At 47.1% G+C, this 230,686-nt stretch carries 183 protein-coding genes, 15 tRNA genes, 11 rRNA genes, 1 other RNA gene, 3 pseudogenes, 1 riboswitch and 1 other annotated feature (1 of these 215 cut by a window edge); of the genes and pseudogenes, 152 read left to right on the top strand and 61 right to left on the bottom strand.

Annotated features, from left to right (window positions below; genetic code table 11):
- From speB to argS, 3 genes are all read left to right on the top strand, one after another.
- Positions 1–179: the 3' portion of an agmatinase gene (speB, locus tag ABR335_RS01065; RefSeq protein WP_168985773.1), read on the top strand. Its footprint begins 694 nt before the window's first position; only the last 179 of its 873 coding nucleotides appear in the window; the start codon falls outside the window, past its left edge; the stop codon is at positions 177–179.
- A 155-nt stretch (positions 180–334) separates the two neighbouring features.
- Positions 335–775 (top strand): DUF1934 domain-containing protein, encoded by a 441-nt coding sequence (locus ABR335_RS01060; RefSeq protein WP_168985772.1) that lies wholly within the window; start codon positions 335–337, stop codon positions 773–775.
- Positions 772–2,442, top strand: a complete 1,671-nt coding sequence (gene argS, locus ABR335_RS01055) for an arginine--tRNA ligase (RefSeq protein ID WP_168985771.1) — start codon at positions 772–774, stop codon at positions 2,440–2,442. Before ABR335_RS01060 ends, argS begins: the two co-directional genes overlap by 4 nt.
- 297 nt (positions 2,443–2,739) lie before the next feature.
- Here argS and ABR335_RS01050 read toward each other — a convergent pair whose 3' ends face one another.
- Positions 2,740–3,939, bottom strand: a complete 1,200-nt coding sequence (locus tag ABR335_RS01050) for a phospholipase D-like domain-containing protein (RefSeq protein WP_035190066.1) — start codon at positions 3,937–3,939, stop codon at positions 2,740–2,742.
- Between the two features lie 238 nt (positions 3,940–4,177).
- Between ABR335_RS01050 and ABR335_RS01045 the strand changes: the two genes are divergently transcribed.
- The 6 genes from ABR335_RS01045 (at position 4,178) to icmF (ending at position 14,372) form a co-directional block, all read left to right on the top strand.
- Positions 4,178–6,295, top strand: a complete 2,118-nt coding sequence (locus ABR335_RS01045) for a heterodisulfide reductase-related iron-sulfur binding cluster (RefSeq protein ID WP_195854865.1) — start codon at positions 4,178–4,180, stop codon at positions 6,293–6,295.
- A 549-nt stretch (positions 6,296–6,844) separates the two neighbouring features.
- Positions 6,845–8,023, top strand: coding sequence for an acetyl-CoA C-acetyltransferase (locus ABR335_RS01040; RefSeq protein WP_035183208.1), 1,179 nt, complete (start codon positions 6,845–6,847; stop codon positions 8,021–8,023).
- A 41-nt stretch (positions 8,024–8,064) separates the two neighbouring features.
- Positions 8,065–9,201: an acyl-CoA dehydrogenase gene (locus ABR335_RS01035; protein ID WP_013860764.1), complete on the top strand. Its 1,137-nt coding sequence runs from the start codon at positions 8,065–8,067 to the stop codon at positions 9,199–9,201.
- Positions 9,202–9,234: 33 nt separating this feature from the next.
- Positions 9,235–10,377 (top strand): acyl-CoA dehydrogenase, encoded by a 1,143-nt coding sequence (locus ABR335_RS01030; protein WP_035183210.1) that lies wholly within the window; start codon positions 9,235–9,237, stop codon positions 10,375–10,377.
- Between the two features lie 19 nt (positions 10,378–10,396).
- On the top strand, positions 10,397–11,032 hold the full coding sequence (locus ABR335_RS01025) for a TetR/AcrR family transcriptional regulator (protein WP_017550324.1): 636 nt from the start codon (positions 10,397–10,399) through the stop codon (positions 11,030–11,032).
- 85 nt (positions 11,033–11,117) lie between these two features.
- Complete coding sequence (icmF, locus tag ABR335_RS01020; RefSeq protein ID WP_350346412.1) at positions 11,118–14,372, top strand: fused isobutyryl-CoA mutase/GTPase IcmF; 3,255 nt, start codon at positions 11,118–11,120, stop codon at positions 14,370–14,372.
- 258 nt (positions 14,373–14,630) lie between these two features.
- Here the strand turns inward: icmF and ABR335_RS01015 are convergent, their stop codons facing one another.
- A complete protein-coding gene (locus tag ABR335_RS01015; RefSeq protein WP_328228485.1) occupies positions 14,631–17,096 on the bottom strand; it encodes an ABC transporter permease in 2,466 nt (821 codons plus the stop codon).
- A complete protein-coding gene (locus tag ABR335_RS01010) occupies positions 17,089–17,769 on the bottom strand; it encodes an ABC transporter ATP-binding protein (protein ID WP_350346411.1) in 681 nt (226 codons plus the stop codon). The genes ABR335_RS01015 and ABR335_RS01010 overlap by 8 nt, the downstream gene beginning before the upstream one ends.
- Positions 17,770–18,780: 1,011 nt before the next feature.
- Here ABR335_RS01010 and rpoE point away from each other — a divergent pair.
- The 29 genes from rpoE (at position 18,781) to uraA (ending at position 46,609) form a co-directional block, all read left to right on the top strand.
- Positions 18,781–19,365 carry a DNA-directed RNA polymerase subunit delta gene (gene rpoE / locus ABR335_RS01005; protein ID WP_014096735.1) on the top strand — a complete coding sequence of 195 codons (585 nt, stop codon included), beginning with the start codon at positions 18,781–18,783 and terminating at the stop codon, positions 19,363–19,365.
- Between the two features lie 230 nt (positions 19,366–19,595).
- The gene (locus tag ABR335_RS01000; RefSeq protein WP_350346410.1) at positions 19,596–21,197 is read left to right on the top strand and encodes a CTP synthase; all 1,602 of its coding nucleotides are present in this window, start codon (positions 19,596–19,598) and stop codon (positions 21,195–21,197) included.
- 270 nt (positions 21,198–21,467) lie between these two features.
- A complete protein-coding gene (locus ABR335_RS00995; RefSeq protein ID WP_014096737.1) occupies positions 21,468–21,869 on the top strand; it encodes a GntR family transcriptional regulator in 402 nt (133 codons plus the stop codon).
- A complete protein-coding gene (locus tag ABR335_RS00990) occupies positions 21,866–22,555 on the top strand; it encodes an ABC transporter ATP-binding protein (protein ID WP_014096738.1) in 690 nt (229 codons plus the stop codon). Before ABR335_RS00995 ends, ABR335_RS00990 begins: the two co-directional genes overlap by 4 nt.
- Positions 22,552–23,385 (top strand): hypothetical protein, encoded by an 834-nt coding sequence (locus tag ABR335_RS00985; protein ID WP_350346409.1) that lies wholly within the window; start codon positions 22,552–22,554, stop codon positions 23,383–23,385. Before ABR335_RS00990 ends, ABR335_RS00985 begins: the two co-directional genes overlap by 4 nt.
- 12 nt (positions 23,386–23,397) lie before the next feature.
- Positions 23,398–23,652, top strand: coding sequence for a hypothetical protein (locus tag ABR335_RS00980; protein WP_350346408.1), 255 nt, complete (start codon positions 23,398–23,400; stop codon positions 23,650–23,652).
- 91 nt (positions 23,653–23,743) lie between these two features.
- Entirely contained in the window at positions 23,744–24,544 is an 801-nt protein-coding gene (locus ABR335_RS00975) for a hypothetical protein (protein WP_350346407.1), read from the top strand.
- Positions 24,545–24,738: 194 nt separating this feature from the next.
- Positions 24,739–25,104, top strand: coding sequence for a response regulator (locus ABR335_RS00970; protein WP_013860752.1), 366 nt, complete (start codon positions 24,739–24,741; stop codon positions 25,102–25,104).
- Between the two features lie 211 nt (positions 25,105–25,315).
- Complete coding sequence (locus ABR335_RS00965; protein WP_014096741.1) at positions 25,316–26,173, top strand: class II fructose-bisphosphate aldolase; 858 nt, start codon at positions 25,316–25,318, stop codon at positions 26,171–26,173.
- A gap of 301 nt (positions 26,174–26,474) precedes the next feature.
- Positions 26,475–27,122 carry a fructose-6-phosphate aldolase gene (gene fsa, locus ABR335_RS00960; RefSeq protein ID WP_014096742.1) on the top strand — a complete coding sequence of 216 codons (648 nt, stop codon included), beginning with the start codon at positions 26,475–26,477 and terminating at the stop codon, positions 27,120–27,122.
- A gap of 179 nt (positions 27,123–27,301) precedes the next feature.
- Positions 27,302–28,588 (top strand): UDP-N-acetylglucosamine 1-carboxyvinyltransferase, encoded by a 1,287-nt coding sequence (locus ABR335_RS00955; protein WP_014096743.1) that lies wholly within the window; start codon positions 27,302–27,304, stop codon positions 28,586–28,588.
- A gap of 109 nt (positions 28,589–28,697) precedes the next feature.
- The gene (gene glpX / locus ABR335_RS00950) at positions 28,698–29,663 is read left to right on the top strand and encodes a class II fructose-bisphosphatase (RefSeq protein WP_014096744.1); all 966 of its coding nucleotides are present in this window, start codon (positions 28,698–28,700) and stop codon (positions 29,661–29,663) included.
- Between the two features lie 434 nt (positions 29,664–30,097).
- Positions 30,098–31,378 carry a transcription termination factor Rho gene (gene rho, locus ABR335_RS00945; protein WP_013860747.1) on the top strand — a complete coding sequence of 427 codons (1,281 nt, stop codon included), beginning with the start codon at positions 30,098–30,100 and terminating at the stop codon, positions 31,376–31,378.
- Between the two features lie 159 nt (positions 31,379–31,537).
- A complete protein-coding gene (gene rpmE / locus ABR335_RS00940; RefSeq protein ID WP_013860746.1) occupies positions 31,538–31,738 on the top strand; it encodes a 50S ribosomal protein L31 in 201 nt (66 codons plus the stop codon).
- A 116-nt stretch (positions 31,739–31,854) separates the two neighbouring features.
- Positions 31,855–32,427, top strand: coding sequence for a thymidine kinase (locus tag ABR335_RS00935; protein ID WP_014096746.1), 573 nt, complete (start codon positions 31,855–31,857; stop codon positions 32,425–32,427).
- Positions 32,428–32,492: 65 nt separating this feature from the next.
- Positions 32,493–32,882 (top strand): hypothetical protein, encoded by a 390-nt coding sequence (locus ABR335_RS00930; protein ID WP_014096747.1) that lies wholly within the window; start codon positions 32,493–32,495, stop codon positions 32,880–32,882.
- Positions 32,883–33,032: 150 nt separating this feature from the next.
- Positions 33,033–34,103 carry a peptide chain release factor 1 gene (gene prfA / locus ABR335_RS00925; protein WP_017550319.1) on the top strand — a complete coding sequence of 357 codons (1,071 nt, stop codon included), beginning with the start codon at positions 33,033–33,035 and terminating at the stop codon, positions 34,101–34,103.
- Between the two features lie 11 nt (positions 34,104–34,114).
- Entirely contained in the window at positions 34,115–34,966 is an 852-nt protein-coding gene (gene prmC, locus ABR335_RS00920) for a peptide chain release factor N(5)-glutamine methyltransferase (RefSeq protein WP_046721511.1), read from the top strand.
- A 74-nt stretch (positions 34,967–35,040) separates the two neighbouring features.
- Positions 35,041–35,802 carry a stage II sporulation protein R gene (gene spoIIR, locus ABR335_RS00915; RefSeq protein WP_046721505.1) on the top strand — a complete coding sequence of 254 codons (762 nt, stop codon included), beginning with the start codon at positions 35,041–35,043 and terminating at the stop codon, positions 35,800–35,802.
- Positions 35,803–36,001: 199 nt separating this feature from the next.
- Positions 36,002–37,063, top strand: a complete 1,062-nt coding sequence (locus tag ABR335_RS00910; RefSeq protein WP_014096751.1) for an L-threonylcarbamoyladenylate synthase — start codon at positions 36,002–36,004, stop codon at positions 37,061–37,063.
- A gap of 144 nt (positions 37,064–37,207) precedes the next feature.
- Positions 37,208–37,759, top strand: coding sequence for a manganese efflux pump MntP (locus tag ABR335_RS00905; protein ID WP_014096752.1), 552 nt, complete (start codon positions 37,208–37,210; stop codon positions 37,757–37,759).
- Positions 37,760–37,876: 117 nt separating this feature from the next.
- Entirely contained in the window at positions 37,877–38,326 is a 450-nt protein-coding gene (locus ABR335_RS00900) for a low molecular weight protein arginine phosphatase (protein WP_014096753.1), read from the top strand.
- A 3-nt stretch (positions 38,327–38,329) separates the two neighbouring features.
- Positions 38,330–39,619, top strand: a complete 1,290-nt coding sequence (locus ABR335_RS00895; protein WP_014096754.1) for a methyl-accepting chemotaxis protein — start codon at positions 38,330–38,332, stop codon at positions 39,617–39,619.
- Positions 39,620–39,886: 267 nt separating this feature from the next.
- Entirely contained in the window at positions 39,887–40,327 is a 441-nt protein-coding gene (gene rpiB / locus ABR335_RS00890) for a ribose 5-phosphate isomerase B (protein ID WP_014096755.1), read from the top strand.
- Between the two features lie 14 nt (positions 40,328–40,341).
- Positions 40,342–40,905 (top strand): TIGR01440 family protein, encoded by a 564-nt coding sequence (locus tag ABR335_RS00885; RefSeq protein WP_035183243.1) that lies wholly within the window; start codon positions 40,342–40,344, stop codon positions 40,903–40,905.
- 133 nt (positions 40,906–41,038) lie between these two features.
- A complete protein-coding gene (gene glyA, locus ABR335_RS00880) occupies positions 41,039–42,283 on the top strand; it encodes a serine hydroxymethyltransferase (RefSeq protein WP_014096757.1) in 1,245 nt (414 codons plus the stop codon).
- 249 nt (positions 42,284–42,532) lie between these two features.
- The gene (gene upp / locus ABR335_RS00875) at positions 42,533–43,162 is read left to right on the top strand and encodes a uracil phosphoribosyltransferase (RefSeq protein ID WP_014096758.1); all 630 of its coding nucleotides are present in this window, start codon (positions 42,533–42,535) and stop codon (positions 43,160–43,162) included.
- A 432-nt stretch (positions 43,163–43,594) separates the two neighbouring features.
- Positions 43,595–44,905, top strand: a complete 1,311-nt coding sequence (locus ABR335_RS00870; protein WP_013858128.1) for a transposase family protein — start codon at positions 43,595–43,597, stop codon at positions 44,903–44,905.
- A 423-nt stretch (positions 44,906–45,328) separates the two neighbouring features.
- On the top strand, positions 45,329–46,609 hold the full coding sequence (gene uraA / locus ABR335_RS00865; protein WP_014096666.1) for a uracil permease: 1,281 nt from the start codon (positions 45,329–45,331) through the stop codon (positions 46,607–46,609).
- Between the two features lie 207 nt (positions 46,610–46,816).
- On the opposite strand, the gene poxB is transcribed toward uraA, so the two are convergent.
- Positions 46,817–48,541, bottom strand: a complete 1,725-nt coding sequence (gene poxB / locus ABR335_RS00860; RefSeq protein WP_017552045.1) for a ubiquinone-dependent pyruvate dehydrogenase — start codon at positions 48,539–48,541, stop codon at positions 46,817–46,819.
- Between the two features lie 570 nt (positions 48,542–49,111).
- Entirely contained in the window at positions 49,112–50,335 is a 1,224-nt protein-coding gene (locus ABR335_RS00855; RefSeq protein ID WP_350346406.1) for an IS110 family transposase, read from the bottom strand.
- 232 nt (positions 50,336–50,567) lie between these two features.
- On the opposite strand from ABR335_RS00855, the gene ABR335_RS00850 reads away from it, so the two are divergent.
- The 8 genes from ABR335_RS00850 (at position 50,568) to ABR335_RS00815 (ending at position 59,040) form a co-directional block, all read left to right on the top strand.
- A complete protein-coding gene (locus tag ABR335_RS00850; protein WP_434063172.1) occupies positions 50,568–51,605 on the top strand; it encodes an IS1380 family transposase in 1,038 nt (345 codons plus the stop codon).
- A 439-nt stretch (positions 51,606–52,044) separates the two neighbouring features.
- Positions 52,045–52,410, top strand: coding sequence for an Ig-like domain-containing protein (locus tag ABR335_RS00845; RefSeq protein ID WP_230090493.1), 366 nt, complete (start codon positions 52,045–52,047; stop codon positions 52,408–52,410).
- A 378-nt stretch (positions 52,411–52,788) separates the two neighbouring features.
- A complete protein-coding gene (locus ABR335_RS00840) occupies positions 52,789–53,883 on the top strand; it encodes an ABC transporter ATP-binding protein (RefSeq protein WP_017551719.1) in 1,095 nt (364 codons plus the stop codon).
- A complete protein-coding gene (locus ABR335_RS00835) occupies positions 53,880–54,818 on the top strand; it encodes a carbohydrate ABC transporter permease (protein WP_017551720.1) in 939 nt (312 codons plus the stop codon). Before ABR335_RS00840 ends, ABR335_RS00835 begins: the two co-directional genes overlap by 4 nt.
- Positions 54,815–55,633, top strand: coding sequence for a carbohydrate ABC transporter permease (locus tag ABR335_RS00830; protein ID WP_013860838.1), 819 nt, complete (start codon positions 54,815–54,817; stop codon positions 55,631–55,633). Before ABR335_RS00835 ends, ABR335_RS00830 begins: the two co-directional genes overlap by 4 nt.
- Positions 55,634–55,896: 263 nt before the next feature.
- Positions 55,897–57,240 (top strand): ABC transporter substrate-binding protein, encoded by a 1,344-nt coding sequence (locus ABR335_RS00825; protein WP_013860839.1) that lies wholly within the window; start codon positions 55,897–55,899, stop codon positions 57,238–57,240.
- Positions 57,241–57,259: 19 nt separating this feature from the next.
- The gene (locus ABR335_RS00820; protein WP_013860840.1) at positions 57,260–58,057 is read left to right on the top strand and encodes a glycerophosphodiester phosphodiesterase; all 798 of its coding nucleotides are present in this window, start codon (positions 57,260–57,262) and stop codon (positions 58,055–58,057) included.
- 188 nt (positions 58,058–58,245) lie between these two features.
- On the top strand, positions 58,246–59,040 hold the full coding sequence (locus ABR335_RS00815) for a DUF2935 domain-containing protein (protein ID WP_017551722.1): 795 nt from the start codon (positions 58,246–58,248) through the stop codon (positions 59,038–59,040).
- An 808-nt stretch (positions 59,041–59,848) separates the two neighbouring features.
- On the opposite strand, the gene ABR335_RS00810 is transcribed toward ABR335_RS00815, so the two are convergent.
- The 3 genes from ABR335_RS00810 to ABR335_RS00800 all read right to left on the bottom strand — a co-directional run bounded on the left by ABR335_RS00810 (position 59,849) and on the right by ABR335_RS00800 (position 65,283).
- Positions 59,849–62,668, bottom strand: coding sequence for an Ig-like domain-containing protein (locus ABR335_RS00810; RefSeq protein WP_017551724.1), 2,820 nt, complete (start codon positions 62,666–62,668; stop codon positions 59,849–59,851).
- A gap of 28 nt (positions 62,669–62,696) precedes the next feature.
- A complete protein-coding gene (locus ABR335_RS00805) occupies positions 62,697–63,191 on the bottom strand; it encodes a hypothetical protein (protein WP_017551725.1) in 495 nt (164 codons plus the stop codon).
- A 784-nt stretch (positions 63,192–63,975) separates the two neighbouring features.
- The gene (locus ABR335_RS00800; protein ID WP_350346405.1) at positions 63,976–65,283 is read right to left on the bottom strand and encodes an IS110 family transposase; all 1,308 of its coding nucleotides are present in this window, start codon (positions 65,281–65,283) and stop codon (positions 63,976–63,978) included.
- Positions 65,284–65,327: 44 nt separating this feature from the next.
- On the opposite strand from ABR335_RS00800, the gene ABR335_RS00795 reads away from it, so the two are divergent.
- A complete protein-coding gene (locus ABR335_RS00795; RefSeq protein ID WP_211062258.1) occupies positions 65,328–66,743 on the top strand; it encodes an ISLre2 family transposase in 1,416 nt (471 codons plus the stop codon).
- Positions 66,744–67,346: 603 nt separating this feature from the next.
- On the opposite strand, the gene ABR335_RS00790 is transcribed toward ABR335_RS00795, so the two are convergent.
- The 3 genes from ABR335_RS00790 to ABR335_RS00780 all read right to left on the bottom strand — a co-directional run bounded on the left by ABR335_RS00790 (position 67,347) and on the right by ABR335_RS00780 (position 70,998).
- Entirely contained in the window at positions 67,347–68,003 is a 657-nt protein-coding gene (locus ABR335_RS00790) for a queuosine precursor transporter (protein WP_017551190.1), read from the bottom strand.
- Positions 68,004–68,014: 11 nt separating this feature from the next.
- Positions 68,015–68,515, bottom strand: a complete 501-nt coding sequence (gene queF, locus ABR335_RS00785) for a preQ(1) synthase (protein WP_017551191.1) — start codon at positions 68,513–68,515, stop codon at positions 68,015–68,017.
- Positions 68,516–68,793: 278 nt separating this feature from the next.
- Positions 68,794–70,998: an MMPL family transporter gene (locus ABR335_RS00780; RefSeq protein ID WP_017551192.1), complete on the bottom strand. Its 2,205-nt coding sequence runs from the start codon at positions 70,996–70,998 to the stop codon at positions 68,794–68,796.
- Positions 70,999–71,287: 289 nt separating this feature from the next.
- Here ABR335_RS00780 and ABR335_RS00775 point away from each other — a divergent pair, with 289 nt between their 5' ends.
- The 8 genes and pseudogenes from ABR335_RS00775 (at position 71,288) to ABR335_RS00740 (ending at position 80,177) form a co-directional block, all read left to right on the top strand.
- Positions 71,288–72,751 carry an alpha-amylase gene (locus ABR335_RS00775; RefSeq protein ID WP_350346404.1) on the top strand — a complete coding sequence of 488 codons (1,464 nt, stop codon included), beginning with the start codon at positions 71,288–71,290 and terminating at the stop codon, positions 72,749–72,751.
- Between the two features lie 132 nt (positions 72,752–72,883).
- Positions 72,884–73,246: pseudogene (locus tag ABR335_RS00770) on the top strand (phosphoketolase); the annotation flags it as partial.
- A gap of 245 nt (positions 73,247–73,491) precedes the next feature.
- Positions 73,492–74,316 (top strand): STAS domain-containing protein, encoded by an 825-nt coding sequence (locus tag ABR335_RS00765; RefSeq protein WP_026104592.1) that lies wholly within the window; start codon positions 73,492–73,494, stop codon positions 74,314–74,316.
- Between the two features lie 569 nt (positions 74,317–74,885).
- Positions 74,886–76,085 carry a saccharopine dehydrogenase family protein gene (locus ABR335_RS00760; protein WP_013860852.1) on the top strand — a complete coding sequence of 400 codons (1,200 nt, stop codon included), beginning with the start codon at positions 74,886–74,888 and terminating at the stop codon, positions 76,083–76,085.
- Positions 76,085–77,212 (top strand): carboxynorspermidine decarboxylase, encoded by a 1,128-nt coding sequence (gene nspC, locus ABR335_RS00755; RefSeq protein WP_013860853.1) that lies wholly within the window; start codon positions 76,085–76,087, stop codon positions 77,210–77,212. Before ABR335_RS00760 ends, nspC begins: the two co-directional genes overlap by 1 nt.
- Positions 77,209–77,379 (top strand): hypothetical protein, encoded by a 171-nt coding sequence (locus ABR335_RS00750; RefSeq protein WP_235601536.1) that lies wholly within the window; start codon positions 77,209–77,211, stop codon positions 77,377–77,379. The genes nspC and ABR335_RS00750 overlap by 4 nt, the downstream gene beginning before the upstream one ends.
- Positions 77,380–77,940: 561 nt before the next feature.
- Positions 77,941–79,017, top strand: a complete 1,077-nt coding sequence (locus tag ABR335_RS00745; RefSeq protein WP_017551197.1) for a DUF1611 domain-containing protein — start codon at positions 77,941–77,943, stop codon at positions 79,015–79,017.
- The gene (locus tag ABR335_RS00740; protein ID WP_017551198.1) at positions 79,017–80,177 is read left to right on the top strand and encodes an alanine/ornithine racemase family PLP-dependent enzyme; all 1,161 of its coding nucleotides are present in this window, start codon (positions 79,017–79,019) and stop codon (positions 80,175–80,177) included. The genes ABR335_RS00745 and ABR335_RS00740 overlap by 1 nt, the downstream gene beginning before the upstream one ends.
- Positions 80,178–80,214: 37 nt before the next feature.
- Here ABR335_RS00740 and ABR335_RS00735 read toward each other — a convergent pair whose 3' ends face one another.
- From ABR335_RS00735 to ABR335_RS00695, 9 genes are all read right to left on the bottom strand, one after another.
- On the bottom strand, positions 80,215–81,057 hold the full coding sequence (locus ABR335_RS00735; protein WP_017551199.1) for a cysteine ABC transporter substrate-binding protein: 843 nt from the start codon (positions 81,055–81,057) through the stop codon (positions 80,215–80,217).
- Positions 81,058–81,084: 27 nt separating this feature from the next.
- Positions 81,085–81,822, bottom strand: a complete 738-nt coding sequence (locus ABR335_RS00730) for an amino acid ABC transporter ATP-binding protein (RefSeq protein ID WP_017551200.1) — start codon at positions 81,820–81,822, stop codon at positions 81,085–81,087.
- Entirely contained in the window at positions 81,815–82,504 is a 690-nt protein-coding gene (locus ABR335_RS00725) for an amino acid ABC transporter permease (protein WP_013860859.1), read from the bottom strand. The genes ABR335_RS00730 and ABR335_RS00725 overlap by 8 nt, the downstream gene beginning before the upstream one ends.
- Positions 82,485–83,144 carry an amino acid ABC transporter permease gene (locus ABR335_RS00720; RefSeq protein ID WP_013860860.1) on the bottom strand — a complete coding sequence of 220 codons (660 nt, stop codon included), beginning with the start codon at positions 83,142–83,144 and terminating at the stop codon, positions 82,485–82,487. Before ABR335_RS00720 ends, ABR335_RS00725 begins: the two co-directional genes overlap by 20 nt.
- 600 nt (positions 83,145–83,744) lie before the next feature.
- The gene (locus ABR335_RS00715; protein ID WP_061565309.1) at positions 83,745–85,247 is read right to left on the bottom strand and encodes a malate:quinone oxidoreductase; all 1,503 of its coding nucleotides are present in this window, start codon (positions 85,245–85,247) and stop codon (positions 83,745–83,747) included.
- Between the two features lie 245 nt (positions 85,248–85,492).
- Positions 85,493–88,741 (bottom strand): type I restriction endonuclease subunit R, encoded by a 3,249-nt coding sequence (locus ABR335_RS00710; RefSeq protein WP_350346403.1) that lies wholly within the window; start codon positions 88,739–88,741, stop codon positions 85,493–85,495.
- Between the two features lie 40 nt (positions 88,742–88,781).
- The gene (locus ABR335_RS00705) at positions 88,782–90,038 is read right to left on the bottom strand and encodes a restriction endonuclease subunit S (RefSeq protein WP_026683524.1); all 1,257 of its coding nucleotides are present in this window, start codon (positions 90,036–90,038) and stop codon (positions 88,782–88,784) included.
- On the bottom strand, positions 90,028–91,548 hold the full coding sequence (locus ABR335_RS00700; protein WP_350346402.1) for a type I restriction-modification system subunit M: 1,521 nt from the start codon (positions 91,546–91,548) through the stop codon (positions 90,028–90,030). The genes ABR335_RS00705 and ABR335_RS00700 overlap by 11 nt, the downstream gene beginning before the upstream one ends.
- A gap of 16 nt (positions 91,549–91,564) precedes the next feature.
- Positions 91,565–92,158, bottom strand: a complete 594-nt coding sequence (locus tag ABR335_RS00695) for a helix-turn-helix domain-containing protein (protein WP_017550648.1) — start codon at positions 92,156–92,158, stop codon at positions 91,565–91,567.
- A 199-nt stretch (positions 92,159–92,357) separates the two neighbouring features.
- Between ABR335_RS00695 and ABR335_RS00690 the strand changes: the two are divergent.
- Positions 92,358–92,852 (top strand): annotated as a pseudogene (locus ABR335_RS00690) (transposase); the annotation flags it as partial.
- Between the two features lie 537 nt (positions 92,853–93,389).
- Here ABR335_RS00690 and rlmH read toward each other — a convergent pair.
- The 24 genes from rlmH to ABR335_RS00570 form a co-directional block, all read right to left on the bottom strand.
- Positions 93,390–93,869 (bottom strand): 23S rRNA (pseudouridine(1915)-N(3))-methyltransferase RlmH, encoded by a 480-nt coding sequence (gene rlmH, locus ABR335_RS00685; RefSeq protein ID WP_035183097.1) that lies wholly within the window; start codon positions 93,867–93,869, stop codon positions 93,390–93,392.
- A gap of 297 nt (positions 93,870–94,166) precedes the next feature.
- Positions 94,167–95,429, bottom strand: coding sequence for a S1C family serine protease (locus tag ABR335_RS00680; protein ID WP_026683520.1), 1,263 nt, complete (start codon positions 95,427–95,429; stop codon positions 94,167–94,169).
- A 217-nt stretch (positions 95,430–95,646) separates the two neighbouring features.
- A complete protein-coding gene (locus ABR335_RS00675; protein ID WP_061565617.1) occupies positions 95,647–96,441 on the bottom strand; it encodes an MBL fold metallo-hydrolase in 795 nt (264 codons plus the stop codon).
- Positions 96,442–96,457: 16 nt separating this feature from the next.
- On the bottom strand, positions 96,458–97,240 hold the full coding sequence (locus ABR335_RS00670) for a two-component system regulatory protein YycI (protein ID WP_026683518.1): 783 nt from the start codon (positions 97,238–97,240) through the stop codon (positions 96,458–96,460).
- Positions 97,227–98,510, bottom strand: a complete 1,284-nt coding sequence (locus ABR335_RS00665; RefSeq protein WP_014096630.1) for a YycH family regulatory protein — start codon at positions 98,508–98,510, stop codon at positions 97,227–97,229. The genes ABR335_RS00670 and ABR335_RS00665 overlap by 14 nt, the downstream gene beginning before the upstream one ends.
- Entirely contained in the window at positions 98,507–100,327 is a 1,821-nt protein-coding gene (gene walK / locus ABR335_RS00660) for a cell wall metabolism sensor histidine kinase WalK (protein ID WP_014096629.1), read from the bottom strand. Before walK ends, ABR335_RS00665 begins: the two co-directional genes overlap by 4 nt.
- Positions 100,328–100,331: 4 nt before the next feature.
- Positions 100,332–101,042: a response regulator YycF gene (gene yycF / locus ABR335_RS00655; protein ID WP_014096628.1), complete on the bottom strand. Its 711-nt coding sequence runs from the start codon at positions 101,040–101,042 to the stop codon at positions 100,332–100,334.
- A 449-nt stretch (positions 101,043–101,491) separates the two neighbouring features.
- Positions 101,492–101,564, bottom strand: a tRNA-Phe gene (locus ABR335_RS00650).
- A gap of 31 nt (positions 101,565–101,595) precedes the next feature.
- Positions 101,596–101,671: transfer RNA gene (locus ABR335_RS00645), tRNA-Asp, on the bottom strand.
- Positions 101,672–102,020: 349 nt separating this feature from the next.
- Complete coding sequence (locus ABR335_RS00640) at positions 102,021–103,310, bottom strand: adenylosuccinate synthase (protein WP_014096627.1); 1,290 nt, start codon at positions 103,308–103,310, stop codon at positions 102,021–102,023.
- Positions 103,311–103,484: 174 nt separating this feature from the next.
- On the bottom strand, positions 103,485–104,840 hold the full coding sequence (gene dnaB, locus ABR335_RS00635) for a replicative DNA helicase (protein ID WP_014096626.1): 1,356 nt from the start codon (positions 104,838–104,840) through the stop codon (positions 103,485–103,487).
- Positions 104,841–105,059: 219 nt separating this feature from the next.
- A complete protein-coding gene (gene rplI, locus ABR335_RS00630) occupies positions 105,060–105,503 on the bottom strand; it encodes a 50S ribosomal protein L9 (RefSeq protein ID WP_014096625.1) in 444 nt (147 codons plus the stop codon).
- Positions 105,500–107,473 carry a DHH family phosphoesterase gene (locus tag ABR335_RS00625; protein WP_061565616.1) on the bottom strand — a complete coding sequence of 658 codons (1,974 nt, stop codon included), beginning with the start codon at positions 107,471–107,473 and terminating at the stop codon, positions 105,500–105,502. Before ABR335_RS00625 ends, rplI begins: the two co-directional genes overlap by 4 nt.
- A 35-nt stretch (positions 107,474–107,508) precedes the next feature.
- The gene (locus tag ABR335_RS00620; protein WP_026683516.1) at positions 107,509–108,456 is read right to left on the bottom strand and encodes a YybS family protein; all 948 of its coding nucleotides are present in this window, start codon (positions 108,454–108,456) and stop codon (positions 107,509–107,511) included.
- A 150-nt stretch (positions 108,457–108,606) separates the two neighbouring features.
- Positions 108,607–108,846, bottom strand: coding sequence for a 30S ribosomal protein S18 (gene rpsR, locus ABR335_RS00615; RefSeq protein ID WP_013860883.1), 240 nt, complete (start codon positions 108,844–108,846; stop codon positions 108,607–108,609).
- Between the two features lie 44 nt (positions 108,847–108,890).
- Complete coding sequence (gene ssb, locus ABR335_RS00610; protein WP_014096622.1) at positions 108,891–109,385, bottom strand: single-stranded DNA-binding protein; 495 nt, start codon at positions 109,383–109,385, stop codon at positions 108,891–108,893.
- A gap of 61 nt (positions 109,386–109,446) precedes the next feature.
- Positions 109,447–109,734 (bottom strand): 30S ribosomal protein S6, encoded by a 288-nt coding sequence (rpsF, locus tag ABR335_RS00605; RefSeq protein ID WP_014096621.1) that lies wholly within the window; start codon positions 109,732–109,734, stop codon positions 109,447–109,449.
- A 253-nt stretch (positions 109,735–109,987) separates the two neighbouring features.
- On the bottom strand, positions 109,988–110,458 hold the full coding sequence (gene ribH / locus ABR335_RS00600; RefSeq protein ID WP_014096620.1) for a 6,7-dimethyl-8-ribityllumazine synthase: 471 nt from the start codon (positions 110,456–110,458) through the stop codon (positions 109,988–109,990).
- 12 nt (positions 110,459–110,470) lie between these two features.
- A complete protein-coding gene (locus ABR335_RS00595; RefSeq protein ID WP_014096619.1) occupies positions 110,471–111,664 on the bottom strand; it encodes a bifunctional 3,4-dihydroxy-2-butanone-4-phosphate synthase/GTP cyclohydrolase II in 1,194 nt (397 codons plus the stop codon).
- Between the two features lie 17 nt (positions 111,665–111,681).
- Positions 111,682–112,329: a riboflavin synthase gene (locus ABR335_RS00590; protein ID WP_014096618.1), complete on the bottom strand. Its 648-nt coding sequence runs from the start codon at positions 112,327–112,329 to the stop codon at positions 111,682–111,684.
- On the bottom strand, positions 112,310–113,431 hold the full coding sequence (gene ribD, locus ABR335_RS00585) for a bifunctional diaminohydroxyphosphoribosylaminopyrimidine deaminase/5-amino-6-(5-phosphoribosylamino)uracil reductase RibD (RefSeq protein ID WP_211062416.1): 1,122 nt from the start codon (positions 113,429–113,431) through the stop codon (positions 112,310–112,312). Before ribD ends, ABR335_RS00590 begins: the two co-directional genes overlap by 20 nt.
- Positions 113,432–113,538: 107 nt before the next feature.
- Positions 113,539–113,678, bottom strand: a riboswitch (FMN riboswitch).
- A 74-nt stretch (positions 113,679–113,752) separates the two neighbouring features.
- The gene (gene ychF / locus ABR335_RS00580) at positions 113,753–114,853 is read right to left on the bottom strand and encodes a redox-regulated ATPase YchF (RefSeq protein ID WP_014096616.1); all 1,101 of its coding nucleotides are present in this window, start codon (positions 114,851–114,853) and stop codon (positions 113,753–113,755) included.
- 160 nt (positions 114,854–115,013) lie between these two features.
- Entirely contained in the window at positions 115,014–115,214 is a 201-nt protein-coding gene (locus ABR335_RS00575) for a DUF951 domain-containing protein (protein ID WP_013860891.1), read from the bottom strand.
- On the bottom strand, positions 115,204–116,115 hold the full coding sequence (locus ABR335_RS00570; RefSeq protein ID WP_014096615.1) for a mechanosensitive ion channel family protein: 912 nt from the start codon (positions 116,113–116,115) through the stop codon (positions 115,204–115,206). The genes ABR335_RS00575 and ABR335_RS00570 overlap by 11 nt, the downstream gene beginning before the upstream one ends.
- Before the next feature lie 214 nt (positions 116,116–116,329).
- On the opposite strand from ABR335_RS00570, the gene yyaC reads away from it, so the two are divergent.
- Positions 116,330–116,953 carry a spore protease YyaC gene (yyaC, locus tag ABR335_RS00565; protein ID WP_017550665.1) on the top strand — a complete coding sequence of 208 codons (624 nt, stop codon included), beginning with the start codon at positions 116,330–116,332 and terminating at the stop codon, positions 116,951–116,953.
- Between the two features lie 217 nt (positions 116,954–117,170).
- Here yyaC and ABR335_RS00560 read toward each other — a convergent pair whose 3' ends face one another.
- From ABR335_RS00560 to rpmH, 11 genes are all read right to left on the bottom strand, one after another.
- Positions 117,171–117,887 (bottom strand): DUF554 domain-containing protein, encoded by a 717-nt coding sequence (locus ABR335_RS00560; RefSeq protein WP_026104532.1) that lies wholly within the window; start codon positions 117,885–117,887, stop codon positions 117,171–117,173.
- Positions 117,888–117,926: 39 nt separating this feature from the next.
- Complete coding sequence (locus ABR335_RS00555) at positions 117,927–118,787, bottom strand: ParB/RepB/Spo0J family partition protein (protein WP_026683511.1); 861 nt, start codon at positions 118,785–118,787, stop codon at positions 117,927–117,929.
- Positions 118,780–119,541, bottom strand: a complete 762-nt coding sequence (locus ABR335_RS00550; RefSeq protein WP_017550668.1) for a ParA family protein — start codon at positions 119,539–119,541, stop codon at positions 118,780–118,782. Before ABR335_RS00550 ends, ABR335_RS00555 begins: the two co-directional genes overlap by 8 nt.
- A 354-nt stretch (positions 119,542–119,895) precedes the next feature.
- Positions 119,896–120,753, bottom strand: a complete 858-nt coding sequence (gene noc, locus ABR335_RS00545) for a nucleoid occlusion protein (RefSeq protein WP_014096610.1) — start codon at positions 120,751–120,753, stop codon at positions 119,896–119,898.
- Positions 120,754–120,897: 144 nt separating this feature from the next.
- Positions 120,898–121,614: a 16S rRNA (guanine(527)-N(7))-methyltransferase RsmG gene (gene rsmG / locus ABR335_RS00540; RefSeq protein WP_350346401.1), complete on the bottom strand. Its 717-nt coding sequence runs from the start codon at positions 121,612–121,614 to the stop codon at positions 120,898–120,900.
- A gap of 64 nt (positions 121,615–121,678) precedes the next feature.
- On the bottom strand, positions 121,679–123,568 hold the full coding sequence (gene mnmG, locus ABR335_RS00535) for a tRNA uridine-5-carboxymethylaminomethyl(34) synthesis enzyme MnmG (protein WP_350346400.1): 1,890 nt from the start codon (positions 123,566–123,568) through the stop codon (positions 121,679–121,681).
- 206 nt (positions 123,569–123,774) lie between these two features.
- Entirely contained in the window at positions 123,775–125,160 is a 1,386-nt protein-coding gene (mnmE, locus tag ABR335_RS00530; protein WP_014096607.1) for a tRNA uridine-5-carboxymethylaminomethyl(34) synthesis GTPase MnmE, read from the bottom strand.
- A 302-nt stretch (positions 125,161–125,462) separates the two neighbouring features.
- Positions 125,463–126,086 carry an RNA-binding cell elongation regulator Jag/EloR gene (jag, locus tag ABR335_RS00525; protein WP_014096606.1) on the bottom strand — a complete coding sequence of 208 codons (624 nt, stop codon included), beginning with the start codon at positions 126,084–126,086 and terminating at the stop codon, positions 125,463–125,465.
- Entirely contained in the window at positions 126,083–126,871 is a 789-nt protein-coding gene (gene yidC, locus ABR335_RS00520) for a membrane protein insertase YidC (protein WP_014096605.1), read from the bottom strand. Before yidC ends, jag begins: the two co-directional genes overlap by 4 nt.
- Before the next feature lie 106 nt (positions 126,872–126,977).
- Positions 126,978–127,322 carry a ribonuclease P protein component gene (gene rnpA / locus ABR335_RS00515; protein ID WP_014096604.1) on the bottom strand — a complete coding sequence of 115 codons (345 nt, stop codon included), beginning with the start codon at positions 127,320–127,322 and terminating at the stop codon, positions 126,978–126,980.
- A gap of 98 nt (positions 127,323–127,420) precedes the next feature.
- Positions 127,421–127,555, bottom strand: a complete 135-nt coding sequence (gene rpmH, locus ABR335_RS00510; protein WP_003397591.1) for a 50S ribosomal protein L34 — start codon at positions 127,553–127,555, stop codon at positions 127,421–127,423.
- 679 nt (positions 127,556–128,234) lie between these two features.
- On the opposite strand from rpmH, the gene dnaA reads away from it, so the two are divergent.
- The 24 genes from dnaA to rsmI all read left to right on the top strand — a co-directional run bounded on the left by dnaA (position 128,235) and on the right by rsmI (position 152,619).
- Positions 128,235–129,584: a chromosomal replication initiator protein DnaA gene (gene dnaA / locus ABR335_RS00505; RefSeq protein WP_014096603.1), complete on the top strand. Its 1,350-nt coding sequence runs from the start codon at positions 128,235–128,237 to the stop codon at positions 129,582–129,584.
- A gap of 199 nt (positions 129,585–129,783) precedes the next feature.
- Complete coding sequence (gene dnaN, locus ABR335_RS00500) at positions 129,784–130,929, top strand: DNA polymerase III subunit beta (protein ID WP_035183064.1); 1,146 nt, start codon at positions 129,784–129,786, stop codon at positions 130,927–130,929.
- A 150-nt stretch (positions 130,930–131,079) separates the two neighbouring features.
- On the top strand, positions 131,080–131,298 hold the full coding sequence (gene yaaA, locus ABR335_RS00495; RefSeq protein ID WP_014096601.1) for a S4 domain-containing protein YaaA: 219 nt from the start codon (positions 131,080–131,082) through the stop codon (positions 131,296–131,298).
- A 33-nt stretch (positions 131,299–131,331) separates the two neighbouring features.
- The gene (recF, locus tag ABR335_RS00490; protein WP_061086644.1) at positions 131,332–132,444 is read left to right on the top strand and encodes a DNA replication/repair protein RecF; all 1,113 of its coding nucleotides are present in this window, start codon (positions 131,332–131,334) and stop codon (positions 132,442–132,444) included.
- 9 nt (positions 132,445–132,453) lie between these two features.
- Complete coding sequence (gene remB / locus ABR335_RS00485; RefSeq protein ID WP_014096599.1) at positions 132,454–132,732, top strand: extracellular matrix regulator RemB; 279 nt, start codon at positions 132,454–132,456, stop codon at positions 132,730–132,732.
- Positions 132,733–132,958: 226 nt separating this feature from the next.
- On the top strand, positions 132,959–134,884 hold the full coding sequence (gyrB, locus tag ABR335_RS00480) for a DNA topoisomerase (ATP-hydrolyzing) subunit B (RefSeq protein ID WP_035183056.1): 1,926 nt from the start codon (positions 132,959–132,961) through the stop codon (positions 134,882–134,884).
- Between the two features lie 19 nt (positions 134,885–134,903).
- The gene (gyrA, locus tag ABR335_RS00475; protein WP_350346399.1) at positions 134,904–137,378 is read left to right on the top strand and encodes a DNA gyrase subunit A; all 2,475 of its coding nucleotides are present in this window, start codon (positions 134,904–134,906) and stop codon (positions 137,376–137,378) included.
- An 87-nt stretch (positions 137,379–137,465) separates the two neighbouring features.
- Complete coding sequence (locus ABR335_RS00470; RefSeq protein ID WP_350346398.1) at positions 137,466–138,536, top strand: HD-GYP domain-containing protein; 1,071 nt, start codon at positions 137,466–137,468, stop codon at positions 138,534–138,536.
- 435 nt (positions 138,537–138,971) lie between these two features.
- A 16S ribosomal RNA gene (locus ABR335_RS00465) occupies positions 138,972–140,525 on the top strand.
- Positions 140,526–140,783: 258 nt separating this feature from the next.
- Positions 140,784–140,860: transfer RNA gene (locus ABR335_RS00460), tRNA-Ile, on the top strand.
- Between the two features lie 13 nt (positions 140,861–140,873).
- A tRNA-Ala gene (locus tag ABR335_RS00455) sits at positions 140,874–140,946 on the top strand.
- 89 nt (positions 140,947–141,035) lie between these two features.
- Positions 141,036–143,968, top strand: a 23S ribosomal RNA gene (locus ABR335_RS00450).
- A 132-nt stretch (positions 143,969–144,100) separates the two neighbouring features.
- Positions 144,101–144,216 (top strand): 5S ribosomal RNA (rrf, locus tag ABR335_RS00445).
- Together the 16S, 23S and 5S rRNA genes with 2 tRNA genes alongside form the textbook arrangement of a ribosomal RNA operon.
- A gap of 797 nt (positions 144,217–145,013) precedes the next feature.
- A complete protein-coding gene (locus ABR335_RS00440) occupies positions 145,014–145,226 on the top strand; it encodes a sigma factor G inhibitor Gin (protein WP_014096595.1) in 213 nt (70 codons plus the stop codon).
- 182 nt (positions 145,227–145,408) lie between these two features.
- Entirely contained in the window at positions 145,409–146,878 is a 1,470-nt protein-coding gene (locus ABR335_RS00435; protein WP_017550884.1) for an aminotransferase class I/II-fold pyridoxal phosphate-dependent enzyme, read from the top strand.
- Positions 146,879–146,891: 13 nt separating this feature from the next.
- Positions 146,892–147,545, top strand: coding sequence for a dTMP kinase (tmk, locus tag ABR335_RS00430; protein WP_350346397.1), 654 nt, complete (start codon positions 146,892–146,894; stop codon positions 147,543–147,545).
- 101 nt (positions 147,546–147,646) lie between these two features.
- Positions 147,647–147,976, top strand: coding sequence for a cyclic-di-AMP receptor (locus ABR335_RS00425; RefSeq protein ID WP_013857978.1), 330 nt, complete (start codon positions 147,647–147,649; stop codon positions 147,974–147,976).
- Positions 147,977–147,991: 15 nt separating this feature from the next.
- On the top strand, positions 147,992–148,432 hold the full coding sequence (locus tag ABR335_RS00420; RefSeq protein WP_014096592.1) for a YaaR family protein: 441 nt from the start codon (positions 147,992–147,994) through the stop codon (positions 148,430–148,432).
- 16 nt (positions 148,433–148,448) lie between these two features.
- The gene (holB, locus tag ABR335_RS00415) at positions 148,449–149,450 is read left to right on the top strand and encodes a DNA polymerase III subunit delta' (protein WP_014096591.1); all 1,002 of its coding nucleotides are present in this window, start codon (positions 148,449–148,451) and stop codon (positions 149,448–149,450) included.
- Positions 149,443–150,270 carry a PSP1 domain-containing protein gene (locus tag ABR335_RS00410; RefSeq protein ID WP_013857981.1) on the top strand — a complete coding sequence of 276 codons (828 nt, stop codon included), beginning with the start codon at positions 149,443–149,445 and terminating at the stop codon, positions 150,268–150,270. Before holB ends, ABR335_RS00410 begins: the two co-directional genes overlap by 8 nt.
- 15 nt (positions 150,271–150,285) lie before the next feature.
- On the top strand, positions 150,286–150,669 hold the full coding sequence (gene yabA, locus ABR335_RS00405; RefSeq protein ID WP_014096590.1) for a DNA replication initiation control protein YabA: 384 nt from the start codon (positions 150,286–150,288) through the stop codon (positions 150,667–150,669).
- A 79-nt stretch (positions 150,670–150,748) separates the two neighbouring features.
- Positions 150,749–151,495 (top strand): tRNA1(Val) (adenine(37)-N6)-methyltransferase, encoded by a 747-nt coding sequence (locus tag ABR335_RS00400; RefSeq protein ID WP_017550882.1) that lies wholly within the window; start codon positions 150,749–150,751, stop codon positions 151,493–151,495.
- Positions 151,479–151,772 (top strand): GIY-YIG nuclease family protein, encoded by a 294-nt coding sequence (locus ABR335_RS00395; RefSeq protein WP_014096588.1) that lies wholly within the window; start codon positions 151,479–151,481, stop codon positions 151,770–151,772. The genes ABR335_RS00400 and ABR335_RS00395 overlap by 17 nt, the downstream gene beginning before the upstream one ends.
- Positions 151,735–152,619, top strand: a complete 885-nt coding sequence (gene rsmI, locus ABR335_RS00390; RefSeq protein WP_014096587.1) for a 16S rRNA (cytidine(1402)-2'-O)-methyltransferase — start codon at positions 151,735–151,737, stop codon at positions 152,617–152,619. The genes ABR335_RS00395 and rsmI overlap by 38 nt, the downstream gene beginning before the upstream one ends.
- Positions 152,620–152,686: 67 nt before the next feature.
- Here rsmI and ABR335_RS00385 read toward each other — a convergent pair whose 3' ends face one another.
- The gene (locus ABR335_RS00385) at positions 152,687–153,049 is read right to left on the bottom strand and encodes an AbrB/MazE/SpoVT family DNA-binding domain-containing protein (protein WP_017550880.1); all 363 of its coding nucleotides are present in this window, start codon (positions 153,047–153,049) and stop codon (positions 152,687–152,689) included.
- 455 nt (positions 153,050–153,504) lie between these two features.
- Here ABR335_RS00385 and metG point away from each other — a divergent pair, with 455 nt between their 5' ends.
- The 28 genes from metG to ABR335_RS00245 all read left to right on the top strand — a co-directional run bounded on the left by metG (position 153,505) and on the right by ABR335_RS00245 (position 180,641).
- Entirely contained in the window at positions 153,505–155,472 is a 1,968-nt protein-coding gene (metG, locus tag ABR335_RS00380) for a methionine--tRNA ligase (RefSeq protein WP_260832189.1), read from the top strand.
- Positions 155,473–155,622: 150 nt separating this feature from the next.
- Positions 155,623–156,399 (top strand): TatD family hydrolase, encoded by a 777-nt coding sequence (locus ABR335_RS00375; protein ID WP_179234116.1) that lies wholly within the window; start codon positions 155,623–155,625, stop codon positions 156,397–156,399.
- Between the two features lie 18 nt (positions 156,400–156,417).
- Complete coding sequence (gene rnmV, locus ABR335_RS00370) at positions 156,418–157,020, top strand: ribonuclease M5 (RefSeq protein WP_014096583.1); 603 nt, start codon at positions 156,418–156,420, stop codon at positions 157,018–157,020.
- Positions 156,975–157,862, top strand: coding sequence for a 16S rRNA (adenine(1518)-N(6)/adenine(1519)-N(6))-dimethyltransferase RsmA (gene rsmA, locus ABR335_RS00365; protein ID WP_014096582.1), 888 nt, complete (start codon positions 156,975–156,977; stop codon positions 157,860–157,862). Before rnmV ends, rsmA begins: the two co-directional genes overlap by 46 nt.
- Before the next feature lie 110 nt (positions 157,863–157,972).
- Positions 157,973–158,851, top strand: coding sequence for a sporulation peptidase YabG (gene yabG / locus ABR335_RS00360; RefSeq protein ID WP_014096581.1), 879 nt, complete (start codon positions 157,973–157,975; stop codon positions 158,849–158,851).
- A 281-nt stretch (positions 158,852–159,132) separates the two neighbouring features.
- Entirely contained in the window at positions 159,133–159,384 is a 252-nt protein-coding gene (gene veg, locus ABR335_RS00355; protein WP_013857992.1) for a biofilm formation stimulator Veg, read from the top strand.
- Between the two features lie 194 nt (positions 159,385–159,578).
- Entirely contained in the window at positions 159,579–159,770 is a 192-nt protein-coding gene (locus ABR335_RS00350) for a small, acid-soluble spore protein, alpha/beta type (protein ID WP_350346396.1), read from the top strand.
- A gap of 268 nt (positions 159,771–160,038) precedes the next feature.
- Positions 160,039–160,905, top strand: coding sequence for a 4-(cytidine 5'-diphospho)-2-C-methyl-D-erythritol kinase (gene ispE, locus ABR335_RS00345; RefSeq protein WP_014096579.1), 867 nt, complete (start codon positions 160,039–160,041; stop codon positions 160,903–160,905).
- 160 nt (positions 160,906–161,065) lie between these two features.
- Positions 161,066–161,905, top strand: coding sequence for a pur operon repressor (gene purR / locus ABR335_RS00340; RefSeq protein WP_035183040.1), 840 nt, complete (start codon positions 161,066–161,068; stop codon positions 161,903–161,905).
- A 4-nt stretch (positions 161,906–161,909) separates the two neighbouring features.
- The gene (locus tag ABR335_RS00335) at positions 161,910–162,284 is read left to right on the top strand and encodes a RidA family protein (protein ID WP_014096577.1); all 375 of its coding nucleotides are present in this window, start codon (positions 161,910–161,912) and stop codon (positions 162,282–162,284) included.
- 124 nt (positions 162,285–162,408) lie between these two features.
- The gene (spoVG, locus tag ABR335_RS00330; protein ID WP_014096576.1) at positions 162,409–162,702 is read left to right on the top strand and encodes a septation regulator SpoVG; all 294 of its coding nucleotides are present in this window, start codon (positions 162,409–162,411) and stop codon (positions 162,700–162,702) included.
- Between the two features lie 1,249 nt (positions 162,703–163,951).
- On the top strand, positions 163,952–165,046 hold the full coding sequence (locus ABR335_RS00325) for a DUF1430 domain-containing protein (protein ID WP_026104554.1): 1,095 nt from the start codon (positions 163,952–163,954) through the stop codon (positions 165,044–165,046).
- A complete protein-coding gene (locus tag ABR335_RS00320; protein ID WP_061565045.1) occupies positions 165,043–165,651 on the top strand; it encodes an ATP-binding cassette domain-containing protein in 609 nt (202 codons plus the stop codon). Before ABR335_RS00325 ends, ABR335_RS00320 begins: the two co-directional genes overlap by 4 nt.
- Positions 165,648–166,106: a hypothetical protein gene (locus ABR335_RS00315; RefSeq protein ID WP_014096572.1), complete on the top strand. Its 459-nt coding sequence runs from the start codon at positions 165,648–165,650 to the stop codon at positions 166,104–166,106. Before ABR335_RS00320 ends, ABR335_RS00315 begins: the two co-directional genes overlap by 4 nt.
- Before the next feature lie 131 nt (positions 166,107–166,237).
- The gene (glmU, locus tag ABR335_RS00310) at positions 166,238–167,614 is read left to right on the top strand and encodes a bifunctional UDP-N-acetylglucosamine diphosphorylase/glucosamine-1-phosphate N-acetyltransferase GlmU (protein WP_104851060.1); all 1,377 of its coding nucleotides are present in this window, start codon (positions 166,238–166,240) and stop codon (positions 167,612–167,614) included.
- 13 nt (positions 167,615–167,627) lie between these two features.
- Positions 167,628–168,590, top strand: a complete 963-nt coding sequence (locus tag ABR335_RS00305) for a ribose-phosphate diphosphokinase (protein ID WP_014096570.1) — start codon at positions 167,628–167,630, stop codon at positions 168,588–168,590.
- Between the two features lie 190 nt (positions 168,591–168,780).
- Positions 168,781–169,410, top strand: a complete 630-nt coding sequence (locus tag ABR335_RS00300; protein WP_014096569.1) for a 50S ribosomal protein L25/general stress protein Ctc — start codon at positions 168,781–168,783, stop codon at positions 169,408–169,410.
- A 512-nt stretch (positions 169,411–169,922) separates the two neighbouring features.
- Positions 169,923–170,480, top strand: coding sequence for an aminoacyl-tRNA hydrolase (gene pth / locus ABR335_RS00295; protein ID WP_014096568.1), 558 nt, complete (start codon positions 169,923–169,925; stop codon positions 170,478–170,480).
- 134 nt (positions 170,481–170,614) lie between these two features.
- Positions 170,615–170,839, top strand: coding sequence for an anti-sigma-F factor Fin family protein (locus tag ABR335_RS00290; protein ID WP_014096567.1), 225 nt, complete (start codon positions 170,615–170,617; stop codon positions 170,837–170,839).
- A 144-nt stretch (positions 170,840–170,983) separates the two neighbouring features.
- A complete protein-coding gene (gene mfd, locus ABR335_RS00285) occupies positions 170,984–174,523 on the top strand; it encodes a transcription-repair coupling factor (protein ID WP_061565046.1) in 3,540 nt (1,179 codons plus the stop codon).
- A 300-nt stretch (positions 174,524–174,823) separates the two neighbouring features.
- On the top strand, positions 174,824–175,360 hold the full coding sequence (gene spoVT / locus ABR335_RS00280) for a stage V sporulation protein T (RefSeq protein WP_014096565.1): 537 nt from the start codon (positions 174,824–174,826) through the stop codon (positions 175,358–175,360).
- A 187-nt stretch (positions 175,361–175,547) separates the two neighbouring features.
- Positions 175,548–177,167 carry a putative polysaccharide biosynthesis protein gene (locus ABR335_RS00275; RefSeq protein ID WP_348658309.1) on the top strand — a complete coding sequence of 540 codons (1,620 nt, stop codon included), beginning with the start codon at positions 175,548–175,550 and terminating at the stop codon, positions 177,165–177,167.
- Complete coding sequence (locus ABR335_RS00270) at positions 177,148–178,221, top strand: MazG family protein (RefSeq protein WP_104851062.1); 1,074 nt, start codon at positions 177,148–177,150, stop codon at positions 178,219–178,221. Before ABR335_RS00275 ends, ABR335_RS00270 begins: the two co-directional genes overlap by 20 nt.
- A 24-nt stretch (positions 178,222–178,245) precedes the next feature.
- A complete protein-coding gene (locus ABR335_RS00265; RefSeq protein ID WP_282098237.1) occupies positions 178,246–178,506 on the top strand; it encodes an RNA-binding S4 domain-containing protein in 261 nt (86 codons plus the stop codon).
- 263 nt (positions 178,507–178,769) lie between these two features.
- Entirely contained in the window at positions 178,770–179,075 is a 306-nt protein-coding gene (yabP, locus tag ABR335_RS00260) for a sporulation protein YabP (protein ID WP_014096561.1), read from the top strand.
- Positions 179,072–179,701, top strand: coding sequence for a spore cortex biosynthesis protein YabQ (gene yabQ, locus ABR335_RS00255; protein ID WP_017550864.1), 630 nt, complete (start codon positions 179,072–179,074; stop codon positions 179,699–179,701). Before yabP ends, yabQ begins: the two co-directional genes overlap by 4 nt.
- A 49-nt stretch (positions 179,702–179,750) precedes the next feature.
- Positions 179,751–180,146 carry an FtsB family cell division protein gene (locus ABR335_RS00250; RefSeq protein ID WP_014096559.1) on the top strand — a complete coding sequence of 132 codons (396 nt, stop codon included), beginning with the start codon at positions 179,751–179,753 and terminating at the stop codon, positions 180,144–180,146.
- A 72-nt stretch (positions 180,147–180,218) separates the two neighbouring features.
- The gene (locus tag ABR335_RS00245; RefSeq protein ID WP_014096558.1) at positions 180,219–180,641 is read left to right on the top strand and encodes a S1 domain-containing RNA-binding protein; all 423 of its coding nucleotides are present in this window, start codon (positions 180,219–180,221) and stop codon (positions 180,639–180,641) included.
- A 177-nt stretch (positions 180,642–180,818) separates the two neighbouring features.
- Here ABR335_RS00245 and ABR335_RS00240 read toward each other — a convergent pair.
- A tRNA-Met gene (locus tag ABR335_RS00240) sits at positions 180,819–180,892 on the bottom strand.
- Between the two features lie 205 nt (positions 180,893–181,097).
- Between ABR335_RS00240 and spoIIE the strand changes: the two genes are divergently transcribed.
- The 26 genes from spoIIE (at position 181,098) to rrf (ABR335_RS00110) (ending at position 208,602) form a co-directional block, all read left to right on the top strand.
- Complete coding sequence (gene spoIIE / locus ABR335_RS00235; protein WP_017550862.1) at positions 181,098–183,584, top strand: stage II sporulation protein E; 2,487 nt, start codon at positions 181,098–181,100, stop codon at positions 183,582–183,584.
- 107 nt (positions 183,585–183,691) lie between these two features.
- Positions 183,692–184,429 carry a VWA domain-containing protein gene (locus ABR335_RS00230; protein ID WP_014096556.1) on the top strand — a complete coding sequence of 246 codons (738 nt, stop codon included), beginning with the start codon at positions 183,692–183,694 and terminating at the stop codon, positions 184,427–184,429.
- Positions 184,395–185,384 carry a serine/threonine protein kinase gene (locus ABR335_RS00225; RefSeq protein ID WP_014096555.1) on the top strand — a complete coding sequence of 330 codons (990 nt, stop codon included), beginning with the start codon at positions 184,395–184,397 and terminating at the stop codon, positions 185,382–185,384. The genes ABR335_RS00230 and ABR335_RS00225 overlap by 35 nt, the downstream gene beginning before the upstream one ends.
- A 457-nt stretch (positions 185,385–185,841) precedes the next feature.
- A complete protein-coding gene (gene tilS / locus ABR335_RS00220; protein ID WP_017550861.1) occupies positions 185,842–187,278 on the top strand; it encodes a tRNA lysidine(34) synthetase TilS in 1,437 nt (478 codons plus the stop codon).
- Positions 187,262–187,810, top strand: coding sequence for a hypoxanthine phosphoribosyltransferase (gene hpt / locus ABR335_RS00215; protein ID WP_014096553.1), 549 nt, complete (start codon positions 187,262–187,264; stop codon positions 187,808–187,810). The genes tilS and hpt overlap by 17 nt, the downstream gene beginning before the upstream one ends.
- Before the next feature lie 166 nt (positions 187,811–187,976).
- The gene (gene ftsH, locus ABR335_RS00210) at positions 187,977–189,989 is read left to right on the top strand and encodes an ATP-dependent zinc metalloprotease FtsH (protein WP_014096552.1); all 2,013 of its coding nucleotides are present in this window, start codon (positions 187,977–187,979) and stop codon (positions 189,987–189,989) included.
- Between the two features lie 151 nt (positions 189,990–190,140).
- Complete coding sequence (locus ABR335_RS00205) at positions 190,141–190,911, top strand: type III pantothenate kinase (RefSeq protein ID WP_017550860.1); 771 nt, start codon at positions 190,141–190,143, stop codon at positions 190,909–190,911.
- 15 nt (positions 190,912–190,926) lie between these two features.
- Positions 190,927–191,808, top strand: a complete 882-nt coding sequence (hslO, locus tag ABR335_RS00200; RefSeq protein ID WP_017550859.1) for an Hsp33 family molecular chaperone HslO — start codon at positions 190,927–190,929, stop codon at positions 191,806–191,808.
- 333 nt (positions 191,809–192,141) lie between these two features.
- Positions 192,142–193,068 carry a cysteine synthase A gene (cysK, locus tag ABR335_RS00195; RefSeq protein ID WP_014096549.1) on the top strand — a complete coding sequence of 309 codons (927 nt, stop codon included), beginning with the start codon at positions 192,142–192,144 and terminating at the stop codon, positions 193,066–193,068.
- 227 nt (positions 193,069–193,295) lie between these two features.
- The gene (gene folP / locus ABR335_RS00190; RefSeq protein WP_350346395.1) at positions 193,296–194,132 is read left to right on the top strand and encodes a dihydropteroate synthase; all 837 of its coding nucleotides are present in this window, start codon (positions 193,296–193,298) and stop codon (positions 194,130–194,132) included.
- Positions 194,110–194,478 carry a dihydroneopterin aldolase gene (gene folB, locus ABR335_RS00185; RefSeq protein WP_014096547.1) on the top strand — a complete coding sequence of 123 codons (369 nt, stop codon included), beginning with the start codon at positions 194,110–194,112 and terminating at the stop codon, positions 194,476–194,478. The genes folP and folB overlap by 23 nt, the downstream gene beginning before the upstream one ends.
- Entirely contained in the window at positions 194,471–194,989 is a 519-nt protein-coding gene (gene folK / locus ABR335_RS00180; RefSeq protein WP_017550858.1) for a 2-amino-4-hydroxy-6-hydroxymethyldihydropteridine diphosphokinase, read from the top strand. The genes folB and folK overlap by 8 nt, the downstream gene beginning before the upstream one ends.
- A 330-nt stretch (positions 194,990–195,319) precedes the next feature.
- Positions 195,320–196,807, top strand: a complete 1,488-nt coding sequence (gene lysS / locus ABR335_RS00175) for a lysine--tRNA ligase (RefSeq protein ID WP_104851063.1) — start codon at positions 195,320–195,322, stop codon at positions 196,805–196,807.
- 395 nt (positions 196,808–197,202) lie between these two features.
- A 16S ribosomal RNA gene (locus tag ABR335_RS00170) occupies positions 197,203–198,756 on the top strand.
- A gap of 318 nt (positions 198,757–199,074) precedes the next feature.
- A 23S ribosomal RNA gene (locus ABR335_RS00165) occupies positions 199,075–202,007 on the top strand.
- Positions 202,008–202,374: 367 nt separating this feature from the next.
- A 5S ribosomal RNA gene (rrf, locus tag ABR335_RS00160) occupies positions 202,375–202,490 on the top strand.
- Positions 202,491–202,498: 8 nt separating this feature from the next.
- Positions 202,499–202,574 (top strand) — tRNA-Val (locus tag ABR335_RS00155).
- 7 nt (positions 202,575–202,581) lie between these two features.
- Positions 202,582–202,654 (top strand) — tRNA-Lys (locus ABR335_RS00150).
- Between the two features lie 70 nt (positions 202,655–202,724).
- A tRNA-Gly gene (locus tag ABR335_RS00145) sits at positions 202,725–202,799 on the top strand.
- A 12-nt stretch (positions 202,800–202,811) separates the two neighbouring features.
- Positions 202,812–202,900, top strand: a tRNA-Leu gene (locus ABR335_RS00140).
- 10 nt (positions 202,901–202,910) lie between these two features.
- Positions 202,911–202,984: transfer RNA gene (locus ABR335_RS00135), tRNA-Arg, on the top strand.
- Positions 202,985–202,991: 7 nt separating this feature from the next.
- Positions 202,992–203,068: transfer RNA gene (locus ABR335_RS00130), tRNA-Pro, on the top strand.
- A 9-nt stretch (positions 203,069–203,077) separates the two neighbouring features.
- Positions 203,078–203,153 (top strand) — tRNA-Ala (locus tag ABR335_RS00125).
- A 120-nt stretch (positions 203,154–203,273) separates the two neighbouring features.
- Positions 203,274–204,827, top strand: a 16S ribosomal RNA gene (locus ABR335_RS00120).
- 318 nt (positions 204,828–205,145) lie between these two features.
- A 23S ribosomal RNA gene (locus ABR335_RS00115) occupies positions 205,146–208,078 on the top strand.
- Positions 208,079–208,486: 408 nt separating this feature from the next.
- Positions 208,487–208,602 (top strand): 5S ribosomal RNA (gene rrf, locus ABR335_RS00110).
- A gap of 247 nt (positions 208,603–208,849) precedes the next feature.
- Here rrf (ABR335_RS00110) and ABR335_RS00105 read toward each other — a convergent pair.
- Entirely contained in the window at positions 208,850–209,776 is a 927-nt protein-coding gene (locus ABR335_RS00105; protein ID WP_035183007.1) for a YaaC family protein, read from the bottom strand.
- 122 nt (positions 209,777–209,898) lie between these two features.
- Here ABR335_RS00105 and guaB point away from each other — a divergent pair, with 122 nt between their 5' ends.
- The 6 genes from guaB to ABR335_RS00075 all read left to right on the top strand — a co-directional run bounded on the left by guaB (position 209,899) and on the right by ABR335_RS00075 (position 216,880).
- On the top strand, positions 209,899–211,365 hold the full coding sequence (gene guaB / locus ABR335_RS00100; protein WP_013858032.1) for an IMP dehydrogenase: 1,467 nt from the start codon (positions 209,899–209,901) through the stop codon (positions 211,363–211,365).
- A 246-nt stretch (positions 211,366–211,611) separates the two neighbouring features.
- Complete coding sequence (locus ABR335_RS00095; protein ID WP_014096543.1) at positions 211,612–212,931, top strand: serine hydrolase; 1,320 nt, start codon at positions 211,612–211,614, stop codon at positions 212,929–212,931.
- Positions 212,932–213,074: 143 nt separating this feature from the next.
- Complete coding sequence (gene pdxS, locus ABR335_RS00090; protein ID WP_013858035.1) at positions 213,075–213,956, top strand: pyridoxal 5'-phosphate synthase lyase subunit PdxS; 882 nt, start codon at positions 213,075–213,077, stop codon at positions 213,954–213,956.
- 11 nt (positions 213,957–213,967) lie between these two features.
- Entirely contained in the window at positions 213,968–214,540 is a 573-nt protein-coding gene (gene pdxT, locus ABR335_RS00085) for a pyridoxal 5'-phosphate synthase glutaminase subunit PdxT (RefSeq protein ID WP_014096542.1), read from the top strand.
- Positions 214,541–214,591: 51 nt separating this feature from the next.
- Positions 214,592–214,808 (top strand) — a binding site (T-box leader).
- 50 nt (positions 214,809–214,858) lie between these two features.
- The gene (gene serS, locus ABR335_RS00080) at positions 214,859–216,136 is read left to right on the top strand and encodes a serine--tRNA ligase (protein ID WP_350346394.1); all 1,278 of its coding nucleotides are present in this window, start codon (positions 214,859–214,861) and stop codon (positions 216,134–216,136) included.
- Between the two features lie 654 nt (positions 216,137–216,790).
- Positions 216,791–216,880 (top strand) — tRNA-Ser (locus ABR335_RS00075).
- Positions 216,881–217,031: 151 nt separating this feature from the next.
- Here the strand turns inward: ABR335_RS00075 and ABR335_RS00070 are convergent.
- From ABR335_RS00070 to ABR335_RS00060, 3 genes and pseudogenes are all read right to left on the bottom strand, one after another.
- Positions 217,032–217,699: pseudogene (locus ABR335_RS00070) on the bottom strand (deoxynucleoside kinase).
- The gene (locus ABR335_RS00065; protein ID WP_350346393.1) at positions 217,686–218,324 is read right to left on the bottom strand and encodes a deoxynucleoside kinase; all 639 of its coding nucleotides are present in this window, start codon (positions 218,322–218,324) and stop codon (positions 217,686–217,688) included. The pseudogene ABR335_RS00070 and the gene ABR335_RS00065 overlap by 14 nt, the downstream one beginning before the upstream one ends.
- A 333-nt stretch (positions 218,325–218,657) precedes the next feature.
- Positions 218,658–219,947, bottom strand: a complete 1,290-nt coding sequence (locus ABR335_RS00060; protein WP_014096538.1) for a glycoside hydrolase family 18 protein — start codon at positions 219,945–219,947, stop codon at positions 218,658–218,660.
- A gap of 1,322 nt (positions 219,948–221,269) precedes the next feature.
- Here ABR335_RS00060 and tadA point away from each other — a divergent pair.
- The 11 genes from tadA to ABR335_RS00005 all read left to right on the top strand — a co-directional run bounded on the left by tadA (position 221,270) and on the right by ABR335_RS00005 (position 230,686).
- Positions 221,270–221,779 carry a tRNA adenosine(34) deaminase TadA gene (gene tadA, locus ABR335_RS00055; protein ID WP_014096537.1) on the top strand — a complete coding sequence of 170 codons (510 nt, stop codon included), beginning with the start codon at positions 221,270–221,272 and terminating at the stop codon, positions 221,777–221,779.
- 87 nt (positions 221,780–221,866) lie between these two features.
- An RNA gene (ffs, locus tag ABR335_RS00050) (signal recognition particle sRNA large type) lies at positions 221,867–222,131 on the top strand.
- Positions 222,132–222,286: 155 nt separating this feature from the next.
- Positions 222,287–223,978, top strand: a complete 1,692-nt coding sequence (dnaX, locus tag ABR335_RS00045) for a DNA polymerase III subunit gamma/tau (protein ID WP_014096536.1) — start codon at positions 222,287–222,289, stop codon at positions 223,976–223,978.
- A 16-nt stretch (positions 223,979–223,994) separates the two neighbouring features.
- A complete protein-coding gene (locus ABR335_RS00040; protein ID WP_014096535.1) occupies positions 223,995–224,321 on the top strand; it encodes a YbaB/EbfC family nucleoid-associated protein in 327 nt (108 codons plus the stop codon).
- A 14-nt stretch (positions 224,322–224,335) separates the two neighbouring features.
- Positions 224,336–224,932: a recombination mediator RecR gene (gene recR, locus ABR335_RS00035; RefSeq protein ID WP_013858045.1), complete on the top strand. Its 597-nt coding sequence runs from the start codon at positions 224,336–224,338 to the stop codon at positions 224,930–224,932.
- A gap of 20 nt (positions 224,933–224,952) precedes the next feature.
- Positions 224,953–225,165, top strand: coding sequence for a YaaL family protein (locus ABR335_RS00030; RefSeq protein WP_014096534.1), 213 nt, complete (start codon positions 224,953–224,955; stop codon positions 225,163–225,165).
- Between the two features lie 76 nt (positions 225,166–225,241).
- Positions 225,242–225,508 carry a pro-sigmaK processing inhibitor BofA family protein gene (locus ABR335_RS00025; protein WP_014096533.1) on the top strand — a complete coding sequence of 89 codons (267 nt, stop codon included), beginning with the start codon at positions 225,242–225,244 and terminating at the stop codon, positions 225,506–225,508.
- A 348-nt stretch (positions 225,509–225,856) separates the two neighbouring features.
- A 16S ribosomal RNA gene (locus tag ABR335_RS00020) occupies positions 225,857–227,410 on the top strand.
- A gap of 102 nt (positions 227,411–227,512) precedes the next feature.
- Positions 227,513–227,589: transfer RNA gene (locus tag ABR335_RS00015), tRNA-Ile, on the top strand.
- A gap of 13 nt (positions 227,590–227,602) precedes the next feature.
- Positions 227,603–227,675, top strand: a tRNA-Ala gene (locus tag ABR335_RS00010).
- Positions 227,676–227,764: 89 nt separating this feature from the next.
- Positions 227,765–230,686: ribosomal RNA gene (locus ABR335_RS00005) — 23S ribosomal RNA — on the top strand.

Below are 230,686 nucleotides of genomic sequence, written 5' to 3'. Positions count from 1 at the left end.
ATGCCGGCGGGATCACCTCAAAAGAACTGCTGGCATCGATTCATGCGATTGCCCGTTCCGGCGTGAATGTCATTGGTTGTGACATTGTTGAAGTGGCACCTGTATATGATCATTCCGAGCAAACAGCCAATACGGCTAGCAAGCTCGTGCGCGAAATGATGCTCGGCTGGGTGAAGTAACGGAAAACCCGGCACCGGCTGCGGGGGCGGGTGCCGGGTTTTTAAAGTTAAGCTTGCGGGATAGCAGCTCCATTATATATGATAAAATGAGGAGAGTTACCATATTATTTTTCCGCCGGAAGGGTTATAATGGATGAAATAAAGGATGTGGGAAAATGGCGGGGGAAACCGTTTCTTGCCCTGTAAAAATACATATGACCACGGAGATTTTCCAGGAAGAAGCGGAAAAGATCGAACTGGTTTTGTTCGGCCATTATTATGAAAGAGCCGGTTCGGCCTATTTAAAGTACGAGGAAATGCAGGAAGCCGGAAAAATTCACACGGTTGTCAAAGTGGCAAGCGGAAGGGCGCTTGTATTGAGAAGCGGTGCGGTCTCCATGCGGCTTGATTTGCGTGCCGGGACAAGGCGCCCGGGGACTTACGAAAACGGCTATGGCCAATTCCCGATTGAAGCGGCGGCAGATGAGATTGTGCACACGCGCACAGGCCCGCTTTCTGGGCAGCTTTCCCTCGGATACAGGCTTTATATGCATGGGGGTTCGGTCGGTACATATAAAATGAAGATCCATTATGAGGAGGTACAAGCAGCAAAATGAACATTGCGGAACAAATGCAGGAAACGCTGAAAACGGAAATCAAAGAAGCGGTGATGAAGACCGGCTTGGTTGCGGAAGCGGATATTCCGGCTATTGTGCTGGAAAAGCCAAAAGAAAAAGCACACGGCGATTATGCCGCAAACATTGCAATGCAGCTTGCGCGTGCGGCAAAAAAAGCGCCGCGCCAGATTGCGGAAGCGATTGTCGAACATATCGACAAATCGAAAACGTTGATTGAAAAAGTGGAAATCGCAGGCCCCGGCTTTATTAATTTTTATTTGGACAATACGTATTTGACCCGGCTGATCCCTTCTATCCTTCATGATGGTGCGGATTACGGCCGTTCAGATGCCGGCAGGGGCAAAAAAATCCAGGTTGAATTCGTATCGGCGAACCCGACCGGTGATCTTCACCTCGGACATGCGCGCGGCGCCGCTGTCGGGGATTCACTGTGCAATATTCTTGAAAAAGCAGGGTATGAGGTGACCCGTGAATACTATATTAACGATGCCGGCAACCAGATCCACAATCTGGCCTTGTCAGTCGAAGCGCGCTACTTCCAGGCGCTCGGGATGGAAAAGGAAATGCCGGCAGATGGCTATTACGGCCAGGATATTATTGACCTTGGAAAAAAACTTGCCGATGAATACGGCCGGAAATTTGTGGACGCGGATGAAAAAACGCGCTACGAATTTTTCCGCCAGTACGGCCTCGATTACGAGATGGCGAAACTGAAAAAAGACCTTGAAGACTTCCGCGTTCGTTTTGATGTCTGGTATTCGGAAACGTCTCTTTATAAGAGCGGAAAAGTTGACGAAATGCTGACACTGATGCGCGAAAAAGGCCATATTTATGAAAAGGACGGGGCAACGTGGTTCCGCTCGACGGCTTTCGGCGACGACAAAGACCGCGTGCTCATCAAAAACGATGGGACTTACACGTACTTGACCCCGGATATTGCTTACCATAAAGACAAATTTGACCGCGGCTTCGATACGGTGATTAATATTTGGGGCGCTGACCACCACGGCTATATCCCGCGGATGAAAGCGGCAATGGAAGCGCTCGGCTATAACAGCGGCAATCTTGAAGTGGAGATCATCCAGCTTGTTCACTTGTATAAAAACGGCGAAAAAATGAAAATGAGCAAGCGGACTGGGAAAGCGGTCACGATGCGTGAACTCATTGACGAAGTCGGGCTTGATGCAACCCGGTACTTCTTTGCGATGAGAAGTTCGGATACGCATTTGGACTTTGACCTTGATCTTGCCGTTTCAGAGTCCAATGAAAACCCGGTTTACTATGCGCAATATGCCCATGCCCGTATTTGCAGTATTTTGCGCCAGGCGGAAGAAAAAGGGTTTGTGCCGGATACAGGCGCCGATTTTTCCGTGATCCGGTCTGAAAAGGAAACGGATGTCCTGAAAAAGCTCGGAGAATTCCCGCAGGTGATTGCTGATGCGGCCGAAAAGCGGATCCCGCACCGCATTACAAATTATATTAACGAACTTGCCGCCAACTTCCACAGCTTTTACAATGCTGTGAAAGTGATTGAACCGGCGCATGCGGACGCCACCAAAGCGCGCCTTGCCCTCGTGAAGGCCGTGCAAATAACGCTGAAAAATGCGCTCCAGCTAATCGGCGTTTCCGCACCGGAAAAAATGTAAAGAAAAAAGCCGTCCCCATCCATTTATGGGTTTAGGGGGCGGCTTTTTTTGATGCGCAATGGTTTATTGGGTTTAAGGAAAGCAAAATGGAATGCAAATAGCAAGATGACGTGCAGTTACGTGCCTGAGGTTCCGTGACAGCTTTTAAAGGGCATGTGATACAGCCCTGCAAGATGTTATTCAAGGACGGCCAAAACGTTGGTTTAGCTGTTAACCACCTAATGTGCCTGGCAGTGCCCCAGTCTTCAGGGAGCAATTTTTTTTGATCGCGCCGACTGACCCAGAGCCGGTCTTTTATCACAAAAATCCTTCAATTGCCCTCACACCCCATTCAGCCAGCCTCGTTGCCAATCCGGGGCGGTTCAGGTCGTCTGCTGTAAGCGGGACAGCGTGGCACATATCTTCTTTTACGATCGCACACATTTTTTGGATAAACGCGTTGTCGTATACAAGACAGTTGACTTCAAAGTTTAAACGGACACTGCGCCGGTCAAAATTAGCCGTTCCGATATCGCAAATCGTCTGGTCCATGATCATAATTTTCGCATGATAAAATCCGGGCTTGAACAAATGAATGTCTGCGCCATTATCAAGCAGCTGCCGGAAATAGCGGCTTGCGGCCTCTTTGACAAGCGGATGGTCCGCTTTATCTGGGACGAGCACTGTAACGTTTACGCCGCGCGCTAAAGCCTGTACCAGTTTTTTGTGGATGGCCGGAGTCGGGATAAAGTAGGGGGAACCGATAAAAATCGATTCGCGGGCTTCCTCAATCAGGCTGCAAACCAGGCGTTCAAGCTCATCGCCCGCAGTCGGGATGATCCGGTGGCGGCATCCGCTTTTCTCCTCCTCGGGAGAGATTGGCGTTTCAAATGGCATTTTTTCGCCTGTAGCCGTTTCCCAGTTTCTGATAAATTCCTGCTGCAAGTCGCGGATACTTCCGCCGGTTAAGCGGAAATGGTAATCTCGCCAAGGAGAAAGCGACTTGTTGCCATCGATATAATCCTTTCCTACATTGAAACCGCCAAGATAGCCTGTCTCCCCATCAATGACGGTTATTTTCCGGTGGTTCCGCTGCTGGAGCGTGTAAAAGAAAAAAGGGAATTTCGGCCGGTTGCTGAAGGCAAACGAGGCGCCAGCATTTTTCAGCTGGGCAATCATCTGTTTTGTGACCTTCCGGCTACCCGCCCAATCGAGCAATACTTTTACTTCTTTCCCTTCACGCGCTTTTTTTGCGAGCAGGCTGAAAAATTCACGGCTGATTTCATCATTTTTTACAATATAAAACAGGACGTATATGCTTTTTTTGGCATGCAGGATATCGGAAAAGTAGTGGGGAAACAGATTTTCTCCGCATGTAAAAACAGTAAAATCTCCGTGCCGTACGGGATATTGGCGCTGTTTGCGAGTTTTGCGGAAATGCCTTTTTCCAAGCGTGTAATCGGTGAAAAGCCAGATGATGAGTACTATGACGGCAGAAAGGAATAAGAGCAAAATCATATCTTTTTTCCCCGCTTCAATCGATTTTTTCCGTGGCCGAGTCCATGTCTTTATTCTTCCCCAAATGCGGCCGATTCTACTTACAAAAGCCGGAAACAGGCACAAAGAAATTCAAAAAAATAAAGAAAAAAGGATTGACTGAATGCTCATTCATTATATAATATAGGTAAGCAAGATTCGGAAAATTACCTGCTTTTTTGTGCGAGCACGAATGAACGAAGGGAGCGTCGGGAGAAAAATGCACATCTTATTATGGTTAAACTGGTTGTTGTTTCTGTCTGTAACCGCTTACGGCATTGGCCTTTTTGCGTATTTGGTAAGGACAAGGATCCAGTATATCAAATTGGGGAAAAAACAGGAATTCGACAACAATGTCAAGGCGCGGCTCAAAAAAATATGGGTATACGTTTTCGGACAGAAAAAACTGCTTAAGGATAAAAAGAGCGGCGCCATCCATGTGATGATGTTTTACGGGTTTATTCTCGTCCAGTTCGGCGCGATCGATTTCATATGGAAGGGGCTTGCGCCGGGTTCGCACTTGCCGCTCGGGCCGCTTTACCCCGGATTTACTTTCTTTCAGGAAATCGTTACGCTCGTCATTTTATTTGCGGTCGGCTGGGCGTTTTACCGCCGCTACATTGAGAAGCTCGTCCGCTTAAAACGAGATTTTAAAGCGGGGCTTGTGCTCATCTTTATCGGCGGGCTAATGGTTTCTGTTCTGGTCGGGGGCGGCATGGAAATTATTTGGCACTTTGAGGAGCCGTCATGGACGGAACCGGTGGCAGCCGGGATTGCAGCGGCCTTTCATTGGATTGGACCAACTGCAGCGGCTGTTGTGTTTTACGTCGCATGGTGGATCCATCTATTGCTGCTGCTTACTTTCCTTGTCTATATCCCGCAGTCGAAGCATGCCCATTTGATTGCAGGGCCTGCGAATGTGTATCTGAACCGGCTCGGGGATACCGGGAAATTACGGCCGATCGATTTTGAAGACGAATCGCAGGAAAGTTTTGGCGTCGGCAAAATCGAGGACTTCACGCAGCTTCAGCTTGTCGATCTTTACGCCTGTGTGGAATGCGGCCGCTGCACGAATATGTGCCCGGCAACCGGAACAGGAAAAATGCTTTCACCGATGGACTTGATCATTAAATTAAGGGACCATTTGACCAACTACGGCGCGGCCGTTACGTCTAAAGCACCGTGGGTTCCGGCGTTTGCTTTTGCCAACACGACAGGAAATAGGCTCGCCCGGGAAAGTGTAAGTCGCGGGGCGGAAGAGGCAGCTGCAGCGCTCGATTATAACCCGAGCCTGATCGGCGATGTCATAACAGAAGAAGAGATCTGGGCATGCACGACTTGCCGGAATTGCGAAGACCAGTGCCCGGTTATGAACGAACATGTCGATAAGATCATCGATTTGCGGCGCTATCTCGTTTTGACGGAAGGAAAAATGAAGCCGGATGCACAGCGGGCGATTCAAAATATCGAACGCCAGGGCAATCCTTGGGGGCTGAACCGGAAAGAGCGCGAAACGTGGCGTGAAGGGCGCGAAGATATCGAGGTCAAGACGGTCAAAGAAATGAAGAAAGCAGATGAGGAATTCGAATGTTTATTCTGGGTCGGATCAATGGGGTCTTACGACAGCCGCAGCCAGAAAATCGCGCAGTCGTTTGCGAAACTGCTGAATGAAGCGGGCGTGAAATTCGCCATTCTCGGCAACAAGGAGAAAAACTCCGGTGACACGGCACGCAGGCTTGGCAATGAGTTTTTATTCCAAGAACTGGCCGGTCAGAACATCGCCGAGTTTGAAAAGAACGGCGTGAAAAAAATCGTGACGATCGATCCGCATGCATACAATACATTTAAGAAAGAATATAAAGATTTTGGCTTTGAAGGGGAAGTGTACCATCATACCGAAGTGCTTTACGAGCTGCTGAAAGAAGGGCGCTTAAAGCCGAAATACGAAGTCAATGAAACGGTTACCTTCCATGATTCCTGCTACCTCGGCAGGTACAATGATATTTATAACCAGCCGCGTGACATTTTAAAAATGATCCCGGGCGTAAAGCTTGTGGAAATGGAGCGGAACCGTGAAACAGCGATGTGCTGCGGGGCTGGCGGCGGATTAATGTGGACGGAAGAAGATACCGGGCACCGGATTAATGTGGCGCGGACGGAACAGGCACTTGCTGTGAATCCGACCGTTATCAGCACGGAATGCCCGTACTGCTTGACAATGCTTTCTGATGGCACAAAAGCGAAAGAAGTGGAAGACACTGTAAAAACCTTGGATGTCGCCGAAATTCTGGAACGTTCGGTCTGCGGGGCGCCGGGGCAGACGGCTGCAGTATCTTAGGCGGGTGATGCCGCCGCAAAACGGGATGCGCGGCAGGAAAAACAGTTCATGGTAGATTTTAAACCGGCAAATCATCTGCGCAAAAACGGCGGGGAACGGGATATGTAAAAGTTTGGGTTGGTTCTCCGCCGCTTTTTTGCGGCAGATCACAAAGGGTGTTAGGAATGTAAGCGTTCATGCAGATTGCTGGCGCTTTTAAATAAATCACGCAGTATAACAAGACTTTACTGCTGTTTTTAGTAGCGAATGGCAAAAGGGCCATGATTAAACGATGATTGAGCGTTCGCTCGATTGGGAGGCGCTTTTCCTCCATCCTAAAAGCATCGGGAGGTTCGCTGCAAATTTAGCAGGGATGGCAAAAGAGCAAGTCAAAGAAAGGGGATTGCGTATTTACGCGATTCAGAGGCATTCTTTACCCATACCAAAAACATGACAAGGCTCACTGCTGTTTGGCAACGAATGGCAAAGGAACGATGAATGAACGATGATTAGCGTTCGCGCAAATGGCCGGCGCTTATCATAAATCCATTGTAAAAGGGGAGAAGTTGGTTGAACACGGTGATCATCGATGGGGCGCGTACGCCATTTGGGAAATTCGGGGGAAAACTGGCTGCACTTCCGGCGTCCGCGTTAGGCGGGATTGCGATCCGGCATGCATTGGAAAAAGCAGGCGTTGAAAACGGGGAAGTAGATGAAGTGATTATGGGGAATGTCCTGCAGGGCGGCCAGGGGCAACTCCCATCCCGGCAGGCGGCAAGGCACGCTGGCATTCCGTGGGAAGTTAAAACGGAAACGGTGAACAAAGTGTGTGCTTCCGGTATGAGGAGTGTGACCATGGCGGACCAGATCATCCGCGCGGGAGACGGGGAAGTTATCGTTGCCGGCGGGATGGAGTCGATGTCAAACGCCCCTTACTTCCTGCCTAAGGCGAGATGGGGATTGAAAATGGGCGATGTCCAGCTGAAAGACATGATGACCCATGACGGACTCATCTGCGCATTTTCCGGCGTCCATATGGGCACATACGGAAACCGTACGGCAGAAACGTTTGGGCTGACCCGTGATTTTCAGGACCGCTGGGCATTAAGAAGCCACCAGAAAGCATTGGAAGCGATCCATTCCGGCAAGTTTGCCGAAGAAATTGTTCCGGTAGAAATCCCGCAAAGAAAAGGTCCTGCACTGCTTGTTGAACAGGATGAGCCGCCGCGCGCGGATACGACGCTTGAAAAACTGTCCCAGCTGCCGCCTGCTTTTGACAAAGACGGGACCATCACGGCCGGCAATGCACCAGGCGTGAATGACGGGGCAGCAGCACTCGTGTTAATGAGTGCTGAACGGGCTGCAAAAGCAGGATTGAAACCGCTCGCAAATATTGTGGCGCATGCAGAAGTGGCGGTGGAAGCGCAGCATTTTCCGCAGACGCCGGGGCTTGTGATCAACGAAATCCTGAAAAAAACAGGAAGAAAGCTTGATGACATTGATTTGTTTGAAATCAATGAAGCATTTGCCGCTGTGGCCCTTGCCAGCAGCAAAATCGCACAGCTCGATTTGGATAAGGTGAATGTAAACGGCGGCGCGGTTGCGTTAGGCCATCCGATCGGTGCAAGCGGCACGCGCATTATTTTAACCCTTGCATACGAACTGAAACGGCGCGGCGGCGGGACCGGGATCGCAGCCATCTGCTCCGGTGGCGGCCAGGGCGATGCCGTCATGATTGAAGTGCAATAAAACTTCAACGTGTATGACCACCCAAAAAAGGGGACCTGATCATGGATTTTCAGTTTACGGAAGAACAGCTTTTGTTAAGAAAAACCGTACGGGATTTTGCAGAAAAAGAAATTTTGCCGGCTACGGGCGACATGGAGCGCGGCATGTTCCCGCGTGAAATACTTGGAAAAATGGCAACCCTCGGTCTGATGGGCATCACCATTCCGGAAACATACGGCGGTGCGGGGCTGGATTTTACTGCATACGTTATAGCTGTTCATGAAATTTCCAAAGCCAGCGCGACCATTGGCGTCATCCTTTCCGTCCATTCATCCGTCGGGACCGCGCCGATTTTATATTTCGGAAGTGAAGCGCAAAAACAAAAATATTTGCCAAAGCTTGCAAGCGGGGAATACCTGGGGGCTTTTTGCCTGACGGAAGCCGAGGCGGGGTCGGATGCGAAGAATTTAAAAACAAAAGCGGTAAAACAGGGCGGGCATTATGTGCTCAATGGTTCAAAAATGTTCATTACAAACGGCGGCGAGGCGGATACGTATATTGTATTTGCCCGCACGGAAGACGGCAACATCACCGCTTTCATTATTGAAAAGACCATGCCGGGTTTCCGGACCGGCAAGGATGAGAAAAAAATGGGGCTGCACGGGTCAAAAACTGTCCAGCTTCACTTTGAAAATCTCCAGGTTCCGGCTGAGAACCGGCTGGGGGAAGAAGGGGAAGGGTTTAAGATCGCAATGGCGGTGCTGGATGCCGGCCGGATCGGGATCGCGGCACAGGCCCTCGGGATTGCGGAAGGCGCCTATGAACTGGCACTTCAATACGCAAAAAACCGGCGCCAGTTCGGAAAACCCATCCACGCATTTGAGGGTACCGGTTTTAAACTTGCCGACATGGCAACAAACATCGAAGCCAGCAAACTGCTTGTCTACCGGTCAGCCTTTTTGCGGAGCAACGGCCTGGGCTGCAAAAAAGAAGCGGCGATGGCCAAACTGCTCGCTTCCCAAACAGCTGTTGATACAGCGATTGAAGCCGTTCAGATTTTCGGCGGATATGGATACACGAAAGACTATCCGGTTGAACGGTTCATGCGCGATGCGAAAATTACGCAAATTTATGAAGGGACAAGTGAAATCCAAAGAATCGTGATCAGCAATCAATTATTGCGGGAGAAAAGGCTTTAAGTTGTCTTGGATAAAAAAATTGGAGGCAGAAAAATGGACTTTCGTTTAAGTGAAGAACATGAAATGATCCGGAAAATGGTACGCGATTTTGCCGTGAAGGAAGTGGCACCGACAGCAGCGGAACGCGATGAGAACGAACGGTTTGACCGTAGCATCTTTGACCGGATGGCGGCGCTCGGCCTGCCCGGGATTCCATGGCCGGAGCAGTACGGCGGGATCGGGAGCGATTTTCTGGCATACTGCATTGCGGTGGAAGAGCTGTCGCGTGTGTGCGCCTCAACCGGCGTGACCCTTTCCGCACATACTTCCCTTGCCAGCTGGCCGCTGTTTAAATTCGGCACAGAAGAACAAAAACAGAAATATCTCGTTCCGCTTGCCCGCGGGGAAAAAATCGGTGCGTACGGCTTGACGGAGCCGGGGTCGGGTTCCGATGCAGGCGCGATGGTGACAACGGCCAGGCGTGAAGGCGACCACTATGTTTTAAACGGCTCCAAAATTTTTATTACAAACGGCGGCGTGGCGGATATTTACATTGTGTTTGCCCTCACCGACCCGAAAAGCAAACACCATGGTACAAGCGCGTTTATCATTGAAAAAGATTTTCCCGGGTTTTCAACCGGCAAAAAAGAAAAGAAAATGGGCATCCGGGCTTCTACCACAACGGAAATCATTTTTGACAATGTCATGGTCCCGGCAGAAAACCGGCTCGGGGAAGAAGGACAGGGATTTAAAATCGCGATGATGACGCTGGACGGCGGGCGTAACGGCATTGCGGCCCAGGCAGTCGGCATTGCCCAAGGCGCACTGGATGCGGCTACAGCTTATGCGAAAGAGCGGAAACAATTCGGCAAACCGATCGCAGCGAACCAGGGCGTGTCTTTCAAACTTGCCGATATGGCCACTGCAGTCGAAGCGGCAAGGCTGTTAACGTACCAGGCGGCCTGGCTTGAATCAAACGGGCTGCCGTACGGAAAAGAATCCGCCATGTCCAAACTGTTTGCCGGTGATACGGCGATGAAAGTCACAACGGAAGCCGTGCAGATTTTTGGCGGCTACGGCTATACAAAAGATTATCCGGTTGAGCGGTTCATGCGCGATGCCAAAATTACGCAAATTTACGAAGGGACGCAGGAAATCCAGCGGCTTGTTATTTCAAGAATGTTGACAAAGGACTGACGGAGAGGGGAGGCCGTTTGTGAGCCAAAAAAAGTTTGTGCCGGCATCGGTCAGGGATGAAAGGCTGATTGAAAAGCGCAGAAACCAAATGATCAATGCCGCCGTCGCGCTTTTTAAGGAAAAGGGGTTCCACCGGACGACAACGAGGGAAATTGCCAAGAAATCCGGCTTTAGCATCGGGACGCTTTATGAATATATCCGGGCAAAAGAGGATGTCCTCTATTTGGTGTGCGACCGGATTTATGATGAAGTGCGCGACAGGCTGATTCGCATTGATGCCGGTCAGGGGACGCTTGAAAGTTTGAAACTCGCGATTGCCCATTATTTCCGGATTGTTGACGAACTGCAGGATGAAGTACTTGTCATGTACCAGGAAGCAAAATCACTGACAAAAGAAGCACTGCCATATGTATTAAAAAAGGAAATGGAAATGGTCGGCATATTTGAAAAAATGATCAGAAAATGCGCGGAAAACGGCGAACTTGATCTGGATGAAAAAGAGATGGAGATGCTCGCCCACAATATTTTTGTTCAGGGTGAAATGTGGGCTTTCCGCCGCTGGGCATTTAAAAAGAAGTTTACAATTGAGGATTATATCCGTCTGCAAACCCATTTGCTGTTTTCCGGCCTTGAGACAAGGGGTATGATGGCATAAATTTTTGGCGCCATTTCCGTTTTTCCATCCCGGGGTTCATTCATGCGTTTTAAGTTCCAATCCTGATGAAGACAAGGGGGATATGATGGCTGAAACAGAGGTTTACCGCCCGAAACATGCGGTCCGTTTTGTCACAGCGTCCAGTTTGTTTGACGGCCACGATGCTTCCATCAACATTATGCGGAGGATTTTGCAGGCAAGCGGCGCGGAAGTCATCCATCTCGGCCACAACCGCTCGGCACGAGAAATTGTCCAGGCGGCGATTCAGGAAGATGTCCAGGGTATTGCCGTTTCTTCCTATCAGGGAGGGCATCTTGAGTTTTTCAAGTATATGTATGATTTGCTGCAGGAAAACGGCGCCTCCGGGGTCCGCATTTACGGCGGGGGCGGAGGCGTCATCATCCCGCGTGAGATGAAAGAACTGCATGACTACGGGATCGCGCGGATTTTTTCACCGGAGGACGGCAGAAAGCTCGGCCTTCAGGGGATGATCAATATCATGCTCCGGGAGTGCGACCACCCGACGGTAACGGAAGCGGATTTTGTAAAAGAGGTGGAGCGCTTAAGCGAAGGGCGGATCGGTTCTGTTGCCAGGCTGATTTCTTATGCCGAGAACCATTTGAACCATCAGGAAGCGCTCGCTGCCCTTGAAGCTGCGGTGTCGGCTGTGAAGAAAGCGCCGGTCGTGGGCATAACCGGTACCGGGGGAGCGGGAAAGAGCTCCTTGACAGATGAACTGATTCGCCGTTTTTTGCACGACCATCCGGAAAGCAAAATTGCCGTTCTTTCGGTCGATCCGACGAAGCAAAAAACGGGGGGCGCATTGCTTGGCGACAGGATCCGGATGAATGCAATTTTCCATCCGAACGTTTTTATGCGGAGCATGGCTACGAGGGCCTCCCGTTCCGAACTTTCCCTTGCCATCCATGACGCCATCCGGATTGTAAAGGCTGCCGGCTTTGATTTAATTTTGATCGAAACAAGCGGGATCGGCCAGGGAGACGCCGAAATTACGAATATTTCCGATGTCGCCATGTATGTGATGACGAGCGAATTCGGAGCGCCTTCCCAGCTTGAAAAAATTGATATGATCGATTATGCGGACCTTATTGTGATCAACAAATTCGAGCGGAAAGGTTCAGAGGATGCGAAAAAGCAGGTGCAAAAGCAGTACCAGCGGAGTCATCTGCTGTTTGACCAAAGCCTGGATGAGATGCCGGTGTACGGTACGATTGCCAGCCAGTTTCATGATCCGGGCACGAACGCCTTATATGGCGCCTTGATGGAAAAAATCAATGAAAAGAGCGGAACGGCTTTTCGCCCGTCTTTTTCGAAAAAACTGGAAGCGGGTAACCGGCATACCATCATTCCGGCAAGCCGCAGCCATTACTTGCGGGAAATTGCAGAAACCGTCCGCCGGTACCATAAAAAGGCGGAAGCGCAGGCTTCTCTTGCACGGAGAATGTTTCAACTGGAAGGCGCCATTACGGCTGCAAAGGAGTCCGGGGCAGCAGAGGATGTGATCGCATCGCTTGAAGCGCTTCGTACGGAAGCGGAAAAAGGGCTGACAGAAGAATCGAAAACCCTTTTGAAAAGCTGGCCGGATGTAAAGCAAAAATACAGCGGGGAGACGGTCACTGTCAAAATCCGCAATAAAGAGATCACAACGAGGATCAGAACAACAAGCTTGTCCGGGCTCCCGATCCCGGAAGTGGCGCTGCCGGATTGGGAAGACAAGGGCGAGATTTTAAAATGGTTGTATAAAGAAAATGTGCCAGGGGCATTTCCTTTTACGGCCGGCGTTTTCCCGTTTAAGCGACAGGAAGAAGATCCGAAGCGGCAGTTTGCGGGGGAAGGGACACCGGAACGGACAAACCGACGCTTCCATTATTTATCAAAAGATGATCCGGCAAAGCGGCTGAGCACGGCTTTTGACTCGGTAACGCTGTACGGCGAAGATCCGGATGAGCGCCCGGATATTTACGGAAAAGTCGGCGAGTCAGGGGTAAGTGTGTGCACGCTCGATGATATGAAAAAACTGTATGCAGGGTTCGACCTTTGTGCGCCTTCGACTTCTGTTTCCATGACGATTAACGGCCCGGCGCCGGTCATTCTGGCAATGTTCATGAATACGGCGATTGACCAGCAGGTGAAAAAGAAAGAAGCGGAGCTCGGGCGCGTTTTAACCGTCGAGGAATTTACGGAGGTGCGCGAAAAAACGTTGCAGACGGTCAGGGGCACCGTGCAGGCGGATATTTTAAAAGAAGACCAGGGCCAGAATACATGCATTTTCTCAACTGAATTTGCACTCCGGATGATGGGTGATATCCAACAGTATTTTATTGACCATAAAGTGCGCAATTATTATTCGGTCTCGATTTCCGGATACCATATCGCAGAAGCAGGTGCCAATCCAATTTCACAGCTTGCGTTCACACTTGCAAACGGTTTCATCTATGTGGAGTATTATTTAGGAAGGGGCATGAAGGTGGATGACTTTGCCCCGAACCTCTCATTCTTTTTCTCGAACGGGCTTGATCCGGAATATACGGTGATCGGGCGTGTTGCAAGAAGAATCTGGGCGGTTGTGATGCGCGATTTATACGGGGCGAATGAGCGGAGCCAGAAGCTGAAGTACCATATTCAGACATCCGGCCGGTCGCTCCATGCACAGGAAATTGATTTCAATGATATCCGAACGACGCTGCAGGCGCTGATGGCCCTTCAGGATCATTGCAATTCGCTCCATACCAATGCATATGATGAAGCGATTACGACACCGACCGAGAAATCGGTGCGCCGCGCGATGGCGATTCAGCTGATTATTACAAAAGAGCACGGATTGTCGAAAAATGAAAATCCGCTGCAAGGTTCATTTATCATTGAAGAACTGACAGACCTTGTCGAAGCCGCCGTTTTGGAGGAATTTGAGCGTATCAATGACCGCGGCGGGGTACTCGGCGCAATGGAGACCCAGTATCAGAGAGGGAAAATTCAGGAAGAGTCCATGGAATATGAGGTCAGAAAGCATTCCGGCGCCCTTCCGATTATCGGCGTCAACACCTTCCTGAATCCAAACCCGAAAAGCGAGGACGAGCTGAACAATATGCAGCTTGCACGCGCAACAAAGGAAGAAAAAGATTTGCAGATCAAAAATTTGCGTGATTTCCAGGCCCGCCACAAAGCAGAAGCGGAAACCGCACTGGAAAAATTAAAGCAAACCGCGGTTTCAGGAGGCAATATTTTCGCCGAGCTTATGGAAACCGTCAAAGTCGCAAGTCTCGGCCAAATCACCAACACCCTCTACCAAATTGGCGGGCAATACAGAAGGAATATGTGAACAGAAAGTCCCGCCGCCTTGCCCGTATCCGACAGGCAAATGTTCTGGCCGGAATAAGCTAAGGGCTTTATTACGGGCAGGTTATGCTATCCGAGGAGCCGGCTGCAAGAAGTATTGTTCTTAAAAAACTGGCAAAAATTTCGATTATACACGCGTTCTATTCATATTGCGAATGAATTAGAAAAAAGAAAGAGAAGCGAAAAGCTATTGCATCATATCACGATAGCTTTTCGCTTCTTTATTTATGTCCAAGGCGTGTTACTCATCCCTTCTAAGGAAAGAAGCAATTGATTGACGTTGTAAGGAACGATTTATTATATAGCCCCCGATAATGAGAAAACTGATTTCAATTAAAATAGACAACAGAAAATATTTAAAATAGAAAACAAGGGGATACTGACGCGGTAACATTATCAATCCAATACAACAAATTAACATACTTAAAATCATAGAGACAAAAACATAAATGAATATTTCGCTAAAAACGAGTTGCATGATGTTTCTTTTACTCATCCCAAGAGATAAGTAAATGCCCCACTGTCTCTTCTGAGTTTGATATTTGCTAAAGATCATGATCGTGACGGAAATCGCAGTGAGGATAAGAGAGACAAAAAACAAAAGCATGCCAAGCACCTTGAGATAATTATAAATTTTATTATCGTCTTTTATTAATTGAGAAGTATTCTGCACTAAGCTGCCAGGAAATGTTGACGATAAGGATTTTACTTGTTTATCAAGATTCATTTTTTCTTTATGAGAGATATCTTTTTTCGTGTAAATCTCAAGTTCATTAAACCCATGGAACAAACCGGATTTTACTGCGGTTTGAGTGTCCATCAAAATAATAAAGTCATCTTTTTTTATTTCTACAGAAGGGCTGACTCTATATTTAAATGGTTTATGAATAACATCTAGAATTTTTAACTTTTTTTGACTGGTTTTCATTCCGGTTGGCGTTTTATACAATCTGACTAAAGTCAATGTATTTCCAACTAAGATTTTATCCTCGTTTGTGTTTTTCTTGTTAACTGGATTATAAATGAATGCTTTGCCATCAAGATCTTTATATTTCTTTGGAGCCTCAATATTTTTCCAGTCGTCTTTATTGAGAAGAACGTATTTTACATCCGGAATAATAATTTTATTATTATAAGTTTTATAAGCAGAGTTTTCATTAAAGATCCAATTGTTAATGGAAGGTGTAATCATTTTCCGATCAATTAGCGTTTCGACATCTTCCATGAATGGAGTTTTATCTATGTATAAAACCCCGGGTGTTTTTTCCAGTTTTTTTACTTCAGCTTCTGTAAAGGTTAATCCCTGGTGACTTAATACTTTTAAATTTTGTTGTGTTTTAAAGCTAAAAGCTTCTTGGGAGTTTAAATAATACTTGGATTTAAGCCCTTCCCAACCATACAAATTATCTTTTTGAATATAATTTGTAAATGTGAATGTTAAAGATGAAAAGCATAAAATTAATACAGTAAGGTAGAATTGCTTCGGATTTGAAAATAATTCTTTCACTAATAATTTTCCATAGCTAGAATGAAAGCCTTTAAAAACGCTTTTATATCGTTCGCTGAAACTTACACGATTTTGCTGGTTCAATAGTTCTTGTACATGTAATGTGCCGGACTCCTTAACATTTTTAAGGAATAAAAATAAGATCATAAAGAATAATCCAATGTATAGTAATATACTCATTCCAACCATTTCAATCATCAGCATAAAGTTAGAAAAATACTCTCTGTATGAGAAATGAATGATTAGTGACTGAATAGAATATACTATAGGAAATGAAAATAAGGCACTTAAAACAAAAATAATAACAGCTTGGTAAATGTATATGCGGTATAAAGCTCGTTGACTTGCACCTACGGATTTCATAATACCCAATTTTTTATGTTGATCTTGGGTAAAATATAAAATGAGACTGTTTATAGAAAATAGTGAAAGAATCACAATTAATAATTGAAATGTAATCGATAAGGTCCTGATCGTATCACATTGATTTAGTCCGTTATTAAATAATCGACTATTAACAGTGCCTTGTTGGTCATAGTGATTAATAAGATCTATTGATTTTTCAAACGAATCTTTTGTGCTTCCGTTATATTTGAACAAAAAACTATTATTTTTCTTATAATTGGTAGTTAACTGTTTAGATATAAATATATTCGGGAAGTCATTGACACCCTTCTCAAAATCCTCGGCTACTGACCATTGTGATGAATAATTTTTTACTATTCCAACAAGGCGTAAGCTTTTCGTGCTGTTTCCAATTTTGATTGTTCTTTTTTCCGCGATTCTCCAATTTTTTAAAGGGCCTTGTAAATACGCAGATTCTATCGCAACCTCATTTGGCTTCTCCGGAAATCTCCCACTTATTAATTTTAAATGTCCCAATAATATTGATTTTTTATCCATCCAGCCCACCGTTGCAAATCTATCACTACTAACTTTAGTTTTACCAATAATTTGATATACTCCTACCGATATCCCCTTATTTCTCTTCAACAATGATTTTTTTGTTTCTGTAATATTTGTTAACACACCGGTATGTTCTCCGTAAGTATTCTGAGCCTTTTGTTTAATTGCTGATCTTACAGATTCAGAAGCAATAAATATAGAAGCTACGGATGATAGAACAATGGCAATTGAACCAGCGATGAGAAATAACCATTTTTTTCGCGATAAAAGAATTTTCATGCTTAAATTAAACATTTTCTTGTATCACCTGCAATCTCCCGTTTTTCATAAGAAACAAAGTGTCTGGAAATTCGAATAAATTCTTTCCGTGAGTAACAACAATCAGTGTTATATTTTTTTTGTTACACAGACTTGTAAATAAATGGATCATTTTTTTGGTTGTTTCTCCATCAAGATTACCGGTGGGCTCATCGGCAAATATAATTTTGGGATCAGTAATAAGTGCCCGAGCAATGGCTACTCTTTGTTGTTCCCCTCCTGATAAAAAGTCAGGAAGCTTATGTAATTGATTTTCAATCCCTAAATATCCAGCTAATTCTTCCACTTTATTTGTTCTTTCATGCCTATTTATAAACATGAGTGGAAGTTCTATATTTTCTTTTACAGTCAATTCCGGAATAAGTTGAAAAGATTGGAATATAAATCCGTATTGTTCCCCTCTAATAGCAGCCTGTTCTGAATCCTTTAGATCATAAAAGGATTTTCCTTTGTAATATACTTTTCCAGATGTGGGTTTCTCCATTCCTCCCAGAATATTTAACAAGGTTGATTTCCCTGCTCCACTTTTCCCTTCAATGACATAAATCTTTCCTTTTTGAATGGTAAGGGATGTTTCTTTCAATTCCATGTTACTGCTCTTTTGATTATATCTTTTACAAATTCGATTAGCTTCTATTAATGCTTCCATAATATTCTCCTTCAATAAAAACGATAATATTTTTGAGCTATATATTCATATGGTCATTTTAGGGATGGATCTGCATCGTGAGTCATTATTCATAGAAGAGATCTCCTCGCGGCATAGTGGTTGCCATTTTTTGTGAATGGCTGGCAAAATGGGAGAAGTAAAACTACTCTCTGAATTTTGAAGTTTCCAGTATATTGATAATGATGGAACTTTTTAAAAAAGAATCTGTTTAACATAATATTCCAATTATAATGTGAGTTTACTCATACCGACAATATTGATATTAGCATTATATATTCCGACTGAAGCAGGTGCCAAGCGTTCTGGCCATTCTTTTAGTATTGTTGCAAACGTTACCGGGCCAACAAAGGATAAGTTGGATACTGATACAGCTAAAACTACAGTGCCAGCAAAGCTGAACGACCCAAATAGCATTTTCCGCTAGGAGTTGCCGCTGGACAAAAATGCAGCGTGTGCTTCCAAAAGCAAAAAACCGGCAGCTGAATGCCGGTTTTTTGCTTTCGCTCAATGGCAAGTACGAAAATAAATTTTCTTTCCACATAGAATTCTGTTGTTTCTTTCTACCAGATGGATGTAAAATGGACAAGGATATAGGAGATGTGCTTGAATAGGCGGAAGGTGGGAGTAGGACTCGTCAATCGCTTATTTTTTCAAGGGATGTGGACTGTTTGTTTTCTTTCATCAAAATTTTACTATCATGCAGCGGTATGATCGTTTTTTTGCTGGCTGGGTATTATTTATACAGTAAAGAACTTGGTGCCATCCCTTTTTTAATCCTCTCTTTTTTTCTGTTTTATCTTGCATACCGGCTGATGAGGACACCGGGCCGCTTAAAAATCCGGGATAAAAAAAGCCGGAAAAGGCCGCGGGGCTAGCATAAACGTTTGCTTTTTGTATATAATGGTAAATATGTTTTCTATTAAATCATGCAAAGATTAGCATTTGCCTGCCATATAGCAGTTTTGATCAATGAGAAAGGGTGTGCGACGCGTGAGCTTGCGACAGTTGCCGAAAGAAGAACTGAAGGAAATGTCTTTTATCGAGTTGGCGGAACAAATATTGGAGGAAAAGAAACAAGTGACTTCCTTCCAGGACTTGCTTGCGGAAATCGGCGCGGTTTTAGGATTGCCGGAAGAAGAGACCGAAAGAAAAATGATCCAGTTCTATACGGACTTAAACATTGACGGGAGATTTATCAGCCTGGGGGACAACACTTGGGGTCTCCGCGCCTGGTACCCGGTTGACCAGATTGACGAAGAAGTGACCCACACCGTGAAAACAAAAACGAAGCGGAAAAAAGCGAAAGTTGTCGAGGAAGAAGAGGACATTATTGATGATGAGGACCTCGATCTTGAGGATATCGATGATGTCGTCGAAGATGATGATGAGGATTTTGCCGACGAAGACGAGGAAGATGAAGATTTGGCCGAAGACGAAGATTTGGCTGACGATGAGTTTTCTGATATCGATGAAGATGAAGATGATGATGAAACTTTCGAAGACGATGAACTGCTCACGGATGATTTCGACATTACTGAAGACGAAGAAGAGGAAGACGCTAACGACAAAGATTAGTCTTGACTTCTTTCCAGGACAACGGTAGTATTATGTTTGGGCTCCTTTGAAAAGGACGGAATATCGCAAAATAAATCAAGCTCCCCCTTGCAACCCGTATTGCAAGAGGGGCTTTTTGTTTTTTACAGGACTGATTTAAAAAACGATTCATACCAGACCCAAGCCCTTAAAAATGGATGAAGCCGTGTATTGGGGCAACAATAATGTTACATTACAGGAGGGGACAACACGTGACAAAATATATCTTTGTAACAGGCGGGGTCGTTTCCTCGCTGGGAAAAGGGATTACTGCGGCATCGCTCGGGCGGTTGTTAAAAAACCGCGGGTTGAATATTACGATCCAGAAATTTGACCCGTATATTAATGTTGATCCGGGGACGATGAGCCCGTACCAGCACGGGGAAGTGTTTGTAACGGACGACGGCGCGGAAACCGACCTTGACCTCGGCCATTATGAACGTTTTATTGACATTAACTTAACAAAATACAGCAGCGTCACGACCGGTAAAGTTTATTCCGAAGTCATCCGGAAAGAACGACGCGGCGAATATCTCGGCGGCACCGTACAGGTCATCCCGCATATTACCAATGAAATCAAAGAACGTGTCTTTCGTGCTGGAAAAGTAACCAATGCAGATGTCGTCATCACCGAAATCGGCGGGACGGTCGGTGATATTGAATCGCTTCCGTTCCTGGAAGCAATCCGGCAAATCAAAACGGACGTGGGGATTGACAATGTCATGTACATCCATTGTACATTAATTCCTTATTTAAAAGCATCGGGCGAAATGAAGACGAAGCCGACGCAGCATAGCGTAAAAGAATTGCGCGGCCTCGGAATCCAGCCAAATGTCATTGTCGTCCGGACGGAAATGCCAATCTCGCAGGATATGAAGGACAAGATTGCATTGTTCTGCGATATCCAGCCGCGTGAAGTAGTCGAATGCATCGATGCCGATACGTTATATGCCATCCCGCTCATGCTGCAGGAGCAAAAACTGGACCAGCTTGTTTGCGACCATTTAAAACTGCAGTGCCCGGAAGCAGATATGGCCGAATGGAGAGGGCTTGTTGACCGGGTGCGCAATCTGAAAAAGACGGTAAAAATTGCGCTTGTCGGCAAATATGTGGCACTCCAGGATGCCTATCTTTCCGTTGCAGAAGCGCTCAAACATGCCGGCTACCAGTTTGATGCAGATATTGATATTGACATGATCAATGCCGAAGAGGTGGACAGGGAAAATGTGGCGGATCTGCTGAAAGATGCGGACGGCATATTAGTGCCGGGCGGTTTCGGCGATCGCGGCATCGAAGGGAAAATTCTTGCCATCCAGTATGCCCGTGAACACAAGATTCCGTTTCTCGGCATCTGCCTTGGTATGCAGCTTGCATCGGTCGAATTTGCCCGCCATGTCCTCGGTTTGAAAGATGCGCACTCCTCGGAGATCAACCCGGATACGCCTTATCCGGTGATTGACCTTTTGCCGGAGCAAAAAGAAATTGAAGACCTCGGCGGTACGCTTCGCCTCGGGCTTTATCCTTGCCGGCTTGTGAAAGGTACGAAAGCGTATGAAGCTTATCAGGATGAAGTCATTTATGAGCGCCACCGCCACCGTTATGAATTTAACAATCAATTCCGTGAACAGATGGAAAATGCCGGGGTCACGTTCTCAGGGACAAGCCCGGACGGCCGGCTCATTGAAATTGTCGAGCTGAAGGACCATCCGTGGTTCGTTGCTTCCCAGTTCCACCCGGAATTTACCTCGCGCCCGACACGCCCGCAGCCTTTGTTTAAAGGGTTTATCGAAGCGTCGATCAAGGGGAAACAATAAACTCGTCCCTTTGGAAGTGCTCCATTTTTCCAAAGGCACCTAAATGAAAAAAGCGGTGAGAGACCATTATGCTTGGTTTCTCACCGCTTTTTTGCATCCCGTTTTTTTTCATACAAAAGCCCGGAATTTTTTTCGGGTTTTTTATAAAAAACCATTGACGGAGAAGTGTATGAACGATATGATACACATATCAGCTGTATGAATGTATTAATACGATCATTTTGACGTTCGTGTATGAAGCCCTTCATACACATGGAGAGATGAAAAAGGATGGGGGCGATTCAGATCATCGCAGAGATTAAATGGAATAACCGCGATCCTGTCTACATCCAGGTTATCCACTATTTTAAAACCCGGATTGCGTCAGGGAGCCTTGAGGCGGGACAGGAAATTCCATCGCGGCGCGAACTTGCAGCCATGTTAAAAATCAATCCGAATACCGCGCAAAGAGCGTATAAAGAAATGGAGGAGCAAGGTTTGATCCACACAGAACGCAATCTTCCGAGCCGGATTACAACAGACCGGGAAGTGCTTGCCCGGGTACGGGAAGAACTGATCCAGTCAGCATTGGCTGATTTTCTGGATGCGATCCGCCCGATGGACATTCCGCTGGAGGAGCTATTGGAGCTGGTAAAAAGGCAATACCGCGGGCAAAAGGGGGGCCGGGCATGATTGAAGTTATGGAAGTTACGAAAAAATACGGGCGAAAAAAAGTGCTTGATTCGCTTTCTTTTACAGCAGAAAAAGGGGAAATTACCTGTTTGATCGGGGTGAACGGGACAGGCAAAACAACCACTTTAAAAGCGATTGCAGGGCTTGTCCCGGTCAGCAAAGGAAAGATTCTGATCGACGGGGAACCGTACAACAAACATATTTACGAGAAGCTGGCATTCATTCCGGATGCGCCCATCATGCTGCCGCGGATGAAAATCAAAGATGCCATTCTTTTTATGCGAGATTATTATCCGGACTGGAATGCATTGCGCGCAAAAGACTTGCTTTATTTTTTCAAACTGAATGAAAATGACCGGATCGGTGACCTTTCGAAAGGAAACATGGCAAAAGTGAATTTGCTGCTTGGGCTATCGCTCGATGTCGATTATGTGCTGATGGATGAACCTTTTTCGGGCATTGATATTTTCAGCCGGGAACAAATTGCAGATGTGTTCGCAAGCGGCCTGGTTGAAAACCGCGGGGTGTTGATTACCACACATGAAATCAACGATATTGAGCATCTATTGGACAAAGTGGTGCTGCTCGGGGACGGGAAGGTTTTAAAAGAATTTTACACGGAAGACATTCGCCAAAGCGAAGGGAAATCCGTTGTCGATATAATGAGGGAGGTATACCGGCAATGAAAAGTTTTGTAAAACTCGTCAACTTCGAAATCAACCGTTTTGCGAAAATCTACTGGTCTTTGGTTGCAATCACCATCCTTTCACAATTTACGGCCGTTTTTTTGACGATGCATCGTTACATCACTAAAGCAAATGAGATCATGTATCATCAGTCACTGCCAAAGCTGGCATACGTAAAGCATTATGGTTCGATCGGCTTTATCGACTGCTTTGGTTCGATTTGGTTCATGGGGCCGATTGCGCTTTGTGCGGCGGCCATGATGTTTTATATATTCCTGATTTGGTACAGGGACTGGTACGGTAAGCATACGTTTATATACCGGCTTTTGATGCTTCCTGTTGAAAGATGGAATCTCTATTTGGCGAAAGCGGCAAGCATTTTGCTGATGGTGTTTGGATTTGTTGCTGTTCAGATTGTTTTGCTGCCGGTTGAACATTTCTTTTTTAATGCTATTACACCGGGCATTTACAGGATGGATATGACGGTCATAGATGCTGTCTTAAGTTTTCCCTTGTTTAACCTGCTCCTTCCTAGTACAGTGATAGACTTTCTCTTACATTACGGGTTAGGGTTTACAGTGGTCCTTGTGATCTTTACGGCCATCTTATTGGAAAGAAGTTTCCGCATGAAGGGGGTCTTGCTCGGCCTGCTTTTCGGCTTTCTCTCGTTCGTTTTATTTTGGACGCCGGATTTCCTCTTTGATATATTGCTGCCCGGTGTTTTGTACCAATCGGAATTGTTATGGATTGAAGTGGCCATGACTGCCATCATCGCGGGGTATTCCATCCTGCTGGGGGGATACTTGATCAAATACAAAGTAACGGTGTAAGGGAGAGATACGATGAGACGCTATATAAATTTATTGGTGATTGTGGTTGCGGTTGTGGCGGCGATTCCCTTTTTTTACACCGCATTGGCCGCTGACAAGGATCCGGGGCTTATGCTGAAAAAGATAAGCGGAAATGAAAAAGAAATCCGAAATGTTAAAATCACTGCTCTGGATAACCAGGAAGAACCATTTGAATCGCATGTTTTCGATTACTTCATCTGGAAGCCGCTATTTAGGAAGGGAATCTTCTTTTTCGCTACTAGATGAAGACCCCGATTGGTACAAGCAGTATGTCAAGCAGTACCCCCGATTTATGAGGGGAAAGACCAATCAAGGCGGCTTTTATGAGGATAGACAAATGATTGCTTATGCGGACATCATTCCGCAGCCGCTTCACCGGTTCGATAAAGAACTGTATGTCGAGGTGCTGGATAAGAAAACAAGAAAAACAGAAACAATGAAGAGGAAGGTGCAGGGTTTTTCAAAACAATCTTTTCCATCGGTTTGGGATGTGCAAAAAACCGGGAATGAGCTGAAAGTAGCGGCAGCCACAGATGGAGATATCCGCGTATATCGTGTCAGCCTGCCGGACAAGAAAATAACCGGAGGCAAATGGATTACACAAAGAGGACAGACGGGGAGAATGGCTCAATATACCCAGCTCGCAGAAACCGACATGAACAAGCCCAACCATATACTGGCATATCAAGAAGAGAAAGTGGACGATGACGGTTCAGTAAAGGAAATGAATACCGTCATTTACAAATATTACACAAATGAAACGAAAAAACTCAAGCCACCGATAAACATTCCGCTGCGAAACCGCGATAATTGGAAATATGTTTACAACGGAAAGACGGTTTATATGGCAACCGGGGGAAAGAAAGGAGGCGCGCGCCTTTTAACCTTTGACGGGAATGGAAAGCTGAAAGCAGACAAGACATTTGCTATCAAGTACCAGAGTACGGGCAACCCCATCCCTGAAATCAAAAACGGCAGGTTGTACTTCCTTATCCCGAACGATTCCCGGGAAAAAGCGTGTCTCCTGTATGTGTTTGACATTTCAAGCGGCAAGCAGCTGTACAGTGGAAAAGTGGTTCAAAAAGGAAAACGAATTAACCCCCGGTATGTGGAAGGGGTTAAGTTGACGATAGAATAAAAGGGGGGCCTTCCCCTTTTATTTTTTTTGCCGCTTTTCCGCCTCCGTCTATGATCATTTAATTTGCCACTTGCATAAGCAGGAAAAAAGGAACAAGAAGTAGAAATAGTTTAACATACATAAAGCAAGTGAGTAATGCCAGGCAAAAATACATACAAATTTTGTTAAAACTGATCAGCTGATGGAGGAGAAAAATGAGAGAGCCGAATATTTTAATTGTTGACGACCAATTTGGCATCCGGGTTTTGCTTACGGAAGTGCTGCAGAAAGAGGGCTATGAAACCTTTCAGGCGGCAAACGGCCCCCAGGCACTTTCCCTGGCTGCAAACCATGAAATCGACCTTGTCTTGCTGGATATGAAAATCCCCGGCATGGACGGCATTGAAATTTTAAAAAAGCTGAAAGAAATGAAACCGGATATCCGGGCCATCATTATGACCGCTTACGGCGAACTGGACTTGATTGAGAAAGCGAAGGAGCTCGGGGCGCTGACCCATTTTGCAAAGCCGTTTGATATTGACGACATCCGCAAGGCAGTGAAAAAATATTTGGCAATGTAAGCGCATGAAGTGAAAAAAGTGCTAAACCGTAAAATTTTGATAATTTTATTTCTTTTTACCGACAAATAAAGTTCATTGGTAAATGCCGGTTTTGTTTGTTATGATTGTTAAGGAATGATCAATAGGCTAGTATGATGTTATGAAGATTGTATATCATAAAAATGATAACCTCGGGCAATCTTTTTAACGCAAATGATAAGGAGGAAAATTCATGCCTTTAGTTTCCATGACTGAAATGCTGAATAAAGCAAAAGAAGGGAAATATGCGGTAGGGCAATTCAACGTCAATAACCTTGAATACGCCCAGGCCATTCTGATGGCTGCAGAAGAAGAAAAATCCCCGGTCATCCTCGGTGTTTCCGAAGGAGCAGGCCGTTACATGAGCGGTTTTAAAACCGTTGTAAAAATGGTTGAAGGATTAATGGAAGACTTGAACGTCACGGTTCCGGTCGCGATCCATCTTGACCACGGTTCAAGCTTTGAAAATGCAAAGAAAGCCATTGATGCAGGCTTTACTTCTGTAATGATCGACGCTTCCCACCATCCGTTTGATGAAAACGTGGAAATTACTTCTAAAGTGGTGGAATATGCGCATGCCCACGGCGTATCTGTGGAAGCAGAACTCGGCACTGTCGGCGGCCAGGAAGACGATGTTGTCGGAAAAGGCATCATTTATGCGGATCCTGAAGAATGTAAAAAGCTGGTTGACGCGACCAAAATCGACGCTTTAGCACCGGCTCTTGGTTCGGTTCACGGCCCTTACCACGGCGAACCAAACCTTGGCTTCAAAGAAATGGAAGAAATCAGCAAAATTACCGGCATGCCGCTTGTACTTCACGGCGGGACAGGCATCCCTGAAGCTGATATTAAAAAAGCTATTTCTTTAGGTACTGCGAAAATCAACGTGAATACGGAAAACCAAATTGCTTCCGCGAAAACGGTTCGTGAAGTATTGGCAGCTGATCCGGATGTATACGATCCGCGCAAATACCTCGGGCCTGCACGCGAAACGATTAAACAAACCGTTATCGGCAAAATCCGCGAGTTCGGTTCTAACCAAAAAGCATGATCGTTTTAGATTAGCCGAGAACACGCATGCCTTAAGGATGAGTGTTCAAGATAAAAAAGGTCTGGCGCTGCCCCGTGCGTGCCGGGCTTTTTTGGTATGGCGTTTTAAAATGCGAATGGCTTCAGGCGTTTAGATTTGGGCTTTTTTAGGGAAACAAGGTTCAAACGCCCGAAACAAGAGGGTTTATAGTTTTTTTGGATAGGCACCAGTGAAAAAAACGGTTGTTTTTCTGAACTTTCTTTTCGTTCCGTGGTATAGTGGAAATGGATACATAGGAACCATAAAAGGAGATGGAAGCAGAATGAAATTTTTTATTGATACTGCCAATTTCGAGGAAATCAAAACCGCAAATGAATGGGGGATTTTGTCCGGTGTAACGACAAATCCGTCGCTTGTGGCAAAGGAAAATGTTTCATTCCATGACCGGTTAAAAGAAATTACGGCGCTCGTGCCTGGTTCTGTCAGTGCTGAAGTCGTTTCCGAAGATGCGGAAGGTATGGTGAAAGAAGGAAAGGAACTGGCGGCTATTGCTCCGAATATTACAGTCAAAGTGCCGATGACGCCGGAAGGAATGAAAGCCGTTCATCAATTGGCACAGGCAGGCATCCGCACAAATGTTACCTTGGTTTTCAGCAGCAATCAGGCGCTTTTGGCGGCAAGAGCGGGTGCAACGTATGTTTCGCCGTTCCTTGGCAGGCTGGATGATATCGGTCATGACGGCATCCACCTGATTTCCGAGATTGCCGAAATTTTTTCCATCCATCAAATTGATACGGAAATTATCGCAGCTTCGATCCGCCACCCGCAACATATTACACAAGCGGCGCTCGCAGGGGCGCATATCGCAACCGTCCCGTTTAAAGTGCTCACACAGCTGTTCAAGCATCCATTAACGGACAAAGGGATTGAACAATTTACACGCGACTGGAACAGCCGTACAGCAAAATAACGGAAATATTTAAAATTGCTCTTTATTTCTTGCTTTCTCCGGGACAGTTTGATTTTCCGCCTGTTCGGCAATCCTGTTGCTGGGATTCATATTGTTTTTCGGGGCTTTCGGACTCAGTTTGCGAACGGCCATTTACAGCCGGAATGTACATCCATACCCGCTAAAGAAGGGAGCTTAATATGGAAAAGCTAAAAATTGCCGGGGGATATCCTTTGAAAGGCACCATTAAAGTGAGCGGCGCAAAAAACAGCGCTGTCGCTTTAATACCTGCTACCATCCTCGCGGAATCTCCTGTAACAATAGAAGGCTTGCCTGAAATTTCCGATGTCCGAACATTGACCGGCCTGCTGGAAGAGATCGGGGCAACGGTTACGTCAGAGGACGGGGAAATTACGGTCGATCCCCGCCATATGATCTCGATGCCGCTGCCCAATGGCAGGGTGAAGAAACTGCGTGCCTCATACTATTTAATGGGCGCGATGCTCGGCAGGTTCAAAAAAGCTGTCATCGGGCTGCCGGGCGGGTGCCATCTCGGACCGCGGCCGATCGACCAGCATATTAAAGGTTTTGAAGCATTGGGCGCAAAAGTGACAAATGAGCAGGGTGCCATCTATTTAAGGGCGGATGAATTGAAAGGTGCCCGTATTTATCTGGACGTTGTCAGTGTCGGGGCAACGATCAATATTATGCTGGCTGCCGTTAAAGCAAAGGGAAGGACAATCATTGAAAACGCTGCAAAAGAGCCGGAAATCATTGACGTAGCCACACTTTTGACAAATATGGGCGCAAAAATTAAAGGCGCCGGAACAGATGTCATCCGGATTGAAGGCGTAGACCATTTGAGCGGCTGCCGGCATACGATTATTCCGGACAGGATCGAAGCCGGTACGTTTATGATCCTGGCGGCGGCCGCGGGTGAAGGAGTACTTGTTGACAATGTCATTCCGCATCATCTCGAGTCGCTGACCGCAAAGCTCAGGGAAATGGGCATACCTGTGGAAACCGGGGATGAACAGATTTTTATCGGGAAAGCAGACAAGCTGAAACCCGTTGATATTAAAACGCTCGTTTATCCGGGGTTTCCGACAGATCTGCAACAACCGTTCACCACGCTTCTGACAAGAGCAGAAGGGACGTCCATCGTAACCGATACAATTTATTCCGCCCGCTTTAAACATATTGACGAGTTGCGGAGAATGAGCGCCAATATTAAAGTGGAAGGACGGTCTGCGATTGTAAACGGTCCGGTCCGGCTTCAAGGGGCAAAGGTGAAAGCGAGTGATTTGCGTGCGGGTGCTGCCCTTGTCATTGCCGGCCTGATGGCAGAAGGCGTGACAGAAGTGACAGGCGTTGAACATATCGACCGCGGATACAGCTGCCTCGTGGAAAAACTAACCGGACTTGGTGCTGCTGTTTGGCGGGAAGGCATGTCCGAAAAGGAGATGGAACACCTGAACCATTCCTAGCGAACAACTGCCGGCTCCCCCATAAATAGAAAAAAACAGAGAAATTATGACACAATAATTTTTTAAATGTGATATACTAATTAAAAATCTATTTATGGGGGTAGTGAAATTGGAAAGAAGTTTGTCAATGGAATTGGTTCGCGTCACGGAAGCTGCAGCACTTGCATCCGCAAGATGGATGGGGCGCGGATTGAAAGATGAAGCGGATGATGCGGCAACGTCCGCGATGCGTGATGTGTTCGACACCATTCCGATGAAAGGCACTGTCGTCATTGGTGAAGGGGAAATGGATGAAGCACCAATGCTGTACATCGGGGAAAAACTCGGGAACGGATACGGCCCCCGCGTTGACATTGCAGTTGACCCGCTGGAAGGAACGAATATTCTTGCATCCGGCGGCTGGAATGCGCTCAGTGTGCTGGCGATAGCAGATCACGGACATTTGCTCCATGCGCCGGATATGTACATGGATAAAATTGCTGTCGGCCCTGAAGCAGTCGGCATGATTGATATTAATGCGCCGATTATCGATAATTTAAAAGCTGTGGCAAAGGCAAAAAATAAAGATATCGAGGATGTGGTGGCAACAGTTCTGAACCGTCCGCGCCATGAAGAAATTATTGCGCAGCTCCGTGCTGCAGGCGCCCGGATCAAACTGATCAATGACGGGGATGTGGCAGCTGCCATTAACACGGCATTCGACCATACCGGTGTAGATATTTTGTTCGGATCGGGCGGCGCGCCGGAAGGGGTTATTTCAGCAGTTGCGCTGAAATGCCTCGGCGGCGAGATCCAGGGACGCCTTCTGCCGCAAAACGACGCGGAGCAAGAACGCTGCCTGAGCATGGGGGTTGACATCAATAAAGTGCTGATGATGGACGACCTTGTGAGCGGGGATGACGCCATTTTTGCTGCGACCGGCGTAACCGACGGGGAACTTTTGCGCGGTGTCCAATTTAAGGGCCAGTACGGATCCACCCATTCTGTCGTCATGCGTGCAAAGTCGGGGACGGTCCGCTTTATTGAAGGGCAGCACAGTCTGAAGAAAAAGCCGAACCTTGTGATCAAAGCGTAAATCTCCGGGGGACCATGCAGCTATAGCGGCGGGGGAAGGGCGGAAGTGCCGCCTTCCCTCCCATTTTCAACAAAGTTTTTTACCTCTTATGCTATTTTTAGTTGATTTCTCTTCTGTTTCAGGGTTAAAATGATTATGATTTTATTTATAAATATTCAATTGTTTGTCTTCTTTTTCTTCCGTACATGGTGCGGCTCCATAGATGCACGTGCTGCAACATTGCCTCTTTGCAGACAGCTCATGTTTTCTATCTATGCGCAAAGCAAAACTGTGGATGTTCATATCTTGCCTTCACATTCCTTTATTTTTAGCCTGTTCTGTTCCATTGGTATACCGGTATAGTTTTAAGCGCCGGGAACAAATGGAAAATTTTGATGTAACGGAAGAAACAGACTGCTCTACCCGACTGTAAATTGAAAAAGTGTGGTGTTTTTATGGAAAGTTTATCAATATCAAGTCTGGAAAATATGACGTTAAAAGAGCTTTATGCCCTTGCAAGAGAGTATAAAGTATCCTACTATAGCAAACTGACGAAAAAAGAGTTAATTTTTGCGATTTTAAAAGCACGGGCAGAGCAAGAAGGGTATTTCTTTATGGAAGGCGTGCTCGAAATCATCCAGTCGGAAGGATTCGGATTCCTGCGCCCGATCAACTACTCCCCAAGTTCGGAGGACATTTATATTTCTGCTTCGCAAATCCGCCGCTTTGATTTAAGAAACGGCGATAAGGTTTCCGGCAAAGTCCGGCCGCCGAAAGAAAACGAACGCTATTACGGCTTGCTGCATGTGGAAGCGGTAAACGGCCAAAACCCGGAAACCGCTAAGGAACGGGTTCATTTTCCGGCTCTGACGCCGCTTTATCCGAACCGGCAGATTATCCTTGAAACGGCTCCCGAAAAACTGTCCACCCGGATTATGGATTTAATCACCCCGGTTGGTTTCGGGCAGCGCGGTTTGATTGTGGCGCCGCCGAAAGCCGGTAAAACGATGCTGCTGAAAGAAATTGCCAACTCTATTACCGTGAACCATCCTGATGCGGAATTGATCGTTCTGTTGATTGATGAACGGCCGGAAGAAGTAACAGATATTGAACGTTCCGTGCATGCGGATGTCGTCAGCTCGACCTTTGACGAAGTGCCGGAAAACCATATCAAGGTTGCGGAACTCGTATTGGAAAGAGCGATGCGCCTTGTCGAGCATAAGCGCGATGTCGTCATTTTAATGGACAGCATTACGCGCCTCGCACGCGCCTATAACCTTGTGATTCCGCCGAGTGGGAGAACGCTTTCAGGCGGGATTGACCCGGCTGCGTTCCATCGTCCGAAACGGTTTTTCGGGGCGGCGCGTAATATTGAAGAAGGCGGCAGCCTGACAATTTTGGCCACCGCGCTAGTCGATACCGGATCACGCATGGATGATGTGATTTATGAAGAATTTAAAGGCACCGGGAACATGGAGCTCCATCTTGACCGCTCCCTCGCTGAAAAGCGCGTTTTCCCGGCCATCGACATCCGCCGTTCCGGTACAAGGAAAGAAGAACTGCTGCTTTCGAAAGACCATCTCGAAGTGCTGTGGGCGATCCGCAAATCGATGTCCGATTCTCCGGATTTTGTCGAAAAATTCTTGCGCAAGCTGAAACAATCCAAAACAAACGACGAGTTTGTGGAAATGATCAAAGCAGACTTGAAAGTATCATCGTCAAGGCGTGTAATATAAGGAAAAATAAGGAAGAACTTTTTTCAGGCAGTGATGTTGCATTTCCACTTCGGACTTGCTATACTAAGCATAGTGTGTTTATGAAATTTTACAGGTCGTGTCCCGTAAAACAATAGAACTCTGTTTCGCAATGACTCAGGGCTGAAGGAGATGAAAAGCATGAAACCAGGAATTCATCCAGAATACAAAAAAGTAATGGTCAAATGTGCGTGCGGCAACGAATTCGAAAGTGGTTCTGTAAAAGATGAACTGCGCGTGGAAGTATGTTCCGAATGCCATCCATTCTATACAGGACGCCAAAAATTCGCGACTGCTGACGGACGTGTTGATCGCTTTAATAAAAAATACGGACTTAAATAAAAGAATCCATGAAAAACAGGCGATGCGTTTGCCTGTTTTTTTTATGGGATTCCGGTTTGCCCGGACGGATTTTTCTGATCCTAAAACCATATTTGTTGAAATAAGGAGCGGGAACGATGGCACAGCTATTTTTCAGATACGGCGCAATGAACAGCGGCAAATCGATTGAAATATTGAAAGTTGCCCATAACTATGAAGAACAGAATAAACCGGTCCTTATCTTTACATCGGGTATCGATACGCGCGATGAAGAAGGCTATATTTCAAGCAGAATCGGTTTGCGCAGGAAGGCGATCCCGATCTACGATGATACGGATATTTTTGAAATGGTGAAAGGGTACAATCCCCCGCCATACTGCGTCCTGATCGATGAAGTCCAGTTTTTGAAAAAAAGACATGTGCTGCAGCTTGCCCGTATTGTCGATGATTTGCATATCCCGGTAATGGGGTTTGGCCTTAAAAATGATTTTCAAAATGAACTTTTTGAGGGCAGCAAATACATGCTTTTGTATGCGGATAAAATCGAAGAAATGAAAACGATCTGCTGGTTTTGCGAGCGGAAGGCGACGATGAATTTGCGCGTCGATGAGAACGGGAAGCCGGTGTATACAGGGGACCAGATCCAGATCGGCGGGAATGACACGTATTATCCTGTTTGCCGCAAATGCCACGACCATCCGCCGCTGTGACGGCACGTGGTCCGTAAATAAACCTCCGTCCGAAGGGAAACCTACTGGAAAAGGAGGTTTTTTTTATGGCAAAACAGCTGATTTTCCTCTGCCTGGCCATGCTGCTCTTAGCAGGTTGTACGGCCCAAAACCGGACCCGTGAAGCTGCGCCGGATCGTATTGAGACGAGGCCGTTAAGCACGGCGGATACGCAAAAGGCCGGGCAAAGAAACGGGGATGCTGGCAGGGCAACCGCTGTAAATGCGGATATCGAAAGGGTGCGGGAAGCGGTTTGGAAGATGGACAGCGCCGTCCCCCATTCGGTATATGTGAACGGGAAAGATATGTGGGTCAATGTTCACACGGAGGAACAGCTGAACCACAGGGAAAGAATGAAAAAAGCAGCGGACATCCGCAGCCAGCTTTTGAAAGTGGCGCCCCGCTACAACGTTCATGTCCGAATAGACGTGAAATAGGAAATCATCCCGGAAAAAGGCGTTTCAGCAGCTGTTTTCATGTTCCGCTTTAAGTTTCCCCGTGCGTATACTATAATAAATTTGTTATGTCTGAGGGCGGATTTTGCTGTTATCGGAACGGGAATACGTTGTGAAATGAGGTGGGGTTCGATGTTCGATCGGTTGCAGGCCGTGGAAGACCGGTACGAAAAGCTGAACGAGTTGTTAAGTGATCCTGAGATCGTCAATGATCCGAAAAAACTGCGGGAGTATTCGAAGGAGCAGTCGGATTTACAGGAAACCGTGCAGGTGTACCGTGAATATAAAGAAGTGCAAAAACAGCTCCAGGATGCAAAGTCGCTTCTTTCGGAAAAACTCGATCCTGAAATGAAGGACATGGTGAAAGAAGAGATCCATGAGCTCGAGTCAAAAATCCCGGAATATGAAGAGCGCCTGAAAATTTTGCTCCTGCCGAAAGACCCGAATGACGAAAAAAACGTAATTGTGGAAATCCGCGGGGCAGCAGGCGGGGATGAGGCCGCGTTGTTTGCAGGCGACCTGTACCGCATGTACATGCGTTATGCCGAATCGCAAGGCTGGAAAATCGATGTGATTGAAGCCAATGTCACGGGGATCGGCGGGTACAAAGAAATTGTGTTTATGGTGAACGGCAAGGGTGCGTATTCGAAATTGAAGTTTGAAAACGGGGCTCACCGGGTGCAGCGTGTGCCGGAAACGGAATCGGGCGGGCGTATCCATACGTCAACGGCAACGGTTGCGGTTTTGCCGGAAGCGGAGGAAGTCGAAGTGGATATCAATGAGAAAGATATCCGGGTCGATACATTTGCATCAAGCGGGCCGGGCGGGCAAAGCGTCAACACGACGATGTCAGCTGTGCGCCTGACCCATATTCCGACCGGGATTGTCGTGTCTTGCCAAGATGAGAAATCGCAGATCAAAAATAAAGAAAAAGCGATGAAAGTGCTGCGTGCCCGTATTTATGATAAATTTCAGCAGGAAGCGCAGGCGGAATATGACGCCAACCGGAAATCTGCCGTTGGAACGGGGGATCGTTCCGAGCGGATCCGTACGTACAATTTTCCGCAAAATCGTGTGACGGACCACAGGATCGGGTTAACGATCCAAAAGCTTGACCAGGTGCTTGATGGCAAACTCGATGAAATCATTGATGCCCTTATCCTTGAAGACCAGTCAAAAAAACTGGAGCGTGTGAATGGCTGATGGAAAGGAACATAAAAGTGTATGAAGCCTTGCAGTGGGCTTCTTCTTTTTTAACGGAAAACGGCCGCGACGCGCAAGCCGGGGAGATCTTGCTCGGACATTTTCTGGATATGGATCGCACCCGCCTGCTTTCCAACTTGCGGATGGCATTGCCTCCGGATGTGGAGGCGAAGTTCCGGCAAGCAACAGAAGCCCATGCAAAAGGGGTTCCGGTCCAGCATATCACGGGCTATGAAACCTTTTATGGACGGAAATTTTTTGTCAACGGGGATGTGCTTATTCCGCGCCCGGAAACGGAAGAATTGGTGCAGGGCGCAATCGGACGGATTCGCCGTCATTTCGGGGAAACAAAAGGGCTTACATTGGCAGATATCGGGACAGGAAGCGGCATTATCGCGACCACAATTAAATTGGAGTTTCCGGAGCTTTTGGTGTACGCCTCCGATATTTCGGAAAAAGCGCTTGCCGTAGCTGAAAAAAACGCTGAAGCCCTGCATGCGGATATCCGGTTTGTGCACGGAGATCTGCTCCAACCGTTTATACACGGCGAGAAATTGGACATTGTTTTATCCAATCCGCCGTATATCCCGGAAACGGACCGGGGCTCGTTATCCGTTGTGGTGCGCGACCATGACCCGGAAACGGCCCTGTTTGGCGGAGAAGACGGCCTTGCGTTTTACCGGCGCTTTATGGAAACATTGCCGTCTGTTTTAAACAAGCGGGCGCTCGTCGGTTTTGAAATCGGGTCAGGCCAGGGGGAGCGCGTTTCCTGCCTGTTGCGGGATACATTTCCGGAAAGCGTTGTGGAAGTCGTCCGCGATATCAATGGCCATGAGCGGATGGTGTTTTGCGAAAAAAATTAGCTTTTTTTCAGATTCATAGTTTAAAATCCCCTGTTCCTGCCCACAATGGGAATATGAAGGGACGGGGGAAGAAAATGAAAAGAAAAACAGTGGTTTCATTGTATATTTTCATGTTATCGATCGCAACGATCATCAGTTTATATGCACCGAAACAAAAAGCGGTGGAGGCTGAAACCATCGTTATTCCGAAAGATGCGATCCGGCTGCGCATTCTGGCAAACAGTGACAAGCCGGAAGACCAGGCAGTAAAACGGAAAATCCGCGATGAAGTAAATACGAACATCGCCAAATGGGTAGGCCACTTAAATTCCAAAAAAGAAGCGGAAAAAGTCATCCGCTCCCACTTGCCGGAAATTGAAAGCATTGCAAGAAGGGTGATGGCGGAAGAACAGCTGGACGAACCGGTAAAAGCCGAACTTGGTAAGGTCGCCTTTCCGACAAAATTATACGGCCAGTACTTATATCCGGCCGGGAAGTATGAAGCGGTTTTGATTACGCTTGGGGAAGGCAAGGGCGCCAATTGGTGGTGCGTCCTGTATCCGCCCCTCTGTTTTCTCGATTTTTCCAACGGCGTTGCAACAGCTGGCGGGAGTGAAGAAAAGAAATCGGAAACAAAGAAGGTTGCGACTTCCAATGCCCGCACAAAACCTGCGGAAGAGCCGGCAGCTGAAAAAGTGAACCGGAAACCGCATGAAAATCAACCAGCGGCACAAGACCGCAAAACGAAACAGCCAGTCGGTGAAACAGCAAACCACACTAGCGCTGTTTACGCCGGAGAGGATGGCGAGGTGGAGAAAAAGCTGCTGATTGTGAAAGTGATCAAAGAACTGTTTTAACATTTTCCACCCGGATTGTGGAAAAGCCGGACAAACGGGCTGGAACAAAGACGGGTTATCAACAAAATGCGAAGTATTATCCACAAGTTGTGGATAATACTTGTTTCATTTTTCGAACTTTTGTATACTTGCCGGGAGAAAACTTGATAAATAAATATCCTGGCAGGACCGATGATTGGATGGAGAAAGGTGAAAAAGAATGGAAACAAAATACTGGGTTGTGGATAAAACTGTGGAGAATCCCGGTGCTTATCCACAACTTGCAGAAGCAGCGCAGTTACTGAAAGAGAAGCAGACAGTCGCTTTTCCGACTGAAACGGTATACGGTTTAGGAGCCGATGCAACAAGCGATGAAGCGGTGGATAAGATTTTCAAGGCAAAAGGAAGGCCATCCGATAATCCGCTGATTGTCCACATTGCGGAGGAAAAGCAGCTGGAAGAATTGGCGGAAGAAATACCGGAAACGGCGAAAGTGCTGATGAAAGCTTTTTGGCCGGGCCCGCTTACGCTCGTTGTAAAAGTAAAGAAAGGGGCATTGTCCGAAAAGGTGACGGCCGGGCTGGACACGGTCGGGATCCGCATGCCCCGGCATCCGGTTGCACTGGCGCTTATTCGCATGAGCGGGCTGCCGATTGCCGCCCCGAGCGCCAACCGGTCCGGCAAGCCGAGCCCGACATTAGCTCGCCATGTCCGGGAAGACCTTGCCGGTAAAATTGCCGGCATTGTGGACGGCGGAGAAACGGGTGTCGGAGTGGAATCGACCGTGCTCGATGTGACAGCGGAAGTGCCTGTGATTTTGCGCCCGGGCGGTGTTACGAAAGAACAGCTCGAAGAACGGATTGGAAAAGTGAGGCTTGATCCGGGACTTAAGGGAACTGGTGCTGGCGCCCGGCCGAAAGCACCCGGCATGAAATATACGCATTATGCGCCAGATGCGCCGGTTTATCTTGTGGATGGCAGCATAGCTTTTATGCAGCAAATGATCGATGCGCACCGGAAAAAAGGGGAAGTAACAGGAGCGATTGTGACGGAAGAAACGTCCGGTATCGTCCGTGCTGATGTGGTGGCAGTTTGTGGCAGGCGGGCATCCCTTGAGACCGTTGCCCAGCACTTGTATGATACACTTCGGTCGTTTAATGCGCAAAAAGTGGATGTGATATTTTCTGAAATTTTTCCGCGTGAAGGCATCGGCCGGGCGATTATGAATCGGCTTGAGAAAGCAGCGGGGCATCGTTATGTAAAAGAAGAGGATGTTCAGTAACCCGGACGCTTTTAAACTGCCCTTATCGCTTGGTGCTGTTTTATTGCGGATCGGGTGCGCGGGCGGTTTCGGATGATCTGCGGCTTCTAAAACGCCCCGGACGTGCATAAGCTGGAGTAGGCACGTCCAAAGGGGGAAAAAGAGATGGCAGTCATCGCAGAAATGGTAACTTTGGCGATCATGGCTTTGGCGCTCGGTATGGATGCTTTTTCGGTAAGCCTCGGCGTGGGCATGATGCAGCCCAGACTGAGGCAAATCTTTTACATAGGTTTAACGGTCGGCATTTTTCATGTGTTGATGCCGGTTCTCGGCATTTTTGCGGGCCATCTTCTCTCCCGTACTTTTGGCCTATTTGCCCAGTATATTGGTGGCATATTGCTCGTGATTATGGGGATACAGATGATTGTATGGGTCTTCAAAAAGGAGGGGGCGCAAGCTGTCAGCCCGTCCGGATGGGGAACGATGCTGTTTGCGTTGAGTGTAAGCCTGGACAGTTTTTCTGCCGGGCTATCACTTGGCATTTTCGGCGTGCGGACTGTTGCTGTTATGATTTGCTTCGGCGTTGCTGCTACATTTTTAACCTGGCTCGGCCTTTTGATTGGCAGGAAATTCCAGGGTTGGATCGGGGTGTACGGCGAAGTGCTCGGGGGAACGATCCTCGTTGTTTTTGGACTGAAATTGCTATTTTCTATTTAGAAAAGCCGGCTTCAATTTTCCGGCGTTTTTTTATCTATCAACAGATTGACCTTGTAATTAAGGTCTTTTTTACTATAATAATAGTAGATTTAAAAGTTCAGGATAGGAGGACAGCCTTTGAATATCCTTTTTGTTTGCACCGGGAATACATGCAGGAGCCCGATGGCGGAGGCCATTTTAAAAGCTAAACAGCTGACAGGCATTGAAGTGGAATCAGCCGGCCTTTTTGCGCCCGAGGGTGAAGACGCTTCTGTCCATACCTACGAAGTGCTGAAAGAAAATGGAATCGATTTCCGCCACCACGCCCGGAACCTTTCGGAGAATTTGGCGGGTTGGGCTGACGTGATTCTTACGATGACGTCCGGGCACAAACAGGCAGTGGCAGCACGGTATCCGCATGCCCGCAATAAAACGTTTACGATCGCGGAGTATGCCGGAAGCAGCGGGGATGTGCCGGATCCGTACGGCGGCAGCCTGGATGCTTACAGAGAAACTTATCAACAATTGCATGCATTGATCAATCGTTTGATTAAAAACAGGAAAATGGGAAACCAGGGGCGGGTGTGACGGATGGAAAAGCGAAGCTATAGATTCAGTTTAACGAAGAAAATTGTATTGTTCGTAACCGGGCTGTCTTTTATTACATATTCGGCAAGCGGTCTTTTCATTTATCTTATTTATCCGTTTTTTTCCGACTGGATAAAGCTGCCGTGGTTTATTGTCATTACACTTGCATTAGGGATTATCTGGTCCGGGATTTTAAGCTTTTTCGGTTCATTCCTGATTGCAGGCCCGATGCGCAAGTTAGAAGATGCAGCCCTTAAAGCGAGCCGCGGGGATTTAAGAGATGAAGTCCCCGTGCCGAAATCGGGCGATGAAATCGAGTCGCTCGCAGCGGCTTTCAATTCTTTGCTTTCCAATTTGCGGGAGACGGTTGAACAAATTGATGAAAATGTGGAACGCACCAAAGAAAGTGTGTCGGAAATATCGGAGAAAACGGCACTGGCTGCGGGCCAGGCGGAACATGTAAACAAGACGGTGGAAGAGATTTCACTTGGCGCCGAGCAATCCGCGGCTGCCACCCAATCTGCGGCTGACCTCGTTGAAAAAACCTATCAGCTTGCATCCGAAGTCCGCGGGAAAGCGGATACTTGCAAAAAATCTTCTGATCACATGCTGAGCGAATTAAAGACGAGCAAAGAGACAATGGACTCGCTTATATCAGGTGTTGAAAATCTGGCAAAAGAAAATACCATCTCGCTGGAAGCCGTTCGGGATCTTGCGGAAGAAACGAAGAAAGTGGAGGGGATCATTTCTTTTGTCGGTGAAGTCGCGGCACAAACCAATTTGCTGGCGTTGAATGCTTCTATTGAAGCGGCACGCGCCGGGGAATACGGGCGCGGGTTTGCGGTGGTCGCAAATGAGGTCCGGAAGCTTGCGGATGAAAGTGCCCAGGCCGTTCAGGGTATTACCGGGATGATCCAGCACATTGAGCAGGAAGGTACACGGGTTGTCGAACAAATGGCTGTACAAGTTCAAAAAGCCAATGAAGAAGTGCACAGAGGACAAAAGGCCAATGAAGCGATGGACAGAATGACGGAATCAATCCATTTGGTTGCGGGGGCAGTTGATCAAATTGCCGGTATGGCCAAGAACCAAATGGATGCGATTCACGAAGCTTCGAGCCAGTCGCAGGAAGTGGCGGCCATTACCGAACAGACTTCTGCCGGGGCAAAAGAAGTCACCGCGATTACAAATGAGCAGGCGCAGAACATGGAATTGATTGAAAGGCTTATCGCGCAGCTCGAGCAGGATGCGGAGAAATTAAAAGGGAGCACCCGCCGCTTTCATATCCGGTGAGTTTTTCGCCCGCCTGGTTTTGGACGGGGAGCACCGGTTTTGGCTGGAAGAAGCGTGGCAATTCTGGTTTTGTGCCGGGAAATCCCGCAAGACAAGAGGAGATGCGGAAACATGTGGCCGTATGCCTGGCATTTTTCCGGGGACGATGGACGTTTTAAACGGGCCGGAAATTTTAACAGCCATGGAACCTGGCTCTAAGACGCTTTATTTTCTTTTTCGCCGTTCTGTGCCACAATAGAATCAGAAGCATGAAGGAGGGGGAAGAACATGAAAGTGGCATTGGCTTCAGACCACGGCGGTAAGCATCTTAAACAGGAAATTGCGGGTTTGCTTCAGGATCTGGGTGTTGCCTACGAAGATTTCGGATGCGATTGTGAAGGATCGGTTGATTATCCGGATTACGCGCTTCCGGTTGCGGAAAAGGTGGCAAAAGGGGAATTTGACCGTGCGATCCTTATTTGCGGCACCGGAATCGGGATGTGTATTTCCGCCAATAAAGTAAAGGGTATCCGTTGCGCGCTTGTGCATGATGTCTTCAGCGCGAAGGCTACAAGGGCCCATAATGACAGCAATGTCCTCGCCATGGGAGAGCGGGTCATCGGGCCGGGGCTGGCCTGTGAAATTGTAAAAGAATGGCTCGGAACGCCGTTTGAAGGCGGCCGCCATGCGCGCAGGATTGAGAAAATCGCGCAGTATGAACAAAAATAACAGAGGTGTTTTTGTTGCAATCAGATTCGGCACGTTTGGAAGAACAGTTGGACCGCATGCTGGATGAATTTTTCCGGCAGGTGCCAATGAAAAAAGGACAGGTTTTTGTTGTTGGCTGCTCGACATCCGAAGTAACCGGGAAAAAAATCGGGACAGCAGGGGCAATGGATGTCGCCGCCATTATTTATGACAGTGTACAGATGTTTGCACGCCGGTTCGGATTCCAACTGGCATTTCAATGCTGCGAACACCTGAACCGGGCGCTTGTGGTTGACCGTTCGCTTGCTGATGAAAAGGGATGGGAAGAAGTGACGGTCGTGCCTGTCCGGAAGGCGGGTGGCGCGATGGCTACGTATGCATACGCTCACATGGAAGATCCCGTTGTCGTCGAATATATCCGGGCTGACGCGGGCATCGACATCGGAGATACATTGATCGGCATGCACTTAAAGCATGTTGCCGTGCCTGTAAGGGTTTCCGAAAAAGAGCTGGGAAAAGCCCATGTTACATTTGCCAAAACGCGGCCGAAACTGATCGGCGGCGTGCGGGCGGTTTACGAAAAAGAACAGCCGGAATAAGGACCCCTATACTGCCCTGCATGTTGTATGCGGGGCATGTTTTTTTTCTTCCTGTCAAAAAAATGGACAAATTTTGCAAAGCATTATGGTAAAATAAAAAAGAATATGAAAACAATCTTGAGGGGGTACCGAATTGAGCCATATTGCAAATCAAGACAAGGAAGTTTACGAGGCGATCCGGCAGGAATTGAACCGGCAAAGAAACAAGATTGAACTCATTGCCAGCGAAAATTTTGTCAGCGAAGCGGTGATGGAAGCACAAGGCTCCGTTCTGACCAACAAATACGCGGAAGGCTATCCGGGGCACCGTTATTACGGCGGATGCGAATATGTGGATATTGTGGAAGACCTTGCGCGGGAGCGGGCAAAACAGCTTTTTGGTGCCGAACATGTCAATGTCCAGCCGCATTCTGGCGCACAGGCCAATATGGCGGTTTATTTCACCATTCTGGAGCACGGCGATACGGTGCTTGGCATGAATTTGTCCCACGGCGGGCATTTGACACATGGCAGCCCGGTCAATTTCAGCGGCATGCAGTACCATTTTGTGGAATACGGTGTGGATAAGGAAACGCAGCATATTGATTATGAAGATGTATTGGAAAAAGCGCGCGTACATAAGCCGAAACTGATTGTTGCCGGTGCAAGTGCATACCCCCGCACGATTGATTTTAAAAAGTTCAAGGAAATTGCGGATGAAGTCGGCGCCTATTTAATGGTGGATATGGCGCATATTGCAGGGCTTGTGGCTTGCGGGTTACATCCGAACCCTGTGCCGTATGCGGATTTTGTGACGACCACAACGCATAAAACATTGCGGGGACCGCGCGGCGGCATGATTTTATGCAAAGCGGAATTTGCAAAGAAAGTGGACAAATCGATTTTCCCGGGGATCCAGGGCGGCCCGCTTATGCATGTGATTGCGGCTAAAGCCGTCGCTTTTGGAGAGGCGCTTACAGACGGGTTCAAAATCTATTCGCAAAAAGTGGTGGATAACGCAAAACGGCTGGCGGAAGGGCTCCAAAAAGAGGGATTTGACCTTGTATCCGGCGGGACGGATAATCATCTTATTCTCGTTGATTTGCGCTCTTTCGGCATTACCGGGAAGGATGCGGAGAAAGTGCTCGATGATATCGGCATTACGGCCAATAAAAATACGATTCCGTATGACCCGGAAAGCCCGTTTGTGACAAGCGGTCTCAGAATCGGCACACCCGCAGTCACAACAAGGGGATTCGGCCTTGAAGAAATGGATGAGGTGGCATCCATTATCGGATCGGCATTGAAAAATCCGGATAACGAAGCAGTCTTAAAAGAAGCGGCAGGACGCGTCAAGCATCTTACGGAACGCTTTCCGCTGTACGCCGGCCAAAACTAAGCAGGGGTTTTATCCCGCTTTTTCCGGACGGATGGCTGGTCCGCTTCCAATGTGGCATAAAAACAAATTCGAGTCAGAACCGGCAAAAAAATTGAGCAGGATGGCCCCGTAAAACGCGGGGCTGGATCCTTTCGCCCGGCCTCAGGATTTTCTTTTGGCTTTCCTTGAGATTGGGCGCTTTTTTCGTGTAAAATGGTTGGGGTAAGCATTTGCCGAACCTGATACCAACCTTTAAAGGAGAGAATTCATTTGAGCACACTTCATGTCATTGACCACCCGCTGATCCAGCACAAGTTGACGTATATCCGCGATAAACATACGGGGACAAAAGAATTCCGCGAACTTGTCGACGAAGTATCGACTTTGATGGCATTTGAAATTACCCGCGATATGCCGCTTGAAGAAATTGAAATTGAAACGCCGGTCTGCAAGGCAAAATCAAAAATTTTATCCGGCAAAAAAATCGGCATTGTCCCGATCCTGCGTGCGGGCCTGGGCATGGTCGACGGCGTGCGGAAACTGATCCCGGCTGCAAAAGTCGGACATGTCGGCCTGTACCGCGATCCGAAGACACTGACGCCGGTTGAATATTACATAAAACTTCCAAGCGATGTAGAGGAACGCGATTTTATTATTGTCGATCCGATGCTGGCTACAGGCGGTTCTGCCGTGGATGCGATCCAGTCTTTAAAACAGCGAGGCGCAAAAAACATTAAATTCATGTGCCTGATTGCATCCCCTGAGGGTGTGAAAGCCGTACAGAGAGCCCATCCGGACGTTGATATTTATACAGCAGCCCTTGATGAGAAGCTGAATGAGCAAGGGTACATTGTGCCGGGCCTCGGAGATGCGGGGGACCGCCTGTTTGGAACAAAATAAAATGTATGGATGCGCTTCGTGTTTTACAATTTTGTTAACCCTGCAGAAACAGGCTGGTAAAAAAATAAAAAGGGTCTATAATAACGGTATGTTTTCGGTATATAGATGAATGCCAGGTATGTAAACGATTGGAAAAAGGGCGCAAGCTTACGCCAGTGCAGGCGTTTCCTTCCTATTTCGGGAGGCGGGATGACCTTTTCTCGAAAAAACAAGTTCTAATGACTATATCAAGGCAGCTCTGAGGAGTAAAAATTTTTCGTGATAATTTAAGTATCCCCCCCAAAAATACGGCCAAATATGTAATAATTTAAATAATTAGAGCTTGCTGGACGAATATTTTGGCATGGCTTAGTGACAAGTCGAATACAAGCTAAAATTTGATTCGTTCAGCAAGCCCTAATTAAACTTGGCTGTTTTGAGGGGGTTTTTATTTTGGTTACTAGAAAAGAAAAAAGAAATCGTGAAAAAGAAGCAAATTATTTTTTCGAGTTCCTTAAAATTCAGAAGCATTTTTTCAAAGACCTGATGAATAACCTAAAAAAGGTAGCAGACCACCGACATCAAAGCTATATCACTTATGGTCCAGAGGTCCTTTTATTTACGATGATGTTGAAAAATATGACCGGCCTAAAATCCATGAGAAACATGAGTGAGAGTTTTAATAAAGAAGAATGTATTAAAAATGTAGGGAAGGTGTTAGGCTTAGATTCTCTTGAAGAACTTCCACATTATGATACAATTAACGACTTTTTATCTGGCTTAGATGTAAATGAATTAGAAAAAATTAGAACGTATATGATTAAAGAATTATTGAAAAAAAGGTCTCTCGAGTCTTATCGAATTGAAGGAAAGTACTGGGGTGTCATCATTGATGGAACTGGATTACACACCTTTCATGAGAAACATTGTAAACACTGCCTGAGACGGGCATATACAAATAAAGAAACAGGAGAAACGAACGTACTTTATATGCACCATGTACTTGAAGCCAAGCTTGTCGTGGGGGATATGGTCTTCAGTATTGCCTCCGAATTTATCGAAAATGAATCAGAAAATGTTTCTAAGCAAGATTGTGAATTAAAAGCCTTCGACAGGCTGGCAAAGAAAATAAAAAAAATATTTAAAAGACTACCGATTTGTATCTTGGGAGATAGTCTCTATGCATGTGAAACGGTATTTAATCTGTGCAGGGCGCACAAATGGAAATATATATGCAGATTTAAGGAAGGGAGAATTAAAAGTATCTCGACGGAGTTTAAGGCAATAAAAGAGCTGGAACAAAGTAAGGATCAGAATTCATTAGTTTGGGTGAATGATATTGCCTACAAAGACAGAACGGTCAATCTGATGGAGGCCACAATGAAAACAGAGGATGGGAAATCGAAAGAGTATGTATTTATAACGGATATTAAAATCACGAAAAAGAACGTGGAACGACTCATCGCTGCAGGAAGAAGCCGCTGGAAGATTGAAAATCAAGGATTTAACGAACAAAAAAATAATCGTTACAATATAGAACATGCCAATAGCCAAAACTACACAGCCATGAAAAATCATTATTTATTAGTTCAAATAACAGATATTATTAGACAGCTGTTTGAAAAAGGTTCGTCAATCTTAAAAGCACTCAAAAAAACGGCAAAAGAAAAATCCTCAAATCTGTTGGAATCGTTTCGGACACGCATTTTAACAGACGAGGATTTCACCCATTTAAGTAAGCCAATACAAGTAAGGTTTACTTAATGGTTATATTATAGCAAAGGATGTGATGTAAAAAAAGGTTTTTTTGAAGTTATCCACAATTTTAAAAAAGAAATTTGCAAATTCGGCTCTTTTTGACTTTGAAAGCAGAAAAAATAGATGGAAAAATTTTCTAAATGTGGATAAGTCATTTTATCATAAAACATCTAAAAATTGATGAATTTACTCTTCAGAACTGCAAATGCAAAATAAGAATTGACAAACCCGGTTGGAACTGCCATAATAGCAAGGACAAAAGATGAATGAATGCCTTTAAAACAGTCCCGTGAGGCTGGCAAGGTTCCGGATAAATGTGCACTTCCATGCACCTTGCTTTCATTCGGGCAAGGTGCTTTTTTTTGCCAAAAGGGCACTTCCTGGAAAACCCCTGCCTCGCATTTTACCAATCCATTGAGGGGGAGAAATATGGAACAGCATGAAATTCAAGTTAACCAAAAACTACCTTTTCTCAAAAGCCTGCCGCTAAGTTTTCAGCATTTGTTTGCCATGTTCGGTTCAACCGTTCTCGTTCCTGTCCTGTTTAAAATTGATCCTGCGACCATTTTATTCATGAACGGGATCGGGACGCTACTTTATATCCTGATCACAAAAGGAAAAATCCCGGCCTATCTCGGGTCCAGCTTTGCTTTTATCTCGCCGGTATTTGCCGTTCTTGCAAAACATGCGGGCCTTACCGGATACAGTTACGCATTGGGCGGATTCCTTGCAGTCGGCATTATTCTTGTCATCATTGCACTTATCGTTAAAATTGCCGGCACGGGCTGGATTGAGGTTGTCTTTCCGCCTGCTGCAATGGGCGCGATCGTGGCCGTGATCGGGCTCCAGCTTGTCCCGACTGCGGCACAGATGGCAGGCCTTGTCCAGACGGATGCTTCCGTAAAACACTGGAGCCCGGACCCTGATACCATCACGGTTTCCTTATTAACACTTGCAATTACAGTGGTCTGCTGGGTTACCCTGCGCGGCTTTCTTAAAATCATTCCGATCTTAATCGGGATCATTTGCGGCTATCTGATTTCCCTGGCATTCGGGATTGTCGACCTCAAACCCGTCCAGGAAGCAGCCTGGATCTCATTGCCGACGTACTATCCGATCAAACTGAACTGGTCCGATATCATGATGATCGTGCCGGCAGCGCTCGTCATCATTCCGGAACATATCGGCCACTTAATCGTCACAGGCAATATTGTCAAAAAAGATTTAACCAAGGACCCCGGGCTTGACCGGTCTTTGCTCGGAAACGGCATTTCCACGATTCTGTCCAGTTTTGTCGGTGCCACACCAAATACGACGTACGGTGAAAATATCGGTGTGCTCGCGATTACGCGTGTCTACTCCACATGGGTGATCGGCGGCGCTGCGGTTCTCGCCATTATCCTTTCCTTCTGCGGAAAATTGGCGGCGCTCATATCATCGATTCCGCAGCCGGTTATGGGCGGCATCTCTCTCCTCTTGTTCGGTGTCATTGCGGCAAGCGGACTCAGGATGCTGGTCGAACAAAAAGTGGATTACGGAAAATCGCAAAATTTGATTCTCACCTGCCTTGTTCTCGCTGTTGGCTTAAGCGGCGCAACGATCAATATCGGCACCGCCTCATTAAGCGGGATGGGGCTTGCAACAGTCGTTGCCATTATCGTAAGCCTGTTCTTTAAACTGCTGAACGTGCTCCATTTGGAAAACGAATAAATAAGGGGCGCCCCAAAAGCCGGAAACTGGCGGATGGGGCGCCCCTTCTGTGATATTGGACGGGGTGCGCGAGAGCCCGCATACCATTTGCCCGGCCCGCTTTTCCGATAGCTTATAGCAGCCACAAACACCACTCCAAAATATGAAAAAACCTTTGTTTAAAAGAAAAAGCCCGGTTTCCCATACGGATACCGGGCTTATTTTTGATTATCGAATCAAGTTTGTTTTAGCCAAATCAATTAATTCATTGGCACGGCCGTTTAATACGGCTTTCAGCATCCACAGCGTAAAGCCGTGTGCTTGTTCATACGTAATTTTAGGCGGCAAGGACAATTCCTGGCGGTTTACGGCAACGTCAATAACGGCCGGTCCGTCATGTTCGAATGATTCACGGAGTGCCCCTTCCAGATCAGCTGGGTCTTCCACACGGATCCCTTTCATGCCCATCGCTTCAGCAATCGCTGCATAGTTCGGGCTGTCAAGGCCTGTTCCAGTTTCCGGATAGCCGGCTGCTTTCATTTCCAGTTCAACAAAGCTTAATGCCGTGTTGTTAAAGACAACGACTTTAACTGGCAGCTTATGCTGGCGGAGCGTTAACATGTCACCCATCAGCATCGACAGGCCGCCGTCCCCGCTGAGCGAAACAACTTGCTTGCCAGGTTGTGCAACAGCCGCGCCGATCGCTTGTGGAAGCGCATTAGCCATCGTACCGTGGTTAAATGAACCGAGCAGGCGGCGTTTGCCGTTCATTTGCACATAACGTGCTGCCCACAACGTTGGTGTACCCACATCGCAAGTGAAGATAGCATCTTCATCTGCCAGATCACTGACCAGTTTTGTCAAATATTGCGGGTGGATCGGTTTGCGTCCCGGTTTGCCAACAGCCAATTCATCGAGATCTTCTCTTACTTTTTGATAAGCTTTGACATGTTTTTCAAGATGCTTGCTGTTGTCTTTTTCCTGAATCATTGGCAGCAAAGCTTCAACTGTATCTTTTACATCTCCGACAACGCCGAGTGTCAGCGGTGTCCGGCGTCCCAAATGTTCGGAACGGATGTCGACCTGCAACACTTTTGCGTTTTTCGGATAGAATTGGCGGTACGGGAAGTCTGTGCCGAGCATCAGCAGCGTATCGCATTCCATCATGGCGTCATAGCCGGAAGAATATCCGATCAAGCCTGTCAACCCTGCAAAGTAAGGATTATCGTATTCCAAAAACTCCTTACCGCGCAGTGCAACGACCATTGGCGATTTCAGTTTGTTGCACAGTTCCATAATTTCGTCATGGGCACCCTGGCAACCCGCACCGCAAAGCAGCGTTACTTTTTTCCCGTCGTTTAAGTAAGAAGCAAGCTGTGTTAAATCTTCTTCTGACGGTTTCACGACCGGTTTGGCAAAATGGACCGGTACTTGCGGCACTGCTACGTTGTCATCCAGGCCTGCAACATCACCAGGCAAAACAAGAACGGAAACGCCTTGGTTTGCGACCGCCTGTTGCATCGCCATATTTACCATTAAAGGCATTTGTTCCGGGCGTTGTACTGTTTCAATAAAATGCGCACAGTCTTTGAAAATCAATTCAGGCCGTGTTTGTTGGAAATACTCGCTTCCGATTTCACTGCTCGGAATATGGGCGGCAATCGCCAATACCGGCACACGCGAACGGTTGCAGTCATACAGCCCATTGATAAGGTGCAAGTTTCCAGGGCCGCTGCTGCCTGCGCAAACCGCAATGCTGTTATTTAAGGTAGCCTCTGCGCCGGCTGCAAAAGCGGCCACTTCTTCATGGCGCACGCCGACCCATTCAATCCGCCCGGAACGCCGGATGGAGTCGAGCACTGCATTTAAAGAGTCCCCGACGATCCCATAAATTCTTTTTACACCTGCATTTAATAATGAATCAATCAGCAAATCCGCTATCGTTTTTGCCATTTGTCAATCCCCTTCTTTTCCATTTATTTTTCGTTAGTATCCCCTAAATGCCGGCTTTCAATCTCCTAATTCCTTTATCCGCATTGCGGCAAACCTGGCCAATGATCCCTTCTTTCTCCGCTGTTCTTGCACCCTTCGGCATTTGGCATACAAACTGTTATAGTAAAAAATGAATCTGTACTATATTTGTTCATAAAAAGTTCACATTTATATATTAAACCTATATATGCGGTGAAAACAAGGTTTTTGCATGAAAAAATTTATAAAATGCTTGTTTTGCACAAAACTGTATTAGTCCATATGCAAAAGATATTAATACACATTTTTAAAGCGGTTGCATTTTTTCGCGTCCGCAAAACAGACAAACCCTTTTTCATGCAATTTGCGTTATGATGGTATTGATGGATGATGAAAGTCCTACGGTGTGATGTCAAGGGTTAAAAACAAGTGAATTGGAAATTTTGTTGGCTCTATGTCGTAAAAATGGCAATACTGAACTAAGCCTCCAGATAATTGGAATAATCTGGAAGTTTTCAAGTTCAGGCTATCGATGATGGTTACCTGGTTACCTCATCGCGTCACCTTCTTTTTCGGCGCATAAATTTGATCGTTGCGGAGCAGCGCATCGATCAGGCGCACCAGTTTTCTTGCCGTTAAGACGAGGGCGCGTTTGTGTGAGTGCTTATGCACCTCACGATATTTCTTTTGGTAAAAGGCGCGGTACTCAGGTTCGTGTCGCCGGACCAGATTGGCAGCCTCAACCAGGTAATACCGGAGATAACGATTGCCTGTACGCGCAAGCATTTTGTCATCAGCCTCAAAATCACCCGATTGGTGGCGGGGCCAGAACAATCCAGCAAATTTTGCGATCGCGGCTTGGTCGTCAAAGCGCTCAATGTCGCCGATTTCAGCGAGAATCCCAGCACAGCTCACCGGGCCTATTCCCGGAATGGTCTGGAGGGTATTCGGGATTCCTTCAAGAACGCGGGCAATCGCCTTATCCAAATCCTTGATTTGGCGTTTAAGATGCCGGATGATCTCAATAGAACTGCCCAGGACCAAGTCAATCGAATCCTCCACACATTTAGAAAGCCGGTAAGAGGATCGGGCAGCTTTTTGGATGGATGCGGCCAAATCCTCGGGATCGCTAAAGCGGCCATGACCTTTGGTCTGGAGATACATCGCTAAGTCCTCCAGAGGCATTTGGGCAATTTCATCGAGGCTATAGGCCTCAAGCAAAAATTCCGTTATGGCATGGCCGAAGACCGGTGTATCCACTTCAAGGTCAAAGGCACTGAATTTGAAAAACAGATGATTCAAAAATACCTGTTGTTCCCGGGTTAAACTTTGAATCAGGTGATAGCGCATCCGTGTTAACCGTTGAAGGGCAAGGTATTGTTCTGACTGAATCACGGATTTCGGCAATCTCCCGAAACGCAAGCGGTCCGCAATTACCCAGGCATCTTTGGGATCGGTCTTGTCCATCTCGGCATAAGCCTTTTTGAAATTTCTCACCAGCTTCGGATTCAGGGTAAACACCTTTGTACGACGCTGTTTTAGCTCGGGATCTTCATGAAAAAACATTGCCGGGTGCCAACTATACACGGATGTGACCTCCATGGCGATCTGGATGGTGTCATCCGCCTCCGCATGTTGGAGGATGGCGTCTCTTAACTCATAGGCACCGGGAAGATTGTTTGTCACCGTTTGGGTGGCCAACGTTTCCCCCATTCTATCCATCAGGCAGGCATCGAGGTTTTTGGAGCTCACGTCAATACCGACAAATAAGGGCATATGATTTCCTCCTCTCTGTATTGGGATCGATGGAATCGAACGCTTCGGGATATCCCCAGATGGCTTGCCGATCTGTCAGCCTCGCGTATGAGAACTCATCCGGGCCGTGGGCTGCCTGGAACTGCTCATTTCCAGCACGGAGATCCGGAGGAACGGCCTACGGGTTAGACCTTCAAGCAAGAACCTGGGGATGCAGACTTTTCGAGTAGCCAGGCTACAAGGAGGGGAAGCATTGACCCAAACGATCCTAAGACCATTATCCGGGAACATCGTGAAGCGTCCAAGTCCGAACTTGTATTCCGGGCTCGTCCGGAATACAAAATCTTATATTCACTTGTCAATGAGCAGAATGAACTGGAAATTGACATCCACTTTGGATTTAAACTTATTATACGAGGAAGGGGTAGAAAGAACCTATAAAGGCTGTGACGGTTATGCCCCTATGTTCGCTTACATGGGACAGGAAGGTTACTGCCTGCATGTTGAGATGCGAAAGGGAAGTGTCCACTGCCAAAAAGGTACACCAAATTTCATCCAGGAAACCATTCAATCTGCCCGGAAACTAACAGATCAGCCATTGCTTTTCAGGCTTGATTCCGGAAATGACAGCCGGGATAATCTCATTATTCTCCTAGAAAACCATGCAAGCTTTATTATCAAACGCAATCCCCGTAAGGAAAAAGCTGAGGACTGGCTGTACATTGCCCGAAAATATGGGATCTGTTGTGAAGAACGGGAAGGAAAGAAGGTTTACCTTGGATCCATCCCCGAAACCATTCAAATTAAGGACCAGGAGCGAAGCATCCGAAAAGTTTTTAAAGTGACCGAAAGAACCATCTCAAGAGATGGACAAATTTTTTTAATTCCCGAGTATGAATTTGAAACCTACTGGACGGACCTTGAAGTGCCGCCTCATGTGGTGATCTCTCTTTATCATAACCATGGCACTTGCGAACAGTTCCATAGTGAAATTAAATCAGAACTGGATCTCGAACGGCTGCCGTCAGGCAAATATGAAACGAATGGCCTTGTGCTCCATTTCGGTGTATTTGCGTATAACCTGCTTCGCTTGATTGGACAAGAAAGCTTGAAAAAACAAGATACGCCATTGAAAAAGAAAACAACAAGAAGAAGAATCCGAACCGTCATCCAGAATATGATCACACTGGCCTCAAAGCTGGTTTTCCGTGGCCGGCAATGGAAATTAAAAGTCGCGGAGACCAACAAATGGTTACCGGTCTTTACTCGTTTGTATCAAGCCTTTTACTAAACATCCCGATCAATAGACTACTAGGAAAAAAGAAATAAAAAACGAAAACTTGCAAAAAATGGAAATTCGCAGATTTATTTGGCGTGCACAAAAACGAATGAAACAGGGAAATTTTTACATACTGAATCACTAAAAGTGCATTTATCGAATAGTCGGACACCACTATATCCTTACTCTTGGGAAATCTACCTATTAACGGCGTTTGTTATATTTTCGTCACGGATTCAGGTTATTCTTTCTATATGATGATTTGAATGGAAAAACGCGGGAGTTTGCCACGTTTTGTCTTTGCGGGAAATTCCGGGCCGGTGACGTTTAAGAGGAGATCGCGGCCATCATGCTAAAAATATGCCGTTTTCGTTCTTTTTCGTCTCGAACAGAGGATGACATTCAAGTTAACCATTTTGCTCCGTTCTATATTGCAGTTTTTCATTCCATTATGTCTAACACCCAACCTGTGATAACAAAGGATCCCCCTTACCTTAGTTGGATCACCGGCCTCAACACCTTCCGTCATACGGTCGGCAACCGCAGCACTTATGTTAGCGGGAAAACAAGCAAATCAAGTACCGTATATGTGAAAATCGGATCGAAAACGTATAAAAGCACAAGCAACAGTAAAGGCGAATATAAAGTCAAGATTCCGAAGCACAAAGCCGGCACGAAAATTTATAATTACGCGAAAAACAGCTACGGATCCAGCAGCACAAAAAGTGTAACGGCGATTGACAGAATCGCACCAGGCACACCGTCTGTTTACGCGGTCAGCCACACTTCCAAGTACATCATTGAGAAGCATACGTAACCGTTACTGCTTATGCAAGCAGCAAAAAAATCGGCTCTGCCAAAGCCGACAAGCGCGGATATTATAAAATCCAAATCAGCCCAACGAAAAAAGGCACCACGATTAAAGTGAGGCCGCGGATAAATCCGGCAATATTAGCGGATATCGGACAGTAAAAGTGAAATAGCAAAAAGCGTGTAACGATTCAAGAAGCGCAGGGGCCAAAACCTCTGCGCTTTCTTATATTACAAGCCTTTCCCCCAGCACCATCAAAAACGTCAAAATCATTTCCCTTAAAGATTTTGTAAATATTAAGTTAAGTTCCTTTGAAATCGCAGTTTTGCGATTTTTTTTGTGCTATCTTGAATTTGCAAATTGATAAGTAAGGAGGAAAGCTTCGTGCCGAAAATCGAGATGGTCAATGTTTCGAAGTCTTACGGGAAAGGCGCAACTGTTTTAAGTGACATTCACTTTTCGGTTGAGCAAGGAGAATTTTTTGTGCTTGTCGGTCCTTCAGGATGCGGGAAGAGCACGATTTTGCGGATGATTGCCGGGCTTGAAGACATTTCAGGCGGCCAGCTCTATATTGACAACCGGCCGGCAAACTATGTTTTGCCGAAAGACCGCCAAGTGTCGATGGTATTTCAGAATTACGCCCTTTATCCGCACATGACGGTAAGGGAAAATATCCTTTTTGGCATTAACTCGAAAGAAAAACTCACCAAGCAGGAAAAAGAAGCGCGGCTTAAACATGCACTGGCACTTGTCCAACTGGAGCCATTTGCCGAAAAAAAACCGCGCGCTTTATCTGGGGGCCAGCGGCAAAGGGTTGCATTGGCAAGGGCGATTGTCAGTCAGGCGCCGATTTGTTTAATGGATGAGCCGCTCTCGAATTTGGATGCGAAACTCCGCACCGAGATGCGGACGGAAATCCGGCAACTGCAGCGCCAGCTCGGGTTAACGATGATTTACGTTACCCACGACCAGGTGGAAGCGATGACGATGGGAGACCGGATCATGATCTTGAATGAAGGAATGATCCAGCAAATCGGAGAGCCGATCGAAATCTACAATGATCCGGCAAATCAATTCGCTGCTTCTTTTATCGGATCGCCGCAAATGAATTTCACAGAAGCGTATGTTGAAGAGGGAAAACGTTTCAGGATTCCGGACGGTCCGGCCGTTCAGCCAGGATTCTCTTTTCCCAAACCAACATGCATCCTTGGCATCCGGCCTGAGCATTTTAAACCGAATGCCAAGAGCGGCGACGCTGCAATACAGGCAACCGTCAAGTCCGCCGAACAACTTGGCGACAAAACGATTATTTGGTTTGCGTTCGGAAATACACAGTGGAAAGCAAAATGGGCCGGACAATGGCAGCTTGATCCGGATGACCGGATAACGGTCTACTTCTCTCCGGAGGATGTCCATTTTTTTGATCCGGATACGCGCGAAAAGGCCTTCAATATGGAAAAAGGCGGGGTTTCGGTATGATACAAAATTTATCTGCTGGAGAAGCGATCAATGTCCAATTGGAACAGGAGAAGAAGACAAAGAGGCGATACGGGGATGCTGTGACCGGATGGCTGTTTCTGCTTCCATCCCTCATTTTGTTGGCCGTTTTCATTTTTTACCCGATGTTCCGGACGGTATTTCTCAGTTTTTATCTGACCGATTTTGCCGGGCATCCAACCGTGTTCGCCGGACTCAGCAATTTTAAAGAACTGTTCACATCCGCAGACTACAGACAAAGTTTGCTGTACACGCTGATGTTTGCTGCGGGAACAGTTGCGGCAACCGTGATCATTTCGCTTTTTCTCTCTTTGCTCGCCAATGAAAAATTAAAAGGAATCGGCTTTTTCAGAACCATTTTCGCATCAACAATGGGGATCAGCGTCTCCGTGGCTTCCGTTTTTTGGATGTTTTTATTTAATCCTTCCATCGGACTGATGAACCGTTTGATGCAGCTCTTTCACCTTCCTGCGGTCAGCTGGTTAACCGACCCGCATTGGGCGTTGTTTTCCATTTCGCTGTCCACCGTGTGGATGAACACTGGCTTTTCTTTTTTAATCCTGTTGGGAGGCTTGCAACACATTGACCAAAACCTTTATGAAAGTGCGCAAATTACGGGGATTCCGTATCTCACGCAGGTCAGGCGGATTACACTCCCGCTGTTATCGCCGACATTGTTTTTTGTCATCATCGTTTCGGTGATCAATGCCTTCCAAACATTCGGGCAGATTGACATGCTCACAAAGGGCGGCCCGTCAAATCACACAAATTTGCTCGTGTATTCCATTTACCAGGATGCCTTTATCAACCACCAGTTTGGTACCTCCAGTGCCGAAGCGGTTATATTAGCTGTCATCATCTTTGTCTTAACGATCATCCAATTTAAGGCGGGGGAAAAGAAGGTGCATTACCAATGATGAGAACGTTTGTCTCGAAGACCGGCCTGTACGCTGTTTTAATCTTCTTTGCGCTTTTGATTGGCAGCCCGTTTTTGCTCGGCCTGTCCATCAGCCTCATACCGCAGGAAGAGATTGTAGCCGGACATTATTTTTCAGTGCATATCAGTTTAAACCATTATCTTGAAGCCTTTCAAAACACGACTTTCGTCCATTATCTGATGAACAGTGTTCTTGTTTCATTGGCTGTCACGGCCGGGCAGCTGCTGCTGTCGAGCCTTGCTGCATATGCGTTTGTGTTTCCAAAATTCAAAGGGCAAAATCTGCTGTTTTACTTGTTTATTTCCACGATGATGGTTCCGTTTGAGGCGCAGATGATCCCCAATTTTGAGACGATACGGGATCTGGGCTGGCTGAATACGTATCCTGCACTCATCCTGCCGTTTATCGCTTCCGCATTTGGAACGTTTTTACTCAGGCAGCATTTCAAACAAATTCCAATGGAGTTAAAAGAAGCAAGCGACCTGATGGGCATTAGCCATTGGAAATTTTATCTGAAAGTTGTGCTGCCGATGTCGAAGATCAGCCTTGTTACGTTAGGTACATACAGCTTTTTGACGACGTGGAATCAGTATTTATGGCCGATTCTGGTCACAACCAATGATACAGCCCGCACCGTGCAGATCGGGCTCAAACAAATGCAATCCCAGGAAACGCTGAACGACTGGGGCATGATCATGGCATGTGCGGTCACTGTCGCGATCCCGACTTTACTCGTCTTATTTGCGGGTCAAAAACATTTGCAAAAAGGCCTCACCGAAGGCTCGATAAAATAGGAGGAATGTATGGACCCTGATCCGGAGAGATATAGGAGGGTGAGCGATCTTGAGTCGTGTGGAGATCTTACGCACGGTTATATCCTTTTATTTACCAAACTTATCCAGTTCGGTCGTTAGGATGGTCCATAACCTATAATAATATTCTGCATAAATTCGTTTGAAGATGTGATAGCTATTTGGTGTAAATTAAACACCTATGAAATTTTGAGAATGAGTGAGTATTCAAGAGAAAACTTAACTTTATTGAAGGAGGATGCAAAATGATTAAAAAATACCTTGCAATTTTTATGATGCTTTGCCTTACCTTAAGCCTTGCTGCCTGTGGCGCAAATACAGAGGCGACCACCACGAAACAAAACGGCCGCATCGTGGTGACGTTTTGGCATTCCATGAGCGGAGAGCCGCAAAAAACGCTCAATCAAATTGTGAAAGAATACAACCAGTCACAGAATAAAGTGCTCGTAAAAACGGAATACCAGGGGGAATACACGGAATCCCTGCCAAAATACTTAAGTGTCGGCGGTACGGATAAAGCCCCTACCATCATCCAGGTTCAGGAAATCGGGACCAAGACAATGATCAACAGCGGCTTTATTGATCCTGTCCAAAAATTCATTGACAAAGATCACTATGATACTTCGAACTTGGAAAAGAATATTTTAAATTATTATACGGTGGACGGAAAACTATATTCTATGCCGTTTAATTCCTCCACACCTGTCCTGTATTACAACGAGGATGCCCTTAAAAAAGCCGGCGTCAACATCGATCCGAAAAATGTCACTTTTGAACAGATTGAAGCATATGCAAAAAAAGTAACAGACTCCAGCAATGGAAAAATGAAAGGCTTTGCCCTGCAGCCGTATGGTTGGCTTTTTGAAGAATTGCTGGCCAATCAAGGTTCACTGCTGGTCAATAAAAACAACGGACATGACGGAACGCCGACAAAGTCCGTGTTCAATAACGAAGCGGGAAAAAACATTCTCAAGTGGGCGAAAAACATGATTGCAGACAAAACTTTTGTCGATTACGGCACGGGCACGAATGCGGCTGATGATATGACAGCGGGATTTCTTGCAGGCAAAGTGGCCATGTTCATCCAATCGTCCGCCAGCATCCGGGACGTTGTCGATAACGCAAAATTTAAAGTCGGTGTAGCTTATCTGCCGCATCCGGAAAGCAAAAAATGGAACGGGGTTGCCATCGGCGGTGCAAGCCTGTGGCTGTCAAAAGGAAAAAGCAGCGCCGAACAAAAAGCGGCATGGGATTTCATGAAATATTTGGCAAGCCCTCACGTACAGGCTGAATGGCACATAGGCACCGGCTATTTTGCCATTAACACGAAAGCATACGATGACCAGCTTGTAAAAGAAGTTTATCAAAAAGTGCCGCAGTTGCAAGTTCCGGTGCAGCAATTACAAGCCACCCATACTTCGCCGGTCACACAGGGCGCGCTGATGCAAAGTCTGCCGGAAGAAAGAACCGCTGTGGAATCGGCCATGGAAAGTGTCTATAACGGCGAAGACATTGACAAAGCCCTGAATAAAGCTGTAGAACAAACCAACCAGGCCATTGAAAAAGCCAACCAGGCAAACGGAAAATGATAACCGGAGGAATGCGCTTATGGGAGAAACACTGATATTCGGGCACCGCGGCAGCAAGGGAACCCATCCGGAAAATACATTGCTGGGTTTTGCCCATGCCTGTCACATCGGAGCGGAAGGCTTAGAACTGGATGTCCACATGTCAAAAGACGGCGAACTGGTGGTGATCCATGATGAGAAACTCGACAGAACGACTACAGGCAGCGGTTATGTGAAAGATTTAAATTTGAACGAAATCAAACAATACAGCGCCGGCAAGAAATTCAAACATCTCTCTTTTTATGATTCATCCTGGGAGAAGGAAACGGTCCCCACCCTTGAGGAAGTGCTGGAACTGACAGCGGATTACCAGGTTTCCTTGAACATTGAGCTGAAGACAGATACGTTTTCCTACCCCGGCATCGAAAAAAAGGCCCTGGAGCTCTCGGAAAGGTACCATTTAAAATCAAGAATCATTTTTTCATCTTTTAATCTTTCAACACTGATAAGGATAAAAACATTAGACCCGGAGGCACATACTGCTTTTTTGACATCGAAGCGCCATTTGGATTTAGAGCGTATGATTCAAGATCACCAGCTGTCCGGACTACACCTGAACCGGTCGTTTTTAATCAGCAAATCCAATCTATTTACGACAGAACATTCGGTTCCGGTACGTGTTTGGACAGTGAATTCCGCCCGTTCCATTAAAAAAGCTCTGGACCTGAAGCTGGCAGGTATTATCACGGACTACCCGGAAAAGGCGCTGGAGTTAAAAAAGAAACATGCCCAATCCGTCAAGCATGCCGGAATCAATTTTTCCGGAGTTTTCAATTGAAGCATTAAACGAATTTAAGCTCCGGAATAACCATGATGGCCAAAACAATGGCGATATTGAAAGACCAATCCCTACCTGCATCAATTAGGCGGGGATTTTTTTATGTCTGGCGTCTGTCAGGCACCCATCATAATCCCCGTCAGGCCATCCATAAGATGATAAGAGTGCACGAAAGGAGAGAATGCCGGATGGCAAATTTTGAACAGGCAGCAGGATTTGAACATGGCTTCTGGCTTCAAATATTGGGAGATCACGCACGTTTTATTCATGATTCACTCGCTCCGCAGGAAAAACAAGAAATTGAACAAACGCGTTATTTTATTCAAGTCTTTGATCAACTGCTTAGAAGTATACAAAATGCCGATCTCATCCGCTTAAGCCAAAGAGCGGATGAAGAAGCATTGCAATTAAAGCAGTTAAAACTTTCGATCATCAGAAAACAGTTGACCGGGAAAATCACCATTCATTTGACGCCCAGTTTTATTAACCATATGGTCAATGAATTAGATGAATATTTGCGTGTTCTAAAATACTTAAAAAAGGGTGAAGTTCCACCTGTTGTCCACGAGGTGCATCACCATCTGGTTTGGCTGTTGGATGCAGCAGGCCATGCCGGTGCCATTTCAAGTAATCTTGACCGGGTTGAAAAGAAAATGAAAGGAAAAAGCGATGCATTCACAAAGGACTTTGAGGATTTCTATTTAAAAGCGGTGGAAATGGCTGGATTTTTGCGGACGAGATTATCCACTTTCCCTGCTTTGAAGAAATTTGGTCAGGATATTTCTCTGGAAATGGCGCTTTTCATGAACTTTTTGCATGAAATTGAAGAACTTCGGTTAAGCAAGGAGGCTTTAGTATCTTTTGCGCCATTGATGGCCGATCATATGATGAGAGAGGAATGTTACTATTTGAATAAATTAGCAGAGTTTACAGAACTGGAGTACCCAAACTGTAACCCGGCAAATCCCAGGTTGCAAGAATGAGGCTCCTCGAAGTGTAGATGTAATGCCGCTTTTCTTCCTCCACCTTCCTTATATGGTGGATTTTTTGTGGCTACAACAAGTGACACATCTTTGAGGAAAGGCACCATTTCAAGCTGGTGATAGGTTGCAGGCCCTTTTCGCGGATATAAAGTGACTGCGTACACTATTCGGGCGTAATAAATGCTTCTTATTCCGCTAAGTTTGAGGACCTTGAACGCCGTTTTTGGAGATTTTTTCAAAAAGGGAGGACATCTCTTTCCCCTGCTTTTTCCTCCTTTCGCTGATTTTCGCATCTTTCCGCTGATTTTTTTGGCATTTCCGCTGATTTCCCGCACATGTCCGCCGATTTTTCCACCACTTTCTCTGATTCCTCAGTTCAAAACTGGGAGAGCGGCCGTAGTTCCGGAGTTTGCACCCGGTTTTTAGGAATTCTGCAAAAAGGCTGTCTCCCTTACTCTTACTTTTTCCCTGCTACGCTGATTTCTCTCTAGGTTCCGCTGAATCTTCCTATGTTGGATGGGGGTCTGGCAGAGTTTTAGATTTGTACGCCTTTTTTAAGGAATTTTTCAAAAGGGGAACGCCCCACTTCCCCCTGTGTATTTTTCTTCTATCGGTCCTGACATAACTTCTTAGTACCCTTTCACCGGGTTAGTTTTACTCTAAATGAGAAAACCCGTCGAGAAAAATGAATTTCTCGGGCGGGTTTTCTTGTTAAAAAGGACTTTTTGGACAGCACCTTATAATTGATATGCTATTTCTATTGTTTCTCCACGAAAACTGAACTACTTATTCCCATAGGTCGTTTTTCTTATTTCACTTTCACGTATCGGTAGCCGCTTTTATTCCCCGCTTTGTCTTTCGCGTAAATTTTGAGTGTGGAGCCTTTTTTCTGTTTTTTCATATGGACGGTGTAAGTCCCTTTTGAGCTGACCGTTGCTTTGCCGACGTAATGGCTGCCGTTGTACACATAAACCGTTGCATGTTTTTCGGCCTTACCCGATACAGTTGTTGATTTATACGTTACGGTGCCGGCGGTTGGTGTCGCAGGCGGGGTTTTGTCAACGACTTTAAACGACCTGCCTGTACTTGTATTCCCGGCGGCATCTTTAGCATATACAACCAGCTTTGTTCCCGCCTTTTGTTTTGCAATTTTAATCTTGAAGTTGCCCTTGCTGTCGGCGGTGCCGGTTCCAATGGTTGTGCTGCCTCTTTTAATCGCGACCGCAGCGTTTGCTTCCGTCGTGCCGGTGACATATGTCGTTGCGTCACTGATGGTATTGACCTTTGGAATAGCAGGTGCTGTTTTGTCGATAACGGTCACGGTTGTCCCGGCACTCTTATTGCCTGCCACATCCTGGGCATACACCGTAAGTTTTGTCCCCGCTTTTTGTTTCGCAATCGTGACTTTAAAGCTTCCCTTGCTGTCAGCCGTGTCTGTTCCTAAAATGGCAGAGCCCGATTGTACTGTGACTTTTGCGCCGGCTTCCGTTGTACCTGTTACGGTTGTGCTTGCATCCGTCACACTGTTTACTTTCGGGGCTGCAGGAGCGGTCTTATCGCTCACCGTCACAGTTGTGCCCGCGCTTTTGTTGCCTGCCGCATCCTGGGCATACACCGTAAGTTTTGTACCGGCTTTTTGTTTTGCAATCCCTGCTTTAAAGGCGCCGGTGCTGTCGGCTGTTGCCGTGCCTAAAACTGCTAATCCCGACTGCACCGTTACTTTCGCACCCGCTTCCGTTGTCCCGGTAACCGTTGTATCTGCATCACTGACCGGATTCACTCTCGGAGCGGACGGTACTGTTTTATCAATGACCGTTACAGTCGTTTCAGGGCTCATATTCCCAGCGGCATCTTCTGCATATGCCGAAAGCTGTGTACCGGCTCTCTGCTTCGATATCGCAATTGCAAAAGTTCCGGATGAAGTTGCGTACCCTGTTGAAATGACAGCATGATTCGCTTTTACCGTAATCTTCGCGCCTACTTCAGCGGTTCCAGTCACAGATGTATCCGCATCGCTGACGTTATTGAGAACCGGTGCTGCCGGTGCGGTTTTGTCCTTAACGGTGACAACCGCTTCGCCGCTCTTGTTGCCATTGCTGTCCACAGCGTATACATGCAGTTCGGTGCCCGCCCTTTGTTTCGGAATGGTTACCGAGAAATTTCCAGAAGAGCCGGAAACAGAGGAACCGATAACTGTGCCGTTTACCGCAACGGAAACTGTCACATTCGGATCGGCCGTCCCGGTTACAGTCGTGTCGCTGTCGCCGACTTCATTCACTACAGGAGTTGCCGGTGCGGTTGCATTCCCGCCGCCAGCATCCAAAAGCGTATAAGTAATATCTTGGCCTTTATCTGCCGGAACGGAAAAATCATCTTTGAAGCCCAAGCTTTTGACAACGGCGCCGCCCTTCAGATTCAGCGAAGATCCGCTGTACGTTTTAATGTTAAGGCCGTCAAAAGCGGAATCGCCTTTAAAGCCGTACAGGCCCGTATCCTGTTTTAACACTAGTGCGGCGCGGAAATCGGTCATAAACTGCCCAAAGGAAATATTTTCCCCGACATATTTATGGATGATATCCTGAACCGCCTGATAATCGCTGTGCGGATCATTGATCAGTTCTTTGAAAATGCTGTTGCCCCGTCCACACTGGTCTTTCAAGTATTCCATGAAGAGATACGACAGGGAATAGTTGGCCAAAACGTCCCCGTCATAATCCCAATACAACAGAGAATGGCCGTTCGTGATATCCGAATCTTCATTATAGTAATCGATCCGGTCTTGCAGTGCTTCTCCCGTATAAATTTGTTCGGCGGCCATGGATAAGCCTTCATCCATCCATGTATCGGTATCCGTCAGCCCCTGCACGAAAACTTTCTGATTAAAATTGATCATGTGCTGGAATTCGTGCGCCAAAGTGGAGTATGCCTGCGACACATCTTTTGAAGAACCAATCCCCATGAGCGGATATGTGTCAATATAAAAAATTTCCGAACGGTTGGAATAGCTGACATTGGACAAATCCTGCGGAGAAAAATAGCCGGCCACATAGCCTCCGCTGCCACTGAAACCGTCCTGGATGTCGTAGCATAAAATATTGACTTTCCCGTTTTGGTCAATATCCGACGGTGAGCCAAAATTGTCTACATCGGAGCTGTAAATTTTATTATCAAATTCTTTGCCGAGCTGCGCAGCTTCATCCGATGTAATCTCATTGTTGTTGACCCATACATCGGCATGGGAGCCGCTGTACAGGAGCGTCGCGCTCATCGAAGAGTATGCGCCCGTTACGAGATTCTGGACACAAAAAGATTTGCTGTCCCCGACCTGATAGTTTGCCTGGATGGACTTCGTGCTTTTCTTCAATGACCGGCTTTCATATTTTTTCGTATCAAACGGGACAACGTAGTCCATTTGATACGCAGACCGGCTTAAATTTTTGCTGCTTGCATATTCATCGTTCTGGATGGCAAATGAACCCGTGCTTTCCGTTGCATTCCCGTCAGTAGATTCATTGCTGATCAATTCGTAGTAATTCGAACCGGTTGTTGGTGTGCCACCTTGATAAAACGGATTTGCGACTTTAAAATATGTTACATCCGAATAGTAATAATCAGAAAGGCTGCTCAATGTGCCTACCCGGACGTAAATATACGGGTCATTTTGGAAAAAATGATTTGTTTATAATGAACCCAAGACTTACAGTGCCTGTATACGCACTAATATCTTTTTCAAAATACCCGACAAAATCCATTGTCCCGTTATGATTCGTATAAAATTCAATTTCCAAATAAGGGTCTTTGTAATAGTCCGTGTCTGTATGCAGGAGCGTAAACAGCATTTGCGTATCGGAATACGAGGTTGTCGATCCGTATGTAAGATAATGGGTGCTATACCAGCTGTCTGTTAAAGCGCCTACATATCCACTCGGGTTAATAAGCGGATAATCATCCGGATTTAAGTAACTCTGACTACCCGACTTGTCCACATAATTCGGTTTTGCACCTTGAATGATTTTGGACTGCAAACTTATCGTATTTCTTGCATTCTGCTGATCCGTGGACGTGGATCCGTTCGCATAAACCCCGACAGGCAGCCCGAAAATCAGGGCCAAAACGAACAATAACTTAAGCATATTTTTTATTTTCTTCAAAAAAATCCCCCCTCTTAATCTAAAATCATACTATTTTATTACATACCTGGCTATAGGGTTACGAAAAATTTTCCCCATATTTAAGACTCCGTTAATGGGCCATCATTTTTTCACAGAAAAATCGATTTTCACGATATTTGGTATCATAAAACACCACCAATCTCATATAACGTGCCTATAAAACAAAATGGATGAACACGAAAAATATAGAGAAAAAGTATTTACTTCGAGTAATTTCCTTGTGTAGAAGATTCATAGACAGGCGTGTGAAAATCGCAACTGACGACATCAGTGGCTGCTGCGGTTGCAATTGCAACCAACATCATGAAAAAGACTCGTTTGTATAAAATGGCCAGCCATTATTTAAGTTGATAAGTATTTCTTCCTTTTTCTCTCCCATGGTTTTCCTCCTTCAATAAAGTACAATTATCTCTTGACTTCTCATTCATTCTCAAAATTTCATAAAAGTTGTCACATCTCTAAATGGATATAGGCACAATTTTCTTGCAGGGTAAGGTCCATCCTAACAACCAAATTGGATATATTTGGTAAATAAAAAGATATAACCGTGCGTAAAATCTCCACACAACTCACGGTCGCTCACCCTCCTATGTCTCCCAGGATCGGGGTCCACACATTCCTTCGTCCTGCGTATCCATGAGGTGGAGGCCGGATATGCTCCTCAACTGGGTCATGATGCCCGAATGGAATAAATAAACTCCGGCTCTGCACTATTGGTGTTTTTATTTGGAATAAAGCTGTATTTAAGAGCTGCCTTACTTTTTTAAGCTACCTGTAATGTTTCTATTTGAGGCAATCCTTGCAATAATTTTGCCCCATCAAAATCGCATTGTTTGTTGCCGATGGCAAACAGGACTCGCAATAACTTGCAACACAAGGCTATGAGTGACTGCTGTTTCTTTAACGGGTGTTCAGGGCGTTTTGTATAATATTGGTGCAGGGCTTTAAACGTCGGATTGTGCACAACCAGTGGGCGAATTGCCAAATACAAGGCTCTTCGAAGCCTCTTTCTTCCCCGTTTTGTGATGGTTGTTTGCCCTTTAAACTTCCCTGAACTATGTTCTTTCAATGAGAGCCCTGCTAAATTTACAAGCTGTTGGGGGTGGTTATACTTTGTAATGTCACCCACCTCAGCGAAAAATAAAGCGACTGTGGTCTTGCCCAGGCCTGGGATAGCCATCATTTGCCTGGCTCCCGGGAGATCTTCTACCAGGCTTTCCAGTTCTTGATCCAACTGTTTGATTTGTTGATTGTAAAGCTCATACTGCTCAAGCAGGCAGTCTATTTCCCGTTTGGCAAACTTCATGCCAGCTTGAATGCCAATACTCTTTCTGACTGCTTCCACAAGCTTTGTTGCCTTTTTGATGCCGACACCTCTTTTAACCTGTGTCTTCCATTTCTCTAGCACTTCTTCAGGAGTCATTTCCTTGATTTGTGAAGGAAATGGAAAACTTTTTAAGGTACAAAGGGCCGCTTTGCCTTCCCAGTCTTTAAATACGTCAAAAAACTCCGGAAAGTAGCGCTGAATAACGTTTTGAATACGGCCATCTGTGATCATAAGCTGTTTAACGAGCTGATCTCTTAATTTGGCGCCTTCTCTTAGTTCGGCATAAATGCCGTCCAGGAGATTGGGTACGGAGTATCGCCCGTCCTTAATCAGCTGCGCAATCACTTTGGCATCTTTCGTATCGTTTTTCGTTGGCGAATTGTCATCCAGCTCTTTGCTTTTCTTGACGTGCATCGGATTGACCAAAACAAAATCATAACCCTTAGCCGTAAGAAAATAGGCAAGGCTGAGCCAAAAATGCCCTGTCGGTTCAACACCGAAAATCACATGGTCTTTGTGGTTCTGTTTTCTTTGTCTTTCCATCCAATCCAACAGGGTTTGAAAGCCATGAAATCGATTTTCAAAGATCAGACGTTTGCCAAACTCAATGCCTCTGTCATCCTGCGCTCGTGCGACATGTTTGTCCTTCGCTACATCAATGCCGATAATGAGCGTTGATGGTATGTGTAAAATTTTACTCGCAGGGGCAGATGAGTGGAAAAAAATAGGAAGACACTCTATCATCTAAATGTACACCATGAAATGAACATCTAGAGAGAGGTCTTCCCATGGATATTATATCAATAATTGCTGGATTATTAAAGGATACAAAGAGTCTTATTGAATTTGAAGAACAGGTTAAAATTCTGATGCAAAAAGTTTTTACACAATGGGTTGGGGACGTATTTGAGAAGTTAGATCAAACGATTAGACTGAAGAAACAGGCGGAAGGCTGGCAGTACTGCCGGAGTGATTACAGGAGCGTTCAGTTTCTATTTGGAAGTGTGAATTTTAAACGCTCATTCATGCATGACAAGAGAGGGGGTTCGCATTACCCTCTGGATGAATGCTTGGGGCTGGTACCACATCAGAGATACAGCCCGTTAGTGGAATTGAAGGTGGCAGAGCTGGCAAGCGAGAACACCTATCGGAAGGTAGCTGATGTTTTAAAAGAATGGACAGCAGTGAGCCTTAGTCACACAACTGTAGGGAAAATGGTGAAACGCGTAGGAAAAACACAGGCGGAAGCTGACAGGGCACTTGTAGAAGAGCTGGAAGTAGCTGCCTCACTGCCTGGCGGGAAGAAGGTAGACTATCTGTTTTCCGAGGCAGATGGTGTATTTGTCCGGGGACTGAAAAAGAAACAGAGTATGGAAGTCCACCACGCCATTCTCTATGAGGGATGGGAAGCCAATGGCAAAAGGGTCTCCCTGCGTCAGCCAACAGTTATCATGACGACGGAAGCAATCCAGACATTTTGGGATGAAGTGCAAGCCAAAGCTGCCAACACCTACTCTCTTGAAAAAGCGCATGTCATTACAAACAGCGATGGAGGTGCAGGGTATACAGCTGAACGGTTTCAAACAGCATTCTCACAGTCGGAATTTCCGGTGCTCAACCAGCTGGATACCTACCACGTTGCACAAGCCATCGTAAGGACATTCGGGGGCGGAAAGAGCGAGATCAAAGAGCAAATTAGAAAAGCGATTAGAACGCATGACCTAGACCAATTCACATTGTATTTGGATACGCATGAAAGCACATTGACGGATGAAAAGAGCCTTAAGAAAGTCAAGGAGTTTCGTTCGTACATCCTAAAAAACTGGGACCGCATTTTTGACTGGAGGGACAAGGTAGAGAACGTACCGGAAGGTGCGAGAGGCCTGGGGGCAATGGAATCAAATCAAAGGCATATCTCATTCAGAATGAAGAAAAGGGGGATGCATTGGAGTAAAGCTGGCGCCGAAGCCATGGTAAAGGTGAAACAGGGCATGCTTAACGGGACATTGCAGGAAACCTATCTGAAACACCGTTCAAGAAGCGCGAGAAAGCAACGGAGCTTGCAACAATCCATCAGGATGTCTCAACTATTCAAGCAGCCTGTACGCCCGTCAATCGGCGTAAAGCACGGATCAGTTTCCCTGCATTCAAGCCGTTCATCGGCAATGGGGCATTTAAGCAAAATATTAGAGCTTTCGTTTTAAGCCTGGTATGTGGGGGACTGATCGTTGATGCGCGCGAAATTTACGAGACTCCTGCGGGAAAAGCGGGCCAGGAGAGACCCCGCAGCGAGGTACGAGCGAGGAGGCTCGCCGGCCGCCCGCGGAAAGCGAGTGAATTTCGCGCGCATCAACACCCCCGTTATCAATCTATACGAAAGTGTACAAAAAGAGTGTCTCGGAATCCCGATATTTAAACCTTATCGAGAAAAACTTGACACATACGCGTTGATGCCGTGATTTGCGAAATCTTGTGATTCTGGGTATAATTCATGGTGAGTCCTCCCTGGATATCAATTAAGGGTCCGTTTGAAGCTTTGGACACCTCGTATCATACCAGGGGGGCTCTTTTTTGTGCAAACCTCAAATTTCCTTCATTACAGGAATGCTCCTTCCTGATTCTGGTAATTGGCAAGACTGGTATGGGTATGTACTGCTTTTTATGCTACAACATTTTCTTTCTGGTTAATGCCGTGAATCATCTTTTTATCAGAAAACCAGCATTCGCCATCCGCTGTTTCAGCCGGAAACAGTTGCGGCTTCCTTCATGCCGGGCACAAAAGAAGCCGGTTCCGTTCGTGCAAAGTTTTATGCGCTTCCTTTTTCTGCTGCTTCCGGGACAGTTTGCGGCCCATTGCCGCTCCGGGTTCTGCGGATCAGCCCGACAAGCAAATAGACAACCGGGGTCATGGCGACCGAAGCTGCGAATTTAAAAACATACTGGGTGAGAATCAGCGTTCCGATCATCCCGGCCGGCACCGTTCCGTAAAAAGCTATCACGATAAAAATAGACGTATCGATCAACTGGCTGAACATTGTGGAAGCATTGTTGCGCAGCCACAGCTTTTTTCTGCCATGCCTTGTTTTCAGCTTATGGAATACAAAAACATCGAGATTCTGGCTGACCCAATACGAAATCAGGCTGGCCAACACGACGCGGAAACTGCCGCTTAAAATTGTTTTAAAGGCATCCTGGTGCTGAAAAGAAGGGGCAGCCGGGAGATGGATGGCGGCCACGATAAAAACCAGGGCAAGAATTTGGGTGAGAAAACCTGCCCGGACAGTCGCCCGGCCCGCCTTTTTCCCGTAAACTTCCACCGTCACATCAACAAGGGGATACGTAAAAATGTAAATGATGGCGGCAGCGGGCAGCACAATCGCATCGCCAATATGAAACAGCTTCACAGAAATGATATTCGATAAAATCAGCAGCCCGACAAACATGCCATTTAAGTATGCATTCATCTGTATCCCCCTCACCGGTTATCCACTTTTTCAGGATACAGATCGTGATGCATCAGGCGAAAATGGGCCATGTCTTCATATTTGGTGCCCGGCTTCCCGTAATTGCACCACGGATCGATAGAGATGCCCCCGCGCGGCGTAAATTTTCCCCACACTTCAATGTAGCGGGGATCGAGCAGCTTGATGAGATCGTCCATGATGATATTGACGCAGTCTTCATGAAAATCGCCATGGTTGCGGAAACTGAAAAGATACAGTTTCAGAGATTTGCTTTCGACAATTTTTTTGTCCGGTATATAAGAAATATACATGGTTGCAAAATCCGGTTGTCCGGTAAGCGGGCACAGACTTGTAAATTCCGGGCAGTTGAATTTTACAAAATAGTCACGGTCCGCATGCAGATTGTCAACCGCCTCCAATACCCCGGGATCGTAATCCACCGGGTATTTTGTTTTTTGGTTGCCGAGCAATGTTAAGTCCTGCAATCCTTCTTCCTGTTTTCTTCCAGCCATAAAAAAACCTCCTGTCAAAAATGTTCCCGTCATTTTTTCCAAGAGAGGCGCAGACCCGTGCCAGAATAAGATGAAAAAAGCCACATCCCGTATGGACATGGCTTTTTGATCCATTTATCCATAGTTTTTTATAGAGGGTTTGCTATGAACCTCATGCTTATGCAACTGTTCAATACCTCTCCCGGTCGGGTAGGTGTTCCTTACCATTTTAGAAAATGGTGCGGCGCCTGTAAACCCTTTGAACGAGAGAATCTTTCATTCATTCGAAATAAAAGCGATCAGTCTTCACTTTTTACAGGTTCCGCTTTCGCAAATAATTTTCCCGGCCAGAAAGCATAGCGGCCGAGCACGGTGGTAATCGCCGGCACGAGCAGCGGGCGGACGACAAAGGTATCCAGCAGGACGCCAATCGCGGTTACAATGCCGAACTGAACCAATATTTGGATCGGGAGCACCGTTAAAACTGCAAACGTTCCGGCTAAGATCAGCCCGGCTGAGGTAATGACAGCACCTGTTTCTGTTACGCCAAGGGCAATCGCGCGCCTGTGCGGCAAATGCTGTTTATTTTTCCAAATGCCCGAGATCATGAAAATATTGTAGTCTTCGCCAAGGGCGACAAGGAATACAAATGCATAGAGCGGAATCAGGTCCTGGATGGCAGAAATGCCCAACCCATAATGGATCAGCAGCCAGCCTGCGCCCAATGCCGCCACATAGGAAAGCAGAACTGTCAGAATCAAGTAAACCATGGCAACGAGTGACCGCAAATACAGCAGCAACAAAATGGCAATGATGAAAATGACAGACGGGACAATGACCTTCATATCCCTTTCAGTCACCTTTGCCGTATCATAAAGGGAAGAGGTAACGCCGCCGATCCAGATTTGGCTTTTGGACAGGCCGGCCTTTTGCAATTGCTTTTGTATCACCGGGATGGATTGAATTGCTTTTTCACTGTACGGGTTATCTTTTAATCGTACATTGTAAGATTCATATTGTTTATCTTTTTCCCCGTATTGCGGTCCGGTTACGGTGTCAACAAACGGCAGTTTTTCAAGCGCTGCCTTTACATTCGCGCCTTTTCCTTCCGTATTGGCGATCACCTGGACAGGCGCCAGCTCGCCCGGCGAAAAATGGTCTGCGATGATTTCATAGCCTTCGCGTGACGGCATATCTTTCGGGAATGACTCGATCAAGTTCTGCGTATACGCGATTTTCGGTACGAAGGAAGCGAGCCCGCCGAGAATGATGACGCTCAGTACAATGATAAGCCAAGGCTTTCTTGTGACCGCTTCTCCCACTTTCCGGCTCCATTTCCCATGTGCAGCATGACGGCGGATCTTTTTCCCTTTTTTCGCTTCCAGGGCGCTGGCCATTTGTTCTGTTCTCGGAATAAACGGAAAGAAAGAAGCCCGGCCTAAAATGGAAAGCAGCGCCGGCAGCAGTGTCAATGCAGCAATGCCCATGATAAAAATGGCAAGGCTGAACGGAACGGCAAACCGCTGATACGTCCCGTAGTGCGCAAACAGCAAGGTGAACAGGCTGAGCACGACCGTAATCGCACTGACCATAATCGCGCCGCCCGAATGCCGGATGGCTGTGTGCAGCGCTTTTATCTTATCTTCTTCTCCCAGCAAACATTCACGGTATTTCGAAACAAGAAATAAACAGTAATCCGTGCCGGCCCCGAATAAAAGGACAGTCATGATCGAAGTGGCCTGGGAATCCACTGTAATGATGCCTTCTTTTGCAAGAAAACCCAATATCGGCCCGATTGCCCCATAAGCAAATACGACACCGATAAGCGGAACAAGCGCCAAAATCGGCGACCGGTACAATACAATCAAGAGCACCAGCACAAGCAGCACGGTAGCAATCAACAGGGTGATATCCGCTTTGCTAAATAGGGACACCGCATCCGTGGATATGCCCACAGGCCCTGTGAAACGGACATGCAGGCCGGTATCCGCCAGTTTCTTATTCAAAACGGCTTTCGATTCGAAGGATGTCACTCTCTTTTTCAATTCTTTCAAGTTATCGGCGAGTTCATCCGTCCCTGCGCTTTTTTCCATAAATACCGGCGTAACAATCGTTGTGCCGTCTTTTGAAGCCTGCCCGCCCAGTGCCTGCGGCGGCATTTTTTCGTACGGTGGGATAAAACTTTGTGCGGGAAGCGGGTTTTTCTTTAAATCCCCGTACAATTTAGCAATTGTTCCGTAATCCTGCTGCGAGAGGCCGCCTTCACGGTACCAGGCGATAAGAAGCGGCGTGCCCGCATCCGGGAACTGCTTTTCAGCCACCTTTTCAGCCCGGACCGACATGGCAGAGTCCGGCAGATTTGCTGCGCTGTTATCCGTTACTTTATTCACATTCGGAAAAACAGCAGACAAAACGGACACGACCAGGATCCATGCGGCAAGCGTTACCCATCTCCCTCTCCTTCCGGCACATGCTCCCGTGAACTTTACCAGTATATTTTTCATCGGTTTCCCACCTTTTTTACAGACTTATCACTATTTTATAATAGATGAAGCGGCCAAACAACCGAATCGGGCGGTCAGAGCAGAGCCGGGGGCCGGATTCAAATCATATTTATGGAAGCAAAAGGAAAACCTGCCTGTAAAAATATGTTTTCGCGGATCAAAAGCGGGAATAGTACCTTTGTTCTATTCACCTTTTGGCATGCTTAAAATCATAATTGATTGAAAATTTTTCCACATTCACTTATACTAAACGCATCAACTATTACTTCTTTTGGAAGGGGTACTTTTCTTGGAACGGAATCATACAATCATGCAGTTTTTTGAATGGAATACGCCGGCAGACGGCAGCCATTGGAACCGGCTGAAAGAAATGGCGCCCGAATTAAAGAAAACCGGGATTGATGCCGTCTGGCTTCCGCCTGTGACGAAAGGGCAGTCAGACATGGACAATGGTTACGGGGTGTACGACCATTACGACCTCGGGGAGTTTGACCAGAAAGGCACCGTCAGGACAAAGTACGGGACGAAACAGCAATTACATGAAGCGATCAACGCCTGTCACGAGCACGATATCCAGGTCTATATCGATGTCGTCATGAACCATAAAGCGGGCGCGGATGAAACCGAAGCTTTCCAAGTGGTGGAAGTCGACCCGATGGACCGCACCAAAGAAATTTCCGAACCATTTGAAATAGAAGGCTGGACAAAGTTCAATTTTACAAACCGGAAAGACAAGTATTCTGATTTTACGTGGAATCATACCCATTTCAGTGGCGTCGATTACGACAACCGGACAGGGCGGAACGGCATTTTCCGTATTGTCGGGGAAAATAAGCATTGGGATGAGCATGTTGACAACGAATTTGGAAACTTTGATTACTTGATGTACGCGGACATTGATTACAACCATCCGGATGTAAAAAAAGAAATGATCGAATGGGGAAAATGGCTGGCCGATACGACCGGTTGTGACGGCTACCGGCTCGATGCCATTAAGCATATCAACCATGACTTTATCCGCGACTTTGCCGCTGCCTTAATGGAACACCGCGGAGACCATTTTTATTTTGTCGGCGAGTTCTGGAATCCGCAGCTGGAAGCGTGCCAAAAATACCTCGACCATGTCCAGTTTAAAATCGATTTGTTCGATGTTGCACTCCATTATAAATTGCATGAAGCATCTAAAAAAGGGCGCGCGTTTGACCTCACGACGATTTTTCATGATACGCTCGTTCAAACGCACCCGCTGAATGCTGTTACGTTTGTCGATAACCATGATTCACAGCCGAACGAATCGCTGGAATCATGGGTGGACGACTGGTTTAAGCAGAGCGCCTATGCTTTGATCCTGCTGCGGAAAGACGGTTATCCGTGCGTCTTTTACGGGGATATGTACGGCATCGGCGGCGACCATCCGATTCCCGGAAAAAAAGGCGCCCTTTCCCCGCTTTTATCTGTCCGGCGGGAAAAAGCGTATGGCGAGCAGGATGATTATTTTGACCATCCGAACACCATCGGCTGGGTACGCCGCGGCGTTCCGGAGATGCCGCATTCCGGCTGTGCCGTCGTCATCTCAAACGGCGAGAACGGCGAAAAAAGAATGCTTGCCGGAAAAGAGCGCGCTGGCGAGGTTTGGGTGGACGCCACCGGCAACCGGCAGGAAAAAATTACAATTGGCGAAAACGGCTATGCGGCATTTCCGGTGAACGGCGGCAGCGTTTCTGTCTGGGTACAGGAAACGGGCGAAAACTAAGGAGGGGCACTGTTCCATGTTCCGGAACGGTGCTTGTTTCATTCTTTTTCCCAAATTCAGTCGCTGGCATGCCCAACCAATGTGCGGCATCGTTCCCCGCCCGCTTCCAGGTCATTCCCGGATTTTTTTTAGCGCGGCCTTTCGGATGAAGCGTTCGACGCCTATTTTACAAAGGACAAACCGGTTGTTTTTGCCTTCCACGGCTACGAAGGCCTGATCAAAGACTTGTTTTTTGACCGTGCAAACCACAATCTGCATGTGCACGGCTACCGTGAAAATGGGGATATCACGACGCCGTTTGATATGCGCGTGATGAACCAAATGGATCGGTTTGACCTTGTAAAAGAAGTGGTGTCAAACCTGCCTGATGCAGCCCGGCACGCAGCCCTCATCAGCGAAATGGACGGCATGCTGCAAAAACATCATGCGTACATCCGCGAAGAAGGCACAGATCTACCGGAAATCGAAAACTGGCAGTGGCAAGCGATAAAATAACAGCAGAAAAAAACGGGCGGGCGTTTCAAAGCCGCTGAAAAAAACCAATGAAATATAAAACGGCGGGACACCATCATGAATCGTGTCCCACCGTTTTTTCATTCTATAGAGAAAACGGGTTTTTTCTTTCCCAAATCCATCATTTCTATTTCAATAAATAGAATTTTATTTTAAAATAGAAAGACAAAGAAACTGCGAAAATGATAATGATAATCAATTAAATCTTACATCATGCGGGTGATAAAATGGAGCTAAGACAGGCATTGCATCAATTTTTCCTTGAAAAAACATGGCAATTGACGGAAGACTGGTACGCATCGCTCGACAAAAGCACCGTGCAGGGGGTTTATGCGTCCACCGACCCCGAAGTGGTTGCAAAACTGAAAGAGCAAAACCACGAGTTCCACGTCCAGTTTTGTGAAGTGTTTTTAAAAGATGAAGATACATTTTTACACCATTTTGAAAAGTGGGTAATGAACGTTGCACAGGATGAAGAGCATCTTTCCACACCAAACCACTTTATTTTGCGCGAGTTCTTCCACACGCAGGAACAATATCTCGATCTGTTTGATTCATTTGTTGCAGCCCACGAGGGAAAATATACATACGAGGAACTGAATTTTTGGAGAAGGGCGATCATCCGGACATTCGAACATGTCATGCTCTGGTTTATGAAAGAAAACCACCATTATTCCTTAAAGCGGTTGGAGTCCCAGCAGGAAACGATTAAAGAGCTGAGTTCCCCCGTCATTATGGTCGGCAAAAATACCGCGCTGCTGCCGCTTGTCGGGGAAATTGATTCCAACCGTGCGAAAATTATTCTGGAAAAAACACTCGAACAATGCGCAGAAAAAAGCGTTCTCCTTCTGTACATTGATTTATCCGGCGTGGTCGTCATCGATACGATGGTCGCCCAGCAAATTTTCCGGCTGATTGAGACGCTGCGGTTAATCGGGGTAAAATGCATTCTTTCCGGCATCCGTCCGGAGGTGGCGCAAACTGCCATTCAATTGGGCATTGATTTTAATGACGTAACGATCCACTCAAAACTGGAACTCATGCCGGAATGATGGCGTTTTTTCAGCCATCCGGGCATACCGTTTTGGAAAATAGAGATCCGGGGAGGAGCCCCCCTTTGAAACGCAGCCGTCCCGATATGGTTTAAGAAAATTTTTCTTCTTGCTATTTTAAGTCCGTGCTGATACGATAGAAGAGCATGATTTGGAAAGCATATATTCAGCATCAGGAGTCTTTCCAAGCAGATAATTTTGGCCAGTGGAGTAAAGGCATCGGTGTGCCGGGCCAAATGCCGAATCGGCAACTTTTGGTTGCCTTATTGATTGAGTGGGAAACTCAAATTTTATAAGTTGGTTACTTTACAACCGGTGCTTGTGCACATCAACTTGTGAAACGATCAATAAGAGTGGTAAAAGTAATTATTTGCTATATAGACTCTGATCCTATAAGAATATAAAGCTTTCTTCCATATTGTCCACGGACTTTTATGGCTGGCGTATATCTGTTTATGCGGATATGCATGCTTTTTTAGGATGATGATTTCAAGCAAGTGTTGTGCGCACGTATGCGGATTGCACTTGCTTTTTATTATGCAAAAATTCTATTTGAAGGAGACAGAAGAATGGGAAAAGCGTTGATTATCGGGGCCGGCGGCGTAGCATCGGTCGCTGCGCATAAATGTGTCCAAAACAGCGAAGTCTTTGAAGAAATCTGTATCGCAAGCCGCACGAAATCAAAATGCGATGCGTTAAAAGCAAAGCTTGACGGCGGAAAAACGAAAGTGACGACTGCACAGGTCGATGCCAATCACGTCGATGAACTGGTTGCTTTAATTGAAAAAGTGAAACCGGATGTCGTCATGAATCTGGCGCTGCCTTACCAGGATTTAACCATCATGGAAGCCTGCCTTCAAACAAAAACAAACTATCTCGACACCGCGAACTATGAGCCGGAAGACACGGCAAAATTTGAATACAAATGGCAATGGGCATACCGCGAACGTTTTGAAGAAGCCGGCATTACCGCCCTTCTCGGCAGCGGCTTTGACCCGGGCGTAACAGGCGTATTTTCCGCTTATGCCCTGAAACACCATTTTGATGAAATCAATTATATTGATATTTTGGACTGCAATGCCGGCGACCATGGCTATCCGTTCGCAACAAACTTCAACCCGGAAATCAACATCCGCGAAGTTTCCGCCAACGGCAGCTACTGGGAAAACGGCAAATGGATCGAAACAAAACCGATGGAGATCAAACGCGTGTATGATTTTCCTGAAATCGGCGAACGCGACATGTACCTGCTGCACCATGAAGAGCTGGAGTCGCTTGCCGCAAATATCCCTGGCATTAAACGGATCCGTTTCTTCATGACGTTTGGCGAAAGTTACCTGACACATTTGAAATGCCTGGAAAACGTCGGCATGACTTCAATTGAGCCGATTGAATTTGAAGGCAAACAAATCGTGCCGCTGCAATTTCTGAAAGCTGTGCTGCCGGATCCGGCTTCCCTCGGCCCGCGCACAAAAGGGAAAACGAATATCGGCTGCATTTTCCGCGGCAAAAAAGACGGCAAGGACAAAACCTATTACCTTTACAATGTGTGCGACCATGAAGCCTGCTACAAAGAAGTCGGCTCGCAGGCGGTATCGTACACAACCGGCGTGCCGGCGATGATCGGCGCGATGATGCTGATCCAGGGCAAATGGGACAGAAAAGGCGTTTATAATGTGGAAGAGTTCGATCCTGATCCGTTCATGGAAGCTCTGAACAAATGGGGCCTGCCGTGGAAAGAAAGCTATAATCCGGAGCTTGTCGACTGATGCGATTTGAAGAACTGCCGACGCCTTGCTATGTAGTTGATGAACAAAAGCTCGAAGACAATTTGAAAATTTTAAACGGCGTGATGAAACGGACCGGATGCAAAATTGTTTTGGCGCAAAAAGCTTTTTCGATGTTTGCTTTGTACCCGCTCATCGGCAAATACTTGAGCGGGACAACAGCAAGCGGCTTGTATGAAGCGCGCCTCGGGCATGAGGAAATGGGGAAAGAAAACCATATTTTTTCCGCCGCTTACCGTGAAGATGAAATCGATGAGATCGTCTCGATTTGCGATCATGTTATTTTTAATTCATTTTCACAGCTTGAGAAATTTAAAGGCCGCGTGATTGCAGGCGGGAAAAAGGCGGGCCTGCGCATCAATCCGGAATGCTCGACACAGACCGGGCATGCAATTTATGACCCTTGTTCGCCGGGCTCGCGCTTCGGTGTGACGCAGGAACAGTTCCGCCCTGATCTTCTGGACGGCGTAACCGGCCTCCATTTCCACACGCTCTGCCAGCAAAATGCGGACGATCTGGAGACAACGCTGAATGCCGTTGAAGAAAAGTTCGGGGAATGGCTGCCGCAAATGGAATGGATCAATTTCGGCGGCGGCCACCATATTACGAGGGAAGGCTATGACATTCCCTTGCTCGAAAAATGCATCAAGCGGATGCAGGACAAATACGGTTTGGAAGTCTACCTTGAGCCGGGCGAAGCTGTTGCTTTAAATGCCGGCTATCTTGTCACGACAGTGCTTGACACGGTGAAAAACGGCATGGACATCGCGATCCTCGATACGTCCGCCTCGTGCCATATGCCGGATGTGCTGGAAATGCCGTACCGCCCGCCGCTCATCGGGGCCGGGGAGCCGGGCGAAAAACCGTATACGTACCGGCTTGGCGGCCAGACATGCCTCGCCGGCGATACGATCGGCGATTATTCCTTCGATAAGCCGCTTAAAGAAGGCGTTCGCCTTGTATTTGGCGATATGGCCATCTACACCATGGTGAAAAATACCACCTTTAATGGCATGCCGCTTCCGGCCATCGCGATCCAATATAAAAACGGCGACTGCGCAATTGTCCGTGAATTCGGCTATCACGACTTTAAAATGAGACTCGGGTGAATACCTGCATTACCCGGGCTAAGTGGAAACAATATAGACGAGGGAGAAAAGCGAAACCGCCGGCAGCCTATCCGTGGCTGATGATGCTTTCTGCTGCAGATTACCGGAAAAAGACGGTTGACACGGACATTTTGCAGGAACTGGAGGAATGGGCGATGAATGGGTAGGAAGTGCTTGACGCAATCAAAGAGTGGGAGAATTTGAGTGCCAATCGGGAAAACAAAGTATTGTACGAAGCCCGGCTGAAATTTTACGCGACCAGCTCGCGAATATCCGCGGTGAAAGAGAGGAAGGGCTCAGAGAAGGGATTCAAAAAGGGATTGAAGAAGGGGTACAAATAGCAATCAAAAAATGCTGCGCAAAGGCACCCCACCCGAAACGATCGCAGATATGCTTGATTATCCGCTTGAAGAAATCAAAAAAACCCAGCAGGAATTAGAGCGGGGTAGCTAACTGAATCGCGCGCCCGCCGCTTCCAAACGCAAGGGGGCTTTTCCAATGCCGGACTGGCGGCGGAATGGCCCCCTTTGCTATCTTGGTTGCATGCTTCCGGCTTCCCTTTTTTCCACAACATTGTTATAATAATATTTGGAAGCTTCCAATAACCTGGGGTTTCCGGCATGCCCATACGCAAACCCGGACAGCTATCTTCTTTAGTATTTTTACTATTTGAAGCCATTAGGTGTTCTTTTTGTGTTGCCTGAATTTCAATAAATGGAGGGATGGCAATGAAAAAGCGGGCAATTGTGTATTGCGAAAACCAATTTGGCACAACAGATGGCAAAACAGCAAACGGGCTCATCCGTGAACCCGGGAATTACACCATTACTGCCGTCATTGACAGCAGCAAACACGGGCAGGATGCCGGCATGCTCCTCGACAACAAATGGAGCGGCATTCCGGTTTGCAAAGACCTGGAAGACGCGCTCATCCACTCCGGCCCGAAACCGGATGACTTCATTTTCGGCATCGCGCCGGCGAACGCCTTTTTAAAGCCGGAAGAAAGAAAAGTCATCCTGCAGGCAATGGAAGCCGGATTGAACATCATTAACCCGCTCCAGGAATTCTTAACCGATGATGAAGAAATGGCGGCCCATGCAAAGGCTTGCGGTGTCACGATCCGCGATATCCGTAAACCGCGGCCGAAAAAAGAATGGACTTTGTTTACCGGAGAAATTTTGAAAATGAACACCCCTGTCGTTGCCGTGCTCGGGACAGACGGGGCCTGCGGAAAACGGACAACCGCCAAATGCATTGAAAAGGCATTCATGGAAAAAGGCTACCGCCCGGCATTTATCGCAACCGGGCAGACAGGTTTGATCCAGGGCGCCAAGTACGGGTTTGCGATGGATGCTTTCCCGCTCCAATATTTAATCGGCGAACTGGAACGCGAAATTTTGCGGGCCAATAAACAAGAACACCCGGATATTATCATCGTGGAAGGCCAGGGCGCGCTCAGCCACCCGGCATATGCAAGCTCAACCGGCATTTTAAAAGGAGCAAGGCCGCAAGCAGTCATTTTACAGCACGCCCCGAAACGAAAATATTTATCCGATTTTCCATTTGCCGAAGTGCCGAAAGTGGAAGATGAAATCAGCCTGATTGAACATTTCGGAAAGACAAAAGTCATCGGCATTACGCTCAACCATGATGGAATGGCAGACAACGAACTGGAAGACACCATCCGCCGCTATGAAGAAACTTACCATCTTCCGGTTACGGATGTTTTAAAAACCGGCACAGACAAAATCATAAACGCCCTGATCGATTTCTTCCCTTCCCTGAAAAAGGCAGTGGTTTCCTGATGGCCGTTCTGCCACGGGTGGAAATCAATCTGGAGAAGATCCGGCATAATGCGAAAACATTAAAACAATTATTCGGGAGGAAAGGAATCAGCATTACAGGCGTTGTGAAAGGTGTCGCAGCCGATTTAAAAATTGCCGGCACCCTGGTGGATGCAGGCATCAAAAGCCTCGCAGACTCGAAAATTGCAAATATCGAAAAAATGAGAAAAGCGGGAATCAAGGCGGATTTGATTTTGCTCCGTGCCCCCGGGATCAGCGAAGCGGAAAAAACGGTCCGGTTTGCGGATATCAGCATGAACACGGAGCTGGATACGATCCGCGCATTATCCGCTGAAGCGGTGCGGCAACAGAAAACCCATAAAATCATCCTGATGGTGGAAATGGGAGATTTGAGGGAAGGCATATTATTAAAAGATGCCCCTGCTGTGATCAGAGAAATATTCACCTGCCCCGGGATTGAACTGGCCGGAATCGGGACAAATTTTGCCTGCTTTGGAGGCGTGCTCCCGACCGAACAGAAGATGCAGGCGTTTTCCCGGTTTGTCCATGCCATGCAGGAGCTGTTTTCCCTCAAACTTCCTTATGTTTCCGGCGGCAACTCCGCCAACTACAACTGGGCCGTAAAAACAAAAGACGCCGGGGCCGTAAACAATGTGCGGCTCGGCGAGTCCATTTTGCTGGGCCGCGAAACATCAGGCGGGCATACCATTCCGTCTTTATATCAGGATGCCTTTTGCTTTGTTGCCGAAGTCATCGAATCAAAAATCAAACCTTCCGTGCCGTATGGGACAATCGGCAAAAATGCATTCGGGGAACAGGTCACCTTTATCGACAGGGGCAACAGAAGGCGGACGATTGTCAGTGCAGGGCGGCATGATGTGCTTGTTTCAGGCCTTACCCCTGTCCGGCCGTTCCATATCATTGGCTCAAGCAGCGACCATATCATTTTGGATACACAAAATGCGGTTCTCGTGCCGGGCGATGAGGTGAGATTTTATATGGACTACGGCGCGATGCTGAGAGCCATGACGTCTCCGTATGTTTATAAAACGTACGTCCATGGTGCGGCCACAACCGAGCCTTACAAACAACAGTTTCTGCTTTCGCGCGGAACAAAGCAAAGCCGGCCCGCGGAAACCGAAAAAAGCCCCGCCAATTAAAGAAAAGGCAGGCTGCAAAAACGGCAGCCTGCCTTTTTTACTTCGTTATAATGATGTCTTCCGCACGGATATCACTGCCAAAATATGGCGCCAGATTTTTGTTGTAATCACTTTTGAAAAAGCCATTGTTGTTTAACTTCGTAATTTCTTTGTTCATCCAATTGAGGAGCGATTGATTCCCTTTTTTCACAGCAGGGGCAATATATTGGTTCGGCCCGAGCGTTTTAATGCCAACCGTATAATCCGGATGGTTTTTCACCCAGGCATACAGGTAGGAATTGTCGTCCGCCAGTGCAACGGCCCGCCCGTTTTTAAGCGCATTGAACTGTTCTGTTTTGGAATCGTACTTTTGCAATTTCACTTCTTTTTGTTTGCTTGTAAAATAGTTTTCCGCAGTGGTGCCCTTGTTGACGATCAAAGACTTGCCTTTTAATTGGCTGACACTTGTGACCGGCTTTTTCTTCGGTGAAACGACACCGATGGAAACTTTCATGTACGGCTTGGCAAAATCAACAACTTGCTTCCGTTCCGGTGTGACTGTAAAATTCGCCAGAACCAGATCCACTTTATTCGATTTCAATGCATCCACACGGTTGTTGGCATTCACTTGCACGAATTTCACTTTTACGCCAAGATCTTTGGCAACTTGTTTGGCGAGCGCAACATCATATCCCTGGCGTTGCCCGTTTTTATCGACCCATCCGTATGGCGGAAGATCGCCGAATACGGCAATTTTGATCGTGCCGTTTTTCTTAATGGCTGAAACACTGGACGGATTGCTGCTTGAAGAATTGCCGGAACTTTTGCCGCAGCCTGCAAGCGCCAGCGACAAAATCAGTAAAAATGCTGAAACCAAACCAAACAATCGATGCTTTTTCATGGTCTAACCCTCCAAAATATTTTTCTTTTAAAAATCCATGCTTTCCAGAAAATTTTTCGCCCGCTCTGTCTGCGGTTTTGTGAAAAATTGGCGCCCGGGGGTTTCTTCGAGAATCTTCCCGTCTTCCAAAAACAAGATTTTATCCCCGATTTTCCGGGCAAAATTCATTTCATGCGTGACGACAATCATCGTCATCTTTTCTCTTGCCAACCGCAGGATGATCTCGAGCACGCCGCGCACCATTTCCGGGTCAAGCGAGGCGGTCACTTCATCAAACAGCATCAGCTTCGGGTTCAGCTCAAGCGCGCGGACAATCGCCACCCGCTGTTTCTGCCCGCCGGAAAGCTGGCGCGGATAGGCATTGGCATACTGCTCCATGCCGACTTCCTTTAACAGGCCCATTGCCTGGCGCGCCGCTTCGTCTTTTTTCCGTTTCTGGACTTTCACTGCACCGAGCAGGATGTTTTCCAACACCGTCATATTCGGAAACAGATCATAGCTCTGGAAAACCATTCCGATCTGCTGCCTGAGCCTGCGCCAATTTTTCGGCGACGGCCGCACGGTTTCCCCATTAAACAGAATGGTGCCGCCCTGGAAGGCTTCGAGACCGTTTAAGCAGCGGATCAATGTACTTTTTCCCGATCCCGACGGCCCGAGGAGAACAACAACACTGCCTTCCTCCACTTCGAAAGAGATATCCTCCAGCACTTGTTTTTCACCGTACGATTTTTTTAAATGTTCGACTTTCAGTAAAGGTTCAGCCATTAGCCCCTGCTTTGCCCCTCCTTTCTAACCGCCTTGCCAGCCGGGAAAGCGGATAGCATAAAATGAAATACAGGATAAATATAAAACCGTATATCCAAAACGCGCCATCCTGATAGCGGTGGCTATTCGCTTCGATGATTTGCTGGCCGACATTGATGACATCCACTACGCTGATCAATAGCAAAAGGGAAGTCGTCTTAATTATTCTGGTCATCAGGTTAATGGTCGCCGGAATCATTAAGTGGACCGATTGCGGCAGCAGCACGTACCGGTAAAGCTGAACCGTGCTTAAACCGACCGCTTTTCCGGATTCCACCTGATGCCTTGGGACAGAAATCAGCGCACCACGGACAATATCGCTCATTTCGGCAGCCATCCACAGGCTGAAGACAATCGTCCCGACCGTATCCGCCTTATAGTTGATGTTAAAGCTTTGCGGCAGAATATAGTAAAACAAAAATAACAGGACAATCGTCGGCACGATGCGGAAAAACTCCAAATACAGCCTGAGTAAAAGGCGGAGCAACGGATTGTGCAATGTCCTTAAAACCCCCAGCACGATGCCGAGGATACCGCCGAAAACGATGGACAGAAAAGCAATTTTTGCCGATACGTATAATCCACCCAGTAAACGTAAAAAGTTGGCTCCTTCAAAAAAGATATTAATTCCCAAATGTCCCATAACGCACCTTCTTCTCCAGCCATGTCAGCAAGATGGACAATGGAATTAAAATGATGGCATAAGCCACAACGAGCATAAACAGATACTCATTCGTGTTGTAATACATCCCGATCAAGTCAAGTGCCGTGTTGGTCAGTTCCGGAATCGCCAACACGGTAAAGATAGAGGTTTCCTTGATTAAAAAAATGACATTTGCGGCGAATGCCGGGACACTGAGCATCAATCCCTGCGGAAAGATGACGTAGCGTGCCAGCTGGAACCTGCTCAGACCGATCGCAAGCCCGGACTCAATCTGCGTTTTCGAAACGCCTGCAAGCCCTCCGGAAAACCCTTCTGCCATATAACTGCCGCCAAGAAAAATAATCCCGATAATCCCGCAAACCTCGGCAGAAAATTTGATCCCGACTTGCGGAAGCCCGTAAAAAAGGAAAAATAACTGGATCAATAAAGGCGTATTGCGGGACAGTTCCACATAGGCCGATACAAGCTTCCGTAAAACCGGCACCTTAAAATACTGGATAAAACTGCATATCAAGCCAAGAACACCAGCCCCGATAATGCCGAAAAAGGAAAGCCGCAAAGTGAGCCAGAATCCTTTTTCAAACATGGGCAAGCTGTTTTGCACAACGGTCCAGTCCATCTCACCCCTCCTATTTTGGAAAATTCTCTTCAATCCAGGCGGGCTTGCGCCAGCCGTCCGATATGTATACGTTGCTGTCCCGATTCAGGACCCAGTGCATTTCAAAGGCCGGACGACAAAAAGCCGTTTCCTAAGAAAACGACTGCCCTTTTTCAGGTATTGCTGCGGTTTTCTTATCTTGATAGACGATCATGAACTGTAGCTATATAAAATGAACTTAAGTTTTTCGCGGCAAAATCCATGACGATCAGAATAGACATGGCATGAAAAAGGAATAGAGTTCAACTTATATATTAGGATGCCGGTTTCCAAAGAGAGCCCTTCTGCCGCCCGGGATAAGAAATATTCAGCATTTTAGCAACATCTTTATTTTACTGAACGCCGGGGCGAAAATCAATATATTCCTATCGACTTGATAGGGTTTTCTTTGGATGGCACCCAAAAAAGAAAACAGCATGCCGAAATTGTCCCTTCGCTTGCACCTGTGCTGTTTTCCGGCTGCCTGCAACAGGAGTGCTGATTGAGCCTGCGTTACAGCCAAAAAAAAGGCCTTCAATCCGCTTTAGGATCAAAGACCTTTCATTTTAGCGCTCAAGCGTGTTACCGGTAGGCCGGTTCTTTTTCCGTCAGGCCGAGCGTCTCTGCCGTTTCAGCGTGAATTTGATGCAGCAGTTCCGGATTTTCCGCGAGCCGCACGCCATAAGATGGGATCATTTCTTTTATTTTTGGTGCCCATGCATTTTTCCGGTCCGGGAAGCATTTTTCAATGACTTCGAGCATAACATGGACAGCAGTAGAAGCACCCGGCGAAGCGCCGAGCAATGCTGCGACTGAACCGTCAGCAGCCGTTACCACCTCCGTGCCGAACTGAAGCGTGCCTTTTCCGCCTGCTTCCGTATCTTTAATTACTTGGACCCGCTGCCCGGCTACGACAACATCCCAGTCTTCCAATCTCGCATCCGGAATGAATTCCTGCAGCGTCTCCAGCCGTTTTTCGTCTGACAAGAGAAGCTGCCCGATCAAGTATTTCACAAGCGGCACATTTTTTGCTCCGGACGCAAGCATGGTCACGACATTATTTGGCTTCACAGAACCAATCAGGTCTAAATTTGACCCTGTTTTTAAAAACTTCGGCGAGAAGCCGGCAAATGGGCCGAACAGCAAACATTTTTTATGATCAATATATCTTGTGTCCAAATGCGGCACAGACATCGGCGGCGCACCGACTTTCGCTTTCCCGTACACTTTTGCATGGTGGCGGTTGATGACTTCAGGATTGTTGCACACCATAAATAACCCGCTTACCGGAAACCCTCCAATATGTTTGGACTCCGGAATGCCGGTTTTTTGAAGCAACGGCAGGCTTCCGCCACCGGCCCCGATAAAAATGAATTTCGCCGTATGGTATTCGATTCTGTTGTGCTCAATATCATGCACTTTCACTTCCCAGTTTCCTTCCGGGGTGCGTTGAATATCTTGAACAGCATGCTTGTAGTTTATTTCGACATCTTGGCGTTCCAAATGGTTAAACAGTATGCGGGTCAAGGCGCCGAAGTTCACGTCCGTCCCTGCATCGCTTTTCGTTGCTGCAATCGGTTCGTTAGACGTCCGGCCTTCCATCACAAGCGGAATCCATTCCTTTAATTGTTCAGGGTCGTCGGAAAACGTCATTCCTTCAAAAAGCGGATGGGCTGACAGCGCTTTAAATCGTTTTTTTAGAAAAGCAACGTTCGCCTCCCCTTCTACGAGGCTCATATGCGGGATCGGCCGGATAAAGTCCTGTGGATTGTGGATCAGCCCCTTGCTAACCAGGTAGGACCAGAACTGCCTTGAAAGCTGGAATTGTTCATTTACATTTACAGCTTTTGTAATGTCTATTGAGCCGTCCGGTTTTTCAGGCGTATAATTCAGCTCACATAATGCCGAATGCCCGGTCCCCGCATTGTTCCATTCATTTGAACTTTCTTCCCCCGGTTTTGCCAGCTTCTCGTATACGGTGATTTCCCAATCCGGGGCTAGTTCTTTCAGCATGGTGCCCAGCGTTGCACTCATAATGCCGGCACCGATTAAGATGACGTCTGTTTTTCCCTGTTTGATGCTCATGATTACCTTCTCCTTATCCCTGTATTTATTCCTATTATTCCGGAAACAATGCCTCTTTTACAGAATGAGGAAGTCCCCGGGAAAACGCTTTACAAGTCTTAATATCATAATATCATATTTTATGATAATTCTTTAGAATAATGATACACAATTTGACAATGTAAATTTCAGGAAATCCTTTTATCTGCTGAATGATTCATCCTTCACTCCTATAATTTTTCTAGAAATGACTGACACTGATGCACTTAAACTTCATATTCACTTTTAGACTCCGCAGCCTGCAGCGTATTCCAATCTCTTACTTCCGTATTTTCTGCCATCAACTCTGCTTGACGCATAACTGTGTCTAAAGCTTTTTTCGCTTGTTCTGGTGGGTAATCGTATTTCTTCAATAGTCGCTTAATGATTCTCCTCATTCCTGCACGGGCGCTTTTTCGAACATGCCAGTCAATGGTCATGTTCCGTCTTATTGCTTGCGTTAGTTCATTGGCGATTTTGCGTAAGACTTCATCTTCCATTAATTCTTTGACTATAGATTCCGATGTTAATGCATCGTAAAAGGCGATTTCATCTTCATTTAATCCTAGATCTTTTTCTTCTTCTCGTTCTTTTTTCATGTCCTTCGCCATTTGTATTAATTCTTCCATGACTTCGGCATTCGTAATGAACTGGTTTTTATATTTGTTTAGCGATTGTTTTAGTTTTTCCGAGTATTTTTGGGATTTGACAAGGTTGCGTCTTTCCATTGTTTTGATGTTGCCTTCAAGTAATTTTTTTAGCATTTCAACCGCTAAATTTTTATATTCATATGAACGTACTTCTTCGAGAAATTCTTCTGACAATATGGAAACATCCGGATGTTTTAATCCCATCACTTCAAAGACATCCACTACTTCTTCTGAAATAATGGACCGTTCGAGTAATTGATTAACGCGTGCCTCGATTTCTTTTTTCGTCTTTCGCTTCGGTTGTTTTTCTTGAAGTTTATTAAGGCTAGCCTTTACCGCTTTAAAATAACTAACTTCAAGGGCTGCTGCTTTTCCTTCATCTGTCGCTGCACAAAGTGAATGCGCCTTTGCTAGCTCAGTTGCAGTCTTTTTGAATTCTTTTTGTTCTTTTTCACTCTTTCCAAAAATGACATTCATTCCGCCGGTGATTGCACGAATACGACCCGCTTGGGATGAACCCATATAAGCTGAGTAATCAAACCCATGCATCATGTCTTGTAAAATTTCAAGTTTCTCTTTCATCACAGCGACAGCGGCCGAAGTATCAATACCCGTTGTCTTCTTATCACTTTCGGTATACTGATTTAGAGCTTTCTTTAAGCTTTCTAATATTCCAATATAATCGACAACTACTCCACCTGATTTATCCTTAAACACGCGGTTCACCCGTGCGATTGCCTGCATAAGGTTATGGCCCTTCATCGGTTTATCAATGTACATCGTATGCATGGATGGGACGTCAAATCCAGTGAGCCACATATCTCGTACAATGACGATTTTTAGTTCATCACTATTGTCTTTCATTCTTTTTGCCAATAAATCACGGCGTTTTTTTCCACCAATATGCGGCTGTAAGAAATCATCATCTCCAGCACTACCTGTCATGACGACTTTAATTTTTCCTTTGTCATCATCATCAGAATGCCAATCTGGACGTAATTTGACAATTTCGTTATAAAGTGCGACACAAATACGACGGCTCATGCAAACAATCATTGCTTTACCATCAATGGTTTTTGCTTTTTCTTCATAGTGACTGACGATATCATTTGCTAATTGTTTAATACGGTTAGGTGAACCAACGATCGCTTCGAGCCTTGACCATTTTGACTTGTATTTTTCACGTGCCGATTCTTCCTGATCTTCGGTAATCTCTTCAAATTCCTCATCGATCTTCGCTAATTCTTCTTCATTAGCTTCCAAGCGGATAATACGGTTTTCATAATAAATTTTAACCGTTGCTTTGTCTTCAACTGCTCTTGTCATATCATAAATGTCAATATAATTACCAAAAACGGCAGGCGTTGACTTATCTTCCAGCTCAATCGGTGTTCCTGTAAAACCGATAAAGGAAGCATTCGGAAGTGCATCGCGAAGATATTTTGCATATCCATATTTCACTTTGCCTGTTTTGGTGTCAGTCTTTGCAGAAAAACCATATTGACTGCGATGGGCTTCATCGGCAATGACGATCACATTTTTACGATCGGTTAAAACCGGCATTTCGCCATCTTCCGGTTTGAACTTTTGAATCGTTGTAAAAATAATACCGCCTGATTCCCGGTCATTTAGAAGATCATATAATCCGTTTATCTCTTTGGATTTTTCGTTGGCTTGTTGTTTTTTTTGTTCCTCACTCAATTTGCGAACATCTGCTTGTTTCGGTGTTTGTCTTAAAATATCCTTTGATTTAGAAAATGTCGAAAATAACTGGTCATCTAGATCGTTGCGGTCGGTAATCACCACAATGGTTGGATTATTTAGCTGCTTGACAAGCTGTGCTGTATAAAAAACCATCGAAAAACTTTTACCCGAACCTTGTGTATGCCATATAACACCGATTTTACGGTCTCCATTCTCACTGGTCGCTATTTTTGTCTTTTCCACCGCTTTTTTTACTGCAAAATATTGGTGGTAGGCTGCGAGAATTTTGGCAATCGTTTTTCTTTCGCCAATTTTCTTCCCATTTTCATCTCGTTCTTCTTCTTTCGATTCCTGAAAAAGAATAAAGTTTTCAATAATATCAATAAGCCGGTCTTTTGCCAGCATCCCTCTTAACAACACTTCATATTGCGGCACTTCAAGTGGTTCAATGTTTTCCCCATCCACCGTCCGCCAATTCATAAAACGTTCTTGACTTGCAGTAATCGTTCCCGCTTTCGCATTAATTCCATCAGATAAAATACAAAATGCATTGTAGTAAAATAAAGATGGAATATCACGTTTATACGTTTGAATCTGTGCATAGGCATTATCGATACTCACATTTTCATCAGATGCTGATTTTAATTCGATAACGACGAATGGGATGCCATTTATAAAAATAACTAAATCCGGGCGGCGTTCTTCTTTTTCAACGACCGTAAACTGATTCACTACCAAAAAATCATTATTAGCTGGTTCTTCAAAATCAATCAAGAATGCCTTCATGGAACGGCTAAGACCATCTTGATGAAACGACACATCAATGCCTTCAGTGATTAATTTGTGAAAATGACGGTTGTTTTCTTCTAAGCTTGGACTATTAAAAGCTATAATTTGCCGAAACGCTTCTTCTATTGCTTCCTGTGGCAAATGGCGATTATGTTTAAACAAAGCATCTTTTACACGTTCTTCTAAAATAACTGTACGATAATCTTTGCGTTCCGGTCTTTCCCCATCACAACTAATGTCCGGACCAAAGACATAGTCATAGCCAAGTTCCTGAAGAATTTCTATAGCTGCTTCTTCCAGCTTATCTTCCGTAAAATTTTCAAAAAAACTCATCCACCTCTCCCCTTTCGAAACGGGATATGACTTTTATTCTTTAATTTTGTTCTGATAACACTTCTTCATCCAACGGGACACGGATTTCTCCGGACATTAATTTAGGTAGAAGATTGTCACGTATAGAAGTTAGTACTTTATTTTGATCACTGTTATTTCTAATAATTGAAAATTGATAATCCAAAATACCAGAAAACTGTTTTATTAAATCCATATCTTCTGGTATTACAACAGATAGATTTTTTAGATTTTTTTGGTTTATTTTTAATTGAACTGCTCCCGTTACTGCAGAACTAACATTTGTATTTTTTAATAACATGTAAACAAATTCCTCTGAATAATCATTTTTACCTTTAATGACGTGAGCATGATTATTAACCCAAAATTTCCCCCACACATATTGAAGTATTGGATAACCTAATTCATCAATTACTGTACCATCTTCTCCAAGCAAAACATAGACACCATCAAATATATAATCATCAACATAATCCATTAGAGATGAAGCTCCGTAATAAGGATATATCTTTTCTCTTTTGTCTCTCTCATTTTTAGATAATGGTATTCTCTTTGAATTGTAAAGTGTAATTAATTCACTTAATTTAGATACTTCCCACCCCTTCGGTATCATCCCCAACTCACTCTCAACCATTTCGCCGCCACTTGATTTATATGGCTCGCCATTTTCATTCGGAAATTCAAAATCTACAAACCAATGTTTAAACAATGCTTGAGCCATTTCTTCCAACTTTTCGTTGATTTGATTGTTCGTTTCAATTTTTTCGTCTAAGGTTGAAAGGATGTTGGCTATGGCTTTTTGTTCTTTTATTTCACGCATAGGTACTTTAACCTTTTTTATATTATAAATAGGCAACTTCGGTTGTGTTGATCCTACTATACCTTTATAAATCTCATGCTGTCCTATTTCAGAAGATAAATAATAATATAGATAATCTTCGTCAATGTTTTTAAAATTTATTAGTTTAACACAGTTTTCCGTCAAGTTTGCACCATCTAAAGATTCACTAATCTTAGATACTAAACCTATTGTACCAACTATTGATAAGATAATATCATTTTTTGATACAGTATATTTTTTTATAGCATTAAAAACATCTTCAGTTACATATTCGAAGTCGGGGGTTATTCTTAAATTTTTTTGTCCATGCATATCTTTAACACGTATATAGGGATGGTTTGTTTTTTCCTTCGATAATTTAGTTCCTTTTGGTAATCTTTTTCCTCCCTTAATTTCTACCAGATTACCTAATTCTTCTAAAATTATTTCAGATTTCATACCCAATCCCCCCTAGATTTTTTCTAATCTCTTCTTCCAATCGGTGGGATTTTTCAAATAGTTCTCTTAATTCACTGGTGAGGGTTTCCATTTTTTCTTCAAATGGTATACCATCATCCTCGACATCACTTATTCCAACATAGCGTCCGGGAGTTAATACATAGTCATTTTGACGGACATCTTCTAAAGTCGCTGATTTACAGAATCCCTTGATGTCTTCATATTTCCCATCTGGTTTACGCCAGTTTCGGTATGTTCCTGCAATTTTTTGAATATCTTCTTCCGTTAATTCACGAAGGCGGCGGTCAACCATTTGACCCATGTTTCGGGCATCGATAAATAGAATTTCATGTTCACGACTTCGGTATTTTGGATGATTTTTTTTATTACGGTTTAAAATCCATAAGCTCACTGGTATTCCTGTTGAATAGAATAATTTGTCAGGCAAAGCAACAATGGCATCGACTAAATCCGCTTCAAGTATGTTTTTACGGATTTCCCCTTCATTCGATGTACTGGAACTTAACGAACCATTTGCTAATACAATACCAGCTGCGCCATTTGGTGAAAGGTGATAAATCATATGCTGTAACCATGCATAGTTGGCATTGCTCGCTGGCGGTGTACCGAATTTCCAACGAACATCATCCACTAATTCATTTCCGCCCCAGTCACTCACATTGAATGGAGGATTGGCAAGGATGAAATCTGCTTTCAGCGTTTTATGTAAATCATTATGGAACGTATCCGCATGATGTTCGCCGATATTCCCCTCTATTCCACGGATAGCAAGATTCATTTTACAAAGCTTCCAAGTCGTTGAATTGAGTTCCTGACCATAAATAGAGAGATTATCAATTTTTCCTTGATGGCGTTCAACAAACTTTTCACTTTGAACAAACATGCCGCCACTACCACAACAAGGGTCATAAATCCGCCCTTCATACGGTTCAATCATTTCAACCAATGTTTTAACAACACTTTGTGGCGTATAGAACTCGCCACCGCCTTTTCCTTCTGCACTGGCAAACTTACCTAAGAAATATTCATAAACTCGACCAAGTAAGTCTTTTTCTTGTTTGCTGTGCAATTTAATGGTTGAAATGAGGTCTATCAGTTCTCCTAATCGGCGTTTATCAATCTCAGGGCGGGCATAACGTTTATCTAACACACCTCTGAGTGACGGGTTTTCTTTTTCAATTTCAATCATCGCTTCATCAATATATTGACCGATTTTCGGGTCTTTCGCACGGTCTTTAATGAAGCTCCAACGTGACTGTTTCGGTACCCAGAAAATATTCTCTGCTGTATATTCATCGCGGTCTTCTTCAAAACCTTCTCCTTCTTCAACTAACTCGTTATACTTCATTTCAAACTTATCAGAAATGTATTTTAAGAAAATCAATCCTAAGACTACGTGTTTATATTCGGATGCATCCATGCTTCCACGTAATTTGTCAGCAGATTTCCAAAGTGTTTCTTCGAATCCAATCTTTGCTGTTTCCATCATGAAGTCTCCTTTAATTCTAGTAATTAAAATCATCTAATACTTCGAATAATTCGCTTTCAAATTCATCTTGTTCTGGGCCTGTTGACACCCAATCTGGTAACACTTCTAAATAATGTGCTAAAGCTTCTATTGTTTTATGAAAAACCGGTTCATGCTGTGCCTTATCTAAAAGTTCAAGAACCAATTTAAATGTGTCGAGATAAGGTTGATGTTCAGCACGATTAAGCATGTTCCGAAATTTTTCAATTAGTTTGGCTTTTTCAATATCGTGTTCTATTTGATTCAATTCCTCTTTGTCATAAACTGGCACTTCAACAAGATCATTTTCTTCCCCAATGAGGAACTGTTCTTCATATTTCGTGATAATAGGCTGTAAATCCCGTTTTAATTTTTCTTTTTGAATCTCCAGTTTATCCAAATCAGTTAATTCTTTCGAAAAGTATTTAGCGTCTATGCCAAAAATTTGTTCCAACGTAGGTAAATGTTTTTTGGAGATCTTTTGCTTTCTTTTAATCCAAAGATTAATATTTTGCTTTTTAATTCCAAGCTTTTCGGCCAGTTCAATTTGCTGCATACCATAAAGTTCAAGGATGTATTCTAAACCTATCAATTGATCACCTGCCAAAATATTGTCTGGGTCAATATAGTTATATTGTAATAGGTAAATAGCTTCCAGTCAATCAAACATTTACTATTATAGGTTGAGTCTGTAAAATTGTGTAAAAAGGAAATATAAAAAGAGCCACGTTGCTTTCCCTTTGATAGAATGAACATTGACCAAAACAAAAACAAAAAGGAGGTAAGCAACTATGGCTCAATACAATATATTACTATAAGCGATGAAATTCTGCATGGGTTCCTGTCGCAAGATCAACGACTGGCCAAACTATTGGAACAGGTCTTGAATCAAATCCTTGAAGCTCAGTTAACGGATCAACTTGGCGCCGGCCGTTATGAGCGCACAGAGGAGTGAAAAGGCTATCGAAAGGGTCTTATCCCCGCCAATTGACGACTCGGGTAGGACGGTTGACCTTGCGCGTGCCGCAGACAAGGGATGGGGAATTTTCCACCGAACTCTTTCAACGCGATCAACGGGCGAACAAGCTCTGGTACTTGCCCTCATGGAAATGGTCGTAAACGGAGTGTCTACCCGCAAGATCGCCCAAATCACAGAAGAATTGTGCGGGACTTCGTTTTCCAAGTCCACGGTCTCCTCGTTGTGCAAAGGACTGGATCCGATGATCCAAAATTGGAATCAACGTTTCCTTCATGAACACGTGTATCCGTTTGTATTGGTCGATGCAAATTCAAGTTCTGCTAGTTCTCTAAACAAACTGAATAAAGAACTAGAACAGATTGAAAACCGCTTGTTGGAAATCCAGCAATTGCAAGACAAATATATGGAAGCTTTTGAAAAGAATACACTCCCGATAGATATCCTACAAGAAAGATTACAAAAGGTTTCCAATGAAAAAAGAGAATTAGAACAGAAGAAAAATGAGATTACATTACATTTGAGTTCTTCTGACTCAAAAGTTATTCAACCGGAACTCATTGAATTGTTACTTGAAAAGTTTCTATTCGTTTATAAGCAGACATCAAGAGAAAATCAAAAACAATTACTTCAGTTATTGATCGATAAAATTACAATTAAACAAACAGGAAAATCAAGAACCATTAAAAACATTGAACTTGAATTCGATTTTACAGAAGTCAACATATCTAAAACCTTTATACTTATCCACATGTTGTATCGTAAAGCGGATAATGAAACTGATTATCCACAGCCAATACCCGCTTCCGACAATAAAATTCCACCTTATCTTCAACAATTTTTACCTCTATTTATGATACGGTTCCCCCCTAATAATCCGAAATGCGCGGTAAATTTGTTCGACTAAGATGAGCCGCATGAGCTGGTGGGGGAAGGTCATTTTTGAAAAAGAGAGGCTTTCGTTGCCGCGCTGCAGAACCGCTTGGCTTAAGCCGAGACTGCCGCCGATCACAAAGGCTATTTTGCTTTTGCCGTATGTTGCAAGGCGGTCGAGTGAATCGGCCAGTTCCTCTGACGACTTCATTTTCCCATCGATCGCCAGGGTGATGACATAGGTGTCCGGGCTGATTTTTGCAAGAATCCGCTCGCCTTCCTTCTGCTTTACCAGCTCCATTTCCGCTGCACTCAGCATTTCGGACGCTTTTTCATCCGCTACTTCGATGATTTCAACTTTTGCATAAGCGGAAAGACGTTTTAAATATTCCTGAATGCCTTGTTTCAAATATTTTTCTTTTAATTTTCCCACTGTAACGATAGAGATATTCACAACTTACACCCACCTTACCCACAAGCTATTGACAAGAGTTATCCACATATCCACAGAAACTATCCACATTTTGTGTGGGAATAACCGTTCCATACAAGATATATTTCACCATTTTTCGCTATTCACAGCCTGTTTATAACCTTCTTTTCGAGCAATTTCCACAAATATCGCCCGTACAAAAATTTTTTTCAACAAAATGTTCATTTCCGCTGCAGTCCGCAGCACGCTTTGCCCTGTTGATAACTGAATGCCGCAAAAAAAGGAAGGAAAAGCTTTCCGCCTTTCCTCCGCAGTTTGTTAATTGCTTCCCGAAGCGGTCCCGAGTGTTAATGTGAATGTTTTCGGCTGGCCGTTCCGGTATACCGACACTTTCACCTTATCGCCGGGCTGTTTATGCTCATACAGATATTTCCTTAATTCCACGGTGTTGTTAATTTTTTGATCGTCCAGTTTGTAAATGACGTCAAATTCTTTCAAACCGGCTTTACCGGCAGGGGACCCGTTTTCAATAGAGCCAATCACAACGCCGGTCGTCACATTGGTAGGCAATTTTAACGTTTCCTGCTGCTGGTAAGCCGAGATATCCGAGACGTTTACAATCCCGACACCCATTGCCGGGCGGGTAATTTTCCCTTTTGTTTCCAACTGGTGAATGACCGGTTTTGCTGAATTAATTGGAATCGAAAATCCGATGCCTTCAACCGACTCATTTGAAATTTTCATGGAGTTGATCCCGACAACCTGGCCGGAAATATTGATTAAAGCACCACCGCTGTTGCCAGGGTTGATCGCAGCATCGGTTTGAATAACTTCTTCCTGCCAATCTTCCGTTCCATCTTCGTCGATATCCACCGGAACAGTCCGATTCAACCCGGAAACAATCCCTTCTGTAACAGATCCGGCAAATTCTTCACCAAGCGGGTTACCGATCGCAATGACAGATTCTCCAAGTTTTAATGCATCCGAATCACCGAATTGGGCAACCGTTGTCACATTGCTGCCGTCTATTTGTAGAACGGCCAGATCCGTATATTTATCGCCGCCGACAAGTTTGGCAGAAAGCTTTTTCCCGTTCGATAAGGTCACCTCCAGCGCATTTGCCCCTTCAATCACATGGTAATTGGTGACGACATAAGCTTTATCACCGGCTTTTTTGTAAATAATCCCGGAACCGGATCCGGCTTCCTGAGAAGAAGAGGAAGAAGATTTTGAGTCCTGCCCAAACATATCATCAGACCAAATACTTTGTTTTTGAATGTTTGAGACGCCGACAACCGCTTTCTCCGTCTTTTCCACTGCTTTTGTAATATCGGTTGTCACCTTTAACGAGACGGTTTTCGTTGTTTTTGCCGTTGACGTGCTGGTATTTGCCACAGAATTTGAATCTACCGCAGAAGAGTCTGAGTTCGTTTTTCCAAAAATATTTGGAAAAAGAAGGGCTACCACAAGCGCCCCCACAATCACGCCAATCAGCCCGGAAAGAAAATAACCAAATTTTCCGCCGCTCCGCCTGTTTTCTTTTCCACGCCGTTGGCCGTCCTGATCATCATAATATCCCATTGCGCACCACCCTTTCTGTACTGATGAGGAAAATAGAAGTTAGATGAAGGAGCTCTTTTTTGCCCGTTCTGATTCCATTATAATGGCTGATAATTAAAAATTACTAAAAATCAAGCGCCAAAATAAAAAGAAATATGGCCCGCCTGCCGATTAAACGCTGCCCCGGTTGTTGGCGGCGGGCCCCACAGCGACAGATTCTGCCACCGGATTGCTCTGGTTAAACAGCTGTTAAGGCCGTTGGAATTTTCGGGTCCGTATCATATAATGAAAACGTTTCGCCGACCGCCAGGCCCTGTTCCTGAAGCGTTTGGGAAACCGCCATCCGCGCAAGGTCTTTCATATTGTTATCTTTGCTTAAATGGGCAAGGTATATTCGTTTTGTCCGGTCCCCGATCACTTCGCTCATCGCAAGTGCGGCATCTTCATTCGACACATGCCCGACATCGCTCAAAATGCGCTGTTTTACACTCCACGGGTACCTTCCCATCCGGAGCATCTCCACATCGTGGTTGCTTTCAAAAACAAAAATGTCCGCATTGGAAATCGTCCCTTTCATCCGATCGCTGACATAACCTGTATCCGTAATGATGACCAATTTTTTGCCGCCTTCATGAAAAATATAAAACATCGGCTGGACGGCATCGTGGGAAACGCCGAATGACTCAATCTCAAGGCTTCCGAACGATTGGACAGATTCCATCCCGAATGAAAACTTCAAATCTGTTGGAATCTCTCCAATCATGCCTTCCATCGCCGACCATGTTTTGTCATTGGCATAAATCGGGAGCTTGTATTTCCGTGCCAGCACCCCGATTCCTTTAATATGGTCACTGTGTTCATGCGTAACAAGGATTCCGCTTAAATCGGCAATATTGCGGCCAATCTGCCCGAAAAGCTGTTCCATTTGCCTTCCGCTTAAACCGGCATCCACTAAAAAAGCATGCTGCTCTGTCTCCACATAGATCGCATTTCCCGTGCTTCCGCTCGCAAGTACACTAAATTGCATCCCCATCGTATCCTCTCCAAAATTATTGTGCATTTTCCATTTCGTTGACCTGACCTTCAAATGCATTGATAAATAATTGCTCTGTTTCATTCCCGTGTTTTACTGTAAAATGCCATGTCGGCACAAGCACCTGGAGTTCCGGCACCCTCGTATAGTAACCGAGTTCCGCCTTCGTCACTTTGCTGTTCGGTTTCAGCGTTCCTTTCTTATATAAGGCTTCCACCGCCTTTACCGCCGACAATGTCTCTTCTTCTTCCCGGTAGATTTTAATATTGGTCAAATACGTCTGGTCATAGGAAATGATTTCATTCTGGTCATTTAAATACACGGTCAATTTCGCGTTCTTATTATTAAAAATCATTTTTCCGTTATATGTCTCATAAAAGACGGCCTGATTCAAGTCTTTATCATAGTTCCACAGTTTATAGCGGCTGCCGTAAAGCATATTTTCCTGAATAACCGCCTCCAGCTGGTCCGTTTTGATTTTTGTTCCCAATTTCACCGGCTTATCAAAAGCGGAACTGAGTTGATACCCGTTCACGATTTCCGCCTGCTGGTTTTTCAATTTTTTCAAGTCTTTTGCGGTAAATACTTTTTCTTCCGCGCTGATATACGGCCGTTTTGCCTTTCCTTTCGGCAGGTTCACGAACGTAATGTTTGCAGCCTTTAAACTTTGTTCCGCTGTCGGGCTGCCAATGACTTCATACTGATTTTTGACATGTTTGAAATACAACTGGCAGGAAAGGTAAATATCAAGCACCAAGAAAACAAGAATAAAGATTGTTTTTGTTTTACTCCAGTCCATCTTCATCCCCCCCTGCCATTTTCCAAATTCCGTCTTCGCAATAATACCAGGCCGGCTGCAGCGAAAGGATATCGTCACTGTCTTTTTGTAAACGGTACCCGACTGCAATATCTCTCACCTTGTTCATTTGAACGGAAGAGTTTGTCTGCAAGCCGGCGATTACATCCTGAGCCGGCGGGAGTTTAACAGCAGCCGGTTTTAACGGCAGGTTGAGCGACAGGTTGAAATACGGGCGGACATACTTGTAAATTTCCGATTTGCCTAAGTATTCCCGGATCTCCGCCATGCCGTCATCGTTAAAAACAGGATAGCCGTCTTTAAAAAGCCGGAACGTGACTTCATTTTCCCGCTCATTGATTTCGAAATACTGGTACTGGTCCGTCCAGCCGCTGTGCTGGTTAATAAAATCAATGGCCCGCGTCAGCAGATGGTTCGGATCGGAGCTGTACCCGATGTCTTCCCCTGGATTCACGAAGGTTAAGACTTTATTGGATTCATCTGTCCGCAACAGGCTGATACCATTTGTATATTCCCCCGCCACTTTCTTTACAAAGTTTGGATCGGCAAACAGCGCTTTTTTAAATTTATCAATTTCAATATCGGTTGTCGCATATTTGTACTGGTTCACCACCGGATTTCCGGCAGGCAGGTAGATTCTTCTCGGGCCGGAAAGGGCAAAGGCAGTATACGGCTTGTACAAAGATTTGTTGTCGTTCAGTTTTGAGATGAACACCTGAATGGATTTTTGATCTGTGCTTGCCTCATATACTTTATTGGACGCCGTTGAAATAAAGTAAACATGGTTTAAGTTTTTGGTTCCCTTGTTTAATTCGATAACAATATGGTCAAAATCGGCATCCGGCACTTTTTTATTGGCAAAGTTCAGGACCGATTGATAGACACTGAACGGGACAGGGGCCGGAAAGTCCAATTCAATTCTGTTTTTTCCGTACATTAAATTATACAGGTCTTTTTTTTGCAACAGGCGGGAGCTGCTCATATCAAATGTCCATGTTCGAAGCAGATTCATCACCCGTGAAATTTCCCCGTCATGAACCGTGCCGGTTGTCCCGTCATTCTCATGGTAAAGTATTTTGTCAGGGAGGATGATGCCGGGCACCTTTTTTTCCTTCGCAATCGCGATATTGTCCAGATCTTTTAAGTTGAGCAAGTCATAATTCGGCTGGTTGTTCCAAATCAGCCACGTTAACAACAAGCTCAGAAGCACGAGCAACGTCAATATGATGGTTTTTGCTTTTTCAAGACTCATAGCCACTCATCCTCTTGTGCCGGTTCGTAGGGAAGGGTAAAGTAAATGGTCGTTCCTTTTCCTTCTTTACTGCTTGCCCAAATGCTTCCGCCGTGCATTTCCACCATTTCTTTTGCAATTGCAAGGCCGAGCCCTGTTCCGCCGAGTTTGCGGCTGCGCGCTTTATCAACACGGTAAAAGCGCTCGAAAATTTTCTTTACGTTTTCTTTCGGGATGCCTACACCCTGGTCAGAAATGCTGACTTCAATTTTTTCGTTCAGTTCCCTCAGCTTAAACGTAATCTGGCCACCTTCAGGGGAGTACTTCAACGCATTGGATATAATGTTGTACAACACCTGGGTCATTTTATCTTCATCGATTTCCACAAAAATTTCCGTATTCGGCAGCTTACGTTTGAACGTGACATTTTGCTGCTTTGCCATTTCAAACCGGTCAATGACATGGTGGAAAAACTCCACAAAATTGACCCACTCTTTATTTAAATGTTCGTCTTTGCTGTCCATTTTTGAAAGCTTCAGCAAATCATTCACCAGCCGGATCATTCGTTCCGTTTCATTTTGCGTCACGCCTAAAAACTGCGGTGCAATTTTCTCATCTTTCCATGCCCCGTCTGTTAAAGCTTCCAAATAGCTTCTCATCGTGGTCAGCGGCGTTCTCAATTCATGGGACACATTGGCCACAAATTCGCGGCGTTCCATATCAATTTTCTCCTGCTCGGTGACATCATGCAAAACCGTAATCAGGCCGCTGACAAAACCGGCTTCATTTTGAATCACCGAAAAATTCGCCCGTAAAATATACGGTTCTTCCTCCGTACTGAAGTCAAGGATAACGGAATCCTGCTCTGTCAATAAATCATCAAACTTATGTTCATTCTCAATTTTTAAAACCGATATAAGCGGCTGGGAAAGCACTGTTTCACGTGAAACATCCAGCATCTCGGCAGCCGGCTCGTTAATTAAAATAATCCTTCCTCTCCGGTCGGTCGCAATTACACCGTCTGTCATATGGGTCAGGATGGAGTCGAGTTTTCTTCTCTCGCCTTCCGTGCTGGCCTGCGCCTCCTGCAGCTTTTTTGTCATATGGTTAAACGAATAAGCGAGCTGTCCGATCTCATCATTCCCGATCACTTTGACTTTCCGGGCAAAATTGCCGCGTGCCATCGCCATCGCCTGCTTGCGGATCTCACTGAGCGGCTTTGAAATCGTGCGTGCGGTAATGATGCCAAGCAGGGCTGTAACCAGTACGGCAATAACCGTCCCCGTCATAAAAATCTGGTTAATCGCCTGCACCTGGCGGTAAACCGTTTCAATTTTGGAGACAAGGTAAATGATTCCGATCAGCTCACCATTTGCTTTAATCGGGGAAGCCAGCACCCACATTCGGTCGCCAGTCTGCTTGTCCAAATAAATCTGGTCTTCCGGCTGGCCGGTTACACGGACGCTTTTGACAATATCTTCGGTTGTTTTTTGGCCGACAATGCTCTGGTCATTGGAAGAAGTACCCAAAATAACGCCGCTGTGCGCGTCGATCAGCCGGATTTCAGATACATCCGTGCTTTTAAAATCGCCCAGTACTTTCCTCACTTTTAACGTAATATCCGCCGCCTGGTTCTGCTTTTTCGTCAACAGGTCTTCAATACTGTATTCAAGCACATTGACCTGGTCGTATATCGATTTTTTAAAATTCGTCTCGAGCTGGTTTTCCAGCTTATTGATAAAATACACCCCAATAATCTCCATCGCGACGACGATCAGCAGAATATAAATCAGGACAAACTTAAAGTGAATAGACTGGAAGAATTTCACCTTATTCATTTGGCTACTCCTGTTCAGGGTTGCGCAAATAATAACCGACACCGCGCCTTGTCACAATCCACTCGGGGTGGCTCGGGTTATCTTCCACTTTTTCGCGGAGCCGTCTGACCGTTACGTCCACTGTCCGGACATCGCCGTAATAGTCATAACCCCACACGGTTTCAAGCAAGTGCTCACGCGTCATCACTTGCCCGATATGCTTCGCCAGATAGTGGAGCAGCTCAAATTCGCGGTGCGTCAGTTCAATTGTCTCGCCGCGTTTTGAGACGACATAAGCATCCGGATGAATGACAAGTGAACCGATCGCAATTTCATTGGATTCCTCTTCCTCACCCGGAGCCGCGGGCGTCTGCTGGTGCCGCCGCAAATTCGCTTTGACACGGGCAATCAGTTCACGGGTGCTGAAAGGTTTTGTGACATAATCATCGGCACCGAGCTCAAGGCCGAGCACTTTATCAATTTCCGAATCTTTTGCCGTTACCATAATGATCGGCATATTGTATTTTTTCCGCACTTCGCGGCAAACTTCCATGCCATCCCGCTTCGGCAGCATAATATCAAGGACAATTAAATCCGGCTGCACCTCTTCCACCTTTTCCAATGCTTCCTCACCGTCATAAGCGCAATACACCGTATAGCCCTCTTTTGTTAAATTAAACTGCAAAATATCGGCAATCGGTTTTTCATCATCCACGACCAAAATTTTTTTATCCATCGTCCATACTCCTTCATTTAAAATGCGCCATTTTCATTGATTGACATCTATCTACAATTTTCTATCATCTTTAGTCTTTATGTTCCTAAAAAATCTCATTTTCCCCGAATCATGGCGAACAGCAATGCCCCTGGAAATCCAGAAGCATTGCTGCTCTGTATCAAAGGATTCACAGGCAGCTTCCAGCAGCCATACTATTACAATTTTAACTTACTTGCATAAAAATTGTCCAATTCTACTGAAACCATGCCCCCTGGTAATATCTATCAAGAGTGCCGGGGGATACGGCTTGCATCCTGTTTTCCATTCTGGCGGGTTAGAAGAGCCATATAATAAAAAAGCACTCGATGGGCTACATAGCTTGAACAGGCACGAAATCGGGGGTTAGGTGAACCATATAATAAAAAAGCACTACGAGAGTCTAAGTCATCGCAGTGCTTTTTAGTAAATGGCCCGGGACGGAATCGAACCGCCGACACAAGGATTTTCAGTCCTTTGCTCTACCGACTGAGCTACCGGGCCCGAACCGAAAACAAATATGTATAATTAAAAATGGCGGTCCCGACGGGAATCGAACCCGCGATCTCCTGCGTGACAGGCAGGCGTGATAACCGCTACACCACGGGACCATTGTGCATTTTGTAACAACAGAAGTAATGTTATCATATCTATCATCCATTTTGCAACACATTTCTACAAATTTTTTAAGTGAATGGCAATCGAAATTTCAGCAAATGTTCATTTTCAAGCATGGCCGCCGTAAAAGATGGAAAATCATGACCCACTTTAAAACAATATAAAAACGGCGAGAAACCCCTTTTATGGGATCTCGCCGTTTTTTCCGTTCTAGTGGACATTCTGGGATGAAAATCGCTTTTAGCAACCTCACCCGATGATGCTTTTTCATCGGTTTTCTTTTCGACGTGGTTCCACTACCGTTTTTCCGGCAGCCCAAATCCGATTCGTCCGGGTTTTCCGTCACACCCGCCAGACACTTTGCACCACAATCGTCTGCAGGCGGTCCGGACCGACGGAAAACATGGAAAGGGGAACCCCGGTCAGTTGAGAAATGCGCTCTAGGTAATGGCGGGCATTGTCCGGAAGCTCATCAAGGGAACGGCAGCCGGTAATATCTTCCGTCCAGCCCGGCAGTTCTTCGTAAACCGGTTCGCATTCAGCCAGCACTTTTAAGCTGGCCGGGAACGCTTCAAGCACTTTCCCTTTATAGCGGTAGGCGACACAAATTTTCAACGTTTCAATGCCGGTCAGTACATCGAGCAGGTTTACGGACAAGTCTGTCAGGCCGCTCACCCGGCGCGCATGGCGGACGACAACACTGTCAAACCAGCCGACACGGCGCGCTCTTCCTGTCGTTGTGCCGTATTCATGTCCGGTTTCGCGGATCCGGTCGCCGGTTTCATCCAAAAGCTCTGTCGGGAACGGGCCATCGCCAACACGTGTCGTATAAGCCTTGGCAATGCCGACAACATGGTTGATTTTCGACGGGCCGACACCGGAACCGATTGTGACGCCGCCGGCAATCGGGTTGGATGATGTGACAAACGGATAAGTTCCCTGGTCAATATCGAGCATGACCCCTTGCGCCCCTTCAAAAAGGACGCGTTTGCCCGCATCAAGCGCGTCGTTTAAAACAACCGACGTATCGCAGACATATTGTTTAAAGCGCTGGCCGTATTCGTAATAAGGCTCCAAAATTTCTTCCAGCGTAAAGCCTTCCGTTTCGTATATTTTTTCAAACAGACGGTTTTTTTCCTCAAGATTGCGCGTCAGTTTTTCTTTGAATTCTTCGTAATCAAGCAGATCAGCAATCCGGATACCGGTCCTTGCTGCTTTATCCATATACGCCGGGCCGATCCCTTTTTTCGTCGTGCCGATTTTATTGCTGCCTTTCCGTTCCTCTTCTGCACCGTCCAGTTTAATATGGTAAGGCAGAATGACGTGCGCACGGTTGGAGATGCGCAAGTTTTCCGTTGAAATACCCCGTCCGTTCAGATAATCCAGTTCCTCGACGAGCGCCTTTGGATCGACGACGACACCGTTTCCGATAACACAAATTTTGTCTTTATAAAAAATCCCCGACGGAATCAAATGTAATTTATACGTTTCCCCATTAAAACGGATGGTATGGCCCGCGTTATTCCCGCCCTGATAGCGGGACACCACTTCCGCATTTTCAGAGAGGAAGTCGGTAATTTTTCCCTTTCCTTCGTCCCCCCATTGTGTACCTACCACGACAACTGACGACATTGAGTGCACCTCCGCATATTTTACAAATCATGATTTCCATCCATCATTTTACCAGCTTAAACCGCCAACAGTCAATGTAAATCCGAACATTTATATATTTTTTCAGCGTTTTTATTCGTAAAACGCACAAAAAAAGCCTTTCCCCGAAAAGGAAAAGCTTCATATCGATACTTGCTATGCCGGAACAGGCGCATCGTCAAACCGCCGTTCCAGGTTCACAAATTTATTGTACTCTTTTATAAAAGCGAGCTGGACGGTGCCGACCGGGCCGTTCCGCTGCTTCGCAATAATGATTTCAATGATGTTTTTATTCTCCGTGTCCTGTTCATAATAGTCTTCCCTGTACAGAAAAGCCACGATATCAGCATCTTGTTCAATGCTTCCCGATTCACGAATATCGCTCATCATCGGGCGCTTATCCTGCCGTTGTTCGACGCCCCGGGAAAGCTGGGAAAGGGCAATGACCGGCACTTCAAGTTCACGCGCCAGCGCCTTCAGCGATCTTGAAATCTCAGAAACTTCCTGCTGCCGGTTTTCCCGGGAACGGGCGCTTCCTTGAATCAGCTGCAAATAGTCGATGACCACCATGCCAAGCCCGTGCTCTTGTTTCAGGCGCCGGCATTTCGAGCGGATTTCCGTTACCCTTACTCCAGGGGTATCATCAATATAAATGCCGGAATTAGAGAGGCTTCCCATTGCCATCGTCAGTTTCCGCCAGTCTTCGTCTGTCAGCGCCCCGGTCCGGAGCCGCTGGGCATCGATATTGCCTTCCGCGCACAGCATCCGCATGACAAGTTGTTCAGCGCCCATTTCAAGGCTAAAGATCGCCACATTTTCCTCTGTCTTCGTGCCGACGTTTTGCGCGATATTGAGGGCAAATGCCGTTTTCCCGACAGACGGGCGCGCCGCCACAATAATCAAATCATTGCGCTGGAAACCGGCTGTCATCCGGTCAAGCTCGTAAAACCCTGTCGGTATCCCGGTGACGTCGCCTTTCCGGTTATGGAGCATTTCGATGTTATCATATGTGCTGACAAGGACATCTTTGATATGTTTAAAATCGCCGGCATTTTTGCGCTGGGCCACTTCCATAATGCTGCGTTCGGCTTCATCAAGCAGTTCATCGACATCGTCTTCCCGCGTATAGCCTTCCTGGGCAATATGGGTGGCAGTCCGAATCAGGCGCCTGAGCAAAGCTTTCTCAGCTACAATTCCGGCATAGTAAGCGATATTGGCCGCTGTCGGAACGCTTGCGGCCAGTTCGCTCAAATAAGAGAGGCCGCCTGCATCTTCAAGCTGCCGGGTGGCTGATAATTCTTCCGCCACTGTTACAAGATCGACTGCCTTGCCGGCATCATTCAGCTTCGCAAACACCTGGAAAATTTTTTGATGGGCATTCCGGTAAAAATCCTCTGCCGTCAAAATTTCCGAAGCTGTTATAAATGCAGAAGGCTCCAAAAAAATGGCACCAAGCACTGCCTGTTCCGCCTCAATATTTTGGGGGGGAATGCGGTCTTGCAATTCATTCATTTTGAATCCTCCATTTTATCCTAAATCATCCAGTTCCGGCACCAAACATAAGCATGCCGGGGAGAATGGCAGTTTAACCGGTAACCCGTTTGCCGTAAGAGAACCGCACACTTATTCCAAATAGAAAAAATGTGATCACGATAAAATGGATCACATTTTTCTGCACGTACTATTATTTTAACACGCGGAAAACAAAAAGAAAGCTGGTAAAATACGTTTCTATTCGGAAACGTGGACATTGAGCACTGCCGTTACGTTATGATGTAATCTGACCGGCACTTTCGTGTAACCCAAAGTGCGGATCGCATCCGGCAGCTCTATTTTTCTTTTATCCACCTGAATCTGGAAGCTTTTTTTCAGTTGTTCAGAGATTTGTTTGCTTGTAACCGAGCCGAACAGTCGCCCGTCCTGGCCCGATTTGGCTTTGATTTCAACCGTTATGTTCTCAAGTTTCTCTTTTAATTTTTTGGCTTCTTCCAGTTCTTCCTGCGCCAGTTTTTCTTCTTTCCGTTTTTGGGCTTCCATGCTTTTCAGATTGGCAGGCGTCGCTTCTATTGCCGCCCCGTTTTTGAACAAATAATTGTGGGCATAACCATCCGCCACATTTTTAATGTCTCCTTTTTTTCCTTTGCCTTTTACGTCTTTCAGGAATATGACCTTCATGATTGCTGACTCCCTTCCATATACTCTTCTATCACTTGAATGAGCTTTTCTTCTGCCTCATCAACCGTTATATTTTTCATCTGGGTGGCTGCATTGGAAAGGTGCCCGCCGCCATCCAGCGTTTCCATAATGATTTGCACATTGACGCTTCCAAGCGACCTTGCGCTGATCCCCACTTCATTCTCGCTGCGCCGTCCGATGACAAAAGAAGCATCGACGCCGTTCATCATTAAAATCGTATCGGCAGCCTGCGCCATTAAAACAGGGGAATAAATGGTATCATTTTTCCCTTTTGCCACCGCGATGCCGTTTAGCGGAAATTTAACGGTTTCCACAAGCTTGGCGCGCTGGATATACGAACGCAAATCTTCTTTTAAAAATTTTTGTACAAGCACCGTATCGGCGCCCTGGGCACGAAGATAGGATGCTGCATCAAACGTCCGTGAGCCTGTCCGCAATGTAAAACTTTTTGTATCCACTATTATACCAGCAAGCAGGGCAGTTGCTTCAAGCATATTGATTTTGCCGTTTTTCGGTTGGTATTCCATCAATTCGGTTACAAGTTCGGATGTCGAAGAGGCGTACGGTTCCATATAGACAAGCAGCGGGTTTTTAATAAAGTCTTCCCCGCGGCGGTGATGGTCAATGACAACGACATTTTCAATCCGCCTGACGATTCGTTCATCGATGACAAAGGAAGGCTTGTGCGTATCAACGACAACAAGCAATGTGTCATCCGTCGCCATTTCAAGCGCCTCATCCGGTGTAATGAAGCGGGCATACAAATCCGGATACTGTTTTATTTCCCCAAGCAGCCGCTTGACACTTGTGTCCGTTTCACTCGGATTTAAAATAATATAGCCGTCTTTTTGGTTGATTTCCGCCACTTTCCGGATGCCGACAGCCGCTCCGATGGCATCCATATCCGGAAATTTGTGGCCCATGATCATCACTTTGTCTCTTTCCATCATGAGTTCCCGCAGCGCATGGGAAATCACGCGGGCCCGGACCCTTGTCCGCTTTTCAACCGGATTTGTTTTGCCACCGTAAAATTTCACTTTTCCGTTCGCCTGCCGGATGGCAACCTGGTCACCACCGCGCCCGAGGGCAATGTCGAGACTCGATTGGGCAAGCTCCCCAAGTTCGGGGAGGGACGGGACACCTGCGCCAACCCCGATGCTCAAAGTCAGCGCCACGTTTTGCTTCGCTGTGGCCTCCCTGACTTCATCAAGAATCGAGAATTTATTGTCTTCCAATTCATGCAAAATCCGTTCATTAAATACCGCAATAAATTTATCAGACGAAATTCGTTTAAAAAACAGGCCGAACTCCATTGTCCATTTGTTTAAAATCGAGGTCACGAGACTGTTCAGGCTGCTGACAGACTGGTCGTCCATGCCTTGTGTCACTTCATCATAGTTGTCCAAATAAATAATGGCGATCACGGTCCGTTCATCTTCATACAACTGCTCGACTTCGGCCTGTTCCGTAATGTCGAAAAAATAAAGCAGCCGCTCTTCCAGTTTCAGGACAACCCTGTACTTCCTTTCATTCAGACTAATCGTCTCGGAATGCATTTCCTGCTTAATCAGCGGTACGAGCACTTCCGCTACATCATAAAGGGAACGCCCGACAAGTGTATCTTCATTAAAGCAGGAGGCCATAAACGGATTTGTCCATTCAATGATGTAATCTTCATTGTACAGCATGATCCCGATCGGCATTTCCATCAGCGCTTCTTCACCGACGCGTTTGACCCGGTAGGAAAGATTGGAGATATAGCGTTCGATTTCTTCGCTCGACCGTTGTTCCACGTAAAATGCGCAGTAGGATAACGCCCCGAGCACAACAATGCCGGCTGCCGTTATCCACCAGTGGTAAAAGAAAATAATACCGAGCAGGATGAGAGACACTGCAATTAAGCCGTATAACGGATAGCGCATGAACCGTTTATTGTAGTAAGAAGGCATACCTTCAGCTCCTATATTGAGAAACTAAGAAAGGGTCACTTTTGAATCATCCGCCTGAAATCAAATCCTAAATCCATTATACCGAATATCATAACAAGATAAAGCAGCGGGCTGAATATGATTGATAAAATGACGGCGAAAGCCAGTAACCCTTTTGGCCATTTTTTCTCGTGGCTGACAAAGCTTATAAAAGCGTACCCCTGCAGCAAAATGAGAATTTGGAAAATCAGCATCAGATTCAGAACCGCTTTTGCAAAGAAGCTGCCCGTGTCCCCGTGCATCAGCAGGTTGGCCACCATTGCCAGAATGAAATACCATAAGATATTTCCCGGCAGCCGCATTTCGCGGAAAGGTTGAAAGGACGGAACCGGGACACCGAAACGTTTGGCGATTGGAAAGTTCACAGAAATGAGCACAAAAACGGCGATAAAGGCAGAAAGCAATAACAAGCTCGGCAAATAGACAGAGTACATCTGGCTTGCGACATCGGCCATTTGCGCAAACCTGTCCTCATAGGCCTGTGATTCCCCCAGACTGTTGACAAGCGCTTTTGACTGTTCAATTGACTGCTGCATGATTTTTAAGTTTTCCGCGATGATATTCAAGTGGAAAAACTTCAGGGTGGCAAACAGCCCGATGATCGTGATGGCTAAAAAGGTCAGGCTGGTTGCTATGTATATAAATAATTTAGATTTTTTTCGCTGAATAGCGTATCCCATAACAAATCCAATACAAACGAAAAAAACGGCCATCGGGATTGCCATGACTGTTCCCATAATGGCAGACACAAGCAAACAAACCAGACAGAAGACAAGAATTGAACGCAAAGAATATTTGGCACAAAACAGGATAAAAGGCAGCGGAAGAAAAACCAAAACAATTATCCGGATCACCGGGACATGCAATGCAACAAGCAGCATGACGCCGAAAACCGCTGCAAGCATCGCCCCTTCTGTCAGCATTCTTGTTTTTTTCACACGCATGCTCCCTTCAAAAAACCATCATTTCCCCTCATTTTACCATAACCATTCCATGAAGCAAAAAGATAATGAAATGAAAAAAGACAACCTGAAAACAGGTTGTCTTTTTTCATTCATATATTGAAAGAAAAATCCAGTTGCTTTTTCCGCTGCTTATTTGTCTTCTGCAACATAAGGAAGCAACGCCATTTGACGTGCGCGTTTGATTGCAGTTGTCAATTTACGTTGGTATTTTGCACTTGTACCCGTTACACGACGAGGAAGAATTTTTCCTCTTTCAGAAATGAACTTTTTCAGCAAGTCCACATCTTTATAGTCGATATGGGTAATATGGTTCGCTGTAAAGTAGCATACTTTCCGGCGTTTCCGTCCGCCTCTGCGTCCACCTGCCATTTTTTCACCCTCCTTTATATCACAACTTTACGGGTCTTCCCGCATTAAAACGGAAGATCATCATCAGAGATGTCAATCGGTTGTCCATCATTTGAGAACGGATCTTCATCAGGCTTTGAATCATTACGCTGATACTGATTTTGATTCTGATTGTACCCCGGGAAAGCACTCCCTTGGTTGTTCCCGTAATTCTGGCTGCTGCCGCGTTCCTGATTCGCACTTCTCGGTTCAAGAAACTGGACGCTGTCTGCCACGACCTCTGTGACATACACGCGCCGGCCATCCTGAGCTTCGTAGTTGCGTGTCTGAATCCGGCCGTCTACGCCTGCCAGACTTCCTTTTTTTAAGTAGTTGGCCACATTTTCAGCCTGCTTTCTCCAAACAACACAATTGATGAAATCCGCTTCCCTTTCCCCCTGCTGGTTTGTAAACGTACGGTTTACAGCCAGGGTAAAAGTAGCAACCGCTACTCCGCTCGGCGTATAGCGCAAATCGGGATCTTTTGTCAGCCTGCCTACGAGAACAACACGGTTCAACATCAGAATCAACCCCTCTCATGATTCAAAATCCGTTTCACGTGAAACGTTTTATCGTTAAAAATTATTCTTCTTCTCTTACAACAATGTGGCGGATAATATCACCGTTAATCTTCGCCAGACGGTCAAATTCCTGGACTGCAACCGGTTCAGCATTCACGTTGATGATATGGTAGTAACCATCACGGAAGTCCTGAATCTCGTATGCAAGACGGCGTTTTCCCCACTCTTTCGATTCGATGATTTCCGCACCCTGGTTGTTGAGGACATTGTCAAAACGCTCAACAAGCGCTTTTTTTGCCTCATCCTCAATATTTGGGCGGATAATGTACATAATTTCGTACTTTCTCATCTGTTTGTCACCTCCTTATGGACTATGCGGCCCTTTTATTCAAAAGGGCAAGGAGCAATGGTTCAAGCATTCATTACTCACAAGTCGTAAGTATACCATATCCCGCAGGCAAAATCAATTGTCTTAAGACTCCATCCCGCTTTTTGCTATCGCTGACATCCCTATTTTATCAAACATACGTTCCTTTCGCAAGGGCTTTTTTATAAAACGGACTTAAGTTTTTACATCAAAAGCAATAACACCCTTTTCAAATTTATGCTTCTATTTTCCGGATGACATTCGCCATTTCGATCGCGCTCACTGCCGCATCCCAGCCTTTATTGCCTGCTTTCGTCCCGGCTCGCTCAATCGCCTGTTCAATCGTGTCGGTTGTCAGAATCCCGAAAATGACAGGTGTTTCTGTAGAAAGGCTTGCATGGGCGACTCCTTTTGCCGCTTCTGCACTTACATATTCAAAATGCGGGGTCGCGCCGCGGATCACCGCGCCAAGTGCCAATACGGCATCATATTTGTCCGTTTCTGCCATTTTTTTTGCCGCCAGCGGGATTTCAAACGCGCCCGGTACCCAGGCAAGATCAATTGCTTCTTCTTTAACGCCATGCCTTAATAATGCATCCTTTGCCCCGCTTACAAGCCTTGTTGTAATGAATTCATTAAAGCGGGCAGCAACCATGCCGATTTTTAAGCCGGTTCCAACCAGATTGCCTTCAAATATTTGTCCCATTTTGATCTCCTCCTATATATGCAGCAAATGCCCCATTTTTTCCGCTTTCGTACGCAAATATCCTTCATTTTCACGGACAGGCGCGATTTCAACCGGCACTCTTTCCGCAATTCGGATACCGTAACGCGTTAATGCCTCCACTTTATCAGGATTGTTTGTTAAAAGCCGGACTTGTGTTGCCCCGAGATCTTTTAAAATTTGCGCAGCGATGCAGTAGTCGCGCATATCTGCCGGAAATCCAAGCCGGCGGTTGGCCTCCACTGTATCCAATCCTTTTTCCTGCAGCCGGTAAGCTTTCAATTTATTCAGAAGCCCGATCCCCCGGCCTTCCTGACGCATATAAACGAGGACACCGCGCCCTTCTTTTTCAATCCGCGCAAGGCTCCGGGCAAGCTGCGGGCCGCAGTCGCAACGGAGGGAACCGAAACAATCACCGGTCAGGCATTCGGAATGGATCCTTGCCAGCACCGGCTCTTCACTGCTTACTTCCCCTTTTATAAGGGCAACATGTTCTCCCCCTGACAGCAAATCTTTGTAACCGGCAGCCCGGAACGTGCCGTAACGCGTCGGCAGCGTGATTTCCGCTTCTTTTTGAATCAGTTTCTCATGTTTTTTTCTGTACTCGATTAACGATTGGATCGTCACCAGTTTTATGCCGGAATTTTTGGCGATTTCCTCCAGCTGGGGAAGGCGGGCCATCGTGCCGTCTTCATTCATGATTTCGCATATTACGCCTGCCGGATTTGCGCCTGCCAGTTTTGCCAGGTCAACGGCTGCTTCCGTATGGCCAGACCGTTCCAGGACGCCGCCTGCTTTGGCCACTAACGGGAAAATATGCCCCGGCCGGTGAAAGTCTTCGGCTTTTACCGCGTCTTCTGCCAGGTGCCGGACCGTTTTGGCACGTTCAAATGCGCTGATGCCGGTCCGGGTGGCAGCATGGTCAATGCTCACGGTGAAGGCCGTTTCATGGCTGTCGGTATTTTGCCGTGCCATCGGGTAAAGATCGAGCTGCTGTGCTTTTTCCGCCGTAATCGGTGCACAGATGAGCCCGCGTCCTGCTTTGGCCATCAAATTGATCATTTCCGGTGTCGCTTTTTCCGCAAGGCCGATAAAATCACCTTCGTTTTCCCTATTTTCATCATCGACGGCAATCACGACTTTTCCGGCCTTTAAGTCTTCTACTGCTTCTTCAATGGTATGAAACAAGTTTTTCACCCCTTTGTTTACATAAAACCTTGGTCTTTTAAGAGCGCCATCATGCCGCTCTCTTTTTCCGCCCGTTCTCCGTTCCTGAACAGCCCTGCCATATACTTGGCCAAAATATCGCATTCAATATTCACGGCATCGCCAATCTTTTTTTCCGGCAATATCGTATGCTGCTGCGTATGCGGCACCAATGAAACGGTTAATTGCCCGTCCGCAGCCCCGAACACAGTCAGGGAGGTGCCGTCGAGTGCAACCGAGCCTTTTGGGATCAGAAAGGCGGACAGGGAGGAGGGAACAGAAATCGTGATATAAACGGCATTTTCCATCCTTTGTTTCAAACAGACCGTGCCCGTGCCATCAACATGCCCTGTGACAAAATGCCCGCCGAACCGCCCGCCTGCAGCCATTGCCCGTTCAAGGTTGACCTTGCTGCCGATGTTCAGCCCGGCCAATGCCGTGCTGAAAAATGTTTCAGGCATGACATCAGCCGTAAATGCATTTGGCGTATAGGATGTGACGGTTAAGCAAACACCGTTCACTGCAATGCTGTCGCCAAGCCGTACATCTTGGAGAACCGTCCTGGCCTGTACGGCAAGCTTAAGGGAGCGGGGGCCTCTTTCCACACGTTTCAATATGCCGATTTCTTCAATAATCCCTGTAAACATGCGCCGGCACCTCCTTTTGGACGGCAGCCGTGATTTTTAAATCAGGCCCGATCTGTTCCACTTTTTCAAACCGGAGCGGCAAAGCATCGGCCACCTTGCCAAACCCGTGTCCACCGAAAGGGGACGGCGCGTTTTTCCCGCCGATCACTTTCGGGGCAATGTAAAAAATATACTGCTGCACTGCGCCTTCTTTTAAAAATGAGCCGTTTACTGCCGCGCCGCCTTCGACGAGTAAAGTCATGATGCCTTTTTCCCCGAGCGCTGCTAACACGTCACGGATCAAGAGGTGGGCATGCGGCATGCGGACCACTTCGACATCAAGCTGCTTCAGACATTGTTCTTTTTCTTTTGGTGCATCGCTTCCGCAAAAAATAATGGTTGGCGCATCGCCGCTTAGCACTTTCGCTTCCGGCGGGATGCGCAAATGGGTGTCTAATACAATGCGAATAGGATTTTTCCTGGAATGGGGCAAACGTGTGGTGAGAAGGGGGTTATCATGGAGAACGGTTTGTATGCCGACAAGTATTGCATCATGCCTGCTTCTTAACCGGCGGGCATCACGCCTTGCTTCTTCACTTGTGATCCATTTGCTGTCACGGGTTTCAGATGCAATTTTTCCGTCTGCCGTCATGGCGGTTTTGACAGTGACAAACGGTGTTTTCGTTTGAATAAAGTGGAAAAAAGGGCGGTACAACTTTTCCGCTTGTTCCTTCAATATCCCGGTTTCCACTTTTACTCCGGCTTGCCTGAGCTTTTCTATTCCTTTGCCTGCGACAAGCGGATTGGGGTCCAATGCAGCGATATATACTGTTTTGATGCCTTTTTCAATTAAAAAATCTGCGCACGGCGGCGTCTTTCCGTAATGGGCACACGGCTCGAGCGTCACAAAAACTTCAGCACCCTCTGCAAGCGGCCCGGCCTGTTCCACCGCAAGCCTTTCCGCATGTTTTTCTCCCGCCTTTAAGTGGGCCGCCATCCCGGCGATCGTGCCGTTTTTCACGACGACACTTCCAACCGGGGGATTCGGGGAAGTCTGCCCGGCCACACTTTCGGCCAAATGGAGTGCAAGCTGCATATAATCTTCTTTTTGCAATCCTTTCATGCCTCCTGTATGCAATTTCCGCCAACATATACCCGTGAAAACAAAAAACCCGCACGAAGATGTGCGGGGCAAAACGGCATCATGAAATACACGTTCCAATGAAACGTTTGATCCTTCTCCCATCCAGACTGTCACTGTCGGCTTTGGAATTTCACCAAATCCACCGCATTCCGGAGAATACGGGTCACGGGCTTTGAGTTTCCTCATCACCGCCGGTCGGGAATTGCACCCTGCCCCGAAGGAAAATATTCGACTGATACCTATTTTAACGGATGATTTGAATTTTTTCAATACAATTTGAATATTCGTCCAAAAGTCCTGTTATACATTAAACCTGAAATGCATGACATCGCCGTCCTGGACAACGTAGTCTTTTCCTTCCAGGCGCACTTTTCCGGCTTCTCTTGCTGCTGCCACGCTGCCATATTTGATTAAATCTTCATACGACACCGTTTCAGCCCGGATAAACCCTTTTTCAAAATCGGAGTGAATAATGCCTGCGCATTGCGGGGCTTTCATGCCTTTTTTGAATGTCCACGCGCGGACTTCCGGTTCCCCAGCCGTAAAATAAGTCGCAAGGCCAAGCAGGCTGTAAGCAGCTTTAATCAGCTGGTCAAGTCCGGATTCCTGGATGCCGAGTTCGGTTAAAAACATCTTTTTCTCATCGTCATCCAGTTCGGCAATTTCTTCTTCAATGCGGGCACAGATGACAATCACTTCCGCGCCTTCCTGTTTGGCATATTCACGCACCTTCCCGACATACGGGTTTGCAGACGGATCCTGAATGTCATCTTCCCCGACATTGGCCACATACAAAACCGGCTTGCTTGTTAAAAGCTGGAACCCTTTGACGATTTTTTGCTGGTCTTCGGTCAGTTCCACCGCCCGTGCCGGTTTTTCCGCTTCAAAAGCCGCCTTTAATTTGGTCAGCACTTCATATTCGGCAACGGCTTCTTTATCCTTCTGTTTTGCGATTTTCTCTACACGCCCGATCCGCTTGTCCACCGTTTCAAGATCGGCCAGGATCAATTCAAGATTGATCGTTTCGATATCATCAATCGGATCGACTTTCCCGGAAACATGTGTAATGTTCTCGTCCTCAAAACAACGAACGACATGGCAGATTGCGTCCACCTGGCGGATATGGGAAAGAAACTTATTCCCGAGCCCTTCCCCTTTGCTTGCGCCTTTGACGATCCCGGCAATATCCGTAAATTCAAAAGTGGTCGGGACCGTTTTTTTCGGATGGTACAGTTCTGTTAATTTTTCCAGCCGTTCGTCCGGCACTTCCACCATGCCGACATTCGGGTCAATTGTACAAAACGGATAGTTCGCAGATTCGGCCCCGGCTTTTGTAATCGCATTAAATAAAGTCGATTTTCCGACATTCGGCAAACCGACAATTCCGGCTGTTAACGCCATTTTATGTCCACTCCTTCAAACATTCTCGTATCTTTCAAGTTTTTCCCGGCTGTATCAAAAACCCCCGGGGTGCCACCGGATGCGCCCGGTTAACATGTTTCGTTTGCCGGCCTTATTTTAACCGCACCCCGGCTCCCAAAAAAAGACACCCATAAAAGGGCTATGCTTCTTCGTGCTTAACGAGGATTTTTTTCAGTTTGCGGGCAAATTCCCTGCGTGGCAGCAGCACGCTATGTCCACATCCTTCACATTTAATGCGGATATCCGCCCCCATCCGGATAATTTTCCAGCGGTTTGTGCCGCACGGATGCTGCTTTTTCATTTCCACAATATCATACAACCCGAAATTTTTATCTTCCATGTTCATCCCCCTTTAGAAATTGGCCGGCCAATGCCTCTTCTTTCTCAGTACGGGAATAAGTCACCATTTTCGGATAAGGTGCATGGATGCGATTTTCGTCCAATGCTTTTTTAATTTCTTTTTTCAGCACTCTCGCAATATACCAGTGTGCCATCGGGAGGGTTTCCGCTACCACCCTGAGTGTAACATCCGTGGTGCCGAGCTGCTGGACGCCCAACAGTTCAGGCTCTGTCACGACCTCTTCGTGCTGTCCGGCAAATGACACCAGTATTTCCTGAATGGCCGCTTCCGCTTTATCGATATCCTCTTCGTACGGAATACGGACATCCACAACGGCAACGCTGTTATGAATGGACAAATTGGTGACTTCGGAAATATTGCCGTTCGGAATGATGTATAATTCGCCGGTCCAGTTTTTGATTTTTGTTGTCCTGAGCCCGATTTCTTCCACAACGCCTTCGTATTTCCCGACCTGCACCGTATCACCGACCGAAAACTGGTCTTCAAAGATAATAAAGAATCCGGAAATAACGTCTTTTACAAGGCTTTGCGCCCCGAACCCGACAGCCAGCCCGACAATTCCGGCACCGGCCAGAAGCCCCTGGACATTGATGCCGAGAATGGACAAAATCGTGACAATGGCAACAAACCAGACGAGATAGGTCAGTGTGTTCACCATCAGCCGCAACAACGTGGCCTCGCGCCGCTCTGAAAACCGGAGAGGGGCTTTGGCACGGACTGCAAAAATTTTGCCAATCGCCTTTTTGCCGAATTTAATGACAAGCGATGCGACAAGCATCACCACAATGATCTTCAGCACTGTCTCCCCGATTTCGATCCATGTATCTTCATTTAACCACTTGGATGTGAGGTGTTTGAGATATGTCTCAAAATGGCCCATATTCCACCAACCTTCATTTCTTTTAACGTTATTGTAACAAAAAAACCGCGCTTGCTCGACAACCGGCTCCGCTTTTCAAAAATTACCTTTTTGATTGGCGGCTGAATCAAGTGTAAAACTGCCGGTTGCGGGTATCAAAAAAGAGATATGTTAAATGTATAGATTTTTTTGATTTTCCGTATACTGGTACTATTACAAAGAGGGAGTGGCTGATATGAATCTGAGAAAAGGACAATTGGAATTCAGCGGCAATCGTATCAAGGTATTTCATGATGATGTTCTGGCAAAAGAAATTATATCCAATCATATTTTATCAGCACTTCCGAAAAGTACAAACAGGGAATTGGTGGTGGTCTGCATCGGCACCGATCGTTCCACCGGGGACTCGCTCGGGCCTTTAACGGGCACTTTTTTGGAAGAAACAGGTCTGTCCTGCTTCAACGTATACGGAACGCTCGATAAGCCGGTTCATGCTTTAAACCTTGAAGAAAATATGGAAAGGATTTATCAAAAGCACCACGACCCCTTCGTCATTGCCGTCGATGCCTGCCTTGGAAAAATGAAGAGCGTCGGCATGATCCAAATCGGCGACGGTCCGGTGAAACCGGGGGCGGGTGTAAAGAAAGATTTGCCTCCTGTTGGCGACATCCACATTACAGGAATTGTGAACATCAGCGGTTTTATGGAGTTTACCGTCCTTCAGAATACCCGTTTAAATCTTGTTCTGAAAATGGCAAAACTAATCGCTGCAGGCATCAGCCGTGCCAATCTGCATCTTCAATATCAAAACGCCATGATTTCCATGAACAGCGGACAGGCGAAGGAGAAAATGATTTAAGTGATCCAGAAACAGCAACATTTTTGAAACCGTTTATCCGAAATTCCCCGGTGAACGCAAACTTCTATACCATAAAAATCGGAATCAGATGAATGAATAAGCCGGCAACCTGTATGGCCCGGGATCCGGCAAAAAGGATCCGCAACTTCAGTAAGTTTCTGCCGGTTCACATTCATACTTCAACCGATAAACAGGTGTTGCTTCATTCCTGTAAAATTCAGCCAAAAACCGTATGATAAGCATGTAACAGGCCGATGAGCACGGCAACCACCACGATGCCCGGCAATAAATTCGCCACCCTGATTTTGGCAAGCCCCGCAATATTTAAACCGATAGCAAAAATCATAATTCCGCCGGTTGCCGTCATTTCGGTAATAAACGAATGCAGCACCGGTGCTGGGACAAGCCGGTTAATTTGCGTGGCAAATAACGCAATGGCACCTTCATAAAGGATCACCGGAACAACCGAAAAAATCACCCCAAAACCGAGGGTTGAAGATAAGATCAGTGCTGTGAAACCATCCAGAACAGATTTCGTGTACAGTACCGTATGGTCGCCCCTGATTCCGCTGTCCAATGCTCCGAGAATGGCCATCGCGCCAATCACAAAAACGAGCGTTGCCGTCACAAAGGCTTCGGCCGTACTGCCCTGTCCGCTGTTTCCAAACTTTTTTTCCAGCCAGGCACCGAGCCCGTTCAAATGGGCTTCGAGCCGCAGCATTTCGCCGATGACTGCGCCAATCACAAGGCTTAATATTACGATAATATACTGTTCACTTTTCAGCCCCATTCCGAGCCCCAGCACCATCACCGCAAGCCCGATCGCCTGCATCACGGTGCCTTTCATTTGCTCCGGAATATGGTTTAACAGCCTTCCGATAAAAGAACCGACCACAATGCTCAGCCCGTTTACAATTGTCCCCAGCAATACCATCTTTTTCACCCGTTTTTATCTCTTTATCTTTGTATATCGTTACGGTTCCTGTTCAAAACCGGCATCCAGCAATTGTAAAATCCGCTCTAAATCTTCATTGGACATAAATTCAATTTCAATTTTTCCTTTTTTCTTTGTCCGCTTAATATGGACGGTTGTCCCAAACTTTTCGCGCAGAACCGTTTCGTGTTCCTGGATAAAAATATCTTTTTCCTGCTTGTCTTTCTTCGTTTCACGTGAAACATTCCGGTTCAGCTGCTGGACAAGCTTTTCCAGCTGGCGGACACTTAATCCTTCGGCAATAACCTTTTCCGCAATTTCCTCCATTTTTTCTTTCTTTTCCAGGCCAAGCAGCGTACGGCCGTGTCCCATCGAAAGTTTGCCTTTAGACATGGCCTCCTGGATGCTGACCGGCAAAGACAAAATACGGAGGTGATTGGCAATATAGGGCCGGCTTTTTCCGAGCCGTTTCGCCAGCTCGTCCTGTGTGACATTTAGTTTCTCAAGCAAAAACTGGTACGCATTGGCTTCTTCAATCGGCGTTAAATCTTCCCGCTGCAGGTTCTCGAGCACAGCAAATTCCATCATCTGCCGGTCGTTTAAATCGCGGACGACAACCGGCACCGTCGTAAGTTTTGCTTCTTTTGCGGCTCTGTATCTCCGTTCCCCGACAATGATTTCGTATCCTTTAATGCTCTTGCGCACAATAAGCGGCTGCAAGATGCCATGCTGGAGAATGGATTCTTTTAATTCATTAAGCGCTTCGGGTTCAAAATTCTTCCGCGGCTGATAAGGATTCGGGCGCAATTCTTTAATATTGACTTCCTGCACGGCATCTTCTTTGTCAACGTCCATATTGGCAAACAACGCGTTAATGCCTTTTCCAAGCCCTTTAGCCATTTGCCGCCACTTCCTTTGCTAAGTCTAAATACACTTCCGCACCGCGCGATTTCGGGTCGTAAAGAATAATCGGCTGTCCGTGGCTCGGTGCTTCGCTTAACCGGATATTGCGGGGGATAATGGTACGGTACACTTTGTCCCTGAAATATTTTTTCACTTCTTCAATGACTTGGAGTCCTAAGTTGGTACGGGCATCTAGCATCGTCAGCAGCACGCCGTCAATCATCAGATTGTGATTCAAATGCTTTTGGACAAGCCTGACCGTGCTGAGCAGCTGGCTTAACCCTTCCAAAGCGTAATATTCGCACTGGACGGGGATAATGACGGCATCCGACGCGGTTAGCGCATTTAACGTCAATAGGCCGAGAGAGGGAGGGCAGTCAATGATAATATAATCATAATCGTCTTTAATGGCGCTGATCGCCCGCTTTAACCTGACTTCCCTTGAAATGGTCGGAACCAGTTCAATCTCCGCTCCCGCCAGTTGAATCGTTGCCGGCACGGAATAAAGCCCGTCCACGGCCGTTGCCCTGATTACTTCCTTTATATTCGCATCTTCCACTAACACATCATAAATACACTGCTGAACTTCGCCTTTATCAATTCCGGCTCCGCTTGTTGCATTTCCCTGGGGGTCGGTATCGACAAGCAAAACCTTCTTCCCGATGTATGCTAAGCAGGCACCCAAGTTGACAGAAGTGGTTGTTTTTCCTACGCCTCCTTTTTGATTGGCGATAGAAATCACTTTTCCCACGGTTGCCACCTACCTTTTTTGTCACGCTAGTCACGGCCCGTCTGCATTTGCAGAAACGGCAAACACGTAACTTTATTGTATCAAAGTTTGCAAGATTCGTTTACTGTAAACCGAAAAAAGGTTGTTTCAAGTTTTTTCGGCAGTTGGAAATCAGGAGGCGCGGCTTCCATGCCAAAGCTTGCGCCCATGCTAAAAAAGAACGCAGGACCACCGCCGAAACCAGGAAAAAGGGCTTTGTAAAGCTAAGGCAGGCAGCACAAACCTGGCGGGCGTAAGCCGGTTTTATTTTATCGGAATAGGATAGGAAATGACCTGCACCTGAAAAAAAGAAACCTGTCATCCAAGTTTCTTTTATTAGGATTTCGCCTTTTTCGGGATCCGGATCGTAATTTGATAGTAGTCCTCGAAATCTTCTTCTTTTGAATCGAGATTGATCCCGGAATCGGTCACCATCGAAACAGACTGGCGGATCGTATTGACAGCAATGCGCATATCTTTGCTGAACGCCTGTCTGCGCGGCTTTGCTTTTTTTTCCGGCTTATTCATCATACGGGTAACATACTCTTCCGTTTGTTTCACATTTAAATTTTTTGCGAGTATTTCATTGAGGACGCGAACCTGTTTTTCTGCCTCTTTTAAAGGAATCAATGCCCGTGCATGGCGTTCCGTGATCTGTTTTTGCAAAAGGGCTTCCTGCACTTCCGGGGGCAATTTCAAAAGGCGCAGTTTATTTGCAACCGTTGATTGCCCTTTGCCAAGGCGCTGTGCCAGTGCTTCCTGGGTCAAATGGTGAAGCTCCAAAAGTTTTCCGTAAGCCATCGCTTCTTCAATCGGCGTCAGTTCTTCGCGTTGCAGGTTCTCAATTAAAGCAATCGAGGCTGTTTCTGTATCGCTCATATTTTTTATGATGGCAGGCACAGTTTCCCAGCCCAGTTTCCGGACAGCCCGGAATCTTCTTTCCCCCGCAATGATTTCATACTGGCCTGCTTCGTATTCGCGGACAACGATTGGCTGGATGATGCCATGGGTGTGGATCGTTCTTGCAAGTTCATCTATTTTCTCTTCATTAAAAATGGTCCGTGGCTGAAACCGGTTCGGAATAATACAGGAGACGGAGATATTTTTAATCTCTTCATTTTCATTCTCTGCTTCCAGTTCTTCTTCTCCGATTTCTTCCTCCACTCCGAAAAAACGAGAGAAAGGATGCTTCATTCACTGTACACCACCTTATAAATTCTCCCTAACTACTTATTCTCTATTATAAGACAAGTTCCTGCCAAACTCCCGGCGATTTTTCGAACAATCTCTCTCATTTTAGCGCATCATCCCGATTTCCGGCACGGTAAAACGCCCGCCTTATTCAAGCGGGAGTTTTGCCGGGGTTCCCGGCTTGCGGGGGTATTTTTTCGGCGTTTTCTTTACCTTTTTGACGACAATGAGGTTTCTTTCACTTTCTTCAACCGGCAAGGTAAAGTGGTATACGTTCTCCGTTTTTCCGCCGAGGAGACGGATCGCTTTTTCCGCTTTTTCGAGCTCTTCTTTGGCATGCTGGGCTTTCATCGCGATAAATCTGCCACCGGGTTTCACAAGCGGCAGGCACAGTTCGGAGAGGACGGACATTCTGGCAACCGCCCTTGCCATGACCACATCATATTGTTCGCGGTGTTCCGGTTTTTTGGCAAAAGTTTCAGCCCTGTCGTGAAAAAGAGAAACTTCTTTTAAGCCGAGCGCTTCTGTTAAATGGCCGAGAAACGTAATCCGTTTTTGCAATGAATCGACAATCGAAAGCCGGATTTCCGGAAAACAGATTTTTAACGGGATGCCCGGAAAGCCGGCGCCGGCGCCGACATCACAAACGTGCAGTGGGCCGTTAAAATCGGTAAAAAAGGCGGCTGTCAGCGAATCATAAAAATGTTTGAGATACACTTCCCCTTTTTCCGTAATCGCCGTTAAGTTCATCTTGTTGTTCCAGTCAACAAGCCATTCATAATACGTTTCAAACTGCTGCTTTTGTTCCCCGCTTAAGGTGATGCCTTTTTCAGCCAATAATGGAATGAATTGTCCGCTGTCCATTTTTCCATCCTTTCGGTTGATATGTAAAAAAAGGGAGAAGCCGGAAAAACCCGGGCTTCATGCCTTATCCAGGGATTTTTGCAATTTTCCCCTGTTCAATGTAGACAAGCAAAATTGAAATATCAGCCGGATTTACGCCGGAAATGCGCGATGCCTGGGCAATCGAGATCGGGCGCACTTTGTTTAATTTTTGGCGCGCTTCCGTTGCCAGCCCGTGGATCGCATCATAATCAATATCAGACGGGATTTTTTTGTCTTCCAGCTTTTTCATCCGTTCCACTTGCTGCAATGATTTTGCGATATAGCCTTCATATTTGATCTGGATTTCCACCTGTTCTTCCACTTCAGGCGAAAGTTCCATTTCAGGCGGCACAAGCGCTTTGATATGTTCATACCGCATTTCCGGCCGTTTCAGGAGATCAGCGGCGTGGATGCCGTCTTTCAGTTCGCTTCCTCCTGCTTCCCGGATCAGTGTCTGTGTTTTTTCATCCGGTTTCAGAATGACGGATTTCAAACGCTTGATTTCCGCTTCAATCGCCTGTTTTTTCGCCGTAAATTTCCGGTAACGTTCTTCGGAAATCAAGCCAATTTGATAGCCGATTTCAGTCAGCCTTAGATCCGCATTGTCATGGCGCAACAGCAGGCGATATTCAGCACGGGAGGTTAAAAGGCGGTACGGTTCGCGTGTTCCTTTTGTGACCAGGTCATCAATTAAAACACCGATATAAGCATCGGAACGGCCAAGGACAAGTTCTTCTTTCCCCATTGCTCTTTGCGCTGCGTTGATGCCTGCAATAATCCCCTGCCCGGCTGCTTCTTCGTAACCGGACGTCCCGTTGATTTGGCCGGCTGTATAAAGGTTCTTCACTTTTTTCGTTTCGAGTGTCGGCCACAACTGCGTCGGCGTGATCGCATCATATTCAATTGCATAACCGGGGCGCATCATTTTTGCATGCTCCAGCCCTTCAATGGAGGCCAAAATTTCTCTTTGCACTTCTTCCGGCATGCTTGTTGAAAGCCCTTGTACATACACTTCTTCCGTGTGGCGGCCTTCCGGTTCCAGGAAGAGTTGGTGGCGGGGCTTGTCATGGAAGCGGACGACTTTGTCTTCAATCGATGGGCAATAACGCGGCCCGGTGCCTTTAATCATGCCGGAAAACATCGGCGCGCGGCCGAGATTGGCGTCAATAATGGCATGGGTACGTTCATTGGTGTAAGTCAGCCAGCAAGGAAGCTGGTCCGTGATCATCTTCGTCGTTTCATAACTGAATGCCCGCGGTTCCAGATCGCCCGGCTGGATTTCCGTTTTGCTGTAATCGATCGTTTTGCCGTTTACGCGCGGTGGCGTCCCGGTTTTAAAGCGGACGAGGTCAAAGCCGAGTTCTTCCAGTTTTTCAGCGAGGGCAATGGAAGGCTGCTGGTTATTCGGGCCGCTTGAATATTTCAGTTCCCCGATAATAATTTCGCCGCGCAGGAACGTGCCGGTCGTCAGCACAACCGTTTTGGCTGTATATTTTGCGCCGGTTTTTGTAACAACGCCTTTGCAGACACCGTCTTCAAGTACAAGTGCTTCGACCATCCCTTGCAAAAGCGTCAAATTTTCCTGGTTTTCGATGGTTTTTTTCATTTCACGCTGGTATTCGACTTTATCCGCCTGGGCCCTGAGCGCCTGAACGGCCGGCCCTTTTCCGGTATTGAGCATCCGCATTTGAATATAGGTTTTATCGATATTCCTGCCCATTTCACCACCGAGTGCATCGATTTCGCGGACGACGATCCCTTTTGCCGGACCGCCGATCGACGGGTTGCACGGCATGTAGGCAATCATATCAAGGTTAATCGTGATCATTAACGTTTTGGCACCGATTCTTGCGGCGGCCAGGCCTGCTTCACAACCGGCATGCCCGGCGCCGACTACAATGACATCATAGTCTCCTGCATCGTATTGCCGCATGCTTATCACTCCTTTATTTTATAAAATCAACGGGCAAACGCCCTCCGCTTTTCTTTGTCTAGCTGCGGCTCCTGGCGGCGTACGGATTTTTACGTCTTCTCCTTTCGATAAGCGGGCATCGATTCGCCTACCGGCTCATCGTGTTTCCTTTATCTCGGTCGAAGACTACAAAATCCGTACGCCGCTATACAGTCGCCTCCGCTTTTCTATTTCCCGAGGCAGAATTGGGAGAAGAGTTGGTTCAGTAAGCTTTCCTGGACGGTGTCGCCGATGATTTCGCCGAGCAGGTCCCATGTCCGGGTCAGGTCGATTTGGATGATATCAATCGGGGTGTTGGATTGAATGCCGTTTTGCACATCTTGAATGGCTTCCAATGCCTGGTTCAAAAGCGCAATATGGCGGCTGTTTGATACATATGTCAGGTCGCCTGTTTCCATCTGCCCTTCAAAATACATCGCAGCAATCGCATCTTCCAATTTTTCCATGCCTTCCTCTGTTACAAGCGACGTGGTAAGGATTTTCGCGCCTTGTGCAAGTTCGCGGACGCTTTCCATCTCCACTTGATGCGGCAGGTCCCACTTATTTAAGATGACAATCACATCCATGCCTTCCACCGCTTCAAACAATGCCTCATCTTCCGGGCTGAGCGGCTCGGATGAGTTGATAACAAGCAAAATCAAATCCGCTTCCTTGAGCGCTTTCCGCGAACGTTCCACACCAATTCGTTCCACGATATCTTCTGTTTCGCGGATGCCTGCGGTGTCAATCAGGCGCAGCGGCACACCGCGGACATTGACGTATTCTTCGATCACATCGCGTGTCGTGCCGGGAATATCGGTGACAATTGCCTTATTTTCCTGGACAAGGCTGTTTAACAATGATGATTTTCCAACATTCGGGCGGCCGATAATAGCCGTTGACAACCCTTCCCGCAAAATTTTTCCCTGATGCGCTGTCCGCAACAGTTTTTCAATTTCATTTTTGATGTACTGTGCTTTTTCTTTCAGCATGCGGTGCGTCATCTCTTCAACATCGTCGTATTCCGGATAATCAATATTGACTTCGATATGCGCGACGACTTCCAGTATTTCCTGGCGCAGCTTTTTGACCAGTTTCGACAATCTGCCTTCCATCTGGCCGATCGCCACGTTCATCGCTTTATCCGTTTTGGCGCGGATTAAATCCATGACTGCTTCCGCCTGTGAGAGATCAATGCGTCCGTTCAAAAACGCCCGTTTTGTAAATTCGCCCGGCTCGGCAAGGCGCGCACCATTTTTTAAAACGAGCTGCAATACCCGGTTTACAGCGACAAGCCCGCCATGGCAGTTGATTTCCACGACATCTTCGCGCGTGAACGTTTTCGGCGCTTTCATCACGCTCACCATCGCTTCCTCAACGGTTTCTCCAGTGTCCGGGTCGACAATTTTCCCATAATGGATCGTGTGCGAAGGGACATCCACCAGTTTTTTTCCGCCGACACCTGCAAATAATCGATTCGCAATCGCAATCGCATTTTCGCCGCTTAGCCGGACAATCGAAATCGCTCCCTCTCCCATCGGCGTCGAGATCGCCGCAATTGTATCCATTTCCATTTTTTCACCCCGCTTCCTTTTTTGGTCATTTATATAAAAGATTGGCATTCTGTTTTCTTTTTTTTCACCTAACGTAATAGAATACCAAATTTTTTCGCGAATACAAGCGATATGTTCTTTTCCACAATCCACAAAAAGCCGATAATTCCATTTTAACTTATCCACATGTGAATAACAACGGCAGAAAAAGCTGATTGCTCCAGGTTGTGGATATGCTGGTTTTTTTCAACCGGCAAAAAAGCTTTCCGTCCAGAGGGTGCGGCTAAAAAAAAGCCTCCCCCGGTTTCCCGGAAGGAGGCCGTTCAACGCTTTGCCAAATCAATGACAACATAACGTTTTGGTTCATTTCCTTCTGAATAGGTGATGACCTGTTTATGATGAGCGAGCGCACTGTGGATGATTTTTCTTTCATAGGATGGCATTGGCTCGAGCTTTACCGGCCGTCCGGTGCGCAAAACCTGGGCAGAAAGCCTTTCCGCAAGCCGGGTTAGCGCCTCTTCCCGCCTTTTCCGGTAATCGCCGATATTGAGCATCACTCTTTCATAATGCGGATAATACCGGTTCGCTGCCAGCTGCGTGAGAAACTGCAAAGCGTTTAATGTTTGTCCCCTTTTTCCGATCAGCAGTGGAAGATTTTCGCCTGTCACGTTAATATGCAATGTCCGGTCATGTTCTTCGAATTGAAGGCCGGGGGAAACCCCCATTTTTTCGATAATATTGCGCAAATATGAGAGCACTTGCTCAACCGGCGTCTCTTTCAGCCGGACATGGACCACTGCCGGTTTCGCGCCGAGCAGACCGAATATGCCTTTTTTGCCTTCATCAAGAATCTCAATCTCCACATTTTCTTTTTCCGTTTCAAGCTCGCGAAGGGCCTGGTTGACAGCATCTTCTACATTTTTCCCTGTTGAAGTCGTTTCCTTCATTTTTTCGTCCCCCTGGCTTTCGCGTTTTGGACAGGCATACTTGCAGTAGGACTTTTAATGAAATACGACTGGACAATCATGAAGATGTTCCCGACAATCCAGTACAGCGGCAGCGCGGACGGGAGCCCCACGCCGATTACAATAATCATAATGGGCATAAACCAAAGCATCATGTTCATTTGCATTTTCATTTGCGGATTTGCATCATAATTTCCCCCGGACATCATCACTTTTTGCTGGAGAAAGGTGGTGATTCCGGCAATCACAGCAAGCACATAATCCACGGATCCGAGATCAAACCAAAGAAAAGCGGATTCGCGGATAGCCGGCGTCCGGTTGATGGCATGGTAAAATCCGATTAAAATCGGCATTTGAATTAAAATCGGCAGGCATCCTGCGGCAGGATTGATATGGTACTCCTGATACAATTTCATCATTTCCTGCTGGAGTTTTTGCCGTGTTACCGCATCTTTTGAGGCATATTTTTCCTGCAGTTTTTTGATTTCAGGCTGGAGTGCCTGCATGGCTTTCGCACTTTTTAACTGGGTGATATTCAGCGGCAAAATGGCAAGGCGGATGATAATCGTAATCAAAATAATGGATAGCCCATAGCTGCCCCCCAGAAATTGGGCTGCCTTTATAATCAGCCAGGATAAGGGATATACAATATACTGGTTCCAGATTCCTTTGCTTTCCGGTGTGATATCCTGATTAAATTCCGTACAGCCGGCCATCACGGCGGCAAGGGCAAGTACCATTCCTGCCAGAAAAAACTTTTTTCCCAATCGTTTGTCCTCCCCTGTGTGAGATTTCAGCAAAAAACGCTTACTTTTTTAGATGATCCAAAGCAGCCGGATGCTGCCACACGCCCTGGCACTTCTTTCTTTTATTCTAACTTTTTTTAAGGACATGGGCTATTTTCAGGACATGGATTAAGCTCTTCTTGACTTCATGGTAATTCATCTCGGCCGCCGGTTTTCTGGCGATAATAATATAATCATATCCGGGCGGGATGTCTTCTTTCAACTCTAAAAACACTTGCCGGATATATCTTTTGATTTGATTTCTTTTGACGGCATTCCCCAGCTTCTTGCTGACGGAAAGCCCGATTCTGAAATGTTTTCGGTTTTCCTTTTCCAGCACGTATACAACAAACTGGCGGTTTGCGAACGACTTCCCGTGCTTGAAAACCTCCTGAAATTCTGTATTTTTTTTTATCCGATAAGATTTTCTCATATATACTCCTTCTGACCTGCCAACAGTGATGCAGTGAAAAAGCGGTGACCCCGAAACCGCCTTTTTTGTTAAAAAAAACCACTGAGACTTTTCAGTGGTTATGCGGATAATACTTTTCTTCCTTTGCGGCGCCGTCTTGCCAATACTTTGCGGCCGTTTTTTGTACTCATGCGCGCACGGAAGCCGTGGACTTTGCTTCTTTTTCTTTTATTAGGCTGATAAGTTCTTTTCATGTATGACACCTCCTCGAGGGAATTCGTTCGAATGATAAACGACAGTCTATATCATTATAATGACGAACTTTCCTGCTTGTCAAGGCTCTTCAAAACTTCTCACGTACCAGACTTTCATTTTCCCGCAGAAATAACGAGCCGTTTTTCCGGTTCCGCTTCCTTGCTTTTCCGGTCAAAACGGCTCGGGTTTCCGAAAAGAACGGGACATGATGATCACCCTTTGTCATCAGCCGCCATTTTTCCACATATCCGGTATGTGGATAATTTTTCGGTGAATTTTTAACTGTCCACAACAATTATTGACAAGTTTCACACAAATTCAGAGCGTGTGGATAATGTTTTTTCACACCTTTTGCGAATTGTGGATAATTTACAAAGATCATTGCAACACCTAAGATTATCTGTTATGATTATTGTGTTTTAACCCTGAATAACCGGTTGTGCATAACTTGTTCATCCACAGTTTGTGGATAACTTGTGGACAGTTTATCCAGACCAATGGAGTAAAGTTGTCCACAATTGGTGGATGCTGTCGAAAAACCGTATTTATTCCTTATTATATATTTTTCCACTATACAAACATATGCATGTTTATAAATGGCCGTAACCTTCGCCGAAACATTGTTACACAGACAGAGAGAATGGTTATTTTTCGTTTGATAAAAAGGAGGGATTGGCGTTGGAAAATATCGCTGATCTTTGGGAAAAAGCATTGTCCGTGATTGAAAAAAAGATCAGTAAACCCAGCTTTGACACCTGGCTGAAATCGACGAAGGCATACTCGCTCAAAAACGATACGTTTGTCATTTCCGTGCCGAATGAATTTGCCAGGGATTGGCTGGAGGGCCATTATATTCCGCTCATCACAACGGTCTTGTACGACATAACCGGAGAAGAGCTTGAAATTAAATTCGTTATTCCGCAACAGCAGGACAGTGATGAACCGGAACTGTTCCCGTCCCCGAAAAAATCAGCGGAAAAATTGAATGATACCCGCGACTATCAGAGTATGTTGATTCCAAAGTATACATTCGATACCTTTGTCATTGGTTCCGGTAACCGTTTTGCACACGCTGCTTCCCTTGCCGTTGCCGAAGCGCCGGCAAAAGCCTATAACCCGTTGTTCATATACGGCGGGGTGGGCCTTGGAAAAACGCATTTAATGCATGCGATCGGCCACTATGTACTAGAGCATAATCCAAAAGCCAAAGTGGTGTATTTGTCTTCTGAAAAATTCACGAATGAATTCATCAATTCCATCCGGGACAATAAAGGAGGCGAATTCCGGAACAAATACCGGAATGTGGATATCCTTCTGATAGATGATATTCAGTTTCTCGCCGGAAAAGAATCCACGCAGGAAGAATTTTTCCATACATTTAATGCGCTGCATGAGGAGAGCAAGCAAATCGTCATTTCAAGCGACCGGCCCCCGAAAGAAATCCCGACGCTTGAAGAAAGGCTGCGTTCGCGGTTTGAGTGGGGATTAATCACAGACATCACACCGCCTGACCTTGAGACGCGCATCGCCATTTTGCGAAAAAAGGCGAAAGCGGACGGTTTGGATATTCCGAACGAAGTGATGCTTTACATCGCGAATCAAATTGACACGAACATCCGTGAACTGGAAGGCGCATTGATCCGTGTTGTCGCCTATTCTTCGCTGATCAATAAGGATATCAATGCCGACCTTGCCGCAGAAGCACTGAAAGATATCATCCCAAGCGCCAAGCCAAAAACGATTACGATCGAGGACATTCAAAAAGTTGTCGGGGAAGAATACCATGTGAAAATGGAAGATTTTAAAGCGAAAAAGCGCACGAAATCCGTTGCATTTCCGCGCCAGATTGCCATGTATTTATCAAGGGAACTGACGGATTTTTCGCTGCCGAAAATCGGGGAGGAGTTCGGCGGGAGAGATCATACAACCGTGATCCATGCCCATGAGAAAATTGCCAATTTGATTCAAACGGATGCGCAATTTCAAAAGAAAATTGAAGAACTGCAAAATTTGCTGAAAAATGGGTAGCCCACGGTTCAAAAAGCGGGCTAGAGCATATTGTGCATAACAACGGATAATGTATGAACAGTCTGTCCACATGTGGATAGACTGTATTTCATTGCACCGGCAACGTTATCCACATGTTCACAACCCCTATTACTAGTACTACTGTTTTTTAAAAAAAGATTAAGTATAAGTATATGCGTCACACGATGGAGGAATAACCATGAAATTTTCTATTTTGCGGAACCGCCTAATCGAAAGTGTCCAAGATGTGTCAAAAGCCATTACGTCCAGAACCACGATTCCGATTTTAACCGGCATTAAAATTACCGCTTCAGAAGAAGGGATCACGTTTACAGGCAGTGATTCCGATATTTCAATTGAGTCATTTGTGCCAAAAGAAGAAGACGGGGATGAAATTGCTGTCATTCAGCAAACAGGCGGCATTGTGCTGCAGGCAAAAATTTTTGGGGAACTGGTCAAAAAGCTGCCAATGGATATTGTGGAGATAGAAGTGGCCAATCAATTCCAGACCATCATCCGTTCAGGCAAATCCAACTTTAATTTAAACGGGCTTGATGCGGAAGAGTACCCGCATTTGCCGCAAATTACGGAAGACAAAGTGATCCGAATTCCGGCAGATATTTTAAAAAATCTGATCCGGCAAACGGTATTTGCCGTTTCCACCGCGGAAACCCGCCCGATCTTGACAGGTGTAAACTGGAGCATTAAAGGCAGCAGGTTGAACTGTATTGCAACAGACAGCCACCGCCTGGCGCAAAGGACAGCGGAAATCGAAACGGCCGCAGATGCCGAGTATAATATTGTAATTCCGGGGAAAAGTTTAAATGAGTTGAATAAAATTTTGCCGGATTCGAATGAACCGGTGGGAATTGTCATAACGGATAATCAGGTTTTATTTAAAGCAAAGCATTTATTGTTTTTCTCTCGTCTGCTGGAAGGAAATTACCCGGATACATCACGGCTGATCCCGACAGATGGAAAAACGGAAATCGTTGTGAATACAAAAGAGTTTCTGCAAGCCATTGACAGGGCATCGTTACTCGCAAAAGAGGGGCAAAACGCAAATGTCGTGAAACTTTCATCCGTTACGGATATCCCGGGCACGATTGAAATCACATCCAATTCGCCGGAAATCGGGAAAGTGACGGACAGGGTAAACTGTAAATCCATTGAAGGGGAAGAATTAAAAATCTCGTTTAGTTCCAAATATATGATGGACGCGTTAAGAGCGCTCGAGGGAACGGAAATCACCATCCGTTTTACCGGTGCGATGAGGCCATTTATCATCCGGCCGGTAAATGATGATACGACATTGCAGCTGATTTTGCCGGTAAGGACGTATTGATGAAAAATGCCTGTTGAAAAACAGGCTTTTTTCATCTCCGTTGCATGAGAAAAATAGCGGGCGGCAACGGGAATGCCTTGTTATGCTTTGTGTTTCTGCCTGATTTTTAGTAAAATAATATGTTAGTGAGTACATGAAAAGAGTGAAGAAATGGCAAAAAATGTAAAAATCTCAACAGATACCATTACGCTTGGCCAATTTTTAAAATTTGCGGATATCATTCAAAGCGGCGGAATGGCAAAATGGTTTTTAACCGAACATGAAGTGCTCGTCAATGGAGAACCGGAGCAAAGAAGAGGGCGGAAACTGAAAGAGGCGGACCGGGTTGAAATTGGCGGAATCGGTATGTTTCAAATTATCCGCGGTTGACCGGCGCTTTTTCCGCATAAAGGATGTTGGCATATGTACCTGCAGGAACTGGAACTTCACAATTACCGCAACTATGAAACATTAACCATTCCGTTTGAAAACAAAGTCAATGTGATCCTCGGGGAAAACGCCCAGGGAAAAACCAACCTGATGGAAGCCATTTATGTTTTGGCACTGGCGAAATCCCACCGGACGTCAAATGATAAAGAACTCATCCGCTGGGACGCAGAATATGCTAAAATAAAAGGGAGACTTCACAAAACGCATGGTTCTGTTCCCCTTGAACTGACCATCTCCAAAAAAGGCAAAAAAGCAAAGTACAATCATATTGAGCAAAAAAAATTAAGCCGGTATATCGGCAATATGAATGTGGTCATGTTTGCGCCCGAAGACTTGAATCTCGTAAAGGGGAGCCCGCAGGTCAGGCGCCGCTTTATCGATATGGAGATCGGGCAAATTTCGCCGGTTTATCTGTATGATATGAGCCGGTTCCAAAAAATATTGCAGCAGCGGAACCACTATTTGAAGCAGCTGCAGATGAAAAAACAGACAGACCGGACGATGCTCGATATTTTAACCGAACAGCTGATTGAACAAGCCGCTAAAATTGTCATGCGGCGGTTTGAATTTGTGCGGATGCTCGAAGAATGGGCCCGCCCGATCCATCATTCGATTTCCCGCGGTCTTGAACAACTTGAGATCCAATATAAACCCTCTGTGAATGTATCAGAAGAGCTCGATTGGTCAAAAATGATAAAATCATACGAAAATAAATTTGCCGAAATAAGGGAGCGGGAAATTGACAGGGGCGTTACGATGGCCGGTCCGCACCGCGATGATTTAGCCTTTGCAGTAAACGGCAGGGATGTTCACACATTCGGATCACAGGGGCAGCAGCGGACAGCCGCATTATCTGTTAAGTTGGCCGAAATTGAACTGATTTATTCGGAAATCCGGGAATATCCGATCCTGCTACTGGATGACGTACTGTCGGAGCTGGATGACTACCGCCAGTCCCATCTGCTGAATGCGATTCAGGGAAGGGTGCAGACATTTGTGACAACGACAAGCGTGGATGGGGTTGATCATCAAACGTTACGGGAGGCATCCATGTATACAGTGAAGGCAGGACAAATTGTCAGGTGAGGTGTGCCTATGTATCTCCATCTCGCAGAAGATGTCATGATTCGAAGTGATGACATTATCGCTATTATGGACGAGAGATCGCTCAATAGCTCCGGGATCAACAAAGCTTATTTGCAGGCTTTCAAAAAAGCCACAGTCAATTTGGCAAAGGGCAGCTTTAAATCGGCCGTGATTACCCAAAATGCGGTCTATTTATCGCCTTTTTCCCCCGGCATTCTGTTCAAACGGGCAATCGGCCTTTCTCCGGCCGGGTTTATAACCGAACATTTTACCGGAAAACCGGTTTAACATACGAAAAAAAGCTGTTTTGTGATTCAACCGGTGGTGGCTTGTAACTTTAGTTATGAGTTGAACCGGCTTCATGCAAGGCGTGTTTTTTGGTACGTCTGTTTCCGGCTAACCGCAAAAAGTGGCGGGTGCAATCTGCCGGGATAACCAGTAGGTGCTAAAGTATCCGCAAATCCCGCAACATCCATCGTGAGCGGTTCAATTTAAGAGAGTGCAGGTGGTATAATTGGAACAAGAACAATTACAGAAGCAGTCTTATGATGCCGAGCAAATCCAGGTTCTTGAAGGGCTGGAAGCGGTGCGCAAACGTCCGGGGATGTATATTGGCTCGACAAGTGCGAGAGGCCTTCACCATCTTGTCTGGGAAATTGTGGACAACAGCATTGACGAGGCACTGGCCGGTTTCTGCGATGAAATTAATGTTTTTATTGAAAAAGACAACAGCATTACCGTGAAGGACAACGGACGCGGCATCCCGGTCGGCATCCAGGAAAAAGTGGGCAGGCCTGCCGTTGAAGTCATCATGACCATTTTGCACGCCGGCGGGAAATTTGGCGGTGGCGGATATAAGGTGTCCGGCGGTCTGCACGGGGTTGGTGCGTCTGTTGTGAATGCCCTGTCTACAGAGCTCGATGTCTATGTCCACCGCGACGGGCATATTTACTACCAAAAATACCGCCGCGGCAAACCTGCCTTTGACTTAAAAATCATTGGCGAAACGGATCGTACCGGCACAACGACTCACTTCAAGCCGGATCCGGAAATTTTTACGGAAACGACCGAGTTCGACTTTGATATTCTTACAACCCGGCTCCGTGAACTTGCCTTTTTAAATAAAGGGATCAAAATCACCATTGAGGACAAACGCGAAAAAAATCCGCGCAAACAAGAATACCATTACGAAGGCGGGATCAAATCGTACGTGGAGCATTTGAACCGCTCGAAAGAAGTGCTCCATAAGGAACCGATTTATGTAGAAGGCGAAAAAGACGGCATAACCGTTGAAGTATCCCTTCAATACAATGACGGGTTTGCCAGCAATATCTATTCTTTTGCCAATAATATTCACACCTACGAAGGCGGCACACATGAGTCCGGTTTTAAAACGGCTTTAACGCGCGTCATCAATGATTATGCCCGGAAAAACAATCTGATCAAAGAAAATGAAGCCAATTTAACGGGCGAAGATGTCCGGGAAGGCCTCACTGCGATTGTTTCCATCAAACACCCGGATCCGCAGTTTGAAGGACAAACGAAAACGAAGCTTGGAAATACAGAAGCAAGAACGATTACAGATGCGGTATTTTCCGAGACGTTTGAGAAGTTTATGATGGAAAATCCTCAAGTGGCGCGGAAAATTGTCGAAAAAGGGCTGATGGCTGCCCGGGCAAGGATGGCTGCGAAAAAAGCGCGCGAACTGACACGGAGAAAAAGCGCGCTCGAATCGACAAGCCTACCGGGCAAACTTGCAGACTGCACATCACGCGACCCGGCTGAGAGCGAGCTCTACATTGTCGAAGGAGACTCGGCCGGCGGTTCTGCCAAGCAGGGAAGGGACCGGATGTTTCAGGCGATCCTGCCTTTAAGAGGGAAAATTTTAAACGTAGAGAAAGCGCGTTTGGATAAAATTTTGTCAAATGCGGAAATCCGGACCATTATTACCGCGCTTGGCACAGGTGTCGGAGAAGATTTTGACATCTCGAAGGCGCGTTATCATAAAGTCGTGATTATGACGGATGCGGATGTCGACGGTGCCCATATCCGCACGTTATTATTAACGTTTTTCTACCGCTATATGCGTCCATTAATCGATGCAGGCTATATCTATATCGCCCAGCCGCCGCTTTATAAAGTGCAGCAGGGAAAAAGGGTCGAATATGTATACAGCGACCGCGGTCTTGAGGAATTGCTTAATACGCTACCCGCCCAGCCGAAGCCCGCTATCCAGCGTTATAAAGGTCTCGGCGAAATGAACCCGGAACAGCTTTGGGAGACGACGATGGAACCTGCCAACCGGACGATGCTGCAAGTGAGCCTTGACGATGCGATTGAAGCGGACGGCACATTTGAAATGCTGATGGGCGATAAAGTGGAACCGCGGCGGAATTTTATCGAAGAAAATGCCATTTACGTGAAAAACCTGGACATTTAAAGAAAAGGAGGTTGCATAAATGGCTGACACACCGGAATCAAATATTGTGGAAGTAAACTTAACCCAGGAGATGCGCACATCCTTTCTTGACTATGCGATGAGCGTCATCGTTTCCCGGGCCATTCCGGATGTACGGGACGGATTAAAGCCTGTGCATAGGAGAATTTTATATGCGATGCACGATCTCGGGATGACTCCTGATAAAGCGTATAAAAAATCGGCGCGTATCGTCGGGGAAGTCATCGGGAAATATCACCCGCACGGCGATTCGGCCGTGTATGAAACAATGGTGCGGATGGCGCAGGATTTCAGCTACCGCTATATGCTGGTTGACGGGCACGGCAACTTCGGATCGGTTGACGGCGACCCGGCTGCTGCCATGCGTTACACGGAAGCGCGCATGTCAAAAATTTCCCTTGAACTGCTGCGCGATATTAACAAAGATACAATTGATTTTCAGGACAACTATGATGGTTCGGAAAAGGAGCCGGCTGTCCTGCCTTCCCGTTTTCCGAATCTGTTGGTGAACGGTTCTTCCGGGATTGCGGTCGGCATGGCAACGAACATTCCACCGCATCAACTCGGTGAAGTCATCGACGGAATTCTTGCTTTAAGCAAAGACCCGGATATCACGATCCAGGAATTGATGGAATATATCCCAGGGCCGGATTTCCCTACGGCCGGTTTAATTGTCGGAAGAAGCGGCATCCGCCGTGCTTATGAAACGGGAAGAGGCTCTATCACACTTCGCGCAAGGGTGGAAATTGAACAAAGATCAAACGGCAAAGAATCCATCATTGTGACCGAACTGCCTTACCAGGTCAACAAAGCCAAATTGATCGAACGGATTGCAGAACTTGTGCATGAAAAGCGGATCGACGGCATTACCGATCTGCGTGACGAGTCCGACCGCAACGGCATGCGGATGGTGATTGAAGTCCGCCGTGATGCAAATGCGAATGTGATTTTGAACAATTTGTACAAGCATACCGCCATGCAGACGACATTCGGTATCAACCTGCTGGCGCTTGTTGCAGGCCAGCCAAAAGTGCTGAATTTAAAACAGGCGCTTAAGTTTTACCTTGACCATCAGGAAGAAGTGATCCGCCGCAGAACGGCTTTTGAACTGAAAAAAGCGGAAGCGCGTGCCCATATTTTGGAGGGCCTGCGCATTGCACTTGACCATATTGATGCGATTATCCAGCTGATCCGTTCCTCGCAAACAACGGATATTGCCCGCAACGGCTTAATGGAGCAATTTTCCCTGTCCGAAAAGCAGGCACAGGCAATTCTCGATATGCGGCTGCAACGTTTGACCGGACTGGAACGCGAAAAAATTGAAGAAGAATACCGGGGCTTGATCCAACTGATTGCAGAACTGAAAGCCGTTTTGGCAGATGAAGAAAAAGTGCTTGAAATCATCCGTGAAGAGCTGCTCGAAATTAAAGAACGGTTTAATGATGAACGGCGCACGGAAATTATAGCAGCAAGCGTTGACCAGATTGAGGACGAGGATTTGATCCCGCAGGAAAGCATCGCCATCACCCTGACCCATAACGGCTATATCAAACGCCTGCCGATTTCGACGTACCGGAGTCAGAAACGCGGCGGCCGCGGCGTGCAGGGGATGGGCACGAATGAAGACGATTTCGTTGAACATCTTTTAACGACATCAACCCATGATACGATCCTTTTCTTCACGAATAAAGGAAAGGTCTATAAGAAGAAAGGATACGAAATTCCGGAATACGGCAGAACGGCAAAGGGCATTCCGATTGTCAACCTGCTTGAAATTGACAAGGATGAATGGATCAATACGATGATCCGTGTGGAAGATTTCGTAGAAGACTGGTTTTTATTTTTTACCACAAAAAAAGGCATTTCAAAACGCACGCCTGTAACTGAATTTGCCAATATCCGGACGAACGGCCTGATTGCCATTCATCTGAAAGAAGAAGATGAGCTGATTTCCGTAAAACTGACGGACGGCCATAAAGAAATCATTATCGGTACGAAGAACGGCATGCTGATCAGATTTCCCGAAACGGATGTCCGTTCAATGGGAAGGTCGGCAACAGGGGTAAAAGGCATTACCTTAAGCGGCGATGATGAAGTGGTCGGCATGGAGATTCTGGAAGAAAACGATGATGTGCTTATTGTGACCAAAAACGGCTATGGAAAACGGACAAAGGGAAGCGAGTACCGCATCCAGAGCCGGGGCGGAAAAGGTTTGAAAACCTGCAATATCACAAGCAAGAACGGCCCGCTTATTGCTGTGAAGACGGTAACGGGAGAAGAAGATGTCATGCTCATTACAGCGGGCGGCGTGCTGATCCGGATGGCTGTCGGGGATATTTCGGTGCTCGGCAGAAATACAATGGGCGTCAAACTGATCCGTCTTGGTGACGAAGAATATGTTGCCACAGTCGCAAAAGTGGAAAAAGATGAAGAAGAAAATCATGCTGATCCGGTGGAAGAAACCGGAGAGGAATAAGAAATCTCGGGAAGCATTGCACACAATGCTTCTTTTTTTTGATAAAATATGGGCAGCACAGTTGCTTGTTGACGGAGGGAGAAAAACTTGAAGATAAAAGTAGTCGATCTCGTCCCCGGCTATTGTTTGGCTGAGGATGTTATGGGGAAAACGGCTCACCCCATTATGCCAAAAGGAACCCTTTTAACGCAGAAAATGATTCATGTTTTGAAAGCATTCGGGATAGAAGAAGTGGATGTGGGCCGTTCCAATAGCCGTAAAGAGACGAAAGAGAGCACGAGGGAAGAAAGTCAGGAAACGGCAACAGTGCCAGAAGCATTCCGGGAGCAGTACACGGCTGCGGTTGGCAGTTACAAGAAAATGTTTCAAAGCTGGCAGTCCGGTTCCAAAGTCAGTGTAGGGGAAGTGAGGGATTTTTTTATTCCGCTTTTTGAATTGATCGAACAGGATCCCGGGAAAATCCGCATTATTCATCAATATGCAACAAAAGAGGAATACATCTATCATCATGCCGTCTCGGTCGGACTGTTAAGCGGCGCAATCGCCCAAAAACTGCAACTCGGGAAGGGAACTTGCTATCAGGCTGCATTGGCGGGCTGCCTCGCAGATGCCGGCATGGCAAAAATCCCTGCGCCTTTGCTGAGAAAATCAGCCTCCTTAACAGAAGAAGAATACGAAGAAATCAGGAACCATCCTGTATACGGGCTAAAAATGGTCCAGCACTCGCCCCTTTTGAAATTCGAAACGAAACTCGCAATTTTACAGCATCATGAACGTCTTGACAAAAGCGGCTATCCATTTGGTGAAAAACCGGACAGAATTCCGATCCTGTCAAGAATTGTTGCCGTTGCGGATGTATACCATGCCATCGTATGCGACCATATTTATAAAAAGAAGAAAATCCCGTTTCAGGCCATTGAAGAGCTGCTGGAGGATCACTTCGGAGAGTTCGATATTGCTGTGATCCATGCATTAATTAGCCTTGTTGCCCATTTAACGATTGGATCAAAGGTCTTTTTATCCAACAATGAAGAAGCAGAAGTGCTTTACATGAAACCGTCCGCTCCCATTAAACCGCTTGTAAAAATTTTAAGCAGCAATGAAATGGTGGATTTGGAAAGCCGGCCTGATTTGTTTATTACAGAATTAATCCGGTGAGGTTTGAAAAGCAGAAACCGGCCAAAATAGAAGCCTTATTATATTTTGTTTGGATAACCCTTAGACACCGATGCCGTATTTATTGTCGTACCAGCGGAAGCCTTCAGGAGAGATAAATTTATTACTTTATGTATTGCCAGAAACAATATCTATCCGGAGCATAATTGATTTTACGTAAAAACCTTAAGTTCAATTTATTTAGATTATGTGCATTGTATAGGATTTTGTTGCGCGAACCGAAAAAAGTACTTGCAATTTACTGCATAACGAGTATAATAGAAATTGTGCTTTTTATGGTTGCTTGTTGATTTGCTTTTTTTGTTGACACAAGCTGCCGGATATGTTATGATATAAAAGTCGTCACAAGATGTGATTGTTCCTTGAAAACTGGACAAAACGAAACGTCAAATTCTTTTTGAGCTTTTATCAAACATCTTTACTGAGAGTTTGATCCTGGCTCAGGACGAACGCTGGCGGCGTGCCTAATACATGCAAGTCGTGCGGACCTTTTAAAAGCTTGCTTTTAAAAGGTTAGCGGCGGACGGGTGAGTAACACGTGGGCAACCTGCCTGTAAGATCGGGATAACGCCGGGAAACCGGGGCTAATACCGGATAGTTTTTTCCTCCGCATGGAGGAAAAAGGAAAGACGGCTTTTGCTGTCACTTACAGATGGGCCCGCGGCGCATTAGCTAGTTGGTGGGGTAACGGCTCACCAAGGCAACGATGCGTAGCCGACCTGAGAGGGTGATCGGCCACATTGGGACTGAGACACGGCCCAAACTCCTACGGGAGGCAGCAGTAGGGAATCTTCCGCAATGGACGAAAGTCTGACGGAGCAACGCCGCGTGAGTGAAGAAGGCCTTCGGGTCGTAAAACTCTGTTGCCGGGGAAGAACAAGTGCCGTTCGAACAGGGCGGCGCCTTGACGGTACCCGGCCAGAAAGCCACGGCTAACTACGTGCCAGCAGCCGCGGTAATACGTAGGTGGCAAGCGTTGTCCGGAATTATTGGGCGTAAAGCGCGCGCAGGCGGTTTCTTAAGTCTGATGTGAAATCTTGCGGCTCAACCGCAAGCGGTCATTGGAAACTGGGAGGCTTGAGTGCAGAAGAGGAGAGTGGAATTCCACGTGTAGCGGTGAAATGCGTAGAGATGTGGAGGAACACCAGTGGCGAAGGCGGCTCTCTGGTCTGTAACTGACGCTGAGGCGCGAAAGCGTGGGGAGCAAACAGGATTAGATACCCTGGTAGTCCACGCCGTAAACGATGAGTGCTAAGTGTTAGAGGGTTTCCGCCCTTTAGTGCTGCAGCTAACGCATTAAGCACTCCGCCTGGGGAGTACGGCCGCAAGGCTGAAACTCAAAGGAATTGACGGGGGCCCGCACAAGCGGTGGAGCATGTGGTTTAATTCGAAGCAACGCGAAGAACCTTACCAGGTCTTGACATCCTCTGACCTCCCTGGAGACAGGGCCTTCCCCTTCGGGGGACAGAGTGACAGGTGGTGCATGGTTGTCGTCAGCTCGTGTCGTGAGATGTTGGGTTAAGTCCCGCAACGAGCGCAACCCTTGACCTTAGTTGCCAGCATTGAGTTGGGCACTCTAAGGTGACTGCCGGTGACAAACCGGAGGAAGGTGGGGATGACGTCAAATCATCATGCCCCTTATGACCTGGGCTACACACGTGCTACAATGGATGGTACAAAGGGCTGCGAGACCGCGAGGTTAAGCCAATCCCAGAAAACCATTCCCAGTTCGGATTGCAGGCTGCAACCCGCCTGCATGAAGCCGGAATCGCTAGTAATCGCGGATCAGCATGCCGCGGTGAATACGTTCCCGGGCCTTGTACACACCGCCCGTCACACCACGAGAGTTTGTAACACCCGAAGTCGGTGAGGTAACCTTTACGGAGCCAGCCGCCGAAGGTGGGACAGATGATTGGGGTGAAGTCGTAACAAGGTAGCCGTATCGGAAGGTGCGGCTGGATCACCTCCTTTCTAAGGGGAAAAGCGTAGGGCGCTCGTTCATCGGCGTACGGATTTCGTAGTCTTCGACTGAGATAAAGGAAACACGATGAGCCTTAAAGGCGAATCGATGTTGACTTATCGTAGGGAGAAGACGTAGAAATACGCTAGCCGATAGCGCCCGGAGCTAGACAGAAATTAAGGAAAACTTCGTTTTCCAAAATTAAGTTTGATGTTTCCGTTTTGTTCAGTTTTGAAGGTTCAATCCTTCCTTATATTTCCTTTCATTAAGGGCCTGTAGCTCAGCTGGTTAGAGCGCACGCCTGATAAGCGTGAGGTCGATGGTTCAAGTCCATTCAGGCCCACCATTCCTTAATGATCGGGGCCTTAGCTCAGCTGGGAGAGCGCCTGCTTTGCACGCAGGAGGTCAGCGGTTCGATCCCGCTAGGCTCCACCTTTATAAATGTGTTCTTTGAAAACCGGATAGGAGAAACAAACCAAGTAAACCGAGAATCGCTTATTTTTGGATTTAAACCTTTTTATGGTTAAGTTAGAAAGGGCGCACGGCGGATGCCTTGGCACTAGGAGCCGATGAAGGACGGTACAAACACCGATATGCTCCGGGGAGCTGTACGTAAGCTTTGATCCGGAGATTTCCGAATGGGGAAACCCCCTGTCTTTAATCGGACAGGATTCCTGCCTGAATCCATAGGGCAGGAAGGGCACACCCGGGGAACTGAAACATCTCAGTACCCGGAGGAAGAGAAAGCAATTGCGATTTCCCAAGTAGCGGCGAGCGAACAGGAAACAGCCCAAACCGGAAGGCTTGCCTTCCGGGGTTGTAGGACACTCATATGGGAGTTACAAAAGAACGGGGTAAGTGAAGCGGCCTGGAAAGGCCTGCCGGAGAAGGTAAAAGCCCTGTAACTGAAACTTCGTTCTCTCCCGAGTGGATCCTGAGTACGGCGGGACACGAGGAATCCCGCCGGAATCCGGGAGGACCATCTCCCAAGGCTAAATACTCCCTAGTGACCGATAGTGAACCAGTACCGTGAGGGAAAGGTGAAAAGCACCCCGGGAGGGGAGTGAAAGAGATCCTGAAACCGTGTGCCTACAAGTAGTCAGAGCCCGTTAACGGGTGATGGCGTGCCTTTTGTAGAATGAACCGGCGAGTTACGGTCTCATGCAAGGTTAAGCTGAAGAAGCGGAGCCGCAGCGAAAGCGAGTCTGAACAGGGCGAAAGAGTATGAGGCCGCAGACCCGAAACCAGGTGATCTACCCATGTCCAGGGTGAAGGCAAGGTAACACTTGCTGGAGGCCCGAACCCACGCACGTTGAAAAGTGCGGGGATGAGGTGTGGGTAGCGGAGAAATTCCAATCGAACTTGGAGATAGCTGGTTCTCTCCGAAATAGCTTTAGGGCTAGCCTCAAGCGAAGAGTTTTGGAGGTAGAGCACTGTTTGGACGAGGGGCCCTCATCGGGTTACCGAATTCAGACAAACTCCGAATGCCAAAAACTTATGCTTGGGAGTCAGACTGTGAGTGATAAGATCCATGGTCGAAAGGGAAACAGCCCAGACCGCCAGCTAAGGTCCCAAAGTATACGTTAAGTGGAAAAGGATGTGGCGTTGCTTAGACAACCAGGATGTTGGCTTAGAAGCAGCCATCATTCAAAGAGTGCGTAATAGCTCACTGGTCGAGTGACGCTGCGCCGAAAATGTACCGGGGCTAAACGTATCACCGAAGCTGCGGATGGACACCGTATGGTGTCCGTGGTAGGAGAGCGTTCTAAGGGCGTTGAAGCCGGACCGGAAGGACCGGTGGAGCGCTTAGAAGTGAGAATGCCGGTATGAGTAGCGAAAGAAGGGTGAGAATCCCTTCCACCGAATGCCTAAGGTTTCCTGAGGAAGGCTCGTCCGCTCAGGGTTAGTCGGGGCCTAAGCCGAGGCCGAAAGGCGTAGGCGATGGACAACAGGTTGATATTCCTGTACCGCCTCTTCACCGTTTGAACGATGGGGGGACGCAGGAGGATAGGGCGAGCGCGACACTGGTTGATCGCGTCCAAGCAGTTAGGCCGGTGCGGAGGCAAATCCTTCGCGCCAAGGCGGAGCTGTGATGGCGAGGGAAATTTGAGTACCGAAGTTCCTGATTCCACACTGCCAAGAAAAGCCTCTAGTGAGGTGAAAGGCGCCCGTACCGCAAACCGACACAGGTAGGCGAGGAGAGAATCCTAAGGTGAGCGAGAGAACTCTCGTTAAGGAACTCGGCAAAATGACCCCGTAACTTCGGGAGAAGGGGTGCTTTTTGGGGTGTATGCCCCGGGAAGCCGCAGTGAATAGGCCCAGGCGACTGTTTAGCAAAAACACAGGTCTCTGCGAAGCCGCAAGGCGAAGTATAGGGGCTGACACCTGCCCGGTGCTGGAAGGTTAAGGAGAGGGGTTAGCCGTCAGGCGAAGCTCTGAACTGAAGCCCCAGTAAACGGCGGCCGTAACTATAACGGTCCTAAGGTAGCGAAATTCCTTGTCAGGTAAGTTCTGACCCGCACGAAAGGTGTAACGATCTGGGCACTGTCTCAACGAGAGACTCGGTGAAATTATAGTACCTGTGAAGATGCAGGTTACCCGCGACAGGACGGAAAGACCCCATGGAGCTTTACTGCAGCCTGATATTGAATTTTGGTACAGCTTGTACAGGATAGGTAGGAGCCTTGGAAACCGGAGCGCCAGCTTCGGCGGAGGCATCGGTGGGATACTACCCTGGCTGTATTGAAATTCTAACCCGCACCCCTTACCGGGGTGGGAGACAGTGTCAGGCAGGCAGTTTGACTGGGGCGGTCGCCTCCTAAAAGGTAACGGAGGCGCCCAAAGGTTCCCTCAGAATGGTTGGAAATCATTCGCAGAGTGTAAAGGCATAAGGGAGCTTGACTGCGAGACTTACAAGTCGAGCAGGGACGAAAGTCGGGCTTAGTGATCCGGTGGTTCCGCATGGAAGGGCCATCGCTCAACGGATAAAAGCTACCCTGGGGATAACAGGCTGATCTCCCCCAAGAGTCCACATCGACGGGGAGGTTTGGCACCTCGATGTCGGCTCATCGCATCCTGGGGCTGTAGTCGGTCCCAAGGGTTGGGCTGTTCGCCCATTAAAGCGGTACGCGAGCTGGGTTCAGAACGTCGTGAGACAGTTCGGTCCCTATCCGTCGCGGGCGCAGGAAATTTGAGAGGAGCTGTCCTTAGTACGAGAGGACCGGGATAGACGCACCGCTGGTGTACCAGTTGTCTTGCCAAAGGCATCGCTGGGTAGCTATGTGCGGAAGGGATAAGTGCTGAAAGCATCTAAGCATGAAGCCCCCCTCAAGATGAGATTTCCCACAGTTTATACTGGTAAGATCCCTGAAAGATGATCAGGTTGATAGGTCCGGGGTGGAAGCGCGGCGACGCGTGGAGCTGACGGATACTAATCGATCGAGGACTTAACCAAATAGAAAAGCGAAGGGCGCCTTGAAAAAGGTGCACTGGAGCTAGACAATTCTCAAGGTTAGAAACGCGTTCTCCGTTTACAGTTTTTTCTCCCATCCGGTTTTCAGGGAACACATCCCAAAAATTATACAGGTCCGGTGATAATGGCGGAAAGGTCACACCCGTTCCCATCCCGAACACGGAAGTTAAGCTTTCCAGCGCCGATGGTAGTTGGGGGTTTCCCCCTGCGAGAGTAGGACGTTGCCGGGCCAAAAGAGAACCGCAGACAAATGGTCTGTGGTTTTTTTATTTCTTTTACCATCCTCGCTTCAATCGTATGAAGGACGTAGCCCAACGATAAGGGAAGATAAATGCCGAGTATATGTAAAATTTTACTCGGAGGGGCAGATAAGTGAAAAAATGGGAAGACACTCTATTATCTAAATGTACACCTTGAAATGAACATCTAGAGAGAGGTTTCCCATGGATATGATATTACGTACAGGAACGGGAATTTTTAGAGTAACGAAAGGAATTAAGAAAACATCTCAAAAAGTGCAAAAAGTAAATTGAACATAGAGCCCGTCTACGTTAAGGAAGCGTCGAAAAACGAAGGCCTTTCTTTACATAGAGCCCCTCTATGTTAAGGAAGCAAACAAAAACGAAGGTCTTCCTTCACATAGAGTGTGTCTACGTTAAGAAAGCGCGGAAAAACGAAGGTCTTTCTTTACCTAGAGCGCGTCTACGTTAAGGAAGCAAACAAAAACGAAGATCTTCCTTCACTTAGAGCGCATCTACGTCAAGGAAGCAAACAAAAACGAGTCTCTTCCTTCACATAAAGCCCGTCTTCGTTAAGGTTTGCTGAACGAATCCGATTCTGAGTTTGTACCCAATTTGTCAGCAAGCTCTTTCTTATCGCGTTCTTTTGAGACATACACACACCTGAAAAACCGGCATACGATACCATACATCATTTCGCTTTCTCGTTGCAACATTTGAAAAAATCTCTTTGATTGTGAATAGTCCGCGGAAATGATGGCAATTATAATGAGCAGGGGGTGGAGCAGATGGATCGGAGTGCCCTGAGACATGAACCGGAAATGTGCATTGTTTGTGAGAAATTGAAACATAACGGCATCCATCTTTATACATCATTTATCTGCAGTGACTGCGAAAAGGAAATGGTCCGTACCGATACGGGAGATCCGCGTTATTCCTATTTTGTCCGACAGTTGAAAGCAGTTCAAAGCCCAAAATGTATACATGACCAAGCATATTAAAACAGGCTTGGTTATTTTTTTGTTCTGCCCGTGTAAATGCTACTCTATGAAAAGATACTCGGACAATCGGAAAAACTTCAATCACCCATTTCCTGCCCGCTTTTACCCGTTTATAGTAAAATAGAATAAGTAAACTCGGGGCCGGTTTTTACAGGCGGCTCCGTATGATAAGGGGTACGGAGATGGATCAAAATCGAATGCCATTATTTGAAGCGCTATGCCGCTATCAACATAAAAATCCCGTTTCGTTCCACGTGCCGGGGCATAAAAACGGCTTGTTGATTGAGCCGTTGTTAAAAGAAAGCGCGTCTTTTTTACAATATGATGCAACAGAATTGTCCGGGCTGGATGATTTGCACCATGCTGAAGGAGCCATTCAAGAAGCACAGGATTTGCTGGCTGCTTATTACGGCAGTGAAAAGAGCTATTTTCTCGTAAACGGAAGCACCGTTGGCAACCTCGCCATGATCCTTTCTGTATGCCGGCCGGGGGATCGTGTGCTTGTGGACCGGAACTGCCATCAATCGGTTTTGCATGCCCTCAGGCTTGCCAGGGCAAATCCGGTTTTTGTTTTTCCTGAAATCGATAAGGAACGCCAAATGCCGGCAGGATTTTCAGAAAGATTATTTGTACAGGCGTTCAGGAAATACCGGGACGTGAAAGCGTGTATTTTGACTTATCCGACTTATTATGGCATCACCTACGATTTGCGGGCTGTGGCTGACATCGCACATCAAAACGGCGCTTATGTGTTGGTGGATGAAGCCCATGGTGCGCATTTTCAGATTGGCTCCCCGTTTCCGGAGACGGCGCTTCACCAGGGGGCAGATGCCGCTGTCCAGTCTGCCCATAAGATGCTGCCGGCTATGACAATGGGGTCTTTTTTACATATCCGTGCGCCGCATTTTCCGTTTGAAAGACTTGGATTCTATTTATCGGCACTGCAATCGAGCAGCCCGTCGTATCCCATTATGATGTCGCTCGATTACGCAAGGTGGTATGCCGCCAATTTCAGCCGTGAAGATATCTGCTATACCCTGACACAAAGGGAGCAATTTTCCGCGCGGCTCAGCAAGATGTTAAAATGGGAGAAAAAGGAGGGGCAGGATCCGCTGAAATTGCTGGCGACATTTCCCGGCCTCTCCGGGTTCAAACTTCAGTCCGTGCTTGAAGGTGCCGGTGTGTACACAGAAATGGCGGATTTACAACGGGTTGTCTTTGTGCTGCCGCTTTTAAAAAACGGTATGCCTTTTCCGTATGAGGATGCTGCCGGGCGGATCGAAGCAGCACTGTCCGGAGTATCTCCACAAGCCGAGAATGAATCCCTGCTGAAACGGGTGGAGCAAAAACAGGCGTCCGGATATAGCCGGATGGAAACAGCAGGCTTGGACGTCCTGCATGGGTTAACGGAACTCCACCTTGCTTATGATGAAATGGAAGAAAAAGAGGTAGAATGGGTATCATTTGCAGAAGCGAAGGGGCGGATTGCGGCAAAAATGGTTACGCCGTATCCGCCCGGTGTGCCGCTTCTTGTGCCGGGTGAACAGGTTAGAGACGCCCATATTTACCAAATCCAACAACTGCGCGCTTGCGGGGCAAGGTTTCACGCGGATGCTCCGTTTTTTGAAAACAGGCTGGCAGTTTATAAATAGAGAGGGAGAGAACATGAAAGGAATTTTTATTACAGCAGAAGGACCGGAGGGTGCGGGGAAAACGACCATTACCGGGATGATTGCCGCACACTTAAAGGAAAACGGCTATCCCGTTGTGTTGACGCGGGAACCCGGGGGCATTAAAATTGCCGAGCAGATTCGGCACATCATTTTGAACCCGGAAAATACGGAAATGGATGCGCGGACGGAAGCTTTGCTGTATGCGGCAAGCCGTCGCCAGCATCTTGCAGAGAAGGTCTTGCCGGCACTAGAACAGGGGCGCATTGTCCTGTGTGACCGGTTTATTGACAGTTCGCTCGCGTACCAGGGCTATGCGCGAGGAATCGGGATAGAGGAAGTATACCGGATCAATCAGTTTGCAACGGGCGGGCTGCTGCCGGATTTGACGCTCTATTTTGATGTAGAAGCAGAGACAGGCCTCAGCCGGATTGCCAAAAATCACAACCGTGAAGTAAACCGCCTTGATCTGGAAGCCATCGACTTCCATAGAAAGGTAAGAGAAGGGTTCCAAATATTGTTAAAACGGTTTCCGGATAGAATACATGCCATCGATGCCAATAAAGAGGTAGAATATATATATCATACCGCTTTGCAAAAAGTGCTGGACGCCATTTTCCGACATTACGGGAAAAATTTCCCCGGATAAAAGGAAATTCACATACAGGAGCAGAATTTCATATATAACGGTAAATGGAAGATGATATAATGAGGGATAAATATACGGTTGAAAATTCAGGAGGGGAAAAAATGAAACTGATCGTCGCAGTCGTACAGGACCAGGACAGCAACCGGTTGATGAAAGCCATGGTTGATCATAATTTTCGTGTGACAAAACTTGCATCAACAGGCGGGTTTTTAAAATCAGGCAATACGACTTTTCTGATTGGGACGGAAGAAATTCGTGTCAATAAAGCGCTGCAGGTCATTAAGGAAAATTGCAAATCGAGGGAACAGTTTATTACCCCGGTTTCACCGATGGGCGGAAATGCCGACAGCTACATCCCGTATCCGGTCGAAATCGAAGTGGGGGGCGCGACAGTATTTGTCCTGCCAGTAGATGAATTTCACCAGTTTTAACGGGGGAATAAGGGATTGAAAATACAACAGGATTTGCGTATTGGTTTGGACAAAACGGCCCGCGAAGCAAAAAGCATGGTAACGGGCACAACAAATTTTGCCGAAATGATGGACACAAGCAGGGAAAAGCTGCAAATGAATGAATTTCACCAGCTATTGTCGCAAATTGACGAAGCCGGCAGCCGACTTGCCCGTTCGCGCAATCTTAAAGATTTGTCCAAATTCAAGTCGCTTGTAAAACAATTTGTGAAGCAAACTGTCGAATACGGGATGAAAAATAAACAGTCACAAAGCTTCGACCGGTTCGGGGAAAGCCGCAAATTGAATATAGTGGAAACCATAGACAAAAAACTGGCGGATCTTACCGACGCCTGTCTCAGAAAAGAGCAGCCCGCTCTCGATATACTGGGGAAAATCGGCGAGGTAAAAGGTTTGCTGATTAATTTATATACTTAAGAGAGTGGAAGAAGCCATGACATGGGAAGCATTTGAAAGTATTCAGCCTGTTGCAGCAACTTTGCTGAAACACAGCATCAGGCGCAGCCGGATGGCGCATGCTTATTTATTTGAAGGCGGACGCGGCACAGGGAAAAAAGAAGCTGCACAGCTACTGGCGAAAACATTATTTTGCCTGCAGCCTGTGGATGATTTTTTCCCATGCGAAAGCTGTTCGAATTGCTTAAGAATCAGCCACGGCACCCATCCTGACGTTCATCTGGTTGAACCGGACGGCCTTTCGATCAAGAAGGAGCAGATTAAAGCGTTGCAGCAGGAGTTTTCCAAACGGGCAGTGGAGTCGAAACGGAAACTGTATATGATTGTAGACGCTGAAAAAATGTCAACAGGCGCCGCCAACAGCCTGCTGAAGTTTCTGGAAGAGCCGAATCCTGGTACGACGGCTGTGCTGATGACAACCCAGCTGCACCGGATCCTGCCGACCATTTTATCCCGCTGCCAGGTTGTTTCATTCAAGCCGGTCCCACCCGCCATACTGAAAAAACAGCTGATTGAAAACGGGGTCAGCCCCGATTTGGCCCCGCTTCTTTCCCATATGACAAGCCACTTGGAAGAAGCGCTTGATTTAAGCAAAGATGAGTGGTTTGCACAAGCCCGAAAAATCGTGTTAAAATTGTATACAACCCTTTCAAAATCACCTTCCCACGCAATGGTTTTTTTGCAGGAAGCGTGGTTTGGGCATTTTAAAGAAAAAAATCAACTGGATCTCGGGTTGGATCTGTTGATATGGATTTATAAAGATCTTCTTTCCATCCATCTGGGAAAACAGGAAGATGTCGTTTATCCCGATCAGCTAAACCGTCTTTCTGCAGATATTCTTTCCTGCTCCCCGCGTTCTCTGGCTGAAAAACTGGCAGCCATTCTTGATGCAAAAAAGAAATTGGGTGCCAATGTCAATCAACAGCTGCTCATGGAACAGCTTGTTTTAAATTTGCAGGGGGGAACGGCCTTTGTTTAATGTAGTAGGAATCCGGTTTAAAAAAGCCGGCAAAGTATATTATTTCGACCCAGGCGATTTTCCCGTTAAAAAAAATGATGCCGTCATCGTCGAAACTGCGCGCGGCATTGAGTATGGCTTTGTTGTGACAAATCCTAAAGTGGTTGGGGAACATGATGTCGTGTTGCCGCTGAAAAAAATTATCCGGATTGCCGACCAAAAAGATCATATGACAGTGGATGAAAATAAAGCGGCAGCAAAAGAAGCGTATGGGATTTGCATGAAAAAAATTGCGGAACACCAGCTTGAGATGAAGTTGGTGGATGTGGAGTATACATTTGACCGGAATAAGATTATTTTTTATTTTACCGCTGACGGGCGTGTCGATTTCCGGGAGCTCGTAAAAGATTTGGCGTCCATTTTCCGGACAAGGATCGAACTCCGCCAAATCGGGGTGCGGGATGAAGCCAAAATGCTTGGCGGCATCGGTCCTTGCGGCAGGATGCTATGCTGTTCCACGTTTTTGGGTGATTTTGAGCCGGTATCGATCAAAATGGCAAAAGACCAGAATTTGTCATTAAATCCGGCGAAAATTTCTGGGCTTTGCGGACGTCTCATGTGCTGCCTGAAATATGAGAATGATGAATATGAAGCGGTAAAAGAAGCGTTTCCGGATGTCGGGGAAATGGTGAAAACGCCTTACGGAACCGGAAAAGTGACCGGCCTGAACATTTTGGAACGCGTTTTGCAAATTGAATTACAAAGCCAGGGGCGTACGATTGAGTATACGATGGAAGAATTTTTAAGTGCGGATGTTGTGTCAATTCAATCCACGGATTAATGAGGTGGAGAACTGATGGATAGGAAAGAATTATTTGAGGCGATACAGCAAATGGAAGTGCAGATCGGGGCGCTCCAGGAAAAGTTGGGGGAACTGAAACGGGATTTAACGGAAGTCATTGAAGAAAACAGCATTTTGAAAATCCAGAATGACTATTTCAGGCGCCAGTTGCAGCCCGAATCCGGCGGGGAAGGCACAGATTCGCATGAGGAACCGGCCGAGATTGTCCGGAAAATCAAGGAAAAGGGCGTGCCGCAGACGCTTCTTGATATCGGCGAAGGGTACGACAATCTGGCCCGCCTTTATCAGGAAGGCTTCCATATTTGCAATGTCCATTTCGGCAGCCCACGCAACGGGGAAGATTGCCTGTTCTGCCTTTCCTTTTTGAACAAGAAGTAACGAACGGTCCAAGATGAAAAGCCTTCCTTTTACCGGGAAGGCTGTTTTATGCAGCCGTTGTTTTTGGAGGCTACAGGGTATGGTGACATTATCAGGAGACGAACGATTGGATTATTTGCTTGCGGAAAATTTAAGGATTGTGCAAAGCCCGTCCGTGTTTGCTTTTTCATTGGATGCGGTGCTTCTGGCAAAGTTTGCATGGCTGCCGATCCAAAAAGGGAAAGTGCTTGATTTGTGCACGGGGAACGGGGTAATCCCGCTTTTATTAAGCAACCGTACGAAAGCGGAGATTACCGGGGTCGAAATTCAGGAACGCCTCTCGGATATGGCAAAAAGAAGCGTCGCTTATAACGGGCTTGAGGACAGGATCCGGATCATTCACGGCGATTTGAAGGAGATGCCGGATGTGCTCGGCTGCAGCAAATTTGACGTGGTAACGTGCAATCCGCCTTATTTTCCTTCGCAGACGAAGAATATTCAAAATGAAAATGAGCATTTTGCGATTGCCCGCCATGAAATTTTTTGTACATTGGAAGATGTCGTAAAAGTCAGCAGCAGGATGCTCAAGCAGGGCGGCAAAGCGGCGTTTGTGCACCGCCCGGGACGTCTGGTCGACTTGATTACGTTGATGAAAAAACACCGTCTCGAACCAAAACGGCTCCGGTTTGTTTATCCGAAAGCAGGCAAAGAAGCGAATACGATTCTGGTGGAAGGCATAAAAGACGGAAAACCGGATTTAAAGATTCTCCCACCGTTGTTCGTGTACGGGCAGGATGGCGAATATACGGAAGAAGTGAAAGAATTGCTGTATGGAAACAAAAACTAAATCATATTTTTACGTGCTTCTATGCTGTGACGGCAGTTTTTACGGCGGGTATACCGTTGATTTAAAACGGCGCTTCCGCGAACACAGCGAGGGCCGGGGCGCCAAGTATACGCGAACGCGGACACCGGTCAAGCTTTTGTATTTTCAGGAATATGCGACAAAAAGCGAGGCCATGAAAGCGGAATATGCTTTTAAAAAGCTTTCACGCCGGGAAAAAGAGCGATTTTTGGAGAAGGCAGGTGTCGACCTTGCACAGGCAGCAAAGTTTCCAGGATGAAAAAAATAAAGGGATTCTCTATTTGGTCCCGACCCCGATTGGCAATCTGGAAGATATGACATTCCGGGCGGTGCGCATTTTAAAAGAAGCCGATTTGATTGCTGCTGAAGATACGCGAAACAGCAAAAAGTTGTGCAGCTACTTCGATATTCACACGCCGCTTGTAAGTCATCACGAACATAATAAAGAAGCGAGCACACGCGATTTAATCATGAGGCTCACGCGCGGCGAAAAGATTGCCCTTGTAAGCGACGCAGGCATGCCGTGCATTTCGGATCCGGGTTATGAGCTTGCCACTGCCTGCATTCGCGAAGGGATCCCTGTTGTGCCGCTTCCAGGCGCAAACGCGGCGCTTACGGCGTTAATTGCTTCTGGGATTGCACCGCAGCCGTTTACGTTTTACGGTTTTCTGCCACGGGAAAAGCAGGAAAAGCGGGCGGCACTGGAACGGCTCGCAAAAATTCCGTCCACTTTCATTTTGTATGAAGCACCGCACCGGCTGAAACATACGCTGCAAATGATGGCGGAAGTGCTGGGTGAGCGACAAATTTCCATCAGCCGTGAGCTGACGAAAAAATTTGAGGAATTTTTGCGGGGGACGATTCAAGAAGCGGTGGAATGGGTCGAAAACAATGAAGTGCGCGGCGAGTTCTGCCTGGTTGTGGAAGGTAGCCCTGAAACAGGGGAAGAAGACGACGATTTCTGGTGGACGGCGCTATCCGTTAAGGAGCATGTGGAAGCCTATATGCAGCAAAAACAGCTGCCGGCAAAAGAAGCGATCAAGCTTGCGGCAAAAGACCGGAAACTGCCAAAAAGGGAAGTCTACCAAATCTATCACGAACTGTGAGTCAAAAACCTAAGGAGGATATTTGGCAACAAAGATCTGTCCAAGGCTTAAAAAAAAACCCCGCGTTTCAGCGGGGTTCCGGTTCCGGCTCAGGTTTGGATGCGAATGGATCTGCTTCGTCTTTTGCCTGTTCATTTTCAGCCGGTTGATCTTCCAAATGAAAATTTTCTTTAATTTCTTGCATCAGCAATTCTGCGCCTTCACGGCTTAAAACAATTTTTCCGCCTGCCAGCTGGAGATTGTCATCCGAGACTTCCCCGGTAACGAGACAGGTCATATTGGGCTTGTACTTTTTCAAAATGATCTTGTCATCATCGACATAAATCTCCAATGCATCTTTTTCAGCAATGCCAAGATTTCTCCGCAATTCAATTGGAATGACAACACGGCCGAGCTCGTCGACTTTCCGTACAATGCCTGTTGATTTCATTAACGCTTTCCTCCCTTAAAGTAAATGTGAACCTGTACAAAACCCTGATACCAAACCCGGTTGCACAAATGCTGACCTTCTATATCTATCGAAAACTGGCGAATACCCCTGAATCTTCAAAAACTATACAACCTATCTAATTGTATTATAGAAGATAAATTGGAATAAAAAAACAAATTTGTTTAAAATATTTTTCGACAAGGATAAAAGTCACGGCCCTTGCACCGGTTAAACCGGCGGAATGCCGTCTATAATGGATAATGTGCTGTACCGGGCGCCATAAAGATGCAAGGCATCCTTTTGATGCGGTATACTGAATATATGGGCCTTTTTTTCAAAAATCCACGTTTTTGCTTATTTTCACGAAAAGTTTTATACTTATTGTTTAGAAGTTCTAAGCAGCGCGCGAAATGTGCAAAAGAAATGTCTAATGTTATCGAAAGGTGGAGGCTGGTTTGGAAGAGAAACGGAAAACTTTTTATATCACAACGCCGATCTATTATCCGAGCGGAAATTTACATATCGGCCATGCCTATACAACCGTTGCAGGCGATGCGATGGCCCGTTATAAAAGGCTGCGCGGGTTTGACGTCATGTTCCTGACCGGCACGGATGAGCACGGCCAGAAAATCCAACGCAAAGCAAAGGAAAAAGACGTGACACCGCAGCAATATGTCGACGAAATTGTCGCCGGCATCCAGGATCTATGGAAAAAACTCGAAATATCCAATGATGATTTTATTCGCACGACCCAGGACCGCCACAAAAAGGCAGTGGAAAAGATTTTCAAGAAGCTGCTTGACCAAGGCGATATTTATTTGGGAGAGTACGAAGGCTGGTACTGTACGCCTTGTGAATCCTTCTTCACGGAACGCCAGCTTGTGGACGGCAAATGCCCGGACTGCGGCAGACCAGTAGAAAAAGTAAAAGAGGAATCGTACTTTTTCAAAATGGGGAAATATGTCGACCGGCTTTTGCAATACTATGAGGAAAATCCGGATTTCATTCAACCGGAAAGCCGGAAAAATGAAATGATCAATAACTTCATCAAACCGGGGCTTGAGGATCTTGCTGTATCGCGGACAACGTTTGACTGGGGGATAAAAGTGCCCGGGGATCCGAAACATGTCATCTATGTCTGGATTGATGCCCTGACTAACTATATTACAGCACTCGGTTACGGTAGTGATGACGATTCGAACTACCGGAAATACTGGCCGGCTGACGTCCATCTTGTTGGCAAGGAAATCGTTCGTTTCCATACGATTTACTGGCCGATTATGCTGATGGCGCTTGGCCTTCCGCTGCCGAAAAAAGTATTTGCACACGGCTGGCTCCTTATGAAAGACGGAAAAATGTCGAAATCAAAAGGGAATGTCATTGACCCGGTTACTTTGATTGACCGGTACGGGCTCGACGCACTCCGCTATTACTTGCTGCGTGAAGTGCCGTTTGGGGCGGATGGCATTTTTACGCCGGAAGGGTTTGTGGAACGGATCAATTTTGACCTCGCCAATGATCTGGGCAATCTGCTGAACCGTACGATTGCGATGATGAACCAGTATTTTGACGGTGTCATTCCAACGTTTGCCGGTTCGCACAATCCGTATTCCATCCAGCTTGTGACCGCATATAAAGAGGCTGTGAAAAAATACGAAGATGCGATGGAAAACATGCAGTTCTCGGTTGCACTCGCTTCTTTATGGGAATTTGTCAGCCGTACAAACAAATATATTGATGAAACAACTCCGTGGACATTGGCAAAAGATGAAACCAAACGGGCGGATCTTGCCGAAGTGATGGTCCATTTGGCGGAGTCGCTGCGCCATATCGCCATCCTTTTACAGCCGTTTTTGACATCAACGCCAAAGAAAATTTTTGACCAGCTGAACATTACGGATGAGAGCTTGCATACATGGGAAAGCCTGTCCTTATTCGGCAGCATTCCGGAAGGCACAAAGGTTGTGAAAAAAGGCAAGCCGATTTTCCCGCGTCTCGATATGGAAAAAGAAATTCAGTTTATCAAATCGCAAATGCAAGGTGCGGCTCCGAAAAAAGAAGAAACGAAAGAAGAAAAAGCGAAAGCGGAAGACACAAAAGCCGGGATCACGATCGATGATTTCGCAAAAGTGGAATTACGTGTCGCAAAAGTAACCGCTTGTGAGCCGGTAAAAAAAGCCGACAAACTGTTGAAACTGCAGCTTGACCTTGGAGATGAACAGCGCCAGGTTGTTTCCGGCATTGCGGAATATTACAAACCGGAAGAACTGGTCGGGCGCAGAGTCATTGTCGTGGCCAATCTGAAACCTGTCAAATTGCGCGGTGAATGGTCACAAGGCATGATTCTCGCAGGCGAAAAAGACGGCATATTGTCATTGGCAACCATTGATGAAAGCCTGCCGCTCGGCGCGATTGTCAAATAAAGGGACCAGATGAGATGAAAAACATAGAGATGTTTCACGTGGAACAAATTTCGACGGATCTCTCTATGTTTTTCTTTTACTTTTCAGGAAAAATAGATGTTTTTCCCGATCATATGTGAAAACAAACGTGAAGAATTTGAGGTGAAAAAGATGTTATTTGATACCCATGTGCATATCAATGATGAAGCGTTCAAAGACGATTTAGAAGCCACCATCGCGCGAGCACGGGAAGCCGGTGTGGAAAAGATGACGGTCGTCGGGTTTGACAGGCCGACCATCCAAAAAGCGATGGCGCTGATTGACCAATACCCGTTTCTGTATGCAGCGATCGGCTGGCACCCGGTTGATGCGATTGACATGAAAGATGAAGACCTGGACTGGATTGAATCTCTTGCCCATCATCCGAAAGTGGTGGCGATCGGCGAAATCGGGCTGGACTATCATTGGGATAAATCGCCGAAAGAGGTACAGCAGGAAGTGTTCAGGCGGCAAATCCGGCTCGCCAAAAAGCTTGATTTGCCCATTATTATCCATAACCGGGAAGCGACAGAAGACTGTGTGCAAATTTTAAAAGAGGAAAATGCACAGGAAGCAGGCGGCATTATGCACTGTTTCAGCGGCAGCCCGGAAACGGCGAAAGAATGCATCAAAATGAATTTCTACATTTCACTTGGCGGCCCGGTGACGTTTAAAAATGCAAAAAAACCGAAAGAAGTAGCTGCCGAGGTCCCGCTTGAAAAGCTTTTGGTTGAGACGGACTGCCCTTATCTTGCCCCGCATCCGTACCGCGGGAAACGCAATGAGCCGGCATATGTGAAACTGGTCGCTGAGCAGATTGCGGAAATTAAAGGCATTCCTTTTGAAAAAGTTGCCGAACAGACGATGTTAAATGCAGAAAAATTGTTTAGAATAAAAGATCATGCATAGAAAGCGAGTTTTATCCGCATGGCAAAATTAAAAGAGGTTATTGTCGTGGAAGGCAAAGACGACACAGCGGCCATTAAGCGGGCGCTCGATGCCGACACGATTGAAACAAACGGGTCGGCCATTTCGGAAAGTACGATTGAAAAAATCCGCCTTGCCCAGGAAAAAAGGGGCGCCATCATTTTCACCGATCCTGATTTTCCCGGCGAAAAAATCCGCAAAACGATCGCGGAAAAAGTGCCCGGCTGCAAACACGCATTTTTGGCCAAACAGGAGGCACGGGCGCCCGAGGACCGGGGAATCGGGGTTGAACATGCCCACCCTGCGGCGATCCGGCAAGCGCTACGGGAGGCGCATCAAATGGAGGAAGCCGTGCCGGAAGTCATCACAAGGGATGATTTAATGGCTGCCGGTCTGATTGCCGGCCCGCTGGCGAAACAAAGAAGGGCAAGAATCGGGGAACTTTTAAAAATCGGATACACGAACGGCAAGCAGCTCCATAAGCGGCTGATGGTGTTCCAAATCGATAAAGAAACGTTCCGGGATGCTCTGATGAAAGTGTTACAGGAGGAATCAACTTGCAAAAAGACATTGCCACCCCCATCCGGACAAAAGCGATTTTAAACCGGTACGGATTTTCGTTTAAAAAAAGCCTGGGCCAAAATTTTTTAATTGACCCGAACATTCTGCGGAATATTACGGATACGGCGGATTTAACGGAAGAGTCCGGCGTTGTTGAAATCGGTCCCGGCATTGGTGCGCTCACGGAACATCTCGCCCGCCGCAGCAAAAAAGTCGTGGCCTTTGAAATCGACAAAAGGCTTGCCCCGATCCTGAAAGATACGCTGGCGCCGTACCCGAATGTAAACGTGATCTATGAAGACGTGTTAAAGGCCGATGTTGGAAAAGTGCTGGAAACGGAATTTGCCGGCATAAACGATATCATGGTTGTCGCCAATCTGCCGTATTACGTGACGACCCCGATCATATTAAAATTTGTCACCGGCCTGTATCCGATCCGCGGCATGGTCGTGATGCTGCAAAAAGAAGTGGCCGACCGGATTTCGGCGGTTCCCGGCACGAAAAACTACGGCACGCTTTCCATTGCCATCCAGTATTATATGACGGCGGAAGTGGCGATGATTGTGCCGAAAACGGTTTTTATGCCGCAGCCGAATGTGGATTCCGCCGTGGTAAAGCTTGTGAAAAGGGACAAACCGAAAGTCGAGGTTAAAGATGAAGCGTTCTTTTTTCAGGTGGCAAAAGCTTCCTTTGCCCAGCGGCGGAAAACCTTGATCAATAATTTGACTGCTGGCCTTCCCGGCGGAAAAGACAAGAAAGAGACACTCCTTTCCGTACTCGAGCAGCTTAAAATTGAACCGTCAAGAAGGGGGGAAACGCTCAGCCTCGAGGAATTTGCCGCATTAAGCAATGCCTTGTTTCCCATTTTTCACACATCATCCTAAATGTCGCATCAGCCGGGGGAGCGCTTCCCCCGGCTTTTTCACCATTTCCGAAGGCAGTGCATATATAGTGTTATGCAGGCGAGAGATGGATACAAATGGAGTTGACGGCAATGGAAGCAAGGCTCAACGCAATTGTTGGAAGGAAGTCTTACAATTGTGATATTTTATTCCGGGTCATTGATATACAGGAGCAGAACGGGCGGAAAGTGGCTGTTTTGTACGGGGAGGACGTCCGGCTGATCGCGGATGCCCCGTTTGAAGACCTAGTCACCCTTGGCCCTGCGGAAAGATCGAAAATTACGCAGGCATTTCGTTCGTTGGAAGAACAGTCATTCGAACTGTTTAAACAAGATATCGAACTGATGAAGGAAAAACGCGAGTACGAGGCCACCCATGGCTATAAAGAGGAACTGAGTTATTTCCAGCTACCGGGAAGGGTTTTGCATTTGGACGGCGATCCCCATTATTTAAAAAAATGCATGAACTTGTATGAAAAAATCGGCGTGACAGTTTACGGTGTCCATTGTTACGAAAAAGAAATGCCGGTTCGCATCCATGCGCTGCTTGACCAATACCGGCCGAATATTCTGGTGATTACCGGCCATGATGCCTATTCCAAATCAAAGGGGAAAAAAGCAGATTTAAATGCATACCGTCATTCAAAATCTTTTGTCAGAACCGTGATGGAGGCAAGAAAAAAGGTGCCGAATTTGGATCAGCTCGTCATTTTTGCAGGCGCATGCCAGTCCCATTTTGAATCGCTCATCCAGGCCGGCGCCAATTTTGCCAGTTCTCCGCTCCGGGTGAATATTCATGCGCTTGATCCGGTCTATATTGTGGCCAAGATCTGTTACACCTCGTTTATGGAACAAGTGAATGTTTGGGATGTGCTCCGCAATACACTGACAGGGCAAAAAGGACTGGGAGGCGTGGAAACAAAGGGCGTGCTGCGGACCGGGATGCCGTATAAGCCAATGGATGAGGACTGACGGGGCCCCATCCCGGTTCCTTAAAAATGGGCCGGGCTGCAGAATTTTACATAATTCGATTGCATTTGGCATATCCTATTGATAAGAATATGGGCCTGGATCAGTGGTACATTTCCCCAAGGCAGCCCCATGCACGGAACATGCAAACCTTCACCTTGGAAAAACGGCAGGGAAGCAATGAAAAATGGTTGACAGACCGGCTTGATCACTGATAAAATATATGTTTTATTTGACTGGAAGCACAAGCTGTGTTATAATTGATACTAGTGAGGTGGAGCGAAATGCCAAAAACGTTAACAGACATTAAAAGATCCTTGGATTCAAACTTGGGAAAAAGATTAATGTTAAGAGCCAATGGTGGCAGGAGAAAGACGATTGAACGTTCCGGTGTTTTGGCAGAAACTTACCCAGCGGTTTTTGTCATCGAATTAGACCAGGAGGAAAATGCTTTTGAACGTGTTTCCTACAGCTATGCAGATGTCCTGACAGAAACAGTACAGCTTGTTTTTATGGATAAACAACAAGAGGTTTGATGAGCGGCAGCAGACATATGTTTGCTGTTTTCTATTTTATAGGCGGTAGCGGGAATGATCCTGCTGCTGCTTTTTTCATATTCTAACCTTGTTTCGTACATACTACAAAGAGGCGCATGCAGGGATATAACAACCAAATGAAAGGGAAGGCGGGGATTTTTTTGCCTTTCCCGTCAAAGGGGGAAATTTATCTAATGGGCCGAAGAAGAGGGATTATGTCTGAACGTTTTAAAGAAGAACTGGCGAAAGACCTCGGCTTTTATGATGTCGTCCAAGAAGAAGGTTGGGGCGGCATCAAAGCCCGGGATGCCGGGAATATGGTAAAGCGTGCCATTGAACTGGCTGAAGAGCACCTTGCTTCGGAAAAACAATTGGGCAACTCCTGACAATCTTTGCGACTGCTGCATGGCGCCGGGCCGGGGAATTTCCCCGGCTTTTTGCATATTCGAATGTTCGTCCTTTGAACAAGTTGGCGGCTTTACCGCAATTTCCGCAGCTTTTGCATATTTTGGATGATGCATGAGGCAATTTTTCGATTTTTATTGTTCTACGAAATTTGCGTTTTGATGTAAATATTTGCCGGGCGTTATGTTAGAATAAGAAAAATGAAGCAGGAAATACGGCTGGATTGGATGTTGGAAGTAGGTGAAGGATTTGAAGTTGTTGGTCAAGGCACCGGCAAAAATTAATTTATCGCTCGATGTGCTTGGCAAACGGGAGGATGGCTATCATGAGGTGGAAATGGTCATGACAACCATTGACCTTGCAGATCATATCGAGCTCTCGGAGCGGCACGATCAGGAGATTAAAATTGTGTCGCAAAACCGGTTTGTGCCGGATGATGAGAGAAATTTGGCGTACCAGGCTGCAAGGCTTCTGAAAACGCGGTGCGGCGTCAGGCAGGGGGTCGAGATTGCGATTGACAAAGTCATTCCAGTGGCTGCCGGGCTGGCGGGGGGCAGCAGTGATGCGGCAGCTACTCTCCGCGGCCTGAATACGCTCTGGAATCTCGGCCTTTCCTTAGATGAACTTGCAACACTCGGCGCCGAAATCGGGTCGGATGTCTCGTTTTGCGTATACGGCGGCACTGCGCTCGCAAAAGGAAGGGGAGAAAATATTACAAAGCTGCCAGCACCGCCAAACTGCTGGGTCATTTTGGCGAAACCGTCCATCGGCGTGTCGACAGCAGAAATTTACCGCCAACTGGACTTAAATGAAGTGGTGCATCCAGATATTCCCGGCATGATCGCTGCCCTCTATACCCGTGATTATGCCGGCATATGCAAGCATGCGGGAAATGTGCTGGAAAGTGTCACATTAAAGGCGTACCCGCAAGTGGCGCAAATCAAAAAACAGATGCAGCGTTTCGGAGCGGATCTCGTTTTAATGAGCGGAAGCGGCCCGACAGTATTCGGGCTTGTGCGGCACGATTCGCGGCTGCAGCGGATTTATAACGGCCTCCGGGGATTTTGCGGCCAGGTATTTGCTGTCAGAATGATTGGAGAACGCGAACAATTTTAAATATAAAATAGTGATTGTACGGATTTTTGTTTTCAAAAAGAAAAAAATGCGGTATATTAATGTTATTGAATCCGTGTTTCCGGAGCCGCCGTGCGATTTGGTACGAAGAAGAGCGGGACCGGCATTTTTGACAGACCGGATTGTGACGGGGGTTTTTGACGTGAAATTTCGGCGAAGTGAACGTCTTGTAGATATGACACATTATTTGTTGGAAAAACCAAGGATTCTCGTTCCCCTCAGTTTTTTTGCCGATCGTTATCAGTCTGCAAAATCTTCCATCAGTGAAGATTTGACGATTATCAAAGAAACATTCGAGAAAAGGGGCATTGGGACTTTGCAGACGGTTCCCGGCGCGGCGGGTGGCGTTAAATTTATTTCGCGCACAGACAGGGCGGAAGCAAAAGAGGCCATCAGCGAACTTTGCACGCTGATGGAGAATCCGGACCGGCTTTTGCCGGGCGGTTATTTGTATATGACAGACCTGATCGGCAGCCCGCAGGTCGTCAGCAAAGTCGGGAAGCTTTTGGCAACCGCATTTGCGGACAGGGAGATTGACACGATTATGACGGTCGCGACAAAAGGAATCCCGATTGCAATGGCAACAGCGGCTTATTTAAATGTTCCGGTTGTGATTGTCCGCAATGACAGCAAGGTGACGGAAGGACCGACTGTCAGCATTAACTATGTTTCCGGATCGCAGAAACGGATCCAGACGATGGTCCTCTCGAAAAGGAGCCTGCGGGAAGGCGCAAACGTTTTAATTGTCGATGATTTTATGAAAGCAGGCGGAACGATTAACGGCATGATCAACTTGCTGAAAGAATTCGATGCTTCCGTTTCGGGCATCGGCGTTTTGGTTGAATCGGAAGACACGAAAGAACGGCTTGTCGATGATTATGTGTCGCTTGTGAAATTAAGGGATGTCGATGTCCGCAGTCAGCAGATCAAAGTAGTGGAAGGGAATTATTTTTCAAAAGTCAGCTTGTTCGGAGGGGATTAAAGGAATGAAAACCATCTCAACAAATCAGGCGCCTGCGGCAATCGGGCCGTATGCACAGGGCGTTGTAGCAGGAAATTTATTTTTCAGTTCGGGGCAGATTCCGCTAAGACCGGACGGCACGCTTGTGGAAGGCAGCATTGAAGCGCAGGCCCGCCAGGTAATGGAAAATTTAAAAGCGGTGCTTGAGGCAGCCGGGGCCTCTTTTGATACGGTTGTCAAAACGACAGTTTTTATTCAAAACATGGACGATTTTGCCAAAATAAACGATGTCTATGGCTCCTATTTTACGGACCATAAACCGGCGCGTTCCTGCGTTGAAGTGGCAAGGCTTCCGAAAAATGCCGGCGTCGAAATTGAAGTGATTGCGCTTATTCCGTGATCTTTATGCGCTTCCATTTTTTCACCTTATGAAAAATTTTAGAATTTTTTCCTGAAAAAGAAGGAAATTTTAAAAGGGTGTTGAATAATAAAGATGATCCTAAATCTTTTGAGGTGGTGAAAGAATGGAAGTGACGGATGTAAGGCTGCGCCGTGTCCATACGGAGGGCAGGATGAGGGCGATTGCATCAATTACCATGGACAACGAATTTGTCATTCACGATATCCGGGTGATTGATGGCAACAATGGCTTGTTTGTTGCAATGCCGAGCAAAAGGACGCCGGATGGCGAATTCAGAGACATTGCCCATCCCATTAATTCGGGTACGCGCAGTAAGATTCATGATGCAGTCTTGTCGGAATATCACCGTTTAGGGGAATTGGACCAAGTGGAATTTGAAGAAGCTGGCGCGTCCTGATAGATTTTTGCAACAAGAGCCTACTTCAACAGTAAGGCTCTTCTTTTTTGCCCTCGTTGACCTATTTGGCAGCCTTGGACGAATAGGATTTTTACATAACTGATTAAATATTTCCATATGTATGTTAATATGGTAGAAGGAGAGGCAGCCAAATGATAAATGAGCCTGTACGGGTTATTGTTCTGGTTGTGATGGACGGGTGCTTGATAACATTACAATCAGACTCTAAGCGTACACTGGACGGAGCCAGTCTGCAACAAGCCCTTCCCCGCAGCCTAAAGATCAAGCGCAACAAAAGGATAGATGAATCAGCTCGTACAACTTCGGGTTCAACAATGAATAGTTGGTATTTATTGCTACGGAGGGGTAGTTTTAAAAACGGTTAAATTTACGATCAGCTTCTTTCTGCTATTTACAGGCATGATGATCATTAGTGAAAGTCACGTCTTTTATCTGAATGATTTTTACACCCCATTTGATCATACGACCCTGTATTTGCAGCCGAACACAACAGAGAAAGAAATGATACACGATATCATCGATTCCGCCAACCGTAATCATGTTGAAGTGTTTACTTACACCAGTTCCCCTCGTACTACTTTTCTTACTGAATTTGATATTTACGGAACAACCGGCGTCCAGCCATACATAAAACGTCATCTCAACATATCTGAAAAAAATACAAAAGCCTATTTCTTGAAGATATGGTGTTCCATTTTCGCCATCTGAAAAATATCAACGGAATTGATCGTTTCAATCCATTTTATCTCATTGGAAGCAAAAAAAATATTAAGTAGTTTAAAATCGATTTAATTGACAAATATGCCGGCAACTTTCCCCAAGATGGTTTTAAAAGCAACGAATTAAGGAATGAAGCCCTGCTCATATGGTTGCTCGTGATCAGTGTGATATTATTGCTAACTTTTTATGACTGCATGTTGCAGAAAAAAGAAAATATCATCCGGTTTACTTTGGGAGAAAAAATAAGCAGTATGGTTTGGAAAAATATCGTGATAGATACATGTTTCTATATATTATTATTTCTGTTAGTTTACTTTGTTCTCTCCAAACTTACATGTGTTTTCTTTATGTTTCGCCTTTCCCTGTTCATGTTTATGATTTTACTTATATTGAATGCCCTGATTTATTTCAATTTATATTTTTTCAATTTAAAGGAAGCTTTTTCTAACGCCATGGGTCCGTAAAATTATTATCCATGAATTATGTCTTAAAATTAGCAACTACGGTCATGACAATCATTATCATTTCCAGCAATATTGCTGTGGTGTATGACGCTTATCAATATTACAAACAAAAACCATTTTTTGAGCGTCATCGTGACTATTATTACACCCAACTGGATTATAAAATTACTGATAACAATAGTTCTTCCGATAATACGCTGGAAAAAAGTGCGAGTGTACAATATAAGTTCTACAAACAATTTTATGATAAATTCAACGCAACTTTATTGGCAGATATTTCAAACCTATTACATTACCCGGGAATTTTAGCCAACAGCAATGCTTTTCACTATTTATCAAGTCAAATTACAGAATTAAGAGACAAACCATTGAAAAAAGAAATTTATTTTATTGTCCCTGTCAAAATGAAAGATAATCCTCATTTGATTGAACAATTAAAAGGCCATACACAATTTTATGAGGGGGAGGAACAAAAATATGACTACGGCGTCCTATATTATAACGAAAAGACAAGTCTGATCAGTATTGATGAAAATGCACTCTATGGCAGTCAACTGGTTCATAATCCCATTATTATTTACCATAATATTTCGCCAGAACAACTGAAAAAAGAGCAGGAAGCGAATGTCATTTCAAAATTAACTTATGTACACGATATTATGTACAAAATCTCGGACAAAGAATTTAATACTTTTGTGAAAAATAATCATCTGACCAATGGGATCGTATCAAAAACAAATGTCATGGAAAAATTCGAACATAATTGGAAATTAATCAAAAGAATTTTAATTATGAACTTTATTTTTAGTATTTTAGTACTTTTATTAGAAGGAATGATTATTCATACCATTATTAAATTGGAGTATGAAGTAAACGCTATTGAACACGCTCTGAAAAAAGTGTTTGGATATAGCTTATTTCAGAAAAACAGGAAAATGATTCTTATTACCTTTGTTACGTCACTATTAAGCATCATAACGGCAGCCACTTGTGCAATCGTTTTAAACCTTGGCAGCATTGGATATATGATTGCAGGTGGCATCATCATTCTCATTTTAGAATTGCTTTTAATTTCCTTCAACATACGAAGGGTGGAAAATGCAAAAATACAAACGATCCTAAAAGGTGGAAATATATGATTCAAATACGAAACTTAACAAAAAAATTCAATGAAAAAACCTTGTTTTCAAATTTCAATCTTGATATTGAAAGCGGCGATTTTGTCATCGTTTCCGGGCCGAGCGGATGCGGAAAGACAACTTTACTAAATATGATTGGGGCAATTGAAAAATTTGACGGCGGCACGATTATCGTTGACGGGATTGACATTAAAAATAAGAAGAATCACCTGCATTATTTTAGAACCAAGATTGGCTTCTTATTCCAAAATTTTGCATTGGTTGATCATAAAACCGTCAAAGATAATCTGAAACTGATTCGCAAAGATTGCAAAACGAACCTATCAATGGAAGAAGCTTTGGCGTTAGTCGGAATAAAAAATAAAATAAATCAAAAAGTCTTTACTTTATCTGGAGGAGAACAACAAAGGGTAGCTCTGGCACGATTAATGTTAAAAAAATGCGATATCATCCTTGCCGATGAGCCGACTGGTTCTCTTGATAAGAAAAATGCAGAAGCTGTATTAAACATTTTAAAGCAACTGAATAGACAGGGTAAAACCATTATACTTGTGACGCACGATGAAACATTAAAAAAACAAGGCAACAGGGTGGTGAATTTATGAAAAGGAAATTTCGATTAAAATATATTTTTATCATCGTCATTACATTGTTTGTATTATGGAATTTATGCTGGTTCACGATCACGACCATCCAATATCATAAATATGTTAAAGCCGTACCGAAAAATAAATGGGGGACGCACGCGATGCGGAAAGGCAACTATACGTACAGCGTGAAAAAGCCTAATTATTTAAGCTTCACTGGGAACCTGGCTGTTTCCCGTGAGGACCAAAAAGATAAAATGGAAGATTTGATCATTTGGCCAACCATGACAGGCGGTTATAAATACGGGGTTCGGTTGCAAGAAAATGGAGAAGCCTATGAAATTTATGTGAATGAAAAACTGGAACCTGTAGATAAAAGTGACGCGATAGCCAAGAAAGTCATTATGGAAAATAAGGAAGACTTGAAAACGTTATTTTCGAATGCAAACAAAGTATGGGATTTAAATGAATAGAAAGGGCTAACAATTCCCCCCGTCCTTGCTCCAACATTCCCAATAATTGTAATTTGCTGCCTTTCCTTGAAATATGCCCTTATTTACGATATATTTTTTTATGGATAATAAGGTTTATTGGGGGATCATAAATGACAAACAGATTCGCTGTAATCTTGGCTGCCGGCCAGGGTACTCGCATGAGGTCGAAATTGTACAAAGTGCTGCATCCTGTTTGCGGAAAACCCATGGTTGAACATGTTGCAGACCAAGTTTTACAGCTTGAAACGGATAAGATTGTGACGGTTATCGGGCATGGTGCAGAACAGGTCCGCTCCTGCCTGGAAGGAAAAACTGCTTTTGTCCTGCAAGAAGAACAGCTGGGCACAGGGCATGCCGTCCTGCAGGCAGAACCGGTTCTCGGCAACAAGGACGGGACTACCTTGGTGGTTTGCGGGGATACGCCGCTCCTTCAGGCGGAAACCTTAAAGGCTCTGTTTGAGGAACACGAACGGAAACAGGCAAAAGTGACCATTTTAACAGCAACGGCCCCCGACCCTGCCGGATACGGACGGATCATCCGCAATGCGGCAGGCTTCGTGGAAAAAATTGTCGAACATAAAGACGCGAGCCCCGAAGAACAGCAGGTAAAGGAAATCAATACAGGCGTTTACTGCTTTGACAATCGGGCGCTTTTTGAAGCATTGAAACATGTTTCAAACGACAATGCTCAAGGCGAATATTATCTTCCTGATGTCGTAGGCATTTTAAAATCGCAAGGGGAAACAGTTGTGGCTTACAAGACAGAAAGTATCGAAGAAACGTTAGGTGTCAATGATCGGGTGCAACTTTCGGAAGCGGAAAGGATCATGAGAAAGCGCATCAACGAACGCCATATGCGAAACGGTGTGACCATCCTCGACCCTCGGCAAACTTACATTGAAGCGGATGTTGAAATCGGGCAGGATACGGTGATCTACCCGGGGACAAAGCTGTCCGGCAAAACGGTCATCGGGGAAGACTGCAAAATCGGCCCGAATTCCGACATTACAGATTGCGTGATCGGAAACGGAACAGAAGTCAGGCAGTCTGTTGCGGAAAATAGTGAAATTGGCGCTTCTGTCCATGTCGGCCCGTACGCCCATATCCGGCCGGACTCCTCGATTTCCGATGAAGCGAAGATCGGCAATTTTGTGGAAGTGAAGAAATCAACCGTCGGTAAGGGCAGCAAAGCATCCCATTTGACGTACATCGGCGATGCGAAAGTCGGGGCAGGTGTCAATATCGGCTGCGGCACGATCACAGTGAATTATGACGGGAAACATAAATTTAAAACGGTTATTGAAGACGGCGCGTTTGTCGGGTGCAACTCCAATCTGATTGCGCCGGTTACGGTCGGGGAAAATGCTTATATTGCAGCAGGCTCGACCATTACAGACGATGTACCGGGCGAAGCATTGTCGATTGCGCGCGCACGCCAGGTGAACAAGGAAAATTATGTCCAGAAGTTAAAACATAAACAACAATAATTGGAGGTCCATCATGTCTAACCAGTATTTAGATCCGAATTTAAAGATTTTCACCCTGAACTCCAACCCGAAACTTGCCAGGGAAATTGCCAACGTTGTCGGAGTTGAACTTGGAAAATGTTCCGTTTCACAATTCAGCGATGGGGAAATCCAGATCAATATTGAAGAAAGCATCCGCGGTTGCGATGTTTATGTGATACAGTCGACAAGCGATCCTGTCAATGAACATATGATGGAACTTCTAATTATGGTTGATGCTTTAAAACGGGCGTCGGCGCGGACCATTAATCTTGTGATCCCTTACTACGGATATGCACGGCAGGACAGAAAAGCGCGTGCACGTGAACCGATTACCGCAAAACTGGTGGCGAACCTTCTCGAAACAGCGGGTGCAACAAGGGTCATTACCCTCGATCTGCACGCCCCGCAAATCCAAGGGTTTTTTGACATTCCGATTGACCACCTGATGGGCGTTCCAATTATTGCAAAGTATTTTGAAGATAAAGGATTTCAGGCGGAAGATATCGTGGTCGTCTCCCCTGACCATGGCGGTGTCACCCGTGCGCGCAAACTGGCTGAACGTTTAAAAACGCCGATCGCCATTATCGACAAACGCCGCCCGCGCCCGAATGTGGCCGAAGTGATGAATATTGTTGGAAATGTGGACGGGAAAATTTGCATCATTATTGATGATATTATTGACACGGCAGGCACGATTACGCTTGCGGCAAAAGCGTTGATTGAAAGCGGCGCAAAAGAAGTGTACGCCAGCTGCACACATCCGGTTTTATCCGGGCCGGCAATTGAACGGATTAACAATTCCCCGATTAAAGAACTGGTGGCGACCAATTCCATTAACATTCCGGAAGAAAGAAAAAGTGAAAAACTGGTTGAATTGTCTGTAGCTCCGCTTTTGGGTGAAGCGATTATCCGTGTGCATGAAGACCAGTCCGTAAGCCCGCTGTTCGATATTTGATAGCATTCCAGCGAAAATTATTTCAGAAAGCAGTCCAAGTATTCACAAGAAGAGCGCGCAATCTGCAAATCGGGAAAAGCCTGCGTTATATCGATAATTTTAAGCTATTTTTTCAAAACAGGTTTATAATGGATAATGACAGGGTAAAGATATATTTGATGTTTGCTTAAACATTAGGAGGTCAACATTTATGGCAGAGGTACTTGAAGCAAAAAAAAGAGAGGATAAACACCATTCTTCCAGCCGCCGGTTAAGAAGAAACGGCTACATACCGGGCGTTGTTTACGGCTACCAGACGGAAAATACACCGGTTTATGTCAATGACACTGAGTTTGAAAAATTATTGCGTGAAAACGGAAGAAATGCGGTGCTTTCCTTGAATGTGAACGGGACACAGCGGAATGTGATGGTCCATGAAGTACAAACCGATCCTTTGAAAAATAAAATCATTCATGTCGATTTTCTTGCCGTAAATATGTCGGAAGATGTCGATGCTACTGTGCGCGTCGTCCTTACGGAAGAAAGTGCCGGCGTAAAAGACGGTGGCGTGCTGCAGCAGGCACTGCATGAATTGTCGATTACGGCAAAACCGGATGAAATTCCTGATGCCATTACGGTGGATGTTTCCAATTTGCAAGTGAATGAAAACATTACGGTTGCGGACATCCGCGGAAAGTATGGATTTACCATCAATCATGAAGATACGGAAACGATTTGCTCCGTTCTGCCGCCTCGTCAGGAAGAAGAAATCAGCACTGGCGAACAGCAGGAGTCAGGGACGCCTGAAAATCTTGAAGGACGGGAAACAAGCGAAGCATAACATCCGGGTTTATGAAAAAAGGCGTATGAGGATACGCCTTTTTTTGCCGTTATGCCAAATCCTTTGCTAAGAAAGCAATGCACCCGACCTATTATGCATGAATTTTTAAAAAAGTTTGCCATTCCTTTAGCACAGCGCAAGCTTGCCGGGGGAAATGATTGGGGCACAAAAATGCGCCACTTGTTCCGTTCCTTTATTTTCAAGGGCATGGAAGATCATGTCTTGCATTGTTCCCGTCATTCCGGGAAAAACTTGTCATATGCCCGTAGTCCGGCCTGCTTGCACTTTTATCTGTCTTCGTGGATAATTAAAATAGGGTTTTTACGTATAGAGAAACCGGCACGAAGAAAACGGGCGCGCTTGTTTTTTGCCCGAAACGGATTGCCTGTTTGCTAAAAAGGCATCACGGTATACATGATGCCTGGTCTTGCTGTCCCTTAAAAACGCTACAGGTGGTTTTCCTCAGCAGCTTATTTCATTTCAGCAAGGAATGAATCAATCGGGGTGTGAATATGAAATGTATTGTCGGGCTTGGAAATCCGGGAGCCCAATATGAACATACAAGGCATAATATCGGTTTTGAAGTGGTCAATCTGCTTGCAGAACGGCTGCAGGCCCCTTTTAAACAGTCGAAATTCAAGGGGCTGTGTGCAGAAACAACTGTAAACAGCGGGAAAGTGCTGCTTTTAAAACCGATGACATATATGAATTTATCCGGTGAGTCGGTCAAAGCAGTCATGGATTATTACCGCCTTGGCACCGGAGATTTACTCGTCGTCTACGATGACCTTGATCTTCCGCCCGGCAAAATCCGCCTGCGGCAAAAAGGAAGCGCCGGCGGCCATAACGGAATCAAATCCATCATCCACCATCTTGGAACACAGGAATTTAACCGGATTCGCATCGGTATCGGGCGGCCGGACAGAGATGCCTATATGCCGGATTATGTGCTCGGCCGTTTTTCAAAAGAGGACCGGGAGAAAATGCAGCTGGCGGTTGAAAAAGGCGCCGATGCTTGCGAAGCCTGGTTGGAAAAGCCGTTCCCGGTCGTGATGAACCTTTATAATTGAGTCGTATCGATGCGGAATATGGGGAATCTGCGCGAAATTCCGCGGCCATTTCTTCCGTTTTTATAAAAAAACGAATAACCCCTTCCCGTTGCGCCCATACTATATAAGGACGATATGAAAAAGGGGGCCGGAAGATGGCCGTTCATTACTATTGCCGGCACTGCGGCACAAAAATTGGCACCATCACGGACATCGAAGCAGACCGGATGGGACTTTTCTTTTTGACGGATGAGGAGCGGCAGGAAATGGTACTTCCTCAAGAAGACGGGAGCGTCCGCATCCAGTCAATTTGCGAAGAATGCCAGGATTCATTTGAACGCGAACCCGCATTTCATCAATACGGCTATTTAATCCAATAATCCGCTTTGGAAGGAGTCCAAAGCATTTTTCTGTTTTGCTGCAGGAACATTTATGCTTTCTGCAGCCCCTTCCTGTTTAAATTTTACAAAACAGTGTGAATAGTAGAGAAAGGGAAATCGGATCAAGAGAGGAGTTGGCCCTTTTTGGACGGAATACAAAAAATGATCCTTGAACACAAGGAAGCAGAATCGGTCATAAGCGGTACAACGGCCGGCCTGAAAGAGCAGCTTGTTTCCGGGTTGTCCGGTTCCGCCCGTAGCGCTTTTATTGCTTCGGTCTATCAAAAAACGGAACAGCCGGCCATTGTGTTAACTTATAATCTATTACAGGCGCAAAAGTTGTATGATGATCTCCTGCAATTTGTGGATGAAAGCGCCTTATTTCTGTATCCCGCAAATGAACTGATTGCGGCCGAATTGGGTGTGGCAAGCCCCGAGCTGATGGCCCAGCGGATAGAGGTGCTGAATGCGTTGCTATCGGGGAAAAATTGCCTGATCGTTGTCCCGATGGCCGGATTGCGGAAAATTTTGCCGCCGAAAACGGTTTGGGAAAAGTACCAGCTGCACGTCGAAACAGGAAAAGAAATTGAGCTTGATCACGTATTGGGAATGCTTGTGGAAATGGGTTACACCCGGTCGGATATGGTCGATTCACCGGGAGATTTTAGTGTGCGCGGCGGGATTCTTGATATATACCCGCTGACAGAAGAAGACCCCGTCCGGATCGAATTATTTGATACGGAAGTAGACTCCATCCGGACGTTTTCCGCTGACGACCAGCGTTCCCGGGATAAACTTTCTGCTGTCTCCATCGGACCGGCGACGGAATATCCGGCAGACCGTCTTTCGCTTATGAAAGCGGCTGAAACGGTAAAAGAAGGGCTCAGCAAAACACTTGCAAAAATTAAAGATGATCAGGTAAAACAACTGCTTGCCCAAAATATTAGTTTTGACATTGAAAAGCTGAAAAACGGGGAAAAACCCGATCAAATCTTTAAATATTTATCGATTCTATATGACCAGCCTGCCAGTCTCTTAGACTATGTGGAAACAGCCGGCATTTTATTTTTGGATGAGTTCGGCCGGATTCAGGAAATGCAGGAGCGCCTCGATAAAGAAGAAGCTGAGTGGTATACGGCGATGGTGGAAGAAGGCAAAATGATTTATGATTTGGCCGTTTCCCACGCCTTAGATACACTGCAGTCCGGAAAAAAATGGAAGAAAATCTATTTGTCACTGTTTTTGCGTCATATTCAAAATACAAATCCGCAAAACATTGTGAATATCGCTTGCAAGCCGATGCAGTCGTTCCACGGGCAGATGCATGTGCTGAAAGCGGAAATCGAACGTTGGAAGAAAGGCCGTTTTACGGTAGTTTTCCTTGGTGCGGACAAAAACCGGGCTGAAAAAATCCAAAGTGTGCTGGAAGATTATGAGATTGAAGCTGCTTACGTGGCGGAAGATCTTATCCCGGGGCATATCCAGGTGGCGGAAGGGAACCTGAACACCGGTTTTGAGCTGCCAATGTGCAAGCTTGCCGTTATTACGGAAGAAGAACTTTTTAATAAAAAGGCGAAGAAAAAAACGCGCCGGCAAAAGTTGTCCAATGCTGAGCGGATTAAAAACTATTCCGAGCTGAATGTTGGGGACTATGTGGTTCATGTCAACCACGGGATCGGGAAATATTTAGGGATTGTGACGCTTGAAATCAACGGCGTCCATAAAGACTATCTCCATATTAAGTACCAAGGTTCGGATAAGCTGTATGTGCCGGTTGACCAGATCGACCTTGTCCAAAAATACGTCGGTTCGGAAGGAAAAGAGCCGAAACTTTATAAGCTGGGCGGCAGCGAATGGAAACGGGTCAAACGGAAAGTCCAGTCATCCATCCAGGATATCGCGGACGACCTTGTCAAATTGTATGCGGAGAGGGAAGCATCAAAAGGGTTTGCCTTTTCTCCGGATGGGGATATGCAGCGTGAATTCGAGGCGGCTTTTCCATATAAAGAAACGGAAGACCAGCTCCGGTCGATCCAGGAAATCAAGCGGGACATGGAAAAAGAGAAGCCGATGGACCGTCTGTTGTGCGGGGATGTCGGCTACGGCAAGACAGAAGTGGCGATCCGCGCCGCTTTTAAAGCAATGATGGACGGCAAGCAAGTGGCCATGCTTGTACCGACCACCATCCTTGCCCAGCAGCATTTTGAAACGGTCACGGAAAGGTTCCATGGCTATCCGATAAAAGTCGGGCTGTTGAGCCGTTTCCGGACGCGTAAAGAGCAGAATGAAACAATAAAAGGCTTGCGCAACGGGACAATTGATATGGTGATCGGGACGCACCGGCTGCTTTCAAAAGATATCCAGTTCCATGATCTGGGCCTTTTGATCATTGACGAGGAGCAGCGGTTCGGTGTCAGCCATAAGGAAAAAATCAAGAAATTAAAGACGAATGTCGATGTGCTGACCTTGACCGCAACACCAATCCCAAGGACGCTGCATATGTCCATGGTCGGCGTACGCGATTTATCTGTAATTGAAACGCCGCCTGAGAACCGTTTCCCGGTACAAACTTACGTGCTGGAGTATAATGACCAGATGGTGCGGGAAGCGATCGAACGTGAACTGGCACGGGACGGGCAGGTTTACTTTTTGTATAACCGGATTGAAGATATTGAGCGGAAGGCGGAAGAAATTGCACGGCTTGTTCCCGATGCGCGCGTGGCGTATGCCCACGGCCGGATGACAGAATCTCAGCTCGAATCGGTCATTTTTGGTTTTCTTGAAGGCGAATACGATGTGCTTGTGACGACGACAATTATTGAGACGGGCGTGGACATCCCGAATGTCAACACCTTGATCGTCAATGATGCGGACCGGATGGGACTGTCGCAGTTATACCAGCTGCGCGGGCGTGTCGGGCGGTCCAACCGGGTGGCATATGCTTATTTTACGTACAGAAAAGACAAAGTGCTGGCGGAAGCGTCGGAAAAAAGGCTGCAGGCGATTAAAGAATTCACGGAACTCGGATCCGGCTTTAAAATTGCGATGCGCGATTTGTCCATCCGCGGCGCCGGCAACTTGCTGGGCGCACAACAGCACGGGTTCATCGATTCAGTCGGTTTCGATTTGTATTCGCAAATGTTGAAGGAAGCGATCGAAGCGCGGAAAGGGGCAGACGGCGAAGAGGAAAAACTGCCGCCATTTGAAGTCGAACTCGAAATTGATGCGTATATTCCGGATGCCTATATAAAAGACGGATACCAGAAAATTGAAATGTATAAACGTTTCAGGGGCATCGAGACGCTTGAAGATATCGAAGAATTAAAAGTAGAGATGATTGACCGTTTCGGCGATTATCCGCAGCAGGTAAGCGACCTGTTTACGATTGCGGAAATGAAAGTATACGCCAAAGAAGCAATGCTTTCATCGATTAAACAAAACAAACAACTGATCACGATTTTAATGTCCGAAAAAGGCTCGAAACAGGTAAACGGCCCGAAAGTCGTGGACATTGTGAGACAATACGGGCGTTCAGCCGGATTCGGCATGGAAGGCAATCAGCTGAAAATTACGCTGGATATTAAAAAAAGCAAGGGCCATGAGTGGCTTTACACCTGCACGGAAATGATCCGGGAACTGCGGGGCGCCTTTCTAAGGGCCGAAACGACGAGCGCTTCCCGGTAAGATGCAAGCAAAAAACTAAAGGGCTGGCGGTTTTTTGGTAAAGGCCCGTTTGTAAAAGCACGGAACAATGGTTTCTTTTGTTCCGTGCTTTTTACGGTTCTTTAGGTTTGCCAGGGAAAATTTTTGGGAAAAAGATAGAGAAGAATTGGAAATCAATCCAATCGATAGCAATTGTACAAAAAACGTTCATGATGTATAGAACTTGCCAGATGAAAGATACTAATGTCAACGCAGGTAAAGGATTCAAGAGCCATCTGAGGATGGAAAAAAATCATCTGATGAAAGTGAGGGCAACTTTAAATGAAAGCAACTGGTATTGTTCGTCGTATTGATGATTTAGGCAGAGTTGTCATCCCGAAAGAGATACGAAGGACGCTTCGTATCCGTGAAGGGGACCCGCTTGAAATTTTTGTGGACCGCGACGGGGAAGTCATTTTGAAAAAATATTCGCCGATCAGTGAATTAAGTGATTTTGCCAAGGAGTATGCCGAAGCGCTGTATGACAGTTTAACGAGCCCTGTCCTGATCTGTGACCGGGATGCCGTGATTGCAGTCAGCGGCGGTTCAAAAAAAGAATATTTAAATAAAAGAAACGGTGAAGTGATCGAAAAAGTCATGGAGGACAGAATGCCGGTTTTATCAAAAGAAAAAGGAAAAACGGCGCTGGTGGACGGTGTGGAGGAGGAACTGGCTTCTTATACGATTGCTCCAATTGTCGCAAGCGGCGATCCGATCGGTGCTGTCGCCATTTTTTCAAAAGACCGTACGCTCGGGGAAGTGGAACAGAAATCGGCGGAAACGGCTGCCGGATTCCTGGCCCGCCAGATGGAACAATAAGGATTTTCTCCCGTTTTTTCCACGACTCTTTTGTCATCATTTATTTTCACGTACGCCAAAAAAAACGCAGGCAAAGGGTCTGCGTTTTTTGATCTGTTTTTTTGCAGGTTGTCTGTAAGGCGCGTCTTGTATCCCTTTTTATGGTATAATACATTCGATTTTATTCTACGTACGGTGTGGCGGCCGTGTGAAAGGCAGAAAAGACGTGCAGCAGGATCATGAGTCAAAAAAGCTTTTTCAAGGCATTCTGATTTTAACCTTGTCATCCGTCATTACAAAAATCCTCAGTGCAGTTTACCGCGTGCCGTTCCAAAATATTGTCGGCGACGTCGGTTTTTATATTTATCAGCAAGTGTACCCGATTTACGGGATTGTGATGGCACTCTCATCTTCCGGGTTTCCGGTTGCCGTTTCCAAAATGGTGGCGGAACGGGAAGCAGCGGGCGAAAACAGCCACCGCACATTTTTAAACGCGGTGTTCCTCATCCTCGGTTTATTCGGTTCCGGATTGTTTCTTGCCGTTTTTTTCACTGCAGGGAAGCTGGCGGCATGGATGGGGGATCCCCGTCTTTCTCCGCTTATCCGGACGGTTTCCTGTTCCTTTTTGCTGATGCCGTTGATTTCCGCGATCAGAGGTGTTTATCAGGGACAGGGAAGGATGGTGCCGACTGCGCTCAGCCAGGTACTCGAACAGACGGTCCGGGTTGCGGCCATTCTTCTTCTATCCTTTTGGCTGGTCCGCGGCGGTTTTTCGCTTTATGCAGCCGGGCAAGGGGCCGTGTTCGGCTCCGTGCTGGGAGGCGCGGTGTCTGCGGCAGTGCTTGTATTTTATCTGGTAAAGGGCGGCAGACAGGAAAAGGCAGCCCGGCTCCTTGAATGGAACGACGTAAAGCAGGCGGCCCGCTCCCTGTTTTGTAGCGGGATTGCGGTCTGTATCAGCAGCCTTGTCCTGGTTTTGTTCCAATTTGTCGATTCCCTCCATCTTTACGCGTTGTTAAAAGACGCCGGCTGGGGGGCGGAAGCGGCAAAAAAACTAAAAGGCATCTACGACCGCGGACAGCCGTTTTTGCAGCTTGGAACAGTGGCAGCGTCCTCCTTTGCCCTGAACCTTGTCCCGGTGATTGCGCTTGAATATAAGAAGGGCAGAAGAAAAAGCCTTGAAATACAGGTACAGGCTGCTTTAAAAATCAGCACGGCGATCGGCGCGGGCGCTGCAGTTGGACTGATTGGGATCATGCCGTTTGCCAATACGATGCTGTTTGAAAACAGCGAGGGAACAGCTGTGCTGTCTGTTTTTTCGGTTTCCATCTTATTCAGCACCTGGATTTTAACCTTTTCAGGAATCCTGCAGGGACTGGGGAAGGTGTACACCCCTGCAGTTGCCATTGCAGCAGGCGTCCTGTTGAAATATGGGTTAAACGAGGTTTGGGTTCCCCGTTTCGGGACCATGGGCGCTTCCGCTGCCACCGTCGCCGCTTTAGGGTTTATTTCGCTTATATTGATGATAAAATTGGGTAAAGCATATGTTAAAATGCTGCCGGCTCTATTTTTCGGCAAGCTCGCTCTCTCCCTTTTTGCCATGTCCGCTTGTTTGCAGCTTTGGCTCCGCCTGTTTGCCTACGGGCTTTCGGGCAGGGCAGCAAGCGTCCCGGCTGCTTTGGGGGGAACAGCGATCGGTGCGGCTGTTTTTCTATTTTGTGCCGCCCGGCTGCGTTTGCTGACGGATGAAGAATGGGGGCTTGTGCCTTTTGGAACAAAATTAGCCGGCCTGAAAGGAAAGAATTGGATTGGAAAACAAAAAACATAGCATCACCGTTGCCGGTCTCGGGGCCGGGGATATGGGCCAGCTTCCGCTCGGTGTATACAGGCAGCTGAAAGCAAACCGGAAAATTTTTCTGCGGACAAAAGAACATCCGGCCGTGTCGGAACTTGAGCGGGAAGGGATGAAGTATACGGCTTTTGATGACGTATACGAGCGCCACGATCAATTTGAAGCGGTATACGAAGAAATTGTGGAGATCCTTTTCCGGGAAGCGGAACAGGAGGATATTCTTTATGCCGTACCCGGCCATCCGTTTGTGGCGGAACGGACAGTCCAGCTTCTGCTCGAACAAAGCGCGGCTAAACAGACGGAAATCAAAATCGCGGGCGGGCATAGTTTTATCGATGCGCTGTTTGCTTCTGTCAGGGTGGATCCGATTGAAGGCTTCCAGCTTGTGGATGGTATTGCTTTAAAACCGCACGACATCCGGACGAACCAGCATCTGGTAGTCGGGCAGGTGTATGATACTTTGACGGCTTCTGAAGTCAAGTTGGCCCTCATGGAAAAATATCCGGATGAACACCGGGTGGCAATCGTCCGCGCTGCCGGCAGTACGGATGAAGCTGTTAAATGGCTGAAGCTGTATGAACTGGACCGCGGATTTGAGCTCGATAATTTAACGAGCGTCTACGTTCCGCCGCTTAAAGAGCAGGATTTGCGGGATTTCGCCGAGCTGCGGCAAATCATCGCGGCTTTGCGTGCGCCGGATGGCTGTCCATGGAACCGGGCACAAACCCATCTTTCGCTGAAAAAATATTTGGTTGAAGAGTGCGGGGAAGTACTTTCAGCGATTGATAATGAAGATGAGGACAACCTCGTTGAAGAGCTTGGCGATGTGCTGCTCCAGGTTTTGCTGCATGCGCAAATTGGTGAAGAGGAAGGCATGTTTACGATAGAAGATGTGATAGAAGGGCTTGCTTCAAAAATGATCCGGCGCCATCCGCATGTGTTCGGCAATGTGAAAGCTGAAAGCGCTGAAGAAGTCGCGCAAAACTGGGAGCGGATAAAAGCTACCGAAAAACAGGAAAAACGGGAGTGAGGGATGGATATGGAAAACACGACAATGCGTCTCGATAAATTTTTAAAAGTCTCACGGCTGATCAAACGGCGTACGCTTGCAAAAGAAGTTGCCGACCAGGGCAGAATCGAAATCAACGGCGTCCAGGCAAAAGCCAGTTCAAACGTGAAGACAGGGGATGAACTGACCATCCGTTTCGGCCAGAAAGTGGTCAAGGTGAAAGTGGAGAATTTAAGGGAGTCGACAAAAAAAGAAGACGCCGCTGGCATGTACACGATGATCAGTGAAACGCGGGTCAATGAATAAAAATGTTTCAGGGTGTCCGAAGCCATGAACCGGCTATGGACGCCTTTTTTATTTTTTTGGCAGAATGCGCGCCCTGGGGATGTGCGGGAGAGGATCACACCCGAAAAGTTCTAGAATGGAAGCTTTACGGGAAGGCGTTTCCGGAGGTCCGTGCGAATTCGTATGGCCGTGCTTTAGTTTCGTGTGCTGTTCCCTTTTGGTCTTTTTTTGTCCGGACGGGCATAGTATAGTACAAAGTTTGGACAAGGAAAGTGGGGATCAGGATGAGTGACTTTTATAATACACCGCAAGCAAGCAAACCGGTTCTCCAGGAACACGATGTGATAATGCGCGGCCGCAAGCTGCTGGATATTACCGGCGTGAAGCAGGTGGAAAGCTTTGACAATGAGGAGTTTTTGCTGGAAACGGTGATGGGCTTTCTCGCCATTCGCGGGCAGAATTTGCAAATGAAAAACCTGGATGTTGACAAAGGGGTCGTCTCGATAAAAGGAAAAGTGTTTGATCTTGTTTATTTGGATGACCATCACGGGGAGAAAGCTAAGGGACTCTTTAGCAAGCTGTTTAGATGAGCCTGAGCGTGCAATTTTATACGATGCTTGCCATGATCGCGATGGGAAGCTTTTTCGGCGGCACCCTTGATACGTATAACCGTTTTTTGCAAAGACGGAAAAGAAAGCGCTGGGTTGTCTTTGTCCATGATGTTCTTTTTTGGCTGTGCCAGAGCCTGCTGCTGTTTTATGTCCTGTTCCTGGTAAACGCCGGGGAAGTCCGGTTTTATATTTTTATCGCCCTCCTGTGCGGGTTTGCCGCTTACCAGGCATTATTCAAAAACGGGTACTTGAAGCTGTTGGAATGGTGCATCCAGGCAGCACTCCGCATCGGCCGGTTTACAGCCGGCATGTTCCGGCTTCTTGTTTTCCGCCCGGCCAAAGGATTTGTCCTTCTTTTGTTTGCCCTTTTTCTCGGCGCAGGGCGATTGCTTTATACGATTGTAAAAATGATGGCAAAAATGGTAATATGGATATTAAAGACCGGGCTTAAACCGTTTTCCGTACTGGGTGTTTTTTTATGGCGCATCAATCCGCTGCGCGCCTCTTTTGAACGTTTTTTTAAGAAAACGGCAGGATTATGGAAAACAATCCAGAATAAGTTTATCAAACTGAAAAACCGGATTGGCAGGTTTTTTAAAAGATAAGCCCGGTGGCTATACTTTCCGCTCTGCCTAGGGCTTTTTAGGAGGGAGTATGTTGGGACGCAATATTGCTTCAATGGACAATGCTTATATAAAACAGCAATCGGTCAAAGAAAAAGTACTGGTGAGAAGGCGTAAGCTGCTTTTCCGGCGATTGGCGCTTTTCGGTGTTATGGCAGTGCTTGTTTCCGCACTGCTCGTCTCCACCCTGGTCTCACGGAACGCACAGCTCGCGGCAAAAAAAGAACAAAAAGCAAAGCTAGTGCATCAAGTAAGGGACATTGACAAGCAGCAGGCGATGCTCAGAAGCGAGATTAAGAAACTGAAAGATGATGACTATATTGCAAAACTCGCCCGTAGCGAATATTTCCTTTCCAAAAAAGGGGAGATCATTTTTAATTTGCCTGATTCCAAAAAGAATACTCAAGAAGAAGACGTGTCTTATTGACACTCTTTTTTCATGTTCGTTATAATATGTTAAAGGTTGATTTTTTATCTTTTAAGGAGGAAAAATTTTTTTATGTCAATTGAAGCAGGCAGCAAGTTACAAGGTAAAGTAACAGGCATCACGCATTTCGGGGCTTTCGTCGAATTGCCGGACGGCTCAACCGGGCTGGTTCATATCAGTGAAGTTGCTGATAACTATGTAAAAGACATTCATGACCATTTAAAAGTCGGCGATATCGTTGAAGTAAAGGTGCTGAATGTCGAAAAAGACGGGAAAATCGGTTTGTCGATCCGCAAGGCGAAAGACCAGGCGCAGCAATCCCAATCCCAGTCCCATTCCCATCGGCCGCAAAGGCATGGTCGGGGAAATAACCGCGGAAAAGAAGATTTTGAATCCAAAATGGCGCGCTTTTTGAAAGACAGTGAAGATCGCCTGTCTTCGCTCAAACGAAATACAGAATCAAAACGCGGCGGCCGCGGCGCGAGAAGAGGCTAACTTGCTGTCTAGTTGACTCATATATCCGTATCATTTGCTTTAAATTGGAGGGCGGAACCGGTTCAAACAGAAATGTTTGTCGGATCCGCTTTTTCTTTTTGCTGTTTCGGACAAAAATCGCCGAATCACACGAAAAAAACCGGCCTTGAACGGGCCGGTTTTTTTTCAAAACAGATATAGCGGCGGAGGGGATCGAACCCCCGACCTCACGGGTATGAACCGTACGCTCTAGCCAGCTGAGCTACGCCGCCATGGCTTAAATGAAAAAGCACATTTTCTATAATAACGGCACTGCCCCCATTTGTCAACTTCTCTTTTTGAAAAAAATTGTAAAATACATCGCATATTTGTGGAAAAAGTCGAACTTTTCTTTTGGACTGCATTGGAATTTTGACAAACTTTTAAAACTTGTCCTTTTATAATTGCTTGTAACAAAGTGATGAGGGGGAGTTTATGATGAATTTGGGGAAAGTTGAGCGCGGGATGATGGAACAGGGGGGCCATGTGGATCTTGAGGAAACAAAAAAAGAGTTTGCAAAAGGATGGAAGCAGCTCCGGGGGAAATTTGAATCTTTGTTTATCCAAAAAGGGATCAGTCTTTTGATCATTGGCTTTTTATTGGGAAGGGCCCTTATCTTGTCGCACTTTACGCCGTTTGCATTGCCGTTTTTCGCAGCTGTCTACGTGATGAAGCGGGATAAGGCGCCCATCACGCTGCTCGGGCTCACTGCGGGCGGATTAACATTATCTGTTGCGAACGGGATGTACACGCTGGCTTCGACCATCCTCTTTATTCTTGTATTCAGATTGTTCGGCAAATACCATAAAGAGGAAACCCGGGTGCTGCCCTTTTACATCTTTGCTGTCTCGCTTGTTTCAAAATGCGCTTACCTTTATCTTCAGCAGCAGTTCCAGCTCTCTTTTTATGACGGCCTGATGGCGGGTGTGGAATCGTGCTTAACCTTTATCCTTACCATGATATTTATGCAAAGCATTCCAATCTTATCACAAACAAGACGAAAAAAAACATTAAAAACGGAGGAAGTCGTCAGTCTCATCATTGTGCTCGCGTCCGTTTTGACCGGGACAATCGGCTGGACGGTGAACGGGTTGTCCGTTGAGCATATTTTTTCGCGCTATCTTGTCCTCCTGTTTGCGTTTGTCGGCGGCGCGACGGTCGGTTCCACTGTCGGGGTTGTGACCGGTCTCATTTTCAGCCTTGCCAACGTGTCCAGCTTTTATCAAATGAGCCTGCTTGCGTTCGCAGGGCTCCTGTGCGGATTGTTAAAGGAAGGGAAGCGCGGGGGGGCGGCTGCCGGGATGCTTGTTGCGACCCTGCTGATTACGATGTACGGCGAGTCCGGGGCGTCTTTAAGCGCCGCGCTGTATGAAACATGCGTGAGCATTGCCCTTTTCTTTTTAACGCCGTCCCCGTTTACGGCAAAAATGGCGCGGCATATCCCGGGGACAGCCGAATATATGAAGGAGCAGCAGCAGTATTTAAGGAAAGTGCGCGATGTGACGGTTCACCGCGTGGAGCAGTTCTCGTCCGTTTTCCAGGCGCTTTCCAAAAGCTTTTCGCAGTATGACCATACGAAAGAAGAGGAGGACCGTGAGCGGGATCTGGATTATTTTTTCAGCAATGTCACGGAACGGACATGCCAGACCTGCTTCAAAAAAGAGCAGTGCTGGGCGAAAAACTTTGATAAGACGTATGATTTGATGAAAATGACGATGGAGGACCTGAGTGAAAGGGACGGCGCGGTTTCGAGGCGTGCTCATCGCGAATTGGAGAAACATTGTGTCAGGGCCCAAAAAGTGGAAGATGCGATCAACCAGGAATTGACATTTTACCAGGCCAATCAAAAATTCAAAAAAATGATCAAAGAAAGCCGGAAAATTGTCGCAGAACAGCTGCAGGGCGTTTCGGAAGTCATGGGAGATTTTGCAAAGGAAATTCAGCGGGAGCGCGAGAACCACCAGCGGCAGGAAGAAATGATCCTCGAGTCATTACAGGATTTCGGGCTCGATATTGACCAGGTCGAAATTTACAGCCTAGAGTCGGGCAATATTGACATTGATATCACCTTGCCGCAGTACAGTGGCTACGGCGAATGCGAAAAGATCATCGCGCCGATGCTTTCCGATATATTAGGAGAAACGATTGTTGTCCAGAAAGAAGAGTTCAGTTCGCAGTCGGGCGGGCTTGGCTATGTGACATTCCGTTCGGCCAGGGCATTTGTCGTCGACACCGGTGTGGCGCATGCCGCAAAAGGAGGCGGTTTTATATCCGGTGACAGTTATTCGATGATCGAGCTTGGCTCAAGAAAGTACGCCATTGCTATCAGCGACGGCATGGGAAACGGCGAGCGTGCCCATCATGAAAGCAATGAGACGCTCAGGCTCTTGCGGCAGATTTTAGAATCGGGCATAGAAGAAAAGATTGCCATCAAATCGGTGAACTCCATTCTGGCGCTAAGGACGCAGGAAGAAGTGTTTTCCACGCTTGATCTGGCGATGATCGACCTGCAGGATGCAAGCAGCAAATTTTTAAAAATTGGATCAACGCCGAGCTTTATTAAACGCGGCGATAAAGTGATCAAAATTGAATCTGGGAACTTGCCGATGGGCATGATCCAGGAATTTGATGTGGATGTCGTTTCCCGGCAGCTGAAAGCCGGTGATATTTTAATCATGATGAGTGACGGGATTTTGGAAGGCCCGCGTTACATTGAAAACCCGGAATTATGGATCAAGCGGAAAATCCGGGAGCTGGAAACGGAAAATCCCCAGGAAATTGCCGACCTGCTCATAGAAGAAGTGATCCGCTCGCGATCCGGTTTAATTGAAGATGATATGACGGTCGTCGTTGCAAAAATCAAACACAACACGCCGAAATGGGCGGCCATCCCCGTTAGCAAAGGGAAAAGAATGATCTCTTAAATGTCCGTGCCATATAGAAGAAGCGGAAGGCAACGGTATATATTTTCTCCCGATTGTCGATGATGGTAAAAACGAAGAAATGCCGTTAATGACAAGGAGGAGAAAAAATGAATGCAGGCACTTTAAAACAGATTTTGCTGATTACGGACGGATGTTCAAACCAGGGGGGTGATCCGGCTGCAGCTGCGGCATTGGCAAGAGAAGCAGGCATCACCATTAATGTAATTGGCGTCATGGAACGGGATATCATTGATGAAAAAGGGGCAGCGGAAATTCAAAATATCGCCATGTCGGGGGGTGGCGTCAGCCAGATCGTCTATACGAAACAATTATCGCAAACCGTGCAAATGGTCACTCGGAAAGCGATGACCCAGACGATTCAGGGAATCGTGAACAAGGAATTAAAACATATTTTGGGAAGTAACGGATCCATTGAAGCACTGCCGCCTGAAAAACGCGGCGATGTGTTGGAGGTGGTAGATGAACTGGGGGAAACAGTGGATTTGGACATTCTCGTGCTCGTCGATACAAGCGCAAGTATGAAACCGAAGCTCGAGACTGTAAAAGAAGCTTTGCTTGATTTGTCTTTAAGCCTGAATGCGCGAATGGGGAATAACCAATTTTCAGTTTTTATATTTCCTGGGAAAAGGAAAGAAACGGAGAAACTGCTTGACTGGACACCGAAACTGGAATCGCTCGTGGCCATATTTCCGAAACTGCAGACAGGCGGGATTACGCCGACAGGGCCGGCCATTCATGAGGCGATCCGCCATTTTGACCGGAAAAGGAAGCTGAGGGGATATCATACGCATGATGACGGACAATACTTTGAAGAATCCATTTAATGATCCGCCGGGTACGGTTGTGACGGGGAAATGGCATAAAAACCGGTACAGATTGCTAAAGCGCCTCGGGGCCGGTGCAAATGGCGCTGTTTATCTGGCGGAATCGGCGGCCGGTCCGGTTGCATTAAAAGTCGGTGTGAGCACTGCCCAGGTGGCATCCGAGTCCAGCGTACTAAAAACCATATCCAAGGCCCGGGGGCAGTCCCTCGGGCCTTCCTTTTTGGAAGCGGATGACTGGGAGCGCGGGCGGGAGATCATTCCTTTTTATGTCATGGAATATATAGACGGCCCGGATCTGCTTTCCTTTGTCACCGGGAAAGGTTTTTCCTGGGCGGCAGTGCTTGTGATCCAGCTTCTTTCCGATTTACAACATTTGCATGAACAGGGCTGGATTTTCGGAGATTTGAAGCCCGAAAACTTGCTGGTTGGAACCCCTGGAAACAGGATCCGCTGCATTGATCCGGGCGGGATGACAAAGATCGGACGTTCAGTAAAAGAATTTACGGAGTTTTTCGACAGAGGTTACTGGGGGTTGGGATCGCGGAAAGCCGAGCCTTCCTATGATTTGTTTTCCGTTGCAATGGTAATGATCAATCTTGCCTATCCGAACCGGTTTTTAAAAAAACAGGCAAATGGTTTCCCACAACTGATGGCGGCGGTCAGGCAACATGCCGGGCTGTGCAAATTTGAGGCGGTGCTGCGGAAAGCGCTGGGGGGAGGATATCGGACAGCTTTTGAGATGAGGCAGGACATGCTTATGCTGCTGACTTCGCATAGAGAAAAGAAGAAAGCCAAAACAACGCACAGGCCGGAAAAATCAAAACTCGGACAGTCGCGGGCAAAAAGACGGAGGTTTAGAAAATTTAAAAAGTTCATGGCTGCCATGATGATCATCTTGATGATCTCTGTGTTATACTGGTATTATACTTACGGACAAATCAGCATCCCTTTTTAAATATCCACAAATTTATGCCGGAAAAATGCGGCGGCCTCCTAATCCGGGATTACAGCATGGCCGAAAATAAGTGCGCAGCGACAACGAGCGCAGCACTGGCAAGGATGGCAAGTCTATGCTTTTTTCAGGACGGGCGCCTTTTTATAAAGAAAGCATAAATTTCCGGCCGTTTGCCTTATGATGAAAATGCTATATAAAATGAACAAAATATTGCCGCTCTGTTGCCTGCCGCAAAAAGTAGTTCTCGTAGAAATCGATGGTCGGGCTTGATGGAAAAACTGAAGTTCCTTTTTATAGCGCAAATTTTACGCAAACGTCCATGCAAGCAAAAGGATGGAAATGAATATTCAGGATAAATACACCGGCACAAATTCTTTAAAGCAGAATATGTTTAGAAATTTGGAAATGCCCATGTTACAATGGAAATAACAAAACGGTACCGAAAAGGACAGGTTTTATGCTCGCATTTGAGGACAATGTATTCCATTTTATCAGGAAACACAGGCTGATTGAGGCGGGAGACCATTTGCTCGTAGCGGTTTCCGGCGGGCCGGATTCACTTGCGCTCCTCCACTTTCTCACTTCGCGAAGGGAGCGCTTCCGTGTAAAGATAACAGCCGCTCATGTTAACCATATGCTAAGGGGGGAAGCGTCCTGTAAAGACCTTTTGTTTGTCAAAAGCTTTTGCGAATCTCACCGTATCGGTTGTGAAACGGCAGAAATCCCGGTGCTGGAAAAAGCGAAGGAAGAAGGCCTTGGCATTGAAGAAGCAGCGAGAAAATACCGGTATGCTTTTCTCGCTGAAGCAATGGAGAAAACCGGCGCCAATAAAGTTGTATTAGGCCACCACGGCGATGACCAGATGGAAACGGTACTGATGCGGCTTACAAGGGGCGCAGGCGGAAAGGGAAGGGCAGGCATTCCGTTTCGCCGGCCGTTTGCAAAGGGAGAAATCATCCGTCCGCTATTGGGCACGGCCAAAAAAGAAATCATAGATTACTGCGCCCATTATCATCTCGAACCACGCACCGATGAAAGCAACGCATCCCCCGACTTTGCAAGAAACCGGTTTCGTGCGTCCGTCCTGCCTTTTCTAAAGAAAGAAAACCCGCGGGCCCATTTGCATTTTCAAAGATTCAGCGAAGAGCTTTTGGAAGATGAAATCTATCTTTACGGGCTGGCGCAGGAAAAATTAAAGCAGATGGCGGAAACAGGGTCCGGAACTTGCACGCTCGATCTCCGGAAGTTCAAAGGGATGCCTATGCCTTTACAAAGGCGGGCGATTCATCTAATATTAAAATATCTTTACAATGAAGACATAAAAGACGTCACAGCGATACATACAGATGCCGTTTTAAAACTGGCTTCAGGCTCCAATCCGTCCGGGAGCGCCGATCTCCCCGGCGGCTTAAAGGCTGTAAGGGACTACGGGCGCATGGCCTTTTCTTTTGGGCGCCGCCCCGCCCGTTCTGCATATCAATATGTCTTGGATGAAGGGATGAAGATTGATCTGCCGAACGGGTATACGATAAAGCTTGTAAAAAGCAAAATTTCATATTCATCCCTGCCAAAGAATATGCTATTATTACACATAAACGACACTTCTCTCCCCCTTATTGTCCGTACAAGGAAACCGGGGGACAGAATTGAAGCAAAAGGACTAAATGGTTCAAAAAAGGTAAAAGATATATTTATTGATGAGAAAATTTCAAAGCCGGAGCGGGATTTGTGGCCGGTTGTAACCGATTCAAAAGGGAACATCCTGTGGCTTCCGAATCTGAAAAAAGCAAAGTTTGAATCCGGGCTTATTTTACCTGATGAAACCTACTATGTCGTGCACTATTGTAAGCAAACAACTTCTAGGGGGCAATCGCAAGATGAATCAGGATATTGAAAAAATCCTCATTACAGAAGAGGAAGTCCAGCGAAAAGTAAAGGAATTGGGGGAGCAGCTGACGAAAGAGTATGATGGCAGATTTCCGCTTGCGATCGGGGTATTAAAAGGCGCCATGATGTTTATGGCCGATCTTGTCAAGCATATGGATACATATTTGGAAATGGATTTTATGGACGTATCGAGCTACGGGAATTCTACTGTTTCATCCGGAGAAGTCAAAATCTTAAAAGACTTGGATACCTCGGTGGAAGGGCGCGATGTCCTGATTATCGAAGACATTATTGACAGCGGGATGACGCTCAGTTACCTGGTTGAATTGTTCCGCTACCGGAAAGCAAAATCCATTAAAATCGTCACATTGCTCGACAAACCATCGGGTCGGAAAGCGGACATCCAGGCTGACTATGTCGGATTCATTGTCCCGGATGAATTCGTTGTCGGATACGGCCTTGACTATGCGGAAAAATACCGCAACCTTCCGTATATCGGCATCCTGAAGCCAGCTGTTTATACCCATGAGGGGGAGTAAGAATTCCGAAAAAAGAGGACTATCATTGTGAAATTCAGGCTATATGTATGGAAAAGCAAACGGTCTGTGAAAAAAAGATGAAAAACGGGTGCAAAATATTGTTAAATTAAAAACCACTATAGTACTATTGAATATAGTTTTTTAAGACCGTGGGAGGAGGTAAGGAATGAATCGGATCTTCAGAAATACAATTTTCTACGTATTATTATTTGTCGTCCTGATCGGGATCGTAAGTTTTTTTAACCGCAGCAGCGAAACGACGGAAACGATATCCTATGATCAATTTGTTTCTTATTTGGATAATGGCAGTGTAAAGAGTATAACAACGCAGCCTTCAAGGGGCGTTTATGAGATCCGGGGCCTGCTGAAAGACGGCAATAAACAGTTTATTACGTATGTTATGGATGACCAGGCCATGCTGAACCGGATCGATAAAGCGGCGCACGATCAAAAAGTGAAAGTCGATGTCCTCCAGGCAAAAGAAACGAATGGATGGGTTTCTTTCCTGACATCCATTATTCCGTTTGTGATTATTTTCATTCTGTTCTTCTTCCTGATGAACCAGGCACAGGGCGGGGGCGGCCGTGTCATGAATTTCGGGAAGAGCAAAGCAAGGCTTTACAATGACGACAAAAAGAAAGTCCGTTTCCGTGACGTTGCCGGCGCGGATGAAGAGAAACAGGAACTTGTCGAAGTCGTCGAATTCTTAAAAGATCCACGCAAGTTTTCCGAACTGGGTGCCCGTATCCCGAAAGGCGTACTGCTTGTCGGGCCTCCGGGAACCGGTAAAACATTGCTGGCAAGGGCAGTTGCAGGTGAAGCAGGCGTTCCTTTCTTCTCCATCAGCGGTTCTGATTTTGTCGAAATGTTTGTCGGTGTCGGTGCAAGCCGGGTTCGTGATTTATTTGAAAACGCGAAAAAGAACGCGCCTTGTATTATCTTTATTGATGAAATTGACGCAGTCGGGCGCCAGCGTGGTGCAGGGCTCGGCGGCGGCCATGATGAACGTGAACAGACGTTGAACCAGCTGCTCGTTGAAATGGACGGATTTAGCGCCAATGAAGGAATCATTATTATTGCGGCAACAAACCGCCCGGATATTCTTGATCCTGCGCTTCTGCGGCCGGGACGCTTTGACCGTCAGATTACGGTTGACCGACCGGATGTCCACGGGCGTGAAGCTGTGCTGCGTGTCCATGCGCGCAATAAGCCGCTTGACCCGTCCGTCGATTTAAAAGCGATTGCCCAACGGACACCAGGTTTTTCCGGAGCCGATCTGGAAAACCTGCTTAATGAAGCAGCGTTGATTGCGGCAAGGGCTTCCAAGAAAAAAATTGACATGCAGGATATTGATGAAGCGACAGACCGCGTCATTGCCGGACCGGCGAAAAAGAGCCGGGTCATTTCGGAAAAAGAACGCAATATTGTGGCCTTCCATGAATCCGGGCATACCGTTATCGGGCTTGTGCTCGATGAAGCGGAAATTGTCCAGAAAGTGACCATTGTGCCGCGCGGACAGGCCGGCGGGTACGCGATGATGGTACCGAAAGAAGACCGTTATTTCATGACAAAACCAGAATTGCTCGATAAGATTACGGGGCTTCTCGGCGGCCGTGTATCCGAAGAAATTACGTTCGGTGAAGTGTCAACGGGCGCATCCAACGACTTTGAACGCGCAACCGGCATTGCGAGAAGGATGGTAACTGAATTTGGGATGAGCGATAAGCTTGGCCCTCTCCAGTTCGGGTCTTCGCAAGGCCAGGTATTTTTGGGCAGAGATATTAACAATGACCAAAATTATTCCGATAAAATTGCCTACGAAATTGATACAGAGATTCAAAATATCATTAAAACCTGTTATGAACGGGCACGGCAGATCTTGCTTGAACACCGCGATAAGCTGGAACTGATCGCAAAAACGCTGCTTGAAGTGGAAACATTGGATGCAAAACAAATCAAGCATCTGTTTGAACATGGCACGTTGCCTGAACAGCCTGCGAAATCCCAGGATCCGGCTGAAATCGGTGGAACCGAGCCGCGCGTGAACCTGCAGTCGAAGCAGGGCGGCATCAAAGAAGTGGATCCGGGTGCCGGAAATAATTCGGATACCGGGATGCCAGATGAAAAACGGCCGGGGAAACTGGGACCATCAAGACCGGCAGATGATGATCAACTTTGATAGGTTGCAAATCATTTAAAAAAGCACCGTCTGAAAAAAAAGGCGGTGCTTTTTTATGGCTAGGGAACCAAATGAAAGCATTCTCTAAATCACGGAGATTATGGTATGATGGTTGCATAAAAACTAACAGAAAAACAAAGTGGTGAGCATAATGTTATTGGTGATCGATGTGGGGAATACAAACATTGTATTAGGTGTATACGATAAAGATGAACTAAAATATCATTGGCGCATTCAAACCGTCCGGGATAAAACGGAAGATGAATACGGCATGTCTATGAAAGCCTTGTTCCGCCATGTCGGCATTCACTTTAACGATATTACTGGCATTATTATTTCTTCTGTGGTGCCTCCAATTATGTACGCACTGGAGCGGATGTGCAGCAAATATTTCCACGTTTCGCCGCTTATCGTCGGCCCAGGGGTGAAAACAGGGCTCGACATCAAATACGATAATCCGCGTGAGGTGGGGGCGGACCGGATTGTCAATGCGGTCGCCGGCATCCACGAATACGGCAGTCCGTTAATTATTGTCGACTTCGGGACAGCGACTACTTATTGTTATATTAACGAGGAAAAGCAGTATATGGGGGGAGCGATTGCGCCGGGCATCAGCATCTCAGCGGAAGCCCTGTACTCGAGAGCAGCCAAACTGCCCCGGATAGAAATCGCGAGCCCGGATGATATTATTGGCCGGAACACCGTTAGTGCCATGCAGGCAGGCATTGTTTTCGGCTATGTCGGACAGGTTGAAGGTATCGTGTCCCGGATGAAAGCAAAAAGTAAAAAAGACCCGGTCGTCATTGCAACAGGCGGGCATGCACCCCTCATTGCAAAAGAATCAAAAAGCATTGATATCGTCGACCAATTTTTGACTTTAAAAGGGTTGCACTTGATTTATAACCGAAACTTACAGCATTAAAGGAGGATTTTTCTTTTGGCGGATTATTTAATTAAAGCATTAGCGTATGACGGGCAGGTCCGGGCATACGCTGCGGAAACAACGGAAACCGTTGGAGAAGCCCAACGGAGGCACTACACTTGGCCGACAGCTTCCGCCGCGCTGGGCAGAACGTTGACAGCGGGGGCGATGATGGGGGCCATGCTGAAGGGGGATGAAAAAATTACGATCAAAGTGGAAGGCGGCGGACCGATCGGTGTCATTCTGGTAGACGCGAATGCACACGGGGAAGTCCGGGGCTATGTTACCAATCCGCAAACCCATTTTGATTTAAACAAAAAAGGAAAGCTGGATGTCCGGCGTGCAGTCGGGACAGATGGGACGCTTACCGTTGTAAAAGATCTCGGGCTTCGTGAGAATTTTTCAGGCCAGGTTCCGCTTGTATCCGGCGAGCTCGGCGAAGATTTTACGTATTATTTTGCCGCTTCCGAACAAGTGCCATCTGCAGTCGGTGTCGGTGTGCTGGTTAATCCCGACAACACGATTCTGGCTTCCGGCGGGTTTATCATCCAGTTGATGCCGGGAACAGACGAGAAAGTCATCTCGGAAATTGAAAATAAAATTTCTGATACCGCCCCGATTTCCGACCTTATCCGCCAGGGGCTTTCGCCGGAAGAAATATTGGCAAATCTGCTCGGCGAAGAAAATGTGCAGATATTGGAGAAAATGGCAGTACGGTTTGAATGCACCTGCTCCAAAGAAAAATTTGCTTCTGCTATGATCGGCCTCGGCAAACAGGAGCTCAGGGACATGATCGAGGAAGACGGGCAAGCTGAAGCCGTCTGCCATTTCTGTCGTGAAAAATACCATTTTAGCCGTGAAGATCTGGAACAAATGCTGGAAGAAGCAAAGGGGTAAGGCGAAAGCCGTGAGGGCAGGATGATTTTCGGCAAAACGGCCTTCCTTTTCAGATGAATGCGGGCCCCTTGAGCGCGAATGGGCAACTTTTAACCAAGTTGTCTAATCGGGGCTGGCCTGTTTGATTGACGGAAGCTTGCCCCGTCCCGTTGCAATAGCCGTCGCTTGATCAAGAAGCCCGGCGCCAGTGGCTAAAAAAGCGATATTGCCGGCATTGTTTCTTAGGCACTTTGTCATAGAATAGCAAGGCATTTTGGTTGACAATTGCGTAAAAAGATGTTAATTTTTAGATATTAAACCAATAAAAATACTCGGAATATGGGGTGGATGATTTTGGCAAAGTATGTGAACTCTGTTGCTGAATTGGTCGGCAACACACCGGTTGTAAAAGTAAACCGTCTGACAAATGAAAATGATGCAGAAGTGTATTTGAAGCTGGAATATTTCAACCCGGCCAGCAGTGTAAAAGACCGGATTGCTCTCGCGATGATTGAAGACGCTGAACAAAAAGGACGCTTAAAACCGGGCGACACCATTGTTGAACCGACAAGCGGCAACACGGGAATCGGGCTTGCCATGATTGCGGCTGCAAAAGGATACAAAGCTGTCATTGTCATGCCGGAAACAATGAGTATGGAACGTCGCAGCCTACTGCGTGCATACGGGGCAAAGCTTGTTTTAACCCCGGGCTCTGAAGGCATTAAAGGCGCAGTAAATAAAGCGGAACAACTCGTGAAAGAAAACGGCTATTTTATGCCACAGCAATTCAAAAACCCGGCCAACCCGGAAATCCACCGTTTGACAACCGGTAAAGAAATCATTGAACAAATGGGAGATCAGCTCGATGCTTTTGTTGCCGGCGTCGGCACCGGCGGAACGATTACAGGGGCTGGCCAGGCGCTGCGCGAAGCTTATCCAGGTATCAAAATTTATGCTGTTGAACCGGATGACTCCCCGCTGTTGTCTGAAGGCAAACCGGGCCCGCACAAAATTCAAGGTATCGGCACCAACTTTGTCCCTGAAACACTTGATAAAGAAATTTACGATGAAATTATCCGTGTCACAACGGATCAGGCTTTCAAAGCGGCAAAAGATACAGCGGCAAAAGAAGGCATTCTCGGCGGGATTTCTTCCGGTGCTGCCGTTTACGCTGCCCTTGAAGTGGCGAAAAAACTCGGCAAAGGCAAAAAAGTGCTTGCCATCATTCCGGATACCGGCGAACGCTATTTGAGCACCCCGCTTTACCAGTTTGAAGATTAAAAACGATAAAACCCGCGGAGAAACGCCCCGCGGGTTTTTCTTTTCACAGCCTATCTATGCTGGTTTGAAACGCCAGCCTCTAGTTGGCATCCGGCAGCTTTTTTAGTAGGGCGCCCGGGGTGATCCCGGATCTGCTCCAGCGACCCACATCTTTGTATTCCGTATTAATCGATGGCCGCGGATGTGATAGACTATAATTATTGAACTGAAAAAGGGGAGAACAGCAGTTGAAGTGTGGTTCGTTTACGTTCGATTTTACCCGTAAAACCTATGTAATGGGCATATTAAATGTAACGCCCGATTCTTTTTCGGACGGAGGGGATTTTTTTCAGCCTGAGAAAGCGGTGGAACATGCGTATCAGATGGTAGAGGACGGTGCCGATCTGCTCGATATTGGCGGAGAGTCGACAAGGCCGGGGCATCAGCCGGTGTCAGCAGAGGAAGAACTGGAGAGAATCTTGCCGGTCATTCACGCGGTGGCAGGAAAAATCCAGGCGCCGCTTTCTGTCGATACGTATAAAGCGAGAACTGCGGAAGAAGCAATAAAAGCAGGCGCACATATCATCAATGATGTATGGGGGGCAAAACGGGATCCGGAAATCGCCGATGTTGCCGCACAGTACAACGTTCCGATTATTTTAATGCATAACCGCGAAAAGCCGCAGTATGAACATTTTATGCGGGACTGTCTGAACGATCTGTATGAAAGCATCACGATTGCAAAAAAAGCAGGCGTCGAGGACCGGCAAATCATCCTCGATCCGGGTATCGGGTTTGCGAAAGGTTTTCAGGAAGACATGGAAATGATGCGAAACCTCGACAAACTTGTTGGACTCGGCTATCCCGTTCTGCTTGCTGCCTCAAGGAAGCGCATGATCGGAAGCGTGCTCGGGCTGCCGACGGGCGAAAGAATGGAAGGCACTGGGGCGGTATGCTGCTTTGGCATCATGAAAGGCTGCCATATGGTCCGTGTCCACGATGTAAAACCTGTAAGCAGAATGGTGAAAATGATGGACGCCCTCGTCGGAAAAGGGGAACAGGATGGACAAAATTTATATTCATGATATGGAATTTTACGGTTACCACGGCGTATTGCCCGAGGAAAATAAACTGGGCCAGCGCTTCCGTGTATCCATCGTGCTTGGTTTGGACTTAAAGCAGGCGGGCGAAACCGACCGGCTGGAAGAAACCGTCAGTTATGCGGATGTCTATGCATGCGTGAAAAAAATTGTTGAAGGGCAGCCTTTCAAGCTCCTTGAAGCTGTCGCAGAAAAACTGGCTGCTTCCATTCTCGCTTTATACGAAAAAGTTGCGGAAGTCACAGTCAAAGTAACCAAACCGGACCCGCCCATTCCCGGCCATTACAAGTCCGTTGCGGTCGAAATTACAAGGAGAAGAAAGAATGGATAATCTCGCTTATTTGGCACTCGGATCCAATATTGAACCGCGATTTGATTATCTTCAGCACGCCATCCGGTTACTTAGAAACAACCCGGACATAAAGGTTTGCAAAGTTTCATCCATTTATGAAACCAATCCTGTCGGTTACACCGAGCAGGGACAGTTTTTAAATATGGCTGTTCAAATTGAAACGCGGTTATCCCCTTTTGACCTGCTCGCTGCCTGCCTTGAGATTGAAAAAAAGTTACGGAGAAAAAGGGAAATTCATTGGGGACCGCGGACAATAGACCTTGACATTTTGTTGTATAATCAGGAAAATATGAAAACAGAGAATCTTACCATTCCGCACCCGCGCATGCATGAACGGGCATTTGTTTTGGTTCCCCTCGCGGAATTGGACCATGCACTTTGCGACCCTGTAACCAAAACCCCGTATGCGGAACTGCTGAAAAAGTGCACAGACAAAGATGGTGTCCGGCTGTGGAAACAGATCACAGGGGATACTGCTTTCTTGCCATAAAGGGTACCCCCGGGCATTTTAAACAACCCGGCGGCGGCTTTATACTGAAATACGGATTGGTGTATAACCGGTACGGAAACAACGACAGGCCATGTAACGGAGTACTGCCGGAGGAATCCCGGCAGTACTTGCTTGTATACATACAAAGAAAAAACCTGGTGAAAGGATGTCTGAACGCGAAAGATTGTGTACAATAATAGAGGTATACGTCTATAATGGCTAATGTTGGGCGGCAGAACCTTTCATACTTGAAGAGGGCGGAAAATAAGGAAAGGCGTCTTTCCTTTTCTATCATATTGGCCGGCATTTTTAACGATTGGAGGAAAAAAGATGAGTGGCGAAAATATAAATGAACAGTATCTGGTCCGGAAAGAAAAAATGGAGGCGCTCCGCGAAAAAGGGGTGGACCCGTTCGGCAAGCGTTTTGAACGGACAACCGACACGGAAGAATTAAAACAAAAATACGGCGAATGCACGGAAGAACAACTGGAAGAAAAAGAGATTCCAGTTGCCATTGCCGGGCGGATCATGACAAAACGGCGGAAAGGAAGGGCCGGGTTTGCCCATATCCAGGACTTGAAAGGGAAAATCCAGTTTTATATTCGCCAGGACGCAGTCGGCGAAGAACAGTACGAGTTATTCAAAAGCACGGACCTTGGCGACATTGTCGGGCTTAAAGGCACGGTTTTCCGGACAAAAGTGGGCGAATTGTCCGTCAAAGTCAAAGAATTTATTCTGTTAACAAAAGCGCTGCGCCCGTTGCCGGATAAATTCCACGGCCTGCGGGACATCGAGCAGCGGTACCGTCAGCGTTATCTCGACCTGATTATGAGTGAAGAAAGTAAAAACACGTTCATTACAAGAAGCCGCATTATCCAGTCCATCCGCAATTATTTGGACAAGAACGGCTATTTGGAAGTCGAAACGCCGATGATGCATGCCATTGCAGGTGGGGCGGCTGCACGGCCGTTTATCACCCATCACAATGCGCTCGATATCGACCTTTATATGCGGATTGCGATTGAACTCCACCTGAAACGGTTGATTGTCGGCGGGTTGGAAAAAGTCTATGAAATCGGCCGCGTTTTCCGCAATGAAGGAATCGATACCCGCCATAACCCGGAATTCACGATGCTTGAGCTGTACGAAGCATATGCGGATTTTAACGATATTATGCAGCTGACTGAAAACATGATTGTGCACACAGCAAAAGAAGTACTCGGCACCACCGCCATCCGGTACGGCGAACATGAAGTAAATCTTGAACCGGAATGGTGCCGCCTGCATATGGTCGATGCAATTAAAGAATATACGGGCGTCGACTTCTGGAATGTGACAAGCACCGAAGAAGCAAGGGCACTTGCAAAAGAACACCATATTGAAATCACGGAACATATGGAATACGGGCATATCGTCAATGAATTTTTCGAGCAAAGGGTAGAAGAAAAACTGATCCAGCCGACTTTCGTTTACGGGCACCCGGTCGAAATCTCGCCGCTTGCTAGAAAAAATGAAAAAGACCCGCGGTTTACAGACCGGTTTGAACTGTTCATTGTCGGCCGTGAACATGCCAATGCCTTCACCGAACTGAATGACCCGATCGACCAGCGCGAACGTTTCGTGAACCAGCTGAAAGAGCGCGAGCAGGGGAATGACGAAGCGCACCAAATGGATGAAGACTTTATTGAAGCATTGGAATACGGCATGCCGCCAACAGGAGGACTCGGCATCGGCGTTGACCGGCTTGTCATGTTGCTGACCAATGCCCCGTCTATCCGGGACGTGCTGCTCTTCCCATTAATGAAAAGCAGGGATTAAGCAAAGCAAAACTTACAAAAAGCAGCGGGGCAGGAACCGCTGCTTTTTGAAAACATTATTTTAATATAATATTAACGTTCAAGTGGCCAGTTTCTTGGGAATGGATGTTTGTTATGGCCAACCGTAAGCTTTTTTCCTGCTTTGGTGAAAGGAAGCAGGCTTCAGCTTGTTTGAAAAATAAATGGCGAAAAACTATTGCATTCGTGCCAAATGCATGGTATAGTAATATTCGTTGGCTAATTAAATGCCTACTGAAATACAGATTTGAAAAAGTTGTTGACAATAGTATTCGTTTGTAGTAGAATATTAAAGTCGCTTAGAAAGCAACACAGATTGTTCCTTGAAAACTGGACAAAACGAAACGTCAAATTCTTTTTGAGCTTTTATCAAACATCTTTACTGAGAGTTTGATCCTGGCTCAGGACGAACGCTGGCGGCGTGCCTAATACATGCAAGTCGTGCGGACCTTTTAAAAGCTTGCTTTTAAAAGGTTAGCGGCGGACGGGTGAGTAACACGTGGGCAACCTGCCTGTAAGATCGGGATAACGCCGGGAAACCGGGGCTAATACCGGATAGTTTTTTCCTCCGCATGGAGGAAAAAGGAAAGACGGCTTCGGCTGTCACTTACAGATGGGCCCGCGGCGCATTAGCTTGTTGGTGGGGTAACGGCTCACCAAGGCAACGATGCGTAGCCGACCTGAGAGGGTGATCGGCCACATTGGGACTGAGACACGGCCCAAACTCCTACGGGAGGCAGCAGTAGGGAATCTTCCGCAATGGACGAAAGTCTGACGGAGCAACGCCGCGTGAGTGAAGAAGGCCTTCGGGTCGTAAAACTCTGTTGCCGGGGAAGAACAAGTGCCGTTCGAACAGGGCGGCGCCTTGACGGTACCCGGCCAGAAAGCCACGGCTAACTACGTGCCAGCAGCCGCGGTAATACGTAGGTGGCAAGCGTTGTCCGGAATTATTGGGCGTAAAGCGCGCGCAGGCGGCTTCTTAAGTCTGATGTGAAATCTTGCGGCTCAACCGCAAGCGGTCATTGGAAACTGGGAGGCTTGAGTGCAGAAGAGGAGAGTGGAATTCCACGTGTAGCGGTGAAATGCGTAGAGATGTGGAGGAACACCAGTGGCGAAGGCGGCTCTCTGGTCTGTAACTGACGCTGAGGCGCGAAAGCGTGGGGAGCAAACAGGATTAGATACCCTGGTAGTCCACGCCGTAAACGATGAGTGCTAAGTGTTAGAGGGTTTCCGCCCTTTAGTGCTGCAGCTAACGCATTAAGCACTCCGCCTGGGGAGTACGGCCGCAAGGCTGAAACTCAAAGGAATTGACGGGGGCCCGCACAAGCGGTGGAGCATGTGGTTTAATTCGAAGCAACGCGAAGAACCTTACCAGGTCTTGACATCCTCTGATCTCCCTGGAGACAGGGCCTTCCCCTTCGGGGGACAGAGTGACAGGTGGTGCATGGTTGTCGTCAGCTCGTGTCGTGAGATGTTGGGTTAAGTCCCGCAACGAGCGCAACCCTTGACCTTAGTTGCCAGCATTGAGTTGGGCACTCTAAGGTGACTGCCGGTGACAAACCGGAGGAAGGTGGGGATGACGTCAAATCATCATGCCCCTTATGACCTGGGCTACACACGTGCTACAATGGATGGTACAAAGGGCTGCGAGACCGCGAGGTTAAGCCAATCCCAGAAAACCATTCCCAGTTCGGATTGCAGGCTGCAACCCGCCTGCATGAAGCCGGAATCGCTAGTAATCGCGGATCAGCATGCCGCGGTGAATACGTTCCCGGGCCTTGTACACACCGCCCGTCACACCACGAGAGTTTGTAACACCCGAAGTCGGTGAGGTAACCTTTACGGAGCCAGCCGCCGAAGGTGGGACAGATGATTGGGGTGAAGTCGTAACAAGGTAGCCGTATCGGAAGGTGCGGCTGGATCACCTCCTTTCTAAGGGGAAAAGCGTAGGGCGCTCGTTCATCGGCGTACGGATTTCGTAGTCTTCGACTGAGATAAAGGAAACACGATGAGCCTTAAAGGCGAATCGATGCCCGCTTATCGTAGGGAGAAGACGTAGAAATACGCTAGCCGATAGCGCCCGGAGCTAGACAGAAAAGGAAAACTTCGTTTTCCAAAATCAAGTTTGACGTTTCCGTTTTGTTCAGTTTTGAAGGTTCAATCCTTCAACATGTGTTCTTTGAAAACCGGATAGGAGAAACAAACCAAGTAAACCGAGAATCGCTTATTTTTGGATTTAAACCTTTTTATGGTTAAGTTAGAAAGGGCGCACGGCGGATGCCTTGGCACTAGGAGCCGATGAAGGACGGTACAAACACCGATATGCTCCGGGGAGCTGTACGTAAGCTTTGATCCGGAGATTTCCGAATGGGGAAACCCCCTGTCTTTAATCGGACAGGATTCCTGCCTGAATCCATAGGGCAGGAAGGGCACACCCGGGGAACTGAAACATCTCAGTACCCGGAGGAAGAGAAAGCAATTGCGATTTCCCAAGTAGCGGCGAGCGAACAGGAAACAGCCCAAACCGGAAGGCTTGCCTTCCGGGGTTGTAGGACACTCATATGGGAGTTACAAAAGAACGGGGTAAGTGAAGCGGCCTGGAAAGGCCTGCCGGAGAAGGTAAAAGCCCTGTAACTGAAACTTCGTTCTCTCCCGAGTGGATCCTGAGTACGGCGGGACACGAGGAATCCCGCCGGAATCCGGGAGGACCATCTCCCAAGGCTAAATACTCCCTAGTGACCGATAGTGAACCAGTACCGTGAGGGAAAGGTGAAAAGCACCCCGGGAGGGGAGTGAAAGAGATCCTGAAACCGTGTGCCTACAAGTAGTCAGAGCCCGTTAACGGGTGATGGCGTGCCTTTTGTAGAATGAACCGGCGAGTTACGGTCTCATGCAAGGTTAAGCTGAAGAAGCGGAGCCGCAGCGAAAGCGAGTCTGAACAGGGCGAAAGAGTATGAGGCCGCAGACCCGAAACCAGGTGATCTACCCATGTCCAGGGTGAAGGCAAGGTAACACTTGCTGGAGGCCCGAACCCACGCACGTTGAAAAGTGCGGGGATGAGGTGTGGGTAGCGGAGAAATTCCAATCGAACTTGGAGATAGCTGGTTCTCTCCGAAATAGCTTTAGGGCTAGCCTCAAGCGAAGAGTTTTGGAGGTAGAGCACTGTTTGGACGAGGGGCCCTCATCGGGTTACCGAATTCAGACAAACTCCGAATGCCAAAAACTTATGCTTGGGAGTCAGACTGTGAGTGATAAGATCCATGGTCGAAAGGGAAACAGCCCAGACCGCCAGCTAAGGTCCCAAAGTATACGTTAAGTGGAAAAGGATGTGGCGTTGCTTAGACAACCAGGATGTTGGCTTAGAAGCAGCCATCATTCAAAGAGTGCGTAATAGCTCACTGGTCGAGTGACGCTGCGCCGAAAATGTACTGGGGCTAAACGTATCACCGAAGCTGCGGATGGACACCGTATGGTGTCCGTGGTAGGAGAGCGTTCTAAGGGCGTTGAAGCCGGACTGGAAGGACCGGTGGAGCGCTTAGAAGTGAGAATGCCGGTATGAGTAGCGAAAGAAGGGTGAGAATCCCTTCCACCGAATGCCTAAGGTTTCCTGAGGAAGGCTCGTCCGCTCAGGGTTAGTCGGGGCCTAAGCCGAGGCCGAAAGGCGTAGGCGATGGACAACAGGTTGATATTCCTGTACCGCCTCTTCACCGTTTGAACGATGGGGGGACGCAGGAGGATAGGGCAAGCGCGACACTGGTTGATCGCGTCCAAGCAGTTAGGCCGGTGCGGAGGCAAATCCTTCGCGCCAAGGCGGAGCTGTGATGGCGAGGGAAATTTTAGTACCGAAGTTCCTGATTCCACACTGCCAAGAAAAGCCTCTAGTGAGGTGAAAGGCGCCCGTACCGCAAACCGACACAGGTAGGCGAGGAGAGAATCCTAAGGTGAGCGAGAGAACTCTCGTTAAGGAACTCGGCAAAATGACCTCGTAACTTCGGGAGAAGGGGTGCTTTTTGGGGTGTATGCCCCGGGAAGCCGCAGTGAATAGGCCCAGGCGACTGTTTAGCAAAAACACAGGTCTCTGCGAAGCCGCAAGGCGAAGTATAGGGGCTGACACCTGCCCGGTGCTGGAAGGTTAAGGAGAGGGGTTAGCCGTCAGGCGAAGCTCTGAACTGAAGCCCCAGTAAACGGCGGCCGTAACTATAACGGTCCTAAGGTAGCGAAATTCCTTGTCAGGTAAGTTCTGACCCGCACGAAAGGTGTAACGATCTGGGCACTGTCTCAACGAGAGACTCGGTGAAATTATAGTACCTGTGAAGATGCAGGTTACCCGCGACAGGACGGAAAGACCCCATGGAGCTTTACTGCAGCCTGATATTGAATTTTGGTACAGCTTGTACAGGATAGGTAGGAGCCTTGGAAACCGGAGCGCCAGCTTCGGCGGAGGCATCGGTGGGATACTACCCTGGCTGTATTGAAATTCTAACCCGCACCCCTTACCGGGGTGGGAGACAGTGTCAGGCAGGCAGTTTGACTGGGGCGGTCGCCTCCTAAAAGGTAACGGAGGCGCCCAAAGGTTCCCTCAGAATGGTTGGAAATCATTCGCAGAGTGTAAAGGCATAAGGGAGCTTGACTGCGAGACTTACAAGTCGAGCAGGGACGAAAGTCGGGCTTAGTGATCCGGTGGTTCCGCATGGAAGGGCCATCGCTCAACGGATAAAAGCTACCCTGGGGATAACAGGCTGATCTCCCCCAAGAGTCCACATCGACGGGGAGGTTTGGCACCTCGATGTCGGCTCATCGCATCCTGGGGCTGTAGTCGGTCCCAAGGGTTGGGCTGTTCGCCCATTAAAGCGGTACGCGAGCTGGGTTCAGAACGTCGTGAGACAGTTCGGTCCCTATCCGTCGCGGGCGCAGGAAATTTGAGAGGAGCTGTCCTTAGTACGAGAGGACCGGGATGGACGCACCGCTGGTGTACCAGTTGTCTTGCCAAAGGCATCGCTGGGTAGCTATGTGCGGAAGGGATAAGTGCTGAAAGCATCTAAGCATGAAGCCCCCCTCAAGATGAGATTTCCCACAGTTTATACTGGTAAGATCCCTGAAAGATGATCAGGTTGATAGGTCCGGGGTGGAAGCGCGGCGACGCGTGGAGCTGACGGATACTAATCGATCGAGGACTTAACCAAATAGAAAAGCGGAGGTGCCTTGTTTAGCCCCGACAAGCGAATGTTCTGACCGGCATGGAGCCGTCTTTTGGCTCCGTGACGGGCAGGTTATTCGACCTCGAGGGGCTAGGCACCGGAGCTGGACAATAGAAAAGCGGAAGCGCCTCGCTCATCGGCGTACGGATTTCGGAGCTTTCGACTGAGATAAAGGAAACACGGCGAGCCCCTAAAGGCGAGCCGATGTTGACTTATCGTAGGGAGAAAGCGCAGAAATACGCTAGCCGATAGGCGCTGGAGCTAGACAATTCTCAAAGTTAGAAACGCGTTCTCCGTTTACAGTTTTTTCTCCCATCCGGTTTTCAGGGAACACATCCCAAAATTATACAGGTCCGGTGATAATGGCGGAAAGGTCACACCCGTTCCCATCCCGAACACGGAAGTTAAGCTTTCCAGCGCCGATGGTAGTTGGGGGTTTCCCCCTGCGAGAGTAGGACGTTGCCGGGCCATAATACGGAGGATTAGCTCAGCTGGGAGAGCGTCTGCCTTACAAGCAGAGGGTCGGCGGTTCGATCCCGTCATCCTCCACCATAAATATGAGCCATTAGCTCAGTTGGTAGAGCATCTGACTTTTAATCAGAGGGTCGCAGGTTCGAATCCTGCATGGCTCATCATATTTAGCAGGAAATAAGAATTTCAGCCTGTTCAAAGACGGCCTGAAATTCTTTGACCTGAATTTTTGCGGAAGTAGTTCAGTGGTAGAACATCACCTTGCCAAGGTGGGGGTCGCGGGTTCGAATCCCGTCTTCCGCTCCATTTTTTTCTCTTGCCGGGGTGGCGGAATTGGCAGACGCACAGGACTTAAAATCCTGCGGTAGGTGACTACCGTACCGGTTCGACTCCGGTCCTCGGCACCATTCGATATATGCGCCCATAGCTCAATTGGATAGAGCGTTTGACTACGGATCAAAAGGTTAGGGGTTCGACTCCTCTTGGGCGCGCTATATACGGGAAGTAGCTCAGCTTGGTAGAGCACATGGTTTGGGACCATGGGGTCGCAGGTTCGAATCCTGTCTTCCCGACCATTCAAATTCGGGGCCTTAGCTCAGCTGGGAGAGCGCCTGCTTTGCACGCAGGAGGTCAGCGGTTCGATCCCGCTAGGCTCCACCAAAAAAAGTATTGACTTCTAAATAAATAAGTGTTATACTTTAAAAGTTGCTGTTTGTGATTGTTCCTTGAAAACTGGACAAAACGAAACGTCAAATTCTTTTTGAGCTTTTATCAAACATCTTTACTGAGAGTTTGATCCTGGCTCAGGACGAACGCTGGCGGCGTGCCTAATACATGCAAGTCGTGCGGACCTTTTAAAAGCTTGCTTTTAAAAGGTTAGCGGCGGACGGGTGAGTAACACGTGGGCAACCTGCCTGTAAGATCGGGATAACGCCGGGAAACCGGGGCTAATACCGGATAGTTTTTTCCTCCGCATGGAGGAAAAAGGAAAGACGGCTTCGGCTGTCACTTACAGATGGGCCCGCGGCGCATTAGCTTGTTGGTGGGGTAACGGCTCACCAAGGCAACGATGCGTAGCCGACCTGAGAGGGTGATCGGCCACATTGGGACTGAGACACGGCCCAAACTCCTACGGGAGGCAGCAGTAGGGAATCTTCCGCAATGGACGAAAGTCTGACGGAGCAACGCCGCGTGAGTGAAGAAGGCCTTCGGGTCGTAAAACTCTGTTGCCGGGGAAGAACAAGTGCCGTTCGAACAGGGCGGCGCCTTGACGGTACCCGGCCAGAAAGCCACGGCTAACTACGTGCCAGCAGCCGCGGTAATACGTAGGTGGCAAGCGTTGTCCGGAATTATTGGGCGTAAAGCGCGCGCAGGCGGCTTCTTAAGTCTGATGTGAAATCTTGCGGCTCAACCGCAAGCGGTCATTGGAAACTGGGAGGCTTGAGTGCAGAAGAGGAGAGTGGAATTCCACGTGTAGCGGTGAAATGCGTAGAGATGTGGAGGAACACCAGTGGCGAAGGCGGCTCTCTGGTCTGTAACTGACGCTGAGGCGCGAAAGCGTGGGGAGCAAACAGGATTAGATACCCTGGTAGTCCACGCCGTAAACGATGAGTGCTAAGTGTTAGAGGGTTTCCGCCCTTTAGTGCTGCAGCTAACGCATTAAGCACTCCGCCTGGGGAGTACGGCCGCAAGGCTGAAACTCAAAGGAATTGACGGGGGCCCGCACAAGCGGTGGAGCATGTGGTTTAATTCGAAGCAACGCGAAGAACCTTACCAGGTCTTGACATCCTCTGATCTCCCTGGAGACAGGGCCTTCCCCTTCGGGGGACAGAGTGACAGGTGGTGCATGGTTGTCGTCAGCTCGTGTCGTGAGATGTTGGGTTAAGTCCCGCAACGAGCGCAACCCTTGACCTTAGTTGCCAGCATTGAGTTGGGCACTCTAAGGTGACTGCCGGTGACAAACCGGAGGAAGGTGGGGATGACGTCAAATCATCATGCCCCTTATGACCTGGGCTACACACGTGCTACAATGGATGGTACAAAGGGCTGCGAGACCGCGAGGTTAAGCCAATCCCAGAAAACCATTCCCAGTTCGGATTGCAGGCTGCAACCCGCCTGCATGAAGCCGGAATCGCTAGTAATCGCGGATCAGCATGCCGCGGTGAATACGTTCCCGGGCCTTGTACACACCGCCCGTCACACCACGAGAGTTTGTAACACCCGAAGTCGGTGAGGTAACCTTTACGGAGCCAGCCGCCGAAGGTGGGACAGATGATTGGGGTGAAGTCGTAACAAGGTAGCCGTATCGGAAGGTGCGGCTGGATCACCTCCTTTCTAAGGGGAAAAGCGTAGGGCGCTCGTTCATCGGCGTACGGATTTCGTAGTCTTCGACTGAGATAAAGGAAACACGATGAGCCTTAAAGGCGAATCGATGTTGACTTATCGAAGGGAGAAGACGTAGAAATACGCTAGCCGATAGCGCCCGGAGCTAGACAGAAAAGGAAAACTTCGTTTTCCAAAATCAAGTTTGGCGTTTCCGTTTTGTTCAGTTTTGAAGGTTCAATCCTTCAACATGTGTTCTTTGAAAACCGGATAGGAGAAACAAACCAAGTAAACCGAGAATCGCTTATTTTTGGATTTAAACCTTTTTATGGTTAAGTTAGAAAGGGCGCACGGTGAATGCCTTGGCACTAGGAGCCGATGAAGGACGGTACAAACACCGATATGCTCCGGGGAGCTGTACGTAAGCTTTGATCCGGAGATTTCCGAATGGGGAAACCCCCTGTCTTTAATCGGACAGGATTCCTGCCTGAATCCATAGGGCAGGAAGGGCACACCCGGGGAACTGAAACATCTCAGTACCCGGAGGAAGAGAAAGCAATTGCGATTTCCCAAGTAGCGGCGAGCGAACAGGAAACAGCCCAAACCGGAAGGCTTGCCTTCCGGGGTTGTAGGACACTCATATGGGAGTTACAAAAGAACGGGGTAAGTGAAGCGACCTGGAAAGGCCTGCCGGAGAAGGTAAAAGCCCTGTAACTGAAACTTCGTTCTCTCCCGAGTGGATCCTGAGTACGGCGGGACACGAGGAATCCCGCCGGAATCCGGGAGGACCATCTCCCAAGGCTAAATACTCCCTAGTGACCGATAGTGAACCAGTACCGTGAGGGAAAGGTGAAAAGCACCCCGGGAGGGGAGTGAAAGAGATCCTGAAACCGTGTGCCTACAAGTAGTCAGAGCCCGTTAACGGGTGATGGCGTGCCTTTTGTAGAATGAACCGGCGAGTTACGGTCTCATGCAAGGTTAAGCTGAAGAAGCGGAGCCGCAGCGAAAGCGAGTCTGAACAGGGCGAAAGAGTATGGGGCCGCAGACCCGAAACCAGGTGATCTACCCATGTCCAGGGTGAAGGCAAGGTAACACTTGCTGGAGGCCCGAACCCACGCACGTTGAAAAGTGCGGGGATGAGGTGTGGGTAGCGGAGAAATTCCAATCGAACTTGGAGATAGCTGGTTCTCTCCGAAATAGCTTTAGGGCTAGCCTCAAGCGAAGAGTTTTGGAGGTAGAGCACTGTTTGGACGAGGGGCCCTCATCGGGTTACCGAATTCAGACAAACTCCGAATGCCAAAAACTTATGCTTGGGAGTCAGACTGTGAGTGATAAGATCCATGGTCGAAAGGGAAACAGCCCAGACCGCCAGCTAAGGTCCCAAAGTATACGTTAAGTGGAAAAGGATGTGGCGTTGCTTAGACAACCAGGATGTTGGCTTAGAAGCAGCCATCATTCAAAGAGTGCGTAATAGCTCACTGGTCGAGTGACGCTGCGCCGAAAATGTACCGGGGCTAAACGTATCACCGAAGCTGCGGATGGACACCGTATGGTGTCCGTGGTAGGAGAGCGTTCTAAGGGCGTTGAAGCCGGACCGGAAGGACCGGTGGAGCGCTTAGAAGTGAGAATGCCGGTATGAGTAGCGAAAGAAGGGTGAGAATCCCTTCCACCGAATGCCTAAGGTTTCCTGAGGAAGGCTCGTCCGCTCAGGGTTAGTCGGGGCCTAAGCCGAGGCCGAAAGGCGTAGGCGATGGACAACAGGTTGATATTCCTGTACCGCCTCTTCACCGTTTGAACGATGGGGGGACGCAGGAGGATAGGGCGAGCGCGACACTGGTTGATCGCGTCCAAGCAGTTAGGCCGGTGCGGAGGCAAATCCTTCGCGCCAAGGCGGAGCTGTGATGGCGAGGGAAATTTGAGTACCGAAGTTCCTGATTCCACACTGCCAAGAAAAGCCTCTAGTGAGGTGAAAGGCGCCCGTACCGCAAACCGACACAGGTAGGCGAGGAGAGAATCCTAAGGTGAGCGAGAGAACTCTCGTTAAGGAACTCGGCAAAATGACCCCGTAACTTCGGGAGAAGGGGTGCTTTTTGGGGTGTATGCCCCGGGAAGCCGCAGTGAATAGGCCCAGGCGACTGTTTAGCAAAAACACAGGTCTCTGCGAAGCCGCAAGGCGAAGTATAGGGGCTGACACCTGCCCGGTGCTGGAAGGTTAAGGAGAGGGGTTAGCCGTCAGGCGAAGCTCTGAACTGAAGCCCCAGTAAACGGCGGCCGTAACTATAACGGTCCTAAGGTAGCGAAATTCCTTGTCAGGTAAGTTCTGACCCGCACGAAAGGTGTAACGATCTGGGCACTGTCTCAACGAGAGACTCGGTGAAATTATAGTACCTGTGAAGATGCAGGTTACCCGCGACAGGACGGAAAGACCCCATGGAGCTTTACTGCAGCCTGATATTGAATTTTGGTACAGCTTGTACAGGATAGGTAGGAGCCTTGGAAACCGGAGCGCCAGCTTCGGCGGAGGCATCGGTGGGATACTACCCTGGCTGTATTGAAATTCTAACCCGCACCCCTTATCGGGGTGGGAGACAGTGTCAGGCAGACAGTTTGACTGGGGCGGTCGCCTCCTAAAAGGTAACGGAGGCGCCCAAAGGTTCCCTCAGAATGGTTGGAAATCATTCGCAGAGTGTAAAGGCATAAGGGAGCTTGACTGCGAGACTTACAAGTCGAGCAGGGACGAAAGTCGGGCTTAGTGATCCGGTGGTTCCGCATGGAAGGGCCATCGCTCAACGGATAAAAGCTACCCTGGGGATAACAGGCTGATCTCCCCCAAGAGTCCACATCGACGGGGAGGTTTGGCACCTCGATGTCGGCTCATCGCATCCTGGGGCTGTAGTCGGTCCCAAGGGTTGGGCTGTTCGCCCATTAAAGCGGTACGCGAGCTGGGTTCAGAACGTCGTGAGACAGTTCGGTCCCTATCCGTCGCGGGCGCAGGAAATTTGAGAGGAGCTGTCCTTAGTACGAGAGGACCGGGATGGACGCACCGCTGGTGTACCAGTTGTCTTGCCAAAGGCATCGCTGGGTAGCTATGTGCGGAAGGGATAAGTGCTGAAAGCATCTAAGCATGAAGCCCCCCTCAAGATGAGATTTCCCACAGTTTATACTGGTAAGATCCCTGAAAGATGATCAGGTTGATAGGTCCGGGGTGGAAGCGCGGCGACGCGTGGAGCTGACGGATACTAATCGATCGAGGACTTAACCACGAAAAGCGGAAGCGCCTTGGTCATCGGCGTACGGATTTCGGAGCTTTCGACTGAGATAAAGGAAACACGGCGAGGTATCGAGCCGATGTTGACTTATCGTAGGGAGAAAGCGTAGAAATACGCTAGCCGATAGGCGCTGGAGCTGGACAACAGAAAAGCGGAGGTGCCTTGTTTAGCCCCGACAAGCGAATGTTCTGACCGGCATGGAGCCGTCTTTTGGCTCCGTGACGGGCAGGTTATTCGACCTCGAGGGGCTAGGCACCGGAGCTGGACAATAGAAAAGCGGAGGTGCCTTGCCAAAGGCGCTGGAGCTAGACAATTCTCAAAGTTAGAAACCAAAGCTATTCTCCGTTTACAGTTTTTTCTCCCATTCGGTTTTCAGGGAACACATCCCAAAAATTATACAGGTCCGGTGATGATGGCGGAAAGGTCACACCCGTTCCCATCCCGAACACGGAAGTTAAGCTTTCCAGCGCCGATGGTAGTTGGGGGTTTCCCCCTGCGAGAGTAGGACGTTGCCGGGCCAAATCAAAACCGCAGACGATTTGTCTGCGGTTTTTGCGTGTTAATGTACTCGGCTCATTGCTTTTTTTCGGAATGCAGGGCCGTTTTGCTTAAAGTTATTATATGAAGCGACAGAAAGGGATTTTTTAACTTTCGTGGTCTTCTTGATGACAGAAATCAGCCGAAAAGCACAGATAGCCGGTGAATCGTTCCATTTTGCTCTTGTCCATAAGCATCGGTTTCACCCTGACATTTGCATAGCTTGTTTTACTGCCTGCCGTTAAGAAACTGTAGGCAGAGGAACGGGCCTTTTTCGATTGCTGTCTGGAGAAAAAGGCGGATGGCCGGAAAGTCAATTGTTTCCCGGTTTTTAAGCAGCTCTGCCCACCATTCTGTTTCGTAGCGGGAAATCATGCTCAAATTATACAAAAGCAGGTAATGGACCAATATATCGGGAAGGTCGTTTTCCGGTTGTAATTTATACGGAAAGTAAATTTGATTTGTAAAGAAATGATAACGGAATGGCGGAGGGAGACAGCCGCGGGCGGAAAACGAGAAGGCGTCTTCTTCCGCTTCCATTTCCAAAAGTCTGTCCTGAAGTTTTTCGGACAAATATTGTGAAAACCTGCCCGCTGTCATATGATAGCCATCAAGGACCGCAAAAGGAAGCCGGTACTTCCCGTTCTTTTCTTCTACCGGCAAAAAATATTTCCGGCGGGGGAAGGCCGTTTCAAGTTCTGGGATTTGCCGAAGCAGGCTCTGCATGGTGTATTTATTGCCTTCGAGCGGGCCGAGTCCGAACATTTTATGGGCGAAATGGCCGCATAAACCGGTTTTTTGAATTTTAACCTCGTCTTCGCCAAACCGGTAGTTTTGTTTTTTCTTTTTTCGCGATGTCACCCCATGGGCAAGGACGGAAGTGGTTTCAGGATATAGCGGGTCGCATGACAGCAGGCAGGCTTTTAATAAATGAATGAAGCCGTAAAAAATCAAAACAGGCTGAATCGAAACGGGCGCCTGCACAGCCTGGCGGTAATAAGCTTCACCGTGTTCGAGATAATACATAAAAGCATAACAGTTCTCATAGCTTTTGGCGGCGCTTTGGCTAAAATCCGAAGCCTCATAGCGGGCTTTCAAATAGCGCTGCGTATATTCTGCGGATTGAAATAAAATCAAGTGATCCCATTGGTCCATAAAAGACAATATTTCGCCCTCCGAATTAACTGAATAGTATTATATGTTTTGGAGACCTTGACAGTATTATGTCCAATTGATAACCTACAAATAATATTTTTATCAATCCAGGAGGGGTTTGCATGTGGGAAACGAAGTTCGTAAAAGAAGGTCTTACGTTTGATGATGTATTACTGATTCCGGCAGAGTCGGAAGTGCTGCCGAAAGATGTCGATACAAGTGTCGCCCTAACGGAAACCTTGAAGTTGAACATTCCGATCATCAGCGCCGGCATGGATACGGTAACCGAAGCGGAAATGGCGATCGCCATGGCAAGGCAGGGCGGCCTCGGGATTATCCACAAAAACATGAGCATTGAACAACAGGCGGAGCAGGTGGATCGTGTCAAACGGTCGGAAAACGGCGTTATCACCAATCCGTTTTTCTTAACACCTGATGAGCAGGTGTTTGCAGCGGAACATTTAATGGGCAAATACCGGATTTCCGGCGTGCCGATCGTGAATAACCGTGACGAGCAGAAACTGGTCGGGATTTTGACCAACCGCGACATGCGTTTTATTGAAGATTACTCCACCCGGATTTCAGATGTGATGACGAAAGAGAATCTTGTGACGGCGCCTGTCGGTACGACGTTGAAAGAGGCGGAACAGCTTTTGCACCGGCATAAAATTGAAAAGCTGCCGCTTGTCGATGAGAACGGCGTATTAAAAGGGCTTATTACGATTAAAGATATCGAAAAGGTTATTGAGTTCCCAAATGCAGCCAAAGATGACCAGGGCCGCCTTCTTGTTGGTGCGGCAGTCGGCGTGACAAGCGACGTAATGAAACGGGTGGAATTGCTCGTTGAAGCGGGAGTGGATGCGGTTGTTATCGATACGGCGCACGGCCACTCAAAAGGGGTGCTGGAAACCGTCGCAAACATCCGCAAATCTTACCCTTCCTTAAATATTATCGCCGGAAATGTTGCGACGGCAGAAGGTACGAAAGCGCTGATAGACGCGGGCGCGGATATTGTAAAAGTCGGTATCGGGCCGGGCTCCATCTGTACGACAAGAGTGGTTGCCGGGGTTGGTGTACCGCAAATTACAGCGGTTTATGATTGTGCGACAGAAGCAAGGAAGTACGGAAAAGCGATTATTGCAGACGGTGGCATTAAATTCTCAGGCGATATTGTAAAGGCGCTGGCTGCCGGTGGACATGCTGTAATGCTCGGCAGCCTGCTTGCAGGGACCTCGGAAAGCCCAGGCGAAATGGAAATCTATCAAGGGCGGCAATATAAAGTTTACCGCGGCATGGGGTCCATCAGCGCAATGGAAAGCGGATCGAGGGATCGTTACTTCCAGGAAGGCGCGAAAAAACTGGTGCCAGAAGGAATCGAAGGACGCGTGCCGTTTAAAGGGAGCCTTCAGGATGTCATCTACCAATTAATCGGCGGGCTCCGGTCCGGCATGGGTTATTGCGGCGCGAAAGATATGATTTCATTGCGTGAAGAAGCGCAGTTTATCCGCATGACAGGGGCAGGCCTGCGGGAGAGCCATCCGCATGATATCCAGATTACAAAAGAAGCTCCGAATTATTCTTTGTCTTAACATCGATTTTGAATGGGAAAAAATGGCAGGCATAGGTTTCCTGCCATTTTTTTCTGCCATTTAATAGATTTGCAACTCTATATCTGGCTTGTCGGACTCGGAAAAATCGCCGCCATTCAGTACCCCCGGCTGCCCTGCATTTTCGGAAAAAGTTGACAAATGCGGCAAACACTATGCATCTACTTTTTCAACCGGAACTATGTTAAAATAGGCAAAGTGTATACATATCTTGATGGAGGGTTGAAAGTGAAAAAAAGCTTGCAAAAAATGGCGTTTGCGTTTCTGGCGCTGCTGCTAACGGCAGGGGTTGTGCAGCAGGTGCCGAAAACAGTCCATGCGCAGGATCAGTTGGATATTCATGCAAAAGCAGCCATCATTGTCGATGCGGATAACGGACAGATTTTGTATGAAAAAAATGCCAATCAGGCACTGGGCATTGCTTCCATGAGCAAAATGATGACGGAGTACTTGTTGCTTAAAGCCATTCATGAGAAAAAGGTTTCGTGGAACCAGAAAGTGACAATCAGCGATTATGCGTATCGCATTTCCCAAAACAGGGCACTTTCAAACGTGCCGTTAAGAAAAGGCGAAAAGTACACGGTTAAAGAGCTCTTCCAAGCGATGGCGATCTATTCGGCAAATGGCGCAACGATTGCGATTGCAGAAACGCTCGGCGGAACGGAAAAAAACTATCTGAACATGATGAACAAACAGGCGAAAGCATTCGGCCTCACCGATTATAAATTTGTGAACGCAACCGGGCTGAACAATGAGGATTTGCAAGGCATGCAGCCGGAAGGAACAGGCAGGACGGAAGAAAACCTTGTCTCAGCAAAATCCGTTGCAAAAATCGCCTACCATTTGATCCACGACTATCCGGAGATTTTACAAACAACGAGCACAGCTAAAATGAAATTCCGGGCCGGGACAGATGATGAAATTGCGATGCAGAACTGGAACTGGATGCTTCCGTCCCTTGTTTACGGGCGGCAGGGCGTTGACGGCTTGAAAACCGGGAACACCGACAATGCGGGATACTGCTTTACAGGCACGGCCAAGCAAAACGGCATGCGCATCATTACCGTTGTTCTTCATGCAGAGGATGCGAACGGGAACAGCACCATCAAGTCCCGGTTTGATGTCACAAACAAATTAATGGACTATGCTTTTAGTAATTTCACGGAAAAAACCCTTTACCCGAAAGGCTATCAGGTGAAAAAGACGGTAACGGTGAAGTCCGGCAAAGAAAAACAGGCTTCCGTTGTCACGAAGGCGCCGCTTAAAGTGGCTGTGAAAAACGGTGAAGGCAAAATGTATACCCCTGTTGTGAAATTTGATTCGAAGCAAATCAAGGCTCCGGTGAAAAAAGGGACAAAGGTTGGCACATTGTATGCCCGGCATAAAGACGGGCAGGAACTTGGCTATTTGTACGGCCCGAATACAGCGCATACCGCCTTGGTCACCAAAACTGATATTGAAAAAGCCAACTGGTTTGTGCGCATGATGCGCGGAATTGGCGGATTTTTCGGGGGCATTTGGGATCATACAGTCGGCAAATTATTTTAAGTAAAACAGGACAAGGGCGCTTGTCCTGTTTTTCACTTTAACGTGGAAAAATTAGTACCTTGACAAGCATTCGTTTTTGGTGTTAATTTAAATTATTATACATATAATAAGAATTTTTAATTTTATAAAGGGGCGTACAAAAAATGAAAACAGGAACAGATCTAGTGAAACGCGGGATGGCGGAAATGCAAAAGGGCGGCGTCATCATGGACGTGGTCAATGCCGAGCAGGCAAAACTCGCTGAAGAAGCAGGCGCTGTTGCCGTCATGGCATTGGAACGTGTTCCGTCTGATATCCGGAAAGCCGGAGGGGTTGCCCGTATGGCGGATCCTTCCATTGTGGAAGAAGTTATGAACGCCGTCAGCATTCCGGTAATGGCAAAAGCAAGGATCGGCCATATTGTTGAAGCGCGGGTGCTCGAAGCGATGGGCGTCGATTATATTGACGAAAGCGAAGTTTTAACGCCGGCCGACGATGAGTTCCATATCAATAAAAAAGAATTCACAGTGCCGTTTGTGTGCGGCTGCCGTGATTTGGGGGAAGCGGCTCGAAGAATCGGGGAAGGCGCCTCGATGCTCAGGACAAAAGGCGAGCCGGGAACCGGGAATATCGTTGAAGCGGTAAGGCATATGCGGAAAGTGAATGCGCAGGTCCGCAAAGTGGTCAACATGAACGAAGATGAACTGATGACGGAAGCTAAACAGCTCGGTGCCCCGTATGAAGTGCTGTTGCAAATTAAAAAAGAAGGCCGGCTGCCGGTTGTGAACTTTGCTGCAGGCGGTGTTGCAACGCCGGCGGATGCGGCGTTGATGATGCAGCTCGGTGCGGACGGCGTTTTTGTCGGATCGGGGATTTTCAAATCAGAAAACCCGGCGAAATTTGCGAAAGCGATTGTTGAAGCAACGACCCATTACCAAGATTACAAACTGATTGCCGAATTGTCGAAAGACCTTGGAACAGCAATGAAAGGCTTGGAAATTTCAACATTGCCGGCTGAAGCAAGAATGCAGGAGCGCGGCTGGTAAGGAGAATCAGCATGAAAAAAATTGGTGTACTCGGCCTCCAGGGGGCTGTGGAGGAACATATCCGCGCAGTGGAAGCCTGCGGTGCGGAAGGTGTTGTCATTAAGAAAAAAGAGCAGTTGGACGAAATCGGCGGGCTCATCCTGCCGGGCGGAGAAAGCACGGCAATGCGGCGGCTCATTGACCGCTACGGTTTTATGGCGGAACTGAGACAGTTTGCCGAAAGCAAGCCAGTCTTTGGCACATGCGCAGGGCTGATCCTGCTTGCAAAGCATATTGAAGGCCAGGAAGATGCACATATCGGGGCAATGGATATTACGGTGGCGCGCAATTCTTTCGGCCGCCAGCGGGAAAGTTTTGAAGAAACCATCCGTGTGAACGGCATCGCGGAAGATTTTCCAGCTGTTTTTATTCGCGCGCCCCATATCGTCTCCGTTTCAGATCATGTTGAAGTGCTGGCCGAGTGCCGCGGGCGGATTGTTGCGGTTCGCCAAGGAAATTTGCTCGGCTGCTCCTTCCATCCGGAGTTAACGGATGACCTGCGTATGACCGAATATTTTTTAAGTATGGCACGGATTCCGGTATAGTCTGTTGCAAAACGGATAAAATTGTAGTACATTAAGGTGTACGTGAAGACTGAAAAAGCAATGACAGGAACCAGTAGCAGAACGCTTTTCCTAAAGAGAGCCGGTGGGTGGTGGAAACCGGCGGAAAGCTTCTGTGAATCCATCCTTGAGCGGGTTGCTGAAAGCCGGGCGAGTAGGCATCCACGGGATAAAAACCCGTTATCCTTACAAAGCGGAAAACTCTTGTTTTCAATTTGGGTGGCAACGCGGGTTCACTCTCGTCCCTGTTTTCGGGGCGGGAGTTTTTTATTTGAATTTCGATAAAAGGAGAAGGATAGCATGTTGGACATCAAATTTTTGCGTGCGCATTTTGATGAAGTCAAAGAACGAATGCAGCACCGCGGAGAAGATTTGACCGATTTTGAGAAGTTCAGCGGGCTGGACCAAAGACGGCGCGAACTGATCATGGAAAGCGAAGCGTTGAAAAACAGACGGAATGAAGTCACGCAGCAAGTTGCGGCACTGAAACGCGAAAAGAAAGATGCAACAAAGCTGATCGAGGAAATGCGCGGCGTCGGTGAAAAAATTAAAGCACTGGATGCCGAGTTGAAACAAGTCGAATCAGAACTTGAAATGCTGATGCTTTCTATCCCGAACATTCCGCATGAAAGTGTGCCGGTGGGAGATAGCGAAGAGGACAATGTCGAAATCCGGAAATGGGGTGAAGTGCCGGCATTTGGATTTGAACCGAAACCGCATTGGGATATTGCCACTGACCTCGGCATCCTTGATTTTGAAAGGGCAGCCAAAGTGACCGGCAGCCGGTTCGTCTTTTACAAAGGGCTCGGCGCCCGCCTTGAACGTGCGCTTTATAATTTTATGCTTGATCTGCACGTCGAAGAACACGGCTATGAAGAGGTATTGCCGCCGTATATGGTGAACCGCGCCAGCATGACAGGAACGGGGCAGCTGCCGAAATTTGAAGAAGACGCTTTTCTTGTCAATGAAAAAGACTATTTTCTGATTCCGACTGCCGAAGTGCCGGTGACAAATTATCACCGTGATGAAATTTTAAACGGTGACGACCTGCCGATCAATTATGTGGCGTTCAGTGCCTGTTTTCGTTCGGAAGCGGGTTCTGCCGGGCGTGATACACGCGGGCTGATCCGCCAGCACCAGTTTAACAAAGTGGAACTTGTGAAATTTGTCAAACCGGAAGATTCCTATAATGAACTCGAAAAACTGACCGGCCATGCGGAAAAAGTGCTGCAGCTTCTGGGCCTACCTTATCATGTGATGAGCATGTGCACGGCGGACCTCGGGTTTACGGCAGCGAAAAAATATGATATTGAAGTATGGATGCCAAGCCAGCACGTATACCGCGAGATTTCTTCGTGCAGCAACTTCGAAGCCTTCCAGGCAAGGCGTGCGAACATCCGCTTCCGCAGGGAACCCAATGCGAAACCGGAACATGTCCATACACTGAACGGATCCGGGCTTGCCATCGGGCGTACCGTCGCAGCCATCCTTGAAAATTACCAGCAGGCTGACGGCAGTGTGGTGGTGCCTGAAGTGCTCCGCCCGTACATGCGTACCGATATCATCAAACCGGAATAAAAAAATCCCCGGCTTTTTACATGAAAAGCCGGGGATTTTTTGAAACATGTTTCCCGGAAGCTTCCGCATTTTTTAGGTGCGCAGGATTTCACTCGAAAACACGGCTATATCTAGAGGTTGCTAAATCGGTAAAAATTCTAGATTTGGCAAGCTGCTGACAGCTTTGACAACCATTAAAATGCAAGGATTTTACAACAGATCCAGGGAGATGCTTGCACTCGAAACTCGATTCAACGTATGGAGAAGATAAAATCTTCCATTTCCGCAAAAGGATCTTCTATATTTTGAGACAGAACTTGCAGACAAACTCAGAATCGGATTCGTTCAGCAAATCCTATCTAGCTGAATAAGCGAGATTCTCAGAATTGGCATGGATTCTAAAGAATTTGCCGATCTTTGCGCTCGAAAGCCGTTTCAACGGTGAGAAGAGGACAAAATCACCCCCTTTTTGCAGGTGGTGGCAACCATTAAAGCCGGGCTTGCTGGGAGAATCGGATAAATTGCCAAAATCCGATTCGTTCAGCTTCAGCTAGACCTATCTAAATATGCGCTTAGGCCTTCCCTCTGGCTAAAGTTCAGATGCTTTTCTGCAGTACAAACTTGGTGTGCTTGACTTGTTTCAATCGTGTGGGTTATAATCTTTTTTGTCAAAATGGAGGAATACCCAAGTCTGGCTGAAGGGATCGGTCTTGAAAACCGACAGGCGGGTTACACCGCGCGGGGGTTCGAATCCCTCTTCCTCCGCTTGAAAAATGAAAGCCCGCGGGCCCCTGAGGCGTAAGCTGCGGGCTTTTTTCGTAGAGTAAAAAAGATACAATACTTTTGCATACCCGTGATCTCTCCGTAAATCATGAAAAAGCCCGTTACGCGATTGTAACGGGCTTTTTAGCCGCCATTATTTTTTTACGGCTGCTGCCTGTGCGAGCATGTAGCCGATCCGCTCGACAATCGGTTCGACGGCATCTTCATGTTCAAACAGGTCGTATTCGTCAATGTTCAGCCTGAGAACCGGGCAGGCATGGAAAGAGTCGATCCACTGCTCGTACCGTCTCTGCATTTCAATCCAGTATTCAACAGGGGTATCTTGTTCCATCGACCGGCCGCGTTTTTTGATCCGTTCCAAAATGTTTTCCAGTTTACCTTCCAAATAAATCATCAGGTCGGGATGCGGAAAATACGGCGTCATCACCATGGCATCGAACAAGTTTGTATAGGTTTCAAAATCAACGGCAGACATATTGCCTTTTTCGTAATGCATCTGGGCAAAAATGCCGGTATCCTCGTAAATGGAACGGTCCTGGATAAACCCGCCGCCGTATTCAAACATTTTTTTTGCTCCTTGAACCTTTCCGCCAGAAAATAAATTTGAAGATGGAAACTCCACCGTTTAAAATCGCTATAAAATTTTTCCAAATACGGATTGGTGTCGACTTTTTCAAAGGACGCCCGAAAATGGAGCGCCTTCGCGAGCGCACGGGTTAAAGTCGATTTTCCGACGCCGACGGTACCTGCAATGGTGATCACAGCGTGGTTCGGAATTTGATATTTCTCACGAAGTTTCATGGGTATGTACTCCTTTTTGTAAGGTTAGCGCGATTTCTTGAAGCATGGATTTCAGGTCATGTTCATGCCGGATAAAATCAAGTGTATCACAGTCGAACTTTAATACCGGGATATTCGGATGTTCGGCTTCGAAGCGGCTCATAAACCGTCCGTAGTCTGCGGATAGTTTTTGCAAATACGTTTCCTGCATATTTTTTTCAAATGCCCGTCCTCTTATTTCAATTCTCTTAAGGAGCGTTTCCAGGCTTGCATGCAGGTAAATGATGACATTTGGCTGCGGCATATCCGCTGTTAAAATGTCGTAAATTTTTGAAAATTTTTCAAACTCATCTGTTTTTAGCGTCCGCCGGGCAAAAATCAGGCTTTTAAAAATATGGTAATCTGCAACAGCAGGCTGTCTATGCTGCTTCAGGTCTTCCAGTTGTTTGTAGCGGTTGCAGAGGAAAAACATCTCGGTTTGGAAGCTCCATTCTTCTTTATTGGTATAAAATTTTCCAAGAAAAGGATTTTCATCCACAATTTCTTTCAAAAGCTCAAATGAAAAGTATGCTGAAATGGCTTTTGCCAATGACGTCTTGCCAACGCCGATCGGTCCCTCGATTGCAATAAACGGTACCCTTTCCATAACGGCCCTCCCGCTGAAGCGATAGTTCATTGATGCACACTGTTGCTATTTTAGCACATGTCGCCGCCAGTTGGCATGCGGGAAATAAAAGCGGTATGTGTCCTGGCGTTTTGTTTCCGGATATTTCCTACGCGCACAAGGTTGCTGAAGCCGCAACGTTGGCTTTGACTTGCATTTTTTTGGAAAAATGGCGCCCTGGGTCTTTGTATCGGATCAGGTTCCCATCCGGCCGTTCAGTTGCGCTAGCATAAATGCGGGGGAAAGGACCTCGCAATCATGTCCGCGTGCGCATCGGTTCCGGGGCAAAAGAAAAAAGCAACGGAACCCGCTGCTTCAGGAAGGGCGTTTGACGACATCAAAGCGATCGGTGATTAACAGCCAGTTTTGCGGAAAAGAGAGGCCGAGTTTCCAGTAGCTCATGCCCCTTAACCCGAGTTCAGTGAGCAAATTAAATTTTGCCTCGATGGAACGGGCATCTTCGAACCAGACGGTGTGCCGCCGGTTGTTTTCATCTGTATAGTCAAAATGCGGGGCCTGGGACGTTGTGTTGTACAGGATCGGCACATTGTGCGCACCCGCGAGCCGGATGGCCTGCTGCGGGCTGACGGCTCTTGCTGTTGTGCCGGTTTGATACGGCAATGTCCAGTCATAGCCATACAGATTTTGCCCCATCAAAATCTTATTGGGCGGCATTTCTGTGATGGCATAGCGAAGCACATCCCGGACCGGCCCGATCGGGGATACCGGCATGGGCGGGCCGCCGCTATAGCCCCATTCGTAAGTCATAATGACAACAAAATCGGCAATTTCGCCGTGCGCCCTGTAATCGTGTGCCTCGTACCAGCGTCCGGCCTGGGTGGCACTCGTTTTCGGGGCGAGCGCGGTGGACATGAGCCAACCTTCCCGGCTGAAGCGCGTTTTTGCTTTTCTTAAAAACCGGTTGTAAGCTTCCCTGTCCTGCGGGCGCAAATACTCAAAGTCAAAATGAATATCACGGAAACCGAGCCGGCTTGCAGTTTGAACAATTTCATTTAAAAACCGGTTCTGGACGGTTTCGTCGTTCAAAAGGATCCGCCCAAGTTCATCGCTGAACTGGCCGTTTTCCTGATTGCAGATCACCATCATCAAAATGGCGTTTTGGACATCGGCAATCGCCCGCAAATTTCCAAGCGGCGGAGCAACAAGTGTGCCATCGCGGTTTACCCGGAATGCAAACGGGGCAAGATACGTCAAATACGGGGCTGCTTTTCGCGCACTTGTTTCAAGAGACGCTGAGACCGTGTTCCCGAATGGTTCTACATATGCATTAAATTTTGCTCTTTTTTTCGGAAAAGGCGGCAGATAAAGGCGCAACCCGGGCCGGAGCTGCTGATGGATAGAAATGCCGTTGATGCGGGCAAGCTCCTGGTAAGATATCCCTGCTTGCTGTGCAATGGAATATAAGCTGTCCCCCGGCCGGACCCAATAAAACCTCCCGGTGATCGGGATGACAATCGCCTGTCCGATGACAAGCCGATCCGGATTTGGAAGTTCATTTGCCGAAATGATTTCTGAAGCCGGAACACTGTATCTTTGCGCAAGATTTGAGACCGTGTCATTTCTTTCGACAACATGAATTTGCAAACGAGTCCCCCCTTGTGTCAGCCATCGCTATTGTTATCTTTATGCCCCGTTTTTTTAAAACATGCCCGCTTTTTATGTGCGCATTTTTTTGCGGAATCATTCATCAAACCATTTTTGCGGCATTTCTTAACGTAGCAGCCTGCTAAATGAAGGAAGGGCATGATTTTTGTAGTATTGCTTAACGTAGAAGGGTTCTAAGTAAAGGAAGGGCATGATTTTTGTGGCGCTTCTTAACATAGAGGAGCTCTAGATTAAGGAAGCGGAAATTTTTTGTGGTGTTGCTTAACAAAAAGACCATTTTGGACCCAGTCGCGACTCCTTTTGGCAGGTTCAAAGGGACATTTCGAGCCCGGATACAGCTTGTTTTGTCCTTTTGGCAGGTTCAAAAAGACATTTCGGACCCGGATGCAGCTTGTTTTGTCTTTTTGACAGGTTCAAAAAGACATTTTGGGGCCAGGTGCGGCATGTTTTGTCTTTTTGACGGCTTCAAAAGGACATTTCGAACCCGGATGCAACGTGTTTTGTCCTTTTGACGGCTTCAAAAGGACATTTCGGGCCAGGATGCAACGTGTTTTGTCCTTTTGGCAGGTTCAAAAGGACATTTCGAGCCCGGATACAGCATGTTTTGTCTTTTTGACTCTTCAAAAAGACATTTCGGACCCGGATGCAACGTATTTTGTCCTTTTGGCGGTTTCAAAAGGACATTTTGGGCCCGAATGCAACGTGTTTTGTCCTTTTGACAGGTTCAAAAAGACATTTCGGACCCGGATGCAACATATTTTGTCTTTTTGGCGGTTTCAAAAGACCATTTCGAGCCCAGGTGCGTCTTGTTTTGTCCTTTTGACGGCTTCAAAAAGACATCTCGAGCCCGGATGCAACGTGTTTTGTCTTTTTGACGGCTTCAAAAAGACATTTCGAACCCACTCGCGACTCCTTAAAGGCGCTCTAGATTAAGGAAGCGGAAATTTTTTGCAGTGTTTCTTAACGTAGAAGGGTTCTAAGTAAAGGAAGGGCACCCATTTGCGCATCTTTCTTAACGTAGCCGTCCGCTAAATGAAGGAAGCAAGCATGTTTTTCAGTGTTTCTTAACATAGAGCCCCTCTAAGTGAAGGAAGCGAACGTTTTTTGTGATGTTCCTTAACATATAAGTGCTCTCAGTAACGAAAGAGCATCCAACTTTTCCGTTTCCTAACACAGGAGCCTTCTACCTGAAGAAAGCCAGCGCAAAACGGCAGGAAAATCCATACTGATGACCGAACCCAGTGTGATTTTTTTCAAGGCTGTGTTACGATAAGGCTACGATACCTTTCGGAGGAGTTAGGATGGAAAATCGCGATGAATATTATATGCGCCTTGCCATTCAGGAAGCTGTAAAAGCACAGCGTCTCCGTGAAGTGCCAATCGGGGCGGTGATTGTGCTCGATGAAAAAGTGATTGCTGCAGCCCATAATCTGCGTGAAACCACCCAGCGTGCTGCCGCCCATGCGGAACTTCTGGCCATCGAAAAAGCATGTGAAGTGACCGGATCATGGCGCCTTGAAAATGCCGAGCTGTATGTCACACTGGAACCGTGCCCGATGTGTAGCGGTGCCGTTTTACAATCGCGGATCAAGCGGGTCGTTTACGGGGCAAAAGATCCGAAGGCGGGCTGTGCGGGAAGTTTGATGAACCTGCTTGAGGACGGCCGTTTTAACCACCGGAGTGAAGTCGTAAGCGGCGTGCTTGAAACGGAATGCGGAGAATTATTGCGGTCCTTCTTCCGGTCTTTAAGGGAGAAAAAAAAGAAGGAAAAACTTGCGGCAGAGGAAGATGGAAAAAGCTCCACCAATTAACAGGCGGGAGAGATTGCTTTTTTTTAAAAAGGCATGTATACTTAGTTATGCGTTAGTTTTTAACGCTTAAAACTGGTATCAATTTTGCCGCGCTAGGTGGGGAGGCAGCGGTGCCCTGTACCCGCAATCCGCTCTAGCGGGACTGAATCCCTTTCCGAGGCCGGCTGCTTGTAGGGCCAGCCTTAAGTAAGTGGTGTTGACACCCGGGTCCTGCGCAATGGAACCCCGCGAACCATGTCAGGTCCGGAAGGAAGCAGCATTAAGCGGGTCATTCCATGTGCCGCAGGGCAGCCTGGGTCGAGCTAACTGCTTAAGTAACGCTTATGAGGGTCGGTCGAAGAAAGGTGCGCGGCAGTTTCATTACATAAAAAACAAAACTCATCCTGATCCGGGATGGGTTTTTTCCATATTTAAATGCTTTTTAATTCAGGATGTAAAATCGCTTTTCCTAAGGTATAATAAAAGAAATGTATGAATCGGAAGCAAATCTGGCCGGGAGGATTGAACATGGCTTATCAGGCGTTATACCGCACATGGCGGCCGCAGCGGTTTGCGGATGTCGTCGGGCAGGAGCATGTGACAAAAACATTGCAGCACGCCCTCCTGCAACAGAAAACAACGCATGCTTATCTTTTCTCGGGCCCACGGGGTACAGGAAAAACAAGTGCCGCTAAAATTTTGGCAAAGGCGGTGAACTGCGAACATGCTCCGACTGGGGAACCGTGTAACGAGTGCGCTGTTTGCCGGGGGATTACAGACGGCACGATTCCAGATGTCATCGAAATTGACGCGGCGTCGAATACAGGCGTGGATGACATCCGCGATATCCGCGACAAAGTCAAATACGCGCCAAGTGTTGTAAAATATAAAGTATATATTATCGACGAAGTCCATATGCTGTCGATTGGCGCATTTAACGCGCTTTTGAAAACCCTAGAGGAGCCCCCGAAACACGTCATTTTTATTCTGGCAACAACCGAGCCCCATAAAATTCCGCTTACGATCGTTTCCAGATGCCAGCGGTTTGATTTTAAACGCATCACATCCCGTGATATTTTTAAACGCCTGGCTTATATTGCAGGCGAAACCGGTATTGCATATGATGAACAGGCGCTCAATATTATCGCCCATGCTGCGGAAGGTGGGATGCGGGACGCGCTCAGCCTGCTTGACCAGGCCGTCTCGTTTAGCGAGGGGAAAGTCAGAGTGGAAGATGCGCTCACGGTAACGGGTTCCATTTCTCAGAATGATTTTACCCGCCTTGCCCAGGCCATTCAAAAGAAGGATGCCGCAGAGTGCCTTGACCTTGTCGGTTCTCTTCTCCAGCAGGGAAAAGATCCCTCAAGGCTTGTGGAAGACTTCATTCTTTATTTCCGCGATCTGCTTTTGTATAAAACTGCCCCGCAGATGGAGGAAGCGGTTCAAAGGGTATATTTAGATGAGGCATTTAAAGAAATGAGCCGCTCGCTTCAAACGCAGGAAATTTACCGTTTTATTGACATCCTGAACCAAACGCAGCAGGATATGCGTTTTTCCAATATGGCCCGCGTTTATTTGGAAGTGGCTTTTATCAAACTGTGTGAAGAAAAAGCGCCGGATCCCGGGGAAAATGATCTCGTCCGGAAGCTTGCCGAAAAAATCGAACGGCTCGAATCAGAACTCGAGTCTCTCAAGCAAAACGGGGTTCCGGAGGCCGATGAAACGGAACCTGCGCCAAAACGGCAGGCTCAGAGAAAAATTCCGCGCACTTCGAAAGGTTTTAAGGTACAAGTCGGAAGGATTCATGATATATTAAAAGAAGCGACAAAAGAGGACCTCAAACGGATTAAAAACAGCTGGAACGATATGATTGAGACGCTCAACAGCAGGCAGATGCGGTCGCAGGCAGCACTTTTAAATGAAGCAGAACCGGTGGCGGCATCGCCGAACGCTTTTGTCATCAAATTCAAGTATGAGATCCATTGCCAAATGGCGATGGAAAACGAGAAATTTTTACAAGCGATTTCGAGCGTACTTGGTGAATTAACCGGAACCGGGTATCAGGCGGCAGGTGTTCCGGAAAATGAATGGAATACGATCAGGGAAAATTATATCCATCACCATAAAGAAGAAGCAGAGGAAGAAAAACCGCAGGAAGATCCGGTTGTAACCGAAGCAATCAAATTGTTTGGGCCTGAATTAATTGAAATAAAAGACTAAAACTGGAGGGTTTCATATGCGAGGAATGGGCAATATGGGCAATATGCAAAAAATGATGAAACAAATGCAAAAGATGCAAAAAGAAATGATGGAGGCACAGGAACAGCTTGGCGAACAGAAAGTGGAGGGTACGGCAGGCGGCGGCATGGTAACCGTTGTCGTCTCCGGCCATAAAAAAGTGCTTGAAGTGCGCATCAACGAAGAAGCCGTTGATCCGGACGATGTTGAAATGCTGCAGGACATGATCCTTGTCGCCACCAATGACGCCCTGGATAAAGCCGAACAGCTGACAGAGCAGACAATGGGCAAGTACACGAAAGGCTTCAATATTCCGGGATTTTAAAGGTGTGATCAACAATGCAATACCCTGAACCAATCACAAAATTAATGGAAAGCTTCATGAAACTGCCAGGCATTGGGCCGAAAACCGCGGCCCGGCTGGCATTTTTTGTTCTTGATATGAAGGAAGACAGCGTCCTTGCATTTGCCAAGGCGCTTGTCGATGCGAAACGGGACCTGACGTACTGTTCTGTTTGCGGGCATATCACCGATACAGATCCGTGCTATATTTGTGCCGATCCGCGCCGCGACAGAAGCGTGATCTGCGTTGTCGAGGAGCCGAAAGACGTCATTGCCATGGAAAAAATGAAAGAATACAACGGCCTTTACCATGTTCTGCATGGTGCCATTTCTCCAATGGACGGAATCGGCCCTGAAGACATCAGTGTGCCGGATCTGCTCAAACGCCTGCGCGATGAAACCGTCCAAGAAGTGATTCTTGCAACCAATCCAAATATCGAAGGCGAAGCAACAGCCATGTATATTTCGCGGCTTTTAAAACCGTCCGGCATTAAAGTGACACGGATTGCACACGGGTTGCCAGTGGGCGGAGATCTCGAGTACGCCGACGAAGTCACCTTATCAAAAGCACTGGAAGGCCGAAGAGAAATTTAACCTGACACGGGGTGGATACAATGTTCAGCAAGAAGCAAAAACTCAGGAAAGAATACGATGCGCTTCTTCTCGATTTGGTCACAAACGTAAAAAATGAATGGGTACAGCAAAACGCCCTCCAGCATCTAAGTTTTGAATTTAACGAAGAACTTTACTACCGCACCAAAGTGGCCGAAGCGAAGTATGTGTTTCTTTTTCGGGAAGTGAAAAGAAGAAACATCCGCCTCCAGTAAGGGTAGCACGGCTCAAGTTCTTTTTTGGACAACTCCTTCATAAAAATAAAGCAGCTGGAAAAAAGGGGTGATTCACTTGAGCTCAACCATCATCATTATTGCGATTGTCGGCCTGATCCTTTTGCTGCTGTTTTCCGCAGCTTTAACCAAACCGCTGCGATGGGCGGGAAAGTTATGCATCAAAGCCATCATCGGGGCTATACTCCTTTTCTTTTTAAACCAAGTGGGCGGCCGGTACGGACTGCATGTCCCAATCAATGCAGCCACCGTATCCGTTTCCGGGCTGCTCGGCATACCCGGGGTGATCGGCCTGACTGTCATCCAGACATGGATTCTGTCTTGACAAAAGCAGCGCTCGAACCGCCATCAGCAGACAACCAGCGCCAAAGAAATGATCCATCATTTCTTTGGCGTATTTTTTATGTTCATTCGAAGAAACTAGAAGCTTAGGCTGAAAGAAGCATGGGCGCCCACGAAAAAGCAGGCATATAAAAAAAAGGATTGACTACACTTCGTTATACTAGTATAATAGTTTTCGTCGCCGCATCCGGCATCAAACTTCTTAAAAAAGTAGTTGACATGTTGGTTGCGTCGTGGTATGATATAAAAGTCGCTGAAAAACAAAGCGATTGTTCCTTGAAAACTGGACAAAACGAAACGTCAAATTCTTTTTGAGCTTTTATCAAACATCTTTACTGAGAGTTTGATCCTGGCTCAGGACGAACGCTGGCGGCGTGCCTAATACATGCAAGTCGTGCGGACCTTTTAAAAGCTTGCTTTTAAAAGGTTAGCGGCGGACGGGTGAGTAACACGTGGGCAACCTGCCTGTAAGATCGGGATAACGCCGGGAAACCGGGGCTAATACCGGATAGTTTTTTCCTCCGCATGGAGGAAAAAGGAAAGACGGCTTTTGCTGTCACTTACAGATGGGCCCGCGGCGCATTAGCTAGTTGGTGGGGTAACGGCTCACCAAGGCAACGATGCGTAGCCGACCTGAGAGGGTGATCGGCCACATTGGGACTGAGACACGGCCCAAACTCCTACGGGAGGCAGCAGTAGGGAATCTTCCGCAATGGACGAAAGTCTGACGGAGCAACGCCGCGTGAGTGAAGAAGGCCTTCGGGTCGTAAAACTCTGTTGCCGGGGAAGAACAAGTGCCGTTCGAACAGGGCGGCGCCTTGACGGTACCCGGCCAGAAAGCCACGGCTAACTACGTGCCAGCAGCCGCGGTAATACGTAGGTGGCAAGCGTTGTCCGGAATTATTGGGCGTAAAGCGCGCGCAGGCGGCTTCTTAAGTCTGATGTGAAATCTTGCGGCTCAACCGCAAGCGGTCATTGGAAACTGGGAGGCTTGAGTGCAGAAGAGGAGAGTGGAATTCCACGTGTAGCGGTGAAATGCGTAGAGATGTGGAGGAACACCAGTGGCGAAGGCGGCTCTCTGGTCTGTAACTGACGCTGAGGCGCGAAAGCGTGGGGAGCAAACAGGATTAGATACCCTGGTAGTCCACGCCGTAAACGATGAGTGCTAAGTGTTAGAGGGTTTCCGCCCTTTAGTGCTGCAGCTAACGCATTAAGCACTCCGCCTGGGGAGTACGGCCGCAAGGCTGAAACTCAAAGGAATTGACGGGGGCCCGCACAAGCGGTGGAGCATGTGGTTTAATTCGAAGCAACGCGAAGAACCTTACCAGGTCTTGACATCCTCTGATCTCCCTGGAGACAGGGCCTTCCCCTTCGGGGGACAGAGTGACAGGTGGTGCATGGTTGTCGTCAGCTCGTGTCGTGAGATGTTGGGTTAAGTCCCGCAACGAGCGCAACCCTTGACCTTAGTTGCCAGCATTCAGTTGGGCACTCTAAGGTGACTGCCGGTGACAAACCGGAGGAAGGTGGGGATGACGTCAAATCATCATGCCCCTTATGACCTGGGCTACACACGTGCTACAATGGATGGTACAAAGGGTTGCGAGACCGCGAGGTTAAGCCAATCCCAGAAAACCATTCCCAGTTCGGATTGCAGGCTGCAACCCGCCTGCATGAAGCCGGAATCGCTAGTAATCGCGGATCAGCATGCCGCGGTGAATACGTTCCCGGGCCTTGTACACACCGCCCGTCACACCACGAGAGTTTGTAACACCCGAAGTCGGTGAGGTAACCTTTAAGGAGCCAGCCGCCGAAGGTGGGACAGATGATTGGGGTGAAGTCGTAACAAGGTAGCCGTATCGGAAGGTGCGGCTGGATCACCTCCTTTCTAAGGAAAAAAAGGAAAACTTCGTTTTCCAAAATCAAGTTTGACGTTTCCGTTTTGTTCAGTTTTGAAGGTTCAATCCTTCCTTATATTTCCTTTCATTAAGGGCCTGTAGCTCAGCTGGTTAGAGCGCACGCCTGATAAGCGTGAGGTCGATGGTTCAAGTCCATTCAGGCCCACCATTCCTTAATGATCGGGGCCTTAGCTCAGCTGGGAGAGCGCCTGCTTTGCACGCAGGAGGTCAGCGGTTCGATCCCGCTAGGCTCCACCTTTATAAATGTGTTCTTTGAAAACCGGATAGGAGAAACAAACCAAGTAAACCGAGAATCGCTTATTTTTGGATTTAAACCTTTTTATGGTTAAGTTAGAAAGGGCGCACGGTGAATGCCTTGGCACTAGGAGCCGATGAAGGACGGTACAAACACCGATATGCTCCGGGGAGCTGTACGTAAGCTTTGATCCGGAGATTTCCGAATGGGGAAACCCCCTGTCTTTAATCGGACAGGATTCCTGCCTGAATCCATAGGGCAGGAAGGGCACACCCGGGGAACTGAAACATCTCAGTACCCGGAGGAAGAGAAAGCAATTGCGATTTCCCAAGTAGCGGCGAGCGAACAGGAAACAGCCCAAACCGGAAGGCTTGCCTTCCGGGGTTGTAGGACACTCATATGGGAGTTACAAAAGAACGGGGTAAGTGAAGCGGCCTGGAAAGGCCTGCCGGAGAAGGTAAAAGCCCTGTAACTGAAACTTCGTTCTCTCCCGAGTGGATCCTGAGTACGGCGGGACACGAGGAATCCCGCCGGAATCCGGGAGGACCATCTCCCAAGGCTAAATACTCCCTAGTGACCGATAGTGAACCAGTACCGTGAGGGAAAGGTGAAAAGCACCCCGGGAGGGGAGTGAAAGAGATCCTGAAACCGTGTGCCTACAAGTAGTCAGAGCCCGTTAACGGGTGATGGCGTGCCTTTTGTAGAATGAACCGGCGAGTTACGGTCTCATGCAAGGTTAAGCTGAAGAAGCGGAGCCGCAGCGAAAGCGAGTCTGAACAGGGCGAAAGAGTATGAGGCCGCAGACCCGAAACCAGGTGATCTACCCATGTCCAGGGTGAAGGCAAGGTAACACTTGCTGGAGGCCCGAACCCACGCACGTTGAAAAGTGCGGGGATGAGGTGTGGGTAGCGGAGAAATTCCAATCGAACTTGGAGATAGCTGGTTCTCTCCGAAATAGCTTTAGGGCTAGCCTCAAGCGAAGAGTTTTGGAGGTAGAGCACTGTTTGGACGAGGGGCCCTCATCGGGTTACCGAATTCAGACAAACTCCGAATGCCAAAAACTTATGCTTGGGAGTCAGACTGTGAGTGATAAGATCCATGGTCGAAAGGGAAACAGCCCGGACCGCCAGCTAAGGTCCCAAAGTATACGTTAAGTGGAAAAGGATGTGGCGTTGCTTAGACAACCAGGATGTTGGCTTAGAAGCAGCCATCATTTAAAGAGTGCGTAATAGCTCACTGGTCGAGTGACGCTGCGCCGAAAATGTACCGGGGCTAAACGTATCACCGAAGCTGCGGATGGACACCGTTTGGTGTCCGTGGTAGGAGAGCGTTCTAAGGGCGTTGAAGCCGGACCGGAAGGACCGGTGGAGCGCTTAGAAGTGAGAATGCCGGTATGAGTAGCGAAAGAAGGGTGAGAATCCCTTCCACCGAATGCCTAAGGTTTCCTGAGGAAGGCTCGTCCGCTCAGGGTTAGTCGGGGCCTAAGCCGAGGCCGAAAGGCGTAGGCGATGGACAACAGGTTGATATTCCTGTACCGCCTCTTCACCGTTTGAACGATGGGGGGACGCAGGAGGATAGGGTAAGCGCGACACTGGTTGATCGCGTCCAAGCAGTTAGGCCGGTGCGGAGGCAAATCCTTCGCACCAAGGCGGAGCTGTGATGGCGAGGGAAATTTTAGTACCGAAGTTCCTGATTCCACACTGCCAAGAAAAGCCTCTAGTGAGGTGAAAGGCGCCCGTACCGCAAACCGACACAGGTAGGCGAGGAGAGAATCCTAAGGTGAGCGAGAGAACTCTCGTTAAGGAACTCGGCAAAATGACCCCGTAACTTCGGGAGAAGGGGTGCTTTTTGGGGTGTATGCCCCGGGAAGCCGCAGTGAATAGGCCCAGGCGACTGTTTAGCAAAAACACAGGTCTCTGCGAAGCCGCAAGGCGAAGTATAGGGGCTGACACCTGCCCGGTGCTGGAAGGTTAAGGAGAGGGGTTAGCCGTAAGGCGAAGCTCTGAACTGAAGCCCCAGTAAACGGCGGCCGTAACTATAACGGTCCTAAGGTAGCGAAATTCCTTGTCAGGTAAGTTCTGACCCGCACGAAAGGTGTAACGATCTGGGCACTGTCTCAACGAGAGACTCGGTGAAATTATAGTACCTGTGAAGATGCAGGTTACCCGCGACAGGACGGAAAGACCCCATGGAGCTTTACTGCAGCCTGATATTGAATTTTGGTACAGCTTGTACAGGATAGGTAGGAGCCTTGGAAACCGGAGCGCCAGCTTCGGCGGAGGCATCGGTGGGATACTACCCTGGCTGTATTGAAATTCTAACCCGCACCCCTTACCGGGGTGGGAGACAGTGTCAGGCAGGCAGTTTGACTGGGGCGGTCGCCTCCTAAAAGGTAACGGAGGCGCCCAAAGGTTCCCTCAGAATGGTTGGAAATCATTCGCAGAGTGTAAAGGCATAAGGGAGCTTGACTGCGAGACTTACAAGTCGGGCAGGGACGAAAGTCGGGCTTAGTGATCCGGTGGTTCCGCATGGAAGGGCCATCGCTCAACGGATAAAAGCTACCCTGGGGATAACAGGCTGATCTCCCCCAAGAGTCCACATCGACGGGGAGGTTTGGCACCTCGATGTCGGCTCATCGCATCCTGGGGCTGTAGTCGGTCCCAAGGGTTGGGCTGTTCGCCCATTAAAGCGGTACGCGAGCTGGGTTCAGAACGTCGTGAGACAGTTCGGTCCCTATCCGTCGCGGGCGCAGGAAATTTGAGAGGAGCTGTCCTTAGTACGAGAGGACCGGGATGGACGCACCGCTGGTGTACCAGTTGTCTTGCCAAAGGCATCGCTGGGTAGCTATGTGCGGAAGGGATAAGTGCTGAAAGCATCTAAGCATGAAGCCCCCCTCAAGATGAGATTTCCCACAGTTTATACTGGTAAGATCCCTGAAAGATGATCAGGTTGATAGGTCCGGGGTGGAAGCGCGGCGACGCGTGGAGCTGACGGATACTAATCGATCGAG

The organism is Heyndrickxia faecalis (assembly GCF_040267745.1).
Classification (GTDB): Bacteria; Bacillota; Bacilli; order Bacillales; family Bacillaceae_C; genus Weizmannia; species Weizmannia faecalis.
This window is presented reverse-complemented; position numbering and strand designations above follow the sequence as displayed.

Bases quoted from the DNA above. Each gene is read 5' to 3' on its own strand.
- ABR335_RS00820 (WP_013860840.1), top strand. From the start codon at position 57,260: ATGGGAGAAACACTGATATTCGGGCACCGCGGCAGCAAGGGAACCCAT.
- holB (WP_014096591.1), top strand. From the start codon at position 148,449: ATGACATGGGAAGCATTTGAAAGTATTCAGCCTGTTGCAGCAACTTTG.
- rpmE (WP_013860746.1), top strand. From the start codon at position 31,538: ATGAAACCAGGAATTCATCCAGAATACAAAAAAGTAATGGTCAAATGT.
- ribD (WP_211062416.1), bottom strand. From the start codon at position 113,431: ATGAAAGGATTGCAAAAAGAAGATTATATGCAGCTTGCACTCCATTTG.
- dnaX (WP_014096536.1), top strand. From the start codon at position 222,287: ATGGCTTATCAGGCGTTATACCGCACATGGCGGCCGCAGCGGTTTGCG.
- ABR335_RS00375 (WP_179234116.1), top strand. From the start codon at position 155,623: ATGTTATTTGATACCCATGTGCATATCAATGATGAAGCGTTCAAAGAC.
- ABR335_RS00245 (WP_014096558.1), top strand. From the start codon at position 180,219: ATGTCAATTGAAGCAGGCAGCAAGTTACAAGGTAAAGTAACAGGCATC.
- ABR335_RS00895 (WP_014096754.1), top strand. From the start codon at position 38,330: ATGGAAAAGCGAAGCTATAGATTCAGTTTAACGAAGAAAATTGTATTG.
- yycF (WP_014096628.1), bottom strand. From the start codon at position 101,042: ATGGATAAAAAAATTTTGGTCGTGGATGATGAAAAACCGATTGCCGAT.
- ABR335_RS00315 (WP_014096572.1), top strand. From the start codon at position 165,648: ATGAAAAGGAAATTTCGATTAAAATATATTTTTATCATCGTCATTACA.
- ABR335_RS00425 (WP_013857978.1), top strand. From the start codon at position 147,647: ATGAAACTGATCGTCGCAGTCGTACAGGACCAGGACAGCAACCGGTTG.
- ABR335_RS00760 (WP_013860852.1), top strand. From the start codon at position 74,886: ATGGGAAAAGCGTTGATTATCGGGGCCGGCGGCGTAGCATCGGTCGCT.
- jag (WP_014096606.1), bottom strand. From the start codon at position 126,086: ATGAAGGAAACGACTTCAACAGGGAAAAATGTAGAAGATGCTGTCAAC.
- ABR335_RS00560 (WP_026104532.1), bottom strand. From the start codon at position 117,887: ATGGTATTGCTGGGGACAATTGTAAACGGGCTGAGCATTGTGGTCGGT.
- ABR335_RS00990 (WP_014096738.1), top strand. From the start codon at position 21,866: ATGATTGAAGTTATGGAAGTTACGAAAAAATACGGGCGAAAAAAAGTG.
- ABR335_RS01035 (WP_013860764.1), top strand. From the start codon at position 8,065: ATGGATTTTCAGTTTACGGAAGAACAGCTTTTGTTAAGAAAAACCGTA.
- ABR335_RS00335 (WP_014096577.1), top strand. From the start codon at position 161,910: ATGAAAACCATCTCAACAAATCAGGCGCCTGCGGCAATCGGGCCGTAT.
- ABR335_RS00320 (WP_061565045.1), top strand. From the start codon at position 165,043: ATGATTCAAATACGAAACTTAACAAAAAAATTCAATGAAAAAACCTTG.
- ABR335_RS00795 (WP_211062258.1), top strand. From the start codon at position 65,328: ATGGATATTATATCAATAATTGCTGGATTATTAAAGGATACAAAGAGT.
- ABR335_RS00985 (WP_350346409.1), top strand. From the start codon at position 22,552: ATGAAAAGTTTTGTAAAACTCGTCAACTTCGAAATCAACCGTTTTGCG.
- tadA (WP_014096537.1), top strand. From the start codon at position 221,270: ATGGAAAATCGCGATGAATATTATATGCGCCTTGCCATTCAGGAAGCT.
- ABR335_RS00955 (WP_014096743.1), top strand. From the start codon at position 27,302: ATGGAAAAGCTAAAAATTGCCGGGGGATATCCTTTGAAAGGCACCATT.
- ftsH (WP_014096552.1), top strand. From the start codon at position 187,977: ATGAATCGGATCTTCAGAAATACAATTTTCTACGTATTATTATTTGTC.
- glmU (WP_104851060.1), top strand. From the start codon at position 166,238: ATGACAAACAGATTCGCTGTAATCTTGGCTGCCGGCCAGGGTACTCGC.
- ABR335_RS00735 (WP_017551199.1), bottom strand. From the start codon at position 81,057: ATGAAAAAGCATCGATTGTTTGGTTTGGTTTCAGCATTTTTACTGATT.
- rnmV (WP_014096583.1), top strand. From the start codon at position 156,418: ATGGCAAAATTAAAAGAGGTTATTGTCGTGGAAGGCAAAGACGACACA.
- ABR335_RS00855 (WP_350346406.1), bottom strand. From the start codon at position 50,335: ATGCCCTTATTTGTCGGTATTGACGTGAGCTCCAAAAACCTCGATGCC.
- ABR335_RS00555 (WP_026683511.1), bottom strand. From the start codon at position 118,787: ATGGCTAAAGGGCTTGGAAAAGGCATTAACGCGTTGTTTGCCAATATG.
- ABR335_RS00205 (WP_017550860.1), top strand. From the start codon at position 190,141: ATGTTATTGGTGATCGATGTGGGGAATACAAACATTGTATTAGGTGTA.
- ABR335_RS00825 (WP_013860839.1), top strand. From the start codon at position 55,897: ATGATTAAAAAATACCTTGCAATTTTTATGATGCTTTGCCTTACCTTA.
- ABR335_RS01045 (WP_195854865.1), top strand. From the start codon at position 4,178: ATGCACATCTTATTATGGTTAAACTGGTTGTTGTTTCTGTCTGTAACC.
- ABR335_RS00065 (WP_350346393.1), bottom strand. From the start codon at position 218,324: ATGGAAAGGGTACCGTTTATTGCAATCGAGGGACCGATCGGCGTTGGC.
- yyaC (WP_017550665.1), top strand. From the start codon at position 116,330: ATGAATCTGAGAAAAGGACAATTGGAATTCAGCGGCAATCGTATCAAG.
- rpmH (WP_003397591.1), bottom strand. From the start codon at position 127,555: ATGAAAAGAACTTATCAGCCTAATAAAAGAAAAAGAAGCAAAGTCCAC.
- queF (WP_017551191.1), bottom strand. From the start codon at position 68,515: ATGGCTGGAAGAAAACAGGAAGAAGGATTGCAGGACTTAACATTGCTC.
- ABR335_RS01060 (WP_168985772.1), top strand. From the start codon at position 335: ATGGCGGGGGAAACCGTTTCTTGCCCTGTAAAAATACATATGACCACG.
- ABR335_RS00710 (WP_350346403.1), bottom strand. From the start codon at position 88,741: ATGAGTTTTTTTGAAAATTTTACGGAAGATAAGCTGGAAGAAGCAGCT.
- ABR335_RS00590 (WP_014096618.1), bottom strand. From the start codon at position 112,329: ATGTTTACAGGGATTATTGAAGAAATCGGCATATTGAAACGTGTGGAA.
- spoVT (WP_014096565.1), top strand. From the start codon at position 174,824: ATGAAAGCAACTGGTATTGTTCGTCGTATTGATGATTTAGGCAGAGTT.
- ABR335_RS00300 (WP_014096569.1), top strand. From the start codon at position 168,781: ATGGCAGAGGTACTTGAAGCAAAAAAAAGAGAGGATAAACACCATTCT.
- pth (WP_014096568.1), top strand. From the start codon at position 169,923: ATGAAATGTATTGTCGGGCTTGGAAATCCGGGAGCCCAATATGAACAT.
- ABR335_RS00250 (WP_014096559.1), top strand. From the start codon at position 179,751: ATGTTGGGACGCAATATTGCTTCAATGGACAATGCTTATATAAAACAG.
- ABR335_RS00670 (WP_026683518.1), bottom strand. From the start codon at position 97,240: ATGGACTGGAGTAAAACAAAAACAATCTTTATTCTTGTTTTCTTGGTG.
- ABR335_RS00325 (WP_026104554.1), top strand. From the start codon at position 163,952: ATGACAATCATTATCATTTCCAGCAATATTGCTGTGGTGTATGACGCT.
- serS (WP_350346394.1), top strand. From the start codon at position 214,859: ATGTTGGACATCAAATTTTTGCGTGCGCATTTTGATGAAGTCAAAGAA.
- ABR335_RS00745 (WP_017551197.1), top strand. From the start codon at position 77,941: ATGAAAAAGCGGGCAATTGTGTATTGCGAAAACCAATTTGGCACAACA.
- ABR335_RS00980 (WP_350346408.1), top strand. From the start codon at position 23,398: ATGAGACGCTATATAAATTTATTGGTGATTGTGGTTGCGGTTGTGGCG.
- ABR335_RS00725 (WP_013860859.1), bottom strand. From the start codon at position 82,504: ATGGGACATTTGGGAATTAATATCTTTTTTGAAGGAGCCAACTTTTTA.
- ABR335_RS00800 (WP_350346405.1), bottom strand. From the start codon at position 65,283: ATGATAGAGTGTCTTCCTATTTTTTTCCACTCATCTGCCCCTGCGAGT.
- ABR335_RS00790 (WP_017551190.1), bottom strand. From the start codon at position 68,003: ATGAATGCATACTTAAATGGCATGTTTGTCGGGCTGCTGATTTTATCG.
- rplI (WP_014096625.1), bottom strand. From the start codon at position 105,503: ATGAAGGTCATATTCCTGAAAGACGTAAAAGGCAAAGGAAAAAAAGGA.
- yaaA (WP_014096601.1), top strand. From the start codon at position 131,080: ATGGCAAAAAATGTAAAAATCTCAACAGATACCATTACGCTTGGCCAA.
- folB (WP_014096547.1), top strand. From the start codon at position 194,110: ATGGACAAAATTTATATTCATGATATGGAATTTTACGGTTACCACGGC.
- ABR335_RS00720 (WP_013860860.1), bottom strand. From the start codon at position 83,144: ATGGACTGGACCGTTGTGCAAAACAGCTTGCCCATGTTTGAAAAAGGA.
- ABR335_RS00435 (WP_017550884.1), top strand. From the start codon at position 145,409: ATGGATCAAAATCGAATGCCATTATTTGAAGCGCTATGCCGCTATCAA.
- ABR335_RS00290 (WP_014096567.1), top strand. From the start codon at position 170,615: ATGGCCGTTCATTACTATTGCCGGCACTGCGGCACAAAAATTGGCACC.
- ABR335_RS00665 (WP_014096630.1), bottom strand. From the start codon at position 98,510: ATGAGTCTTGAAAAAGCAAAAACCATCATATTGACGTTGCTCGTGCTT.
- yabG (WP_014096581.1), top strand. From the start codon at position 157,973: ATGGAAGCAAGGCTCAACGCAATTGTTGGAAGGAAGTCTTACAATTGT.
- spoIIR (WP_046721505.1), top strand. From the start codon at position 35,041: ATGAAAAGAAAAACAGTGGTTTCATTGTATATTTTCATGTTATCGATC.
- ABR335_RS00030 (WP_014096534.1), top strand. From the start codon at position 224,953: ATGTTCAGCAAGAAGCAAAAACTCAGGAAAGAATACGATGCGCTTCTT.
- ABR335_RS00780 (WP_017551192.1), bottom strand. From the start codon at position 70,998: ATGAAAAATATACTGGTAAAGTTCACGGGAGCATGTGCCGGAAGGAGA.
- ABR335_RS00845 (WP_230090493.1), top strand. From the start codon at position 52,045: ATGTCTAACACCCAACCTGTGATAACAAAGGATCCCCCTTACCTTAGT.
- nspC (WP_013860853.1), top strand. From the start codon at position 76,085: ATGCGATTTGAAGAACTGCCGACGCCTTGCTATGTAGTTGATGAACAA.
- ABR335_RS00040 (WP_014096535.1), top strand. From the start codon at position 223,995: ATGCGAGGAATGGGCAATATGGGCAATATGCAAAAAATGATGAAACAA.
- dnaB (WP_014096626.1), bottom strand. From the start codon at position 104,840: ATGAATGAATTGCAAGACCGCATTCCCCCCCAAAATATTGAGGCGGAA.
- gyrA (WP_350346399.1), top strand. From the start codon at position 134,904: ATGGCTGACACACCGGAATCAAATATTGTGGAAGTAAACTTAACCCAG.
- ABR335_RS00570 (WP_014096615.1), bottom strand. From the start codon at position 116,115: ATGGGCCATTTTGAGACATATCTCAAACACCTCACATCCAAGTGGTTA.
- ABR335_RS00305 (WP_014096570.1), top strand. From the start codon at position 167,628: ATGTCTAACCAGTATTTAGATCCGAATTTAAAGATTTTCACCCTGAAC.
- ABR335_RS00675 (WP_061565617.1), bottom strand. From the start codon at position 96,441: ATGGGGATGCAATTTAGTGTACTTGCGAGCGGAAGCACGGGAAATGCG.
- ABR335_RS00700 (WP_350346402.1), bottom strand. From the start codon at position 91,548: ATGATGGAAACAGCAAAGATTGGATTCGAAGAAACACTTTGGAAATCT.
- veg (WP_013857992.1), top strand. From the start codon at position 159,133: ATGCCAAAAACGTTAACAGACATTAAAAGATCCTTGGATTCAAACTTG.
- ABR335_RS00400 (WP_017550882.1), top strand. From the start codon at position 150,749: ATGGTGACATTATCAGGAGACGAACGATTGGATTATTTGCTTGCGGAA.
- ychF (WP_014096616.1), bottom strand. From the start codon at position 114,853: ATGGCGTTAACAGCCGGAATTGTCGGTTTGCCGAATGTCGGAAAATCG.
- rpsF (WP_014096621.1), bottom strand. From the start codon at position 109,734: ATGAGAAAGTACGAAATTATGTACATTATCCGCCCAAATATTGAGGAT.
- hpt (WP_014096553.1), top strand. From the start codon at position 187,262: ATGAATCAGGATATTGAAAAAATCCTCATTACAGAAGAGGAAGTCCAG.
- rsmG (WP_350346401.1), bottom strand. From the start codon at position 121,614: ATGGACAGCGGACAATTCATTCCATTATTGGCTGAAAAAGGCATCACC.
- ABR335_RS00680 (WP_026683520.1), bottom strand. From the start codon at position 95,429: ATGGGATATTATGATGATCAGGACGGCCAACGGCGTGGAAAAGAAAAC.
- ABR335_RS00395 (WP_014096588.1), top strand. From the start codon at position 151,479: ATGGAAACAAAAACTAAATCATATTTTTACGTGCTTCTATGCTGTGAC.
- tilS (WP_017550861.1), top strand. From the start codon at position 185,842: ATGCTCGCATTTGAGGACAATGTATTCCATTTTATCAGGAAACACAGG.
- mnmE (WP_014096607.1), bottom strand. From the start codon at position 125,160: ATGGAAATGGATACAATTGCGGCGATCTCGACGCCGATGGGAGAGGGA.
- dnaN (WP_035183064.1), top strand. From the start codon at position 129,784: ATGAAATTTTCTATTTTGCGGAACCGCCTAATCGAAAGTGTCCAAGAT.
- recF (WP_061086644.1), top strand. From the start codon at position 131,332: ATGTACCTGCAGGAACTGGAACTTCACAATTACCGCAACTATGAAACA.
- ABR335_RS00970 (WP_013860752.1), top strand. From the start codon at position 24,739: ATGAGAGAGCCGAATATTTTAATTGTTGACGACCAATTTGGCATCCGG.
- ABR335_RS00995 (WP_014096737.1), top strand. From the start codon at position 21,468: ATGGGGGCGATTCAGATCATCGCAGAGATTAAATGGAATAACCGCGAT.
- walK (WP_014096629.1), bottom strand. From the start codon at position 100,327: ATGAATAAGGTGAAATTCTTCCAGTCTATTCACTTTAAGTTTGTCCTG.
- tmk (WP_350346397.1), top strand. From the start codon at position 146,892: ATGAAAGGAATTTTTATTACAGCAGAAGGACCGGAGGGTGCGGGGAAA.
- ABR335_RS00385 (WP_017550880.1), bottom strand. From the start codon at position 153,049: ATGAAATCAACAGGCATTGTACGGAAAGTCGACGAGCTCGGCCGTGTT.
- recR (WP_013858045.1), top strand. From the start codon at position 224,336: ATGCAATACCCTGAACCAATCACAAAATTAATGGAAAGCTTCATGAAA.
- ABR335_RS01015 (WP_328228485.1), bottom strand. From the start codon at position 17,096: ATGTTTAATTTAAGCATGAAAATTCTTTTATCGCGAAAAAAATGGTTA.
- lysS (WP_104851063.1), top strand. From the start codon at position 195,320: ATGAGTGGCGAAAATATAAATGAACAGTATCTGGTCCGGAAAGAAAAA.
- rnpA (WP_014096604.1), bottom strand. From the start codon at position 127,322: ATGAGAAAATCTTATCGGATAAAAAAAAATACAGAATTTCAGGAGGTT.
- ABR335_RS00835 (WP_017551720.1), top strand. From the start codon at position 53,880: ATGATACAAAATTTATCTGCTGGAGAAGCGATCAATGTCCAATTGGAA.
- ABR335_RS00905 (WP_014096752.1), top strand. From the start codon at position 37,208: ATGGCAGTCATCGCAGAAATGGTAACTTTGGCGATCATGGCTTTGGCG.
- ABR335_RS01050 (WP_035190066.1), bottom strand. From the start codon at position 3,939: ATGATTTTGCTCTTATTCCTTTCTGCCGTCATAGTACTCATCATCTGG.
- ssb (WP_014096622.1), bottom strand. From the start codon at position 109,385: ATGTTGAACCGTGTTGTTCTCGTAGGCAGGCTGACAAAAGATCCCGAT.
- spoVG (WP_014096576.1), top strand. From the start codon at position 162,409: ATGGAAGTGACGGATGTAAGGCTGCGCCGTGTCCATACGGAGGGCAGG.
- ABR335_RS00105 (WP_035183007.1), bottom strand. From the start codon at position 209,776: ATGGACCAATGGGATCACTTGATTTTATTTCAATCCGCAGAATATACG.
- spoIIE (WP_017550862.1), top strand. From the start codon at position 181,098: ATGAATTTGGGGAAAGTTGAGCGCGGGATGATGGAACAGGGGGGCCAT.
- ABR335_RS00935 (WP_014096746.1), top strand. From the start codon at position 31,855: ATGGCACAGCTATTTTTCAGATACGGCGCAATGAACAGCGGCAAATCG.
- ABR335_RS00965 (WP_014096741.1), top strand. From the start codon at position 25,316: ATGCCTTTAGTTTCCATGACTGAAATGCTGAATAAAGCAAAAGAAGGG.
- noc (WP_014096610.1), bottom strand. From the start codon at position 120,753: ATGAAGCATCCTTTCTCTCGTTTTTTCGGAGTGGAGGAAGAAATCGGA.
- ABR335_RS00265 (WP_282098237.1), top strand. From the start codon at position 178,246: ATGCGTCTCGATAAATTTTTAAAAGTCTCACGGCTGATCAAACGGCGT.
- ribH (WP_014096620.1), bottom strand. From the start codon at position 110,458: ATGGGACAAATATTTGAAGGCAATCTGGTTGGAACCGGCTTAAAAATC.
- ABR335_RS00740 (WP_017551198.1), top strand. From the start codon at position 79,017: ATGGCCGTTCTGCCACGGGTGGAAATCAATCTGGAGAAGATCCGGCAT.
- ABR335_RS00830 (WP_013860838.1), top strand. From the start codon at position 54,815: ATGATGAGAACGTTTGTCTCGAAGACCGGCCTGTACGCTGTTTTAATC.
- ABR335_RS00640 (WP_014096627.1), bottom strand. From the start codon at position 103,310: ATGTCGTCAGTTGTCGTGGTAGGTACACAATGGGGGGACGAAGGAAAG.
- remB (WP_014096599.1), top strand. From the start codon at position 132,454: ATGTATCTCCATCTCGCAGAAGATGTCATGATTCGAAGTGATGACATT.
- pdxS (WP_013858035.1), top strand. From the start codon at position 213,075: ATGAAAACAGGAACAGATCTAGTGAAACGCGGGATGGCGGAAATGCAA.
- icmF (WP_350346412.1), top strand. From the start codon at position 11,118: ATGGCTGAAACAGAGGTTTACCGCCCGAAACATGCGGTCCGTTTTGTC.
- yabA (WP_014096590.1), top strand. From the start codon at position 150,286: ATGGATAGGAAAGAATTATTTGAGGCGATACAGCAAATGGAAGTGCAG.
- argS (WP_168985771.1), top strand. From the start codon at position 772: ATGAACATTGCGGAACAAATGCAGGAAACGCTGAAAACGGAAATCAAA.
- yabP (WP_014096561.1), top strand. From the start codon at position 178,770: ATGAGTGACTTTTATAATACACCGCAAGCAAGCAAACCGGTTCTCCAG.
- yabQ (WP_017550864.1), top strand. From the start codon at position 179,072: ATGAGCCTGAGCGTGCAATTTTATACGATGCTTGCCATGATCGCGATG.
- mnmG (WP_350346400.1), bottom strand. From the start codon at position 123,568: ATGCGGCAATACGATGCAGGAGACTATGATGTCATTGTAGTCGGCGCC.
- ABR335_RS00620 (WP_026683516.1), bottom strand. From the start codon at position 108,456: ATGCGTGTGAAAAAAACAAGAATGCTGACAGAAGGGGCGATGCTTGCA.
- ABR335_RS00715 (WP_061565309.1), bottom strand. From the start codon at position 85,247: ATGAGCATCAAACAGGGAAAAACAGACGTCATCTTAATCGGTGCCGGC.
- uraA (WP_014096666.1), top strand. From the start codon at position 45,329: ATGGAACAGCATGAAATTCAAGTTAACCAAAAACTACCTTTTCTCAAA.
- ABR335_RS00765 (WP_026104592.1), top strand. From the start codon at position 73,492: ATGGAGCTAAGACAGGCATTGCATCAATTTTTCCTTGAAAAAACATGG.
- ABR335_RS00230 (WP_014096556.1), top strand. From the start codon at position 183,692: ATGAATGCAGGCACTTTAAAACAGATTTTGCTGATTACGGACGGATGT.
- ABR335_RS01010 (WP_350346411.1), bottom strand. From the start codon at position 17,769: ATGGAAGCATTAATAGAAGCTAATCGAATTTGTAAAAGATATAATCAA.
- ABR335_RS00815 (WP_017551722.1), top strand. From the start codon at position 58,246: ATGGCAAATTTTGAACAGGCAGCAGGATTTGAACATGGCTTCTGGCTT.
- ABR335_RS00440 (WP_014096595.1), top strand. From the start codon at position 145,014: ATGGATCGGAGTGCCCTGAGACATGAACCGGAAATGTGCATTGTTTGT.
- pdxT (WP_014096542.1), top strand. From the start codon at position 213,968: ATGAAAAAAATTGGTGTACTCGGCCTCCAGGGGGCTGTGGAGGAACAT.
- rho (WP_013860747.1), top strand. From the start codon at position 30,098: ATGGAAAGTTTATCAATATCAAGTCTGGAAAATATGACGTTAAAAGAG.
- ABR335_RS00625 (WP_061565616.1), bottom strand. From the start codon at position 107,473: ATGCCTTCTTACTACAATAAACGGTTCATGCGCTATCCGTTATACGGC.
- guaB (WP_013858032.1), top strand. From the start codon at position 209,899: ATGTGGGAAACGAAGTTCGTAAAAGAAGGTCTTACGTTTGATGATGTA.
- ABR335_RS00930 (WP_014096747.1), top strand. From the start codon at position 32,493: ATGGCAAAACAGCTGATTTTCCTCTGCCTGGCCATGCTGCTCTTAGCA.
- fsa (WP_014096742.1), top strand. From the start codon at position 26,475: ATGAAATTTTTTATTGATACTGCCAATTTCGAGGAAATCAAAACCGCA.
- ABR335_RS00910 (WP_014096751.1), top strand. From the start codon at position 36,002: ATGGAAACAAAATACTGGGTTGTGGATAAAACTGTGGAGAATCCCGGT.
- ABR335_RS00225 (WP_014096555.1), top strand. From the start codon at position 184,395: ATGATGACGGACAATACTTTGAAGAATCCATTTAATGATCCGCCGGGT.
- prfA (WP_017550319.1), top strand. From the start codon at position 33,033: ATGTTCGATCGGTTGCAGGCCGTGGAAGACCGGTACGAAAAGCTGAAC.
- ABR335_RS01030 (WP_035183210.1), top strand. From the start codon at position 9,235: ATGGACTTTCGTTTAAGTGAAGAACATGAAATGATCCGGAAAATGGTA.
- ABR335_RS00975 (WP_350346407.1), top strand. From the start codon at position 23,744: ATGATTGCTTATGCGGACATCATTCCGCAGCCGCTTCACCGGTTCGAT.
- ABR335_RS00730 (WP_017551200.1), bottom strand. From the start codon at position 81,822: ATGGCTGAACCTTTACTGAAAGTCGAACATTTAAAAAAATCGTACGGT.
- ABR335_RS00350 (WP_350346396.1), top strand. From the start codon at position 159,579: ATGGGCCGAAGAAGAGGGATTATGTCTGAACGTTTTAAAGAAGAACTG.
- poxB (WP_017552045.1), bottom strand. From the start codon at position 48,541: ATGGCAAAAACGATAGCGGATTTGCTGATTGATTCATTATTAAATGCA.
- ABR335_RS00705 (WP_026683524.1), bottom strand. From the start codon at position 90,038: ATGAAATCTGAAATAATTTTAGAAGAATTAGGTAATCTGGTAGAAATT.
- rpsR (WP_013860883.1), bottom strand. From the start codon at position 108,846: ATGGCAGGTGGACGCAGAGGCGGACGGAAACGCCGGAAAGTATGCTAC.
- ABR335_RS00575 (WP_013860891.1), bottom strand. From the start codon at position 115,214: ATGGAAGATAAAAATTTCGGGTTGTATGATATTGTGGAAATGAAAAAG.
- rpiB (WP_014096755.1), top strand. From the start codon at position 39,887: ATGAAAGTGGCATTGGCTTCAGACCACGGCGGTAAGCATCTTAAACAG.
- folK (WP_017550858.1), top strand. From the start codon at position 194,471: ATGGATAATCTCGCTTATTTGGCACTCGGATCCAATATTGAACCGCGA.